Annotated in this window: 163 protein-coding genes, 3 tRNA genes and 3 pseudogenes (1 of these 169 running past the window's edge); 103 read left to right on the forward strand and 66 right to left on the reverse strand. The window is 42.1% G+C overall.

Annotated elements, in window-relative coordinates; all coding sequences use genetic code 11:
- Positions 1-315 carry the 3' portion of a GGDEF domain-containing protein gene (locus tag ACINWC323_RS11085; RefSeq protein WP_009511410.1) on the forward strand. It extends 957 nt beyond the left edge of the window, so only the last 315 of its 1,272 coding nucleotides appear in the window; its start codon lies off the left edge, out of view; its stop codon occupies positions 313-315.
- 58 nt (positions 316-373) lie between these two features.
- On the opposite strand, the gene ACINWC323_RS11080 is transcribed toward ACINWC323_RS11085, so the two are convergent.
- Positions 374-1,576 carry a L,D-transpeptidase family protein gene (locus tag ACINWC323_RS11080; protein ID WP_009510819.1) on the reverse strand — a complete coding sequence of 401 codons (1,203 nt, stop codon included), beginning with the start codon at positions 1,574-1,576 and terminating at the stop codon, positions 374-376.
- Positions 1,577-1,773: 197 nt separating this feature from the next.
- Here ACINWC323_RS11080 and hemE point away from each other — a divergent pair, with 197 nt between their 5' ends.
- The 5 genes from hemE (at position 1,774) to ACINWC323_RS11055 (ending at position 7,149) form a co-directional block, all read left to right on the forward strand.
- The gene (gene hemE, locus ACINWC323_RS11075; RefSeq protein ID WP_009510911.1) at positions 1,774-2,847 is read left to right on the forward strand and encodes a uroporphyrinogen decarboxylase; all 1,074 of its coding nucleotides are present in this window, start codon (positions 1,774-1,776) and stop codon (positions 2,845-2,847) included.
- A gap of 43 nt (positions 2,848-2,890) precedes the next feature.
- Entirely contained in the window at positions 2,891-3,685 is a 795-nt protein-coding gene (locus tag ACINWC323_RS11070; protein WP_009511082.1) for a DUF817 family protein, read from the forward strand.
- A gap of 168 nt (positions 3,686-3,853) precedes the next feature.
- Entirely contained in the window at positions 3,854-4,324 is a 471-nt protein-coding gene (locus ACINWC323_RS11065; RefSeq protein WP_009511209.1) for a DUF3015 family protein, read from the forward strand.
- An 81-nt stretch (positions 4,325-4,405) separates the two neighbouring features.
- Positions 4,406-6,286, forward strand: coding sequence for an Lnb N-terminal periplasmic domain-containing protein (locus ACINWC323_RS11060; protein ID WP_032881354.1), 1,881 nt, complete (start codon positions 4,406-4,408; stop codon positions 6,284-6,286).
- A gap of 2 nt (positions 6,287-6,288) precedes the next feature.
- Positions 6,289-7,149, forward strand: coding sequence for a PoNe immunity protein domain-containing protein (locus ACINWC323_RS11055; protein WP_009510719.1), 861 nt, complete (start codon positions 6,289-6,291; stop codon positions 7,147-7,149).
- On the opposite strand, the gene ACINWC323_RS11050 is transcribed toward ACINWC323_RS11055, so the two are convergent.
- The 4 genes from ACINWC323_RS11050 to ACINWC323_RS11035 all read right to left on the reverse strand — a co-directional run bounded on the left by ACINWC323_RS11050 (position 7,128) and on the right by ACINWC323_RS11035 (position 9,599).
- Positions 7,128-7,490, reverse strand: a complete 363-nt coding sequence (locus tag ACINWC323_RS11050; protein WP_009510903.1) for a cupin domain-containing protein — start codon at positions 7,488-7,490, stop codon at positions 7,128-7,130. The two genes, ACINWC323_RS11055 and ACINWC323_RS11050, sit on opposite strands and share 22 nt — an antisense overlap.
- A 14-nt stretch (positions 7,491-7,504) precedes the next feature.
- Positions 7,505-8,053, reverse strand: coding sequence for a GTP cyclohydrolase I FolE (gene folE, locus ACINWC323_RS11045; protein ID WP_171062185.1), 549 nt, complete (start codon positions 8,051-8,053; stop codon positions 7,505-7,507).
- Positions 8,054-8,144: 91 nt separating this feature from the next.
- Positions 8,145-8,831 (reverse strand): Smr/MutS family protein, encoded by a 687-nt coding sequence (locus ACINWC323_RS11040; RefSeq protein WP_005287961.1) that lies wholly within the window; start codon positions 8,829-8,831, stop codon positions 8,145-8,147.
- A 174-nt stretch (positions 8,832-9,005) separates the two neighbouring features.
- The gene (locus ACINWC323_RS11035; protein WP_171062178.1) at positions 9,006-9,599 is read right to left on the reverse strand and encodes a TetR/AcrR family transcriptional regulator; all 594 of its coding nucleotides are present in this window, start codon (positions 9,597-9,599) and stop codon (positions 9,006-9,008) included.
- A gap of 90 nt (positions 9,600-9,689) precedes the next feature.
- Between ACINWC323_RS11035 and ACINWC323_RS11030 the strand changes: the two genes are divergently transcribed.
- Positions 9,690-10,427, forward strand: coding sequence for a hypothetical protein (locus tag ACINWC323_RS11030; RefSeq protein ID WP_009511284.1), 738 nt, complete (start codon positions 9,690-9,692; stop codon positions 10,425-10,427).
- A 69-nt stretch (positions 10,428-10,496) separates the two neighbouring features.
- Here the strand turns inward: ACINWC323_RS11030 and trpC are convergent, their stop codons facing one another.
- Together trpC and trpD are read right to left on the reverse strand one after the other, a co-directional pair.
- Positions 10,497-11,303, reverse strand: a complete 807-nt coding sequence (gene trpC, locus ACINWC323_RS11025; RefSeq protein ID WP_009511155.1) for an indole-3-glycerol phosphate synthase TrpC — start codon at positions 11,301-11,303, stop codon at positions 10,497-10,499.
- Between the two features lie 9 nt (positions 11,304-11,312).
- Positions 11,313-12,362 carry an anthranilate phosphoribosyltransferase gene (gene trpD, locus ACINWC323_RS11020; protein ID WP_009511060.1) on the reverse strand — a complete coding sequence of 350 codons (1,050 nt, stop codon included), beginning with the start codon at positions 12,360-12,362 and terminating at the stop codon, positions 11,313-11,315.
- Between the two features lie 351 nt (positions 12,363-12,713).
- On the opposite strand from trpD, the gene ACINWC323_RS11015 reads away from it, so the two are divergent.
- The gene (locus ACINWC323_RS11015; RefSeq protein WP_009511274.1) at positions 12,714-15,446 is read left to right on the forward strand and encodes a TonB-dependent receptor plug domain-containing protein; all 2,733 of its coding nucleotides are present in this window, start codon (positions 12,714-12,716) and stop codon (positions 15,444-15,446) included.
- A gap of 13 nt (positions 15,447-15,459) precedes the next feature.
- Positions 15,460-18,226, forward strand: a pseudogene (locus tag ACINWC323_RS11010) (M1 family metallopeptidase).
- 58 nt (positions 18,227-18,284) lie between these two features.
- Here ACINWC323_RS11010 and ACINWC323_RS11005 read toward each other — a convergent pair.
- The 13 genes from ACINWC323_RS11005 to ACINWC323_RS10950 form a co-directional block, all read right to left on the reverse strand.
- Complete coding sequence (locus ACINWC323_RS11005; protein WP_005287944.1) at positions 18,285-19,649, reverse strand: L-cystine transporter; 1,365 nt, start codon at positions 19,647-19,649, stop codon at positions 18,285-18,287.
- 359 nt (positions 19,650-20,008) lie between these two features.
- Complete coding sequence (locus tag ACINWC323_RS11000) at positions 20,009-20,593, reverse strand: anthranilate synthase component II (protein WP_009511444.1); 585 nt, start codon at positions 20,591-20,593, stop codon at positions 20,009-20,011.
- 116 nt (positions 20,594-20,709) lie between these two features.
- Positions 20,710-20,979 (reverse strand): hypothetical protein, encoded by a 270-nt coding sequence (locus tag ACINWC323_RS0118920; protein ID WP_032881355.1) that lies wholly within the window; start codon positions 20,977-20,979, stop codon positions 20,710-20,712.
- Between the two features lie 2 nt (positions 20,980-20,981).
- Entirely contained in the window at positions 20,982-21,572 is a 591-nt protein-coding gene (locus tag ACINWC323_RS10995) for a DUF262 domain-containing protein (RefSeq protein WP_009511025.1), read from the reverse strand.
- The gene (locus tag ACINWC323_RS10990) at positions 21,565-21,930 is read right to left on the reverse strand and encodes a hypothetical protein (RefSeq protein WP_009510875.1); all 366 of its coding nucleotides are present in this window, start codon (positions 21,928-21,930) and stop codon (positions 21,565-21,567) included. The genes ACINWC323_RS10995 and ACINWC323_RS10990 overlap by 8 nt, the downstream gene beginning before the upstream one ends.
- Positions 21,931-21,935: 5 nt before the next feature.
- A complete protein-coding gene (locus ACINWC323_RS10985) occupies positions 21,936-22,301 on the reverse strand; it encodes a hypothetical protein (RefSeq protein WP_009511426.1) in 366 nt (121 codons plus the stop codon).
- 79 nt (positions 22,302-22,380) lie between these two features.
- The gene (locus tag ACINWC323_RS10980) at positions 22,381-22,992 is read right to left on the reverse strand and encodes a hypothetical protein (RefSeq protein WP_009511033.1); all 612 of its coding nucleotides are present in this window, start codon (positions 22,990-22,992) and stop codon (positions 22,381-22,383) included.
- Positions 22,989-23,921 (reverse strand): ATP-binding protein, encoded by a 933-nt coding sequence (locus ACINWC323_RS10975; RefSeq protein WP_009511207.1) that lies wholly within the window; start codon positions 23,919-23,921, stop codon positions 22,989-22,991. Before ACINWC323_RS10975 ends, ACINWC323_RS10980 begins: the two co-directional genes overlap by 4 nt.
- A 181-nt stretch (positions 23,922-24,102) precedes the next feature.
- Positions 24,103-25,146: a hypothetical protein gene (locus tag ACINWC323_RS10970; protein WP_009511118.1), complete on the reverse strand. Its 1,044-nt coding sequence runs from the start codon at positions 25,144-25,146 to the stop codon at positions 24,103-24,105.
- Between the two features lie 9 nt (positions 25,147-25,155).
- Positions 25,156-25,338 (reverse strand): hypothetical protein, encoded by a 183-nt coding sequence (locus ACINWC323_RS10965; protein ID WP_009511394.1) that lies wholly within the window; start codon positions 25,336-25,338, stop codon positions 25,156-25,158.
- Complete coding sequence (locus ACINWC323_RS10960; protein ID WP_009511090.1) at positions 25,335-25,988, reverse strand: hypothetical protein; 654 nt, start codon at positions 25,986-25,988, stop codon at positions 25,335-25,337. The genes ACINWC323_RS10965 and ACINWC323_RS10960 overlap by 4 nt, the downstream gene beginning before the upstream one ends.
- 134 nt (positions 25,989-26,122) lie before the next feature.
- Positions 26,123-26,509 carry a hypothetical protein gene (locus ACINWC323_RS10955; protein WP_009510987.1) on the reverse strand — a complete coding sequence of 129 codons (387 nt, stop codon included), beginning with the start codon at positions 26,507-26,509 and terminating at the stop codon, positions 26,123-26,125.
- A 204-nt stretch (positions 26,510-26,713) separates the two neighbouring features.
- On the reverse strand, positions 26,714-27,382 hold the full coding sequence (locus ACINWC323_RS10950; RefSeq protein ID WP_009510879.1) for a LexA family protein: 669 nt from the start codon (positions 27,380-27,382) through the stop codon (positions 26,714-26,716).
- A 111-nt stretch (positions 27,383-27,493) separates the two neighbouring features.
- On the opposite strand from ACINWC323_RS10950, the gene ACINWC323_RS19710 reads away from it, so the two are divergent.
- The 38 genes and pseudogenes from ACINWC323_RS19710 to ACINWC323_RS10785 all read left to right on the forward strand — a co-directional run bounded on the left by ACINWC323_RS19710 (position 27,494) and on the right by ACINWC323_RS10785 (position 58,564).
- Positions 27,494-27,697, forward strand: a complete 204-nt coding sequence (locus ACINWC323_RS19710) for a helix-turn-helix domain-containing protein (RefSeq protein ID WP_081401849.1) — start codon at positions 27,494-27,496, stop codon at positions 27,695-27,697.
- Between the two features lie 8 nt (positions 27,698-27,705).
- Positions 27,706-28,062, forward strand: coding sequence for a hypothetical protein (locus ACINWC323_RS0118925; RefSeq protein WP_032881356.1), 357 nt, complete (start codon positions 27,706-27,708; stop codon positions 28,060-28,062).
- A 56-nt stretch (positions 28,063-28,118) separates the two neighbouring features.
- A complete protein-coding gene (locus ACINWC323_RS20250) occupies positions 28,119-28,277 on the forward strand; it encodes a hypothetical protein (RefSeq protein ID WP_009511129.1) in 159 nt (52 codons plus the stop codon).
- Complete coding sequence (locus ACINWC323_RS10945; protein WP_009511242.1) at positions 28,277-29,161, forward strand: hypothetical protein; 885 nt, start codon at positions 28,277-28,279, stop codon at positions 29,159-29,161. The genes ACINWC323_RS20250 and ACINWC323_RS10945 overlap by 1 nt, the downstream gene beginning before the upstream one ends.
- Positions 29,161-30,522, forward strand: a complete 1,362-nt coding sequence (locus ACINWC323_RS10940) for a replicative DNA helicase (RefSeq protein ID WP_009510766.1) — start codon at positions 29,161-29,163, stop codon at positions 30,520-30,522. Before ACINWC323_RS10945 ends, ACINWC323_RS10940 begins: the two co-directional genes overlap by 1 nt.
- Positions 30,519-30,905: a hypothetical protein gene (locus ACINWC323_RS10935; protein WP_009511258.1), complete on the forward strand. Its 387-nt coding sequence runs from the start codon at positions 30,519-30,521 to the stop codon at positions 30,903-30,905. Before ACINWC323_RS10940 ends, ACINWC323_RS10935 begins: the two co-directional genes overlap by 4 nt.
- Positions 30,905-31,375, forward strand: a complete 471-nt coding sequence (locus ACINWC323_RS10930; protein ID WP_009511469.1) for a hypothetical protein — start codon at positions 30,905-30,907, stop codon at positions 31,373-31,375. Before ACINWC323_RS10935 ends, ACINWC323_RS10930 begins: the two co-directional genes overlap by 1 nt.
- Positions 31,372-31,608, forward strand: coding sequence for a DUF3310 domain-containing protein (locus ACINWC323_RS10925; protein WP_009510722.1), 237 nt, complete (start codon positions 31,372-31,374; stop codon positions 31,606-31,608). The genes ACINWC323_RS10930 and ACINWC323_RS10925 overlap by 4 nt, the downstream gene beginning before the upstream one ends.
- The gene (locus ACINWC323_RS20255) at positions 31,605-31,760 is read left to right on the forward strand and encodes a hypothetical protein (RefSeq protein WP_009511310.1); all 156 of its coding nucleotides are present in this window, start codon (positions 31,605-31,607) and stop codon (positions 31,758-31,760) included. The genes ACINWC323_RS10925 and ACINWC323_RS20255 overlap by 4 nt, the downstream gene beginning before the upstream one ends.
- Entirely contained in the window at positions 31,757-32,068 is a 312-nt protein-coding gene (locus ACINWC323_RS10920) for a hypothetical protein (protein ID WP_009510856.1), read from the forward strand. The genes ACINWC323_RS20255 and ACINWC323_RS10920 overlap by 4 nt, the downstream gene beginning before the upstream one ends.
- Positions 32,061-32,279 (forward strand): hypothetical protein, encoded by a 219-nt coding sequence (locus ACINWC323_RS10915; protein ID WP_009511007.1) that lies wholly within the window; start codon positions 32,061-32,063, stop codon positions 32,277-32,279. Before ACINWC323_RS10920 ends, ACINWC323_RS10915 begins: the two co-directional genes overlap by 8 nt.
- A complete protein-coding gene (locus ACINWC323_RS10910) occupies positions 32,279-32,611 on the forward strand; it encodes a hypothetical protein (protein ID WP_009511254.1) in 333 nt (110 codons plus the stop codon). The genes ACINWC323_RS10915 and ACINWC323_RS10910 overlap by 1 nt, the downstream gene beginning before the upstream one ends.
- Before the next feature lie 5 nt (positions 32,612-32,616).
- Positions 32,617-32,955, forward strand: a pseudogene (locus ACINWC323_RS0118930) (RusA family crossover junction endodeoxyribonuclease); the annotation flags it as partial.
- A gap of 2 nt (positions 32,956-32,957) precedes the next feature.
- Positions 32,958-33,167, forward strand: coding sequence for a helix-turn-helix domain-containing protein (locus ACINWC323_RS10905; RefSeq protein WP_009511468.1), 210 nt, complete (start codon positions 32,958-32,960; stop codon positions 33,165-33,167).
- Entirely contained in the window at positions 33,167-33,889 is a 723-nt protein-coding gene (locus tag ACINWC323_RS10900) for a terminase small subunit (protein ID WP_009510925.1), read from the forward strand. Before ACINWC323_RS10905 ends, ACINWC323_RS10900 begins: the two co-directional genes overlap by 1 nt.
- Positions 33,882-34,406: a hypothetical protein gene (locus ACINWC323_RS10895; protein ID WP_009511124.1), complete on the forward strand. Its 525-nt coding sequence runs from the start codon at positions 33,882-33,884 to the stop codon at positions 34,404-34,406. The genes ACINWC323_RS10900 and ACINWC323_RS10895 overlap by 8 nt, the downstream gene beginning before the upstream one ends.
- The gene (locus tag ACINWC323_RS10890) at positions 34,396-34,668 is read left to right on the forward strand and encodes a hypothetical protein (protein WP_009510864.1); all 273 of its coding nucleotides are present in this window, start codon (positions 34,396-34,398) and stop codon (positions 34,666-34,668) included. The genes ACINWC323_RS10895 and ACINWC323_RS10890 overlap by 11 nt, the downstream gene beginning before the upstream one ends.
- Before the next feature lie 142 nt (positions 34,669-34,810).
- The gene (locus tag ACINWC323_RS10885; RefSeq protein WP_009511391.1) at positions 34,811-36,433 is read left to right on the forward strand and encodes a Terminase-like domain protein; all 1,623 of its coding nucleotides are present in this window, start codon (positions 34,811-34,813) and stop codon (positions 36,431-36,433) included.
- Positions 36,434-36,508: 75 nt separating this feature from the next.
- Complete coding sequence (locus tag ACINWC323_RS10880) at positions 36,509-36,802, forward strand: hypothetical protein (protein WP_009511171.1); 294 nt, start codon at positions 36,509-36,511, stop codon at positions 36,800-36,802.
- A gap of 1 nt (position 36,803) precedes the next feature.
- Complete coding sequence (locus ACINWC323_RS10875; RefSeq protein WP_009511473.1) at positions 36,804-38,492, forward strand: portal protein; 1,689 nt, start codon at positions 36,804-36,806, stop codon at positions 38,490-38,492.
- Entirely contained in the window at positions 38,485-38,817 is a 333-nt protein-coding gene (locus tag ACINWC323_RS10870) for a Bbp19 family protein (RefSeq protein ID WP_009511248.1), read from the forward strand. Before ACINWC323_RS10875 ends, ACINWC323_RS10870 begins: the two co-directional genes overlap by 8 nt.
- Positions 38,777-39,427: a hypothetical protein gene (locus ACINWC323_RS10865; protein WP_009511104.1), complete on the forward strand. Its 651-nt coding sequence runs from the start codon at positions 38,777-38,779 to the stop codon at positions 39,425-39,427. Before ACINWC323_RS10870 ends, ACINWC323_RS10865 begins: the two co-directional genes overlap by 41 nt.
- 11 nt (positions 39,428-39,438) lie before the next feature.
- Positions 39,439-40,461, forward strand: coding sequence for a major capsid protein (locus tag ACINWC323_RS10860; protein ID WP_009510948.1), 1,023 nt, complete (start codon positions 39,439-39,441; stop codon positions 40,459-40,461).
- 13 nt (positions 40,462-40,474) lie between these two features.
- On the forward strand, positions 40,475-40,885 hold the full coding sequence (locus ACINWC323_RS10855; protein ID WP_009510860.1) for a Bbp16 family capsid cement protein: 411 nt from the start codon (positions 40,475-40,477) through the stop codon (positions 40,883-40,885).
- Positions 40,886-40,898: 13 nt separating this feature from the next.
- Positions 40,899-41,198 (forward strand): hypothetical protein, encoded by a 300-nt coding sequence (locus ACINWC323_RS10850; protein WP_009511175.1) that lies wholly within the window; start codon positions 40,899-40,901, stop codon positions 41,196-41,198.
- Positions 41,199-41,261: 63 nt separating this feature from the next.
- On the forward strand, positions 41,262-41,564 hold the full coding sequence (locus tag ACINWC323_RS10845; protein WP_009510791.1) for a Gp49 family protein: 303 nt from the start codon (positions 41,262-41,264) through the stop codon (positions 41,562-41,564).
- Between the two features lie 6 nt (positions 41,565-41,570).
- Positions 41,571-42,125, forward strand: coding sequence for a phage connector family protein (locus ACINWC323_RS10840; protein ID WP_009511005.1), 555 nt, complete (start codon positions 41,571-41,573; stop codon positions 42,123-42,125).
- Between the two features lie 2 nt (positions 42,126-42,127).
- Complete coding sequence (locus ACINWC323_RS10835) at positions 42,128-44,125, forward strand: phage tail protein (RefSeq protein ID WP_009510838.1); 1,998 nt, start codon at positions 42,128-42,130, stop codon at positions 44,123-44,125.
- On the forward strand, positions 44,122-44,589 hold the full coding sequence (locus ACINWC323_RS10830; RefSeq protein ID WP_009510989.1) for a hypothetical protein: 468 nt from the start codon (positions 44,122-44,124) through the stop codon (positions 44,587-44,589). Before ACINWC323_RS10835 ends, ACINWC323_RS10830 begins: the two co-directional genes overlap by 4 nt.
- Positions 44,590-45,084 (forward strand): hypothetical protein, encoded by a 495-nt coding sequence (locus ACINWC323_RS10825; RefSeq protein ID WP_009511374.1) that lies wholly within the window; start codon positions 44,590-44,592, stop codon positions 45,082-45,084.
- Entirely contained in the window at positions 45,084-47,366 is a 2,283-nt protein-coding gene (locus tag ACINWC323_RS10820) for a transglycosylase SLT domain-containing protein (protein WP_009510726.1), read from the forward strand. The genes ACINWC323_RS10825 and ACINWC323_RS10820 overlap by 1 nt, the downstream gene beginning before the upstream one ends.
- Complete coding sequence (locus tag ACINWC323_RS10815; protein ID WP_155758129.1) at positions 47,367-47,711, forward strand: hypothetical protein; 345 nt, start codon at positions 47,367-47,369, stop codon at positions 47,709-47,711.
- A 78-nt stretch (positions 47,712-47,789) separates the two neighbouring features.
- Entirely contained in the window at positions 47,790-54,314 is a 6,525-nt protein-coding gene (locus ACINWC323_RS10810; protein ID WP_009511272.1) for a hypothetical protein, read from the forward strand.
- 131 nt (positions 54,315-54,445) lie between these two features.
- Positions 54,446-54,694, forward strand: a complete 249-nt coding sequence (locus ACINWC323_RS10805) for a hypothetical protein (protein WP_009510801.1) — start codon at positions 54,446-54,448, stop codon at positions 54,692-54,694.
- A 100-nt stretch (positions 54,695-54,794) separates the two neighbouring features.
- Positions 54,795-57,344, forward strand: a complete 2,550-nt coding sequence (locus tag ACINWC323_RS20370; RefSeq protein ID WP_009511187.1) for a hypothetical protein — start codon at positions 54,795-54,797, stop codon at positions 57,342-57,344.
- A 96-nt stretch (positions 57,345-57,440) separates the two neighbouring features.
- Complete coding sequence (locus tag ACINWC323_RS10795; RefSeq protein WP_009511178.1) at positions 57,441-57,848, forward strand: hypothetical protein; 408 nt, start codon at positions 57,441-57,443, stop codon at positions 57,846-57,848.
- Positions 57,838-58,062, forward strand: a complete 225-nt coding sequence (locus ACINWC323_RS10790; RefSeq protein WP_009511011.1) for a hypothetical protein — start codon at positions 57,838-57,840, stop codon at positions 58,060-58,062. Before ACINWC323_RS10795 ends, ACINWC323_RS10790 begins: the two co-directional genes overlap by 11 nt.
- A complete protein-coding gene (locus tag ACINWC323_RS10785; RefSeq protein ID WP_032881385.1) occupies positions 58,049-58,564 on the forward strand; it encodes a glycoside hydrolase family 108 protein in 516 nt (171 codons plus the stop codon). The genes ACINWC323_RS10790 and ACINWC323_RS10785 overlap by 14 nt, the downstream gene beginning before the upstream one ends.
- 136 nt (positions 58,565-58,700) lie before the next feature.
- On the opposite strand, the gene ACINWC323_RS0118935 is transcribed toward ACINWC323_RS10785, so the two are convergent.
- The 4 genes from ACINWC323_RS0118935 to ACINWC323_RS10770 form a co-directional block, all read right to left on the reverse strand.
- Positions 58,701-58,925: a hypothetical protein gene (locus tag ACINWC323_RS0118935; protein WP_032881360.1), complete on the reverse strand. Its 225-nt coding sequence runs from the start codon at positions 58,923-58,925 to the stop codon at positions 58,701-58,703.
- Positions 58,922-60,148 carry a tyrosine-type recombinase/integrase gene (locus ACINWC323_RS10780; RefSeq protein ID WP_009511223.1) on the reverse strand — a complete coding sequence of 409 codons (1,227 nt, stop codon included), beginning with the start codon at positions 60,146-60,148 and terminating at the stop codon, positions 58,922-58,924. Before ACINWC323_RS10780 ends, ACINWC323_RS0118935 begins: the two co-directional genes overlap by 4 nt.
- Before the next feature lie 472 nt (positions 60,149-60,620).
- The gene (locus ACINWC323_RS10775; RefSeq protein WP_009511215.1) at positions 60,621-62,423 is read right to left on the reverse strand and encodes an aminopeptidase P family protein; all 1,803 of its coding nucleotides are present in this window, start codon (positions 62,421-62,423) and stop codon (positions 60,621-60,623) included.
- Entirely contained in the window at positions 62,420-63,961 is a 1,542-nt protein-coding gene (locus ACINWC323_RS10770; RefSeq protein WP_009510913.1) for a peptide MFS transporter, read from the reverse strand. The genes ACINWC323_RS10775 and ACINWC323_RS10770 overlap by 4 nt, the downstream gene beginning before the upstream one ends.
- Before the next feature lie 734 nt (positions 63,962-64,695).
- Here ACINWC323_RS10770 and glnA point away from each other — a divergent pair.
- The 5 genes from glnA (at position 64,696) to ACINWC323_RS10745 (ending at position 69,358) form a co-directional block, all read left to right on the forward strand.
- Positions 64,696-66,111, forward strand: coding sequence for a type I glutamate--ammonia ligase (gene glnA, locus ACINWC323_RS10765; protein WP_171062179.1), 1,416 nt, complete (start codon positions 64,696-64,698; stop codon positions 66,109-66,111).
- Positions 66,112-66,237: 126 nt separating this feature from the next.
- Entirely contained in the window at positions 66,238-66,729 is a 492-nt protein-coding gene (locus ACINWC323_RS10760) for a chorismate--pyruvate lyase family protein (protein ID WP_005231653.1), read from the forward strand.
- Positions 66,730-66,743: 14 nt separating this feature from the next.
- Entirely contained in the window at positions 66,744-67,625 is an 882-nt protein-coding gene (gene ubiA, locus ACINWC323_RS10755) for a 4-hydroxybenzoate octaprenyltransferase (protein ID WP_009511138.1), read from the forward strand.
- 110 nt (positions 67,626-67,735) lie between these two features.
- Positions 67,736-69,040 carry an alpha/beta hydrolase family protein gene (locus ACINWC323_RS10750; protein WP_009511336.1) on the forward strand — a complete coding sequence of 435 codons (1,305 nt, stop codon included), beginning with the start codon at positions 67,736-67,738 and terminating at the stop codon, positions 69,038-69,040.
- Positions 69,041-69,151: 111 nt separating this feature from the next.
- Positions 69,152-69,358 carry a hypothetical protein gene (locus tag ACINWC323_RS10745; protein ID WP_005287925.1) on the forward strand — a complete coding sequence of 69 codons (207 nt, stop codon included), beginning with the start codon at positions 69,152-69,154 and terminating at the stop codon, positions 69,356-69,358.
- 19 nt (positions 69,359-69,377) lie between these two features.
- Here ACINWC323_RS10745 and ACINWC323_RS10740 read toward each other — a convergent pair whose 3' ends face one another.
- From ACINWC323_RS10740 to ACINWC323_RS10725, 4 genes are all read right to left on the reverse strand, one after another.
- Positions 69,378-69,818, reverse strand: a complete 441-nt coding sequence (locus tag ACINWC323_RS10740) for a DUF2726 domain-containing protein (protein WP_009511238.1) — start codon at positions 69,816-69,818, stop codon at positions 69,378-69,380.
- Between the two features lie 58 nt (positions 69,819-69,876).
- Positions 69,877-69,952, reverse strand: a tRNA-Asn gene (locus ACINWC323_RS10735).
- An 85-nt stretch (positions 69,953-70,037) separates the two neighbouring features.
- Positions 70,038-70,346, reverse strand: coding sequence for a DUF8200 family protein (locus tag ACINWC323_RS10730; protein WP_005287919.1), 309 nt, complete (start codon positions 70,344-70,346; stop codon positions 70,038-70,040).
- A gap of 179 nt (positions 70,347-70,525) precedes the next feature.
- Positions 70,526-70,601: transfer RNA gene (locus tag ACINWC323_RS10725), tRNA-Asn, on the reverse strand.
- Between the two features lie 236 nt (positions 70,602-70,837).
- Here ACINWC323_RS10725 and ACINWC323_RS10720 point away from each other — a divergent pair.
- Positions 70,838-71,269, forward strand: coding sequence for a hypothetical protein (locus ACINWC323_RS10720; RefSeq protein WP_009510829.1), 432 nt, complete (start codon positions 70,838-70,840; stop codon positions 71,267-71,269).
- Positions 71,270-71,306: 37 nt separating this feature from the next.
- On the opposite strand, the gene ACINWC323_RS10715 is transcribed toward ACINWC323_RS10720, so the two are convergent.
- Positions 71,307-71,744 carry a PaaI family thioesterase gene (locus ACINWC323_RS10715; RefSeq protein WP_009510997.1) on the reverse strand — a complete coding sequence of 146 codons (438 nt, stop codon included), beginning with the start codon at positions 71,742-71,744 and terminating at the stop codon, positions 71,307-71,309.
- 185 nt (positions 71,745-71,929) lie between these two features.
- On the opposite strand from ACINWC323_RS10715, the pseudogene ACINWC323_RS0118940 reads away from it, so the two are divergent.
- Positions 71,930-72,363, forward strand: a pseudogene (locus tag ACINWC323_RS0118940) (GFA family protein).
- Positions 72,364-72,439: 76 nt separating this feature from the next.
- On the opposite strand, the gene ACINWC323_RS10710 reads toward ACINWC323_RS0118940, so the two are convergent.
- Entirely contained in the window at positions 72,440-73,675 is a 1,236-nt protein-coding gene (locus ACINWC323_RS10710) for a pyridoxal phosphate-dependent aminotransferase (protein ID WP_009511299.1), read from the reverse strand.
- Between the two features lie 213 nt (positions 73,676-73,888).
- Between ACINWC323_RS10710 and ACINWC323_RS10705 the strand changes: the two genes are divergently transcribed.
- Complete coding sequence (locus ACINWC323_RS10705; protein ID WP_005231643.1) at positions 73,889-74,068, forward strand: hypothetical protein; 180 nt, start codon at positions 73,889-73,891, stop codon at positions 74,066-74,068.
- A gap of 37 nt (positions 74,069-74,105) precedes the next feature.
- Here the strand turns inward: ACINWC323_RS10705 and ACINWC323_RS10700 are convergent, their stop codons facing one another.
- Positions 74,106-74,900 (reverse strand): A1S_2505 family phage non-structural protein, encoded by a 795-nt coding sequence (locus ACINWC323_RS10700; protein WP_009510995.1) that lies wholly within the window; start codon positions 74,898-74,900, stop codon positions 74,106-74,108.
- Between the two features lie 177 nt (positions 74,901-75,077).
- Here ACINWC323_RS10700 and uvrB point away from each other — a divergent pair, with 177 nt between their 5' ends.
- The 8 genes from uvrB (at position 75,078) to proB (ending at position 84,683) form a co-directional block, all read left to right on the forward strand.
- Positions 75,078-77,102 carry an excinuclease ABC subunit UvrB gene (gene uvrB / locus ACINWC323_RS10695; RefSeq protein WP_005231641.1) on the forward strand — a complete coding sequence of 675 codons (2,025 nt, stop codon included), beginning with the start codon at positions 75,078-75,080 and terminating at the stop codon, positions 77,100-77,102.
- Between the two features lie 119 nt (positions 77,103-77,221).
- Complete coding sequence (locus tag ACINWC323_RS10690) at positions 77,222-77,806, forward strand: lipocalin family protein (RefSeq protein ID WP_005231640.1); 585 nt, start codon at positions 77,222-77,224, stop codon at positions 77,804-77,806.
- A gap of 97 nt (positions 77,807-77,903) precedes the next feature.
- Positions 77,904-78,848 (forward strand): EamA family transporter RarD, encoded by a 945-nt coding sequence (gene rarD, locus ACINWC323_RS10685; RefSeq protein ID WP_009511127.1) that lies wholly within the window; start codon positions 77,904-77,906, stop codon positions 78,846-78,848.
- A gap of 255 nt (positions 78,849-79,103) precedes the next feature.
- The gene (locus ACINWC323_RS10680) at positions 79,104-80,561 is read left to right on the forward strand and encodes a glyceraldehyde-3-phosphate dehydrogenase (protein ID WP_005231638.1); all 1,458 of its coding nucleotides are present in this window, start codon (positions 79,104-79,106) and stop codon (positions 80,559-80,561) included.
- A 136-nt stretch (positions 80,562-80,697) separates the two neighbouring features.
- Entirely contained in the window at positions 80,698-81,441 is a 744-nt protein-coding gene (locus tag ACINWC323_RS10675; protein WP_005231637.1) for a hypothetical protein, read from the forward strand.
- Positions 81,441-82,121 carry a hypothetical protein gene (locus ACINWC323_RS10670; protein ID WP_005231636.1) on the forward strand — a complete coding sequence of 227 codons (681 nt, stop codon included), beginning with the start codon at positions 81,441-81,443 and terminating at the stop codon, positions 82,119-82,121. The genes ACINWC323_RS10675 and ACINWC323_RS10670 overlap by 1 nt, the downstream gene beginning before the upstream one ends.
- A 195-nt stretch (positions 82,122-82,316) precedes the next feature.
- On the forward strand, positions 82,317-83,534 hold the full coding sequence (gene cgtA / locus ACINWC323_RS10665; protein ID WP_005231635.1) for an Obg family GTPase CgtA: 1,218 nt from the start codon (positions 82,317-82,319) through the stop codon (positions 83,532-83,534).
- A 15-nt stretch (positions 83,535-83,549) separates the two neighbouring features.
- Positions 83,550-84,683: a glutamate 5-kinase gene (gene proB / locus ACINWC323_RS10660; protein ID WP_005231634.1), complete on the forward strand. Its 1,134-nt coding sequence runs from the start codon at positions 83,550-83,552 to the stop codon at positions 84,681-84,683.
- Between the two features lie 25 nt (positions 84,684-84,708).
- On the opposite strand, the gene ACINWC323_RS10655 is transcribed toward proB, so the two are convergent.
- Complete coding sequence (locus ACINWC323_RS10655; protein WP_009511431.1) at positions 84,709-85,383, reverse strand: HAD family hydrolase; 675 nt, start codon at positions 85,381-85,383, stop codon at positions 84,709-84,711.
- A complete protein-coding gene (locus ACINWC323_RS10650; protein WP_009511280.1) occupies positions 85,350-86,558 on the reverse strand; it encodes a DUF1615 family protein in 1,209 nt (402 codons plus the stop codon). Before ACINWC323_RS10650 ends, ACINWC323_RS10655 begins: the two co-directional genes overlap by 34 nt.
- An 82-nt stretch (positions 86,559-86,640) precedes the next feature.
- Between ACINWC323_RS10650 and dusB the strand changes: the two genes are divergently transcribed.
- Complete coding sequence (dusB, locus tag ACINWC323_RS10645) at positions 86,641-87,666, forward strand: tRNA dihydrouridine synthase DusB (RefSeq protein WP_009511398.1); 1,026 nt, start codon at positions 86,641-86,643, stop codon at positions 87,664-87,666.
- A 53-nt stretch (positions 87,667-87,719) separates the two neighbouring features.
- Here dusB and oxyR read toward each other — a convergent pair whose 3' ends face one another.
- The 4 genes from oxyR to rubA all read right to left on the reverse strand — a co-directional run bounded on the left by oxyR (position 87,720) and on the right by rubA (position 91,089).
- Positions 87,720-88,625, reverse strand: coding sequence for a LysR family transcriptional regulator OxyR (gene oxyR / locus ACINWC323_RS10640; RefSeq protein WP_004773664.1), 906 nt, complete (start codon positions 88,623-88,625; stop codon positions 87,720-87,722).
- Between the two features lie 6 nt (positions 88,626-88,631).
- The gene (locus ACINWC323_RS10635; RefSeq protein ID WP_009510686.1) at positions 88,632-89,576 is read right to left on the reverse strand and encodes an alpha/beta fold hydrolase; all 945 of its coding nucleotides are present in this window, start codon (positions 89,574-89,576) and stop codon (positions 88,632-88,634) included.
- 83 nt (positions 89,577-89,659) lie between these two features.
- Entirely contained in the window at positions 89,660-90,841 is a 1,182-nt protein-coding gene (gene rubB / locus ACINWC323_RS10630) for a rubredoxin reductase RubB (RefSeq protein ID WP_032881361.1), read from the reverse strand.
- An 83-nt stretch (positions 90,842-90,924) separates the two neighbouring features.
- Complete coding sequence (gene rubA / locus ACINWC323_RS10625; protein WP_004678010.1) at positions 90,925-91,089, reverse strand: rubredoxin RubA; 165 nt, start codon at positions 91,087-91,089, stop codon at positions 90,925-90,927.
- Between the two features lie 348 nt (positions 91,090-91,437).
- On the opposite strand from rubA, the gene ACINWC323_RS10620 reads away from it, so the two are divergent.
- Both ACINWC323_RS10620 and lysS read left to right on the forward strand, forming a co-directional pair.
- Entirely contained in the window at positions 91,438-91,881 is a 444-nt protein-coding gene (locus ACINWC323_RS10620; protein ID WP_009511173.1) for an SRPBCC family protein, read from the forward strand.
- A gap of 151 nt (positions 91,882-92,032) precedes the next feature.
- Complete coding sequence (gene lysS, locus ACINWC323_RS10615) at positions 92,033-93,559, forward strand: lysine--tRNA ligase (protein WP_009511017.1); 1,527 nt, start codon at positions 92,033-92,035, stop codon at positions 93,557-93,559.
- A gap of 53 nt (positions 93,560-93,612) precedes the next feature.
- On the opposite strand, the gene ACINWC323_RS10610 is transcribed toward lysS, so the two are convergent.
- Positions 93,613-94,110 carry a DUF2059 domain-containing protein gene (locus ACINWC323_RS10610; protein WP_009510851.1) on the reverse strand — a complete coding sequence of 166 codons (498 nt, stop codon included), beginning with the start codon at positions 94,108-94,110 and terminating at the stop codon, positions 93,613-93,615.
- Between the two features lie 168 nt (positions 94,111-94,278).
- On the opposite strand from ACINWC323_RS10610, the gene ACINWC323_RS10605 reads away from it, so the two are divergent.
- The 4 genes from ACINWC323_RS10605 (at position 94,279) to ACINWC323_RS0118945 (ending at position 99,105) form a co-directional block, all read left to right on the forward strand.
- Entirely contained in the window at positions 94,279-95,730 is a 1,452-nt protein-coding gene (locus ACINWC323_RS10605; protein WP_009511467.1) for a capsule assembly Wzi family protein, read from the forward strand.
- A 322-nt stretch (positions 95,731-96,052) separates the two neighbouring features.
- Positions 96,053-96,961, forward strand: coding sequence for a sulfate adenylyltransferase subunit CysD (gene cysD / locus ACINWC323_RS10600; protein ID WP_005231558.1), 909 nt, complete (start codon positions 96,053-96,055; stop codon positions 96,959-96,961).
- 83 nt (positions 96,962-97,044) lie between these two features.
- The gene (gene cysN, locus ACINWC323_RS10595; protein ID WP_009511049.1) at positions 97,045-98,658 is read left to right on the forward strand and encodes a sulfate adenylyltransferase subunit CysN; all 1,614 of its coding nucleotides are present in this window, start codon (positions 97,045-97,047) and stop codon (positions 98,656-98,658) included.
- Between the two features lie 90 nt (positions 98,659-98,748).
- A complete protein-coding gene (locus ACINWC323_RS0118945; RefSeq protein ID WP_032881362.1) occupies positions 98,749-99,105 on the forward strand; it encodes a hypothetical protein in 357 nt (118 codons plus the stop codon).
- 48 nt (positions 99,106-99,153) lie between these two features.
- Here ACINWC323_RS0118945 and ACINWC323_RS10590 read toward each other — a convergent pair whose 3' ends face one another.
- Positions 99,154-99,711: a DUF2239 family protein gene (locus tag ACINWC323_RS10590; protein WP_162137901.1), complete on the reverse strand. Its 558-nt coding sequence runs from the start codon at positions 99,709-99,711 to the stop codon at positions 99,154-99,156.
- Between the two features lie 213 nt (positions 99,712-99,924).
- On the opposite strand from ACINWC323_RS10590, the gene ACINWC323_RS10585 reads away from it, so the two are divergent.
- Both ACINWC323_RS10585 and ACINWC323_RS10580 read left to right on the forward strand, forming a co-directional pair.
- Complete coding sequence (locus ACINWC323_RS10585) at positions 99,925-100,440, forward strand: hypothetical protein (RefSeq protein WP_005231554.1); 516 nt, start codon at positions 99,925-99,927, stop codon at positions 100,438-100,440.
- Between the two features lie 56 nt (positions 100,441-100,496).
- Positions 100,497-100,760 carry a ribosomal protein L7/L12 gene (locus tag ACINWC323_RS10580; RefSeq protein ID WP_009511021.1) on the forward strand — a complete coding sequence of 88 codons (264 nt, stop codon included), beginning with the start codon at positions 100,497-100,499 and terminating at the stop codon, positions 100,758-100,760.
- Positions 100,761-100,797: 37 nt separating this feature from the next.
- Here the strand turns inward: ACINWC323_RS10580 and paeA are convergent, their stop codons facing one another.
- Both paeA and ACINWC323_RS10570 read right to left on the reverse strand, forming a co-directional pair.
- On the reverse strand, positions 100,798-102,126 hold the full coding sequence (gene paeA, locus ACINWC323_RS10575) for a polyamine export protein PaeA (protein ID WP_005231552.1): 1,329 nt from the start codon (positions 102,124-102,126) through the stop codon (positions 100,798-100,800).
- A gap of 144 nt (positions 102,127-102,270) precedes the next feature.
- Positions 102,271-103,260 carry a LysR family transcriptional regulator gene (locus tag ACINWC323_RS10570; RefSeq protein ID WP_004773639.1) on the reverse strand — a complete coding sequence of 330 codons (990 nt, stop codon included), beginning with the start codon at positions 103,258-103,260 and terminating at the stop codon, positions 102,271-102,273.
- Positions 103,261-103,789: 529 nt separating this feature from the next.
- Here ACINWC323_RS10570 and ACINWC323_RS10565 point away from each other — a divergent pair.
- A complete protein-coding gene (locus tag ACINWC323_RS10565; protein WP_005231551.1) occupies positions 103,790-105,394 on the forward strand; it encodes an isocitrate lyase in 1,605 nt (534 codons plus the stop codon).
- A 291-nt stretch (positions 105,395-105,685) separates the two neighbouring features.
- Here the strand turns inward: ACINWC323_RS10565 and sodB are convergent, their stop codons facing one another.
- From sodB to ACINWC323_RS10550, 3 genes are all read right to left on the reverse strand, one after another.
- Positions 105,686-106,312 (reverse strand): superoxide dismutase SodB, encoded by a 627-nt coding sequence (gene sodB / locus ACINWC323_RS10560; protein WP_005231550.1) that lies wholly within the window; start codon positions 106,310-106,312, stop codon positions 105,686-105,688.
- Positions 106,313-106,539: 227 nt separating this feature from the next.
- Positions 106,540-107,163 (reverse strand): superoxide dismutase, encoded by a 624-nt coding sequence (locus ACINWC323_RS10555; RefSeq protein WP_009510826.1) that lies wholly within the window; start codon positions 107,161-107,163, stop codon positions 106,540-106,542.
- Positions 107,164-107,497: 334 nt separating this feature from the next.
- The gene (locus ACINWC323_RS10550; RefSeq protein WP_009510858.1) at positions 107,498-108,256 is read right to left on the reverse strand and encodes a Nif3-like dinuclear metal center hexameric protein; all 759 of its coding nucleotides are present in this window, start codon (positions 108,254-108,256) and stop codon (positions 107,498-107,500) included.
- A 187-nt stretch (positions 108,257-108,443) separates the two neighbouring features.
- Between ACINWC323_RS10550 and ACINWC323_RS10545 the strand changes: the two genes are divergently transcribed.
- Complete coding sequence (locus ACINWC323_RS10545; protein ID WP_005231547.1) at positions 108,444-109,625, forward strand: trypsin-like peptidase domain-containing protein; 1,182 nt, start codon at positions 108,444-108,446, stop codon at positions 109,623-109,625.
- Positions 109,626-109,951: 326 nt separating this feature from the next.
- On the opposite strand, the gene ACINWC323_RS10540 is transcribed toward ACINWC323_RS10545, so the two are convergent.
- From ACINWC323_RS10540 to map, 3 genes are all read right to left on the reverse strand, one after another.
- The gene (locus ACINWC323_RS10540; protein WP_009511003.1) at positions 109,952-111,157 is read right to left on the reverse strand and encodes an MFS transporter; all 1,206 of its coding nucleotides are present in this window, start codon (positions 111,155-111,157) and stop codon (positions 109,952-109,954) included.
- A 166-nt stretch (positions 111,158-111,323) separates the two neighbouring features.
- A complete protein-coding gene (locus tag ACINWC323_RS10535) occupies positions 111,324-112,418 on the reverse strand; it encodes an OmpW/AlkL family protein (protein ID WP_009510881.1) in 1,095 nt (364 codons plus the stop codon).
- 205 nt (positions 112,419-112,623) lie between these two features.
- Positions 112,624-113,448: a type I methionyl aminopeptidase gene (gene map, locus ACINWC323_RS10530; protein WP_004773623.1), complete on the reverse strand. Its 825-nt coding sequence runs from the start codon at positions 113,446-113,448 to the stop codon at positions 112,624-112,626.
- 214 nt (positions 113,449-113,662) lie between these two features.
- Between map and rpsB the strand changes: the two genes are divergently transcribed.
- Positions 113,663-114,415 carry a 30S ribosomal protein S2 gene (gene rpsB, locus ACINWC323_RS10525; protein WP_004652723.1) on the forward strand — a complete coding sequence of 251 codons (753 nt, stop codon included), beginning with the start codon at positions 113,663-113,665 and terminating at the stop codon, positions 114,413-114,415.
- Positions 114,416-114,553: 138 nt separating this feature from the next.
- Positions 114,554-115,429: a translation elongation factor Ts gene (gene tsf, locus ACINWC323_RS10520; RefSeq protein ID WP_005287814.1), complete on the forward strand. Its 876-nt coding sequence runs from the start codon at positions 114,554-114,556 to the stop codon at positions 115,427-115,429.
- 99 nt (positions 115,430-115,528) lie between these two features.
- On the opposite strand, the gene ACINWC323_RS10515 is transcribed toward tsf, so the two are convergent.
- The 5 genes from ACINWC323_RS10515 to ACINWC323_RS10500 form a co-directional block, all read right to left on the reverse strand.
- On the reverse strand, positions 115,529-116,005 hold the full coding sequence (locus tag ACINWC323_RS10515; RefSeq protein ID WP_009510699.1) for a copper resistance protein NlpE: 477 nt from the start codon (positions 116,003-116,005) through the stop codon (positions 115,529-115,531).
- 111 nt (positions 116,006-116,116) lie between these two features.
- Complete coding sequence (gene ykgO, locus ACINWC323_RS19720; RefSeq protein WP_005231541.1) at positions 116,117-116,242, reverse strand: type B 50S ribosomal protein L36; 126 nt, start codon at positions 116,240-116,242, stop codon at positions 116,117-116,119.
- Positions 116,243-116,760: 518 nt separating this feature from the next.
- On the reverse strand, positions 116,761-117,414 hold the full coding sequence (locus ACINWC323_RS10510) for a hypothetical protein (protein ID WP_009510982.1): 654 nt from the start codon (positions 117,412-117,414) through the stop codon (positions 116,761-116,763).
- Positions 117,411-118,250, reverse strand: a complete 840-nt coding sequence (locus ACINWC323_RS10505; RefSeq protein ID WP_009511147.1) for a PAAR domain-containing protein — start codon at positions 118,248-118,250, stop codon at positions 117,411-117,413. Before ACINWC323_RS10505 ends, ACINWC323_RS10510 begins: the two co-directional genes overlap by 4 nt.
- A gap of 118 nt (positions 118,251-118,368) precedes the next feature.
- A complete protein-coding gene (locus tag ACINWC323_RS10500) occupies positions 118,369-119,283 on the reverse strand; it encodes a LysR family transcriptional regulator (protein WP_009511255.1) in 915 nt (304 codons plus the stop codon).
- A 98-nt stretch (positions 119,284-119,381) separates the two neighbouring features.
- Here ACINWC323_RS10500 and ACINWC323_RS10495 point away from each other — a divergent pair, with 98 nt between their 5' ends.
- Positions 119,382-120,590: an alpha-hydroxy acid oxidase gene (locus ACINWC323_RS10495; protein WP_009511440.1), complete on the forward strand. Its 1,209-nt coding sequence runs from the start codon at positions 119,382-119,384 to the stop codon at positions 120,588-120,590.
- Between the two features lie 114 nt (positions 120,591-120,704).
- A complete protein-coding gene (locus ACINWC323_RS10490) occupies positions 120,705-122,018 on the forward strand; it encodes an MFS transporter (protein WP_009510824.1) in 1,314 nt (437 codons plus the stop codon).
- A gap of 143 nt (positions 122,019-122,161) precedes the next feature.
- On the opposite strand, the gene ACINWC323_RS10485 is transcribed toward ACINWC323_RS10490, so the two are convergent.
- The 4 genes from ACINWC323_RS10485 to ACINWC323_RS10470 all read right to left on the reverse strand — a co-directional run bounded on the left by ACINWC323_RS10485 (position 122,162) and on the right by ACINWC323_RS10470 (position 126,395).
- Positions 122,162-122,237, reverse strand: a tRNA-Gly gene (locus tag ACINWC323_RS10485).
- A 62-nt stretch (positions 122,238-122,299) separates the two neighbouring features.
- Positions 122,300-123,721 (reverse strand): cysteine--tRNA ligase, encoded by a 1,422-nt coding sequence (cysS, locus tag ACINWC323_RS10480; protein WP_009511046.1) that lies wholly within the window; start codon positions 123,719-123,721, stop codon positions 122,300-122,302.
- A 349-nt stretch (positions 123,722-124,070) separates the two neighbouring features.
- Positions 124,071-125,348, reverse strand: coding sequence for an ISL3 family transposase (locus tag ACINWC323_RS10475; protein WP_000610830.1), 1,278 nt, complete (start codon positions 125,346-125,348; stop codon positions 124,071-124,073).
- Positions 125,349-125,360: 12 nt separating this feature from the next.
- The gene (locus ACINWC323_RS10470) at positions 125,361-126,395 is read right to left on the reverse strand and encodes a permease (RefSeq protein ID WP_000098298.1); all 1,035 of its coding nucleotides are present in this window, start codon (positions 126,393-126,395) and stop codon (positions 125,361-125,363) included.
- A 111-nt stretch (positions 126,396-126,506) separates the two neighbouring features.
- On the opposite strand from ACINWC323_RS10470, the gene ACINWC323_RS10465 reads away from it, so the two are divergent.
- The 13 genes from ACINWC323_RS10465 (at position 126,507) to ACINWC323_RS10405 (ending at position 138,670) form a co-directional block, all read left to right on the forward strand.
- Positions 126,507-126,821: an ArsR/SmtB family transcription factor gene (locus tag ACINWC323_RS10465; protein WP_008294929.1), complete on the forward strand. Its 315-nt coding sequence runs from the start codon at positions 126,507-126,509 to the stop codon at positions 126,819-126,821.
- A 228-nt stretch (positions 126,822-127,049) separates the two neighbouring features.
- The gene (locus ACINWC323_RS10460; RefSeq protein ID WP_009510861.1) at positions 127,050-127,622 is read left to right on the forward strand and encodes a hypothetical protein; all 573 of its coding nucleotides are present in this window, start codon (positions 127,050-127,052) and stop codon (positions 127,620-127,622) included.
- A 223-nt stretch (positions 127,623-127,845) separates the two neighbouring features.
- Positions 127,846-128,823 (forward strand): KpsF/GutQ family sugar-phosphate isomerase, encoded by a 978-nt coding sequence (locus ACINWC323_RS10455; RefSeq protein ID WP_009510971.1) that lies wholly within the window; start codon positions 127,846-127,848, stop codon positions 128,821-128,823.
- A gap of 3 nt (positions 128,824-128,826) precedes the next feature.
- Positions 128,827-129,366 (forward strand): KdsC family phosphatase, encoded by a 540-nt coding sequence (locus ACINWC323_RS10450; RefSeq protein WP_009511185.1) that lies wholly within the window; start codon positions 128,827-128,829, stop codon positions 129,364-129,366.
- A gap of 39 nt (positions 129,367-129,405) precedes the next feature.
- On the forward strand, positions 129,406-129,954 hold the full coding sequence (lptC, locus tag ACINWC323_RS10445) for an LPS export ABC transporter periplasmic protein LptC (RefSeq protein ID WP_005231526.1): 549 nt from the start codon (positions 129,406-129,408) through the stop codon (positions 129,952-129,954).
- Positions 129,938-130,486, forward strand: coding sequence for a lipopolysaccharide transport periplasmic protein LptA (gene lptA, locus ACINWC323_RS10440; RefSeq protein WP_032881366.1), 549 nt, complete (start codon positions 129,938-129,940; stop codon positions 130,484-130,486). Before lptC ends, lptA begins: the two co-directional genes overlap by 17 nt.
- Complete coding sequence (gene lptB / locus ACINWC323_RS10435; RefSeq protein WP_004773613.1) at positions 130,486-131,232, forward strand: LPS export ABC transporter ATP-binding protein; 747 nt, start codon at positions 130,486-130,488, stop codon at positions 131,230-131,232. The genes lptA and lptB overlap by 1 nt, the downstream gene beginning before the upstream one ends.
- Before the next feature lie 349 nt (positions 131,233-131,581).
- Positions 131,582-133,072, forward strand: coding sequence for a TolC family outer membrane protein (locus ACINWC323_RS10430; protein WP_005231524.1), 1,491 nt, complete (start codon positions 131,582-131,584; stop codon positions 133,070-133,072).
- Positions 133,072-135,195 carry a type I secretion system permease/ATPase gene (locus ACINWC323_RS10425; protein ID WP_032881386.1) on the forward strand — a complete coding sequence of 708 codons (2,124 nt, stop codon included), beginning with the start codon at positions 133,072-133,074 and terminating at the stop codon, positions 135,193-135,195. Before ACINWC323_RS10430 ends, ACINWC323_RS10425 begins: the two co-directional genes overlap by 1 nt.
- Before the next feature lie 24 nt (positions 135,196-135,219).
- Positions 135,220-136,410, forward strand: coding sequence for an HlyD family type I secretion periplasmic adaptor subunit (locus ACINWC323_RS10420; protein ID WP_005231522.1), 1,191 nt, complete (start codon positions 135,220-135,222; stop codon positions 136,408-136,410).
- Between the two features lie 94 nt (positions 136,411-136,504).
- Positions 136,505-137,104, forward strand: a complete 600-nt coding sequence (locus tag ACINWC323_RS10415) for an IMPACT family protein (protein ID WP_009511309.1) — start codon at positions 136,505-136,507, stop codon at positions 137,102-137,104.
- The gene (locus ACINWC323_RS10410; protein ID WP_009510846.1) at positions 137,097-137,711 is read left to right on the forward strand and encodes an acyltransferase; all 615 of its coding nucleotides are present in this window, start codon (positions 137,097-137,099) and stop codon (positions 137,709-137,711) included. The genes ACINWC323_RS10415 and ACINWC323_RS10410 overlap by 8 nt, the downstream gene beginning before the upstream one ends.
- Positions 137,712-137,827: 116 nt before the next feature.
- Complete coding sequence (locus ACINWC323_RS10405) at positions 137,828-138,670, forward strand: universal stress protein (RefSeq protein ID WP_005231519.1); 843 nt, start codon at positions 137,828-137,830, stop codon at positions 138,668-138,670.
- Positions 138,671-138,789: 119 nt separating this feature from the next.
- On the opposite strand, the gene ACINWC323_RS10400 is transcribed toward ACINWC323_RS10405, so the two are convergent.
- The 5 genes from ACINWC323_RS10400 to mutS form a co-directional block, all read right to left on the reverse strand.
- Positions 138,790-139,458 (reverse strand): O-methyltransferase, encoded by a 669-nt coding sequence (locus ACINWC323_RS10400; protein ID WP_005231518.1) that lies wholly within the window; start codon positions 139,456-139,458, stop codon positions 138,790-138,792.
- A 137-nt stretch (positions 139,459-139,595) separates the two neighbouring features.
- Positions 139,596-140,309 carry a D-Ala-D-Ala carboxypeptidase family metallohydrolase gene (locus tag ACINWC323_RS10395; protein WP_005231517.1) on the reverse strand — a complete coding sequence of 238 codons (714 nt, stop codon included), beginning with the start codon at positions 140,307-140,309 and terminating at the stop codon, positions 139,596-139,598.
- A 126-nt stretch (positions 140,310-140,435) separates the two neighbouring features.
- On the reverse strand, positions 140,436-140,765 hold the full coding sequence (fdxA, locus tag ACINWC323_RS10390; protein WP_004652744.1) for a ferredoxin FdxA: 330 nt from the start codon (positions 140,763-140,765) through the stop codon (positions 140,436-140,438).
- A gap of 167 nt (positions 140,766-140,932) precedes the next feature.
- Positions 140,933-141,100 carry a hypothetical protein gene (locus tag ACINWC323_RS20035; RefSeq protein ID WP_009510985.1) on the reverse strand — a complete coding sequence of 56 codons (168 nt, stop codon included), beginning with the start codon at positions 141,098-141,100 and terminating at the stop codon, positions 140,933-140,935.
- A 138-nt stretch (positions 141,101-141,238) separates the two neighbouring features.
- Complete coding sequence (mutS, locus tag ACINWC323_RS10380; RefSeq protein WP_009511182.1) at positions 141,239-143,896, reverse strand: DNA mismatch repair protein MutS; 2,658 nt, start codon at positions 143,894-143,896, stop codon at positions 141,239-141,241.
- Between the two features lie 459 nt (positions 143,897-144,355).
- Between mutS and ACINWC323_RS10375 the strand changes: the two genes are divergently transcribed.
- From ACINWC323_RS10375 to ACINWC323_RS0118955, 6 genes are all read left to right on the forward strand, one after another.
- Complete coding sequence (locus ACINWC323_RS10375; protein ID WP_050560465.1) at positions 144,356-145,204, forward strand: hypothetical protein; 849 nt, start codon at positions 144,356-144,358, stop codon at positions 145,202-145,204.
- A gap of 233 nt (positions 145,205-145,437) precedes the next feature.
- A complete protein-coding gene (locus tag ACINWC323_RS0118950; RefSeq protein ID WP_032881368.1) occupies positions 145,438-145,722 on the forward strand; it encodes a hypothetical protein in 285 nt (94 codons plus the stop codon).
- A gap of 276 nt (positions 145,723-145,998) precedes the next feature.
- Complete coding sequence (locus tag ACINWC323_RS20465) at positions 145,999-146,121, forward strand: hypothetical protein (RefSeq protein WP_009510815.1); 123 nt, start codon at positions 145,999-146,001, stop codon at positions 146,119-146,121.
- A 1-nt stretch (position 146,122) separates the two neighbouring features.
- On the forward strand, positions 146,123-146,287 hold the full coding sequence (locus tag ACINWC323_RS20375) for a hypothetical protein (protein WP_009511015.1): 165 nt from the start codon (positions 146,123-146,125) through the stop codon (positions 146,285-146,287).
- Positions 146,284-146,463 carry an alpha/beta hydrolase fold domain-containing protein gene (locus ACINWC323_RS20470; RefSeq protein WP_009511276.1) on the forward strand — a complete coding sequence of 60 codons (180 nt, stop codon included), beginning with the start codon at positions 146,284-146,286 and terminating at the stop codon, positions 146,461-146,463. The genes ACINWC323_RS20375 and ACINWC323_RS20470 overlap by 4 nt, the downstream gene beginning before the upstream one ends.
- 4 nt (positions 146,464-146,467) lie before the next feature.
- Entirely contained in the window at positions 146,468-147,100 is a 633-nt protein-coding gene (locus ACINWC323_RS0118955; protein ID WP_009511306.1) for an alpha/beta hydrolase, read from the forward strand.
- A 112-nt stretch (positions 147,101-147,212) separates the two neighbouring features.
- Here ACINWC323_RS0118955 and ACINWC323_RS10370 read toward each other — a convergent pair whose 3' ends face one another.
- From ACINWC323_RS10370 to ACINWC323_RS10360, 3 genes are all read right to left on the reverse strand, one after another.
- A complete protein-coding gene (locus tag ACINWC323_RS10370; RefSeq protein WP_009510857.1) occupies positions 147,213-147,737 on the reverse strand; it encodes a chorismate mutase in 525 nt (174 codons plus the stop codon).
- A gap of 73 nt (positions 147,738-147,810) precedes the next feature.
- Complete coding sequence (gene blaOXA, locus ACINWC323_RS10365; RefSeq protein ID WP_009510905.1) at positions 147,811-148,638, reverse strand: class D beta-lactamase; 828 nt, start codon at positions 148,636-148,638, stop codon at positions 147,811-147,813.
- Between the two features lie 827 nt (positions 148,639-149,465).
- Positions 149,466-149,849 carry a DUF1090 domain-containing protein gene (locus tag ACINWC323_RS10360; RefSeq protein WP_009511217.1) on the reverse strand — a complete coding sequence of 128 codons (384 nt, stop codon included), beginning with the start codon at positions 149,847-149,849 and terminating at the stop codon, positions 149,466-149,468.
- A 482-nt stretch (positions 149,850-150,331) separates the two neighbouring features.
- Here ACINWC323_RS10360 and ACINWC323_RS10355 point away from each other — a divergent pair, with 482 nt between their 5' ends.
- The 6 genes from ACINWC323_RS10355 (at position 150,332) to ACINWC323_RS10330 (ending at position 160,840) form a co-directional block, all read left to right on the forward strand.
- Positions 150,332-150,865 (forward strand): fimbrial protein, encoded by a 534-nt coding sequence (locus ACINWC323_RS10355; RefSeq protein WP_249364860.1) that lies wholly within the window; start codon positions 150,332-150,334, stop codon positions 150,863-150,865.
- Positions 150,866-150,917: 52 nt separating this feature from the next.
- Positions 150,918-151,688, forward strand: coding sequence for a fimbrial biogenesis chaperone (locus ACINWC323_RS10350; protein WP_009510833.1), 771 nt, complete (start codon positions 150,918-150,920; stop codon positions 151,686-151,688).
- Between the two features lie 2 nt (positions 151,689-151,690).
- Positions 151,691-154,258 carry a fimbria/pilus outer membrane usher protein gene (locus tag ACINWC323_RS10345; RefSeq protein ID WP_009511026.1) on the forward strand — a complete coding sequence of 856 codons (2,568 nt, stop codon included), beginning with the start codon at positions 151,691-151,693 and terminating at the stop codon, positions 154,256-154,258.
- Complete coding sequence (locus ACINWC323_RS10340) at positions 154,258-155,355, forward strand: fimbrial protein (RefSeq protein WP_009510965.1); 1,098 nt, start codon at positions 154,258-154,260, stop codon at positions 155,353-155,355. The genes ACINWC323_RS10345 and ACINWC323_RS10340 overlap by 1 nt, the downstream gene beginning before the upstream one ends.
- 1,244 nt (positions 155,356-156,599) lie before the next feature.
- Entirely contained in the window at positions 156,600-157,226 is a 627-nt protein-coding gene (locus ACINWC323_RS10335) for a response regulator (protein WP_009511120.1), read from the forward strand.
- An 8-nt stretch (positions 157,227-157,234) separates the two neighbouring features.
- A complete protein-coding gene (locus ACINWC323_RS10330; protein ID WP_009511270.1) occupies positions 157,235-160,840 on the forward strand; it encodes a transporter substrate-binding domain-containing protein in 3,606 nt (1,201 codons plus the stop codon).
- A gap of 21 nt (positions 160,841-160,861) precedes the next feature.
- Here the strand turns inward: ACINWC323_RS10330 and ACINWC323_RS10325 are convergent, their stop codons facing one another.
- Together ACINWC323_RS10325 and ACINWC323_RS10320 are read right to left on the reverse strand one after the other, a co-directional pair.
- On the reverse strand, positions 160,862-161,116 hold the full coding sequence (locus ACINWC323_RS10325) for a YmdA family protein (protein ID WP_009511471.1): 255 nt from the start codon (positions 161,114-161,116) through the stop codon (positions 160,862-160,864).
- A gap of 613 nt (positions 161,117-161,729) precedes the next feature.
- Positions 161,730-162,658: IS5 family transposase (locus ACINWC323_RS10320; RefSeq protein WP_009509646.1), on the reverse strand; the 929-nt coding region annotated here is incomplete at its 5' end.

Below are 162,658 nucleotides of genomic sequence, written 5' to 3' on the forward strand. Positions count from 1 at the left end.
CGGCATATGGACTTTGTAGCGCGTTATGGTGGCGAAGAATTTGTGGTGTTGCTTCCTGAAACCTCAGCTCAAGGGGCCTATGCGGTGGCGACCAATATCTATCGCGCGATTGATCGCTTAATGATCCCGCATCAAAAATCGATGGTTTCTCATTATGTCACTATTAGTTTGGGGATTACGGTGTTTAACGGCAATGCAAAAATCAGTCAGGAAATGCTGATCCATACCGCTGATAAAGCGTTATACCGTGCCAAGCAATTGGGACGTAACCAGATTTACTATCAGCCATTACCGGTCGTAGAAGAAAATATTTAGACCATAAAAAAACCGGATATCAAGGCGATATCCGGTTTCTGGCTAGAACAATTCTAAATTATTCCAAGAATTTTACAGTCACGCCTGAACGTACTTTGGCGCCCAAGTCATTGGCATCCCAGTTGGTCAAACGGATACAGCCATGTGATGCAGTCTTAGAAATTAAAGACGGATTAGGCGTACCATGGATACCAAACGATTTCTTGCTCAAACCGATCCAGATATTGCCGACTGGCGCATTTGGACCTGGTGGTAGAGAAAGCGGTTTAAGGTTTTTACCTTGTACAAAGTTTGATGGTGAATAGCTATACCAAGGGTTTTTCGCTACGCCTACTACTTTATAGGTACCTGTCGGAGAAGGCGTATCAGTACTGCCAATTGTTGCAGGAAATGAAGCAATCATCTGGTTGTTACTGTTGAATAAATACAGTTGACGTGCACCTTTATGCGCCACGATCAGATGAATATCTTCAGGCAAGTCATTGCGGACATTGGCCACAATAATTTTTTCACCCGGTTTTTTAAAGGTTGCAGTAGGATTTAGCTTCTTCAAGAAAGCCTCGTCCATGTGGAATTTTTCACCCAGCATTTCTGTCACACGGGTGTAGTACAAGCCTTTCATTTTCGCCTGTAAGGCATAGTCTGACGGGATTGAATCCGCATAAGGGCCTTTAAAGTCCGCTTCGGTCAGCGTGTATTCTACATAAGCAGGTTTGGTTTGCTTGGCAACCAGCGCATCCCAGGTTTCTTTGGTTAATTGACCTGTAGGGGTAATACCGTTCATTTGCTGGAATGAAGCAATCGCTTTTAAGGTATTTTTACCATTTGCACCATCAATAGCACCCGGTGAAGCATGTGCATTGTTGAGCATGACGTGCGCACGGGCATAGGCTGGAAGCTGGCCTTTAGGTAAACCTTCCGGCCATTCAGCATTATTCATGCTATCCAGGGTCCATGAAACTTTCGCCGCAGGAGCAGCAGTCGTTGTGCTTGAGTCAGGTGTATTTTCTAATTTTTGCGAAACAGCTGAAGCAGCGCCAGTATTCACCTGAGGTTCAGATGTGGCTTGGGCGACGACACTCGAAGCGGGTTGAGCTGCAACAGCTGAAGCAGGGCGCTCAATGGCGAGAGGATCAATCGGATCTTGTACTGAACCAGCAATTTTTTTGGGATTTAATGGTTGCTCAGTTGTTGGAGCAGCAAAAGCAACATTAGCAAGAATACAACTTAAACTCATAGCGAGTAATGAGCGAACAAACATGTAATTCAACCTTATGAATTATTCATATTGAGATATAAGATATTGCAAGTATTACAGAAAATGAGCGCGCTTGCAGTAGCAGTTTTGTGTCAAAGCGAAAATTTATTTTAAGCCTGAAATTTTGTATGGCATTCAAATTATAAATTCCAGGCTAACTTTGTTATCATGCGCGATATATGAAAATTTAGAGATTGGTAATGACAACGTTGAAAAATGATCGTTTTTTACGAGCTTTATTACGTGAACCTGTAGACACCACGCCCGTATGGATGATGCGTCAAGCAGGACGTTATTTACCAGAATATCGGGAAACACGTGCGCAGGCCGGTGATTTCCTGTCTTTATGCAAGAATACTGAATTTGCTTGTGAAGTGACGTTACAGCCATTGCGTCGTTATGAACTTGATGCGGCGATTTTATTTTCGGATATTTTAACGGTTCCTGATGCGCTGGGTTTAGGCTTATATTTTGAAACAGGGGAAGGCCCAAAGTTTCATAAAACAGTACGTACTGAACAAGACGTTGCCAATCTGCCTAAACTCAATGCCAAGTCCGATTTGGCCTATGTCATGAATGCCGTTTCGACCATTCGTTCTGCTTTAGGCGGTCAGGTGCCGTTAATCGGTTTTTCTGGCAGTCCCTGGACTTTAGCGACTTATATGATTGAAGGCGGTTCAAGCAAAGAATTCCGTTTTACCAAGAATATGATGTATGCGCAGCCAGAAGTCTTGCACGCATTACTGGATCATCTGGCAGATTCAGTGATTGATTATCTCAATGCACAGATCGATGCCGGTGCTCAGGCAATCCAGATTTTTGACAGTTGGGGCGGTGCACTGGCGCATAGGGAATATGTTGAGTTTTCCTTGAACTATATGAGCAAAATCATTGCCGGGCTGCAGCGAGAAAAAGACGGTCGCCGTATTCCGATTATTGTCTTCACCAAAGGTGGCGGGCAGTGGCTGGAAAATATGCTGACTACGGGTGCAGATGCATTTGGACTGGACTGGACCACACCGCTTTATACTGCACGTGATGTTATTGCAGGACGTGCTGCCTTACAAGGTAACTTAGATCCGGCGGTACTGTATGGTTCAGCGGCTTCAATTGAAAAATCGGTCAAAGCCATGCTGGATGATGCTTATGCCAATGGCGAGAAAACAGGTTATATCGCCAATCTGGGGCATGGTATTACCCAGTGGGTTGATCCGGCGCGTCCGAAGATTTTTGTGGATACCGTACATGAATACAGTGCGAAATATCTAGGCTGATATTGAACAGATATTTAAAGTTAAACAGGCTAGGATCAGTTTCGTGCAGTTGATTGTATTACCACTCAGTTTTATCACTAAGGCAGCTTCGGCTGCCTTATTTGGGTTATTGCTGCTGATTGCATTTGCAGTCACGGCACCGATGGGAAGTCATGAATATTGGGGCTTCTTTCGCTATGACTATTTGCTGTTTTACGCCTTGCTCATTCAGGTCTGTCTGATCTATTTAAAACTCGAGTCATGGGCAGAAGCCAAGGTTATTGCCTTGTTTCATATCATGGCCATGGGGATGGAAATCTTTCTGACCCATCCTGCAATTGCATCCTGGCAATATCCGCAGCCTGCCGTATTTAAATTATGGACTGTGCCGCTTTTCGCAGGATTTATGTATTCGGCTGTGGGCAGTTTTTTTGCACGCTCGTTACGGTTATATCAGGTTTCAATGGCAGATTTGCCACGTTTTAGCACAATGTTGTGTCTGGCGGTTTTATCGTATTTAAACTTTATGACCAAGTTTTTTATTCCAGATATCCGGGTGGTTTTATTTATCTGGAGTGTGCTGATTTTCTGGAAGACCCGACTATATTTCCAGCTCCATCAACATCGTTTTAAAGTGCCGATGTTACCGGTTCTGCTGCTGTTGGCATTCCTGATCTGGATTGCTGAAAATATTAGTACTTTCTATCAAATCTGGCTGTATCCAAGTCAGGTGGATGCATGGCATATGGTGGGTTGGGGTAAGTTAGGGTCTTGGTATTTATTATTATTACTCAGTTTGGTTTTAGTGTTAAAAATTTTGGGTAATCGTGATAAAAATGGGACGTGGCAGCTGAATTAAAAGCACCATCTTCAATTATTTGAAATTTTATTATGAATATTTCACATATATTTCAAAATTTATTTGCTAAAACAAGCCAAGCTGGTTATTTTAATTTGTGTGTAAAACAATTACACAACACAATAGTGATAACAAATATTTAAATAATTTATGCTGGAGATCGTTCCTATGTTAAAGAAAATTGCATTAGCTGCATTATTGGCCGCTGGTTCAAGTGTAGCAATGGCTGATAACGATGTAGGTTGTGGTGTGGGTACACAGGTTTGGGCAGGTCAAAAAGGTGTAGTGCCGAAAATTCTTGCGGCTACCACTAATGGTATCTTTACTAACCAGTTACTCGGTATCACATTTGGTACTTTAGGTTGCCGTCAGGGTGGAACAGTGACTGCTCAGGTGGTCACGTTTACCAATGAAAATGCTGAATCTTTAGCGCGTGATATGTCAGTTGGTCAAGGTGAGAGCCTGAATGTACTTGCTGAGTTAATGCAGATCAAAGCCAATGATAAAGCACGTTTCTTTGCAGTATCTAAAGCAAACTTTGCTGAAATCTACTCAAGCAAAAACAAAAATAGCCTTCAGGTATTAGACTCTTTACAAAGTGTAATGGCAAAAGATGCGGTGTTAAAAGCATACGTTTAATTTGCTGCATGATAAAACCCTGTCTTGATGGCAGGGTTTTGTTATCGTTATTTTCCTTATACTTAAAATATTTGCTGCTGAATGAAATTAATAACTTTTACGATAGCGTCTTTAATGTGTCATTTTGCACATGCCTCGATTGAAACGGATTTACAGCAATATTTGGACCTTGCTCAACAAAAACAATTAGATCAAAACATTACATGGCAACGTCTGATGTATGCCGATCAAAAACAAAATAGTGAAGTCGGTTATGCCGGTTATTTTTATGCCAAAGATGGCAAAACAAATTTAAATAGCGAATTACAAGCTGATATCAAAGCCTTGTTTCAGCAAGCTGCAGATAATCAGTCGATCCGCTGTAAATTCCCTGCACGCAGCCGTTGGTTGATGCAGCAGCTTCAGATTGACCCTCAACAACTGCCGAAAGTAAATTGTGTGGAATTTGATGAATGGATTAATCAAATTAAACCGCATAAAGCCACCCTGATTTACGCAACGGATTTTATGGGAAATCCCAGTTCGATGTTTGGGCATACCTTGTTACGCCTAGACCCAAAAGACCAGAAGCAACTTAATCTGGTGTCATACGCAGTCAATTATGCGGCAACCGTGAAAGGCGAGGACAACTGGTCCTATGCATGGAAAGGCTTAACCGGACAGTATCCCGGTGAATATTCATTAATGCCGTATTACCGCAAAGTGAAAGAATATGGTGATTTTGAAAGCCGTGACTTGTGGGAATATGAACTCAATCTGACACCAGAAGAAACCCGCTTTCTGGTCGAGCATATCTGGGAAATGCAGCACGTCAGTTTTCCCTACTATTTCGTCAGCGATAACTGTGCTTACCGTTTGCTTGGCTTGATTGATCTGGTACGTCCGAATTTAAACTTAAAACAGCAGTTTAATTATGCTGCGATTCCGATTGAAACCTTGAAGGTGGTTGATCAGCAAAATCTGGTCAAAGAGGTGGTCTATCGACCTGCACTGGAAACCCAGTTACTTGCTCAAGCCAAACAGCATGGCACAGCTTTGGCTAAAGTTGCACATAAAGTCGCTTTTACCGAGGTCGAACAGACACAGCCAATTCTCAAACATTACAGTCAGTTTGAGCAGGCCAAAATTCTTGAAATGGCCTATGACGATTTATATCTGCAATTTATTAGCCGTAAAGTTGATACTGATTTTGCCCAACCGCAACTGCGCCAGCTCCTTGCTGAGCGTAGTCAGATTCAGGTGGATAAACAACGTCAGGAACCGACCCGACCACAGAAACAGCCTGTTGAAGGGCATCATGCACGCAATATTTCAGTCAATGTGGGTGAAGTACAAGGCCAGAGCTTTGTCGAACTTGGGCATCGTCAGGCCTATCACGACTTGATTGATCCACAAGCAGGCTATCGCACAGGTACTCAATTACTGTTTCTGGATGGCAGCGTGCAGTATCGCGATGACAAGCTTAAAGTTGAGCACTTAGATTTTTTATCGGTCAATTCATATAATCCGATTCAGCCTTTTAAATCGCCCTTAAGCTGGGGGTTTAATCTGGGCTGGAAACAGGAAGCCATTGAGAACGGAAAGTTTAGTGAAGATAAACAACATGGCGTGATGAACCTGAATATGCAAGCTGGCTATAGTCTGGCTGATTATGACCGTCGTCATATTTGCTATGGTCAGCTGCAAAGTCATATTCAAGGTGGCAAAGCGCTGGATAAAGGCTGGCGCGTTGGTGTCGGGCCTACAGTGGGGTGTATGAATGTATGGTCAGACAATATCAACAGTGTGGTACAGGTAGAATTACCTTATTGGCAAGATTTAAGTCAGTGGAATTTAAGAGTCGGTACCCAGCTTCAATATAGTTTGAATGCCAATCATGCTATGCGTTTGAATTGGGATTTTGAACAGCAGGATCATAAAGACTGGAATAAAGTAGGTTTAGCTTATATACGGTTTTTCTAATCATGTATCATATTGATCAAGCTAATGAATTTGAAAAATTACAACAACTCCTTGAAGTGCTAAACGGCGTGGTTTCTGATGTACAAAACTGGCGAGTGCCACAGCCAGGTTGTTTAGATCACTGGAATAGTATTAAAGAGCAAATTATTGAATATAAAAAGAATGAGTATTTATTCTTTGATTCCTATCCCTCGGCAGCTATCGATATTTATCAATTATTAGAACTGGACATCTATTTTAAAAATTTCTGTCTCGAGATCACTTATCTGATTCGTCTCGGTTATGACCTTGGTCTGACAGCTGACCAGATCCGCGATATTTATCAGTCTGTCTATGCGTTCTGGCTGGCCTATGCAGACTTACTTTCTCTGATTCAACAGCAGGGACATTCGACTGGTATCACTGCAATTCAACTTACCACTGACTATGCACATGCCTTGTTATTGCTGTGCTGTGCAATCTGTTATGGCGATGAAACCGACATAGTAAAAATCATTGATGGGTTACTGGGTGATCCCTCAGATTGTTTAATTGACCTGATCAGTTATCCTTACCTTGAGGTGGAATCAATTAGTTCTGATTACGCGGTCAGTTATCCATTTCAACAGCTCGATCAGCTTCTGAATACAAGCGTAGATGCTTCAAGCATAGGGGAGTATGTAGAGCAGATCGAACGGGACCAGCAACAAGGCAAATATTGGTCAAAGAAGTTTTTTCATCACATTGCATTATTTGGAAAGTGGCGCTTTGAGGCCTTAATTCTATGTAAACTTTATCAAATCGACCTGAATGAAATGACGCAATATCAAAGTTTTCCAGAGGTATTTTCAAAAATATCTGATCAGACTTCTACAATCACATAGTATTTTTTCACAGCTTCCACCACTTCAAATGTCCCGGCGAATGCAGGTGGAATAATGCCTGCATTTCCCGCAGTGACTTCAATAAAAGAATTGGTTTTCACATCGTGGATACGCACAATCCCTTCAATGATCTGAAAGAATTCTTGCTTGTTTTCAGCAAATTGAATCTTCCAGGCACCGACTTCACACTGCCAGATGCCACAATCCATATGCGGATGTTGATACAGGTCATAGGTGAGCCGTTCAGGATTACCCTGAACCAGACGATCTGGCCGAGGATAATCAATGCTGGCTTCACTTTGTATTAAATGACCGAAGCCGGCGAGCTGAATGGATGACATATGCAGAACTCGTATTAATAGCTTTCTGGTACAGCACTCAAGAATTCACGACGCGTGTCTTTGTCGGTTTTAAAATCACCAATAAAAGAAACTGTACGCGTAGTCGATTCTTGCTTGCCCACACCACGCATCATCATGCACATATGTGCAGAGTCAATCACCACGGCAACACCACGTGCCTGAGTCACCTGAGCAACAGCTTCGGCAATCTGCTGGGTCAGGTTTTCCTGAACTTGTAAGCGACGTGCAAACATTTCAGTAATACGGGCAAATTTTGATAGGCCCAGTACCTGACCCTCAGGTAAATAGGCGATATGCACACGGCCATAAAATGGCAATAAATGGTGTTCGCAAAGCGAATAAAATTCGATATTTTTAACCAATACCATTTCATGGTTATCGGAAGGGAAGAGTGCGCTATTCGTAACTTCTTCAAGCGTTTTGCTATAACCAGAAGTCAAAAAAGAAAAAGCTTTCGCCGCACGCATCGGTGTATCTTGTAAGCCCGGGCGATTCAGGTCTTCGCCAACGGCAGTTAAGATATTTGCGTACGATTGCTGCATAGACATAACAATGTTCACTTAGGTGGGTTGAACAAAAACGGCAATTGTATCAGAAAACGATTAAAAATCTTAATTTTGATATAAATGCCGATTACTGTTTGAATTTAGGGTTCTTTTCAGCACGTTTGAGCAAGACTAAAACTGCTCCTGTCCCCCCCTGATTTTCAGGTGCGCTGACAAAAGCCAATACATCACGGTGTTGTCTGAGCCAGCCGTTGACATAGGTTTTTAAAATCGCTTCGGGGCCTTTACCGTGCACGATCTTGATGACATTCTGGTTTTCGTCTTTTGCCATTTGAATGATCTGCAGAACCGCTGCACGTGCCTGTTCAACGGTACAGCCATGTAGATCCACTGCTTCAAACCAACGGATTTTACCGGCTTTTAAGTCTTCAAATACTTTGTGCTGTAAGGTGGCGATGCGATAGCTTAAAGCAGCCTGACTTGCAACCGGATTCAAGATCGCTTGGGTATCCGAAATTTCGGTCAGCTCTTGCTCAGCACCACCTTCTGCCGCAGCACGTTTTGCCAGCGTTTGGGCATCAACTTTTTTGCTACGTGTCACTTTGGTATCGGCAATATTGTTATTGTCGATCGGTTTGACCCCAAGCAGGGCTTTTTTAAACAGTTCTGTATCTTCCAGCTCTTCAGCAGCTTGAGCTTTTTTTGATTCGGCTTGCTTCGCAATCGCGCTGGATTGAGGATTAGAGATTTGCTTTTTAAAGGCTTTCAGTAAATTAAACTGATCTTTAGAAAGCGATGAATCATGTTTACTCATAATTTTAGAACAATAGGCAAGATACCAGAGAGGTGTGAAATTATAGTCTGAAACCGAGATAATTTGAACCAATTGTATGCATGGTCACTGCATCAGTTAAAAAGATAAATCGTAAAACCATTCTAGACCCTCAATATAATATTTTTGTGCTATCAACCTGTAAGCTAATGTCCCTCAAGGATGATAATAAGACATCGCTCTTTGAGCAAAAAAAGCGATATCTTGATCTGATATGGCATCTCCAGTAATGAAAACCCGATAAAATATAGGTGCGGCGGCGAGCTCAAAAAAATCACGAACCTGTGTTGAAGCGGATAATTCACCTCGCTGAATAGCTCGGTCAATCAGGGGTTTTGCTAACAAGAAACGCTCTTCCCAAAAATGTTTCCTTGCTGTTTGCACCTGTTCATTTGAAGAATTCAAGGTGGCTTTTAAAATATTAAAAGTAAAAGGGCTATAGAGGGTAATGAGGATGGTTTTTAAAAATGAACACAGATCATTTAAGGTACTGCCTGTATCGGGTAACACGACATCTGCTTTGATTCGAGTTGATACAACATCCAGAATAAGTTCAATTTTAGTCGGCCAACGGCGATAAATCGTTGTTTTATTGACCTGTGCCAGTTTTGCAATCTCTGGTATTTCAATATCTTGATAATCAGTTGTTAGAAGTAGTTGATAAGTTACCTGATGTATTGTTGTCACCATTCTTTCAGCACGTCCTCCGGGACGTCTTTGTTTTTTGACTTCTGACTCTGTATTTGGCATCTGACCATTCATCCAAAACTGCATATAATTCTTTATACAACCCACTAAAGCAACTATAGTTGCTTTAGTGGGTTAAAGGGTGATTCTTCAATGTATTCTAACATTCATGTTTATATAAACGGTCAGAACATAGCAAATGCCGCGATTCTTAAATGGGAAAAGCGACGGGCTCATCTGGTATTAAAAAAACTGGGACTCAGCTCTAACAGCAATGATTTAATTGTGCTCAGACAGCTTTTACTTAAAAGAAAGAGCGAACTGGGGCAAGAAGGAATTAAAGCGCGTCTGAAAAATGAGTTAAGCATTTCAGAGTTTTTTGCGAATTTGATTGCACGCTTATCATTTGGTTATCGTCGATTAAGTGTTACTGAAATATTTGTAGAAAATGCGCGAGCTGAGCAGTTTGTAGAATGGTTTGAAACGTGTACTAAAGAGAATGATGAAGACGCGATGCTGGCTGGAACGCCTGATCATTATCTTATTTCAACGGCGCATGGTGTGCAGGAAGTGATTGAAACCAATGGCGGTTCACCTTTAGCAGCCCATTTCTATATCGACTACAAAAACTTATCCAGCTTACGTTCTGATATTGATCCAGATTTTCCTTTGCAAATCGCAGGTGTTGCAAGATCACGTCATGGCTTGACCATTGGTGGAGTTCGGCATCAATTTCGTAACGAGGGGAATGGTTTTAGGGCTAAATTAACGGTTGAATATCCTTTATTGATTTTGCCAACCGTTATTTCAGGACATCAATGGCATCTGGCAAATGAGTTTTCTAACTGGATCAGTAGTGCATTTGGATGGTCATTGAATGAGAAAAAGTAGTCCACTTATTCTTTTTATACATAGAGAGATCGAGGCTCAAGGTAGAGTTTTACCTTGAACCTGATTGAGTTAAATTTGCACAGGCTGCCCAAACAATTCATTAAATGCCTGATCTGGCCGAGGCTGTTTCATAAAGCTTTCACCGACCAGGAAAGTATGAATGTCATTGGCTTGCATCATGTCTACATCTGCAGGTGTAGCGATGCCACTTTCAGTGACCAAGATACGAGAAGCAGGCAATAATTTCTTTAAACGCAATGAGGTATTTAAATCCACATCAAAGGTTTTAAGATTACGGTTGTTGACACCCAAAATACATTGCTCAGACAGCTTTAAAGCACGTTCTAATTCATATTCATCATGTACTTCAACCAACACATCCAACTGTTGTTCAAATGCCGTTTTCGACATTTCTTCAAGCTGTTGATCGGATAAGCAAGCCACGATCAATAAAATACAATCGGCTTGTAAAGCACGTGCTTCAACCACATTATAAGGATCAATCAGGAAGTCTTTGCGCAAAGCTGGCAGGGTACAGTGCTGACGGGCAATGGCAATATTTTCATCGGCGCCCTGAAAGAAATCCACATCCGTTAATACCGACAGGCAAGCAGCACCCGCTTGTTCATACTGCTGGGCAATTTCTGCCGGATTAAAATCCGCCCGAATCACACCTTTAGAGGGCGATGCTTTTTTAATTTCGGCAATCACTGCCGGACGTTTATGTTGCAAGGCCTTGGCAAAACCACGCACAGGGGTTGCCTGTTTTGCCCATTGTTCAACATCATGCAAGCTACGTTGTTTTAAACGTGCTGCCAGTTCCTCATGTTTGCGGTCAACAATTTTACCTAAAATGGTATTTTGAATATCGATCATGAGAAGTCCTTAGTCTGCCTGATATTGTTTCAATGTTTTGGTAAATTCAGCCAGGATACTCATTTTTTCGAGCGCTTGTCCGCCATAAAGAATATCCTGAGCCAGCTCAACCGCTTGTTTATAGGTTTTGGTAATCCCTGCCACGTAAATTCCTGCACCTGCATTCAATGCAATCATATTTGCTGCTTTTTCGCCAATCTCTGATTTATCACGGCTTAATGCATCTTTAATCAGCTTTAAGCTTTCTTCTGAACTATTGACCACTAAACCTGACAAAGTTTGAGAAGGAATACCGACATCATCCGGATTGAGTGTCCATTCGGTCACTTCACCATCTTTCAGTTCAGCAACAGTGGTTGGTGCAGCCAGACTGATTTCATCCAGACCATCTTTAGAGTGCACAACCAGAACATGCACTGCACCCAGCTGTTTTAATACTTCGGCAATCGGGCGACATAATTCATCGGAAAAGACGCCAATTACAAAGCGGTTGACCCCCGCCGGATTGGTCAATGGTCCAAGCAAGTTGAAAATACTGCGAATCCCCAATTCACGACGTGGCGCAGCGGCATATTTCATGGCTTTGTGATGATTCGGTGCAAACAGGAAACCGACACCAATTTCACGGATACAGCGTTCAGTTTGTTGCATGTCCAGGTCAAGATGGATACCCGCCTGTTCGAGCAGGTCTGAAGAACCTGATTTACTCGACACCCCACGGTTACCATGCTTGGCAATGGTCGCACCCGCAGCGGCAATCACAAAACTTGAAGCGGTTGAAACGTTAAACAGGTTTTGACCGTCACCCCCCGTACCTACGATATCTACCAGATGAGGCAGATCACTGACATCGATCTTGATGGCAAATTCACGCATGATCCGTGCAGCCGCCGTCATTTCATCGATACTTTCACCTTTCATGCGCAGGCCCATCATTAGCGCACCAATCTGGGCTTCAGTTGCTTCGCCTTGCATGATGCTACGCATGACATCTTCCATTTGAGACTGGGTTAGATGAATGTTTTTGGTAATGTGGTTCAGCGCCTGTTGGATATTCATAGTCATGAGTTATAGCATTAATGATTGAAATTTTGAGTGAGATCAGTTGTCTGGGTGGATTGGCTTTTTGTGATCCATGATTCACAAGTTGTGAGCTATGTTATCAGAAAATAAACAAAGATTTTTGCTGTTCGATCAGAGTTTTAAAAATTTTGCTGGTTTACCAATCTGGTAAGTTGCGTTCACTCCAATTTTTTATGGAAAAAGGCTTTAATTTATTTTGAGTTTTTATGATAAGGAATGAACCTTTTGGTATATCTTAATCCTACATATCACTAGAAAAAATGAGTATAAATCAACTAAATAAAAGTGGATATATTAGGTCGGTCTTCATTTTATGCATCCATAAATATGTATCTAAATTACTTGAAATATCTTGGGGCCGTGAAAAACAAAGGTTGTTTTGTTTTTGTCTTTTTTGCATGCCTTCATCCATTAGAAAGCTATGCTGAGACCAATGTAGAAAAACCACAAACCCAGACGACGTCGGATAAAGTGGTACGTGTTGCAGTGACAGGTTCACGTATTTCCAAAGCTCAAAAAGATGGTCCGACCAGTGTGACGGTGATTACCGCGGCCGATATTGAAAAACACGGCTATAGCAATGCCTTCGACGCATTAAATAACCTGACCCAAAATACCGGCTTTGTACAAGGGGCTGACTATGGCAATACCTTTACGCCAGCAGCCAATGCGATCAGTTTACGCGGGTTAGGACCGAACCATACCTTAACCTTGATTAACGGGCATCGTGTTGCTGACTATCCTGTCCCCTATGATGGTGCAGTCAATTTTGTCAATTTAGCCAATACTCCCACGGCGATTATTGACCGGATTGAGATCTTAAATGGTGGTGCTTCCGCGATTTATGGGTCGGATGCGATTGCGGGAGTCGTGAATATCATCCTGAAAAAGAAAACCGATGGCACACAATTCAATATCAAGGCAGGTGGGACCAAAGAAGGTGGCGAGAACCTACGCCTACAATTGAGTGGCAGCAAAACCCTGGATAAGCTCAATTTGGTATACGGACTTGAGCTGAGTGGACGCGAACCGATCTGGGCAGCAGACCGGGACTTTATGACCAGCCGAACCCGTCGGGGAGAAAAGCCAGACACGATTGTTGGCCGTAAAAATGCCAACACTGGCCAGTATCTTTCTATTGCTGGATGTGACGCATTTGATGGACTATTTAAAGGTTCAGTAAAAAATATCGGAAAAGCGGGAGCCGATAATTGTGCCAGTGGTTTGGCCCGACCGACCTATTGGACAGTACAGACCAAGAATCGCAGCCAGAATGGTTATCTCGGTTTAGATTATGAGCTGAATGAGAAAACTCAATTATTCGCAGATGTTTTGATTGGGGCCAATCAAATTGAAAATAATACCCGTGGTGCGACATGGACTTCTTTAGGTGCAAGTAGCGGCTATTTCCTCAATCAAGACACAGGAAATTATGAAATCTGGACGCGACGCTTTGCGCCAGAAGAACTCGGTGGCGTTGAGCAAGCCAATAAAAAATGGAAGGAACTCTCCTCCAATTTAAACTTTGGTATCCGTGGCGATATTGGGGACAGCAGTTGGAGCTATGAAGCAGCCTATAATGGCTCGATTTATACTAGTCAATTACGCAAACAAGGTCTGGTTCGCTCAAATGTTGATGAATATTTCTTAGGCCGGCAATTGGGTACAGATGCCGATGGCATTCCAATATATTCACCGAATTTAGATCGTATCAGTCGACCACTGAGCGCCAGTGAATTTAGAGCTATTTCAGGCACGACTGAGGAAAAGGATAAGTCATGGGCACAAAGTTTAACCCTCAGTGCAAATGGCGACGTATTTGAACTTACTGCGGGAACTGCCAAGCTTGCGGCAGTGGCAGAAATTGGTCGTCAAGGTTTTTCCATTAAACCGGATAAAGCGGTGGAAAATGGTGAATTTTATAATGCGACGTCCAGTGGTGAGTATGGTGGGGCACGTACCCGTCAAGCCTTGGGTGCAGAGTTGTTCTTACCTTTAGCCAAGCCATTAAATTTAACCTTATCTGGACGTTACGACCGCTATGCCTTGTCAGATAACAGTATTGATAAGTTCACCTTCGGTTCGGGACTAGAATTTAGGCCCCATCCAACCTTATTGGTTCGCGGTAACTATGCGACCAGTTTCCGCGCTCCAGATATGAATTATCTGTTTTTAAATAAACAGAAGGGATATTTTCCAAGTACTACCGATTATTTACGTTGCAGTCAAACAGGCCAGCCTTTAGACAAATGTAGTTTTAAAGATTATTCGCCGGGTGCCAATTACACCTTAACAGGCAATAAAGATTTAAAACCTGAAGAGGGTAAATCTTATGGGGCAGGTTTCGTCTGGTCACCAAGTAATAAATTTGACCTCTCTGTCGACTACTGGGATATCAAAATTGATAATCTGGTGACCAATCTCAGTCCAGATAAAATTCTACGTCAAGAAGCTGCGTGTCGTTTAGGGACGCAAGATATCAATTCTGCACCATGTATCGATGCATTAGCACGAGTTGAGCGCAACCCTGCAAATGCCGTGGTTGATCCAAATGTGATCAACAATATTAATATTGTTCCGATCAATGCGGCTTCAGATCATACCCGCGGGATTGATTTCACCAGTAAATGGCGCTGGAAAACAGAGCGTCTGGGTAACTTCTTATGGACTGTGAATTATAGCCGTGTGCTTGAACGTGAATATCAACAGTCCAAAGATGGCGAGAAAGATAACTATTTAAAAGATTTGACCATTCCAGATTGGCGCGACCGCTTTAACACCAGTCTGGGCTGGAGTCGTGGTGATTGGTCATCAACGGTGCTCGTCAATCGTTATGGCAAGATTCCAAACGGTAATCAAACGGCTTATCTAAGCCCGACTTATTTAGTGAACTGGAGTGGAAGCTATCAAATTTCATCCCAAGCCTCTGCATCAATCATTGTGAATAACCTGTTTGACAAAGTGAAACACGATGACACAGGCGGCTGGCCATATTATCCAGTAGGATCTTATTCACCATTCGGCCGTCAGGCTTGGCTGGAGTTTAACTACAAATTCTAACAACGATGTACGGATGCAGCGAAGTGGTACAGCATTTGCTGCATCTTTTTATTTTAAAAACTACAGAGGACAGATCTCCTATGTTGGTCAAACCTTCATTTAAAAAACAATTGCTACTGACAACATTACTTTCTTTATCTGCCACACAGATTTTTGCATCAAACAGCAATGAACAGATTCCAATCGGCAAATTACCTGAATGGGCCATACCGGAATCTTATGATCTGGATTTTAAAATTGACCCTGCACAAAAAAGCTATACCGGTAAAACTACCATTCATTTAAAGCTGACCCAAGCCACCGACCATGTCTGGCTTCATGGTAAATCTCTGTCGGTAAAAGATGCCCATATCCTATCGGCAGCTGGGCAGAAAACCACGGCCCAATATGAGCAGGCGTCAGAAGTCGATGGGGTGAGTGTAATTAAATTTGCCAAGGCTGTACCTGCAGGTCAGTACAGCTTGGTACTGGATTTTAATGCCGATTATGACCAGCAACTGGATGGTATTTATAAAATTGAATTTGAGGGTAAACCTTATGTCATGACTCAAATGGAAGCGATCAGTGCACGTCAATCTTTTCCTTCATTTGATGAACCACGTTTTAAAACGCCGTTTAACATTCGTTTAACCATTCCAAGTAAATATTCGGGTTTCGCCAATACCAATCAGGTTGCCGAACAGACCGAAAAATCAGGTTGGAAAACCCTCAGCTTTGCTCCAACAAAACCCTTACCAACCTATTTACTGGCACTGGCAGTTGGACCATGGCAAGTACAACAAGGCCCTGATATTGGTGCAACAGCGTGGCGTAAAGAAGCGATCAAATTACGTGGACTGGCACCCGCTGGCAAGGCTGAAAAAATGCAGCATGCCTTGTCTGAAACGCCCGCAATTTTAACAACATTAGAAGATTATTTTGCCTTTGGGTATCCGTTCGACAAGCTGGACTTACTTGCTGCACCTGACTTTGCTGCTGGGGCGATGGAAAATCCGGGGCTGATCACCTTCAGAGATTATCTGATGCTGCTGGATAAAGACTCTCCTGTGTCATTTATACAAAGTTCATTTAATGTCAATGCACATGAGTTGGCACATCAATGGTTCGGGGATGTGGTGACCATGCCGTGGTGGGATGACCTGTGGTTGAATGAATCTTTTGCCACTTGGATGCAAAGTAAAATCACTCAACAATTGCACCCTGAATTTAATGCAGATCTGGAACGTGTCGTTGATACGGCTGGTGCCATGAAAAGCGATAGCCTGGTCAGTGTACGCCGTATCCGCCAGCCGATTTTAAGCAATGCTGATATTCAAACCGCTTTTGACGGAATCACCTATCAAAAAGGCGCAGCGGTTTTAAATATGTTTGAAAGCTATCTCGGAGAAGAAAAATTTAAACAAGGGGTGCGCAATTATATTAAAAAGCATCAATATGGCAGCGCTACCGCCAATGATTTAATCAGCGCGTTAACAGAGCAGTCGGGTCAAGGCGAGCGCTTTAGCAAAGCGGTGAAAAGTTTTATTGATCAACCGGGCGTACCTTTGCTGAATACCTCTTTACAACAACAAGGGAACAAAATCTTTTTAAATGTGCAGCAAACGCGTTATCTCCCTGTGGGTTCTAAAGGTGATGCCAACAGTCTTTGGGGCGTACCTTTATGTGTACGTTACGAGGTGCCGAATGGTTCAAGTAAAGTTCAGTGTGAGTTGATTGATCAGGCCCATGCCAAAATTGAGCTCAAAGGCGCAAACGTGAATAGCTGGTATATTCCGAATGCCGGCGCGGCAGGCTATTACCAGTTCAGCTTGCCGGAAAAAGAGTTGGCACGTTTAACCGCAGCGACAGGAAAATTATCCAACAGCGAACAATTGGCCTATGCCTATGCAGTTTCGGCAGCGTTTAATCATGGTGATATTAATTTATTGGCAGTGGTAGATGTCGCCAAGAAATTCGCTGCTTCAGACAGCCGTCAAATCAGTACTGCATTATTCCCGCAATTGAGTACGATTCATCGCCATGTGTTAAAAACCGCGACGGAACGTGAACATTTTAGAAAAGTACTCACGAATTTATATCTGCCCAAGTTGAAGCAATTGGGCTATACCAGTAAATCAGGTGAGTCTGCTGAAGACAGTTTATGGCGAAGTGAGTTGGCGCAGTTCCTCGCACTGGATATTCAGGTACCAGAAGTACGCCAGCAACTGTTAAAGCAATCGGATACTTTATTTGAACAGAAGCAACTGAACTTTGTACAGCTGACGCCAGAGTTATTACCGACGATTCTGGCAGTCCGTGTGCAAGAAAAGGGCAAGCCTGCCTTTGATCGTTTAGCTGGGGAATTACAACGTGTTACCCAACCGACACAACGTCTGGCCATCCTGTCTGCTTTAGGTTCAGCCAACCAGACTGAAACACGTCCATTGGCACAGCAACTGGTTTTAGATCCGCGGGTGAAAGTCGGTGAAGTACGTACCGTGATTAACGCCATCAATAACTATAGCGGAGAACAAGGCGGTTTATGGGCATGGTTTGAGGACAATCATGAGGCAGTGTTTGATCGTTTGGGCAAGTCTTCTGCCGGACGTTTTCCGGCCTTGTTTAGTGGCGCGGCATGTACGCAACAGCAAGCAACACAGCTCAACACTTTCTTTGCACCACGCACCAAAGAGCTGGTTGGAGTCGAGCGAGGTTTAAATCAGACCAAAGAGCGGATTCAGCTGTGTGAATCCTTAGTTGCAAAACAGGATAGCTCCATCGTGCAGCAATTGAAGTTGTAATTTACTCGTCATAAAAAAGCCAACTATAAAAAGTTGGCTTTTTTATTTTCAAGATAATTTAGGCATCATCCGCAGCGTCAGGATTTCTGACCCCCAATAACTGACTGGTTGCTGTACCCGCCGTCATTGAACCGTTCACATTTAATGCGGTACGGCCCATATCAATCAATGGCTCGATTGAAATCAGCAAGGCCACCAAGGTAATCGGTAAACCCATCGCAGGCAGCACAATTAAAGCCGCGAAAGTTGCACCGCCACCCACACCAGCAACACCGATTGAACTCAGTGTGACCACAACCACCAGTTGGGCAATCCATAATGGATCAAGCGGGTTGATACCGACCGTAGGCGCAACCATGACGGCAAGCATTGCCGGGTATAAACCTGCACAACCATTTTGACCAATCGTCGCGCCAAATGAAGCCGAGAAGCTGGCGATGCCTTCAGGTACACCCAATTGCTTGGTTTGCGCTTCAATATTCAGCGGAATACTGGCAGCACTTGAACGGCTAATAAAGGCAAAGCTCAATACCGGAAAGACTTTCTTGAAAAAATCGACCGGATTGATGCGTACGAAGACCAGAATCAGTGCGTGAACCAGGAACATGATCGCAAGACCAAGATAAGAAGCCACCAGAAACTCGCCAAGTTTGACGATATCGGCAAGATTGGCTGTTGCAACCATTTTGGCCATCAATGCCAGCACACCATAAGGTGTAAATTGCATCACCAGACGCACAAGGCTAATCACCAAAGCTTGTAATGCTTCAATGCCATGTTTGATTCTTTCGCCATTGACCGTGTCTTTATCCATCAGCTTTAAAGCAGCAACACCTAAAAATGCAGCGAAAATCACCACACTGATAATGGCAGTAGGACGAATACCGGTTAAATCAGCAAATGGATTTTGAGGAAGTAGAGAAAGCAGAAGTTTTGGTACGTCGAGATCTGTGACTTGCCCAATATATTGACTTTGGATCGCAGCTAAACGTGCAGCTTCTTGAGTACCTTGTACCAGACCTTCAGCAGTTAAACCAAATAGGTTGGTAATAGTGGCGCCTACGAGTGCGGCAATTGCCGTGGTGGCTAACAGGATACCAATGACCAGAACACTAATTTTTCCAAGCGACGTGGTCTGATGCAATTTTACTACGGCACTGACGATTGAAACGAAAATCAGTGGCATGATCACCATCTGTAACAGCTGGATATAACCATTACCTACCAGGTTAAACCACGCGACTGAATGTTCAATGATCTGACCGTCACCATAAATGGTTTTGAGCGCCAGGCCGTAAATGATACCCACCACCATACCGATCAGAACTTTCTTGGAAAGGCTCCAATCTTTTCGGTAGGAAAAGAACAATCCGGCCATAAGCAGGACAAAAATAATAATATTCAATAAAACCAAGGTATTCACTATAGGTTGTCCTGATTGATATTTCAGGGGGATGCTAAAAAATAATGGCATAGATTCTACCATCCAGCTGCCCTGAAACTTAATCATTCCTATGACTATAGTTAATCTAAAAAAGTAAAAAGGGAGCTGTTCAATCTGAAATCCCGTCGCAGCTTTACTTTTTATAATCTGTGAAAAGTGGATTAATTATTGAAAAAGAATGATTTGTGTTAATGGTATAGCTCATCATTTAATTTTAAAGCTTAAAAAACAGACAGTTTGTATAAGTTGTATATTGTTTTTATATGTTCAAAATAAAAACAGCCTATTGGGAAGCAATAAGCTGTTTACAGGCCGAAATGGGAAATCAGGTTTTGGTTTTAAGCATACTGCTTTAGGAAGTTCTTAAAAATCTGATGTCCATGTTCGCTTAAAATTGATTCGGGATGAAACTGGACACCCTCCACAGGAAGGGTTTTATGTTTAACACCCATAATTTCTTCAATTGTACCGTCTGCCTGATTGGTCCAGCAAGTGAGCTCCAGACATTCTGGTAGTGTTTCCTGCTCAATAACCAAGGAGTGATAACGTGTCGCTGCGAATGGAGAAGGGAGGTTGCTAAAAATTCCCTTATCGGTATGGTACATGTCGGATAAGCGACCATGCATCACGGTTTTCGCACGAATAATGTTGCCACCGAACGCCTGTCCAATGGCTTGATGACCTAAGCACACCCCCAGTAAAGGAATTTTTCCTGCAAAGTGATTTATCGCTGGAATAGAAATTCCTGCTTCACTGGGCGAACATGGGCCCGGTCCAATCACTAAATATTTTGGCTGCCATCGTTCAATATCCTCTAATGAGACTTGGTCATTGCGAACTACTTTTACGTCCTGATTTAACTCGCCAAAATACTGGACGATGTTATAGGTAAAAGAGTCGTAATTGTCGATCATTAGAAGCATGATGAACTTAACCTTATGAAATATAGTTAATATTTTTGCAAGCTATGTAAAGTTACTCACAATGTTACTCACTTTTCAAAAAGTGCCTTATTTGAATCAAATAAAAAGCCGCTTTTCTAAGCGGCTAATGTAGCAGAATTTGATCGCCTTGTGACAACCTCATTCACATATGAGTTTAAATAATAACTGTACGCTCCATCTTTTAGTGGGGGAGCAATTTCTCCCATCTTTATACGTTCATAAAACTTTGTATTTTTCCAGCCAAGACGCTCTTGAAACTCCTTCACGCTTACCCGTCGTTCATTATCCGCGGCAAGTTGTTTTTTTAAACTCTGCATTTCCTCCAAAATTTTATGGAGCAATTCGTGATCTGTAACCATTCCCATCTTCACCCCTCCGCATCCGCTTTTGCTTCTTTCAATAAATTTCTAACTCGTTCTAGTTCGGCCTCACTGTGAGCAATTCCACCGCCATTAATGTCTAGGTAAAATTGCAATAGCTCTGATCTATATTGAAAGTCATACATCTTCACAACTATCTGCAAGTCACGCAGAATCTGGCGCATTGGCAATTCATCAAATGTCAGGCCAAAAACCTTTAAATTTCCAGCTATAAATTTACGGATAGATGTCAGTCGTTGTAGGCCATCTATACAAACCATTTGGTCTAATAGGTCGCTATGCTTATTACGGTCTGTTCTCCACGAAGGGCAGTTGAACCGAATTGTTAGGCCGCTTTCATCAACGATATTTCTTAAAACATTTTCAATATATTTAGTTTGCTGATCCGTTGTCCAAACATGGCCGCGCTGAAAGTCTGGTACCAGTTCAACTCCATGCTCTACATCTTCACTTTCAGCTTTAAGCCAAGTTTCCAGATAAGAGAAGCCGCAGTGCCAAGTTCGAGTAGGGCGAGATAGTGGGTTCACTATCTCTTTAAATTGCTCTTGGGTCAGCTTCGGTAAAATAGAATTACTCATTTCCGCCCCTTGCTGCTTCTACCATTGCATTCATATCTGTCGCATGTGGATCTATATTTAACTCCTTGCAAAGTTCAACAGCTCTACCAGAGCCAACGCCTAGACCTGCAACGTGCGCCCAATTGATTTGGTTCTTACGTTTTTTTGCATTTACGATTGCACGTTTATAAAGATCTTTATATTGAGTTATGTCATGGGCCTTGGCTGCTAGCCATGATTCCCACTGGCTCTCATAAGTATAAGGAGGGTAACGATCACCGTAATTCTCCTCATATTCATCATAATTAGCTTTCAGTTGGTCGTAATTTGCACCGAAAGCATGTCTTTCAAAAGCCTCGCGTTCTTTTTCAATATTCATCTTCATCACCCAATAATTTTGAACTTTAAGTTTTTAAGGCTGATAGCAGTCATTTTGCTACAGTGCTGACATTTGGTGCGTGCTCTTGTCTTGAGCTCATTTAGATCTTCATTGATCTGTTGTTTTTGCTCAGATAAGCGTGACTGCTGTCTTGACCAGTACTGCATAGTGTCTTTGATCCACATCACTGGGTTTACTTTTACACCACATTGCTTGCAAGTCAGTTCCATAGCTTTTGTGTCAATTTCAACATGGATGTGCTGGCACTTGCGGGCATTTTTTGAAGGAAACGGAAGTACATTTTCCTCAACATTTAAAACAACATGATCTTGAAATGGGTAGTTAATATTTCCTTTGTATTCAATATCCATCACCACACTCCCACCACAGAAATTAATACAAGCCCTACAGCCAAATCCAACAAGATTGATAAACCTAAATTGAGTTCTTTCATTGGGTCACCTGCAATCTTGGTTTCCAATATTTTGCAAAGTCAGCCACTTCACGAACCAATGCTTTAACATCTGATTCCATACCTGAGTAAAAGTGTTGGTGTAACTCGTGATAGCTTTTGACTTTAACCTCAGTTAAACCATCAACAACTTTGTCTAGGCCAGAGTGTTCAAAGACTTGGTATTTAAAGTTGTCATATTCTTTAACCATCAAATAAGCGCGCCATTGGTATGCATCCATGTACTTATCAGGGTCGAATACAGCAGTAAGCTTGTGATCAATCAGCTTCGAGCTAGTTTCCGCATCGATCTTGGCTACCAGATCCACATCATCGAATATGCGAGTTACATACTTTTGCTCACGTACATCACCCAACTCGATAGTCCCTTCAAGAGCCTCACTAAACATGAAGTTGAAACCCATTGATTTAGGAATGTCATAATTAAGGTCATGTTCAAGAAGGGCGTGAAATGCTGTACCACACTTCATAGCCATGTTCTGTGTTTTTCCTAAGAACAGCTCTTTAGCAAGTTCCTCTGAGGTCATGTCTTCATTTGACATACCCCAAAGGTAGCTATCGAGCATAGTTGTCGATAGCCGGGTAATCATGCTGTTTGCTCCTGTGGCTGTGTCGAAACAAAAGCTTTGCTCTGAGTGTCATAAGCGAAGCCATATTGTCTAGCTTGCTCAATAGCTTTGTTCCACATCTGCCGAACAAATACATGACCTTGTGGCAATTTAGATTTTAGAGCCTCAAAATCCTCCAGTGACTCCGATGCAAGTACTTCTGAATCCCATTCATCAAGTTCTTTTTGTGCTTGAGCCTGGGTTTCACTCAAACTATTAATGTGGTTCTTGGCCTGATTTAAAATCGAATCAAGTTGATCAGGTTGAGTATCCAAATCATTCAAAATTAAATTACCTATGGCACCTGAATCTTTGGCATGGAAAGCCGTACTAGGGGCAAAGTAGATAGCCTTTTGAGTACTTTGTTGCCCTTGATGTGTAGTCATATATCCCATCAGATCAGCAACTTTATAAGCTTCTTTTTTACTTGCACCAACCATGTCAGGGCGGAAGATAATGTCATCACCTTTTTTATCTTCGGCAGTGTGGGCGAGAAGGACCACATCTTTACCAAAGCTACGAAGTAGATTGAACCAGTGGGTGAATGTCTTGTTTAATGTTCCATAGCCTTGGATCGACAATTCATTTGAGTTTCGGCGGCAATTCTTCTGGTCTTTTACTAAGTGAGCAATGATTACATCCAGCATACGTCCAGCTGTATCTACAATCACAGTGTCATATCCTTGCAAATCATTAGCTGTTAGAGATGAAACCTCAGTCCAATTGCTTACAGGCACAGTGTCTTTACGATATTTACCTGCACGATGTGCTCCTTTATCGAAGTCAAAAAGGATAGGGTTCTTTGCAGAGAACGCCAAAGAAGTTTTACCAATACCCGGATCACCATAGATAAATGTAATTAGGTTCTCTACGCGCATTGGCTCTTGTGCTGTTACGATTTTTAGTGCCATTTCTAATTCTCCTTAGACAGGCCTTAATTACATTACGATGTAGCTATAACAAACGGTGCATTGACCATCGTTGCTCACTTGCATCAAATCTTTGCAACAGAAGCAATATTCATATTTAACTGCTTTCTGTTTTTTCTTTTTCTGCTTAGGATTTTTCACTGGCGCATTCATCATCTAATCCTCAAAACTTGATTGAAACGTGTGGAACTAAGCCTTTATTGATCGCTTGCAAAATTTCTTTGCCTTTAGCCTCATCAATACCCAAAGCCAATAGGCCTTTTAGAGCTTCATTACAGATTTTCTTTTTGTGTGCTTGGTTAGCTTGGCGTGCTAATTCAGCTCGACGTTCGGCTTCTGCCTTAGCTGCTTGTTCTGCTTCAATACGTTGACGCTCTGCCTCTGCTGCATGTTTTGCACGTAGTTCAGCTGCTTCTTTTTCTGCAACTAGGCGAGCTTCGCGTTCAGACGCTTCACGTTTTTCTCGCTCAGCTGTAGCAATAGCCTCTTGTTTTTCACGCTCAACTCGATCTGCCTCTTCTTTAGCTTTTCGTTCAGCCTCAATACGTGCTTGCTCAGCAGCTTGACGCGCAATGGCTTCATCACGTTCTTTTTGTTGGCGTACTATTTCTTCTTGGCGAAGTCTTTCCAATTCAGCTTGTTCTGCCTCGCGCTTTAATGCGATTTCAAGCGATTGTTTATATGAAGTTAAAGCTGCATCTTTCTTAATTGATGCTTCATTAGCAAACTCAGCAAAACTTTCATCAATTGCCGTTGCTTCAACTTCACCAATGATTTTCTTAATTAGCTCACTACTTGAGAGGGCATCCACACGACCAGCATCAAAATTAGAGATACGATCTTTAATTGTCTGAACTCGATCTTCTTCTGCTTTTTCCCACTCATCTAATGGCTTGCGAATTTCATCACGCAATGCATCACACTGATCACGCCATGCTTTACGATCACGATCAATTACAGCAGCTTGTGCCTTAATACCAGCAACTAAATCTTTACCATGGTTATCTACAGCAGTTTTAGACTTACTTACTTTATAGGCTTGTGAAGCAATAGCATCACGGCCTTTTTTAGTTGAGACATCAGGAACAATTGATCGCGCTTGCTCAGCCATACGATTGAACAATTCTTGAATTCCATTTTCCTTTCCAAAGGCTGCCACAATCACATTTTGTTCTAATACTTGTAATTCATTAACTTGTGCATTCATAACCGTCTCCTAAGCTGCTAAAACTTTTAAAATTTGTTCAGTGTTTTTGGCTTCGACATTTCTGATAGTCTCTTGCCATTCTCTATATTCTTGAGAGCTGATCACATTGAACTGAAAAGCGAACTCGACTACTTGTTCAAGTGAATTGAAATCTTTCTGTGACAACTCTTTGATGTATGATTGAGCGTTCATGAGAAGTACTCCTCAACAAACTTTAAAGCTTCTTCTTTATTGAGCTCGGCACCATGAATATTTATGGTTCGGGGTACGATCTTGAAGCTAAAATCAGGGAATTTTTCATGCTTTAGAAAAACGCCAAGGTTGCAGTTAAGGGCTGTATCCCAGTCTTTTCTTCCATAACCTGAATAAAGAACTCTTTTACCTGCCATCATTGCCTTGAGCGCCTCAGCCCCACTAATCAGGCCTTGTTCGACTTCTACATGTTGAGGTTTAGGCTTGATCTTTTCCCACATTGCTTGACGCATTTCATGGCGTTGCAATTCATCCCAGCCTTGTTCACGGAATATGAATGATTTCCCATTTGAGTCTTGATAAATCTGATCATCACCTTCGGTTTCCCAATTTGCGTCTTGGATATCATTACGATGCGAAACAACAAGGTCTCGAAGCTGAGGGAGGGTGAGTTCTTGATGACCAGCTTCTGCAAAATTAAGATCGTTAAACCCAGCTGTTAAAAATCCATCTTTCGCATAAATATATGTAGCGTCCAGATTGGTGATTTCTTTCTTAGAACACACCCAAAAATATCCCAGCTCAAAAAATAGATCTTGGATTTCTGCACTATTGTCTGGTCCATTCACTTTGATTTTGTAGTTATTCATCTCACACACTCCACACAGCAGGGCAGATGTACTTGTAAAGCACGACTAGAGCTGCAAAAAACGCCATAAAAAGAACCACAAGCCAAGCCTTGATTGATTTTTGATGGTCGATCATTTTTATCTCCATGGAGCGCTTAACCGCGCTCTCTTAGTTCTTGTTCGATTACTTGGACGATCTCTTGAACGCTTTTAGTGCTTAAGTAGTAGTTTGCTACTTCACCGTTTTCGTCATAGATACGCGGTTCTTTAATCTCTTTGACTTCAACTTCGTTCCAGCTGTAACCCACGCTATTGCTGTGAGTAGAGAAGTCAGCAACATACTCAAACTCAACAACGTATTGCTCGTTTAGAGTCTCTACAGCAGCTTTGCTTGACTTAACATTGATTGATTCGAGTTTAAATGGGGCAGTGATGCTAACTGGTTCAGCTTCGGGCGCTGGGCCAAATGCATAAGCTGCCAATGCCGCGCTAACAACGCTCGCACCTACTGCCAGTTTGACTACGTTCGTTTTTATGTTCATACTTTACTTACTCACTGAGTGGAACCTCGAAGCCGTCCAAAGCTATTCGAGGTTTTTTAATGTCTGTGAGGTTTAGTTTAAGCAATTAAACTTTTTAGTCAATAGGAAAGTTTAAAAAATTAAACTTATTTTTATTATTTTGTTTGATTACTTAAAGTTTAGATGCAAAAAAACCGCCCTTAGGCGGTCAATTTGTTTTTAAGTTTAAACTATAAAATGGTGTCTGGTTGCTGGCTTTAGTGATCCTACATATTTCCCTACAAAAATACATTCATCATCTAAAGGCATGATATTTGGCTGCCAGTCTTTATTTAGTGCTTTTAAGAAAATTCTATTTTCTCCATGAACCAACGCCTTAAAAGTAGCGTCATTACCTCGTCTAACTACGACCATTTCTCCTGTCTGGATATCATCTAAACAGAAGGTTGGGTCTACACAAATTAACTCACCTTCATTATAAAATGGGGCATTACTTATGCCTCTAACTATCAAGTAAAAGCTTCGATTGCTTGCACCAGGTACTAAAGGAATTTGCTCCTCAGTGCCTGTTAATTCTACATTTTCCATTCCTGTCCACGCTCCAGCCTGAACCCATGATAATACTGGTGCTGTAGCGACAGGTGCAATAGGAGCATAGTCTACGTTTCGATCTGTTCGTCCGTTTTTATCTCCATCCCCGGTCAACAGCCATGATTCAGATGTTTTAAGTTCTCTGGCCAACTTAACTAAACGCTCGCCACTAGGTACCGCACCACCAGATAACCAAAGCGAAATACTTCCTTTGCTCGCAACACTCTTGTTAATCAAGTCTACTTGCTTGGTCCCGAGTTCATCCATACGCATTTTGATGCGATCCGCAACAGTCTCAATCATGAGAAACAACCAGCCTTAAATAATGTTTAGAAGTTTAAACTTTTAAATTGACAAGGTCTTAAACAATGTAGTTTAATAAGTTAAACAAATATGGTTTAAGAGTTTAAATATATGAACCTTTTCCAATTTACAGTTGACCACCTTTTAGCAAGGTATGGCTGTAAGAATGATGCAGAGCTTGCAAGCCTTTTGAGCTTCGATAAAAGCACTGTTTCCACTTGGAGAACTAATGGGTTGCCAAGTGGATATCAACGCTTTTTAAACGTCGAATCAAATATTCCTGCAAGCCGAAAAAAATCTCATTTAACCGCTTAGGAACAACCATGAGCAAAGTATCTATTGAATTAAGTGCAAGAGCTAGAAATACACACTCGCTCGTTTTGCAATCTCTTGGAAGTGTAGTGAATGCAGCACTTGGAGACGAGATAGGCTATGACGGCCCTTGGGTTTCAAAGTTTAAAAATGACAAGAAAAACAATGGCTTGACTGATCTTGAAACTGTTTGTGTTTTATTGGACAAACTTGGGTTGAAAGTCATTCCTGAAAGTTACGAGTGTTATGACAAGAAATTCGTAGAAGCGATCTTCTTCTTAGCCCGTATGCAGATCACACACTCAGCAGATATTAACGATTACCAGTTTGCGTCTATAGCACCACGCTTATCAGAACTTGGATATTAAAAAACCGCTTTCCTGCGGTAACAGGGTAGCGGTCATATTCATAGGAGTCGAATCTAATGAACTATCAAATATTAGCAGAAACAGAATTAAACCGAAAGGTTTCATTGTTTCAAAAAGCTGTAGAGCAATTTGCAAAGTTCCCATCGATGGACAATGCAAGAGCTGTGTATATCGCTCGTTGTGAGCTATGCGCGTTTGCATTGGAGGGGCTGTAATGATTGCGACCATTCCAATTATCAAGTTGATTGAAGCTATGAATGAGCAACCAATAGCATTCAACAAACACTATGTATTTTTGGGCTGTGGAATCAACGGTGCATTGATGCTTTCTCAACTTGTGTACTGGACTTCCCGCACCAAAGACAGTGAGGGTTGGATCTTCAAAACTCACCATGAATGGACGATGGAAACTGGCCTTACTCGTCGTGAGCAAGACACAGCTCGTCAGACCCTAAAATCACTCGGTTTTATCTCTGAAAAGAAAGAAGGTGTGCCTCGTCGTGTTTACTTCCGTGTAGAGCGTGAGAATCTGTACAAATCTTTGATTGAATACTCTGAAAGCATTGAAATCAGTAGTATGCACAATTCCGCCATACTGAATGCACAGAACAGCCATACTGAATGCACAGATGCGCCAGACTGTATGCACGAAAGCGCCATACTGAATGCACAAATCCGCCCATCTAATACAGAGAATACATACAGAGAATACACAGAGAATACTTCAGATATTATTTGTGCTGAAAACGCAGCTCAAAAAACAAAATTCAAAGCAAAAGAATTTTTGATTGAGAACGATGTATCTGAGCAAACTGCATCTGAGTACATCGATCTTCGCAACAAGAAGAAAAAACCAATCACTCAACGAACTTTACAACTTGTTTTCAAACAAGCTCAAGAAGCAAAGCTTAGCAATGAGCGTGTATTCCAAATCATCGTTGTTCGAGGCTGGGAATCATTCAAAGCGACTTGGAACTGGCAGGAGACTGCTCAAGAGCTAGAAGCGCTTGAAACACCAGTTAAAACCGAAATGGCTAAGGCTGATGCTCCAACGGTAGCACCTGTATTACTTCGCAAAGAATACAAGGGGGCTAAATAATGGACTACTTGCATTCAGTTCCAACAGAACAAGGCGTACTGGTTTCTTTGCTCTCACTGACTGATGGCGTGGATCAGTTTGTTGAGCGTTTAACCAGAGATCATTTCTCAGGAAAACACCAAATCATCTTTGATGCAATCCAAGCAATTCACAGCCGTGGTGAGCAAATCGATTTTATTTTGGTGTGGGATGAGATCAATAAGAACCCATTAAACCTGAATTACATCGATGAGCAGTACATGCTCAAGCTCAACGCTGATGCTCCAACTCTGATTTCAACTCTAGAACAGCACATTGAAAAACTTGACCGTTTGATGATGCGTCGCAAGTTCCTGAATATCTCAAATTTGATGCAGGGGATGGCTAAGGATTTCACTACCAATGTTGATGAAATGATCAATAAAACTCAAAACATGATTGCAGACATTGGCGACAACAAGCAGTCAAAAGAATTGGCTTTCGTGAATGAGTTTGTAGCACGTCTCTATGTTGACCTTGAGGAGACTCGCATTGCCCGTGAAAACGGCACGTTTGTTGATATGGGTATCAAGACAGGCTTCATTGCACTGGACAATAAGATTGGCTCTCTACGTCGCGGTAACTTCGTAATCATTGGTGCACGTCCAAGCATGGGTAAAACAACCTTTGCTCAAAACATCATGAGTGATATGGCGATCAATCAGGACATGGTTGTTCAATTCCATTCATGCGAAATGACAGAGGAAGAAATCAGAGATCGTATTGTTTCTGGTGTTGGACAGATCCGCTTAAGCAATATCAAGGGCAAGTGTCTTGAGGATGATGACTGGGGGCGCTTAGTACAGGCAAACAAGATGCTTGAGCACTCAAAGTTTGCAATTGATGACACTGCAAATGCAACACTTTCGGATGTGCGTCGCAAAGCCCGTTTGTTGAAAGCTAAGTTTGGCAGAGTCGATGCAATCTTTGTTGACTACCTTCAAATCATGAAAAGCCCAATTGTGACTGATAACCAGGTCAGAGCTATCGGGGAAATCTCAAAAGGCTTGAAAGCAATCGCAAAAGAATTTGATTGCGTTGTTTTCGCTTTATCGCAGCTTAGCCGCAACTTAGAGAACAGACCTAACAAACGTCCAGTCAATGCTGATCTGCGCGAATCAGGGCAATTAGAGCAAGATGCTGACGTAATCCTGTTTATCTACCGTGATGAGATTTACAACAAGGGTTCAAAGGATGCAGGAACGGCAGAAATCATCATTGGTAAGTGTCGTGATGGTGAAGTTGGAACTGTCAGATTAGGTACAGACCTAGCAAGAGCGACATTTGCTGATTTAGATCCATTTTACCTTGCAAGTTTGCAGGAAGTTGGAGGTGCAGCGTGAACGAATCAACATCACCAAACATGTACATCAAGCCAGATTATAGCGCACAGGTTGAGCAGTGGTTAGCTGAGGGTAATCAGATTAAATCTTTAGCCAATGGCGAAGGTGCTAACAGCAAAAAGTTCAATAACCGAGATAAAAGCAAGTCACCGCAGGATGCAATGCGACGAATTATGTCGAACTCAATTGCAGTCGATAGAGCACAGAAAGAAAACCCTCGTGCAAAAGCCAGATCGGAAGCACGTACTAGTGGGTTGAAGCGTTACACAGGAAGTGAATGCAAGAAATGTGGATCAACTCAGAAGTTTGTATCAACCAATAATTGTGTAGCTTGCAGTGGTCGAAGTGCGGCTAAAAGTATGCAGAAAAAGAGGGCTTCTTAATGAGAAAAGCAAAACAAACCCCTAAAGCAAAACACTATCAACTTAGCTGGAATGTGTTTCATGCGGTTGATGTTGTGGAACAGTATGAAGCCCAGTCAGGGGACAAAAGTTGTGTATTGCCGTACCCAATTCTGGCGAAGATTTACAAAGGCAACTTAATGCCAGCATTGCAACTCGGCACCATTGTTAATCATCAAACCTATGGTGTGACGTTCTTCGCAAAGATTAAGAAGGAAACAGGTGAGGAAGGATTGGTAGAGCGTGGCTTCCGTATCGACACACCTATGAAGCTTTCAGAGTTCATCAATGGTTATGAAGATTGCTATGTGAACAAAGGTCATGGCTTGAAAGTCAAAGGATGGAAAGGCGCTAAGGATGAATGGTTGTCGATGATGGATGAAGAATTTCATAACGACACGTGTCTGGACGCTTGGGCTGTGGCGAATTGTTTGGTGAGGGCTAAGGCATGAACGACAACGTGAATCACCCAAAGCACTACACAAGTGATCCAAGTGGTGTTGAGTGCATTGAGATTACAAGACACCGTAATTTCAATATTGGTAATGCAATTAAGTACTTATGGAGAAACGGTCTCAAAGATTCAGATAGCCAAGTACAAGACCTACAGAAAGCAGTTTGGTACATCAATGACGAGATCAAGCGTTTAGAAAACATGACCAAGCGTGACGGAGGCGGGCGATGAGCAAGAAAAACAAGATTAGCATGGGCGCAGCTATTGGTTTGTGGGCTTTGGGGCAACCACGCATTGCTGAACATTACCAAGATTACAAGCAAGTTTGGCAAAGCAAGGGTAAGCGCCCAAAACCGAGAATTAAGTGGGAGCAAAGCCAATGAACGCGATCACCTTTATAAAGCAGCACGGTGTTGAGAAGGCGAAGAAGATTCTAGGTAATGCTGGCCTGTTGCATAAGTCATATACGCCAACGGGCGGCTTATATCATCGTTACGAGATGACAGGTACGGTCAGCTTGACTGAGCTCAAGCGCCTCGTTGAGAGCGTTGATCTTGTTAATGATCATGGTGGATTGGAAGTGATCAAGAAATGTGTAGAAAAAACCATTTTCCCACTATCTGACCGAATCATAAGAATTAAACAAGCCATAGCAGACTACGAATCCATTTATGGGGGTGAGCATGTTTAAGGTTACTGATTTGATTGTGGCTAAAGGTGAGCATGATCTAAATGGCTTACTACCTAAAGTTGTTCAAGTACACAGTATTAATGAGGCTGACGTTTACTGTGAAGATGATTCAGGGATGGGATGCTGGATATTAAAAAGCCATCTTCATTTGTGGAGATATGCGGAATCAGAAGAAATCCAATTAGGCCACAGAGTTGAGCAGGTGAAGTGATGAGAAGTGAATTTGATGAAGTTTTCAAAGATGCTTACGACTTTTGTATTGATGATGCTGATTACCATGTTAGGGAAGCTGCAGAAGCACTTGCAGATACAATCTGGCAACATCAGCAATCAAAAATAACTCTGTTAGAAAATAAAAATGAATATCTCACAAAAACAAATGGTGAGCTTGCTGGTTTGATTATTGATCTAAGAAATCGTGTTGATGCTGCACTTGCAAGAGCAGATCAAGCATGCATCGGAAATGAAATGTTCTACAAACAATTCGATGATGTAGTTAGGATCTTGAGAGGAATACATAAGCCAAAGGATGGTGCTGTATGAATCAAATTCTCAAGTGTGAAATTGGCATGAGTCCCCCAAGCGTAAATCATTATTGGCTAGCCAGTGGTAAACGCCGATACATCAGCGCTAAAGGGAGAGCTTTCCAGCAAATTGTCGCGCTCTACGTGAAGGCTCATCAAAGTGCAGAACGTTTAAAGCTCAGTGTCACATTTCACTTTCCAGATCGCACCCGCAGAGATATTGACAACCATTTGAAAGCACTTTTAGACAGCTTGGTAAAAGCGGGATTGTGTCTTGATGATGAACAGTTTGATGAAATCGTTGTGAAGCGTGGAAATGTGGTTAAGGGTGGCCTAGTAGAGCTTGAAGTATGGGAGTTGTGATTATGCCAGTACTCGCATTTCTGCCTGAATACATTGTCAAAGACAAAGTAAAACGTAGCTCGATGCCTAAAGTTTCTGAAAATGATGTGAAAAACATCCGGGAGTTGTACAAGTCTGGTCTGTCATTACGTCAGGTCGCACACAAGTACGATATCTCACATGAGATGTGCAGACGTATCTGCAATAAATTTTGCTACAAGGAGGTGATTTGATGACTCTACGTGGTAAGCAACAAAGATTTGTTGATGAATATCTGATTGATCGTAATGCAACGCAAGCTGCAGTTCGCGCTGGATATTCTGCCAAGACTGCTGAACAAATGGGGTATCAACTCCTTCAGAAAACTTCAGTTCAAGAGGCAATTGAAAAAGGCGAAGCTGAACTTGCAGAACGCAACAAGATCACCCAGGACAAAGTATTAAATCGCTTGTGGGAGATGGCAACGGCTGATCCTAATGAATTGATTAAGTATGTGCGTGTGAACTGTCGCTACTGCTGGGGTGAAGATCATTATTACCAGTGGACCAAAGGCGAATATCACAATGCCTGTTACGCAGCACGGGTGAACCAGAAGCCTAATCCTGATTGTGATGGCGGTTTTGATTTTGATAAGACAAAAGAACCTAATCCTGATTGTCCTGAATGCAAAGGTCAGGGTAATGGCTACGTAACGGTTGCTGATACATCGCGCGTTAGTGATCAGGCCAAGCTGCTCTACGCCGGCATAAAAGAAACCCAGCACGGCATTGAAATCAAAATGAATGATCAGGTTGCGGCATTGATCAAAGCGGGCCAGCACATCGGTATGTTCAAGGACCGGGTAGAGCTCGGCAATGATCCAGATAATCCGCTGACAGATCCAAAGGCAGCCAGCAAAAAACTATCAGCTTTGGCCAAGTTGCTCAAAGCGAATAAGGAGAAGAAAGATGCGTGAACAATTTGAGCAATCGATTAAGGATTCACCAAGCTATCAGAAACTTGTATTTCAGCACGGCGAGCGCCTTTTTATTTATGAAGATGGCCAATACAAAATATCGGCAGTGCAATTGGCTTGGGAGATATTTCAACGCTGTCGAAGTGATTACGAGCATTTACTTGGTAAATATCGGACTACAAAACAGCTTCAATACGGCACATCCGAACACAACACGCGCCTGCATAGAACTTTGCTTTTTGTCAAAGAACATTTTTGGATGAACGATTTAGGTCGAGTTATGCCACGTGTTTATGAGGAAATTACAGAGTGTCTGGAAGATCAACCGCGTAAAGTACACAACACATCTTGCACATATCAATTCGAGCTTGCATTCCTCAATCTGCAAGACACACCAGAACTACGCAAGATTTACTGGTCTGCGCTTGGCCAATTGCAATTTGATAGCAACGATCAGGTTATCACGCCTGAATTAGAGCAGTGCGCGTGCTGCGAGGAGAATCTGGATGGATATTGATTGGGTAAGAACGCAAAGAAGCCACTTTGATCAGCTTATGAAGGAAAAAATAGCGGTACACCAGATTACGTTTGGTATTTCTTTGCTACCTGACCACAAGGTGGGTGCAATGATCGATTGTGCAGGCTTTGCTAGCATTGAGCGTATTCCACAAGATAAGAAAATATTGCTCGAAAAAATTGAACAATTAGAAGCTGAAAACAAGGCACTTAAACAAAAACTCGTAATGCAATTTTTAGAATATAAAGGAGTAAACAAATGATTTTCTGGATTATGTTGATCGGCATATGCGCTGCATTTTCAATTAGCAATCAAAACAGTGCAGTTACAAATATTGTTCTATGCGCCTTAACCATTTTTTGTTTTGCCACAAGTACCTATGTCAAATATTTCTTGGGGAAAGCATGACCAAAACCACTGACGAACAGATTCTTGCATTGCTTGCGGATATGAGCGAATCGGAAATCGAGCAGTATTTATTATCGCTCGATGAAGATGAACAGGCAGAAATCAGCAAGCTACTTGCCAATGCACCTGTGTGGTTTCCACTGGAAGGCCCACAAATGGCAGCTTATCTGTCACAGGCTGATGTAATCGGCTACGGCGGTGCAGCTGGTGGCGGCAAGACAGATTTAATTTGTGGTTTATCTTCAAATCAGCACAAACGAGTTTTGATTGTTCGACGAGAGAAGGCACAGACAGACGGCATTGTGCAACGTTTAGAGGAAATTCTAGGCCACAAGAACGGCTACAACTCACAAAAGTCATTCTGGAATCTGGGCAACGGCAGGCTGATTGAGTTTGGCGGCTTGGATAATCTCGGTGATGAGAAGCGATGGCAAGGCCGTGCGCATGATTTGAAAGCACTTGATGAAGCAACAGAGATCCGCGAATCACAAGCACGATTTGTTATGGGCTGGAATCGTTCGTCAGATCCTAATGTGAAATCTAAATGCCTAATGACCTTCAACCCACCAACAACAGCAGAGGGTAGATGGGTGATTGATTACTTTGCACCATGGATCAAGAAGGGGCATCCGAACCCAGCTGCACCAGGTGAATTACGTTGGTTTGCAATGGTGAAAGGCAAAGAGCAAGAAGTTGATGGCAATAAGCCATTCGTATTGGTCGATGATCAGATTGTTTATGACTTTGATCCTAACGATTACAAGCCTGAACACATCATTAAACCAAAATCACGCACGTTCATTCCGGCACGTGTCACAGATAACAAGTACTACATGGAAACAGGCTACATGAGTACGTTGCAATCATTGCCTGAACCTTTGAGGTCTCAAATGTTATACGGCGATTTCGGTGCTGGTATTGAAGATGATCCAAGGCAAGTAATCCCGACTGCATGGGTTGAAGCAGCTCAAGCACGGTGGAAACCGGAAGAAGAAATGCGCATTTTGTACAAGGGCGCGTTTGAAATGGATTCTTACGGTCTGGACGTTGCACGCGGCGGCAAAGACAGCACTATTGGCTATGCAAGACATGGGCATTGGTACAACAGAGCAAATGTGCTTGAAGGGATTATGTCGAAAGATGGCCCAGCATCCGCATCCTTTGCAGTGGGCCATGTACGTGATGAAGCGCCAATTCATGTTGATGTTATTGGCGTTGGTGCCAGTACTTACGATTTTCTTAACCAATCAGGACTGCACGTTATTCCGGTTGATGTACGCCAATCTGCAACTGATTTTGATAGATCAGGGCAATTGACGTTCCACAACATGCGCACACAGCTTTGGTGGAAATTACGTGAATCATTAGATCCTGCATACAACAGCATCGTTGCATTACCGCCTGAACCAGAATTGCTTGCAGATTTGACTGCACCACGATGGTCTTTGCAGGGCAAAAATATTCAGGTCGAATCACGTGAAGATATTATCAAGCGGCTTGGTCGAAGCCCCGACTATGGATCAGCAATCATCAATGCCCAGATTGATACGCCTAAACGCAAAGTGATGCATGCCCTTTACAGCAACAATTCACGCAGAAGCTATGACCCCTATGATTGAGCTGTCAACAGGAAATAGGGTGCTTAAGCAGTTGCATTGCCATAATGCTTAAAACAAGTTTTTGGAGTTACTGAGATGTGCGTAAACAAAGTGATTGATAGCGTTGGTGATCTAGCTGGCGGCGTTATTGGCGGCCAGTTGGGTCAGGCACTTGGATTGGGCAAACAACCTAAGGTGCAAGTACAAGCGCCACCACCACAACCAACACGTCAAGACTCAAAAGCACCCGATGCATCAGCAACGATTGACCGTGTCCAGCAATCCCAAAGCGGTATGTCAGGCGGTATTGCGAACACGTTGTACACCGATCCACAAGGCGTAAGCGATGAAGATTTGCGCTTAGGTCGTAAAACCTTATTAGGCCGTTAATATGAACGAAGATGCAATCAAGAAGCTAAAAAAGCGTTTTGATAAGATTTGGCAAATTCGTGTCAATGATCTAGACGATTATTGCGCTGAGATTGCATTGCACGTTTTGCCAGTTGCAATCAAAACAATTAAGAACCAAGAAACGCATGATCGTAGTTCATGGCGGAAAATTGTAGACAACACCGGCAAGGATGCATTGAAGGTGCTTGCTGCGGGTATGCTTTCTGGCACATGTTCACCAAGTCGTCCATGGTTCGTGATTGAAGCATCTGATCCTGAGCTTAAAAAAGACCTAATGGTTAAGCAGTGGCTTAAAGAGCTACAGGATATCTGCTATTCAACTTTTGCAAAAAGTAACGTGTATCGCACGATTCATAATTGCTATCTGCAAGAGGGTGCTTTTGGTACCTGTGCTGCATTAGCCCCACGATCCAAAGACGCACAGACTATGGACCTGATTCCGATGTCGTTCGGTGAGTATGCCATCACCGTTGATGCGTTCAATAAACCAAACGGCGTATATCGAAAATTCAAGTTGACGGTCGAAAACCTTGTTGCTGAATTTGGCCTTGATAACGTTTCTGACCAGGTAAAAACCGCATTTGAAAATGAAAATATAGAACAGGAATTTGTTGTTCATCACGCCATTTATCAACGTGTAGGTGCCAAAGGATTTGGCGCTAAAAATATGAAGTACGCTTCAATCTACTATGAAGCCAATTCGCAAGATAAGTTGCTACGTGAAAGCGGCCTTGAAAGTTTCGAAGTGATTTGCGGTCGCTGGACAGTATCGAGCAGTGATATTTACGGCGAATCGCCAGCGACTGATTGTTTTGGCGATATGCGCGCATTGCAGAAAGCGCACCTGCAGTTTGCCAAGGGCATTGATTACCAAGTCAGTCCGCCATTGTTATTGCCTTCACATCTTAAGGGGCAGGAAAAAGAGACTTTACCAAACGGTATCGCATTCTATAACCCAAGCCCAACAGGCAATGTCGCTCAAGTACAGCCGATGATGAATGTCCAGTTTGCATTTGATGGCGTATTTACTGCAATTGCTCAGTGCCAAGACCGTATTAATCGAGCATTTTTTAAGGACCTGTTCCTGATGCTGGACCAATACGATCAAGGCAAAATGACAGCAACAGAAGTTTATGAGCGTAAATCAGAAAAGATGCTCATGCTTGGTCCTGTAGTTGAACGTCAGATTGATGAGTTGCTACGTCCGCTTGTAGAAATTTGTGTGCAACGTGTGCTTGAAACAGTTCCGTATTTGATGCAAACAGCACCACAAGCCATACAAGGTGCGGATATTAAAATCGAGTTTGTGTCCATTCTGGCATTGGCTCAACGTGCAACCGGTGCATCGAATCTGCAACAGATGCTGGCAATGGTCGCACAGATCGCACAAGTAGATCCTCAAGCACTCGATAAATTTGATACGGATAACTTCATTGATGAGTTTGCAGATGTAATCGGGGTGACACCTCGAATTTTCCGCGACCAACGAGCTGTAGATCAAATCCGTGCAGACCGGGCACAGCGCCAGCAAGCAGAAGCGCAACAGCTTGCGATGCAACAGCAAACTGCAATGAACAAGGACCAAGCACAAACACTGCAAACGGTCAGTCAAGTTGATCCCAACACCATTGCAAATGCCGCTCTTGAGGGAGGGCTTGTAGATGTCTAAGAGCCCTTATGAGTTGCAACGTGAGCAAGAGCTTAACGATCTTAAAGCGATACTTGATACCGACCACGGCAAGCGCTATCTGATGCGCTTAATTGAACGTGCAGCACTTTACCAACCAACTTATGCAAGCGGCACACAACCAAGCGACTTCGCTTTTATGGAAGGTCGGCGAGATTTCGGATTGTTCATCCTTGCAGAAATTACAACGGTCAGCACAGACGCATGGTTAGACATGCAGAAAGTGAATTTTCAACAAATTAAAGAAACCAATGAGAGAGTGAAAAATGAGCGAGAACAACAACGCGCCAGCAGCGACAACGATTGATACCCCTGCAGCGACAACTACGCCAGCAGCTACAGATACTCCTGTAACTACGGTCGCAACTCCTCCTGTGGAACAGCAACCAGGCGCTACAGATAATCCGCCAGCGGACAATCCAGAACCTGAGGTGCTTTTAGGTGGCGAACAACCGCCTGCTGCCGATCAGCCAATTCAATATACAGATTTCACATTACCAGAAGGCTTTGAGTTAGACGGCGATGATTCTAAGGCGCTTCTTGAACTAGGGCAGCAATTCAAAATGCCACAGGAAGCGGTGCAAAAACTTGTTGATCTGGGCGTACAGATGCAGCAGCGCCAAGTCGCCCAGCAACAGCAAATGGTTCGTTCATGGATCGATGCAACCCGTGCCGATGCGGAATATGGCGGTGAAAAATTGCAACAAAGCCTGTTGACAGCGCAGAAGGCTTTCACCTTACCTCGGGGCGATAAAATCTCTAAGCTTCTAGGTAGTAGCGGATTAGGTAACCATCCTGATGTTATTGGCTTTATGACCGAAGTAGGCAAGTTGTTGCAACCTGACAACATCGTCCATGGTCAAGGGGCTAATACAGGGAATGTTTCACCAGCGTCCGTATGGTATGACAAATCATAAGGAAAACATAAATGCCTACGATTGTTCAAAATAACCCGACCTTAGCTGACGTTGCGCATAATATCGGTAACAACTCTAAGGTCGGGAAGATCATTGAAGTATTAAACCAGCGTCAAGATTTACTTGACGATGCGGTGGTGATTGAAGCCAATAGCGGCACGCAAAACAAAACCAGCGTGCGTACAGGTTTGCCAAAAGGCACGTGGCGTAAACTGAACTACGGTGTTCAGCCTGAGAAAACAGCACGTGTTCAAGTTGCTGATAGTACCGGCCAGTTAACGACCTATTCTGAAATCGATAAAACACTTTACGATTTGCAGGGTGCAAATGCTAATCAATGGCGCCAAGAGGAAGATGCGGGCTTCCTTGAAGGCTTATCGCAAGAAGTGATGCAAAACATTATTTACGGCGATACTGCAAGTGATGTTTCCAAATTTAATGGCTTGGCGATTCGCTACAACAACCTGATTGACCCAGAAACGGGCGTTGCTCCTGCAAGTGCTGCAAATATTATTGATGCAGGCGGCACAGGCGCAAATAACACGTCGATCTACATTGTTCAGTGGGCACAAGATCGTACGCATCTTTTTTATCCGCAAGGCACAAAAGCAGGCTTGGATATTCAAGACAAAGGACAGGTTACTTTGCTTGATGCGCAAGGCGGACGCTATGAAGGTCTGCGCACCTATTTCCAATGGGATATCGGCTTATCAGTGCGTGATTGGCGCTCTGTAGTACGTATTGCAAATATTGATGTTGCCCAATTGAAGAAAGATGCAAGTACCGGCGCAAATCTGGTTGATCTTTTAGATGAAGCATTGTCTTTATTGCCTTTGGCTGGATCTTCACGCGTATCGATCTATATGAACCGCAAAGTTAATACGGTCCTTAAAGGGCAGGTTAACTACTTAAAAAACGTTCGTCTTACGCTGGAAGATTTCCGTAAAGACGGCGGCCGTAAAATTCAAGCTTGGGATGGTACGCCGATTCGCATCTGCGATGTCATCTTGAATACTGAAGCTCGCGTGGTTTAAGGAGAATTGAATCATGGCATTAGTTGACCGTTTATTGCAGTTCTCTGATAAGCAAACCCTTGCTTCAGGGAACAGTACAAATGTCCTGGATACCAAATTTAAAAACGTAGGTACTGCAGGATTGCCAGTTGTGCTGAAAGGACACAGCATTTTACCAACTACAGTTACCGTATCGGTGAAATTACAGCACAGCGATGCTGAAGCTTCGGGTTATACCGATGTTTGCGCATCAAAGGACTTCACAGTTGCTGAACTGGCGAAGGGCACATATTTCCCGGTAACCACTAATACCAAACGCTTTATTCGTTTGGTTTATACCGTTACAGGAACTGTCACAGGTGGAACGATCAGTGCTTACATTGGTAATGCCGCAGATATGCGTAGCGATTACCAAGCAGTTGTTGGCCCTGGTGTTCCAGTTTAAGGAGTCGTTGTAAATGTCTAAATTTGTAAAAGTAATCGCAATTGCGACAGGTTTTTATAACGGCCTTCGTGAAGTTGGTGGTGATCCTTTTGAAGTTCCTGTGGACATGGTGTCTGACGATGCGTGGTTTAAACCAGTGTCGGGGGCAACGTACGTTAAAGATTCTGAAGATCAGGATGTTAACGGCAATTATTCACGCATGAATAAAGAAGCCTTAACCGCAGCTGCGGTTGCAAAGGGCATTGAGCTAAACGGTTCTGAAACCAAGGCTCAACTTGTTGAGTTGCTAGAAGCAAAAGACCTTTTGGATTAAAGCCTGTAGATCTGTATTCGTACAGGCCTTTTAACCAAGTAAACGTAGCGAAAGGTAATAAAAATGTCAGAACAAGAAATTGAAAAACAGATTCAGGAAAAAGGTTTGAACGCTCCACGTTTGACCCCTGAAGCGATTGATGCACAGATCACAGGTGAGCAATATTACGTTTTCCCCGGAACTACGGTAACTATTTGCCTTCTTAATCTTCGCAACGGTTTCACTGTAACTGGTGAATCAGCTTGTGCAAGCCCTGAAAATTTCAACACTGAAATCGGCCAAAAAATCGCACGTGACAATGCACGCGATAAAATCTGGCAACTTGAAGGGTATCGATTAAAAGAATCTCTTTATTTGGCAGGGTAAAACCTTATGAGATCAATTACTGATCTTTTCAATCTAGCCCTGTCGCATCTTGCGCAGGGCTATGTTGTTAATGATCCTACTGAACAAACGCCTCATGCTCGATTGTGTAGTACTTACTATCCAATTTGCAGACAGGAAATACTTGATGATGATCATCAATGGACATTTGCTGTCGCAAGTTTGCCATTGAATATCGACGCTGGGTATACAGCAAAAATCGCATACGTTCTGCCGAGTGATTATATCCGCCCATTCCAGTTGGAATCAGGCGCACGCTTTTATATTGAGGGCGATCATCTAATCACTGATGACCCTTCGCCAGTTTTGCGCTATGTCCGTGATGTGAAGGACCTTGCTGTCTTGCCAGCTAAATTCAAGATGGCGTTGTCATATTTACTGGCCGCCAGAATCTCAGGCGCTCTGATCAACAACGAAGATAAACAGCGTGCAATGATCAATCTTTATGAAAAAGAGAAGGCTGAAGCAGTCACCAAGGACCTGCAACAGCATCGTATTGTGAACCGTCCAGATTTTGAAGGCTCAATTCAGCAAGCGAGATAACCATGCAATTATCATTTAATGGCGGCATCGTTTCCCCTGAAATGTTTGGTCGTATTGACCAAGCAAAATATCAGTCTGGTGTGGCTAAATGCATCAACTTTTATGTTGAGTTGTACGGTGGCTTAACTTACCGTTCAGGCTTGCGATACGTGCATCACTATCCTCTTACTCATGGATTGATGCGACTTGTGAGGTTTGTATTTAGCGAAGAACAGGCAGTTGTTTTGGCTATCCGTGCCGGCGCTGTAAACTTCTTTGCCAACGGCGGCATGCTGTTAGATGATAATGACCAACCAATTGAACTCGCTGTTCCATATGCCGAAGAACATTTAATGCAACTTCGGTATGCGCAATCGGCAGATGTAATCACAATTACTCATCCCAACTATGTGCCGAGAAAAATTATTCGAAAGGGCGCGACCGAATGGTCTGTCGAATTTGTGACTGTATCCTATGGCATCGGCCAGCCGCAAAATCTAACCGGCGTTGCAAATAAGCCGAATACGACGGGGTTCATTGAAAAGGATTACGTTTATCAAGTAACGGCGGTCAACGAAGATAATGAGTCACAAGCGTCAGAGAAATCACCTATTCTGAAAAATGACTTAACCCTTGCCGGCAATACAAACGTTTTGACATGGGACGCGGTACCAGGTGCGACACGCTATAACGTTTTTAAATTGCGTTCTGGTCTTGCAAGTTTTATTGGTGAAACAACAGAGCTAAGTTTCACTGATGACTACATTGAAACAAACGGCGCTATTACTCCACCATTGATCCGTAATCCGTTTGAGTTCAACCCTACGGCAGTTGCATACCATGGACAAAGAAAAGTCTATGGTGGTGGTTACAACGCACCACAATGGATACGAATGTCACGCACTGCAACCGATGATAATTTTGGGTATCACATTCCACTTCAGGATACCGACTCAATTCAGATCCGCTTTGCAGCTCGAGACGGGAACGGGGTCAAACATCTGGTGCCAATGGGCGATTTACTGATTCTAACGAGCGGTGCGCTTTGGAAATTATCTTCAGATGGCGCAATGACCGCTGCCAGTGTGAATGCAAGCAAGAGTTCAAGCACAGGGGCGAACGATGTAACGCCAGTTGAACTGGATGGTGCTGCAATTTTTGCATCAGACCAAACAGGCCATATCCATGAAATATCCCTTTCACAGGGCATCAATTCAAACTACCAAACAATAGACTTGTCGCTCATGTGCCCGCACTTATTTGACGGGCATAAAATTATTGATTGTGCTTTGGTGCGCAACCCTTTAGATATTTTATATTTTGTTAGAGACGATGGCGTTTTGCTTTCGCTCACTTATAACGCACAACAACAAGTATGGGCTTGGGCAGAGCACCATACACAGGGTAAATATCTGTCAGTTGCGGCAATTCCAGAAGAAAACCAGACTGTTTTATATTGCTTGATTGAAAGGGGCAATATTAGAACAATTGAACGCATGTTAATGCGTCAACCTATTGAAATGAAAGATAATTGTTTGCTTGATAGCTCTATCCAATACAAAGGTGCACCGATAAAAACGATATCTGGTCTTGATTGGTTAGAGGGCCGTGAAGTTTCAATTTTTGCGGATGGCGGTGTAAAACCCCCTAAGGTTGTAAAAGATGGATCAATTACTTTAGACCGCGAATTATCAAACGTTTGGATCGGATTAAACTATGTGGGTGAATTTGAGTCATTACCTTTGATTTCAGAAACTACGCACCCAGCAAAACCAAAGTTACCGACACAAGTCCATTTGCGCGTTAAATCAACTCAAGGGATATGGGCGGGTACTGATCCAAAGCAACTGACAGAATATAAGCCACGCAATTCTGAACCATACGGGCAACCGCTTAGATTGCTTACCGGATGGGTGCAAATCCCTGTTGCCAGTGCATACGAAAAGGATCTTCAAATTATCGTAAAACATGATAAACCTTTACCTATGAAACTATTGGCACTAGAGGCGGAATTTAAATGACAATTACAAATATTGAGATTCGAAAACCGACTGAACGAGATATTCGTATTCTTGTTGAAAACTTGCGCCCGGCTGATAAGGAAGAAATGAAAGCCTACTTCAATGACAACTTTGCTTGGCAAATCAAAACGAGTGTGAAGTATTCTCGCGATGCCTGGGCGGTAGTTGTGAATGGTAAGCTGTTGTTTATCTGCGGCGTTGGGTTGACAAGCATGCTCGGCAATGTAGGTTGCCCTTGGCTATTAGGTACTACGCATATTCAAAGTCACCAAAAAGAATTTTATAAGCAGGCGCAAAAAATTCTAGGTGAAATGAAAGAAAACTATGCGGTTTTAGAAAACCATGTTCATGCGAAAAATACCGCTGCAGTTTCATTTCTGAAACGGCTCGGATTTGAGATCGGTGAAGCAGAACCTTACGGGACAAACGGCGAAATGTTTTATCCGTTTGCAATGGTGGCATAAATGGCATTAGGTCCAGCAGCAGCTTTTGCCGGATTCAAGGCTTTAAACACTTATAACAAATCTAAAGCTGAGAAAAAGGCATACCAACAACAAGCAAAAATTGCAGATTTAAATGCACAGCTTGAAGATAATCAGGCCCGTAACGCAATCGATTATGGCCGTAATCAAGTTGAAGATTATCAACGAAACGTTGGTGCTTTTAAATCGAGCCAGATTAATGCCCTTGCTGACAATGGAATTGATGTATCCCAAGGATCTGCAATTGATTTGTTGGCCAGTACAGAGATGCAGGCGCAAAGCGATATTGACACATTGCGCTATAACGCTGCACTTCAATCATGGGGCCATCAAGTTAATAAAACGAATTATGTGAACCAAGCACGCGGATTACGTGTGCAAGCCAATTCAATTAATCCTATTTTTAATGCATTACTCGATGGAGGACAGGCATTCATGCAAGCTGGTGGGTTACAAGGAATGGGAGGTGCGGGCTAATGCGTGTTCCAGAATTTAAGCCTCAAATAAATGAAGCACAGGCACCATCAGTTCAAGTGCGTGGTGGACTTACACCAGGTGAAGCGGTCAATACGGTTGGTAATCAGCTTGATGCGCTTACCGGCTTTGCTGCGGCTGGTGCGCAAGTTGCTAATCAGTTTCAAGATGAGTCTGACCGTGTTCGAGTAATGGATGCGACAAATAAACTTAGTGAGTTAAAGATTCATCTTCAAAATAACAATATTGACGGATTTGGAAATAAAAAGGGTGTTGATGTAGTTGGTTTTGATGATGGTCAGGGCGGTGGTTTTGTTGATTACTACTCACGTGCGTATCAAGACGGCGTAAGCGAAATTGCTTCTAAACTTGGCAATAACAATCAGCGCCAAATGTTCAAACAACTGTCTGAGCGTGACATTGTTGGTTTTAAGTCTAATCTGCAAAGCTATTTCGTACGTGAAAATGATACTTACCAGAAAAGTGTATATTCAGCGTCCGCTGACAGATTCCTCCGAAACATCAACGAGAATCCAGCCAATTTTGCGCTGATTGATGAGGACCGCTTAAATCTTAAGGCCGCGATCAATAAAACTATGCAGCTCGATGGCAAATCAGCGCTTGAAGCAGAAAACGTGTACTTAAGCACTATTTCTCAAGCGCATATCAGCAACATTAATTCTTTTATTGAGAATAGTGATTTGCGTGGTGCTGTGCAGTACCGCGACAAATATAAAGATGAAATTTCACTGAACGATTCATTTAAGGCAAACAAACAGATCCAGCAAAAATTAGAAGAAAAAGAAGTCGATATGCTGGTGAATATGGCTTCATACGGTACTGAAGAAAACAGCAATTTTGCTTTGAATCTGCCGCCACAGGCTGCGAAGCAGGCAATTAACGAGTTGCAAAATCTTACGCCTGCTGAAATGAAAAACATCAAATACAATGATGAAAGACTGGACATTTATACTGTTCAGGCAGCCAAAAATAAGGGCATGGAACATTTCGCTCCTTTAGTAATGGGGCTTAGATTGGCAGGAGAAAAATCCAATAACAATCAGGTTTCTGAAGTTGGTGCAAAGTCGATTATGCAATTTATCCCAGCGACTTGGCACGGCAAGCCGAATCAGAAAAACGGATACAAGTGGGATCGAGCAACCGGCAGGGAAAGAGATATTAATAATCCGGCGGATGTAATTGATGCCGCTTTTGAATATGTTGCTGATGTGAGTAAGAGATACAATACTAAAGACCCTATGGTTATTGCTGCACAGTACCATGGCGGCGATGCTGATGCTAAAAGAGTGCTCGCAGGACAGTTACCGAATGGTCCAAGAGGAAGGGCGTATTTAGAGCGCATGGATAAATGGCTAACTGACGGCTTTGGTCGCTATGCAAGTCAACCCGGCCGTTCTCGCGAGCAAGCATTTGAAGTGGTCTGGAATAGTGGGGCGTCTGCTAAAGTCAGAGGTGAAGCACAAACAAGGTTAAATCAAATGTTTGCAGCTCAAGACAAAATCAAAGCTGAACAACAGGATCAGGTTTATAGCGATTTACATACTAGTTTGATCACGGGGCAATCTACTTTTGAGCAGCTTCCAGTAAATATTGTGTCTATCCTAAAACCAAATCAGGTGGACAGTTTACGGTCTGTAAGCAGAGCAATTTATGAAAAACCTGTTAAAACCGACCCAACTTTATACAGCACAATAATGTTGAACAAACAGGAGTTGTTTAAAGGAAAACCCCAATCTGTAGTACACCAATATGCGGACAAACTATCCCCTCAAGACTATCGTAACGTTACGCAAATGTATCTTGAAGTGAATAAAGAGCCTAAAGAAATTAAAAAAACTGACGGTATTGATGTTACTCCGAACAATGTTGCTAACGCCCTTGAACCTTATTTGCCAATGTTAGGTATTAATAAGAAATCGGATAAAAAGCAAATTGATCATTATTCAGCAATACAAACAGATTTAATCCAAACTCTCCGAGAAGCTCAGGCCAAAAACGGCGGTAAACTTTCACGTGAGCAGTTTGACAGAGTTGTTTTAAAAAACTTGAATCGACAGGTTCAAATAACAACTTCAAGACCATTCTTTGATGATACAGTAGAATTAAACCGTGTTTATGCTCAAGTGAAAAGTAAAGACGACATTACGGATTCAATGAAGAAAAAAATCGATAATGTTTTCAAGAAACAAGGCAGAGATACAAGCAAGGTGTCTAATGCAGAGTATATAAACTCTTATTATTCAATGATGCGAAGAGGGTTTTAAGTGAAAAATATCTTACTTGGTTTAGTAGCTATTTTAGCACCAACAATATTTTATGAATTGTTTTTGGAGATATTGTTAAGTATTGGAGTAACAGATACATCGACTATTAAAGTAATCAATGCTGCTCTCTATGTTGCTTTGGCTTTTATTTTGACGGTATTGGTTTTTGAAAATATTAAAACTAAAAACAAGCTGCTTACTACTTTGGGAGATGTTGTATCTGGTGCGGCATTATTTATAATCGCTTACCCTTCATGGGTTTCAGGATTTTATATTGTTGTGTCTTTTGCCATTGTTATGTGGTGGAACGATCGTTATAAGAAAAAGTCAAAAGTGGCGGTCTAAGCTGTCAACAGCAAAAGCCGTTTTACCCCATAACAGCATTTAAGATTACATAAGTCCGTAGTCTTAAGTGCTTTTATTATGTCTAATCAAAACACAGCTAATCTAACAATTGGTCAATTATTCGAATTAAACCAAGGTAAAAACGCAACCCAAATTGCAGATAATGAAGCGCGTGCGCGTAAAGCTGCTGAGTCTTTGGGTTTAGACTACAACAAGATGACGGAAACGCCTGAGCAGATTGCTTCTGTAGCGTATGAAGTCAATACACAAAAACAATTAAACCAGGTGATCGCCAGTGACCCTGTGCTGGGCAAGTATGCGCTTAATCCTCACCAGGCTGCGGTATCGCTTGATGATTTCGGCTCATTAAAAAAAATAAGCGATAGCGTTTCATTGTTTGGCTCAAGCCTGAACGATCCAAGACAAGCGGTCAGCTATTCAGATATTCAGAATGCAATTACTAAAGGTGCAACGCCTGAACAACAGAAACGATTGCAAGAATTAGGCATGTACCAAAAGCCTGAGCGAGAGAGTAAGCCAAATGTTACGCCCGCATTGCTTTCACAACTTAACGGCCCTTTGGTACCGCAAAGCTATGAGCAAATAGTCAAATCAACACACGACAAAATTCTGAAAGAAAACGGCGCATTTGCGGCAGCACGATTTAATCGTTATATGGAGAACCAGAAATATTGGATCGACCAATCTACGTCTGCGGAACCACCTAACCAAGAAGAACAGGGCAATCGATACGCAAATGCAGCCATTCGTGCACTGGCAACTATTGGACAGACAGAAGGCGCTGCGCTGTATGCAGTGACTGGTAGCGACAAGCTTTTAAATTTAGCTACGCGTGTTAAAAACAAAGCGGTCGCTTCACAGGAAATGGGTGACTTACTCCAACAGGCTCAGTTGGCAGCACAGTACAATGATGCTGGTGCATTAGGCGCTGCACAGGAAATTATTAAAAACGGTAGTGCAAGCGTACTTGGCGAATTCCTTGTTGAACAAGCTCCGCCTGCCTTATTAGGTTTTGCAGCGGGTGCAGGCGCAGGTAGCGTACTATCTCAAACTTTGACACGTAGTACAGCGAAGTATGCACCAATCCTTGTGAACATGGAAAGGGCAGCAGCATTAACACGTGGCGCAGCGATTACAGGAAGTGCCATTGAAGGCGGTTTAGGTTCTGGTGCAGCGGATATCGTTGCATCATACGGGCAAAACATGGCGGAAGCACGTGAGAAGTTTTTAACACGTCAGGAACAGATTGATTATGCCGCTGCTAAAACTTGGGGTTCGGCAAAATATTCAGCCTTAGGCGGTTTGTTGCTACCAGTTACTTTTGGCGGCCCATTGCGTACAGTAGGCGGTCAAGCTGTTATTCAAGGGGCAGCAGGCGTTTATTCAGTACAAGGTGCAGCGGATGCGGTAGGAGAGAAGGCAGATCCAGTTGAGATGGCGTTGGAAGGCGTTTTAGGAATGGCAATGGCTGCGCCTGAGGTTGCCATGGTTTCGGCAGGCAAAGTCAAGAACCAACATACGGCACAATTTGCACTAGACCAATTGCGCCAAGAACAGCAAAACGATGCGGTTAAATCGAGTACTTTTGCAGCAATTCTAAATACGCTCGTTGATCGAAATAAGGAAAGCAAAACAGCCCAGCGTGATGAAACGGCAAGCCAAGCATTTTTAAAACAGGCTATTGAAGAACACGGCGCTATTAATGAAGTTTATATTGACGGTCAGACGTTCAACCAATTATTGCGTGATCGCGATATTGCACCTGAGGATCTTTTTGCACGTGCGCCGAGTTTGCAAGATCAAATTGGAAATGCTCAAGAATTTAATGGCTCTATTCAGATACCAGTAGATGAATTCGTTTCTGCAATGTCTACTTTGGATGATGCAAGCACATTCGTTGAGAATGTCCGTTCAAGTCCAGATATGCCCACATACCGTGAAGCTCAAGAGAACCTTGCGAAAACCACTGAACAGATGCGCCAAGAATCTGATGTGTTCCTGGCTGAACAATCGAAATTTGAAGTCGCGGAAGAATCTAAAGAGCTGGTGGCAACGGAAATTCAAAATCAGCTTGGAAAAATGGGAACGTTTAATGCGAAGTACAACCGGGCTGCAGGAGAATTGGCGTCAGCATTTTATTCAACCTTAGGCGATAAATTAGGGGTATCTGCAAAAGAAGCTTTTGATCAGTATCCTATTCGTATTGTCGATTCCACAGATGCAAAAGGCACAACGTTTAATCAAAATAAACAGTCGGTAAAAAAACAGAAAGGTACGATAAAAAACAGCCAATCTGAACAAAAGATATTTAACCAAAGCAAGGGCGGTACTCGCGGCTCTATTGTCTTCCCGAACGGTGATATCGGTTCAAATATTCTGTTAAGTAAAAATGCTGACTTCTCTACTTTTGTGCATGAGCTTGGGCACCATTTCCTAGAAATGAATATGGACATTGCAATGCGCCCAGATGCGCCTGCACAAGTCCGTCAAGATATGGAAACTGTTTTGAAATGGGCGAAAGCCGATTTTACTGATATTGGCGAATGGGATTTTTTCACTGATGCTGAAAAAACAGAAGTGCATGAAAAATTTGCTGAAACTTTTGAACAATACATTTTTACTGGCAAAGCGCCAAGCATTGACTTAAAGCAAGTTTTTAATCGCTTCCGTCAATTTATGATTGCTGTATATCGCAACGTTGAAAAATTCTTAGGCATAAATGACCGTGCAGAACTCAACAGTGACATTACGGGCGTTATGGATCGTATGCTTGCTACTGAAAGCGCAATTCAAGAGGCACAGGCTGCTGCTAATTTAGAAATGCTTATCCAGCAGGATGATGCAATGCGCTTGGGTATTAATCCGAAAGATTATGATGAGATGCGCCAAGACCATGAAGTTGCTACTGAACTGGCAATTAACACCCTTGAGCAAAAAACACTTCAAAACTTATCTTGGTACCAAAAGCAAAAAACCGAATACATGCGCACTTTGCAGCGTGAAGCCAATAAAAAACGTGAAACTGTGAAACAGGAAATCGCAAAGGATGTTGCTCAGGAACCAATTTATCAGGCCATGATGTTTTTACGCCAGCCGTTAGAGAAAGCGGATAAGCGCGATTTAAACAATGTTCAACCTGAGCGTGACACATTATTTGAAGCCATAGCCAAGCTTGGTGGGCTAGATTCTCTCGAAATTGAATCGACATGGGGAATTGATCAGCCGGCTAAGATTAAGTCTGGCATCGGCAATAAACCTGTTGCACGTTCCACAAAGTCTAAAGTTAAGGGTCTTTCTATTGAGGAGATGTCTGAACGTCTGGTCGAGTTTGGTTATTTAGCCAAAGATGAAAATGGCAAATTTGATTCGCGCGAATTAGAAGATCGTTTTTCGGATGAGCTGATTGGTAATAAACAATACTCTAATCAAGTTGATCCTGAATTGCTTAATTACGCTCAAGACATGGATATTTTGCAAGGATATGCTGAAGGTAAAGTAACAAAAGGAAAATTATCACTAGATTGGATTGAGTCTAAATACGGCAAAGATAGTGAGGTATTTAAACTGATTTCAAAAGGGGCGTACGGCTTTGCGCAGCGCGGCGGTGAAAATCCAGATCTGGTTGCTGAGATGTTCAATTTTGAAAGCGGTGATGCTTTGATTCGTGGCCTTATCAATTCTCCAACACCAAAACAGCGTATTGATCAGCTAACAGATGAGCGTATGGCTGCTCAGTATTCTGAATTTTATGATCCGCAAAGTATCACTGAAGCGGTTGAATCAGCTTTGCACAATGATATTCGTGCTCGGATGCTTGCATCCGAAATGGCCGCACTTAATGGCTTGCTGGGACGTAAATCCGCTCTCAATGAAGCTGCAAAAACTGTTGCGCGGGATATGGTGCAGCGCCAAAAAATCAACGATATTCGACCGCACATGCGTGCACAAGATGATGCTCGATTAGGTCGCATGGCAAACGATGCCTTCAGGAAAGGTGAAACAGTTGAAGCAGCGCGTCATAAGCGCAATCAACTTGTCCAGTTCTATGCCACTAAGTACAGCTACGATGCAAAAGACCAGGTGCAACAAAATCTAAATCTAGTGAAAAAGATTTTTGGCAATAATGAGAAGTTATCTAAAAATCGTGATTTCGATATGGTAACGGCAGCACGCGGTATTTTGGGTAAATATGGTCTGGGTCGTGATTCATCAAACTATGAGCAACAGCTTGAATTGATTCGTAAGTACGACCCCACTACCTATGCGGAAATCCAAAACATCGGCACTTTGCCAGAGAACCAAGATTATAAAAATCTTTCTCTGGAAGATTTCAGTGCAGTAATGGCTGCGGTAGAAACGCTTTGGCATCGATCACGTGAAAATAAGGTTTGGCATACCACAAACGAAGCATTTGAGCGTGAACAAGTCCGAGAAGAACTGATTCAACAATCCAGTGGTAAAAAAAGTATTGAGAAAATCCAGCAAACAGTTCTCGGACGCGATAAAGTTGCTGAACTTAAGGCCCGATTCATGGAATTGGGTGCATCTGCAAAACGTGTAGATCAGGTTGTGACATGGTTAGATGGCGGACCTACTGGAAAATACCGTGAATACATCCTTAACCCGATGCAGGATGCGTTGAGCAAATACCGAATAGAAAAAGCCAAAATGCTTGATGAAGTTGTAAAAAATTTTGAAGGTTTCGGCAAATTGGATAATTCTAAAATCGCTGCGCCTGAATTAAATAACTATACCTTTATAGGTAAACAGTCTTTACTGCATGCAATCATGCACACGGGTAACACAAGCAACAAAGAACGCTTAGTGCTCGGCTATGGTTGGGGCAGCCGACTAGAAGATGGGTCGGTTGATTTTAGCGGTTGGGACCAATTTTTCAACCGGATGATTGCCGAAGGTACAATCACAAAATCAGATATGGATACAATCCAAAAGTTTTGGGATTTGTTCGATAGCTACAAGGAAAAAGCCCAGATCACGCATAAGAAAATCAATGGTCGTTATTTTGATGAATTACCGAATGCGCCTGTTATGACTCCTTTTGGAGAGTACAAAGGCGGCTATGTTCCGGCGGTCTATGATCGTCTACGCTCAAATGAGCAGGACCGTATCCAAGACAATAATCTGGCAGAAAATAACTTGCAAGCATTGGATATTGCCACAACTGGCGCAAATTTCACAAAGTCACGTGTGGATCGTTACCATGATCAGCTTGAGCTTGATTTGTCGCGATTGCCTAGCCATTTAGATAAAGAGTTGCGATATATCCATTTAGAGCAACAAGTACGCCAGGTGGGGCGATTGCTGCTGAATAAAGATTTCAGAAATGAAATTGAACGGGTATTGCCGTTCGGGGTTAAGCAAATCTTTAATCCATGGTTGAAAGCGGTTGCAAATCAGACAGTGGATGAAAGTTCTGGCATTCATATTTTGGATAACGTATTTCGTGTACTGCGTCGTAATACTGGTATTGCAATTATGTCTGCGAATTTAAAGAACGCGATTGAACAGTTCACTGGCTTTACACAGATTTCAGTCGCGGTACCGGTTAAGCAATTAGTAAAAGCACAGGCGCAGTATTTCAGATCCATAGCTAGTCGTGAAAGCATGGCGAATCAGATCATGGAGATGTCTGATTTCATGAAAACCCGTTTCGACCGCTCTGCTGATGAATACCGTTATGCAATTGATGACATGGTATTCCAAAAAAATGCTTATCAAACGGTGAAAGGTTTCACCATGAAGCACGCATACATACTTCAGACAACGATTCAAAAACCAATGGAGGTCGTATCTTGGCAGGCGGCATTTAGCCATTTCACCGAACAAGGTTTGAATCAATATGATGCGGTCCATGCTGCAGACGGTGTAATTCGTCAGTACATGAACGACATGTCACCAGAAGGCATATCGAATCTCGAACGAGGTACGCCTGCTAAGCGTATGTTCTTGATGTTTTATAACTGGTTCAATATGGTTTGGAATACAGCCAATACTGAAATCAAGCTGGCACTTGAGGCTAATAATGGTAGCTGGGTAGATGCTTCACCACGTTTGGCATATGTTGCCCTTATGATGATTTCGCTGCCAGCAATGCTGTCTGAATTGCTCGGCGTTATCTTCGCTGGCGGTTTGGAAGATGAAGATGATGACGGAAACAAGTGGGATGATCTTTCTGCCAAAATGGCGATATCCCAAGTCAAAATGCTTTCAGCATTCGTACCTTATGCAGGTAATTTTGTGAATGCGGCCATTAGCAATACAGACAGCAATGTGATGAATGACCGTTATACGGCTTCTCCTGCGTTTAGTATGTTGGAGGGAAGCCTTTCTTTAATTCAACATTCCCAACGAGCTCTGAGTGACGATAAAGAAGTTAATCAAGGTAAGGCGGCAAAAGATATTTTGAACACGGCGACCCTTGCTACGGGCATTCCGTTTGCAACCCTTGGGAAGCCAACCGGGTACTGGCTTGATATCTTTAGCGGCAAAAAAGACGAACCAGAAGATGCACTGGATGCGATACGTGGAACTATTACAGGAAAGCACGCGCCTAACGATTAAGAGAAATTAAGAAGGGTTAATATTAGTGAATAATATCAATTATTCGTTAATATTCAATAACTTGTTTTAATATTTTTGTTGACTTCTTTGCTTGATTGGTTCAATCTTTAATCAAGCAGAGGAGAAGTTTTATGCAATATTTGGTCAGCAAAGATTTGGGATACGGTATTTATTTGGGTAAAAAGTCTTTACGTTCACCGGGTAAAGAATACGTTGTATTCAAAAGCAAAAAGGAAATGTTCGTAGGGGTTGAGTCCTATGTTTATGATGAGAAAAGTCGTAAATTGATTTGGGAAGGCATAACCAGTATGAAGCACTTAGACCCCATCATCATTGGATTCGCTGATACTGAAGAAGAAGCGATTGAATTAGCCTTTTAAAAATGTGCTGTTGACATCACAAGACGTGCTACCAACTATTTGAAAGCCACCTTACATAAAATGGGCTGTAGTAATACGGCCTTTTTATTTTGGTGAATATATGACAGTTCCAGTATCCGACCGGCTAAGCCCCTTGTATGTTGGGAACGGCATAAATACGCGTTTTGATTTTACCTTTCGAGTTTTCGAACAAGAAGATGCAACAGGGATAGCTGTAAAATATTTAGATGGTGCAGAATTTGTCACGATAGACGAGAGCAAATATACAGCGTATCTAAATCAGGATCATATGGGTGGATATGTGATCTTCAATGCTGCTCCTGAGCTAGGGTTTGAATTCTATATTGCAGGAGAAACACCGGTTGATCAGGCACTCGATATTACAAACTATGATAATTTTTATCCTGATGTTCTAGAAAAATCACTGGATAAACTCACAGCAATTTTACAAGAATGGTTTCATTCACTTGGATTTGAAAAGATTTCACGTGAGAAAGCTATTGAGATTCTTAATCAGGCACTTCAAGAACAAATCATCGAACAAGGTATCGCATTAGATCAAATCGATGCCTATGCAAAAGGGCTTGCAGATAGAATTAAAAATATTGTTATCGAGAGAGGGTGGTTGGCTGAACTGGTAGTTGATGGTGATAAAACTCAAAAAGAACTAAATACTTTCTTTAAACTAATCGAGGCGTCTCCGGAATTGTTTGGTTATGTAACCGGAGATGCAACCTCATATTTCAAAGCCGCTGCTGGATATGCAAAAGCCTTCAATCTTCCCTTAGTAGCCAAAAACCCTAATGGTTATTTAATTACTGATAGCTTGGATTTCTATACCCCAACAGATATTAGTAAAGTAATCTTACCAGCTGATGATATATCCCGATACTTAACTGTAAAGACAGCAAAAACGCCTGATATAGTTCCCATTGCTTCTCTGTCTGGACTTTCACTTTTTAGCACTAAGGTGACAGGCTTTCCGCTTTCTGCGATAGGTAAATATATACGTATCTCATCGAAAGAAGAAGTACTGACGGAGCGAAATAACCCTCCAAAAAATGAACCGTATTATAAAAACACAGCTTTTCGTTTGCTTGATGCAACTGGTGCGATTTCACCTACTTTGGACATGGGTTTTAATGTAGGTAGTACAGCTAAGGTTGAAATTATTCCAGCAGAAACACGCATTGACTTTAAAATAGGTGAGATAGCAACAACTGGGAACGGGAGTAATCAAAATTCTATAATAATCGAGCGTGATAGTGTTGATGTGTATATCAGTAATGTATTTGGTTCCTCAGGATTTAGAACTCTTGTTGATCTAAGGGGGAATGATTGCAATTTTTACAGTCCACTTATTAAAGATGCGCAGTATGCCGGACTAGGTTACGGCATCTCTATCGGTCTGTGTTGTGATACCAACATTTACAGCATGAAAGCATCAAACTGTACAACTACACTTGATGGTCGACATGGTTCAAACGTTACTGTACACAACTCACGGTTAGAAACAGCAGGGACTCATTGGGGGAACAACTATCTTTTTAAAGACTGTGATATTGATATTGTCACATGGTCCGGTAAAGATTTAAAACTTGAGGGCGGGTCCTTAAGAAACTATGTTTCTATGCGTGTAGATGTTGCGACGTGCCTAGGTTATTGTGAAATTAACGGCACTAAAGTGTATAGCAACACTTATGTAATCACTCCTTCTGGGAATATTATTGCTAATTTCTTCTCTACACCACGTCGTGTATTTGACAGTGTCATTGTCCGCAATGTTGAGTGTACTGAAAATTTAAGTGCAATCTACGGCTACAGCACATCAAGCGTACATGCTGCAGATTATTTGCCACCAAAGAATTTCCACTTTGAAAATATTCTTGCCAAGAAAGCAGATACATTGCGATTAGCAGCACTTAACTTAAACAATTCTGTAGCTTTGTCTGAAACAGCAGAAATCAGGGCTCAGAATATTCAAGCGAAAGTTGTAGTCCCATTGTTTGGTAGAGGTTTTTTGAAATACCCAAGCTCATTTGGGTATAGTGTGAAGGCGATAGGATGCGGAAAAACATACATCCAGTGTGATGCTAATGTTTATTCAAGATATAAGTTGATTGACTCATCTTTTATCGGTGCAACACGTATCAATGCGACCACAGCTCTCGGAGACATTATCTTTCATGATTGTGTCATTGAACATGATCCTGCTGTGGCCACCTCTGGTTTGTTTAATATTGAATCCCGTAAAGGATTTTCTATGTGTGAATATAGGGGTGCATTCAGCAATGCAGGCTCTGTAAACGGAACCACAATGTATTCAAATGGCTGTCGTGCGCAAATAGGTGCATCTGGCTATCCAATGCCGCTGGCAGGATATGTGAATAGAACGATATATCAGAGAGATGAAACACCAATTGTTTTTGATCCGCCTTTGATTCAACCAGGGCAAACAAATCAACAAATTTTTGATTTCCCAGGTGCGCAGTTGGGCGATCCGGTCGTTGCATCTTTCAGTATTTATAATGCAAGCATAGCGATTAGAGCATTTGTCTCTGCCACAAATAAAATAACAGTCTCTATCACTAACACTGGAAGTGTCGATGTGGATTTAGCACAAGGCAGTTTGATCATTAAGATGCTTTGACTTCTGTCTTTGAAAAGGGGCTTTTTTACTGTCAACAGAAAACGATACTTCACAATTCCTAATCCGTAAAATCAGCAAAAACGGTAAGGACTTTTCATGTCTGATACAGAAGGCTACGGCTTAAGATTTGAGAAAAAAATAGACGAGATCAAAGCAGATCTTAAAAGCGTTTCTGAAACACAGATCCGCCAATCAATGGCACTTGAAACAATTTTGACTCAAGGCAAAGACAACGCGCGTGAGATAGAACGGCTGGATGAAAAGGTACGTCATCTCGAGAACAAGTCCAGCAATTTAGATGGTGGATTGAATGTTGTCCGCTGGATCAGCGGGGCTTTAACTGGTGCGCTGATCGGCCTTGCGGGTTGGCTTGGCTCATCAATTATTGATTTGAAGCAGGAAACGTCTATCCATTCCTCAAAACTAACACGAATCGATACAGATGCTAATTCAGCGAATGTTCGGCTTTCTCAAGTAGAAAGGAATATAAAAAATGAACAGTGAAAATACACGTACATATTTAGCCTTTGCGGCCATCGCCATGTCTCTGTTCTGTGTTGTTGGGCTTTTCTTTGTTGAGATGCCAGATAAGAACCGGGACTTAATTAACGTGGCGCTGGGTGCGATTCTGGGCTGGTCTGGAACCGTGGTGGCCTTTTATTTTGGGTCAAGTGACAAACAACGAAAGGAAGTAAATGAACATGATGACATTCGATAAGGCATTTGACCGGTTGATCGGGCATGAAGCTGGCTATTCAAGTGATAAGCGTGATCCGGGAAACTGGACAGGCGGTAAGGTAGGTGTTGGTGTTCTAAAAGGTACCAAATATGGCATTGCTGCAAATACCTATCCGAATCTGGATATCAAAAACTTAACTCTTGAACAGGCTAAGCAGATCTATAGAAAGGATTGGTGGGATAAGCTTGGTGCAGATAGTTTGCATTCAGCGATTGTATTCCAGCTTTGGGACTTTGCTGTAAATGCTGGTAAGTCACGAGCAATTAAAGAGCTTCAACAGGTCGCTGGTGTACCGGATGACGGAATCATTGGGCCTAAAACGATTGCGGCAGTAAAAGCTATGGATGTGAATGATGTTCTTCTAAAGCTCAATGCCGAGCGTTTGAAGTTCTATACATCATTAGGAACATGGTCAACATATGGCAAAGGCTGGACCAATCGAGTTGCGGAGAACCTAATCTATGCAGCAATCGATAATTAAGAAGCGGTGCCAACGATCAAAACTTGCTTCGCTTGTCACAGTGCTGTGTCTCCTATTCTCAGGATGCACAGCCCACACAATTAAAACAAATGTCTCAATCAGTGTTTGCTTGCAGTGTGTTCAACATTAGCAAGCATCACTCCCTCACAATCTCCACTTCCTTTAACTTCTTGCCTCTAGTCACTAGAAAATAATTAGCTTCTCTTTTCTCTAAAAACTTTATGGCATCCTCTTTATCATCTAAAAACACGTACTGCTGAGTGACCATTCCATTTATATCTGAATAGTCCTGGTATTCTTCATACATTGATTGCTGTATATGCAAGTACTGCTTGCCTTTCTTGATGTAGAAGTACCTCATTTATCACCCCAACTATCAACAATATCTGCCCAGTCTTGCATCATTTTTCTACGCTCATCTAAATAGAGGGCATGATTATAGGTATCTCTAATTTTGTTTTTATCTACATGGGCCAGCTGTAATTCAATATGATCAGAAGGATAACCAAGATCATGCAAAACAGTTGATGCAGTAGCACGGAAATCATGCGCGGTCAAATCTTCAAAGCCCATTGACGCGAGGGCGCTATTAATTGAAGATTTATTCATTAGTTTATTCAGATTAAATACACTAGAGAATACGTACTTTCCAGATCCAGTCTGCGAGAATTGATCAATCAATATAGCCTTCACTTGTTTTGACATAGGGATGATGTGCTCCCTATTCATTTTGATATTACGTTGCCCTGAATTTAATTGCTCTTTCGTAGCTGGAGGTATCCTAATAAGATCATCTTCAAAATTCATCCAATCCCATTCAAGCCTAGTAACTTCAACAGATCTGAGTATCGAATAAATGAGAAGCAAAATACTATTTTTTGTAGTTGCAGCTCCTTTATATTTAATGAATCTATCCCAAAAAACACTCTTCTCTTCTTCAGACATAGGACGCGCACCTTCTTTAGCAGGGCGCTCAATTGTATTTTTAAGTGCTGATATAGGGTTTTGCTCACATCGAGATGTGGCAATTGCATAATCTAGAATCTGACTAGTAATTTGTCTATTTAAAATTGCGGTCGCTTCTCCAGTGCCAAAATTAGATTGTTTTCTTATCCTGGCTACAGTCTTTTTTTGCATCTGAAGAACATCAAATGCTGTAATATTTTTAATATCTTTATTGCCGAGATTTGGGAAAAGGTCTTTCTCAAATGCAGTCTCGACAGCACGTCTATAACTAACTGAACGTTTTTCTTTTCTTCCCTCATACCATTCTATGGCGATATTTTTAAAGAGACATATCTCAGTTAATAGAGCTTTAGCTTTATCTTCCTGTCTTTGCTGAGAAGGATCTAAATTTTGGCTAAGAAGTGTTTTTTGATCTTGGGCTAGTTTTCTTGCTTGTGCCAATGTCACAATCGGATACTCACCAAGACTTATCATCTTGGGAGTTCCAAGAAACCGATACCGGAAGCGCCAAAACTTTGAGCCATTGGTACGGACTTCAATGCAAAGGCCAGCTTGATCAGCAACACGATAAGTCTTATCTTGAGGTTTTAATTGCTTAATTTTAGTGTCATTGAGCATTTGAGTGAGTAACGCAGGTGGAAAATATGATTACTCACAATGTTACTCACAAAAATAGCGAATGTCATCGAATGGGGGCGAATTAAAACGAATGCAGTTGTCAGGTAAAAATTAAGATGAGCTTTATATTGCGAATGCGAACGAATGCAGGCGGATTTCACCTCTTCTAATCGATCATTAGAAGCATTTTGAGATAAACCTCTTGATGTTTAAGGTGTTTTTAAATTTCGTCTCTCAAGATACCCGTTTTGAATTAAGTGCCCAAAACAATGGATAAAAATAAAGCCGCTATTTAAGCGGCTAATATAACAAAAAATGAAGTGGCCAGTTTAACTATTTCATTCATTAAAACTTTGTAGGAAAAAGTTTAACGGGGGCCACATATGATTATTCACACAGATCACGACAATCAAGGCAGAATCAGCTTTTCTTTAGACATAAAAAACCACTCTGCCTCAATCATGGAAGAAGATTAAATCTTACGGGTGTGATCAATCAGCCAGTCTAAAACCTCTCCAGACAGATGCTCGGCCAGTCTTTCCTGTACAGTTTGATGGTAGCGATTTAACCAGTCTTTCTCTTCCTGCGTGAGCATATCCACAACGACGCAATCTAAATGGATGGGGCAAAGCGTGAGTGTTTCAAACTCTAGAAATTCACCGTAGGTTTTTTCAAAACCTGCATGCAGCTGGTTTGCAACCAGATTCTCGATGCGAATGCCGTATTTCCCTTCATGATAGAGGCCTGGTTCATTGGAAATAATCATGCCTTCACGCAATTTGCTATAGGCATGTATTGGCGCGTAATAAGAAAGCACTTGCGGTCCTTCATGAACATTCAGCGCAAAACCTACGCCGTGTCCTGTACCATGGCGATAATCCAGACCCTGCTGCCATAAAGTCTGACGACAAATTGAATCCAGGAGCGGTGCAGCCAAACCTTCTGGGTAAATGGTTTTTGCCAAAGCAATGTGACATTTTAAAACCAGCGTATAGTCACGTTTTTGTTGTTCTGTCGGTGTCCCAACGGGAACAACACGGGTGATATCTGTGGTGCCATCGACGTACTGCCCGCCAGAGTCGATCAATAATAGACCATCACCTTCGATGAATGAGTAGTGTTCTGGCGTTGCACGGTAGTGAGGCAATGCACCATTGGCATTAAAGCCTGCAATCGTGGCAAAACTTGGACCTATAAAACCGTCTTGTTGAGCTCGGAAGGCGGTAATTTTCTCATCAATAGTCAGTTCTGAAATGTTCTCCTGATGATCAAGTGCTTTTGCTAACCAATGGAAGAAATGGCAAAGGGCAACCCCATCTTTAAGCATGGCATGGCGGATATGCGCAATTTCGCTCTCATGCTTACGCGATTTAAAAAGTGTACTTGGGTTGATGTCGTAGACAACCTGAATATCCTTTGCGATCGCTTGTTCATGGTGAATCGATACTTTGGCTGGATCTAACAGGACAGATGCATCAGAAATATTGGCTAAAAACTGAGCCGCATCTTGGTAGTTCCGAATCTCAATACCATCAGCTTTGAATGCCTCTTGTGTGCTTAGATCTACCTTATTGCGATCCACAAATACAACAGCCTGTTGAGCACTGATATATAAGTGTGAAAGGAATACCGGGTTGTACTCTACATCTTGACCACGTGCATTTAAGACCCAGGCAATATCATCTAAAGATGAAATAAAATGTCCTTCAATTGCCTTGGTATCTAAAGTTTCCCGTATTGCCTGGATTTTTTCTTTACGGGATAGAGCATTTAAGCCTTCAGGCATTAAATGGATTTTTTCTGAGGGCAGTTCTGGACGATTAGACCAGATTAAGCCAATTAAATCTTGCTGTGTTTCAAGTTTAAAGTCGCGTTGTTTTGCAGTATTTTGCAATGCCTTAAACTGCTGAATTGAAAGCGTTTGTCCATTCACTGAAATGACCGAACCAGGCTGTAGATTTTTCTCCATCCAGGCAAGATGTGTCGAAGATTCATCACTGGTCAGTTTTTGTAATTGGAAGCCGGTTCCAGCGAGTTGTTGTTCGGCTTGTACCCAATAACGCCCATCAGCCCAGAGTCCTGCAAAGTTTTGGGTCACAACCAACGTGCCAACCGAGCCATTGAAACCGCTTAACCACTGCCTTGCTTTCCAGTGGTCAGGTAAATATTCTGACATATGCGGATCTGCACTCATGACAACCAAAGCATCAACATGTTGATTGTTCATGAGTTCACGAAGTTGAACTAGTTTTTCTGGCACAGTTAAGTCGTTCATATGGTTTCCAAATCAGGTTGAACTTTGCTGGTACTTTTGCCCATTAATTTGTTCATTGGTTTCTTTAATAAAAATAACACGATTGCCCCAATAACCAAGGCCAATACGCAGCGCATAAACAGGGTAGGTAAATTTTCGATAGCATCTGCGGCGATTTGACCGCCAATCAAGCCTGCCATGAGGTTGCCTAAAGCCGAACCCGTGAACCATAGACCCATAATTTGTCCACGAATAACATTTGGCGCAAATTTGGTCATGGTCGATAACCCAATCGGGCTGAGGCAGAGTTCTCCTAAAGTCAGCAGAAATAAAGCTCCAACCAACCAGAAAGGGGAAACCAGACCATCGCTAATAGCAAAATGACTCGCCAGCGACATCAGTAAAAATCCGCCTGCTGCCAGTAAAAGTGCAATAATAAATTTTGAAATATAGCTTGGATCTTTGTTCGCTTTGCCTAGTCTTGCCCACAGCCAGGCTGCAATTGGCGCAAAAATAATAATAAAAATCGCGTTAATAGATTGAAACCATACTGTTGGAATCTCAAAACCTAAAACATTACGGTTGGTATGATCTTGTGCAAATAAATTGAAGGAGGTGGGATTCTGCTCAAAGGCTGACCAGAACAGGGCAGAAGTAATCAACAGCACAAAACAAATAATAACTTTGAACTTTTCATTTTGGTCTAAATTAAGGAAAAGCAATAAATAAGCAAAATAGGCAATAATTCCAATCCCAATTCCGACGGTTAAATAAGCGGCGACAGCGACAGGGTTGATGTGAATGATGCCCACGAATGTTAGAACAATAACGACTGCAACTGTGAATAAAAAGCCAAATACAATTTTAGGTGCATTTTTATTTTCTACCACCGGTTTGCTACAGCTATTGTTTTCTTGACGTAGCGCGTTAAACGTTTCGAGCTGGGGAATTGCCCTCAAACGGAAAATGAATAAAGCAATCAGCATCCCGAGGCCACCAATACCAAAGCCTAAATGCCAGCCATGATCTCTGACCAATAGTCCTGTAATCAGTGGGGCTATAAATGAGCCCATATTAATGCCCATATAGAAAATGGAAAAGCCTGCATCACGTCTTGCATCTTGGGCTTTATATAAGGTTCCAACAATCACCGAAATACATGTTTTAAACAGGCCGGAACCTAAAACAATCAGTACTAACCCTAAATAAAAGAAAGACTGATCAAATACAGGGGTAAGGGCAATGGAAAGATGACCCAAGGCAATAATAATAGAACCATACCAGACAGCGCGCGCTTGACCTAACCAGTTATCTGCAATCCAGCCACCAAAAACGGTCATTAAATACATCGAACCTGCAAACAATCCGACAATTGCGGCAGCAGTGGATCGATCAAGGCCCAGACCACCTTGATTGACCATAGCAATCATATAAAGGATCAGTAAAGGCCGGATGCCATAATAGGAAAATCTTTCCCAAAGCTCTGTGAAAAAAAGCGTTTGTAACGGTTTGGGATGGCCAAAAAAAGCCTTATCCGCTCGTTCAAAGTCATATTTCATTAATCAAATCCTTGAATGATTTTAAGTTTTTATAAACATAACTTTGGGTTTGTTTATTAATAATAAAAATTTATGCATACGATTTTTAGTTTTTTTAATCGTAAAAGCAAGTTTGGCCTGTATAAAAAAAGTGAATGAAAAAGAACATGAATAGTAAAATTTATTGAGTATCCAAGACGGGCCGATCTAAGCCAACCGCTGCTGAGTAGCAGGCCAGACAGTATTTAAATCGTGTATCTATTTAGAAAAATTCATAAAAATTAAAGATATCGATTGGCTTTTTAAATGAAGCATAATGCCTATTGATAAATAGATTTGGCAATAAATTAAAGTTGCACAAATCAACCCCGAAAATTTATTGAGCAAGCCATTATCAAAGATATGATTACTTTCAGGTCATCCGATAAGAATCTCAGCATTCTATATAAGAAAGTATTATGATCATGAACAGCTGTTTGAAATTGATGCAGTGCGTTATATCAGTGCAACAATTTTGCACCAAATTGGGGCGGTAATGAACTATTTAAATATGCCATAATTTGAAAATGTGTGAATATGGTGCATTTACATAAGCAAACAGTATAATGCGTTCAAGTCAAGGAACCTAAATCATGATTACTTATAAGTAATTCAATATTTTAGGTAGGATTTAAAATTGTTGGTATGATAATTGCTAATTATACATCAACACCTAACACGCACTTAACAAGTGCATAAAAATTTCATTGGAGCAAATGAGCATGGCGAACAAGGTCCTTCAACTCATCAAAGAAAGTGGCGCAAAATGGGTCGATTTTCGCTTTACTGATACTAAGGGTAAAGAGCAGCACGTAACTTACCCAGCTGATACCATTGATGAAGATACTTTTGAAGACGGTAAAATGTTTGATGGTTCTTCAATTGCTGGCTGGAAAGGCATTGAAGCTTCGGACATGATCTTACGTCCAGATGCTGAAACTGGTTTTATTGACCCGTTCTTTGCTGAACCGACTGTTGTTGTGACTTGTGACGTTATCGAGCCATCAACTGGTCAAGGTTACGAGCGTGACCCACGTTCAATTGCTCGTCGCGCTGAAGAATACTTAAAATCTACAGGTATCGGTGATACTGCATTCTTTGGTCCAGAACCAGAATTCTTCGTTTTTGACGAAGTGAAATGGGACATCGACATGTCTGGCGCGCGCCACACATTGATCGCTGAAGAAGCGGCTTGGTCGACTGGTAAAGATTATGAAGCAGGTAACTCTGGTCACCGTCCACGTGTAAAAGGTGGTTACTTCCCGGTTCCTCCGGTTGATTCTTCACAAGACATGCGTGCTGACATGTGTGCAAAAATCGAAGACATCATGGGCCCAGGTCGTGTAGAAGTACATCACCACGAAGTTGCATCTTGCCAGTTAGAAATTGGTGTAAGCTTCAACACTTTAGTTCGTAAAGCGGACGAAGTACAACAGTTCAAATATGCAGTTTGGAACGTTGCACACCAATATGCAAAAACAGCAACCTTCATGCCTAAACCAATGGTAGGCGATAACGGTTCTGGTATGCACGTGCATATGTCAATCTCTAAAGATGGCAAGAACCTGTTTGCTGGTGATGAATATGCTGGTTTATCAGAAATGGCATTGTTCTTTATTGGTGGTGTAATCAAGCACGCTCGTGCATTGAATGCGATTACCAACCCTTCTACAAACTCGTATAAGCGTTTGGTTCCACATTTCGAAGCACCAATCATGCTTGCTTACTCAGCACGTAACCGTTCTGCTTCGATCCGTATTCCTTACGTTTCTAGCCCGAAAGGCAAGCGTATTGAAGCACGTTTCCCAGATCCAATGATGAACCCGTACTTAGGTTTCGCGGCATTGTTGATGGCTGGTCTTGACGGTATCCAAAACAAGATCCACCCAGGTGAAGCTGCTGATAAGAACTTATATGACCTTCCTCCTGAAGAAGAAGCAAAAATCCCAACTGTTGCTCACAGCTTGGATATGGCACTTGAAGCACTTCAAAATGACCATGAGTTCCTGTTGAAAGGTGGCGTGTTCACTAAAGAAATGCTTGATGCATATATCGAACTTAAAACTGAAGAAGTTCGTCGTCTTAACACGACAACTCACCCAGTTGAATTTGATATGTACTACAGCCTGTAATATATCCCTGATTCAGAAAAGCTCGCTTCGGCGAGCTTTTTTTATGTTTTTGGTTCGATTGAAAGTCGTACTCTTTTTCGTGAGAAATTAATGTAAACTAATCGCGATGTTTTTAGTGAGCCAAGCATGCGAAATTTACGACCAAACAGAATAAAAGGAAAAGAGCTTCCTGCAGTATTAAAAAAATGGTTGTATGCATCGGGATCACTGACCCAACAATTGACCGATTTAGGGCAAGGTCAATTTCATGTTGAACGTATTAAAGAGCATTATCAGCGAATGACTTTGAATGATAGTCAGTGGATGAAAATGCCGCCCCAGCATGTGGCATGGGTGCGAGAAACCCATCTTTATGGCAGCGAAGAGCAGGCCTGGGTAAAAGCCAAAAGTATTTTCCCCATCTTAAGCCTGCAAAAAAAGGCGAGATTATTTCAGCATATTGGTAACAAACCGATTGGCTGGTTCCTGTTTCACAGAACCAGTCCAGCTTGTGAAAGACGCGTTATCTATCTTGACGAGGGGTGGACACGTCAGAGTTGTTATACTTGGCATGGTTGTAAATTTATCGTGCAGGAAACCTTTTTACCCGCATTTGAACAGTTTATTCAACAGCATTGACGCTAAGGATTATCATGGAAACAGTGCAGCACACGACTTGGCGACAACGTTTAGAGGCTTATTACTACCTTTGCCGTTTTGATAAGCCAATTGGCACAGAGCTGGTATTTTGGCCAACCATGTGGGCATTATGGATTGCATCTAAAGGAGTGCCTGACCTTAAAATCCTGCTTGTGATGATTTTAGGTGTCATTTTTATGCGTGCAGCAGGTTGTGCCATTAATGATTTTGCTGACCGTAAGGTAGATGCGCATGTGGAGCGAACCAAAACACGTCCTTTAGCAACAGGAGTGATCCGTGCTAGAGAGGCTGTCTTTGTTTTTCTGGCTTTGGTGCTGGCAAGTGCTACCTTGTTATTTTTTCTGCCGATTGAATCATTTTACTGGTCTTTTGGGGCTTTATTCCTGGCGTTTATCTATCCTTTTATGAAGCGCTATACCAATTTACCGCAAGTATTTTTAGGTGCAGCATTTTCGTGGTCCATTCCCATGGCGTATACGGCTGTTGGGCAAACGCCTGATTTAACCTGCTGGTTACTTTATTTTGGTAATCTGGCCTGGACAGTGGCCTACGATACCCAATATGCGATTACCGATCGTGAATATGATCTAAAGATTGGGGTGAAATCGACGGCTATTTTATTTGGTCGCTATGATATCCAGATGATCGGTTTGCTTCAGTTAATGAGTCTGATCTTGATTGGCAGTGCCTTATATCTCGAAAATCTTTTGTTGCCTTTTGGCTTGATTGCCTTGGGTATTGTTGCAGTGGATTTTATTTATCAGGCGATGAAAACCAAAGATCGTGATCCACAAATCTGTTTTTGGGCATTCCGTCACAATCGTTGGGTCGGGTTGATTATCTTTATTGGAATTTTTTTAGAATTAATAGCTTAATCTGACTGTATAGTTGAAAAGTGTCCTATGCAGGGCACTTTTTTTATGCCTTAATAAGCTGGCATGTAGTTTCATGCACAAAAATAACACGAACATTAAAAGGATATTTTATGAAACGGTCGAAGATTGCGTTGGCAATGACGTTCTCAATTTCTGCATTATTTTTAACCGCATGTAATGACGATAATGATAGTTATACGGGCGGGGATTCAAACAAAACATATTTATCGGAAACCACTTATTCCAAGGATAAAGTGGATAATGCCTCATCAATCAAAATCATGACTTATAACATGGTCAATGTCCAAGGGCGGACTGCCAAAGCAACAGCATTGGTAATGTTTCCGAAAGTAGCTCAGCCTGCTGACGGTTATCGTGTGGTGGTGTGGGAGCATGGTACGGTTGGGGTAGGTGATAGCTGCGCCCCAAGTAATAATACCGTGAACCCTCGGTTTAAAATCCTCGCTGATACTTTATTGGCGGCAGGTTATGTCGTCATTGCACCAGATTATGAGGGTTTGGGGACTCCTGGAATTCATCCATATCTAAACTTGGGCAGTGAAGCTAAATCTGCCATTGCAGCGGTAAAAGCAGCCAAAGATCATTATGGAACTAAACTTAACGGACAATGGATGTCGATTGGTCAGTCTCAAGGTGGCCATGCTTCATTAGGTACGGCTGAGTTTGCGAATAATGATGCCAACTATAAAGGCGCTGTCGCTGGGGCGCCTGCTTCTAGCCTTGGCTATATCATTTCTGTTGTGGCGCCACAGGCGATTGCAAATATTCTTAAGCAGGAACAAGCTGGTCTTGCACCAGTAGGCACAGCTGTTGAAGTATATGCGGAACTACTTGCTTACGCTGCATATACCACTGTGGGTATTACAGCTTATGAACCTAAATTTAATTATAGAGAAATTTTTCAGGATCGCTCTCGTGCAATTGCTGAGTTTGCTGAAGGTACTACAGGTGAAAATGGCATCTGTTTAGAAGATTTACATAATAAGTTTGCAGCGGATATTCGTGACTTTATCAGTAAGGATACCACTAAGACCGTTTTAGATTATCCGGGCTTAGCAGGCAACTTCCAAGAAAATCCAACCGTGAAAAAATTTCTAGCAGATAACCAACCTGCGACCAAGAAAATTAATACACCTGTCATGATTATTCAAGGTAAGCTAGATATGGCTGTTCCTTATGACGTGACAAATGCTTTGCAAAATGGATTAAAAGCCTTAGGTACAAAAGTTGAATTCTTAGGGGTTGATGGAGCAAGTCATACACAGGCTATTGTATGCAAAAATGCTCAAGCATATGGATTTATTCAAGAGAATATGTCGGCAGGTACGGGTATTGTACTGACGGATGCCCAGAAAGATGCCAGCCAAAGCCCTCACTGTACAGGTAAATTCTAAGATTTTCATTTAGCTAGAAATTTGCTTTAAAAAAAGAGTCTCTTTATCGAGGCTCTTTTTTGTTATATTGTTGCATTCTTAAAATTGATGTCGTTTGAGTTTAAAGCCGCTATGAGCCAGCAACCTGTTGAAAAAAAATCAGTCCCTTGGTTATTGATGGGGTTAGGATTATTGATCCCTATTTTTATTGTAGGTATGGCTTTCCTGGCAGCAAAAAGTGATGCACAGACCAAGAAGAAATATGATCAGCAACATGCAGAAATCGCCAAAAAGTTTGAACAGCAGAAAAGTGCTGAGCAAGCAGAAAAAGCTGAATAATCTCTTTCCAGATCTCTTGTTATCGAATATCCATCTGTAACTGTTTTACAGATGGAATCTGGGTATAACGTCGAACCTGATAACCAGCCTCTTGCAACATCTGATCACGTTTTTTATCTTCTGATTCTTTACCTATATGACTCGGGTCATCCAGTTCAATAATCGCCAGTACTTTCATACCCTGATCTAAAACCACAAAGTCGGTGACCTTGCGATTGAACTTACTGCGAATTTTATAATGATCGCTGGTAATCAGGGCACTAAAAGCCACCTGAGCAAGTACGTGATGCTGTGGAAAAGCTTGTTGCAGACGAATAAACATCCGTGATTCGAAATTTGTAATGACAGGACGTGCAAAAAATTTCTGTTTGGGAAAGAAGGGGCGCAGGCAGCTATAAAGCAGCCAAGCTGTGCTGATCAAGCCAATAGTCAGGAACAGGAGATGATTCGATTGAAACATAGATTTAATAGCGTACAAAGAAAAAACCCACTCGATAAGAGTGGGTTTTTTAGAATCTTGGCTCTCCCACCTGGGCTCGAACCAGGGACCTGCGGATTAACAGTCCGTCGCTCTACCGACTGAGCTATGGGAGAATCTGGAACGAATTCTAGGGCTTAAATGCAGGTCCGTCAAGTAAAATGAGTATGAATAATAATCGCTTAACAAAAATATTGTGGATTAGCGGGCAACCTGATTACATTGTGCCAGTTCAGGAGAGCGTGCATCCCAGCTTGCACCTGCCGAGTTTTTATAATAACTAATCTTGCCAATACGCAGCACAAGGCTTTGACAAGAATCTACCGATAAAGCATTGCCCCAAGGGCCAGACATGCTACATACCTTTCCATTACACTTCCAGACCACATTGGGGCCATTCTCAATCGAAACGGTTACGGTACCTTTGTAGCTGGAACCAGCATACCAAGTGGTTTGAGCTGCCATCGCCGGGCTACAGAAAAATATTGCACACAACAGGATTTTTTTCATTATTTGCTATCCCTAATATAATAATGAAACTTTATTTTAGATGATAAAAAGAGCTGCGGCTTAAATTTGTACGATATTCAACATGAAATGAACAGATTCACCGTAATTCAAATGAAGCATTATTTTTTATAGACTTAAAAATAAAAAGCCCAGATCAATGATCTGGGCTTTTAGAATCTTGGCTCTCCCACCTGGGCTCGAACCAGGGACCTGCGGATTAACAGTCCGTCGCTCTACCGACTGAGCTATGGGAGAATCTGAGTGCCATTATAGGCAGCTTTTAAAATCGGTCAAGCTAAAAATGTCATGTTTCCTTCATTTTTGTGCCGTATGCTTTTTATTTGCACAATTACGCGAAAGTAGGAAAAATAACTTGAACTTTGATCAGGCTGTTGCTAGATTCGAATTAGAAAGAACGTTTAGATATTCATCTAAACAGTGTGGATTTAACCCTACTTGCCAGCACTAAAATGGCTAAACCGGAGGTCGAAATGACTATTCTTAATATTCAATCTATTTTTTCAAACTTTTCTTTTTATCAAGACCATTATCTCGAAATCATTCAGGATCCGGCGCAGTATTATACGCCAGTTGAACATGCATTCTTAAATACCTTTCCTTTTAAGCAACAAGCCTTGTATTTGGGTGATTTATTGCAATTATGGTTTGGAAATAAATGGAAAATTCAGAATGCTAATAACCTGTTAACGCAAAAAAATACCTTAACACTTGATCAAGATTCCCCCCTGTATTTATTTCAATTGGGTGGAGAACTCTTTTTAGGCGCAAATACTGCATTGGCATGGTCTGTTGCAGAGCAGAAGGTGGTCACAGTACAGGTTAAAAGTATCTGGCAATATGCTGTGTTTAGCCATTTGTGCATTCGACCAAAGCTGTTCAAACAAAACAAAGCTATTGCATAGGGCTATGATGAAATAGCCCATTGGCTTTCATTTCGGTTTATGGGCGAATAATCATGCAGGTTGCAGTCGCATGTGCATAGAGCTTGGCTTCTGCATCAACAATTTTGCCTTCGGAAATACCTAAATTTTTACTGATATTAATTATATTTCCAGTGGCAAAGAGCTTCTGGTTTCTTGGAACAGGGCGGCACATTTTAATATTCAGATCAATGGTGCCATAGCCTACACCAGCTTCTAAAAGGGTATGCACAGCACAACCTGTTACCGAGTCCAGTACGGTTGCAGCAAAACCTCCATGCACACCTCCGAGAGGATTCAGGTGTCGTTCATCCGCCTGTACTTCAAATTTGATATAACCTTCCGCAACTTCAATGGGTTGCATGGGAATGGTTTGGCTAATACTGGCGGGTGGAATTTTCCCTTCACACATGGCGGTTAAAAACTCAAGTCCATTCATTTCTTTTGGATGTTTCATCTTATATTTCCTTTTTGAGTTCTAAAATAGAACTTGTTGATAACATAGCCTTGAGAGATCAGGCTGTCAATATTGCGCATCTATTCGCTGAGTATTTTGTAAATTCTAAGTTACTCGCGAAATGCTTTGTTTTATGATGTTTATAAATGTCTTTATAACAATTTTGAATAAAAGGTAAATTTATAATGAACGGACAATGTGTATGTGGCGAAACCACTTTTGAAGTTGAATTAAGTCATCATGATGTACATGCCCTTGCGACGTATACGTCTCATGTTCTATCTGTCGTAGACAGACCAGTGGCGTGATTATGACGCTTGATGTCGAACAGGGCAGTTTAAAATTTTTAAAACAAGACCATCTTTCTATCTATAACTCATCGGCATGGGGAGAGCGTGGTTTTTGTAATGCGTGTGAAACAAATTTGTTTTGGCGTACTAAAGATCAGAACTATTGCAATATCAATGCATTTTCTCTGAATGAACCACCACAAGATCTGAATTTGGATCTGGAAATTTATATTGATTGCAAACCCGATTTTTATACGTTTCAGAATTTGACCAAGAAGATGACAGAGGCAGAGGTCATTGCACTCTTTAATGAAGAGCCCCCAAAATAACTTGGGTGGAATATCTGGATAAAAGAATCACATAGAAAAAAAGCTTCCATCTGGAAGCTTTTTTTTACAGCAGAACTTATTTAGCTGCTTTTTCTGCTTCGATTGAGGCAATGGCAGCGTCTACGCCCTCAATTGAATCAGCTGCTTTTTTGATACGTGCTAAAGCATCAACCAGCACTTCATCCGCAGTTGCATAAGAGATACGCATAAAACCGCCTAAACCGAATGCATCACCAGGAACTACGGCAACACCAGTTTCTTCAAGTAACCATTCAGAGAATTCTGTGCAAGATTTTAGGCCTTTGGCACGAATCAATGGACGAATGTTGGCATAGGCATAAAACGCCCCATCAGCAGGTAAACAAGAAATACCTTTGATCTCATTTAAGCCATTTACGACTAAGTCATGACGGCGTTTGAATGCTTCAATCATCGGTTGTAAAACGTCTTGTGGACCATTCAATGCTGCTTCAGCCGCAACTTGTGAAATCGAAGTTGGGTTAGACGTTGATTGAGACTGGATTTTTTTCATTGCGCCAATGATTTTTGCAGGACCCGCTGCATAACCAATACGCCAGCCTGTCATTGCATAAGCTTTAGATACACCATTTAAAACGATGGTGCGGTCATATAAGTCTGGCGCAACTGTTGCGATGTTGTAGAACTCATCGTCCCAGCGGATTGGTTCGTACATGTCATCAGAGGCAACGAATACTTGTGGGTGACGACGTAATACTTCAGCCAAAGCTTCAAGTTCAGCTTTGGTATAGATCATGCCTGTCGGGTTTGATGGGCTGTTTAAGACCACTAAACGTGTATTTGGAGTAATTGCCGCTTCCAGTTGTTCTGGGGTGATTTTGAAACGTTGTTCTTCACCACATTTCACGATGACAGGCGTACCTTCCGCAATGATCACCATATCTGGATAGCTAACCCAGAATGGCGCAGGAATAATCACTTCATCGCCTTTGTTTAACAAAGCCAGTGCAAGGTTAAAGAAACTTTGTTTACCACCACAAGACACCAGAATCTGGTTGGCTTGATAATCGAGATTATTATCGCGTTTAAGTTTTGCAATAATTGCTTTTTTTAAGCTTGGAGTACCGTCTACCGCTGTATATTTGGTGAAACCTTTATTAATGGCTTCAATGGCAGCATCTTTGATGTGTTGAGGTGTATCGAAGTCTGGTTCGCCTGCGCCTAAACCAATCACGTTTTTACCTGCAGCTTTTAACTCAGCAGCCTTGTTGGTTACTGCAAGTGTAGGGGACGGTTTGATAGCATTGACACGATCAGAGAGACGTACGTCCACGGCATTATTCCTTCTTATGGGATTAAAAAATAAAAAGCAGCTTATCTTAGCCTAATTAGACTTCATTGTGGCCGAAACTTGCCTTAATCGCATAAAAAGTTACCAAAATTTAGTTCTTGCAGGCTTTCTATTTTTTTACATATTTTATTTTTATCAAATGCCTAAAAATCCATTACAATAGCGGCTAGAAATCTAGATTTCGAGAGAATTTCAATGAGTACCCAGCAACCTAAAGCAAAAAAAGCTTTAGTGAAATTACCCTTCCCGATGCCATCTGCTCAGGATGATTCTGAGGATGCGGCGCATAATCAGGTTCGTCCAAAACCTGAGCAATACGCAGATCGTACCTGGATGCCACCACGCGGCACACGCCGTTCGATGGGGAAGCGTTAAGAGAAAAGCCAATCAATCTGATTGGCTTTTTTGTTTTTTAATGGCGATTTAATGGATGTTGTATTTCTAGTTCACCACGCCACAGCTTGATAAAATCATATTCATCAATATCGTAAAGCTCCATCAAGGCAATAATCACACTGACAAAAATCATTGCGCCTTCCGAATTGTCATGGAAATTAAAAATCTTGCCGTTGAGCTTGCCAAGAATATCGCTGATTTCATGTTCACGGCCACGTCCATAACGGTCACGTGGATAAAGCTCTTCATTTAAAACCACCAGGGCAATGGCTTTTTCAGCTGCTGTTAAACTGGTTTTATCCAGTGCTTCTTCGAAAGATTCATAACCATGATTAAAGTAGAAAATCACTTCATCATTAATAAAGGCCTGCACAGTGGCTGCGGTTAAGTTGGGAAATTGTGAAACCGCATCTTCTTCAATATAAGGACGGAATGATTCGGGGAAAATCACATTGGAATGGATGCCTTTAAATAATGGTGCGATTTCAGAGACTTTATAGCCGGCGATACCACAACCTAAAGCCGTCAAAAAGTATTTCATTTTTGCATGGTTCTTGGCATAGATTTTGAAGTCATCGACATAATGCTCGATCTGGGCGAGTGGCATTTGTTGTAAATGTTCATTCAGGGTGGGTATTGCAAAGCTTTGTCCAGCCCAACCACGACCAGCCCCTGTGACTGCTGCAAAGTGCTGTGCTGCAACGCGGGCGGCGCCGCTATCGTGTATACCCGCCAGATTACTGCCAAAAACAAAGACTGTATCTTCTGGGAGTTCCGTTACAATTGTTTCGTCGTGGTATTGGTAAGACATATTTTTACCATTGAAATCGAGTATAACTTCATGTTGCAGTTGATTAGGCAGATGGTCAAGTAAAATCTAAGAAATTACATGGCACAAAAGATTTCATAAAATCATCGATGCAACACTTTAAATCAATAACATTTTCCCCCATAAATAGAGATTAAGTTTTAGTGTAGGAATGAGCTTGTGAGCGAAAACCAGCCTTTTGAGTTAGTCACCAATTATCAACCTGCGGGCGATCAACCTCAGGCCATTGAGAAATTGGTCAGTGGTATTAACCAGGGTTTTCGTAATCAGTTGCTGCTTGGGGTAACCGGTTCAGGTAAAACCTATACCATGGCCAATGTGATTGCCCAAACCCAACGTCCAACCATTGTAATGGCACACAATAAAACCCTTGCAGCTCAGCTGTATGGTGAGTTCAAGGCCTTCTTCCCGAACAATGCGGTAGAGTATTTCGTCAGTTACTACGATTACTATCAACCTGAAGCCTATGTGCCATCTTCAGATACCTTTATTGAAAAAGATTCGGCGATCAATGATCACATTGACCAGATGCGCTTGTCAGCAACGCGTGCTTTATTAGAGCGTCGTGATGCGATTATCGTGGCTTCGGTTTCTGCGATTTATGGTCTGGGTGATCCGAATGCCTATATGCAAATGCTATTGCATATCGTGCAAGGTGATCGGGTCAGCCGCGATGACATTATTCGCCGTCTGGTGGAAATGCAATACACCCGCAATGAGCTGGAATTCTTGCGCGGTACTTATCGTATTCGCGGTGAAATTATTGATATTTTCCCAGCCGAATCGGATAAGGATGCAATTCGGGTCGAATTATTTGATGATGAGGTCGATTCGATTCGCTGGTTTGATCCATTGACCGGAAAACTGGTACGTAAAGTTCCGCGGGTAACGATTTATCCAAAAAGTCACTATGTTACGCCGAAGGACCATTTAACCCGTGCCATTGATACCATTAAAGATGAGTTGAAAGACCAACTGAAATTTTTCAAGGATCATGACAAATTACTGGAAGCGCAACGTATTGAGCAGCGGACCCGTTATGATCTGGAAATGATGCAACAGCTCGGTTATACCAACGGGATCGAGAACTATTCACGCCATTTGTCTGGTCGTACCGCAGGTGAGGCGCCGCCAACTTTATTTGATTATGTGCCCGAAGATGCCTTGCTGATTATTGATGAGTCGCATGTGACGGTACCTCAGATTGGTGCAATGTATAAAGGTGACCGTTCGCGTAAAGAAAATCTGGTCAATTATGGTTTCCGTTTACCAAGTGCTTTAGATAACCGTCCAATGAAATTCGAAGAGTGGGAGCGAATCGTTCCGACCACAGTGTTTGTGAGTGCCACGCCAGCACATTATGAACTGGAAAAATCCGAGCAAATTGTGGAGCAGGTGGTTCGTCCGACGGGACTGATTGATCCCGAGATTGAAGTACGTCCGGTGTTGACCCAGGTCGATGATGTTTTGTCCGAGATCAATATTCGTAAACAGCTGAATGAACGTGTGCTGGTGACTACCTTAACCAAGCGTATGGCGGAAGATTTAACCTCCTATCTTAAAGAGTATGGGATTAAAGTCGCTTATCTGCATTCGGATATTGATACGGTGGAACGGGTCAAGATTATCCATGAATTACGTACTGGCGTGCATGATGTACTGGTCGGGATTAACTTGTTGCGTGAAGGTCTGGATATGCCCGAAGTTTCTCTGGTGGCGATTCTGGATGCTGATAAGGAAGGTTTCCTGCGTTCAGAACGATCCTTGATCCAGACCATTGGGCGTGCTGCACGTAATGTGAAGGGTAAAGCGATTTTATATGCAGACCGGATTACCGATTCTATGCGTAAGGCCATGGATGAAACCGAACGCCGTCGGAACAAGCAGATTGAATTTAATGAAGCACATGGCATTACCCCGCGTAGTGCAGTCCGTCAGGCGATTAAGGAAATTGATACTGGTGAAGTGCTGACTGATGAAGAAATTGATGAAAATGTACTTGAGCAGGCGCAAGCGATCAGTGCGGATGAACGGCATTTATTGTCTGATCCAAAACTGTTTGCAAAACATATCAGCAAACTGGAAAAGGAAATGCTGAAAGCCTCGAAAGAACTACAGTTTGAGCAGGCAGCACGATTGCGTGATGAAATCGTGCGTTTAAAAGCACACATGTTGCAATCTTAATTGCGCAGAGAAACCCTCAAAAGTGATACATATCGCAACAGTTTTTGTTTATTAAATAGGCTATTTTGAAGTGCTAAGTATATGACTATTGATAACAAATTTTGTTTTGAGGATTTCTCATGCCATTGATTAAGAATTTCCCGAAAGCCAGTTGGCGTTTAACAAAGATTGCAGTGGGTGGGGTGGTTTTAACTGGGTTAGCGGTTGGGACCATTGCTTATGCACAGGCAAAACCTTTACCGACTGTTGAAAAAGTAGAACTGGATAAATATCTGGGTGTCTGGTATGAAGTCGCCCGAAAACCGATGTTCTTCGAACGAAAGTGTGTCTATAACATTACTGCCACTTATACCCTCAATGAAAATGGCAATATTGTGGTTGATAATAAATGCTATGACAGTGAAGGAAATCTACAGCAAAGTGTGGGTGAAGCTTTTGTTGCCAATGCACCATTTAATACCAAGTTACGGGTGAGTTTTTTACCTGAGGTGGTGCGCTGGGTGCCGATGGCACGTGGCGATTACTGGATTTTGAAACTGGATAATGATTATCAAACCGTGCTGGTAGGAGAGCCGCGCCGTAAATATTTATGGGTATTGTCGCGAACACCGAACCCCCATAAAGACACTATTCATGAATATTTAAATTATGCGAAATCACTGGGCTATAATATTAGTGATGTGATTTATCCCGAACATCGTTAGAATAGACTTGTTTAAAAACCATGCATGCATGGTTTTTTTATTTTTAGATAGTGGATAAATCACGAATTTTTTTAATTTCCCCATATAGAGGTTCAAAGTGGTTAAAGGTATCGCTTATTCAGTTTTGGCTTCTATTACATTTGGGGTGTTATATTTTTATACCCAACTGCTGGGCGCACTGGACAGTGAGCAGACCTTTGGCTGGCGGATTATTGCGACCTTGCCGGTTTTAACCCTGTTTATGTGGTTGACTGGCGATTTGATCCATATCAGAACCATCTTTAAAAGAATTTTAAAAAAGCCGATTTTATTACTTTTTCTAATGACCACTTCGGTCCTGACCTCAGCGCAGTTATGGCTGTTCCTGTGGGCACCGATGCATGGACGGGGTTTGCAGGTGTCATTAGGTTATTTTCTTTTACCGCTGGTGTTGGTCCTTGCTGGAAGTTTCCTGTACGGAGAGAAACTGTCTAAATTCCAGTATGTCGCTGTATCTTTTGCGGTATTTGGAGTGGGGCATGAGATCTGGCGTCTAGGCAGCATGGCCTGGGAAACTGCACTTGTTGCGCTGGGTTATGCAGCCTACTTTATTCTGCGTAAAAAAATCCAGACAGATAACCTGGGTGGCTTCTGGTGGGATCTGTTGATTATTCTTCCGGTCGCCATCTTCTTTACCCAAACTGGCGATGCTTCTTTTGCCAAGTTTCTCGAACATCCAGGTCTGATTCTTGTCGTAATCGGTCTGGGATTATTAAGTGCCATTGGTCTAGGCAGCTATATTCTGGCCAGCCGTTATTTGCCACTGATTATTTTTGGTTTGTTGGGCTATCTGGAACCGGTGCTGCTGGCACTGGCATCTTTGCTCATGGGAGAGAAAATTGGCGCAGAAGAGTGGCTGACTTATATCCCCATCTGGTTAGCGGTGCTGGTATTGGTGATAGAGGGAGCAGTCCATCTTTATCAGCAAAATCAGCGTAAAAAACAGTTGGCACTCAATCTGCAGCAGTATTCGAAACGTGTCGATCTGAACGATAAGAGCTAAAAAATCTGCGAATACGACAGGAATTATCAGTAAAACTGTTATGGCTGTGATGTAAATCACAGCTATTATGATGAAAGAAAAAGATTTTTACCTAAATTCACAAAAATAATTATAGGTATTTTATGAATTTATAGTCAATTAGGACAAAATCTTAGCTCGTTGAGCAGCTTTTGATTCAATCTTGATGATAATTCTATTACAATTATGGCGTTTTAAAAATTCACGCCCAGTATATATAAATTAGAGGACGTAACAGTGAGCAAAGACACTATCATTGCCCTACACGCAGAACACCAAGGTCGTTGGAAAAACCGTGAAGAAATCGCGGAACGTATGATTACCTTAATCGGTCAATTATACCGTGAGAAAAATATTGTTGTTTCTGTTTACGGCCGTTCTTTAATTAACCGTTCAGTGATCCAGATTTTAAAAACGCATCGTCGTACACGTATGCTTGATGTTGAACTTTCTGTGGTGAATACCTTCCCGATTCTGGAAGCGTTAATGAAAGTTGAAAACATCGGTTCTGCTGAAGTGGATATCGGTAAACTTGCGGTTGAATATAAAAATGCAGGCGGTGATGTAGACGCTTTTGTTGCTAACGCTGTTGCTTCAATTCAAGGTAACCCAACTGCTGGCGCGCCTAAAGATGTTGTACTTTACGGTTTTGGTCGTATCGGTCGTATCTTGGCTCGTTTAATCATTAGCCAGTCTGGTTTAGGACGTGGTTTAAGCCTTAAAGCAATCGTTGTGCGTAAATCATCTGATGGTGACTTGGCGAAACGTGCTTCATTGTTACGTCGTGACTCTATTCACGGTACTTTTGACGGTACAATTTCTGTAGATGAAGAAAACGAAGCAATCATTGCCAATGGCCAGTTCATCAAAGTGATTTATGCATCAAGCCCAAGCGAAGTGGACTACACGGCGTACGGTATCGAAAATGCACTTTTGATCGACAATACGGGTAAATGGCGTGATGCTGAAGGCCTGAGCCAACACTTGCAATGTGCAGGCGTTGCGCGTGTTGTATTAACAGCACCAAGTAAAGGCGAAATGAAGAACGTTGTATTTGGTGTGAACAACGGCGATATCCTGGATGAAGACAAAATCATCTCTGCTGCAAGCTGCACAACCAACGCAATTACCCCTGTATTAAAAGTTTTAGACGACAAATACAAAGTATTGAATGGTCACGTTGAAACCGTTCACTCTTTCACAAACGACCAGAACTTAATTGATAACTACCATAAAGCTGATCGTCGTGGCCGTGCTGCAACGTTGAACATGGTGATCACTGAAACTGGTGCTGCGAAAGCGGTTGCGAAAGCTTTACCTGGCTTAAAAGGCAAGTTAACAGGTAACTCTGTTCGCGTTCCAACACCAAACGTTTCGCTTGCCATCTTGAACTTAAACTTAGAGAAAGAAATTGATCGTGAAGAAGTGAACGAATACATTCGTCAAATCTCGATCAACTCGAAGTTACAAGGTCAAATTGGTTATACCAACTCAACTGAAGTGGTATCAAGTGACTTTATCGGTTCACGTACAGCAGGTGTGTTTGATGCGCAAGCAACCATCGCTTCTGGTACACGCTTAACTGCTTATGTTTGGTACGATAACGAAGTGGGTTATAGCTGTCAGGTATTACGTATTGCTGAACAAATGTGTGGCGTAAGCTATACCAAAGTTCCTGCTGAAACAAATGCATAATTTGTTTGCATCGCAATAAAAAAAGCCCGGTTTTAAACTGGGCTTTTTTAATGACTGTACAGAATATATGCTGAATAAAACATAAAAATCGATGAGAATGCAGGAAAAGGGACATAATTAAACAAAGGATAGATCATTGTTGCAGTTTAGACGTTTATTCGTAGTATTTGCTCTGATTGTGGTGGCCAACTTGTGTGGTGTGTATATCGCAATGTGGGTGTTCAAGCATTTTAATATTTATATCCCCTTAAAGAATCAGGATGTGGCGATTGATCTGCAAGAGCCGCTGCAAGTTCGCGTCAAAGTGAAAGATGCGCTTAATGTCGATGTGAACGGGCGGGTAAATGCCAAGATTCCAATTAACGAGCAACTGAATGTACCGCTGACCCAGACCCTGACGCCACGGGTGTACTTCGATAGTCAGGTTCCAATCAGTACCACCATTCCTGTCAAAGAAACCATCAAGGTGAATCAAAGTCTGCCGATCGATACCAAGGTACAGGTTAAAATTCTGGGTAAGGACGTGACGTTGCCTTTAAAAGGCTCGATTCCTTTGCAACTGGATGTACCGATTGATATTCAGGTGCCATTACAACAAAAAGTACATTTGAAGTTTGATGCGCCAGTACGCACAGTGCTCAAGGAAAATTTAAATATTCCGTTAAAAGCACAACTGAATGCCAATATTCCCATTCAAGGCAATTTAAATGTACCGATTACCTCGGAACTGAATGCTTCTGTGGATGTAAAAAATACCTTGCCTGTCAAAATTGCGCAGGGAGAACTCAAGATTCCTCTATCCAGCATGTATCTGGGACGTGTAAAAACCCAAGCGGTTGATGAACCCGCAACGCCAACTGACGTCAAGGTAGGTGAGTGATGGATATCACCAAGTCAGTAAAAAGTATGCTGATCAGTTTTGTGATCGTGACTACCTTGGTGGCGATCTTATTCTGGTTTTATTTGAATATTCAGGCTTCATTAATTGTATCTGCCCAGCAGGCGGATATTCGCTTGCCTGAATCACTAGCTACTAAAATTCAGGTCGGGGATCATTTAAGCGCCAAGTCTCAAGGACAACTGGATACTGTGCTGGATATTGACCGTAGTTTGTCCTTACCTTTATCAGGTAAATATCTGGCTGATCTCAGTTTTGAAGTTGAAACACCGATTACCGTCGATATTAACTATGAAACTGTTCTAAAAGTTGATGATGTGGTACCGATTGAGACCAATACCGATCTGATCTATCAAAATAAATTATTGCCGAAATTTCCTTTGAGCCTGAATATTCCAGTAAAGCTGGACATCCCATTTCAATTGAAACGCACCTATACCGTACCAGTAAAAATCGTATTTGATGGTCCGGTGCATTTTGCCTTTGATGAAACAATTAACTTACCGGTCAAACATCAGTTTAAACCCAGCTTCTATATGAATGATGCGATTAATATGAGTAAAATTTCGTCTTTTGATGCCATCATGTATAACTCGGTACAGCAGACCAAAGCCAATCTGGATATGCAAATGGCCTTACCTTTAAAAAATGTAAAACCATAATTGATATTTTCCAGTTGTTAAAGAATGAGGCGGTAAATCTTCTGCATAAATTGATATTTTTCGGTGCTGAATTGTTCAATTTGAATATTCAACCCAGAATAAATTTAAAAAAATCAATTTGCTGATTTTTCTATTCGAGAATTTTCTTAAAATGTGGCAAAATACCCCGTTTTAAAGAATTCAGAGGATTGGCACATGCGCTTTGTTGATGAAGCAGTCATTACCGTAGAGGCTGGCGACGGTGGCAATGGCGTAGCCAGTTTTCGCCGTGAAAAATTTGTCCCTTTTGGTGGCCCGGATGGCGGTGATGGGGGACGTGGCGGAAGTATTTACATCCAGGCGGATGATGATACCAGCACACTTGTAGATTACCGTTATACCCGTCGTTATCGCGCAGAACGCGGTAAAAATGGTTCGGGTGCAAACTGTTCAGGCCGTGGCGGTGAAGACGTTATTTTAAAAGTACCAGTCGGTACAACCATTGTTGATACTGAGTCTGGCGACATTATTGGTGACCTGGTTGCTGATGGTCAACGTGTCAAAGTTGCCCAAGGCGGTGATGGTGGTTTAGGCAATACTCACTTTAAATCATCAACCAACCGTTCCCCGCGTAAATGTACACACGGGATTAAAGGTGAGTACCGCGAAGTCCGTCTAGAGTTAAAAGTACTCGCAGACGTTGGCTTGTTGGGTATGCCGAATGCAGGTAAATCGACATTTATCCGTGCAGTCAGTGCGGCAAAACCAAAAGTTGCCGATTATCCGTTTACTACAATGGTACCTAACCTAGGTGTGGTCGATGCCGACCGTCACCGTTCGTTTGTGATGGCGGATATTCCAGGATTGATCGAAGGCGCGGCAGAAGGTGCAGGTCTAGGGATTCGCTTCCTCAAGCATTTGGCACGTACCCGTATCCTGTTGCATATCGTTGATGTTCAACCGATTGATGGTTCAGATCCAGCTCATAATGCCAAAGCGATTCTGGGTGAATTGGTTAAGTTCTCACCAACCTTGGCAAAACTTCCAGTGGTATTGGTTCTAAACAAACTTGACCAGCTCCCAGAAGAATCTAAAGAAGAGTGGTGTCAGCACATTCTGGATGAATTGCAATGGCAAGGCCCTGTATTTAAAACTTCTGGTTTGATGTCTGAAGGCACCAAAGAGGTGGTGTACTATTTAATGGATCAAATCGAACAACAACGTGAACGCGAAGTTGAAGATCCAGAATACGCAGCAGAAGTTAAAGCATTCCGTGAGCAGCTTGAAGCTGAAACACGTGAACAAACCATCGCAGCTAAAGAAGCCTATCGTGCTATGCGTAAAGCTCAGCGTGAAGCTGGTCTGGACGATGACGAAGACTTTGATGACGATGAGGATGAAGGCGATGTAGAAAGTATCTACATTCGTGACTAGTGAATCGAGGGAAAAATGATAGAAGTGGTCGATGGGCAACGTCAGCTCAATGCGTGTAAACGAATCGTTGTTAAAATCGGATCATCTTTACTCACTGCAAATGGGCAAGGTTTAGATTTAAATGCAATTTCGCACTGGGCGAAACAGATTGCAGATCTACACAATGCCGGACATGAGATTATTCTGGTGTCTTCAGGTGCAGTTGCAGAAGGGATGGTACGCATGAAACTTGCGAGTCGACCCACCGATCTACCCAGTTTGCAAGCTTGTGCGGCGATTGGCCAAATGGGCCTGATCCATACCTGGTCAAGTGTGCTTGATCAGCATGGCATCCAGACCGCACAGGTTTTACTCACGCATGATGACCTTGCCGATCGTCGTCGTTACCTCAACTCATGTGACGCTTTGCAGAACCTGATTGACTGGCATGTGATTCCGGTGATTAATGAAAATGACACCGTCTCTACGGACGAAATCCGTTTTGGTGATAATGACACCTTGGCCGCCATGGTCGCGGGTCAGGTGCATGCAGAATTACTGATTATCCTGACTGATCAGCAGGGGATGTTTGATTCCGATCCACGTAGTAACCCGAATGCGAAACTGTTTTCAGCTGTTCGGGCGCTTGATGATAGCCTGTTCGAAATGGCAGGCGGCGGTGGTGTGCTGGGTCGTGGCGGTATGGTCACCAAGGTCCGTGCCGCACGTCTCGCAGCGAGATCAGGTTGCCCAACGTTAATTGCCAGTGGTGAAAGTGACAATGTACTGGCACGCTTAATGGCGGGCGAGATGTTGGGCACGTTATTTACCACAGACAATGACCGTGTCACGGCACATCAGCAATGGCTGGCAGCGCATTTGCAAACGGCAGGGCGTTTAGTGATTGATGATGGTGCGGTTGAAGCGATCAAGCGCAAGCACCGTAGTTTATTACCGGTTGGCGTAAAAGCGATTGAAGGACATTTTGATCGTGGTGATGTGGTGGAATGCGTCGATAAAAACGGTGCTCGTATTGCGGTTGGACGTGTCAACTTCAGTTCACGTTCGGCAGAAATGATCAAAGGTTTATCATCAGAAAAAGTCTATCAGGTGTTAGGTGAAGCACGTTCGTTAGAAATGATTCATCGGGACCATATGGCGATTTATTAAATGGCCATCGATAAAAAAGCTCGCTTTAGGCGGGCTTTTTTATGTCGACTGATTTTGCGTATTTGGCATCCAGGACGGGTAATCCTTTTTGTTCGCCCATCATATAAGGGTAGTCTGCCAGTGAAAGCATCTCTACATCTTCTTCACTGTTGCCATAAGCATAAACCGCATGATAATCATTTAAATCATACTTTTCTAAAATGCGGATTTTCTTCTGTTCGCAACTACAGTCTTCGGAGCGATATTTTCCTGTTAACAGACCATCTTTGGTTTCGGTCTGGGTGCAGATTAAATCAATCTTGAGCATATCGCAGATTGGAATTAGATAAAGATCAACCGAAGCGGAGACCAGTACCACATGATCACCGCGTTGTTGATGCTGCCGAAGTTGATTAAGTAAATCCGGATCTAATTTTTTGAATAATTTTTGAGTATATTCCTGTGCTAATTTTTCCACAACGTCGATCGGCGTGTCCTTAAACATGGTTTCGAATAGACGTGGCCGCATGGCATGCGCAGGGTAGAGACGTAAATAGTAGGCCTGAATCCACGGCAGGATTTTCAGGCCTCGTTTCACAATATGACGTTTTGATAGCGCAAAGAAAATAAATCCCGTAAAACTGTCTTTGGGATAAAGTGTTCCATCAAAATCAAATAAGGCAAGATTTATAGTTTTATACGTTTCGCTCTTTGCATGCATGCTTCATATCTTCCATTTACACGACTTGCGAACCAATTGGTATTGTAATCACGGCTGAGTTTAGGTCCTGAAATAACCACCTCTGGCATAATTGCATAAATTGGTTCTTTATTGGTTTTAGTTTGATAGAGTTTTTGAACCGCTAGGTAAGTCTGTGTATCTTCAAATTTTCTCTCTTTTTCTTTCTTTAAATCCGCACGGATCTGACGTGGCGTGACCAGCACCCGATTGCTGGTAAATGCAGCAATGATTTCTTTTTCTGACTGGCTCAGGGCGGATTGCGGATTACCATCTTTATTATAAAGTAATAAGTCACCATCTAAATCAAGATCTTTATCTTGTATCACTTCAAGCATTTTTTGGAAAGCAGCATTACGGCTGGAATACATCCCCGAGTTATAGTCTGCAAAGCGGTAAATGGCTTTGTCATAATCCGCCGAATATTCCATCAGGCGATGTATCCCATAATATAAGCCGCCGTATTGGGTATACAGGTCATCACGCAATTCTGCAATATTGCCACTTTGACGCTTATGCTCTTTGGCATAGTTAATGTGTACCTGCATTGAACCCAGTGTGGTGATCGGATTCATTTTTTCGCCAATGTCCTGGCCAATTAATTTAGCAGCACCAGTTAAGGCGCTGACATGATAATGCTTTGACATGTAGTCAAAGATTTCACGATAAAGCAAATCCAGCTCACGTTCGGTTTTTACCCTGCGCATCTGACTCATGTAATTATTTTCAGGAGAGGGCTGATTTTTCAACACATCTTCAAAATAACCTGCGACGGTGCCACCAATGATTTCACCTAATTTGGCTTCAAATTTCTCTTTAAGTCGGGTATTGATTTCCTGAACTGCTTTTTGCCCTAAACCCGGGACAGTAGGGTCGGCAACAAAGTTAGATTCCTGATCGACGACTGCCACAATGCTACACACATTTTGCTTGGATTTCGGAATGCTTAATTGTTGCATGATATCAAAAATATCCTGCGACCAGGATTCACGGTTATTTACACGCGGCGGAAGAACTTTTTTAATCTGTTCTACCTTCATTTCAGGCTCTTTACTATTTGACCACCATGAACTATCCCCACAAGCGGTTAAACTTATGCTGATTGCCAACAGGCTAAATGTTTTGAGTAGAGGACGAGTCGAAACAGATTTGTTCATAATGAAGACAACACCGCACAAAAAGATGAGCCGAACGGGCGAATGAAGTATACTATGTTGGTCAGAAATTGTAAGAAAATATATGTATATTGGTTCATATCAACTGTCAAATAATTTGATCGTTGCCCCAATGGCCGGCGTAACAGATCGTCCATTTAGAACACTCTGTAAGTACTTTGGTGCAGGGCATGCGGTCAGTGAAATGATGACTGCAGACAAGACTTTGCGCATGAGCAAGAAGAGCCTTTATCGGGCGAATTTCGACGGTGAGCTGGCGCCAATCTCTGCACAAATCGCAGGTTCTGATCCTGAACAACTGGCGGAAGCGGCACGTTATCAGGTGGCAAATGGGGCGCAAATTGTTGATATCAATATGGGTTGTCCAGCCAAAAAAGTCTGCAATAAACTGGCCGGTTCGGCGTTATTGCAAGATGAAGATCTGGTCGCCCGTATTCTGGATGCCGTGGTTGCAGCCGTTGATGTGCCTGTCACTTTGAAAACCCGTTTGGGCTTTTTAAATGGTCATGAAAATATTTTACGTGTGGCCAAACGTGCCGAGGAATCGGGAATTGCTGCCTTAGCTTTACATGGTCGTACCCGTGAGGATATGTATTTAAATACGGCACGTTATGAACTGATCAAGCAGGTGAAACAGCTGATTGATATTCCATTGATTGCCAATGGTGATATTGATAGTCCTGAAAAAGCCAAATATGTGCTGGATTACACCGGTGCAGATGCCATTATGATCGGGCGTGCTGCTCAAGGCCGACCATGGATCTTTCGGGAAATTGCCCATTACCTCAAAACCGGTGAGCATCTGGCTGCGCCAGATATTGCAGAAGTCAAAGCAGTGTTATTGGGACATTTGGCTGAACTGTATGCATTCTATGGTGAATATTCGGGTTGTCGTATCGCGCGTAAGCATATTGCCTGGTACACCAAAGGTTTACGTTCAAGTAACGAGTTTCGCCAGAACATGTACAAAGTAGAAAATACCGCGGATCAGGCAAAAGTCGTTGAGAGTTACTTTGATCAATTACTGGATCAAGGGCTGCGGATGAGTGATGTGCAGGCTGAGCAAGTCAATTTGCTGGATATCAAATAATTAGTCTTGTTGATGTAAAAAAGCCTGTAATCAATTACAGGCTTTTTATTGGATTATTCTAAGTGAGCCGTGATTTTTTGCAGAATTTGCAGAATCACATCAAATTCACTTTGTAACGGCGTACTTTTACGAGTCACTAAAGCCAATGTACGGCTTGGTGCAGCTTCGATTGATTTCACATCAATGTCTTCATTAAAGTGAATCATGCTGTTTTTCAAGGCAATCTCAGGTAACAGGGTAAAGCCAAGATCTGACGATACCATTTCTACCAGTGTTGGCAATGAGCTTGCTTTTAAGCGGTGATCATTTTTACGCTCACCGACAGGGCAGGCACTTAAGGCATGGTCACGTAAACAATGTCCTTCTTCAAGCAACATCAGGCGCGATAAATCCAGATCATCGAGAGAGTTTGCATTTGCCGCATTGGTATCTTTTTTGTTGTACACCAGGAACAAATGTTCTTTCGCGATTTCGGCAACTTTAAGGCTGCGTGTATCGAAAGGAAGCGCCAGTACAATCATGTCCAGATTGCCATGTTCCAGCTTTTCTACAATCTTCTCGCTTTGCGCTTCATGCAAATGCAGCTGAATTTTTGGCAGTTGCTGGTGTACTTCTTCCAATAGCTGCGTCAGGATAAAGGGTGCAATGGTTGGAATAATACCAAGATGCAAATCACCTGTGAGCGGTTCGCTCATTTCACGACTTAAGCGCATCAAATCCTGAGCATCGGCAAGCAGTACACGCGCACGCGCTACCACCTGTTCACCTAACGGTGTTAAACGGACGTTTTGACGATCACGCTCAACTAAGACGCCACCTAATAAGCGCTCTAATTCCATGATGCCGCCAGACAACGTCGACTGGGTGACAAAGGAACGACGCGCTGCTTCAGTAAAATGTAAAGTTTCTGACAACGTAACTAAATATGATAGCTGTCTTAATGAGGGTAATGCAGCCATAGAGTCCTAGTGTGATGATCTAAAGTGGTGAGCAAACAAACCACTAAGTTGCGGAATGAAATGTGCAGGAATATCATGCCCCATTCCTTGGATTAATTCAAACTTAGCACCAGAAATTGCTTTTGCAACAGCTTTCCCGTGACTTGGCGGTAACAGTCGATCTTTTGATCCGTGTACAACCAGCGTCGGCTGAGTCATCGTTTTGTTCAATGGTAACAGAGAACCCGTACATAATATTGCTAAAAACTGTTGAAGTACACCCGCTGGATAAAAACTACGACGATATAATTTGCGAATGGTTTGAATTGATTCAACCGGATTGACATAACCTGGCGAACCAATAATACGGAAAACATTCAGGCTGTGATTGATAATAGTTTCTTCATCGTGTGCGGCAGGCTTGCCGAGCAGGCTGAAAAGTTGTTTCGGGTAGGGCGGTGGCAAAAGCGGTTGATTATTGCTGGTAAATAATAAGCCAACCTTTTCTACTTTTTCGGGATATTTTGCTGCAACAATCTGTGAAATCATGCCGCCCATGGAAGCACCCAGAATATAGGTTTTCTCTAGGCCAAGCTGATCCATCAGCATCGCGACATCATCCGCCATATCATAGAGTGTGTAGGGCGCACCTTCATTACCCAGACCAAACATAAAGCGACTCATCAATTTCATGGTGTTGAGCCGTTTGCCTTTATTGCGGACTTTAGAAGAGAGACCGATGTCACGGTTATCAAAACGGATGACACGGAAGCCTTGATCAATCAGTGCCTTACAGAAAAAATCAGGCCAGAATAACATTTGAGCACCTAAGCCCATGACCAGCAGAATTGTTGGATGTTCAGGGTTGCCGCCAATTTCAACATGCAACTCAATGCCATTGCCCAAAGTGACTTTGGTTTCTTGCATAAAGGAGGCATAAGGCGACACATTAAACTGGAGGGCACTGTTCATGATCTTGGTTCCGAATTGAATTCTTTTTATAACTTAAGGGCTTGCCGGACATTCTTTTCTCAGCAAGCCCTCGTATTTAAACCCTAAACCTGTGCTGGAATCAAGTCCGGAACCAGTTTAGTCAAGGTTAAACGCTGTTTGCCCGCAGTTGCACCTAACAGCACAAATCCTCTTAGGGTGCCTTCGCCATCTGCTGCTTTCGCGAGCATACCATCATCGAACTCTTCAGTTTCCCAGTTCACTTCAACATCCAGTGGCGCTGGTAATACCGTTAACGGTGCGGCAGGGGTTTTTACTGCAACGGGCATAGCCGGATAGTGAACTGCAGTGGTTTGACCACTCAGGGTTTTAGCTAAAGCACGGGCTTGTTGCATAATTGGCATAACGAATGGGAGCAGGGTACCATTTACTTCAGCACAGTCACCCACGGCATAAATATCCGCCTGGCTGGTTTCTAACAAGGTATTGGTAATGATGCCACGGCTGGTCTGAATATCTGCAGCTTTCGCTAAAGCAATATTTGGCTGTAAACCGATGGCAGAAAGCACAATATCTGCAACTAAGGTCTGGCCATTGGCTAAAGTGACTGCATAGTCTTCGCCATCATTAATTTTCGTGACTTTTTCAACCGTGGTTGATAGCGCAAATTTAATGCCTGCCTGTTCCAGGTTGGTTCTGAATGCATCTGCGACATGATTAGGGAGTAAGCGACCTAAAGGCTGTGGCGCAAGGTCAATCACCGTCACTTCATAATCACTGTGCAGTAAGTCATTGGCAAATTCACAGCCAATCAGACCTGCGCCCAGAATCACCACACGTTTGTCTTTACGTTTCGACAGATTTTCACGGAAAATACGATAGTCAATCAGTGAATTCACCACATGAATGTCTTCACTACCATCACCAGCGATGGCTAAACGGATGGGATTGGCACCGACTGCAAGGACCAATTTTGAATAAGGCTGGGCAATGCTTTCACCATTTTTTTCTAAAATAATTTCATGTTTTTCGGCATGGATTTGTTTGACCCAGGTTTCCGCTTCGATGCGCATATTCAATTGGGTGGCCATTTTTGCCGCATCACCGAGCGCGATCTGTTCCGGTGCTTTTTTACCTGCAAAGGCATTGGATAAGGTTGGTTTCGCATAATTTACCGCATCGTCCGCGCAGATCATGACCAGCTCTTGCTCTGGGCTTAATTTGCGAAATTCTCGTGCAACGGTATATCCAGCCATACCTGATCCGATGATGACGATAGGGTGCATTATATTCTCCAGTATTTTCTTATTTAAAAATGAATGCTCAGAAAAAAAGACCATGATTTTCATAGTCTTTTTTTCTTTAATCTTTAGATTTCAACCATTTCAAAATCAGCTTTTGAAACGCCGCAATCTGGGCAAGTCCAGTCATCAGGAATATCTTCCCATTTGGTCCCTGCTGCAATGCCGTCTTGTGGCCAACCTTCTGCTTCGTCGTAAATCCAACCACAAACGATACATTGATATTTTTTCATGTGACTCTCCAAACTGATCGGTATGCTCAAGTTGCCTTTCAGTAAAACTATTCCGTAATGTCGCTATGATCGCTGCAAGAGGAACTAACTTATGTTAATCGGGAATTAGATTTTTACGCAGAACGACATTTAAGTAAAGTAAATGCAAGAGTTTAATCATTTATTCAAAAAGCGATATGGCAATTCTATCTGAAAGTCTTGTTATTTGAGCAATTGCTCTAAAATTTTATCGAAAGTTCAGGACTTATATAATGAAAAAAGCCAATCGTATAAAAATAGTATGTATAAAAAACAAACATTCAAAATCAAGTTATGATGAAGAAAACAACGATAGAAGGAGAATAACGCATGGAAACCTTATCTTATAATATTAAAATTTATGCGACCCCTGAAAAAGTCTGGCAGGTGCTTTGGTCTCCTGAAAGCTATCCAGAATGGACCAAATTCTTTGCCTGCGACTCCACCATGCAAAGCGACTGGAAAGTGGGGGGTAAAACCTATTTTGGTGATGGTAAAGGCAATGGCATGGTCTCTACCATTGAAAGTCTGGATGAACCGAAACAAGTTGTGTTTAAGCATCTGGGAATGATCCAGAATGGTCAGGAAGATCTGGAAAGTGAAGAGATCAAGACTTGGGCGGGTGCCTTGGAAAAATATATGCTGTTTGATTTTAATGGTGAAACCCAGTTGCACGTTGAAGTGGATATTCAGCCAGAGCATGCCGAATTCATGAATAAGGGCTTTGATCAGGGACTCGCCATGGTCAAACATCTGGCAGAAAAAGAGGGCTGATTTGGCTGGTTGAACAGGGCAAATGCTTGTGTCATCTGTATTCAAAATTGATAAATATTCATTTTTTTGAATTGTCTGATTGAAATAATACGAAAATGGGTTGTGATCTGCTATTCTACGTCACTTCATTTTTTACTTAATCGAGGCAGAGATGACGCAACAAAACGCTCAATCGACTTCTGAACAAACACTTTCCGAAAACGATTTAATCGCACAGCGTCATGCCAAGTTAAAGCAAATCCAAGAGACTGCAAAACAAACGGGTAAGAGCCCGTGGCCAAACACGTTTAAACGTGAACACTATACAGCTGATTTGCAAGAACAATTTAAAGATCAAGATAAAGCACAAATCGAAGGTGCTGAAAAAGTTTATGTCAAGGTTGCGGGTCGTGTGATGTTGAACCGTGGATCATTTATCGTGATTCAGGACATGACCGGCCGTATCCAACTGTATGTTGACCGTAAAGGTTTACCGACAGATGTTTTAGAAACGATCAAGAGTCTGGATCTTGGCGATATTATTGCGGCTGAAGGTTATATCGGTCGTTCTGGTAAAGGTGACTTATATGTACACCTTGAAGGCTTTGAATTGCTGACCAAATCACTACGTCCACTGCCAGACAAATTCCATGGTTTAACCGATACTGAAGCGAAATATCGTAAGCGTTATCTCGACCTGATTGTCAACGAAGAAACCCGTAAGACCTTTGAAATTCGAGCCAAAGTAGTGGCGGGTATCCGTGCATTCTTAACCAATGAACGTTTCATGGAAGTTGAAACGCCAATGATGCATGTGATTCCAGGTGGCGCATCTGCAAAACCATTCGTAACCCATCACAATGCCCTGGATATGGAGCTTTATCTCCGTATCGCACCAGAACTTTATTTGAAACGTTTGGTTGTGGGTGGTTTCGAGCGTGTGTTTGAAATTAACCGTAACTTCCGTAACGAAGGTGTTTCAACACGTCATAACCCGGAATTCACCATGATTGAATTCTATCAGGCTTATGCTGATTATAAAGACTTGATGGTATTGACTGAAAACATGCTTGAAAAGCTGGCAGTTGATATTTTGGGTAGCACTGATGTGCCGTATGGTGATGAAGTGTATAGCTTCAAAGGCCCATTCAAGAAAATCTCAATGTTTGATGCGATTCTTGAACATAACCCAGATTTCACTCCTGAAAATGTCAATGATCGTGAGTTCTTGGCAAAATTCACTCAAGAAGTGTTAAAAGAGCAGGTTAAACCTGGATTCGGTTTAGGCAAGTTGCAAACCATCGTGTTTGAAGAAACGGTAGAAACTAAGCTACGTCAGCCAACATTCATTACTGAATATCCAGCTGAAACCTCACCGCTTGCACGCCGTAATGACGACAATCCGCATATTACCGATCGTTTCGAATTCTTTATCGGTGGTCGTGAGTTAGCCAATGGCTTCTCGGAGTTAAATGACCCGATTGATCAGGCTGAGCGCTTCCAGGCACAGGTTGCTGAAAAAGATGCTGGTGATGATGAAGCCATGCATTACGATGCTGACTTTATTGAAGCGTTGGAATATGGTTTACCACCAACAGCAGGTCAGGGGATTGGGATTGACCGTTTGGTGATGTTGTTTGCCAACGCACCAAGTATCCGTGATGTACTGTTATTCCCGCATATGCGCCGTAAAGACTAATCCTCTTTCTAAAAAAGCCACGTTTAGCGTGGCTTTTTTTATGCTCGCATGCGTTATTCAGCTTGCATTTCTTTCGCAAATTTTTCTGCGGCCTGCATAATTTTAGGCGTAATCGCATCCATTTGTTTATAGCCCACTTGCATGCTTTTTTGCATCACGATTGGCATTTTATCAATGGTCGATTGCCCTACAGGCGTTTTATAGAATTGGATCATGCCGTCAATTTCTTCTTGGGTAAATTCTTCGGCGTAAATTTTAATCATTTCTGGTTCTAGTTTTGCCCAGGTCAATTCCTCTTGCATAATTTTGCCGAGTTCCTGAGAATAATTGACTAGAGCAAGCTCTTGTTTTGTGGTGAGCTGTTTACCTTGAGTAAATTTTTCAATACTTGAATGCATCATGTTACTGATCTGTGGACTCATTTGGCCCAGAAACTGTTCTGACTTGGTGATTTTTAATAACTGCTTTATAGAATCTTTTGAAGCCGGTTGCGCAAACGCGGGTATGGAAATTACAGTGCCTAGAATAAAGGTTATAAACAATTTTTTCATGATTTAATTTCGTTGATGTTATAAGTAAAATGAATGGTACTGATCACTCATAATTTTTGTCAATTTGATCTTGCATGTTAAAAAATGTAATTGTTCCGTTTGGTGATTGAAAAGTATGTTTAAACCAACGATCATGTCTGCATAAATAAATTTGAGAACAGTCTGGACATGTTTTTAAAAAAATCGCTTTGTATCGCATTATTTGCTGCTCTTTCTTCCCCGGTATTTGCTCAGGGTCTTGTACTCAACGATGAAAATTTAAGAACAGATTTAAACTGGTTGAACCAGCAAGGTGTCATTCAAATCAGCACATCGACTTGGCCAATGAGCGGTGATGAGATTCAACGTGCATTATCCCAAGCCAAAGTAAGCAATAACACGCAGCAGAAAGTGATTAACTCTGTATTGAATGCATTACAGGCAGATAATGCTACTGTCAAAGTCGGTTTGCATGCAGGTACTGATCTTAAAACGGTTCCTCAAGCTTTTGGTGATAATCAGAAATCCCAATATCAAATCGCTGCTGAATTTAATGCCGGTGGCGAGAACTGGGATGCCAAACTACGTGTCAATGGTGAGAAAGATCCATTGATTGATAATGGTCATGATGCCAATGTCGAAGGTTCATATATCGCAGGTAAACTGTGGAACCAATGGGTGATTGCCGGTCAGATTCCAACCTATTGGGGCCCTGGCCATGATGGTAGCTTGATTCGTGGTGATGCCAGTCGTCCCGTGTATGGCGTGACCGTGCAACGTGCAGTACAAAATGCATTTGAGACCAAGTGGCTCTCTTGGATCGGGCCGTGGCAGTACCAGGCTTTTGCAGGACAGTTAGATGACTACACAGCCGTTCCAGACACCAAATTGATTGGTTTGCGTTTAACAGCACGCCCGTTCCCGGCTTTAGAACTCGGTGCTTCACGCGCGATTCAGTGGGGTGGTGAAGGACGTCCTGAAAGCTTAAGCTCTTTATGGGATGCCTGGACAGGAACCAAAGACAATGGCGGTACGGGTAAAGCAGATCCATCTAACCAGATTGCAGGCTTTGATGGGCGTTTGTTCTTACAACCTTTATTTAATGTACCTGTCAGTTTGTATACGCAATTTGTAGGTGAAGATGAAGCGGGGGGTCTACCTGCAAAATATATGTACCTTGCTGGTGCTGATTACTCCTCAAGCTATAACAATATGCCGTACCAGCTTTATGCGGAATGGGCAGATACCCGTACCAACGGCGAAGCGAAAGGCATTTCATATAGCCATACCACCTATAAAGATGGTTACTACCAGCATGGATTCCCGCTAGGACATGCCATGGGCGGTGATGGTCAGATGTATTCGGTGGGTGGTGATATCCGTTTTGATGTGATGAATCGCCTAGGTGGACGCGTGATCTACGCTAAAGTAAGCCAGACCCAGCGCGTTCAAGACAATAATGCTGCATTCCCTGAAGCCGATACCATCAAAGGTCTGGATTTAACCTGGACCCACTACCTAAAACCAACCATTCCATTGAAAGTGAATGGCTGGGTAAGTGACTCAGATCGCGATGGACGTGATGGTGGTGTTTCTGTAGGCGTTGAAATTCCATTGGAAACCAAAATGTTCCGCTTCTAAACAGAGCTGAGCTGTGAAAAAAAGAAGTCCTGATGGGCTTCTTTTTTATTTATTCATGTGAAATGGATTGTTTTGATATTCCAGATTGTTATTTTCATATCATAATTTTGCATATCAATATGAAAAAACAAGCTAAAGAACTGCATCTAAATTATTATAATGAATATCCTTTACTCGATCGTGAAAGTAACACGAGTAAGAATCTCGATATCATGAAAAATTGGAGTTGTTATGGCACTCGTTCCTCCACACAGTCTTCAAAGTGGTGGTTTGATACCACTTATAGATTTTATGGATAGCATGGATAAAGGAGGAATTGTACATGACTGAAAATAGATTAACGCACCTCAAGCAACTTGAGGCAGAAAGTATTCATATTATTCGTGAAGTTGCAGCTGAATTTGAAAATCCGGTAATGCTTTACTCGATTGGTAAAGACTCAGCCGTGATGCTGCATCTGGCACTTAAGGCTTTCTATCCAGCAAAACTTCCATTTCCGCTATTGCATGTCGATACTGGCTGGAAGTTTAAAGACATGATTGCGTTCCGTGACAACATGGCAAAAACCCACGGCTTTGATTTAATCGTGCATCAAAATGTAGAGGGGCGCGATGCGGGGATTAATCCGTTTGATCACGGTAGTTCAAAATATACCGACATCATGAAAACCCAAGGTCTAAAACAGGCCTTGGATAAATACCAGTTTGATGCCGCTTTTGGTGGTGCGCGCCGTGATGAAGAAAAATCACGTGCCAAGGAACGTGTCTATTCATTCCGTGATAGTAAGCACCGTTGGGATCCTAAAAATCAGCGTCCAGAACTTTGGAACCTTTACAACGGTAAAGTGAACAAAGGCGAAAGTATTCGTGTCTTCCCGTTATCGAACTGGACCGAGCTGGATATCTGGCAATATATCTATCTGGAAAATATCCAGATTGTTCCTCTTTATTTCTCTGCAGTTCGTCCTGTTGTTGAACGCAGTGGTACGTTGATCATGGTGGATGATGAACGGATGCGCTTAAAAGAGGGCGAAGTTCCACAAATGAAATCGGTACGTTTCCGTACGCTGGGCTGTTATCCGTTAACAGGTGCAGTGGAGTCTGAAGCAGATACCTTGCCTGAAATTATTCAGGAAATGCTTTTAGCGACCAGTTCTGAGCGTCAGGGTCGTATGATCGATCACGATGAAGCGGGCTCGATGGAAAAGAAAAAGCAAGAAGGTTATTTCTAATTTCCTTAAGCAAGTCCCTCTTTTTAAAGAGGGATTTAGGGAGATTAAAAGCGATTTCTAAAGAATATGTGGAGTTTTGAGCAATGTCTCATCAATCAGATCTTATTAGCCAAGATATCTTGGGTTATTTAAAACAACATGAACAAAAAGACTTATTGCGTTTTTTGACTTGCGGTAACGTCGATGATGGTAAAAGTACCTTAATTGGTCGTTTACTTTACGATTCAAAACTGATTTATGAAGATCAGTTGCAAGCCGTTACCCGTGACAGTAAGAAAGTCGGAACGACAGGTGATGCACCTGACCTTGCTTTGCTGGTTGATGGTCTACAGGCTGAACGTGAGCAGGGAATTACCATTGATGTGGCTTATCGTTATTTCTCGACAGAAAAGCGTAAGTTCATCATTGCCGATACACCTGGACATGAACAATACACCCGTAACATGGCGACGGGCGCTTCCACTGCCGATCTTGCGATTATCCTGATTGATGCGCGTTATGGTGTACAAACCCAAACCCGCCGTCATTCATTTATTGCAAGCTTGCTCGGGATTAAAAATATCGTTGTTGCGATCAATAAAATGGACTTGGTCGAGTTCTCGGAAGCACGTTTCAACGAAATTCAGGTTGAATATGATGCTTTTGTCAATCAACTCGGTGATCGTCGCCCTGAAAATATTCTGTTCGTGCCAATCTCGGCATTGAATGGCGATAACGTGGTGAACCCTTCTGCAAGTACGCCATGGTACAAGGGTCAAACCTTGATGAGCATTCTTGAGTCTGTGGAAATTAAACGCGAATCCAATAAACAAGAATTCCGTTTCCCGGTTCAGTATGTAAACCGTCCAAACCTTGATTTCCGTGGTTTTGCCGGAACGGTTGCATTGGGTGCAATTAATGTGGGGGATGAGATTGTTGCATTGCCATCAGGCAAGAAATCAACGGTAAAAGAAATTGTCACCTTTGATGGCAATCTTGAGCAGGCCGTTGCAGGACAGGCTGTGACTTTAACCTTAAACGATGAAATTGATATTTCTCGTGGTAACGTTTTAGTCCGTGCGGGCGAGCAGCCTTTGATTTCGCGTAGTGTACGTGCTTCAGTGGTATGGATGAATGAACATCCGTTGGTGAAAGGCAAGCTGTACAACGTCAAAATTGGTACGCAGACAGTGCCTGCTAAAGTCACTGCGATTAACTTCCGTGTCAATGTCAATACCTTGGAACATACGCAAGTTGAAGAGCTTGAGTTGAATGCCATTGCAGATGTTGTGGTTGAGTTTGATGCAGCCGTGGTCTTCGATCAATATCAAGACAGCCGTTATACCGGTTCATTTATCTTTATTGACCGTTTAAGCAATGTCACGGTTGGTGCCGGTATGGTTGAAGCGGCAGTTGAATGGACTGCGCATAGCAATCCTGTGACTGCGGAAGATCGTGCGGCGCGTTTAGGTCAAAAGCCTGCGGTGATTGGTGTGTCTGCGTCGTTGATTGAGAAAGCTCAAGCTTTAGAGAGTCTATTGATTCAGCAAGGTGTGGTTGCGATTGCGAAAGCCAATTTAACAGCTGAGCAAATTGCATTGTTACGTGAAACAGGTGTGGTGATTATTACCACAACTGTTGAAGGTACGGATACAGAAATCACGGCTGAAACGGTTGAAGAAGCAGCTGAGAAAGTTGTGGAGTTGGTTCGTCTTTAATAGGCAGAACTGATTTGAAAAAACCCGCGTAAGCGGGTTTTTTTTGTATTGTGTATACTCTATATTTTTATATAACTACATTTCTAATAGATGAAACTTGAAACCCTTAATAAAAATGCTGAATTCTATATCGCTTCACTAGCTCTGGGAGTTTTAGAGGGAATGAAACAGGGTGTTCTTTCTCCTGAAGCTGGAATATGGTCTTTAGCAAGGTCGAGCTTTTCTAATGAATTCTTAAAATCCACAATAATTTCTGACGATCTAAAATATGTAATTGCATGTTTTGATGAGATTGATGCTTTATCTAACTTTGATGGTGGAGAGGTAAAGCAACAGAAAATGATTGATGAATTGAAAGAGCGATGTCTAAGTTGTTTGCAGAAAGTTGATTATAAAAATATTGATATGAAAATGACATCTTCAATAAGTGATGAAGATGATTTATAGGTTAAGTCTGATTGTTCCACTTATCGAAAAGGCGGAACAATCAAAAAATTAAAAAATATTTTGGGTTTTTTGGATTAAATATTCTTTTAGATCTTTAGGATAATCCTGAATCATTTTCAAAAAGACTTCCCGATCACCTTGATATAACGCGCGGGTTGCTTCTTCGTAGTTGGGCATATTGCCTAACATCGCTGACATAACGCGATCAGTGGCTTGTTTAGCCAGCATGATATTACTTTCAGATGTTGGGTCATTCAGTTCCTTATCAATCAGTTTGCGAATCACTGCAGATGCGCTGGCACTCTGTTGATCTAACCAGTCCCAATGTTTTTTCTGTAAGGTAATTTCACGAGAGATCACACCGAGTTTTGGACGGCCAACTTTCTTTTCCGGTTCAGGTTCGCTATAGCGCTGCTGAATCTGTTGCTCAGCACCTGAAAGGTCAAGGTCGATTTGTCGACCTGTTTGATCATTAAAAATCAGGATCGTCTCGGCAGTTTCACCAAGTTGTTTGAGCTTTAATGCAATGTCAGCAAGTTGCGCTTGAGCAATCAATGTATAGCCTGAAAAAGCAGTATAGGTCGGTTGAGTATTCATTTTATTCACATAGTTTTATACGGGTAAAATAATATTACCAGGGTAAAAATAAATTAGCAATCACATTGATCCATCTTCTCAAAGGGATTTAAGCCAGTTAGGCTAAATTCTGGAAAACCGATCTAAAAAATAATGCAGATAGAATGCCAATTTTCATTTTTATTCTGCGTTGATCGCGCTTTTATGAGACAATGTTTTTTTATTTTGTGTATTAGGACTCCCATGATTGAGCAATCTCCTGAATCTTTAAGCGATATCGAAATTTTAGACATTTTACAGTCTATGAAAAAAGATAAGCTGGATACGGAAGCAAATGAGATCATCCGTAATGGGGGGAAAGCTGGGCGTCAAGAAGCACATAAACAGGCTTTGGTTGCACTGAATACCAGCTTTGAGGACAAATTTGTCGAAGCTGTGACTTTGGCATTGGGTCTGAATTCAGGTCAGGCTAAAAAAATTCGTTATAAAAAAGACCGCATCCGTATTTTAAAAGCCCGTGGCATTGATTATTTAGCGATTGATGGTGCAGAAACTGCACAGGTATTGGCTCAGGTTGCACAGGCCATTGGTCGTGAAGATGCAACGGTGACCCATGACCTGCACAATATTTTTCCATTTTGGAAAGAGGGCTGGCCAATGGTTCAATTTGACAATGCATACAAGATTCTAGCCGAAGATATTAGCATACATTATCAGGCGACATTGGATACCTTATTGGCACAACTTGGTGGAAACTAAGCGCGGATAAACGCCAGTTCTACTCATCAATCAAACATAACAAGGAATGTTAGTTTATGAGTTCATTACCTCATATTCCACCTGAAGCATTAGATGTGTTACGTGAAGGGCAACTGATTGAGGCCATCAAGATTACCCGTGAGAAAACCGGGTTGGGGTTAAAGGAATCAAAGGATTTAATTGACCAGTATTTGCAAGCCCATCCACAAGAGCAGGCACGTGTGCAGGAACAGGTGGCACAGCGTAGCCGTGGTGGCGTAAAGGTTGTGGTCTTTATTGTGGTGTTACTGATCATTCTGATCTGGTGGATCATGAAATAAAAAAGGCCCGTCAAACGGGCTTTTTTTTGACTTTTACTTAGTCTTCAGACTGGATAATCGTGTCATTTTCCTGACTCGGTAAAACTTGCGTCACCAATAACTGGTCAATTTTATAATGGTCAATATCGACCACTTCAAACTTGAAGCCCGCATATTCTACGGCATCTGCAGGACGCGGGATCTTGCGTAGGCGATACATGATAAAGCCGGCAATGGTTTCATAATTCTCATTTTCAGGAAATTCTTCAATTTCCAGAACATGTTTGACGTCTTCAATCGGTGTGCCACCATCAATGAGCCAGGAATGATTGTCACGCTTAATGATCTGCTGTTCTTCATCCATTGGCGTTACCCAATCGCCCATGACGGTGATCATGATATCGCTTAGCGTAATCACCCCGACCACCAGCGCATATTCATTAATCACGACCGCAAATTTTTCTTTGGTCGAGCGGAAGCGGTCGAGCAATTCTGACAGGGTCAGAGTATCTGGAATCATTAACACATTACGAATGGTCGATTCATTCAGTTGTGTGAACGACTGTTTATTCAGAATACGCACCAGAATATCTTTGGCGTCGACATAGCCAATCACCTGATCAATATGTTCATTACAGACCAGAAACTTTGAATACGGATATTCACCCAGTTTTTGACGAATACTGTCTTCAGGTTCTGTGAGGGTGAAAAACACCACATTTTCACGGGTGGTCATACTTGAAGGAACAGTACGTTCCTCCAGTTCAAATACGTTTTCAATGAAATGATGTTCCTGCTTTTGTAGCACCCCGGCTTGTGCGCCTGCGTCCATGACTGCTGAAATATCATCAAAGGTAATATTGTCGTCACGGATGGTATTGACTTTGAATAAGCGGAATAACAGATTGGCAATCGCATTGATGCCCCAAGCCAAAGGTTTGCAGATTTTAATAAAAATCTGAATCGGCTCGATGACGCTAATGGCAATTTTTTCTGGCGCAATCATGGCCAAACGTTTTGGCATCAGATCGGCAAACAGAATGAACAAAGAAGTAACCATGGTAAAGGAGAGGGCAAAACCAATGGTTTCTAGCCAAGGACCTGCATAAAACTTCACAATCAGATCAACAAAGAATGGCCGGAAGGCAGCTTCACCGAGAATACCGCCGAGGATTGCAACGGCATTTAAACCGATTTGCGAGGCTGCGAAGAAGTCAGCGGATTGTTCTTGTAGATCTAAAACTTTTTGAGCACGGGTTTCGCCAGATTCGGCCAAAATTTTTAATTTAACTTTTCTAGCGCCGGCGAGAGCAATTTCTGTGAGTGATAAAAAGCCTGCTGCTGAAATCAGCAGGGCGATAACAATAATATTCTGGAAGAGACTCACACATCACCTGTGTTGCATATTATTATGAATATGTTGTAACACAAAAAAGAACAGAGGTAATCAAATCATTACCTCGTAATAACAGTTTTGCTGAGCAAACAAGCATATCCATTCGAAATTAAATATGATTATAGAGCAATATTTTTAGTATTGTGAAAATTGTGAGTTATTTAAGAGAAATTCACGATTCTCTTCTTCAATCATCTGGCGTGCCACAAACAGGATCAGCTGTCTTAACCAGCGATGGGCAGGATGGTGATGTAATAACGGACACCAAGCCATTTTTAATTCAAACTCAGGAATATAAAATGGAGGATCCTTTATAACCAGCTTTGGATTTTGGGTTTGCAAACGCGCCATACGGGTTGGTAATGTCGCAATCAAATCTACATTTTGTGCTAATAGTGCTGGCATTTGATAATGACGGGTAAACACTGAAATTTTACGACGTTGACCAATACGCTCCAACGCTTGATCAATCCAGCCGAGTCCCGCCTGTTTATCCGGATTGACACCGAAACCAACCCCCATACCGGTTTTTGAGACCCAGATATGCTGTGCATCTAAATAGCTTTTCAGGTTTAAGTGGGTTACAGCAGGGTGTTTGTCATTTAAAATACAGCTAAAGCTATCACGCCAAACCAGAACCTGATGGAAGCTTTGTGGAATTTCATTGAAGCGGTTAATGGCAAGATCTACTTTACCTTGCTCCATGTCCCGATAAGACACATCACTCGGCGTCAAGAAATCCAGTACCACATTGGGTGCTTCTGAACGTAATGCTTTGACCAAGCGAGGCACTAAGGTTGCTTCGGCATAATCCGAGGTCATGATACGGAACACGCGCGTACTGGTATAAGGACGGAATTCGGTACGTGGCTCCAGAATCATGGAAAGATCTGAGAGCGCATCGCGAATACGCGGTTGTAATTCTAATGCACGCTCAGTCGGCGTCATGCCTTCAGAAGAGCGAATCAGGAGGGGATCATTAAACAGATTACGTAAACGACGTAAAATATTACTCATCGCAGGCTGGGTAACACCGAGTTGCTCTGCGGCGCGTGTGACATTTTTTTCACGAAGAAGTACGTCAAGATAAATTAATAAATTAAGATCGACCCGCTCCAGATTCATAAAAAAAATACCGAAAATAAAATCCTTAAATTGTGTTGAATTATGACATATCTAAAGCCTTTTGTGTAACTTAATCCTATATAAAAGCAACAGTGCCAAAGCATATAAAGCCACTTGAAATATCGGGTGCACTTATTGATCGGGTCATGCTCAACTTTGATACAATTGTTGTTTGTAACACCAGTAAGACGCGCTAAAAATTTAAATATTTTTAGGATTTGAACACTTGTTTTGCCGTGTTTTTTGAACTGACCAGTCTAGAAAAATAGCCTGAAATAGGGTTTTTATGCATTTTTGTGTATTTTGAAAATTAATTAAAAACAATTGCTTATATTGTATTTTTGAATTTTTTGATAAAAGCCTATACATACATTTTCTAAGAAAATACCGAAGATTAAGCTAGAATATTGGCTAAATCGCTTGCCAAAGACTAAGCTTTGAGACATGTTGATGAGGTGCTTGAAATCTAGACTAAATACAATCAGGATTTTTAGCCCCCGTTCGATGCCAATCCTCAAAGGAATAGATCATGACTACATATCAAACAGCGATTGATGCAATCCGCGAATTAAAAGCAAAATTTGGCAACACTTGGGCAGATATTAGTCCTGAAGATGCTGCTCGCATGCAACTACAAAACCGTTTCAAAACTGGTTTAGACATTGCGAAATACACAGCTGCGATTATGCGTCGTGATATGGCTGCTTATGATGCCGATTCTAGCAAATATACTCAATCATTAGGTTGCTGGCACGGTTTCATCGCTCAACAAAAAATGATCGCGAACAAAAAATACTTCGGTACAACTGAGCGTCGTTATATCTACCTTTCTGGTTGGATGGTTGCTGCACTTCGTTCAGAATTTGGTCCACTTCCTGACCAATCAATGCATGAAAAAACTTCTGTTCCTGCTTTGATCGAAGAAATCTACACTTTCTTACGTCAAGCTGACGCAAAAGAATTAAACGATTTATTCCGTGCACTTAAAAAAGCACAAGAAGCAGGTGATACTGCTAAAGCAGCTGAAATCACTGCTCAAATCGACAACTTTGAAACTCACGTTGTGCCAATTATTGCGGACATTGATGCTGGTTTCGGTAACGAAGAAGCGACTTACTTACTTGCGAAGAAAATGATCGAAGCGGGTGCATGTGCACTTCAAATCGAAAACCAAGTATCTGATGCAAAACAATGTGGTCACCAAGCTGGTAAAGTAACTGTTCCACACGAAGACTTCATCGCTAAAATCCATGCATTACGTTATGCATTCTTAGAAATGGGTCTTGATGACGGTATCATCGTTGCACGTACTGACTCTGAAGGCGCTGACTTGACTCAAAAAATCCCAGTGGTTAAAGAGCCAGGCGACATCGCTTCTCAATACATCAGCTACTTGGATACAACTGAAATTGACATCGCTGATGCTCAAGAAGATGAAATCCTGATCAAGCGTGATGGTAAATTACACCGTCCTAAGCGTTTAGCTTCTGGCTTATATCAGTTCCGTCCTGACACTCAAATTGACCGTGTTGTACTTGACTGTGTATCTAGCCTTCAAAATGGTGCTGACCTTCTTTGGATCGAAACTGCGACTCCAAACGTAGAAGAAATCGCTCACATGGTTAACCGTGTTAAAGAAGTTGTGCCAAATGCGAAGCTTGTTTATAACAACAGCCCATCATTTAACTGGACTTTAAACTTCCGTCAACAAGCTTATGACCGTTGGGTTGCTGAAGGTAAAGACGTTTCTGCATACGACCGTGCTAAATTAATGAGCGCTGAGTATGACAACACTGAATTAGCTGCTGATGCTGATGCTAAGATCCGTACTTTCCAAGCAGATGCGTCTCGTGAAGCAGGTGTGTTCCATCACTTGATCACACTTCCGACTTACCACACTGCTGCTCTTTCTACACATGAGCTTGCACAAGGTTACTTCGGTTCTGAAGGTATGTTGGCTTATGTTGCTGGCGTACAACGTAAAGAAATCCGTGGCGGTATCGCTTGTGTTAAACACCAAGCAATGGCGGGTTCTGACATCGGTGATGATCACAAAGAAATCTTCTCTGGTGACAATGCGCTTAAAGCACATGATGATGCTAAAAACACAATGAACCAATTCGCTGCTCACTAAGCACTGAACTGATTCAAAAAGAAACCCTGCGCAAGCAGGGTTTTTTCATTGTTTTACAAAGTGTAGGACGCAGAATAGGGATTTGACTTAAACAAGATGAAGGTTGAGATTTTTCTGATGATGGATAGGGAAATGTCTTATATTTAAAAGCTTGGCCAGAGCTCTAAAGTACTTGTTGATGGGTGGGAGAAATGAGATTTAAAACAAGGCTAGAGGGGATGTAAAGTTGAAAAATATAGGTATAAAAAAACTGCTCATCAAGAGCAGTTTTTTTATTGCAGAAATAATAAATTATTTCTCAACACCTGCTGGTTGACCTGCAAGTTTTGCATTTGCATAGTCCCAGTTAACCAGGCTTTCTAAGAAAGTCGCGATGTATTTTGGACGTAAGTTACGGAAGTCGATGTAGTAAGCGTGTTCCCAAACGTCGATTGTTAATACAGCGATTTGACCGTGCGCAAGCGGCGTGTCTGCATTTGAAGTTTTAGTAATTGATAATTTACCGTTTACTTCGTCAGCAACTAACCAAGCCCAACCTGAACCGAATTGAGTTGTTGCAGCAGCAGTGAATTCTTCTGCAAATTTTTCGTAGCTACCAAATGCTTCGTCAATTTTCGCTGCAATCGCGCCTGTAGGTTTACCACCACCGTTTGGCTTCATGCTGTTCCAGTAAAATGTGTGGTTCCATACTTGAGCAGCATTGTTGAAGATACCAGCTTTAGATGCATCACCAGCAGAAGCCTTGATGATTTCTTCTAAAGTTTTACCTTCAAGATCAGTACCTTTGATTAAGTTGTTTAAGTTAACAACATAAGTATTGTGGTGTTTGTCGTGATGGTATTCTAAAGTTTCGCGAGTGATATGTGGCGCTAGATCATCATAGCCATATGGAAGTGCAGGTAAAGTAATGGTTGTCATGTTTCATTCCTTGCAAATTTGCTGGGTTTTACATTAAGTGTTTTTATTGTAAATGATTCTGCATGCAATAGGGCAGTCTTTTAATACACAAAATATGCAAAAAATTTCCATCTGAGACATATACCATACACAAGATAGAATTAGAGCCAATGATTATTTTAGATTATCTTTGAGCTGGCTCTAATCTACCTTGATCAAGCGGAATTTTTTAACTTTATTATTTAAAATCAATTTTTTATTGCTGTTAAAGCCGCATGGTAGCGGCGATTGACCTCATCCCAGTCCACCACATTATAAAAAGCCGCAATATATTCAGGTCGACGGTTTTGATATTTTAGATAATAGGCATGTTCCCATACATCCAGTCCTAAAATAGGAGTATGACCATGCATCAGGGGCGAGTCCTGATTGGCACTGTTTTCCACCATAATTTTACCTTCAGGTGTGACACTCAGCCACGCCCAGCCACTTCCGAAACGGCTAATCGCGGCTTTGGTAAAGGCCTCTTTAAAAGCATCAAAACCACCGAGTTGCTGGTCAATAGCTTTTGCAATATCACCTGTCGGTTCGCCACCACCGTGTGGACTCATAACGGTCCAGAACAGTGAATGATTGGCATGTCCGCCAGCATTATTGATCACCATATGTTTAAGGTCTGCTGGAACTTCATTCACTTTGGCGACTAGCTCCTCTACAGGAAATTTTTCCCATACCGTGCCTTCAATTGCGCCATTAATATTATTGATATAGGTCTGATGGTGTTTGCTATGATGAATTTCCATGGTCTTGGTATCGATATTGGGTTCAAGTGCATCATAGGCATAAGGCAGTGCAGGTAAAGAATAAGCCATATGTTTGATTCCTGTTGTAGTCAATGTAGTTTTATGAGGATGAAATTAAGCGCTTTCATTATTGTTTTAAAAGCAAATGAGAATCAATATCTTTTAATTTGCTTTTATCTATGTGATATGAGCTAAAAAATAAATTTTATTTATCAGTCGATTAAGAGGGAGAGTCTAGATGTAGTTAGGCATTTAAAATTATCACTATAGAGATGAGCAGCTAGGCAATGAGTACCCTGCATCATTAAGCGACCAGAAAGAATCGATGGGGAGGCAGAAAATTGGAAAATAAAAATCAGATAAAGGAATGAAATGAATTTCACTCCTTTATCCGTGCATCGGCTTAAATTGGATTGTTGAGCTCAAAATACTCAGATTCAATGGCAAACTGAGTTGCAATGGCTTGTGCCAAGCGCTGTACGCCATAACGTTCAGTGGCATGATGACCACAAGCAAAATAGTGAACCCCTAACTCTTTGGCCTCATAGAAGGTGCGTTCACTGACTTCACCTGAAATATAAGCATCGCACTCTGCTTGAGCAGCTTTGGCAATAAAGTCTTGTGCGCCGCCTGTACAGAAGCCAACCTTTTTGATTACAGTTTTATCGCTCGGTAAATGAATCACATTAAAATCAAAGACAGCTTGTAACTTTGCTTTAAATTGCTCAGGACTCAGTGCATGGTCTAAATAGCCAATATTGCCGATAGGATGCTTTTCACTTGGATCTAATGCTTCCAGATCGTTTAACTCCAACAAATCGGCAATGGCGACGTTATTGCCTAAAGTCGGATGCGCATCTAGTGGCAGGTGATAGGCAATCAGGGAAATATTATTTTGAATCAGTTTTTTGATACGGTTGCCACGCATCCCTGTAATCGGATAGGGTTCGCCTTTCCAGAAGTAGCCATGATGCACCAGTAAGGCATCCGCCTGTTGAGCAATCGCGGCATCAATCGCATCTTCAGAAGCGGTCACGGCACATAAAATTTTATTGACTTCAGCTTTGCCTTCAATTTGTAAGCCATTTGGTGCGTAGTCTTTAAACTCGTTTGCTTTTAAAGTCTGATTACACCAGTGCACAATATCTTGCAAATTTGCCATGCGATTCCTCAAATGATTAACAGCTTGTTAGAGCTCAATAAAAACATATTTTTAAATGTAACTAAAGCTAGACAAAACTTTTTTAACTTTTGCATTGATTTTAAGCAATTTACTTTACAATAGTGGAAACTTCCAGTTCTTCAATAAATTACGTACATCACATAATTTCGCCTAGAGGATAATAGACGTGCGCCGTGCATTTACATGGTTACCTTGGGTATTACTCATTCTTGTTATCGTTAGTTTTCTGGCTTGGCAGAAATCACATCAACCGAAACCGACTGTTGCGGCTGATGGGGTGAAAATGCCGGCAGAAAAGGTTGAGCCTCTCATTGATACATCACGTGCCGGTGGGGTGGTTTCCTATAGTGCTGCAGTCAAAGTGGCTGCACCTGCTGTGGTGAATATTTTTACCACGCAGAAAGTTAAACAGATGAATCATCCATTATTGAATGATCCTGTATTTCGCGAGTTCTTTGGCAATCAAATGCCGCAACAGCCTCAAAATGAAAACAGTCTGGGTTCAGGGGTGATTGTGCGTGCAGACGGTTATATTCTCACCAATAATCATGTGATTGCTCAAGCTGAACATATTGTGGTGGCATTGCATGATGGCCGTCGTGCTGAAGCCAAAGTAATTGGTACAGATCCAGATACAGATCTGGCTGTAATCAAGATCGAATTAGATAATCTGCCAGTGCTACCATTTAAGCTGAGTGGTAACGAAGTAGGTGATGTCGTACTTGCGATTGGTAATCCATTTGGTGTCGGTCAAACCGTAACTCAAGGGATTATTTCTGCCACAGGTCGTTCTGACTTGGGGATCAATACCTACGAAGACTTTATTCAAACTGATGCTGCCATTAATCCGGGTAACTCGGGTGGTGCATTGATTGATGTTGCAGGCAACCTGATTGGTGTCAATACTGCAATTTTCTCTCAATCTGGCGGTTCCTTGGGAATTGGTTTCGCTATTCCTGCCAAGGTTTGTCAGCAAGTGCTTAATTCCATCTTGAAAGATGGCCGTGTGGTACGAGGCTGGTTGGGTATTAGCCTGATTCCAAATACCATTGAAGAGGATGTTCTGGCAACAAAACCGATTGGGGTTACCGTGGCTGATGTATTGCGTGACGGACCTTCGGATACGGCAGGCATTAAACGTGGTGACAAAATTATCCAGGTCAATAACGAACAGATTTCTTCCGCTTCGCATTTAATTAATTATGTGGCATTGCAAGCGCCGGGTAGTCTGATTGATGTAATTGTCGAGCGAGAAGGCAAGCAGCAAACGCTCCAAGTGAAGGTGGGAGAGCGTAAAGTACAGCAAAATACGCAATCTCAATATATACCTTTACCGAAACATCCTTAATCAAGATGGTTTTACCAGAAAGGGTCGCTTAAAGCGGCCCTTTTTATGGCTGCAATAAAAGAGCTTGTTGACGCTGGGGACAACAAGCTCTTTGGCATTTTATAGGTGTTTTTATTTTTCATTAAATCATGCAAATTTTATCGTTTTATGACAAATTTTTGATGATTCAATGACAAGTATGAAACTTGGAAATACGTATTTAGTGGGCACAAAATGCCTGATTGAAATATTCAAATAGATCAGGCGTTTGAAACCAGATCAAAATTGAAAGACTAATTAAACCAAGAATAAAGCCCATCAGTAAAATTTTAAAATTTCGTTCGAGATTAGTCATGAATAATGGCCTCTTCATTGACGAACAGATGAATCACCACACCAAAAGCACTTAATAGCAAGCAGGCAAGCCAGATCATATTGTAGTTGCCGGTCATGTCGTGGTTGATACCTCCTAACCAGCCTCCAAAAAAAGAACCGATTTGGTGAGTAAAAAACACAATACCACTCAACATCGATAAATATTTTACGCCAAACATATTGGCAACAATACCATTGGTTAATGGCACGGTGGAAAGCCACAGCAACCCCATGATGATGCCAAAACTATAAACGGTAAATATACTCAATGGTAATAACAGGAAGGCAATGATGGCGACGCCACGTAAGCCGTACAGCAACATCAGCAGTTTCGGTTTTGAATAACGATCACCTAACCAGCCAGCCCCATAGGTCCCCACAATATTGAACAGGCCTACCAGTGCTAAAAATATGGTGCCTGTGGTGGCATCAAAGCCATGATCAATTAAATAACCCGGTAAATGCACTCCTAAGAATACCACCTGAAAGCCGCAGACAAGAAAACCTAAGGATAACCACCAGAACGGTTTATGTTTGCTGGCAATGTTAAGAACCTGTTTAAAGCCGAGACTGGGTTGATTCAGTGCCTTCGGTGCGGTCGAAGTAGGGGATTTTAATAACCATGCCAACGGGACAATGAATGCAATCGCGAATGCACTGACTAAAAGTGCGGAGGACCAGCCTATACTTTTGAGTAACAGTAGGGTGGATGGCAACATGATAAATTGACCGAATGATCCTGCTGCACTGGCAATCCCCATTACCATACTGCGTTTTTCTGGCGGAGCTGCACGACCAACGGCTGAAAGCAGCACTGTAAATGAGGTCGCAGATAAAGCCAGTCCAATGACAAGGCCCAAACTAAGATTTAGCAGAACTCCGGTCGAGCTAAATGCCATCATCACCAAGCCAATCGCATAGAGTACGCCGCCTGCTGCAACTACTTTTTTAGTACCATATTTATCGGCAATTGCACCTGTGAAGGGTTGGGCTGCACCCCAGATCAAGTTTTGTAAGGCAATGGCAAAACTAAAAATATGGTGTCCCCAGCCAAATGCGTCGCTCATCGGGACCAGGTATAAACCGAAGCCATGACGTACGCCCAGCGAAAGTGCGAGGATCAGTGCACTTCCTATCAGCATATAGATCAACTGTTTTGAGAATTGTGGCTTTGACATTGTTGTTATGATCAAGAAATAAGTGAAAAGTATTTTAAAATACTTCTGTCTGTATTTCGATTCAAAAAAAGATTAGCGTTCTATTTGTTTGAGTAAATTGTTTACTATTAAAAATATCAGGAAATAAAAAAAGCAGCGAAGGCTGCTTTTTTATGAGCTAGGTCGCTTAGAAACGATAGCCGACACCTGCATAACCTAAAATAGGATTAATCTCGATATCAGTTTTTGCACGAATAAGTTCACCATATTTATTATCGTTAACAGTGATAGTTGCTTCACCAGTCAGGTGGGCATAAGAAACAGAACCAACGGCAAACCAACGATCATTAAAGTCATATGTAAAACCAGCTGTGGCAATCGGTGCAAATGCATCCGAAGCTTCTAATTTGACTTTTGGATCTCCTGAGCTGGTTTTTTGGTCCAAAGCAGCACCAGCTTTACCATCTTTGATATTGACAATCATATGTCCAGCGTTGACTAAATCGCGCTCAATTTCAGAATTAATCTTGAGATCATTGAAATAAGCATACATTAATCCTAGCCCCACATAAGGCCGGAATTTATTAACGCCTGTTTTGCCGAAATGATATTGGAATTCAAAAGCTGGAGTCCATGCGCGAGCTGTTGCTGCTGTACCATGCGATTCAAGGTCAGTAATAAAAATTTGCTTTTCTAAGTCAATTGAAGGGAGGCCGATACCTCCTATAATTGGAAGATCAATAGATGGGTGAGCTTTTGCTGTTAATGGTGCATAAATTTGCCCTTTACCTTGGATATCAACTTTTGGTGGAATACCTGCTTTTACTTCAAATGAAACATTATCTGTGAAAAAATAGTTGGTCATAATGCCCAAGGTCATTACATCATCAGCTTCCAGTCCCGTACCAGGATTATTCCATTCATCTAAACCATAGATTTCAGCATTACCACTTAATGAGCCGGGCAACGTTTCTTTTCCCAAACCATCTAAAAAATTAATGAAAACTGTTGACAGATTGGGGTCCATATCTTTGGAGATACTATCTTTAACGGTTTTTATTGAAACATCGCCAACTTTGGCTTGTTCGCCTTCTTTAACTGCTGTGTTAACTTTAATTGGTTGAGCTTTACCTGTTGGTTTTACATATAGAGCACCGACTGAAACCGAAAAGCGTTTAAACCCATCGCCATCTTTTAGACTGAAATATGGTGAGTCTGCAAAAGTAATTGTTGGTAGGGCACATAAGCCTGTAAGCAGGCAAGCAAATGACTTCTTCATCATCTTGGGACTCCATGTCCTAAAGTTTGTAAGGATTTTTCTTGCGCCCACGATAACTCTTTTTTAGATCTACTTTGTTTAGTTAAAATTTATAATTGTTATGCTTATGAAAAAATTTGTTTGATTTAGATAAATTGATGAAGAAATTATGAAGATATAAAAAAAGCCACCGAAGTGACTTTTTTCTAAAAAAATTAAAGAAAATAAATTACATAAAACGAGATAAATCTTCTTCAGGACGTGCGGTTAATACTTCGATACCAGTTTTGGTTACCAAAATCGTATGTTCATATTGAGCCGACAATTTGTGATCTTTTGTGACAACGGTCCACTTATCACCTAAAAGCTTGGTTTGCCAAACACCTGCGTTGACCATTGGTTCAATAGTAAAGGTCATGCCTGCTTCCAGACGCATACCGGTGCCTTTTTGCCCATAATGCAAAACTTGTGGTTCATCATGGAAGACATTGCCGATACCATGACCACAATATTCACGCACGACACTGAAACGCTCAGATTCTACATATTGTTGAATGGCATAACCGACATCACCCAGATATGAACCGTCTTTTACCGTGGCCATGCCGCGATACATAGCTTCTTGGGCCACTGAACACAAGCGGTTTGCAAGAATAGAGGTTTCACCGCCCACGATATACATCATGTTGGTATCGCCGTGATAACCATCTTTAATGACTGTTACATCGATGTTAAGAATATCGCCGTTCTTTAAGATTTTATTTTCAGACGGAATACCGTGACAAACCACATGGTTGACCGAAGTGCAAATAGAATGCTGGAAAGCAGGGCGACCTGGTGCTGCGCCGTAGCCGACACAGGCAGGAATTGCTTGCTGAACATTTTCAATGTGATTGCGACAGATGGTATCGAGTTCTAGTGTGCTCACGCCCGCTTTAATATGCGGTTTAATCATGTCTAGAACTTCAGCCGCCAATTTGCCAGCAACACGCATCTTTTCAATTTCTTCAGGTGTTTTGATTAATCGACGAGGGGCTGTATAAGTTGTATTCATGATCTCTAAAAACTTTTGGTAATTTGCAAGCGTCTATGGTATAAATAGCCGCCTATTTTATCAAATGCTTTTCGTGAATATATTTTACGAAATTATCTGATAATTATAGTCGTAAAAAAATCCGCACATATATCGACACATTACTCTGGGTGCCTAGCAATAGGTGGAGAATGCGGATATATGGAGGCCTAACCCAAACTTTAAGGTAAAGAAAATGGCAGATTACAACGTAAGCATGCGCGACCTTCTTCAAGCAGGCGCACACTTTGGTCACCAAACTCGTTTCTGGAACCCAAAAATGCGTCAATACATTTTTGGCGCGCGTAACAAAATTCACATCATCAACCTTGAGCACACTGTTCCTGCGTTAAATGATGCTTTGAACTTCGTTAACAACCTAGCGAGCAAAAAGAACAAAGTATTATTCGTTGGTACAAAACGAGCTGCTTCTAACATCATCCGTGAACAAGCTCAACGCGCTGGTCAACCATATGTAGATCACCGTTGGTTAGGTGGTATGTTGACGAACTGGAAAACACTTCGCCAATCTATCAACCGTTTAAAAGATCTTCAAACTCAATCTCAAGACGGTACTTTTGCTAAGCTTACTAAACGTGAAGCTTTAGAGCGTACTCGTGAGATGGAAAAACTTGAACGTGCTTTAGGCGGCGTTAAAAACATGGGTGGTTTACCTGACGCATTATTTGTAATCGACGTAGATCACGAAGCGATTGCAATCAAAGAAGCGAAAAACTTAGGTATTCCTGTAATCGGTATCGTTGATACAAACTCTAACCCAGACAACGTTGATTACGTTATTCCGGGTAACGACGATGCGATCCGTGCAGTAACTTTGTATGCTTCTGCTATGGCTGATGCGATTCTTGCTGGTAAAGAATATGCTCAATCACAAGCAAATGCACAAGCAAAAGGCGACGACGCTGCTAAAGACGCTTCTGAGGCTTAATGCGTTTTGACGCAAGCTTGTCATTTTTGCGACATGTAATGGTGGCAAATTAAAGCGTCGAGATTGCAAACGGCCCAGAGATTCTTTGGGCCGTTTTTGTTGAACAGATTTATTTTCTACCGATTTTAGGAGAACAACATGACTGCAATTACTGCAAGCATGGTAAAAGAATTACGTGACCGTACTGGTCTTGCAATGATGGAATGCAAAAAAGCATTAACAGAAGCTGGTGGTGACGTCGAACTTGCGATTGACAACCTTCGTAAATCAGGTCAAGCAAAAGCTGCTAAAAAAGCAGGTAACATTGCAGCTGATGGCGCGATCACAATCATCCAAGAAGGCAACAAAGCGATTCTTGTTGAAGTTAACTGTCAAACTGACTTCGTTGCAAAAGACGAAAACTTCAAAAACTTCTCTGATAAAGTTGCTGCTGCTGCACTTGCTGCAAACGAAACTGATGCTGCGAAAATTGCTGAACTTAAACTTGAAGACGGTTCAACTGTAGAAGAAGCGCGTGTTGCACTTGTTCAAAAAATCGGTGAAAACATTCAGGTTCGTCGTGCTCAAATCGTTGAAGGCGAAAACTTGGCTGTTTACAAGCACGGTTTAAAAATCGGTGTTGTTGTTTCTTACACAGGTGATGCTGACACTGGTAAAGGTATTGCAATGCACGTTGCTGCGTTCAACCCAGTTGCGGTAAATGCAGAAGCTGTTCCAGCTGACTTGATCGCTAAAGAGAAAGAAATTGCTGAAGCGAAAGCATTAGAATCTGGTAAACCAGCGAACATCGTTGAGAAAATGGTAACTGGTTCAGTTGAAAAATACTTGAACGAAGTTGCTCTTGATCGTCAAATGTATGTTATCGACAATGATAAGAAAGTTGCTGATGTATTGAAAGCGACTGGTACTGTTGTCGCTCAATTCGTTCGTTTCGAAGTGGGTGAAGGTATTGAGAAGAAAGCTGAAATGAGCTTTGCAGAAGAAGTTGCTGCTGCTCAAGCTGCTGCGAAGTAATTCGTATCTTCTAAAAAAACCCAGTCATTTTGACTGGGTTTTTTATTGTCGATTAAAAAGCCCACTTCATCAAATGGGCTTTTTAATATTATTTAAGGCTTATTCAGCTTCTTTTTTTAGCTCGTATTTGCTTGCCAATTCACCTGTAATTTCTTTACCTTCGGTATCTAAAGCTTTCAGGTAACCTTCAGCAACGAAATATTTACGACCATCACCGGCTTTATCCAAGGTGATGACTGAGGTATTTTTGCTATCAAAGGTGAAGCTACCTTTGCTTTCGAAGGTTTTACCATCACCTTTGCCTAAATATTTTTCTTTTAATTCATAAGTCTTATCTAGATTTAGTTCAACCTCTGTCTCAATACCTTCGCAGTCAGCGCAAGGAAGGACACCTTTATAAGTACCATTCCAGTCGAGTGAGTTTTCCGCTGTGTGCGCACTATCAACAGCTTCATGCGTTGTTTCTGTTGTGGTTGCAGCTGGAGGGGTTTGCTCGTCAGTTTTTGGTGTTTCTGCCTTGTTACACGCTACAAGGAAAACCGATGCTAGAGAAATGGCAATAATTGATTTTTTCATCTTGGATAGAACCTTATTGGAAAGTATTGATATCCAAGTTATTAGATTTTAAAAAGAAATGGAAGTAAGGGAATGTAAGGGTTGTTTAACCTTTGGTAAAGCAAGACAAGCTTAACCTTGTCTTGCCTTGAAGCGTGGATTTGATTTGCAGATCACAAATAACTTGCCACGACGCTTTACAATCTGGCAATCAGCACTACGGCGTTTGGCACTTTTAAGGGATGAGCAGACTTTCATTATGGTTCTCTATAGTTAATGTAATGTTATAATATTACATATTATGAAGTGTGTAAACTTTTTCAACCTTAGTCTGTGGGGAAATTACGAATGATTGATAAATAACGTAAATATACGAAGGCTGACAAACTACAGACTTTGGGGTTTACACATCAAAGGGCTTGCTGTAAATCTAGGGTCTTATCAGGCTCGAAGAATGAGAGCAGCGCTATTGTGTGATTGTAGATGTAATACTTGGGGTTGCAGAAGGGTTGGGTATTACGATGAGTTGGGAAACTGCTGGAAGATGAAATTTAAATAATTATAAAAGTGCCAAAGCAGTGCAAGATACTTAATTCGTGCGTTCAAAAATCGGAAAAAAGTACATAAGAAGCCGTTTATTTTTGAATGACCATGATTCTGATTGGTATTATTGGGCAACGGCCACGTAAATACCTTAAACAAAAAATTATAAGTTATTGAAAAATATAGAAACCAAAAAATGCCAATTTTTAGGAATTGGCATTTGGTTACATTGTTTATTTGCTTAAGACTTCCTCATTAAAAGCAGTCTGTAAATCTGATTTGATTTTAGGGTCAGTTGTGGATTTTATCAGCTTTGTCATTTTATCTTTGTATTCATGATGACCTGCTTGATACATGAAAAAGTAATATGACCATTCTGAATATGGATATTCAGGGCTGTTCTTGATCTCAGGCTTATCCAATTCAATTTTGATTAATTTCGCTGCAGTTTCATAACATTGTGGTAGACCTTCATTCTTATCGAGACGTTTTAAAAGAAAGCATTGAAATTCTTGCTTATCATATGAAGGATTATTTTTCAAAAGTTGTTCATTTAGATCCAATGCTTCTTGGTTCATTTTTAACTGAGTATAAATATTCATTAGAATTTTGTTGCGTTGCTTATCATCAGAGATTGATTTGATTTTTGGAATGAGGCCTTTGATCTGCTTTTGAAACCCCTCTAAATCACCTGTTGTAATAAGATCCGTTGCCTGATTGTACTCATTTACAATTGCTTGATCTTTGGTGTTGAGTTTAGCAACCTTTTCCGAATGATTTTGTTTAGTTGATATATCTGAAGGTTCAATGCTATTTGCCGGTTTATTACATGCTAAAAGGCCTAAGGCACAGAATATAAATACTGGTAAGGTAATATTTTTAATCATTTTACTAGCCTAGTTGCTGAATTAAGGGTGAATTTAAAAGTTGTGGTTGGGGGCATTGGAATTATAAGGCCACCATCAAATTTAGCCCTATATCCAGCAATTAGTTCAACGGTTACAAGTTGAAGATTCGGTTCAGGCAACTCGATTGTACATGAACCCACAGGCTCTTTTTCTCTCGACGTATCCCAAAAACCTTGCCCAACACTTAATGCAATCTGATTAAGTTTCTTCCCTTCGTGATAAACATTAATAGTACCGAATGGAAGTATTGTCGCATCATTTTTTAAGCGCGGAGGAATCATAGAAACACTAATGAACAGCTTCCTTCCAGTTAAGTTGTAGTCTAAAACAAAATCAGCTGTACCAGATAGCACTTGGGACATTACTCCTTTGGCACTTTTTCTGTCTTCATCATAGGGTGTAACGACAGTTTTAAATTTAATATATTCAGTTTTCTGGCGTTCAATGTAGTAATTTTCGTATTTCCCTTTATCTTCATAAAAATTATCTGATATTGGTTGCTGCGATGTTTTAGCTGAAGATGACGAGTTTGATGTACCAACGGAAGAGCCATTATTTTGAACAACTAAGCTTTGTTTTGGTAATAGTTTACACCCACATGATAGTGAGTCATTAACTCGCGCTGCAGCTTTACCAAAGATTTGCATATGAGGATCACCAGAAATAATCGTAGCAACCGTTTTATGTTTAGGACATGTCGCCTTATCACCAACACAGGCGATAGGAATACCTTCGATCTGGAACATACTGTTGCCTGATATAACTTGCCCGCCGCCAGTGGTCGGGCAGCCAACGACAATATAAGGTGTGGCCATATTAATTTTACCCTCTGTTTAATTTTTGTGAGGCGATCATAACAGTTGGTGTACAGAACAAACTGTTTATTTTTTTTAATAAGTATATTAAGAAAAAGATTTATATAGATAACAGGTGTTATAAAATATCATTCGGTCTTAGGGAAAAATTGATGTGTTCACGTACTAATATTTGCATGGTTGGAATAATATTTCGAATATCGCCACGTCTCCACTGAAAAGCATAATGCAGTGAGGGGAGTGGAGGGTGACTTTCAAGTTGAATCAGTGTGGAATCTGCACCATTTTCCATCCAGCCTTTGGGTAAAAAACCAATCCCAACACCTTCTCGAATCATGCCGGCAACAGCACTCCAGTTATTACAGGTAATACGTTTAATTTCATGAATATTTTGGCTTAATAGCCAGTCATCCAGAATACGGGTTGTTCCCGCACCAGCGGGTAGGGTAACCAGTGTATGTTGAGTTAATAGACTGATTAAATCTTGGGGTGAGTCCTGATCGAGTAAAGACTCGGCGATCATCCATACAAAATCAGCTTTGGTAATGGACTGAGAGAGAATACTGCTTTTAGAAGACCGGCCCGCCATGATGGCAAAATCGAGTTCTCCTGCATCTAATTTCTGTTCAAGCACTGCACCTACATCTACATAGGGTTCTAGGTGTAATAGAGGGTGCTGTTTCTGGGCAATGGCAATAAATTTAGGTAACCAGGTCAGTGCGGATAATTCGCCCACACCAAACTTTAGTCTTCCATTTAAGCCTTTGTGTTGATTCGTAAAGGTGGTTTGTAGGGTGATGACGGCTTCAAGCACATTACTGGCCATGCTTAAAAGACGTTCTCCATCCTCGGTTAAAACCGCTCGATGGCCACGTCGATCAAACAGTTGATGATCTAAAATACACTCTAATTCATGAATTCTTTGAGATAACGATGAAACAGAGATATGCAGGCGTTGTGCTGCGATTGCAAAATTATCACATGTTGCAGCCCAGTAAAAAGCTTCCAGTTGCTTGATGGTCGGAGATGACATTGTTCGATTTTTCCGAATAACCTTGTTTAAATAATATCGCTTTTCTTTATGTTGCTCTATCACTATAAAGTAGATAGTGGAATATGGATGAGCGATGTATGGACGTAAATAAGCAAAATATTCAGGCAGAAGCGATGCCTTCTAAGCACCAGCCTAAAATTCTGGACGATATTTTATGTTTACAGGATTTTGAGGCAAAAGCACGTCGAAAACTCCCTCGACCGATCTTTGGTTATATTGCTGGCGCGGCAGAAGATAATACGAGCCTGCAGGATAATCGTACAGTTTTTAAAGATTATCGTTTTATCACGCAGGTCTTGACAGATGTTTCTCGGCGAGATCAAAAAGTAGAACTGTTTGGAAAGACCTATCACGCTCCGTTTGGCATCGCACCCATGGGCTTAAATGCATTGTCAACTTATCGGGGAGATGTAGTGTTAGCACGGGCTGCACAGGCTGCCAATATTGTTTCAATTATGAGTGGTTCATCCTTGATTCCGTTGGAAACTGTAGCAAAAGCTGCACCAGATACATGGTTTCAAGCTTATCTTCCCGGGGATACCGCACGTATTTTGGCCTTGCTGGAGCGGGTAAAGCATGCAGGTTTTCAGACCTTGGTGATCACGGTGGATATCCCTGTTTCTGCCAATCGTGAAAATAATGTGCGTACAGGTTTTTCGACGCCCCTGCGCCCAAGTTTACGTTTGGCTTGGGATGGGCTGACCCGGCTTTCCTGGTTATTTGGGACTTTTTGCCGGACACTGATGCAGCATGGAATGCCTCATTTTGAAAACTCCTTTGCCACAAGAGGTGCACCGATCTTATCTGCAAATGTGCTTCGTGATTTTTCTGCCAGAGATCATTTGAACTGGGAACATTTCAAGCAGATCCGTGAGTATTGGCAAGGAAATTTGGTGATTAAAGGCGTGCTCAGTGTTAAAGATGCCCGTCTTGCCAAAGACATGGGGGCAGATGGCATCATTTTATCTAATCACGGTGGTCGTCAGCTGGATGGTGCCACTTCACCGATGCGAATTTTACCGGATGTGGTTCAGGCATTAGGTTCCGATTATCCGGTCATGATTGATAGTGGTTTCAGACGGGGATCAGATGTGCTCAAAGCCATCGCATTAGGAGCAAAGATGGTCTTCGTTGGACGACCTTTTAATTATGCAGCCGCTGTGGCAGGGGATGCAGGGGTTGCGCATGCGATTAACCTGTTACGTGATGAAGTCGATCGCAATATGGCAATGTTAGGTGTGAATCGTTGTGATGAGTTGAATCCCGATATGCTTATCCATTGTTGATCTTCAGATTAGCGCGTCTTTTTACTTTTAATTATCCGCTTGAATGATGACCTGTCTTATAGATGGAAACTATAGGCGATAGGGGTCATGTGCCTTAAATAAAGGATTATCAATATGCAAAATGTTTATGAAACAGAACAAGAAAAAGCCAAACGTCTAAAGAAAGTGGCCACAGCGACCATTGTGGGTTCAATGTTGGAATGGTACGACTTCTACTTATATGCCACGATGGCCTCTATTGTTTTTAGTAAAGTTTTTTTTGATAAATCTGATCCGAGTACAGCAGCAATCGCGGCCTTTGCAACCTTTGCAATCGGATTTATTGCCCGACCATTTGGCGGTATATTTTTTGGTTTTTTTGGCGATCGTTATGGTCGTAAGAAAATGCTTTACATTACCTTTTTGCTTATGGGCTTATGTACCGTTTTTATCGGTTTAATTCCCAGTTATGACACGATTGGGATTTGGGCGCCGATCCTGTTAGTTTTTTTCCGGATTATTCAGGGGCTGGGTGCAGGAGCAGAGTTTGCCGGAGCGGCAATTACCTCCTATGAGCATGCATCAGATGAAAAACGTGGTCGTCAGGGCGCTTGGCCAGCATTGGGTCTGAATTTAGGCTTATTATTATCCTCACTCACTATTTTCCTACTCACTTTAAATGGGGATGAGTTTTTATTAAATGGCGGTTGGCGTATTCCATTTTTACTCAGCTTTGTATTGGTACTTGTCGGAATTTGGGTCAGAAAAAATTTACCTGAAACGCCAGATTTTGAACAAAAAATTAATGATGATTCAGAAATTAGAACTGAAAATCCTTTTAAAAGTTTACTGAAGGCGAATCTAAAAGGCATCTTGGTGGTTTTGATTGTCGCAATTGGATATAACGCGCTCAGCTATATTTTTAAAACCTTCTCATTGGCTTATTTGACACAGTTTAAAGGGGTAACAGCCCATGTTACTTCCTTGTCGATTACCATTGCCAGTTTGGTCGCCATTGTCACTGTGCCATTGTTTGGGTGGCTATGCGATTACTGGAGTAGTAAAAAAGTTCTGATCTTAGGTGGGCTTTTATCACTATTATTTGCATATCCATTTATGAAATTACTGGAGACAGGTCAGGATACCTTTATCTATGTGGCAATTGCGATAGGAACCGGTATTTTGGCACCCATGATGTTTGCTTCGCAGAGCTCATTTTTATGCCGACAATTTTCAGTGGAGAATCGCTCTACTGGCGTGAGTTCTAGCCGAGAAATTGGTACGGCTATTGCGGGTGGATTGGCTCCATTAGGTGCGTTGAGCATGGTTGCAGCATCGCCAACACATTCAACAGTCAGTGTCATCATGATTTTAATTACGGCAGCAGTCTTTGTTGTGGTTGCCGCGTTATGTGATCAGGGTTACCGGTTCTCTAAACATAAAAATTAATATCTATGCTCTAGGCACTGTTGAAATCAGGATTTCAATAGTGCTGGATCAAAAGTATGTATATATTGTTGGTTATCGGGGCTGGGCATTTAAATATATTAATAAAAAAAGCCCTTATCTTTCGATAAGGGCTTTTTTGAATTTGGAGCGGGAAACGAGACTCGAACTCGCGACCCCAACCTTGGCAAGGTTATGCTCTACCAACTGAGCTATTCCCGCAATAGGACGCATTATAGAGAGTTTCATTCAACTGTCAACTCTCTAATGTGCTAAGTGTTGAATTAATCAGCACGTCGCCAGATTGTACCTTGGCGTGTATCTTCCAAAACTACACCCTGATCAAGTAAAGACTGGCGAATACCATCAGCTTTGGCAAAGTCTTTGGCTTTTTTCGCATCAACGCGTTGCTGAATGAAGTCTTCAATATCAGCATCAGAGAGGCTTAAGGCTTCCTGACCAATATCCGATTTCAGGAACTCATCTACATCATGTTGAACCAGACCCAGAATATGGGTTAAATGACGCAGGGTAGAGTAAAGAGCCGTTGCCTGTTCCGCTTGCTCTTCTTTCACCGCACGGTTGAGTTCTTTATTGAGTTCAAACAGGACTGCCATGGCTTCAGCAGTATTGAAATCATCGCACATTGCATTGTTAAAGCGTTCCACAAAGTTTTGTTCTAAAGTCTCAATCGTTTTTTGACCATAGACTTGCTGATAGGCTTTAAAAGAGTGATAGAAACGGCTGAGTGCTGTTTTTGCTTCTTTTAATGCTACATCAGAGAAGTTAACTGGACTGCGATAATGCGACGACACAATAAAGTAGCGAATCACTTCCGGATGGAACTTCTCCATCACATCGCGAATGGTAAAGAAGTTGCCTAAAGACTTAGACATTTTCTCGCCATCGACATTGATGAAACCGACATGCATCCAGTAATTCACATATTGTTCGCCAGTTGAGGCTTCACTTTGTGCGATTTCGTTTTCATGATGCGGGAACATCAGATCTGAACCACCACCATGAATATCGAAATGATTGCCTAGGCAGCAAGTAGACATCGCAGAACATTCAATATGCCAGCCTGGACGGCCATTGCCCCAAGGTGAAGCCCATGCAGGTTCATTTTCTTTGGCATGTTTCCACAGCACAAAGTCAAAGGGATGTTTCTTTTCAACTTCGACATCCACACGTTCAGACGCACCCGCTTGCATGTCTTCCAGTTTACGGCCAGATAGACGACCGTATTTGTCGAATTTGCTGACTTCAAAATAAACATCGCCATTGCTGGAAGGGTAAGCAGCACCTTTATCGACCAAGGTGTTAATCATGCTTTGCATCTGATCAATATATTCAGTTGCTTTGGGTGCTTCATCTGGTGCCGCACAGCCTAGGTTGGCTGCATCTTCATTCATGGCATCGATAAAACGTGCCGTGAGCTGCTGAATGCTTTCACCATTTTCGTTGGCACGCGCAATGATCTTGTCATCAATGTCGGTAATGTTGCGAATATAGCGAACTTTCCAGCCTTGGCTACGCAAGAAGCGAATGATGTAGTCAAATGCAACCATAACCCGAGCGTGCCCGATATGACAGTAATCGTAAACCGTCATACCACAGACATACATATCGATTTGACCTTCTTTGCGTGGGACAAATTCAACTTTTTTACGTTGCTCAGAGTTATATAGAACAAAAGGTTGCATAAGGGTTTTCAAACACTCTACAAAAATCGTTATTCATCATAACGTATGCACCATATTTCATAAAGTTATCAGCAGAAAAAAAGATGATTAGCTGGATGTGGGTTGGAACGACTAAATTCTGTTTTAGGGCTTAATAAATTTCAATAGTGAATCATTCGTTGAATCAAGCTGAAAGCAAGGTATTGTATAGAAGCAAATTTATTTGAAAATGAATTTAATACGAGTCAAGATGTTTAGAAATTTCAGCGGCTAAGAACGATATGTTTTCTACAGAGAACCCTTTTAAAAAAGGGGTATACGGATTTAATGGTTGATGGGGCACCTTTACCCCACCAACCTGATACCATTATCAGATGGTTGATAGATCGACTCCGTAGTTGAGTTCCTCTGCGAAGTCCGGCAGTCCGTAACCGATGGTTTTCTTGTAGAAAGGAGAGACCTTCGCAGTCGGTGCCTTCTTCTTGTGCTTCGTGGTGTAGAGCATTCGTGCCCGCATCACCTCGAAGGAGTAACCGCGCCCTTCACGGTTCTTGTCCTTGGCCAGTCGGTTGATGGACTCCGTGTAAGCGTTGGTGACGGGCATGTCCGTCTCGAAGTAGGTCATGGTCTCTTCGCGCCAGTTTCCCACTGCCCTGACCAGATCGCTCCAGACTTCCTTTTGGCCCTTCGGGATGGTGGCTATCCACTCGTCCAGGGCGGCTTCTGCCTGGAGCCGTGTGGTGGCGTCCCAGATGCCGTAGAAGCGCTCCTTGTGCTCGTAGGCGGCCAGCAGTTGCGGGAACGCGCCTGTCCAGGTCTCCATGATGAGGCGCTCCCGGTCTGAGACTTCGTGAGCGCGTTTCAGCAGGATTTTCCGGTCTCCCTTGAGAGTCCGGCTCTGGGACGGTTTCAGCTCCTTTCTGAGGCCCTTGCGCACTCTCTCTAGGGCATCGTTGGCCATGCGCACCACATGGAACTTATCGACCACGATACGGGCCTGGGGCAGCACAGCCTTGACCGCTGCCCGGTAGGGGTTCCACATGTCCATGCTGACGATCTCGACCTTCTGCCGGTCTTTCAGCTTCATCAGGTAGTTGGTCACCACGTCCTGGCGGCGGGTGGCCAGCAGGTCGAGCAGGGTTCGCTCCTCAATGTTGGTCAGAATGCAGCGGTAGCGCTTGTTCAGGTATAGCTCGTCAATGCCCAGGATGCGGGGCGTCTCGAAGCGGTGCCAGCGCCCCAGGAACTCGGCGCGGGCGTTGAAGATGTCGCGCACCGTCTTCTCGTCCAGGCCGGTCTGTGCCGCCACAAAGGTGTAGGGGTGGTTGAAGGATTCCTTCTCCACGTACTCATGCAGCCGCAGTGTCATACGGAATCCGTCCACCATCTCCGGTAGCTGGGGCCTGAATGTTGTCTTGCAGGCCCGGCAGGTGTATCGGCGGCGGACCACCCAGAGAGTGACCCGCTTGCCGTGGATGGGCAGATCACGATAGGGAACGTCACGCTTGCCGAACCGCACGAACTCACCCTGCACGCCGCACCCCTCGCAGGCTACTGGTGTAGGTGCTTCAAGCCGAAAATGTATGTCTTCATTCTGCTCATCAGAATCCACCAACTGGTACCCAGGAAGGCTTAACGAATTAATCATCTCCCGCCTTGATCAGAAAAACAGGTAGGTGGCGTAACCGGCAATCATCGCCATAGCAAAAATGACTGCTAAAAACGCCGCTAAAAGCTTCAGCGTGAACAAAGAGCGCAACAGAATGAGCTCAGTCAGGCTGGCTCCGGCACTGCCGATGATCAACGCTAGCACCGTCCCGGCACCCACGCCTTTGGCCATCAGAGCCGCTGCCAGAGGTATGACGGCTTCAGCGCGAATATACAACGGCACGCCGATGACAGCGGCAACTGGAATGGCAAAGGGATTATCTGGGCCTGCATACTGCTCCAATAAGTCAGTGGGCATGAAACCATAGATCACGCTGCCAATCGCAATACCGATGAGCAGGTAAGGCAACACATCGATAAAGTCCGACCAAGCTTCCCGCCACACACCACTGTACTTCCCTTCTTTCTTAACCGTGACAGTGGGTTGACTGTCACAGCATTCGCTAGACGTAGAGACTGTTGTCTTCCTATCAGCCCCGCAAGAAGCCGTCTTCGGAGTGGTGTCGCAGCTGTTGGTGCCGCAACTCGATGCGGTCGATGTAGCACTGCACGGGCTTGCTGATGAACTACATCCACTGCTCTCTTGTGTCGCCGTCCGGCGCACATAACGCTCGAAGCCAAGCGTGTGAAGCAGCCATCCGGCACCTACCGCGACCACCAAAGCGGCGAGCACATAGATAGCAGTAAGTGTCCATCCAAACGTGGCAACCAGCAGGCCGACGACGATAGGATTCAGCAACGGAGATGAGAAAAGAAACACCATCATCGGCCCAAAACCGGCCCGTGCCCGAATCAACCCTTTCAACATGGGGATAGTCGAGCAACTACAGAAGGGCGTTATAGCTCCTAAACCAGCAGCAAGAAAATAGCCTCGCTTCCCACTGGAAGTCAGTAACGCTTCCACCTTGGATGGTGGGATGTGACGTTGAAGAACTCCGACCAGCAAGCTAATGCCAATGAATAAAACCGATAGCTCGATAGCGAGAAAGGCGAACATGCCTAGAGCGTCTTGGAGTTGAGATGACATTCAATATTACTCCTATATTTCTAGTATTGTCGAAATGATGTACGCAGCCTACTTGCGTTTATCCGACCTGTCAACTATAATTCTAGAAACATCGAATTATTGGGGCGTGCTATGGATCACGAAAAGGTTGCAGCCAGCTTAGCTGAGCTAGGGAATAGTCACCGACTGTCCGTGTTCCGCTTTCTGGTCAAAGCTGGCCATGATGGGGCTTCGGTCGGAGATATCCAGAAGGGGCTGGGTATTCCTGCTTCGACGCTATCACATCACCTTGCGCGCATGGCCAAGGTAGGGCTGATCCGGCAGGAGAAACATAGCCGCACGATTGTCTGTATATCCGAGTATGGGCACCTAGAGAATTTGATCGGTTTCTTACAAGAGGAATGTTGTGCAGGTGTCCGGATTGCGCATGAACCAGAACCGCTTTGACGCTTGCCCAGCTCTCGCTGTCCTCCCTAGTCAGCATCGCTATGAAGACTCAGGCGAAGGTGGAAACAGAAAATTGGCAGTAGAGTAGGCTGAAGAGGATCAATCAGATAATCCGCTGAGAAAGATTTTCTTCTTTACATCTTTGGCATTTTATCAACCAGAAATTCCGGATACCCTAAAAAAGTAGGTGTTGCACTTCTGGTCATCGGTGTTCTTGATATTATTTTGATGATTTATTGCATTATCAATCAAATTGGTTACTCATCCAGTTTTAATATATTCGCTGTGATTGTTGGTATTCTTCTTCTAAAGGGCAGTGTCAAGACAGCACGTATAGCACGATGGTTGAGTGTATTCTTCTTTATCATGTTTATTGGGATTGTTATACGTGCAATCCTATTGATGCCTTTTGACCTATTAAAACTACAAATAAAATTAAATACGTGGTCTGCGATAGTTTTTTTCCTGTTCATGACGTTCTTTCTCTACTTTATGATCTGGATTTATCGTCAGCTTTCCTCTCCCCATGCATTGAGACGATTAGCTCAAGCAGGCTATGCAACGGATAGACCTTTGTCAGCTTATCTGTCTGCAACCTTCCTGTTTATTTTTATGATCGGAATGTTTATTTTCTTACAAGGTAGTGAGTCAGAAAAGAAAGCTAAGGAATTGGCTCAGCAACAACTTGGCTCTGGTTTCCAGTACTATGTTTCTAGTACTTCTTTTTCTGAAAATTCAGGGCAGGCAAATGTAGTTGCATATTCAGATAAGGAAATTCGGAATGTTCAGGTAAGTTGGTAATCACGGTAAAATAAGCGATTGAAATATATTTTCCTTCGCTTTATGGCACTATCTTTGATCACTGAGTTGACTAATGGTTTTGAGTTATTTCTCTCCATTTTTCATGAAAACTTATACATTTAGAAACGTGCAGAATTCACAGTTATGTTAGAATCGCCTTCATTCTTTTGATTAAAATCATCTGCCGATTGGTAGATAGAGTATTATTTTGAGTCAAACTCATATGTCACACGCCATAAATTTCCAGAAAAGCGCACTCGAAACCCTGCGTATTGAACAGCAAGCGATTGAAGTGCTTGCCACCCAGATTAATCAACATTTTGATCGTGCATGTGAAATATTATTGCAATGCCAAGGTCGTGTGGTCATTACGGGGATGGGGAAATCGGGTCATATCGGTCGTAAAATGGCAGCAACCTTTGCATCGACAGGTACACCTTCATTTTTTATGCATCCAGGTGAAGCGGGGCATGGCGATCTGGGCATGCTGGTGCGTGGCGATGTACTTATTGCGATTTCAAACTCGGGCAAGAGTGATGAAATCATGATGTTGATGCCATTGATCAAGCATTTAGGTGTGCCATTAATCACGATTAGCCGTGATGATAAAGGGCCAATGCCACAAAATGCGGATGTGGCATTAACACTGGGTGCTGCTGACGAAGCGTGCCCTCTAGGCTTGGCGCCCACCTCAAGCACAACTGCAACACTGGTGCTTGGTGATGCTTTGGCGGTTGCGCTACTGGAAGCACGTGGCTTTACCGCAGATGACTTTGCGCGTTCGCATCCGGCAGGCGCATTGGGGAAACGTTTGCTGTTGCATGTGAAGCATTTGATGCATACAGGTTCAGAGTTACCCAAGGTACGTCCTGATACACCGATGAACAAGGTGCTCTATGAAATCTCGGATAAGCGTCTTGGTTTAACGACGATCGTTGATGAGCATGACACCTTATTGGGTATTTTCACTGATGGTGACTTACGTCGCATGATTGACCAGCAACAGGGTTTTGATGTCAATCTGGCGGTTTCTGAGGTGATGACTAAAAATCCGTTCACCATCTCTCAGGAAGCCCGTGCGGTAGAAGCATTGGAAAAAATGCATGAGAGAAAAATTAACCAGTTTGTGGTGGTGGATGACACCAAAAAAGTGATCGGTGTGATCAGTATGCATGACCTTATTCAGGCGGGAGTAAATTAAGCCATGGCATCTTATGCTTTACAAGAACAAGCACGTCATTTACAGGCACTTGTGCTTGATGTGGATGGGATTTTAAGCGATGGCTTTGTGACCTTAACCAATTCGGATGATGAAATTAAGTCATTTGATATCCGTGATGGTCTGGGCATGAAACTGGTCCAGCAAGCGGGTATGAAGGTGATTATTATCACGGGCCGGAAAAGTCATATCGTTGAAAAACGCATGTCTGATCTTGGTGTCGATCTGGTGTATCAGGGGCGTGAAGATAAGGGAACTGCTTTGCGTGAAGCATGTACCCAGTTAGGCTTATTACCTGAAGACTGCATCTATATGGGAGATGACTGGCCGGATTTGTCTGCATTTGCAATTGCCGGAATGAAAGTCACTGTTCCCAATGGCCATGAAGAAGTGCGTCGTCGTGCCAATCTGGTGACCCAGGCGATGGGCGGTCGTGGGGCTGTCCGGGAAGTCTGTGATATGTTGTTGATGGCAAAAGGTGTTTACCAAGAACTGCTTGAAAAATATCTTGCGGTACCACATTAATATAGTGTTGATTTGCTCAAAGGTTAGGTAACCCAGTTTATGGATACCAAAGTTTTATATGTTGTTGCTGTTGCAGTCGCTGCGGTGAGCGGTGGCTATTATTATTACAGCGGCAAGGCAAAAAAGCTGGATGTTGATTCAGCCAAGAATATGACCTATTCCGCACAGGGTGTTCACTTAACACAAACTGATGAGCAGGGTAATTTATATATTCGTGCTGAAGTGAAACAGTTGCAACAGAATATGCAACTGAAAACCTCTCAGCTTGATCAACTGAATGCAGTGATGTACAAACAGGGCAAAGCAGACGCAACCTTTTACGCAAAACAGGCAAATGGCTATGACGACAACACTAAAGTTGTCTTGCTTGGTAATGTCGTTGCGACGAAATTGTCCGATCAGGGTAAAATGGAGTTTCATACCGATGAGCTCACGGGTTACCCGAAAACAAGAGAACTCGAAACACAACATCAGGTCACGGTTCAATCACCGACTGCTGAGTTTGTGAGTCAAGGTCTCAAGGCTAATATGAATAATGGTCAATATGAATTTTACAAAATTCGAGGAAAGTATGCGCCAAGCTCTTAATTCTAAATCTCGTCTCACTTTCCTAAAACAAGCCAGCTGCGTGGCTGTGATTGCATTATCTGCAAGCACCAGCTTTGCCTTGCCTTCAGACCGCAATCAACAGCTTTCACTGGTTGCTGATCGCGCAACCTATAATGATAAATCTGGTGTAACCACCTATACCGGTAATGTCGTGATTGAGCAGGGCACCATGAAACTGCAAGCAGATTCACTGGTGGCCAACCTGAATAGCAAGAAAGAAATTCAAACCATTACGGCAAAGGGACGACCTGCAAAGTTCCAGCAACAAATGGATGCCAACAAAGGTCTAGCACGTGGTGAAGCGCAAAATATCGTCTATAACGCAGATACCGGGATTATTACGCTAACAGGTAATGCTTACCTGTATCAGGATGGATCAAGTATTCGTGGTAATAGCCTGAAATATAGTATGAATAAAGGCGATGTCGAGGCGCAGGGCTCATCAAGTAACCGTGTACAAATCATTATTCCACCATCAAGCTCTAAAAGCTTCCCAGGGGCACGTGATTAATGGAACAAGCAGTGCAGCAACCACAGACTTTATGTATCAAACATTTAGCGAAAAACTATAGTAAACGTTGGGTGGTCAAAGATGTATCTTTTACCATGCAAAGTGGGCAGATCGTGGGTCTGCTTGGCCCGAATGGTGCAGGTAAAACCACCAGCTTCTATATGGTTGTTGGCCTTGTTCGGATGGATAAAGGCGAGATTCATTTAGATGACCTCGACATGTCTGACCTTGCGATGCATGAACGTGCGCGTAAAGGCATCGGCTATTTACCGCAAGAAGCTTCCATTTTCAGGAAGTTAACCATTTCTGAAAATATTATGGCGATTTTGGAAACGCGTAAAGATTTGAACAAACAGCAACGCCAGCAACGTCTGAATGAATTGTTAAGTGATTTTAAAATTACCCATATCAAAGATTCACTGGGTATGAGTGTGTCTGGTGGTGAACGCCGTCGTGCTGAAATTGCCCGTGCTTTGGCCGCAGATCCGAAGTTCATGCTACTGGATGAACCGTTTGCCGGGGTCGACCCGATTTCAGTAGGTGATATTAAAGATATTATCCAGACGCTAAAAGATCGTGGTATCGGGGTGCTTATTACCGATCATAACGTGCGTGAAACGCTGGCGATTTGTGAAAAAGCCTATATCGTTAGTGAAGGTTCAGTCATTGCGGAGGGAACACCGCAAGAAATTCTGGACAATGAACAGGTGCGTAAAGTCTATTTAGGTGATGATTTCGTCGTTTAACCTCGAATCAACTGTGCATGTGAAGAAAGAACCGGAAGGTTCTTTTTTTTTATGGCTGCATATAAATCAGATTGCTCAATCCCAACTCATTTAGTGGGGAATAGCGAGAATTTTATTCTAATTAGCTGATAAATATTTATTTTATTTTTTTTAATTAGTTTGGCATATTTTATAAAAATGAGAACTGTTTTACAAAAATAAACACTTATAAATGTGTGAAAACGTGTTTAGAACATAGTGTTTTATGTAAAAAAATGATTAAAATGAAAATGCTGAAATGATAACAATACGAAAAAATATGAACTTAAAGAACGATATAAAAGTGAATAATGGATCATGGAAAAGAAGTATGAGTTTTAAGTGGTTACTTTATGCAGCAACGCTATCTGTACCAATGACACATGCAACCACACCAAGTGAACAGTATCACACTTTAAAGAACAATTTGTCCCGGCTGTTTGTTCCGCAAAGTAGTGATGAGTTTAAAGTTGCGCAAATGCAAAAGTTGAGCAACTTCTCGGTCGATTCCTCACTAGGCAATGATTTACCTGTTGTTGGATCAGGACGTCCACAAGAGACGGCGGTCGCAAATGCATTTTGGCAGAATCAGCGTAAGGTATTGAGAGATGCCGTGCAGGTAGCGGTACAGCGTAATCCGGATATTGCACAAGGAATCGCGGCACTGGCATCGCAAAATGCCAATATCGACGTGGCAAAATCAGGCTACTATCCACAGATTGGCGGTGGTGTCAGCACAGGAGATCTGGGGAAGAAAAGTACACGTGGACAGCAACTACTGACCTTGAGTGCAACCCAGATGCTTTATGATTTCGGCAAGGTTAAATCGGGTGTCAATGTAGAAAAAGCCAAGGTGTTGGTTGGACAGGCCAATGTGCTGGTCAAAATTGACGATATCTCCTTGGATGTGGCACAAACTATTATCAATATTCAGCGTTATCAGACGCTTATCCGGATTGCCAATCAGCAGATTGCCGGGATTAAGCGAATTCAGGAAATGGCCAATCTGCGTGCCAATGCCGGGATCAGTAGTCAGGCTGACCCGATCCAGGCCCAGTCTTATTTACAATCTGCACAGTCAGCAATGATTGCCCAGCAATCTTTACTCAGTCAGTACCAGCAGCATCTTTATACCTTGCTCGGTTTTGATACCCGCAACGTGCAATGGACCATTCCTGACGATTTTGTAAAACAATCAGATTTATACGCAACACCACAGTTCAACACCATTCCACAAATGATTGCTGCACAGGCGGGCATTGAAGTGGCGCGTAATCAAAAATTACAGACACAGGTGAGTAATTATCCGACACTATCGGTAAAAGGAGAACTGAGTCAGGCTTTACACGGACGCAACCCGGGAAATGATAAAGAAGGCGGCTTTGATAGTGCCATCATGCTGGAAGCCAGCAGCCAGTTCTACCAAGGGGGAGCGACTTCTTCCAGAACACGCGCCGCCAGTTATGCTGAAGAGGCAGCAAGAGCGCAAGTAAATGCGGTTTATCTCAAGGTGCTGGACCAGATCCGTACCAGTCGTGAACAGATTGAAAATAAACAACGCCAGATGCAGGTTTTGGCAGGACAACAAGCAACAACAATACGTACAAGAGAACTTTATCAAGAACAATATAAATTGGGAACACGGACTCTAGTCGATTTGCTCAATGCAGAACAAGCGATTCATAGTGCGAACTCAGAGGCTGAAACAGCACGTTATGATATTTACAGCAGCATTGCACAATACATTGCTGCGACAGGACGTTCTCGTCAGGCCTATGACCTCAATAATTTAAATATACAAGGGTTTGAGGTACAACCATGATTACTACAAAAATAAATTATCAGCCATGGTTACAGGCAATATTAACCATCGCCAAGCATTACCGGATTGAACCATCTGAAGAACGGATTCGCTTACAACTGGACTGGAACCAGAACCAGAACCTAGATGAGGTCCTGATTCTGATCAGCCGCCAGATTGGCCTGAACTTACGCAAAGTTGCCTTTAGCAATGATGTGATTAACCCTTGGCGCCTACCGGTATTGGTCGAACTGGCCGACGGGCAGGTTGGTGTGATTGATAAGGCGGATGGTACCGGACATGTCAGCATTCAGCTCAGCGGTGATCAGGGCCTGTCACAGAAATTTGCCGTCGGTGCATTGAGACATATCATTAAGAATGTCTATGTACTGCGTCCTGAACAGTCGGTTCCTGATGCGCGTGTTGATGAATATATCAAGCCTTATCAACCGAGCTGGTTCTGGTCGATTGCCTTGCAAGACTGGAAGCGCTATATCGATATCATGCTGGCCTCGATGATTGCCAATATTCTGGCATTGGCGACCATTATTTTCTCCATGCAGGTCTATGATCGGGTCGTTCCTTCACAATCCATTCCGACGCTGTGGGTGCTGGCAGCTGGCGTACTTATCGCCGCAATTTTCGAATTTGTGCTGCGTCTTTCACGTATTTACATTTCAGACATTATTGGGAAACGGGCCGATTTACGAGTGTCTGACCGTGTATTCGGTCATGCGCTGCGTATCAAAAATAGTGAGCGCTCTAAGTCTACCGGTACTTTTATTTCCCAGATTCGGGAACTGGAAGGTGTGCGTGAGCTGGTCACTTCGACCACAATGGGCGCGATTGCAGATTTACCATTTTTCTTCTTATTCCTGGTTATTTTTGCGCTGATTGGCGGAAATTTATTCTGGGTCATGCTCTTGGTCGTACCTTTAATGATTTTGCCTGCAATCTTGGCACAAAAGAAACTGGCGCAACTGGCACAAGAAGGGATGCGCGAATCCTCGATTCGTAATGCGATTCTGGTTGAAGCCGTACAAGGCATTGAAGATATCAAGCTATTACGTGCAGAGTCACGTTTCCAGAACCAGTGGAACCACATGAATGAAGTGTCTGCCGATATTAGCATGCAGCAACGTAAAATTGTGGGGATGCTCACGGCATGGACACAAAAGATTCAGGGTCTGACCTATGCTGCGGTAATTCTGGTAGGGTGTTTTGCCGTCATGGAAGGTGAGATGACGACAGGGGCGCTGGTGGCCTGTTCGATTTTGTCTTCGCGTATGCTGGCACCGATTTCGCAAATCACCGGGATTCTCGGGCGTTTACAACAAGCTAAAGTAGCGAAAAAAGGTCTGGATGAATTAATGAAGAAGCCGGTGGATCAGGCTGATCAGGCCCATCTGGTGCATAAAGAAGCGTTACATGGCGACTATGAGCTGAAGAAAGTCGTATTCCAATATTCCGAAGACGATCCACGTCCAAGTCTGTCTATTCCACATTTGAAGATCCGGGCGGGTGAACGTATTGCCATTCTCGGGCGAAATGGTGCGGGTAAATCGACCCTATTACAGATCTTGTCGGCGATGCAATCTCCGAATGCAGGTTCGGTGTATTTAGATGACCTGGATATTAGCCTGATTGATCCGTCCGATGTCCGTCGTGACATGGGCTTACTCAATCAAAATGCACACTTATTCTATGGCACGATTCGTGAAAACCTGACGTTAGGTGCGCCACTGGCACGTGATGAAGACATTTTAAAAGCGCTGAAAGTGACTGGTGCATTGAGCTTTGTGCATGAGAAGAAAGAAGGGCTGGATCATCTGGTGTTAGAAGGTGGGGTCGGTTTTTCTGGGGGGCAACGTCAAGCGTTATTGTTGGCACGTTTATTGATCCGTCAACCGAATATCCTGTTGCTGGATGAGCCAACGGCAGCCATTGATGATGTCGCCGAGAAGCAGCTGATTGATCATTTAAGAAGCTGGCTCGGTTATCGGACTTTGGTGGTAGCAACCCATCGCCGTGCCGTTCTGGAACTGGTGGACCGGATTATTGTCATGAATGAAGGCAAGATCGTAATGGATGGGCCAGTAGAACAAGTCTTACAACAATCAGCAATAAAACAAAAAATAGTTTAATACTTAGAGCATAGAGGCAAATTTATGAGTGAAGAACAAAAAACGGGTAGTCGTCCGATGAATGTAACTTACAAGGAACCTAAGTTACCTCGTTCGACACTCGTTGTTTGGATGATTGGGATTGGTTTACTTGTACTCTTGATCTGGGCATGGTTGTTTAATTTAGAAGAAGTTTCTACGGGGACCGGTAAAGTTATTCCATCTTCAAAAGAACAGATCATTCAGTCACTTGAAGGGGGTATCCTAACCAAGCTGGATGTGAATGAAGGGGATGTGGTGGAAAAGGGACAGATTCTGGCCCAACTCGACCCAACCCGTTTGGCGTCGAATGTGGGCGAGTCGCAGTCTTTACTGATTTCGGCACAGGCCACCGCAGCGCGTTTACGTGCCGAAGTGAATGGCACGCCACTGACCTTTCCTGAAGAAGTTAAGAAAAGTCCTAAGCTGGTTCAAGAGGAAACTGCACTTTATTATTCGCGCCGTGAGAATCTGGAGCAATCCATCGCAGGTTATGAACAGGCGGCCAAGCTAGTACGACAAGAGCTTGCCATGACTGAGCCATTAGTAGCCAAAGGTGCAGCCAGTGAAGTTGAGGTATTGCGTTTAAAACGTGAAGCCAATGACTTGAATAACAAGATCAATGACACCCGTAACGAATATTATGTCAAAGCGCGAGAAGAACTTTCCAAGGCCAATACTGACATTCAGACGCAACAACAGGTGGTGAATGGGCGTGCTGACAGCTTGCAACGTGCGGTATTTAAAGCACCAGTACGGGGTGTGGTCAAAGAAATTGATGTCACGACTTTAGGTGGGGTGATTCCACAAAATGGTAAATTGATGACCATTGTGCCACTGGAAGATAAATTGTTGATCGAAGCACGTATTTCACCGCGAGATATTGCTTTCATTCGTCCAGGACAAGAGGCTCTGGTAAAAATTACGGCCTATGATTACTCCATTTACGGTGGTCTGGATGGCAAAGTCACCATCATTTCTCCAGATACCATTCGTGATGAAGTCAAGCAGGATCAGTTCTATTATCGTGTTTATATCCGGACCGATTCGGATCGCCTCTATAACAAGGCGGGTAAGGCCTTCAGTATTACCCCGGGGATGGTGGCGACAGTCGATATTCGTACCGGTCAAAAAACCATTATGGATTATCTGTTGAAACCGTTTAATAAAGCCAAAGAAGCATTACGCGAACGCTAAGGGATGCAGATTGAGAAAACCTCGCTTCAGGCGAGGTTTTTTATTTGCCAGTGAAGCGGCTATAATCTGTTTTTCAGTTTTTATCTTGTTTTTTATGCCATTTACCATTGCCCGTACGGTAACTTTTGAAGAAGACATTAAAAAAAGTCGTTTCCAGGCGATTGCGGCTGTTGTTGAAAATGAACAGCAGGTTAAAGATTTTCTGGAACAGTACAAAGATACTTCAACCACACATCAATGCTGGGCATGGAAAATTGGGCATCATGTCCGTTTTAATGATGATGGTGAACCTTCGGGTACGGCAGGTCGCCCAATACTTGCAACCATTGAAGGTAATGAACTGACCAATGTGATTGTGCTGGTCAATCGCTGGTATGGCGGTATAAAACTGGGGACGGGGGGCTTGGTACGCGCCTATGGTGGTTGCGCAGGCCAGTGCTTATTGTTAGCAGAAAAAATTGAACTGATTGAAAAGAAAGAAATACGTTTTGCATGTCTGTTCAATGAATGGGCCATTATGCAGTATGAATTGATGCAGCAACAGATTGAGTATCAGGAAGCTTATACCGATACCGGTGTTACGGTTCAGGCCCGACTGCAAGTGCATCAGCTTGAGCCATTAAGGTTAAAACTCCAAGATGTCACTAGAGGTCGAGAGCAATTGGTATTGGTTGAGGAGCAAGACAATGAATGATCCTTTACTAAAATACCGAGAGCAGCATAAACAGCGCCTTAATTACATGCCGTGGCTGTATTGGACACTCAAGCCGAAACATCGTGAATGGGCAGAAGCATGGCAAGCTGAATATCAGGCCTATCTCATGGAGATGGAGACGGTGGAAATCGGTAAGAACTGCTTCATTTCTCCATTGGCACATATTTTTGCTGAACGCGGTCGCAAGATTTCGATTGGAGATAATACTTTTATTGCAGCGGATTGTACCTTGCATGGCCCGTTAGAGATCGGCAATGAAGTCGCCATTAACCATCACAGTATTCTGGATGGGGGACGTGCAGGGATCACATTACATGATCAGGTTAGAATCGCAGCCTATAGTCACTTATATGCCTTTGATCATGGTATGGAAATGGATCGTGCTATCTATCAGCAACCTGTTCGCTCTAAAGGAATTGAAATTGGACGTGATGTCTGGCTCGGCGCACATGTGGGCATCAAGGACGGGATTAAAATCGGAGATCATGCGGTAGTCGGCATGAACAGTATGGTCACTAAAAATGTAGATGATTACGCAATTGTGGCAGGGAATCCAGCAAAAATAATCCGTTATCGTAATGAATAAAGGTTTATTAAAAAGCATCTGAGATTCGATACATAAATTTAACCTTCCTCACTTTTATCTATGTTAAGTTAAAAACAAGTAGAAGACCTAAGGTATGTACCTAAAGAGAGGCGAAAATGAACCGTGTAATTGCATGTATCGATTCTTCACCCTGCATTGATGCTGTGGCTGAGGCGGCCGTATGGGTAGCTAAACAGACACAAAGAGAATTGGTACTGTTGCAAATTCTGGACTATTACCCAGCGAGCTATCATTTAGGTGAAATCAGTGGGGTAATTGGTTTTGAAAGTAATGCTATGTTACTGAAAGAACTGGCTGAGCTCGAACAAAAACAAAGTGAGCTGGCCCTGGATTATAGTAATAATTTACTAAAACATATCTCGGAGCTGATCGAGAAACAGTATGGTCTGACCAGTACCAAGATTCAGGAAAAAGGTGATTTTCTTGAACAAAGTTTTAATCTGCTTGATGAAAACGATATCGTGATTATTGGTCGGGTGGGTGAGCGTGCTGCTGAGAAAAACAAACCGATTGGAAGTAATGTTGAAAACTTTATCCGTGGCGCAAACTGTACCGTCATTACAGTAGGCGAGCATTTTCAGCCACCAAAACGGTTTATTTTTGCTTATGAATATTCGCCAACCTGTCAGAAAATGCTGCAACGGATTGCAAAAAGTGATCTGTTGAAACTATTGCAATGTCATCTGCTTTACGTCGGTGATCATCCGGAGATGCTGGCAGAGCCTGAGAAGTACTTAACCGATGCCGGTTTAGAGGTGGTATCGGTGTACCGTTATGGTGATGTTGCGCAAAATATTCTTGAATATCAAAAGGAACACGATATTCAGTTGATTGTACTCGGGGCATTTAGCCATAGTAAAATTCATCAGTTCTTCCTGGGAAGTATTACCACCACGATCTTCCGGAATGCCAATGTGCCGTTACTTGTCGCTAAGTGATTCATTTCTTTCCATATAGTTATCCGCAATTCCTGTGGATAACTATATGGAAAAGCATAAGAGATAAATATAATTGGTTGATATTACACAACTAAATTAAATAGGTTGTTTTTTAGTCTCTATTTTACGATGGCAATTGCAAAGCCATCATGACCTTTTGAGCCGACTGTTTGTAATGCGGTGCAAGATAAAAGTTGAGGATGGTCTTTCAACGCCGTGAATGCTTCACGAATCCCTTCAATACTTGGTTTCTTGTTATTCGGATCCAGAATATCCCCGGCACGAATCACGTTATCCAGCACGATAATGGTACCCGAATGAGCCAGTTTTAAACTTAACTCAAAATACTCAGGATAACTTTGCTTGTCCGCATCAATAAAAATCAAATCAAAGGGTTGGCTGCCTTCAGCAATCAACTGATTCATGATATCTGCACCACGGCCTTTTTTTAGCTCGATTGTGGTGGGCATATTGGCAAAATCAATATTTTCCTGTGCGATAACAACATGGGTATCGCGTCCTTCAACAGTGAGCAAATAACCATCTTCCGGCAATGCCTTGGCGAGCCAAATGGTACTGTAAGCCCCAAAGGTGCCTAATTCCAATACACGTTTGCATTGGTTCATCTGGATCAGCATCTGCAAAAACATGCCTTGATTCGGTGCAACAGCCAAATGATTAGAAAAACCCTGGGTATCGGTATTGTCTAATGCATGTTGAAGTCTTGGGTCTGTGGGAATTAAATGTGAATTGATATAGTCATCAATCTCGGTCCACATCTGTTGCATAATCAAGTTTACCTATGAATCTGTTAGCTGCATTTTAAACATTTATGACCAGAGTGCAATTTGATTGCTCAATTAATCTGGTGTAATGAAATAAAAAAGAGATCAGTTTGATCTCTTTTTAAGTGGATATAGGTTTGTTAGAAATTACACATCGAGCTATTACGGGTCAGGTCAGGGCCCCAAGTACGATAGCCTTGTGTATCAATATGAATCTGTCCGGAACTATATAAACCAACGCCGATGTCCAGACTTTGTCCATGCTGTGCCCAGAACTGGCATAACTTGAATTTGGTCTGTTCGATAAAGGCATAGTCTTGAGGCTGCGGATATTCAGGCCCGATGCGGAAATCAATAGCCGAGTTAAACAGATGTTTGGATGAACCTGCACCGCCTGCACATTGGTTCAATGGTAAATCGCGGTAAACCGAGGTGACTTCAAAATCGGTTAAGACTTTTGCTGCGACCAGATATTTAAAGACACGTAAGGTTGGTAGGGCATTTCCCCATAACTCACGGTTTGGCACCATATATTCAGAACGACCACATTTCTGCCAGTCGCGTGCCGTCCGTAACAATTCAAAACTTGGCACAATATGCGCAACATTATTACGCGCTAAAAACTGTTCATATTCGCGGACACGTGCATAATTGTCGCCTTGACCGAGCCATTGGCGATAGGAGGCAGGTTCGACTTTATTGGGAACAGGGCGGGTAAAAGTGACTTGTTCTTGAGGAATATAAATTCTTTTACCTTGGTTTTGATTGACTTTCGGGGTTGAACTTGAGCAACCCACCATCATCACAGGGATGACAAATAATGATAATAGACCCTGTAATTTATTTCGAATCATAAAAAGCGCAGTTCATAATCGATAGGCGTATTATTTTAATGCAAAATGGCGCCTGAATAATGAGGTAATTGCAAAGAAATGTGTGATTAAAGTATAAAAAAGACCAGTAAAACTGGCCTTTCTTCATTATTTTTCTAAATATTGCAGCTTGTCTGGCTTGCCATTCCACTCTTCGCGGTCAGCAGGTTGCTCACCAATTTGAGTGATGTTATTGCCTGCCCATTTTTCAGACAATTCGGCATTGAGTTCGATAAAGACTTCTTGGCCTTCTGGTAACTCATCTTCCGAGAAAATCGCATTTGCCGGACATTCAGGTTCACATAGTGCACAGTCAATACACTCATCCGGGTTGATCACCAGGAAGTTAGGACCTTCGTAGAAGCAGTCTACTGGACAAACTTCCACACAATCTTGATATTTACATTTAATACAATTTTCGGTGACAACAAAGGTCATGGCGGCAGCTACCTAAAAATATGGTTTTCATTTTGAATAGCGTATTTTAGGCAAAAAATACCGATAGAAACAATTCCTTTTATTGATATTTATTATTCGTATCAATGAAATGGACTTATTTATATGACTTTTGTTGATAATAACTCTCAACTACAGCCGTAATTCGCTTATTTATGCTTTTTCTTGAGACCGCCGCCGTCTTGCTTATTCACTGTCGCCCAAGCAATCCGTTCAGCCTCTTCCTGAGAGCGGCCTTGGTCTAGCTCGCTTTCTTCAATATGTTTGGCTTGTCGTTTCTGTTTTGCGGTATAGGCAGTTTTATCACTACGAGACATGACATGTTCCTCCATAGACTGATAGATCTGATCTAGAAATAACATGATCAGATCAGGCAATGGGTGAGGGATTGTTTGTTTAAACGGTATCTGTGTAAATCAGCTCTAGTATAAATACCAGAGCTGATTGGGGCATAGTTAACTTTCAAGTGTCTGACTGGTCTTGAATAAGGCTTTGAGTTGATACAGCTGTTCCAGTGCCTGACGTGGTGTCAGGTCATCGACATCAATATTTTGTAACAACTCTAAGGCCGGTGATTTTGCTTCAACCTCAACAATTTTCTCAATCACCTGCGTTTCGATTTCATGCTCAACGGAACTGAATAAGTCATTCTGAACGCTACTAGGCAAATGCTGATGCTGTTGCTTTTCCAGAATTTTTAGACGTTTCTGGGCTTCCTTGATTACGCTTGCAGGAATCCCGGCCAGTTTCGCAACCTGTAAACCATGACTTTGGCTGGCTGGGCCATGCTGGACTTTATGCAGCAAAATCAAATTGCCATTCAGTTCTTGTGCGGTGACATGGTAATTATCAATGCCTGCTTCGCTACCCAGTTCAGTCAGCTCAAAATAGTGGGTCGCAAACAGACACAAACATTTTACCCGTTTGGTTAAGTCAACCACACAGGCCCAAGCCAGAGAAAGGCCATCATAGGTACTGGTTCCACGACCGACCTCGTCCATCAGCACTAAAGACTGGCTGGTGGCATGATGCAGGATCTGTGAGGTTTCGGTCATTTCAACCATAAAGGTCGATTTACCTGTCGATAAATCATCCGCTGAGCCGATACGGGTAAAGATACGGTCAATTGAACCCAGCTTTGCAGCTTTGGCCGGAACAAAGCTGCCACAGTAAGCAAGCAGGCTGATCAAGGCTGTCTGACGCATAAAGGTCGATTTACCGCCCATATTTGGACCGGTAATGATCGCCATACGATGCTGTGGATCAAGGAAAGTATCATTCGGCGTAAACGGGGCTTTATGTAATGCTTCGACCACAGGATGGCGACCAGCCTGAATCTTGATGCAGGTTTCAGCGGTAAATTCTGGTCTTGCCCAACTGTTTAATCTGGCCTGATGGGCAAAGTTTGCCAATACATCAATATGTGCAATCGCGGCACTCATCATTTGCAAATGCGCAATATTCTGACGCAATTCATCAAGCAATGATTCAAATAAAAGCTTTTCACGGGCGAGGGCGCGCGACTCACTTGAAAGCACTTTATCTTCAAAGCCTTTCAGTTCTGGTGTAATGTAACGTTCCGCATTTTTCAGGGTTTGGCGACGAATATAATCGGCAGGCGCTTGTTCAGCTTGCGCACGTGTCAATTCGATATAATAGCCGCTAACCCGGTTATAACCGATTTTCAGAGTATTGATGCCGGTACGTTCACGTTCTTTAATTTCTAAATCAATCAGGAACTGGCCTGCATGATCACGAATTTTTCGTAATTCATCCAGTTCATCATCATAGCCTTCAGCAATGACATTGCCGTCACGTAATAGCACCGGTGGATTTTCAACAATCGCAGCCATCAAGTGCTGATGTAGGCTCTTAAAATCACCCAGCTCTTGGTCAAGCTGTGTTAGCAGTTTAGATTGCTGGGCTTTTAATACAGGCGCCAAGGCATGACGCAAGAACGGAATCTGTGCACAGGCATGACGGAGTTGTACCAGATCACGGGGACGAGCACTGCCTAAGGCAACACGGCTGAGCACACGTTCAATATCACCAATTTCTTTCAGTACCAGCCGAACAGGGGCTTCATGAAAGCCTTTTAATAATTGTTCAGTCGCATCAAGACGTGCATCCAATATGGCTGTGTCACGGATCGGTTGCATCAAGGTTCGGCTCAGCAAACGTCCGCCCATCGCGGTTTGGCAATCATTGATGAGCTGAAACAGTGAAGTGCCATGTTCAAATAACGGCTCAATAATCTCCAGATTGCGGCGCGTAATCGGATCAAGTGCAATAAAATCAGTACTTTGCTCAATCTGGATGGAGCGGATATGCGGTAACGCGGTTTTTTGGGTTTCTTTTGCGTAGTGAATCAGGGCAGCAGCGGCAGCTCTGGCAAGCGGGAATGGATCAAGTCCAAATCCAGATAATGTCGATACTGAAAATTGGTCACATAAGGTTTTTTGCGCATTATTTAAATTGAAGTCGACATTCGGACGTTTGGCAATCGGGCAGTCTAGATTTTTCTTGATCTGTTCAATAATATTTTGGTCAATCAGATCTTCATCAATCAGGATTTCGCTCGGCATTAAACGTGCCAGTTCAATTGCCAGTTGCTCTGGCTTATAGTCCTGCTGCTGGACTTTAAAAATACCAGCACTGAGATCAAGTAAAGCCAGACCGATCTGATTTTGCTGAATACACAGCGCCACCAGATTTGAAGATTGATAACTGCCCAGCAGGGCATCATCGGTCAAGGTCCCAGGCGTCAAAATACGGACAACTTTACGCTCAACAGGCCCTTTTCCAGTGACCTCACCGACTTGTTCGCAGATCGCAACCGTACGGCCAGCTTTGACTAAACGCGCTAGATAACCTTCTGCTGAATGATACGGAACCCCCGCCATCGGAATCGGTTGACCGCTGGCCTTACCACGATGAGTTAAGGTAATTCCTAACAGTTTGGCGGCCAAGTGAGCATCTTCAAAGAAAAGCTCGTAAAAATCTCCCATACGATAGAACAGCAAAGCATGTTGATAGTCTGTTTTGACTTTGAGGTACTGCTGCATCATAGGTGTATGAGAATCTAGGTCAGCCATGATTTCAGCGCTGTTCATTCGTTTTAAATCCTTGAAACTTAAAAATTAGTTAAATCTGATCTGGATGGTGAGCGTGATCATTCATCCTCATTATTCTGTGCAAATCTGACCGAATTGCTTAAAAAAGTATAGCTTTTTTATGTCACATGACGTTAAACGCATATGAGGTGAGATTGAATGTGCACATAGCTCATCTTAACAAATCCATCGAAATTCACAAAAAGGATTGCCAAGCGGAATGCAGAAATAAACAGCAAAAGAGAATGGCTCTCTGCTCATACAATAAATAACAACGAGTTAGGATAAGGTAATAGCAGAGCTAAATGCACCCTACATAGACTTAAAGTTATTGAGAGACAGCAGAAGCAATTTTTTGTTAATTTTGATAACTGAAATGATATCTATTACATCTTAATATTTCTTGAGTGATAGCATCTATACATACCGCTGATATTAGCTAAAGCATTGTGTGAAAAAATGATGAGTCTAGATTGGATGCTTCAAAGCAATGAAATTTCTACCACAATAAATACTGCTGAATGGATTCCGTTAAAAGCGTCTAAAAATGATGAAAATGGAAATATTGAAAAATCGGGTTATCGCGCTGATTTCTTCTCATGTAGTTCAATGGCTTTTTTTTCAGAAAAACGTTGTCTTGCAGAACAATTAACCTGGAGAGAGCTAGGTTGTAGTCATGAGTTCCTACCCTCAATAGATAAAGATGGCCATTATTCTTGTATCGAAAACTTTGAAATAAATGGTAAGGAGGTTACGGGAGTCTATCTGGTTTTTGATCATCCTCAGCCTATGACTGGAGAGAGGACGTGGAACTTAAATCCTGATCTTATTATTGCTTTAAGATTGGTCAAACAGGGGAATAACTGGGTAAGACCAGAGGAAGAATTTGCTGTAGTGGCCCGCGAAGAATTTGATAAACAGGGCAACCATATTTTGATTGAGATAAAAAGAGAATTTTTGCTTGCGTATCTGGCTGCTAGAAAACTTTCACTTCGCCTGTATTATTGCTATCAAAGAGTGGAAAATGTTATCTCATTGAAAGATAGTCCGTACAAAACTCAGGTGAGTAGAGTAGAGCAGCAAAACGGTGGAGAGTTTGAGTTAGCGATTAGAAAACTAGATGATGTTTTTAATGGTCGCTGGATCTTGTATAGCGTTGAGCAGGAACTGCTAGATAATAAAAATAGTGTTGCTGAGTGCAATGATATATCTATCGGCTATAAAGGTATTCGCGTAGATAGCGTATTTAGAAGAGATGAATGGATTGAGCAACAGGAGAGAGGCAACCAGAACAAAGAGAGCCTATAAGTATTAGTTTTAAAAAGGGAAAGGTAATAATTAACGATCACTTTATTTCTTATAAATTTTAATAATTCTATTGGCTGATGTAATCCTTGTACTACTTCATTCGCAGGCTGCTTCTACAAAATTGATATCTTTGGATGATATCTGTTCTAAATTTTTTTATTCACAATATTTGCAGTAGATAGGTGGTAGATGAGTGTTTTTTAAAGATTACTGAATCGTCTAGAGGGTTGATCATGAAAAAATGGGTCTGCAAAAATTGTGGGTTATACCGGAAAGTTAATCCTAATAATATAAAAGTGGGACAACGTGTTTATTTTTATAAAAAGAAAAAATGCGCGGAACAGACATCTGTTCAAATTAATGAAGAGCCGATTAAGGGTGTTGTGTTAAGAAAAGAAAATGGGCTTATATCTGTTTTGACCAATAAAGGCATCTCTAAGGTCAACGATAAAGATCTCTACCTTGAGAGTGCTCCCGTCAATTTTGTGTATAACATGTTTGGTGTCTGTGAATGTTAATTTAAGGCTATGGATTAGCTGTTATGCGTTATTACTTCAAGGGGATAAGCTTTTTATTCCCTTTTTTTATTGGGCTGTTTGCTAGTTTGAAGAGCTCGTATCTTTCTACTTAATCAGTTGCGTTGTAGTCAACTCCCTACGAAAAAAACGTTTTTAAAAGTAAATCTATAAAGATTTTTCTTATATTTATCTTGGGTCTAGAGATCTATTTTAATTAGGTCGATATTGCCGATAGGACATCGATAAAGATCATATTTCAACATGGAATGGCTAAGAATGATGAAACGTATTTCTCAATCAAGAAATCTATTGATAGAAGCGACTGGTTTACAAGTAAAGATCAGTCAGGCAATCAGCTTAGGTTTGCAAAATCCTACAGCAAATAAAGGAGGGGAGTAATATGAGAAAGTTATTGGTTTTAGTCGCTTCGACATTTTTCGCATCTGCTCTATCTGCTCAAGAGATTATTCAGCCTTTACTCATTACAGGTATGAAAATGTTTATGGATGTATTAAGTTCTGGAAAAAGTAAGCCCATAGAGAAGATGGAACTTCAAGAGGCATGAGAGATAATCCTTGGGGCCCAAAAAATAAGATGATTATCGTCGGTAGACAAGAGCCTAAGCTTAAAATTTTCAAACCGGTGGATGCCAAAGGTATTCTTCATGTATTTATGTTTTTCCATGGCGGTGGTTGGGTTCTAGGAGATTTTAATACCCATGAACGTTTGATTCGGGAATGAGTCTATGACAAATACGACAGCTGTATATGTTGACTATACGCCTGCGTCAGAAGTGAATTTTCCTGTCGCAATTAATCAGGCATTCGAGGCGACCAAATGGGTAAGTCAGCAAGGTAAAGAGATAGGGGTAGATGGTCAACGTCTGGCCTTGGTGGGGAATAGTGTCGGCGGTAACATGGTGGCTGCTGTGGCATTACAAGCCAAGCAGTTTAATGGCCCAAAAATTCGTTATAACGTGATGCTCTGGCCAGTAACCAATGCTGATTTTGACAATGCATCTTATAACCAATATGAGAATGGATATTTTCTAACAAAGAATATGATGAAATGGTTCTGGGATCACTACACCACCAACACGAAAGATCGTAACAATATCCTTGCCTCACCGCTTAGAGCCAGTAAGGAACAGCTCAAAGCTTCCCCTCCTACTTTGATTCAAACGGCAGAATTGGATGTATTACGAGATGAAGGCGAGGCCTTTGGTCGTAAGCTGGATGAGGCCGGAGTTCCGGTCACGGTAACGCGTTACAATGGCGTTATTCATGATTTTGGCCTTTTGAATCCACTCAGTCATGAGCCTGCCGTTAAAGTTGCTTTAGCACAGGCAGGAACGGAACTGCGTAAACATTTAAAATAGTTTTTCCTGGCTGCGTCAGCAGAGAAGCACGACCTGTAATCGTGCTTCTTCTATTCATTTTGGTTTGGAGAGTAGAATCTTGGTAGGTGGAGAAATATTTTTGACAGCACAACTACTTCAAACGGATCTGGCTTAAAGTCCTGAGTAACAGCGATTTATCAGCCTGGCTTAAATTCTGTTGATTTAAAAAATTCATATATGATTCATCTGAATAATGATTCAGATTGCCTTTTTTATATAGTTCATCTGCAATGCTATCTATAATCTCAGAAGACAGTTTCGATATATTGGTACGAACCCGATTTAGCTCTTCTGGCTGCCAGTTCTCTTCTGGTTGTGCCAGCCAATCTGCACGATAACGATATTGAATTGCTTTTGCGGCATCCATTTGAGCGATAATAAAAGCTCGTATCGAAGATGCTTCAATTCCTCGCTCTGCGGCCTGATTTAAAGTTGCTTCAAGAACTTTTTCTTCTTGAGACAAGTCTTCTATAGCTTGATGGTGAATGGCTTTATTACCTGCAACATCTTTCATCAAGGACAGGCGTTGATTGATTAAACTAACCAATTGATGATCCATCGCTTGCGTAAAGCCAGAACAACATAGACAAGTAATCAAGAGTAGGGCTTTCAACATAAGTTAATCCAAACTGATGTTATTTAAGCTTAAAGTACAACATCAGCTTTTCCTGAGATTGAGTTTATAGAAATTATAAGATACCAAGCAGCTCTAGAACTTTATAGGTTACTTGATTGCGAATCGTGTAAGGGAGGTCTGGCTGAATTTCCATATTTAAAGAAAATGCAATTTTATCGCCATTGGGCTGTTCAACCCAGCCCGTTAACCAGCCAACCTGTGTATCTCCATCTTTTCCCAATCCAGTTTTACCATAGATCTTTTTACCATTGCGCCGTTCTATAAACGCCATTTTTTGCACTTCATCTTGTACTGCTGGCTTAAAGGGTAAAGTTTTATACGCAAGTCGATATGCAAAATTTGCCTCCTGGATCGGAGTAACTGTTAAGGGACCCACCAGCCAAAAATCATCGACTTTATTGCCAATATCCGTATTGCCAAAATTTGCAAGTTGCACTCCATTTTGCATCAACTCCAGGCCAATACGGCGTGCCAGTTCTTGATATAAAGGCACATTGGAAACTTTCATTCCTTCGCCCAGTGTCATGTCTTTTTCCCATGCTGGCAGACTTTTTTTCTGGCCATCCCATTTAAAAATTTCTGTAGGGGTGACTTTGTTGTTTTCCAGACCAATTAAAGCATTCAGTAGCTTAAACGTAGAGGCGGGTACATAGGCCGTTTCTGCCCGGTTTAAATTATTGCCATAGACCAAAATCTTCTCTTTATCCTGAATGATAATGACGCCATGGGTACGGGTTTCATCAAATATCTTCTGGATAGTTCTCCCTGTGTTCTGCTCTATCTGCATCTGTTGTTCTGAATGGCTATACTGAGGCACGGTAAAAGCTGCCACTAATAAAGTTGCTGCAGATAACATGGATAACAGAAATTTCTTTTGCATAACAATGAGCCTGATACGATTAAATTTGATGAAGAGCTTCCAAAACGCTGTTGATCAATGGAGCTAAGCTAACTGTCAAGTTTACTTGGAGTTATAATCAGAAAAGGATGATTCAAGCGTTATATATTCCTGACAATCCTGTAGGGCGGCAACGACTTGAGCGTAATATAAGATGGGAAATATAAAAAAGTATTTTGAATATTAAAGAACTGTAAAGAATCCGGGTAACTAAAATTGACTGCTTAGCTGCCCGGTTATTTTAATTCAGGATTTATTTTGTTTTTTAGGTTTGTCGATATTCAGAAAATAATAATAAATAAAAATATTAAATAGTACCCATAGTGTTATACACGCGACGATAAATATCATATACAAGGAAAATTCCATATTGCCCTCTTAATCCTTTGAGAAATCTGCTATTGTCATGGTGAAGATTGATTATGGCAGAATGCTTTTTAATGTAGTGTCCCCGAAAGATGATCCTGATGTCATATTTGGATGAATGATAGATAAGATGAATAAGGTGATATTAAATTAAAATAGTCTGGCATTAAGCCAATATTATCGTTATATAAAATGAAAAAAACCCCGTGAGAAAAACGGGGTAAAAAAAAGTAGGAGGGGAAGTCCTACTTAAAAGGAGAGAAAATGAACCAGAAAGTATAGGATATTTGGGAAATATACTTTCTGATTCATTACTCAACATGGTGCCAAATTGGATAGTTCTTGCCTAGCAGCGAAAGATGATAGAGATGACATCTTTATATGGTGTCGGTGTAGTAAAAGGATGACATCAACCTTTAAAGGGTTTGAAAAAGTCCATAGTTTTAGCGTTCTAGCTCGTTTCTGGCTTGCTTGAGTTCATCTTGTGCTTTGCTAAGTTTGTTTTGTTTTTTCAGTATTTTACTCTGATCCCCCTGAGCAAGTTGCTGTTGAAGTTCCACTTTTAATTTTTCGACTTTCCTTTGTTTTTCTAAGACTTTCTGCGTTCTTTGCGCTTTTAGGTCCGCATCATCACAGTTGTTTATATTCTGGTGAAGTGCATTTTCCAGACCTTGTATTTCATGCTTATTTCCTCTCAACATTGCATGTTTGAGTTGTATTTCAATATTACGTTTTTTGGCAGTACATCCTTTTAACGGATCGGTATTTGCATAGGTCGGTGAGCAGAACAGGGTTAAAGCAATAATTGATAAGTTGAGTTTTTTCATTAAGAGATGATTCCGTAAATAAGAATGAATAAATGGATTTTGTTTTTGTATAATAATTTTTATCTGATTTTAAGAAAAGGTTTACAATAATTTTTTGTTCTTAATAATGTTTTATTTTTATAAGGATTTTTTGTTTTATTAATTTGCTAAATTTGCTGTAAAAATAATGGAAAATCATTTGTTTGTATTGATTTTATAATTTCTTATTTTTTTTGTTTTTAATGTAAAAAACTTTTTTGTAGGGTGTGAATTACACATTAAATGTTTAAGCCTTACATTGGAATCATAGTCATATGGCATAGATTAAATGAAAGCTCAGGAATAATCCTCCTACACATATGCATTCAGCAGGTCATCGTTACAGGATAAACGTCGTGTTAATTATTGCGATCAATCTGTGGAGTGATTATTAAGTGTAATTTTAGTTTTTTAAACGAGAGGAATCTGAAATGAAAAAATTAAACTTAGGTCTTGCAGTATTGATGCTTGGTGCCGTATCAACCGCATTTGCTGAACCAACTGGAACCATCAACTTTACCGGTACATTGGTAGATGGTACCTGCGATGCCACTGTTAATGGTGGTGCAGCTAATGGTTCGTTAACTTTACCGACCATGAATATTGCTTCATTAGCAAATGCAGATGAGGTCGCAGGTGATACGCCATTTACCATCAGGTTAACCGGAGCGGGTTGTAGTGCTACGGTTGGGGGGGCGACAAAGATTGCCACGCCTTATTTTGAGGCAGAATCGACCAAAGTAAATACTGAAGGCCGATTAATTAATAAGGCTTCTACCGATAAAGCAGATAAAGTCGATATTCAATTAGTGAATAGTAATAAAACAGTAATTGATCTGAATGAACCGGCAAATACACAAATCACAACGACTAGAGTAGTAGACCCGAAAGATACAAACACTGCAGACTATAAATATTTTGCCCGTTACTACGCGACAGATACAACTGTAAAGGGAAATGTTGAAGCTTCTGTACGTTATAGCATTTTCTATAAATAATTATTTTATTTGCCTTGCGTGTTGAAGTCTGTTGAATTGGTGGAGTAAAGATATGTCTAAGTATTTTCAGGTGTGTAAATTGGCAACAGTGTTGATGTGTTGTTTGGCATCATCCAGTTTTGCAGGTGTAACAATTACCGGTACACGTATCATATTTCCTGCCAGTCAGCAGACTACAACAGTGCAGTTAACTAACTCGTCAGACAAGCCTGCCATGATTCAGGCCTGGCTGGACAATGGTGATCCGAAGATCATTCCTGAAGCGGGAGAAGTACCATTTATTTTAACGCCACCGCTAACCAGGATTGAAGCAAGAAAAGGTCAAATGATCCGTCTGATTCAGAAAGATACCAAAACGTTACCTCAGGATCGGGAAAGTGTGTACTGGTTTAATATCCTGGATATTCCAGCCACTGTTCAGCAGCAAGAAAATCAGGCAGCCAATAAGTTAATGGTATCTATCCGTACCCGGATCAAGCTGTTTTATCGTCCTGAAAAACTCGACATAACCCAGCAAAAAGCATTTTCATCTTTGCGTTTTCAATACGATACAGCCACCAAAGCGATCAAAATTTATAATCCTTCACCTTACTATATCAATTTTGAGCATGTCGATTTCAAAAATGCCAAACAACAGTTCGCCTATAACGAACCGTTGATGGTAGCACCGTTTGCGATGGAGACCATCAAACCCAAGCTCAATTTTCATCCAACCCAAGCCAGTTATCTGTTGATTAATGACTATGGCGGCAGTGTTGCGCATACAGCTGATTTAAGCACAGCTACGCCAGCATCATTTGTTTCTTCAACCCAAGAGAATTAATCATGAGACTGGTGTTAAAGTCGAGTGTGGTGTTTTTCTTGCTTGCAAAATATTGTTATGCGGCACAACATGAAGTACAGACCGAACAACTACAGGCTAAAGCTGTACCGTCTGAACGCCTTTATAGTTTTGATGCGCGGTCCTTGTTTGGTCGCCAGAATCAGGATATCGATTTAAATTTTTTCAGACAAAGCAACGGCGTGGCAGTTGGGACTTATTCATTCAATACCTCGATCAATCATGAGCGTTCATTAGGTACCCTGAATTTAAAGTTTGATCATCTCGATGCCAATCTGACCGCAGTGCTATGTATTGATGAGCAATTATTGCAACGACTAGATTTACGTCCTGAAATTTTAGAGAAATTGCCTAAAAAAGACTGTCTGGTGATTAAAGACCTGAGTCCAGATGCATATTATGATCTGGATATGGCGGAGTTGATGCTAAATCTGTCTTTACCGCTAACGATTATTAACCAGCGCCCACGTGGATATATTGCTCCTGATGCCTATGATCAGGGGGTAAGCTCTGCATTTATCGGTTACGATTTTAATCGATATACCAATAAGACCGAAGGTGCAAAAGAAACGACAAACAATTATTTGAGTCTGAGTGGGGGGCTTAATCTTGCCCGGTTTAATGTGCGTCATGCGGGGAGTTTTGAATCCAATGGTTCGGATCTGTCCCGTTATCGTTCCTATCTCAACACCATCTCGACCGATGTAATCCCACTCAATGCACGTGTTACCGCAGGGGAGTTTAATACCCAGGCGTATGGGTTAAGTTCTGCCAAAATTCGTGGTCTGCAACTGGCGACCGATCTAAATATGCTACCGTGGTCACAGCGTAATTATGCGCCGGTCATTCGCAGTATTGCCAATACCAATGCCTTGGTTTCGGTATTCCAGAACGGGCAAAAAATCTATGAACGTACTGTTCCCGCAGGCGAGTTTGAATTTAATGATCTTACGGTGGGAAGTAGTGGTGACTTGACTGTACAAATTACTGAAAACGGCGGAGAAAAACGCAGTTTTATCATGCCTTTACAAAGTAATATGAACCTGATTCGCGCAGGGCAACTAAACTATAGTGTTGCATCTGGTCGCTATCAACTTGGAAATCAACTGTCAGATACCTATGTAGGGCAGCTTAGTAGTGAATATGGGGTTAATAACTATCTAAGTTTGTATACCGGAGCAAATATCAGTGATCGTTATCAAAACTATCTACTTGGTTTTGGACATGGTAACCGTCTGGGTGGCTTTCGGTTAGATCTGGAACATTCCAAGGCCAATCTGGCCCAGCATAACCAGATCGGTCAAAAGTACAAACTGGACTATCAATATAACCTTACGGCATCCCAGCTTTCCCTGTATGCCTCGGCGCAATATCAGGACCCGAAATTTCTGACCTTGAACAGCATAATGTCGTTGCAGAATTACGATGAGCTGGATCAGGACCAGCTGGATAATTTCTTTTTATCCTATAATTTAAAACAGCAAATGAGTTTGAGTCTGAATAAAAGTTTTGCTCGGTCAGAACTGGGCGCAGTGTCAGTGAACCTTTTAAAAAGCAATTACTGGAACAGTGACCAGGATATTATCCAGTATGGTTTTTCTTATAATAATCGCTGGAAAAAACTGAGTTATTCACTCGGATATTCGCGCAATGATAAAAAGAACTATCTGGGACAAACAGAAAAAGAGCAGCGCTTTAATCTGAGCCTGTCACTGCCGTTGTCATGGGCCGAACATCGGACCAATATTCAATCGAATGTACAGCATGCCGATACTGCTGGACGTCCGACCAATGCATCTCTAGGTTTTTCTGGCGTTGCCGGTGAATATAATCAAATTGGCTATGCGATCAATACCAGCCACAACTGGAATGATTTTACCGAGCGTAACTCTTCCATTTCAGCCAATCTGAACTATAACCTGCCTTCTATACAGTTAGGGGCGGTTGTTGGAAAAAGCAATACACAAAGCCAGTATGGATTTAATGCCCGAGGTGCCTTGGTTGCCCATCCACACGGCATTACCGCGACCAATCAAATCTCCGATACCTATACCATCATTCATGCCAAGGGTGCCAAAGGTGCTAGCGTCATGAATGCATGGGGTACAAAGCTGGATTATTGGGGTAATGCAATTTATGCCAATCTCACTCCGTATGCCAGTAATCGCATTGCGATTGATATCAAGGATCTAGAGCTGGATGTCAATATTAAAGCAAACCAGTCCGAAGTAATACCACGACGCTTTAGCTCGACTTTGGTTAAATTTGATGTCGAAAAAACCTCAAATATTTTACTCGAGGTGACTGTCCCTGATGGTAATAAACAGATTCCGATTGGGGTACAGGCCATAACCGAAGGTGGACAGGTTGCAGGAATGTTTGGTCAGTCTAATCAGCTATTTATTGAAAATGCTGGACTGCTCAAAGAGCAACTGTGGGTACAGTGGGGTACGCAAGAACAGCAACGCTGTGTTATCGAACTACCGCATAAACAAATGTCTGAGCAAAAGCAGCCTAAAAGCGTGCAGCTGCTTGCTGTGGAGTGTAAGTAATGAAGTTTAAAACTATCTTTTTTTTAGTATGGATTACTTTTCAAACGATATCTGCTTATGCTGTTGAATCTTATTCGTGTAATTATAATCCTAATAATAATTTAGTTGCAGGAAGTAGCTATGGAACCCTTTTTAGTATGAGTAATAGTCAGGGGATAGCGAGTTTCGCTCGAGTGTTGAAGAGTCCGGAATTGAATAAATGTGATGATGCAGCACCAGGACCAGTATCTGTGGGGGATTTAAATATGAGGGAATTAAGGTTTAGATTTAATGAAAGTGCGAATATTGATTTTAGCTGGTCTGTCACTTCAGAGGGAAAAACTTATTATGGATTGAAAGGAACCGGCTCAGAGTTTTTAAATAAATATGGTTATATTTATTTTAAGATAGCACGTGAAGATGGAGCAAACTCTTCACCGGTCCAATCTTCAACCCATATATTTCAAGGACTTTCAGCCCTTAATCAGGGCATTCAGGTGGATTCAATTCACATTGGCTTTTTTCATTCATCAGGGGCACCGATCTCTGGTCCTAAAGAAGAAATTAATAATATTTCAATCGATTTAGGGCTATTAATGTCATCCCTTTTTGTTAATTGGTCTAATCCAGATGGATATATAGTCCTATCTGGTAGTCAAAAAGCGTATATCACTTTAAATATCAAACCATCGCTGGCCGAGAGTTGTTCGGTGAACAGTCAAACCGTGCAGCTACCGGAGGTCCCCGCTGGAAATTTAAAATCAGCAGGTGAGGAGATCGGTGGGGTCAGTTTTAATGTCACTGTCCGTTGTGGTTCTGCTGATGCTGGTAAGCAGCTGATGTATACCATGATGGATAACAATGCACCATTGAATGTGCGTTCAGATGTGCTGACCAATACCGTGCCTGAAACCAAAAATGTAGGTGTTGCTGTTTATGATGACAATGGTGCAAGGGTCATCACTCATAATACGACGGGAGTATTGGGAATATTGCCGGGCGGAGTCAATCCCTCAGTATCGAAAAGGTTTCTGGCCCGTTACCACAAGCTGGATAATTTACCGGTTAAACCGGGGGTGTTAAATGCACAAGCAACCATACTGGTTAATTATAAATAAACTGGATAAGACGGCCTAAGCCGCTATAACCCGCAACCCGTTTTAAATCAAAGGCATCACAGGATGCCTTTTTCATTACTAAAGAACGTATCTCTTTTAGCCGCTCTTAAAAACACCGATGTAGTCTATTGACTACAAAAACTTCATATTGTCCCTACCATTAAATCTTGTTTGAATGACAGTATCCGCGGTTTGAACCTAAGATAATTTTATTGATGAAGCTATCAATAAATCAAGGTGATTGAATGTTAAATCGAGGTTCAGGCTGGATACTCGCCGTTGTATTTTTACTGTCAAGTATTGCAGCATGGACTGAACTTTTGAGCATTTCAGCTGCGATTTTGCTAGTGGTATTGATGATAATGGCGGTGTTAGCGATACAGTATGAACCGCAATCCTGTGACAGGCTCAGGGTGTTTTAACTAAAATAGAAGCTGAAAATGATTGCTCGGAGTGACGTTTGATTGTTGCGAGTAATAGAGGAAGAGATTAATGGATCTAATAAAATTCCTGAAAAGTTTTTGTAATATCGATACATGTTTATGTCTGGCAACAGCTTTATTGATCTTCCTGAGCGTTTATTTTTATATTCTTGTTGCCTATGACTGATTCTAGCCCAAATCTTTTTGTATGTAACCTCAGCTATTCCTGCCTCATATTAAATATATTTTTTTAGAATATCCTTCTATTTCATAATGATAGTTTTATTTTAGTCTTCCTGCTTGTTGAAAATTTTAATGAGATATGGAAAAGCATAAAAAAGCCCCCAAAATATTGCTATGGGGGGCAGTTTATAGGGCTTGGTGAACCCTATAAAACCAGTAATGTTACTGATATGCTTAAGATGAAGAGTGACTTTAATCTGAAATATACATACAGGCGGGTACAAGTTGATATTTCAGGGCTAAGAGATAAAAAAGACAAATAACGACAATAGCAATAACCAGCCATGAAATAATATTCGCCAGATTTAAAACAAAGCGGGCGAGGTAATCCTGATGTTCGATATTTTTGTTCATAAACTAGGCTTGTGTGCTAACAATCTATGTTAGAAAGAATTATGAACTGCTTTATTTTTATTCGATATCAGATAAACCTGATTTAAAAGTAGTGTTAAAATGACGGAGATATAGTAGATCGACTATAACCTTGAATTGTGGGATGTAGTAGGCTTGGTATTATAATATATAAATAGTTACTCATCGATTTATGTCGGGTTGACGGGACTTATTTTAAGGAACGATATGCGAAACGCTTTAATTGTAGATGACCATCCAGTTGCCCGTATGGCAGTTCGAATGCTTCTTGAAAAAGAAGGTATGACCGTTATTGCAGAAGCTGGCGATGGACTGGAAGCAATGTCACTGATAAAGCAACTCGTTCCTGATTTAGTGGTAATTGATATTGATATTCCATCCATGAATGGAATCGATGTGGTGCAACGCTTACGCAAGAATGACTATAAAGGTGGCATGCTGGTGTTGAGTGGTAAAGATGACGATCATTACATCAAGCGCTGCGCCAGTGCCGGTGCCGATGGTTTTATTAGTAAAAAAAATCAGCTTACAGAACTGCATGATGCAATCCGCGTGCTGAGAAGTGGCTATGGTTATTTTCCACGTAGTCTTGCGCGTTATGAAGCCGCAACCAACAACTCGATTGGTGACAAAGAGAGAATTGCGGGACTTTCAGCCAAAGAGTTACAAGTCTTAAATTTTTTGGCCAAAGGTGAGAAAGTCATTGATATTGCAACGCTGATGCATATCAGTGACAAGACAGTCAGTACTTATAAACGCCGTTTGATGGAAAAGCTGGAATTAAAAAATATGATGGAACTATATGACTTTGTTCAAAGAAATAATTTAGGTTAAGTATGCTTATGCCTAAGCGCTGGTTCTTCGGTTGCATTCTGTCTTATTTGATGGTGGGCAGTACATGGGCACAAAATCCTCAATCCATGAATATTTTCAGTCGGGAACCACTGCCTCAGGTTAAATTTGAATTATCAGACAGTGACTGGCACTGGTTAGGTAGAAAAAGAGAAATTTCGGTTGCAGTTTATGCCCCTGAAAAACCCCCTTTTGATTTGGTGACGGAATCTGGTGTATGGGAGGGTATTGCTGCTGATTACAGCCTTTTGGTTGCGTATTCATTAGGTTTACGGATCAAGGTGTTACGTTATGCAGATAGAACTGCTGCGCTAAAAGGCCTTGAACAAGGGCAGGTCGATATGTTTATCGACTATGGTAATAAAAATTTTAAACAAGCGGATCATCTGATCACGAGTCAGCCATTTAATCCCTCTTATATTGCTTTTGTAAGCCGTAATATGCCTTTGGCCTCGGCCTTAACAGACAGCACAGATGTAAAAATAGCAATGCCGCAAGGTTATTTGAGCGATGACTGGGTAAAAACATATTATCCCAAAGCAAAAATAACCCGTTATGCATTTGCCCCAGTTGCCTTATCCTCTGTGGCCTTTGGTGAAAATGATTATTTCATTGGGAATCTTACCGAAACCAGTTTTCTGATTGAGCGTAATTACGCCAATTTACTGTCCATTACCGATGTGGTGTCGACAGACCAGATTACGGGGCCTCATTTCGTATTTCGAGAACAAGATCAGCCGCTTCAGCACGTTGTAAATACCGTTTTAAAGGCAGTGACACTGGTTCAGCATAAAGCCATTACCAGTCAGTGGAGTCAGGCCGAAGCATTATGGAAATCTCAGCCTTCATTTACTTTAACGGCGAAAGAGCAGCGTTGGTTAGAGCAGAACCCTGAAATACGGGTGGTGATTAATCCTTTATATGCACCCTTTACCATGTTTGATGAAAATGGGCAGTTTTATGGTGTTGGGGCAGATCTATTACGCTTGATTCACTTAAGAACCGGTTTAAATTTCAAAGTGATCGAAGCGACATCCGTTGCAGATATGTTTGAACTGGTGAAACAGAAAAAGGCTGATTTTATTGCTGCGATGAGTTATAGCGATGAGCGGGACAAGCAGTTAATCTTTACACGGCCTTATGTGCATCCACCCTTTGTATTGATTGTAAATAATAGTGCCACAGCCCCAACGTCACTCTCTGAAATTAAAACCTTAGCCATCACTTCTGATAATTCTTTATGGCAGTGGTTAAAAAAAGAATATCCGCAAATTGAATTGGTCAAAGCTGATAATGCCAGTTTGGCCATGCAATGGGTGAAAGAGAATAAAGTTGATGGGGCGGTTCATAACCTGATGGGTGCCAACTACATGATTGATCGCTTTTTTCGGGGCGAACTTAAGATTGCGTCAAGAATAGGCGATGTTCCTTCACAGATGGGCTTTGCTGTACGCCGTGACGAACCGCAACTCTATAGCATATTGAATAAAGCTCTGGCAGACATCTCACCTCGAGATATCTCGATCATTGCCAATAAATGGCAAGGAACGCCGGATGTCAAATTAGATACTTGGACCGTTTATCGTAAAGAGTTTTATTGGTTAGCAGGCATTTTTGTGGCTTTGGTCCTGACCTCTCTATTCTGGAATTATTACTTACGCCAAGAGATTGCCCGACGCAAGAAGACCCAAACACAACTACAAGAACAAATCGTGTTTAGAGAAACATTATTTAATAGTATGCTTGTGCCAGTTTATGTAATTGATCGTGAGGGAAATATCCTTAACCACAATCAGGCATGGACCGATTTTTTTAAGCTGGATGTGACTGATCTGGATAAACAGGCGCTCACTTCATCCACACATCCGTTATATACGATTTATTCCAATTTAAAGGAAATCCTGAATCATCCTCAAGGGCATTCATTCCATAGGCATCGATATACCATAAGTAATGGTGAAGAAGCACGGGTGATTATGCATCAGGCCGTTCCTTATGAGGATATTCATGGCGCAGTCAATGGACTGATCTGCAGCTGGCAAGATATTACCGAGCATGAGTATCTTCTGAGCGAGTTATCTTCAGCCAGAGAGAAAGCGGAACAGACGAACCGTACCAAAAGTACGTTCCTCGCGACAATGAGTCATGAAATCCGTACACCGATCAGTGCCATTATTGGTTTGTTAGAATTGACGGTGACCAATAAAAGCTTTTCCCAAACGGACAGAGAGGCCATCCAGGTTGCTTATGAGTCAGCCCAATCCCTTATGGGACTGGTTGGTGAAATTCTGGATATGGCTAAAATTGAATCTGGTGAGCTTGAACTGGCGCCTAAATGGACGCCTTTTAACGAATTGATTACACCGATCGTGCGCGTATTTGACGGCTTGGCACGTCAGAAAAATCTAACCCTTTATAGCCATATCGATATCTTACATCCCGATGAAATCTTTGTTGATTCCCTACGCTTGCATCAGGTTCTTTCCAATTTTATTAGCAATGCAATCAAATTTACCGAGCAAGGTTCGGTTGACGTGCAGGTGAAATTTCTGAGAAAGAACGAGCACACGGCGGTATTGGAAATGCAGGTTTCCGATACCGGTATTGGAATTGCTGAGAAAGATCAGGAAAAAATATTTGCACCCTACAAACAGTCTGAGGCGGGTAAGCTGCAAACCGGGACTGGCTTAGGGTTAGCGATCTGTTCTCAACTGGTGAAGATGATGGGCGGGGTCATTATCTTGCATAGTGAGTTAGGCAAGGGCACTCATATTACGGTACATATTCCGGTTGAGCATCGTCAGCGAATGCATGAATCGGTTGAGCCGATTGCCGAGGTGATTAAGCAAATTCAGCCATTACATATTCTGGCGGTCGACGATCATCCTGCCAACCGATTGTTGTTGAAGTCTCAGCTTGAACGTTTAGGTCATAAGGTTGTAGAAGCAGAGAATGGAGACCAAGCCTTAAAGCAATGGCAGGAAGATGACTTTGATCTGGTCATTACCGATTGCAATATGCCGATCATGGATGGGATCACCTTAACCCGGCATTTACGCCAAGATCAAACAAGAGCGGTTACAATTTTTGGCCTGACGGCAAATGCTCAACCTGAAGAGAAAGCCCGTTGTCTAGCAGCAGGAATGGATGATTGTTTATTTAAACCCTTACGTTTAACGCAGTTAGAAAGTCTGCTCAATAAGGTCGCCCGTCAGAGTCATCACCCTCTTGAAAATGCATCTTCATTAGAACAGCTTATTGACTTAGATGCATTACAACAACTGGTTCAAGCTGATCAGCAACTATTAGAAAAGTTATTAACCACAACCCGCGATGAAAATATAAAAGATCTTGATCAGGTCAAACAAGCGGTTAAAACGCAGGATACACTGGCTCTAGGCCATTCTTTTCATCGACTGGCAGGTGCAGCTCAAATTATTGGTGCTTTGGAGATTGAAAAGCTTTGTCGTGAATTGCAACAAGCCTGTGAACAGCAAGTCGACTTTCATGAGATTCAGAAATTAACCGACCATCTGATTCAGGTGGTCATGACCTTGAATCAAGCGGTTGATACTTATATTGCAAAAGAAAAATAATTTTTAAATGAGACAACTGGTTTAATGATAAGTAAGTTGCATCACTGCCAGATTTTTATCTTGATCTAAATATTCGAGCTGGGCTTGGGAAAGGATCTCCCTGATTGCTACGGCATCACCATTGTGAAAGCAATCTGGTTTTACCATCTTATGGATTGTAATGACCTGACAACTTGTTTCTTCAATGATTAAACCGGAAAAAGTAATTTCTCCGCTTGAGCTTGCAAAAGCTGGTGTTGCAATCAAATAGCCTAAGGCCAATAAAACTTTTCTCATAATGAAACTTCCTATACACAATCAATAAACACGTTAAATCCAGATCAGAGCATAGTGAAAATAGGATGATGTTTTTATCGGGCTTGTATGAATTTATTGTTGGATTGGATCATCTTTTTGAAGTCTTAGGCTTGGATAGGTGTAGGAAATAGATGACATGTCGATATGCAAAATAATTTTTAATTTTTCTGTATTTTATATTTTATAGCTTGTGGAACTTTAAAAAAAAGAAAACTTCAAAGTGTTTTTAACGGTGGAGCGATATATAAGGCTTAGAAAATTATAGATATTTAAATGTAACTCAAGATTTGATTTTTAGTTGTCTGATGTAGTTTAACCCTTACAGACTTATCAGGATTTTTGTTCAATTTTTAAGTTTTTTGATGATGCTACTTCTCCTCAGAATTATAAATAATGAGGTGGTGAGAAGGAATGGTGCAACATCCAAGTTCCTTAATATTTACGAAGGTATATTAATACTATTCAGAAACTAAGCATGGTAATTCCAAAATTGAGCTATGAAAAGATGGATTTGTAAACAGTGTGGTTTATATCAAAAATGGCTTTGTTGCACAAAGATTTGAAAGGCAAAGCGCCCCTAATTGAGCCAAATTTAAGGCGTAACTTGGGTAAGTGGTCGACCTAATTCCGTAAATCTGTTGAGGACTGCTACACGTGCATGAACCTCATTGACTTGGCTATCAAAGCTCCTTGCACTGAGTTTATCTCTTAATAATTTGATGCAGTGCATTTTAGTCTCAACCAAACTTCGGCGATGATAGCCTGACCATTTTTTCCATAGTGTCCTACCTAAACGTTTAATTGTTCGAAGTAATTCATTTCGCTCTAGCGAGCTACTCTTTGTATCTTTCCATGGTTTCGCATTTTTTCTAGGTGGAATCACCGCATGTGCTTGCCGATCTGCAATGACCTGACGGCATTGCTTGGTGTCATAAGCTCCATCGGTATAAACAGAGTCAATCTGCTCATCTTGTGGAATCTGATTAAGTAAATCACCAAGCACCTGTGAATCACAGACATTATTGGTTGTGAGCTGAATAGCGCGTATTTGTAGGGTTTTGGCATCTATACCAATATGTAGTTTACGCCATTGGCGACGATATTCAGCTCCATGTTTCTTGCGTTTCCATTCGCCCTCACCTAGAAACTTCATCCCTGTAGAGTCTACGAGTAGATGCAGCCCATCGCTACTTTTTTGGTAGCTGATTGCAATATCAATATGCTTTTGTCTTCTACAAAGCGTACTGTAATCTGGTGCGGTCCAATTTAATCCGCAAAGTTTAATCAGACTTTGCACAAAGCCAGTGACCATACGTAAAGATAGACGGAATAAGGATTTAATCATTAAGCAGCATTGGATGGCTGCGTCGGAGTAGGTTTGATTTCGCCCTTGTTTGCCTTTTGATGGAGCATACCATTGCGTAGCAGGATCAAACCAAAGGGCAATATTTCCGCGATTAATGAGTGCTCGGTTATATGCGGGCCAATTGGTTGTGCGGTAGATTTTGTGTGTAGGCTTCT

The sequence above is a fragment of the Acinetobacter sp. WC-323 genome (genome assembly GCF_000314615.1).
GTDB classification, from domain to species: domain Bacteria; phylum Pseudomonadota; class Gammaproteobacteria; order Pseudomonadales; family Moraxellaceae; genus Acinetobacter; species Acinetobacter courvalinii.

Bases quoted from the DNA above. Each gene is read 5' to 3' on its own strand.
- hemE (WP_009510911.1), top strand. From the start codon at position 1,774: ATGACAACGTTGAAAAATGATCGTTTTTTACGAGCTTTATTACGTGAA.
- ACINWC323_RS10470 (WP_000098298.1), bottom strand. From the start codon at position 126,395: ATGTCATCTCAACTCCAAGACGCTCTAGGCATGTTCGCCTTTCTCGCT.
- ACINWC323_RS10580 (WP_009511021.1), top strand. From the start codon at position 100,497: ATGAGTTCATTACCTCATATTCCACCTGAAGCATTAGATGTGTTACGT.
- trpD (WP_009511060.1), bottom strand. From the start codon at position 12,362: ATGAATATCCAACAGGCGCTGAACCACATTACCAAAAACATTCATCTA.
- ACINWC323_RS10510 (WP_009510982.1), bottom strand. From the start codon at position 117,414: ATGATTAAAAATATTACCTTACCAGTATTTATATTCTGTGCCTTAGGC.
- ACINWC323_RS10890 (WP_009510864.1), top strand. From the start codon at position 34,396: ATGGATATTGATTGGGTAAGAACGCAAAGAAGCCACTTTGATCAGCTT.
- ACINWC323_RS20375 (WP_009511015.1), top strand. From the start codon at position 146,123: ATGAGAAAGTTATTGGTTTTAGTCGCTTCGACATTTTTCGCATCTGCT.
- ACINWC323_RS10620 (WP_009511173.1), top strand. From the start codon at position 91,438: ATGGAAACCTTATCTTATAATATTAAAATTTATGCGACCCCTGAAAAA.
- ACINWC323_RS10455 (WP_009510971.1), top strand. From the start codon at position 127,846: ATGTCACACGCCATAAATTTCCAGAAAAGCGCACTCGAAACCCTGCGT.
- ACINWC323_RS11015 (WP_009511274.1), top strand. From the start codon at position 12,714: ATGTATCTAAATTACTTGAAATATCTTGGGGCCGTGAAAAACAAAGGT.
- ACINWC323_RS10805 (WP_009510801.1), top strand. From the start codon at position 54,446: ATGCAATATTTGGTCAGCAAAGATTTGGGATACGGTATTTATTTGGGT.
- ACINWC323_RS11050 (WP_009510903.1), bottom strand. From the start codon at position 7,490: ATGTCATCCATTCAGCTCGCCGGCTTCGGTCATTTAATACAAAGTGAA.
- ACINWC323_RS10955 (WP_009510987.1), bottom strand. From the start codon at position 26,509: ATGAACATAAAAACGAACGTAGTCAAACTGGCAGTAGGTGCGAGCGTT.
- cgtA (WP_005231635.1), top strand. From the start codon at position 82,317: ATGCGCTTTGTTGATGAAGCAGTCATTACCGTAGAGGCTGGCGACGGT.
- ACINWC323_RS19710 (WP_081401849.1), top strand. From the start codon at position 27,494: ATGAACCTTTTCCAATTTACAGTTGACCACCTTTTAGCAAGGTATGGC.
- map (WP_004773623.1), bottom strand. From the start codon at position 113,448: ATGAATACAACTTATACAGCCCCTCGTCGATTAATCAAAACACCTGAA.
- ACINWC323_RS10705 (WP_005231643.1), top strand. From the start codon at position 73,889: ATGAGTACCCAGCAACCTAAAGCAAAAAAAGCTTTAGTGAAATTACCC.
- ACINWC323_RS20250 (WP_009511129.1), top strand. From the start codon at position 28,119: ATGAACTATCAAATATTAGCAGAAACAGAATTAAACCGAAAGGTTTCA.
- ACINWC323_RS10450 (WP_009511185.1), top strand. From the start codon at position 128,827: ATGGCATCTTATGCTTTACAAGAACAAGCACGTCATTTACAGGCACTT.
- ACINWC323_RS10505 (WP_009511147.1), bottom strand. From the start codon at position 118,250: ATGGCCACACCTTATATTGTCGTTGGCTGCCCGACCACTGGCGGCGGG.
- ACINWC323_RS10875 (WP_009511473.1), top strand. From the start codon at position 36,804: ATGAACGAAGATGCAATCAAGAAGCTAAAAAAGCGTTTTGATAAGATT.
- ACINWC323_RS11035 (WP_171062178.1), bottom strand. From the start codon at position 9,599: ATGCCAAATACAGAGTCAGAAGTCAAAAAACAAAGACGTCCCGGAGGA.
- cysD (WP_005231558.1), top strand. From the start codon at position 96,053: ATGACTGAAAATAGATTAACGCACCTCAAGCAACTTGAGGCAGAAAGT.
- ACINWC323_RS10795 (WP_009511178.1), top strand. From the start codon at position 57,441: ATGTCTGATACAGAAGGCTACGGCTTAAGATTTGAGAAAAAAATAGAC.
- ACINWC323_RS10715 (WP_009510997.1), bottom strand. From the start codon at position 71,744: ATGAAACATCCAAAAGAAATGAATGGACTTGAGTTTTTAACCGCCATG.
- glnA (WP_171062179.1), top strand. From the start codon at position 64,696: ATGAGCATGGCGAACAAGGTCCTTCAACTCATCAAAGAAAGTGGCGCA.
- ACINWC323_RS10515 (WP_009510699.1), bottom strand. From the start codon at position 116,005: ATGAAAAAATCAATTATTGCCATTTCTCTAGCATCGGTTTTCCTTGTA.
- ACINWC323_RS20035 (WP_009510985.1), bottom strand. From the start codon at position 141,100: ATGTCTCGTAGTGATAAAACTGCCTATACCGCAAAACAGAAACGACAA.
- lptC (WP_005231526.1), top strand. From the start codon at position 129,406: ATGGATACCAAAGTTTTATATGTTGTTGCTGTTGCAGTCGCTGCGGTG.
- ACINWC323_RS10910 (WP_009511254.1), top strand. From the start codon at position 32,279: ATGAGAAGTGAATTTGATGAAGTTTTCAAAGATGCTTACGACTTTTGT.
- mutS (WP_009511182.1), bottom strand. From the start codon at position 143,896: ATGAACAGCGCTGAAATCATGGCTGACCTAGATTCTCATACACCTATG.
- cysN (WP_009511049.1), top strand. From the start codon at position 97,045: ATGTCTCATCAATCAGATCTTATTAGCCAAGATATCTTGGGTTATTTA.
- ACINWC323_RS10925 (WP_009510722.1), top strand. From the start codon at position 31,372: ATGAACGACAACGTGAATCACCCAAAGCACTACACAAGTGATCCAAGT.
- ACINWC323_RS10990 (WP_009510875.1), bottom strand. From the start codon at position 21,930: ATGAATATTGAAAAAGAACGCGAGGCTTTTGAAAGACATGCTTTCGGT.
- ACINWC323_RS10555 (WP_009510826.1), bottom strand. From the start codon at position 107,163: ATGGCTTATTCTTTACCTGCACTGCCTTATGCCTATGATGCACTTGAA.
- ACINWC323_RS10930 (WP_009511469.1), top strand. From the start codon at position 30,905: ATGAGAAAAGCAAAACAAACCCCTAAAGCAAAACACTATCAACTTAGC.
- ACINWC323_RS10460 (WP_009510861.1), top strand. From the start codon at position 127,050: ATGATTTATTGCATTATCAATCAAATTGGTTACTCATCCAGTTTTAAT.
- ACINWC323_RS10355 (WP_249364860.1), top strand. From the start codon at position 150,332: ATGCTTGGTGCCGTATCAACCGCATTTGCTGAACCAACTGGAACCATC.
- ACINWC323_RS10825 (WP_009511374.1), top strand. From the start codon at position 44,590: ATGGCATTAGGTCCAGCAGCAGCTTTTGCCGGATTCAAGGCTTTAAAC.
- fdxA (WP_004652744.1), bottom strand. From the start codon at position 140,765: ATGACCTTTGTTGTCACCGAAAATTGTATTAAATGTAAATATCAAGAT.
- ACINWC323_RS10700 (WP_009510995.1), bottom strand. From the start codon at position 74,900: ATGTCTTACCAATACCACGACGAAACAATTGTAACGGAACTCCCAGAA.
- ACINWC323_RS20255 (WP_009511310.1), top strand. From the start codon at position 31,605: ATGAGCAAGAAAAACAAGATTAGCATGGGCGCAGCTATTGGTTTGTGG.
- dusB (WP_009511398.1), top strand. From the start codon at position 86,641: ATGTATATTGGTTCATATCAACTGTCAAATAATTTGATCGTTGCCCCA.
- ACINWC323_RS10920 (WP_009510856.1), top strand. From the start codon at position 31,757: ATGAACGCGATCACCTTTATAAAGCAGCACGGTGTTGAGAAGGCGAAG.
- ACINWC323_RS10905 (WP_009511468.1), top strand. From the start codon at position 32,958: ATGCCAGTACTCGCATTTCTGCCTGAATACATTGTCAAAGACAAAGTA.
- ACINWC323_RS10970 (WP_009511118.1), bottom strand. From the start codon at position 25,146: ATGAATGCACAAGTTAATGAATTACAAGTATTAGAACAAAATGTGATT.
- ACINWC323_RS10395 (WP_005231517.1), bottom strand. From the start codon at position 140,309: ATGATTCGAAATAAATTACAGGGTCTATTATCATTATTTGTCATCCCT.
- ACINWC323_RS10570 (WP_004773639.1), bottom strand. From the start codon at position 103,260: ATGAATCTGGAGCGGGTCGATCTTAATTTATTAATTTATCTTGACGTA.
- ACINWC323_RS11080 (WP_009510819.1), bottom strand. From the start codon at position 1,576: ATGTTTGTTCGCTCATTACTCGCTATGAGTTTAAGTTGTATTCTTGCT.
- ACINWC323_RS10850 (WP_009511175.1), top strand. From the start codon at position 40,899: ATGTCTAAATTTGTAAAAGTAATCGCAATTGCGACAGGTTTTTATAAC.
- ACINWC323_RS10720 (WP_009510829.1), top strand. From the start codon at position 70,838: ATGACTATTCTTAATATTCAATCTATTTTTTCAAACTTTTCTTTTTAT.
- ACINWC323_RS20470 (WP_009511276.1), top strand. From the start codon at position 146,284: ATGAGAGATAATCCTTGGGGCCCAAAAAATAAGATGATTATCGTCGGT.
- ACINWC323_RS10870 (WP_009511248.1), top strand. From the start codon at position 38,485: ATGTCTAAGAGCCCTTATGAGTTGCAACGTGAGCAAGAGCTTAACGAT.
- ACINWC323_RS10750 (WP_009511336.1), top strand. From the start codon at position 67,736: ATGAAACGGTCGAAGATTGCGTTGGCAATGACGTTCTCAATTTCTGCA.
- ACINWC323_RS10730 (WP_005287919.1), bottom strand. From the start codon at position 70,346: ATGAAAAAAATCCTGTTGTGTGCAATATTTTTCTGTAGCCCGGCGATG.
- rubA (WP_004678010.1), bottom strand. From the start codon at position 91,089: ATGAAAAAATATCAATGTATCGTTTGTGGTTGGATTTACGACGAAGCA.
- ACINWC323_RS10960 (WP_009511090.1), bottom strand. From the start codon at position 25,988: ATGAATAACTACAAAATCAAAGTGAATGGACCAGACAATAGTGCAGAA.
- ACINWC323_RS11055 (WP_009510719.1), top strand. From the start codon at position 6,289: ATGTATCATATTGATCAAGCTAATGAATTTGAAAAATTACAACAACTC.
- ACINWC323_RS10345 (WP_009511026.1), top strand. From the start codon at position 151,691: ATGAGACTGGTGTTAAAGTCGAGTGTGGTGTTTTTCTTGCTTGCAAAA.
- ACINWC323_RS10340 (WP_009510965.1), top strand. From the start codon at position 154,258: ATGAAGTTTAAAACTATCTTTTTTTTAGTATGGATTACTTTTCAAACG.
- ACINWC323_RS10335 (WP_009511120.1), top strand. From the start codon at position 156,600: ATGCGAAACGCTTTAATTGTAGATGACCATCCAGTTGCCCGTATGGCA.
- ACINWC323_RS10835 (WP_009510838.1), top strand. From the start codon at position 42,128: ATGCAATTATCATTTAATGGCGGCATCGTTTCCCCTGAAATGTTTGGT.
- ubiA (WP_009511138.1), top strand. From the start codon at position 66,744: ATGGAAACAGTGCAGCACACGACTTGGCGACAACGTTTAGAGGCTTAT.
- ACINWC323_RS10540 (WP_009511003.1), bottom strand. From the start codon at position 111,157: ATGTCAAAGCCACAATTCTCAAAACAGTTGATCTATATGCTGATAGGA.
- ACINWC323_RS11065 (WP_009511209.1), top strand. From the start codon at position 3,854: ATGTTAAAGAAAATTGCATTAGCTGCATTATTGGCCGCTGGTTCAAGT.
- ACINWC323_RS10775 (WP_009511215.1), bottom strand. From the start codon at position 62,423: ATGAACGACTTAACTGTGCCAGAAAAACTAGTTCAACTTCGTGAACTC.
- ACINWC323_RS10985 (WP_009511426.1), bottom strand. From the start codon at position 22,301: ATGGATATTGAATACAAAGGAAATATTAACTACCCATTTCAAGATCAT.
- ACINWC323_RS10885 (WP_009511391.1), top strand. From the start codon at position 34,811: ATGACCAAAACCACTGACGAACAGATTCTTGCATTGCTTGCGGATATG.
- ACINWC323_RS20465 (WP_009510815.1), top strand. From the start codon at position 145,999: ATGATGAAACGTATTTCTCAATCAAGAAATCTATTGATAGAAGCGACT.
- ACINWC323_RS10975 (WP_009511207.1), bottom strand. From the start codon at position 23,921: ATGGCACTAAAAATCGTAACAGCACAAGAGCCAATGCGCGTAGAGAAC.
- ACINWC323_RS10760 (WP_005231653.1), top strand. From the start codon at position 66,238: ATGCGAAATTTACGACCAAACAGAATAAAAGGAAAAGAGCTTCCTGCA.
- ACINWC323_RS10770 (WP_009510913.1), bottom strand. From the start codon at position 63,961: ATGAAATATGACTTTGAACGAGCGGATAAGGCTTTTTTTGGCCATCCC.
- ACINWC323_RS0118925 (WP_032881356.1), top strand. From the start codon at position 27,706: ATGAGCAAAGTATCTATTGAATTAAGTGCAAGAGCTAGAAATACACAC.
- ACINWC323_RS10405 (WP_005231519.1), top strand. From the start codon at position 137,828: ATGAACCGTGTAATTGCATGTATCGATTCTTCACCCTGCATTGATGCT.
- ACINWC323_RS10790 (WP_009511011.1), top strand. From the start codon at position 57,838: ATGAACAGTGAAAATACACGTACATATTTAGCCTTTGCGGCCATCGCC.
- ACINWC323_RS10860 (WP_009510948.1), top strand. From the start codon at position 39,439: ATGCCTACGATTGTTCAAAATAACCCGACCTTAGCTGACGTTGCGCAT.
- ACINWC323_RS10655 (WP_009511431.1), bottom strand. From the start codon at position 85,383: ATGCATGCAAAGAGCGAAACGTATAAAACTATAAATCTTGCCTTATTT.
- ACINWC323_RS10605 (WP_009511467.1), top strand. From the start codon at position 94,279: ATGTTTTTAAAAAAATCGCTTTGTATCGCATTATTTGCTGCTCTTTCT.
- tsf (WP_005287814.1), top strand. From the start codon at position 114,554: ATGACTGCAATTACTGCAAGCATGGTAAAAGAATTACGTGACCGTACT.
- sodB (WP_005231550.1), bottom strand. From the start codon at position 106,312: ATGACAACCATTACTTTACCTGCACTTCCATATGGCTATGATGATCTA.
- rpsB (WP_004652723.1), top strand. From the start codon at position 113,663: ATGGCAGATTACAACGTAAGCATGCGCGACCTTCTTCAAGCAGGCGCA.
- ACINWC323_RS11060 (WP_032881354.1), top strand. From the start codon at position 4,406: ATGAAATTAATAACTTTTACGATAGCGTCTTTAATGTGTCATTTTGCA.
- ACINWC323_RS10465 (WP_008294929.1), top strand. From the start codon at position 126,507: ATGGATCACGAAAAGGTTGCAGCCAGCTTAGCTGAGCTAGGGAATAGT.
- ACINWC323_RS10780 (WP_009511223.1), bottom strand. From the start codon at position 60,148: ATGCTCAATGACACTAAAATTAAGCAATTAAAACCTCAAGATAAGACT.
- ACINWC323_RS11000 (WP_009511444.1), bottom strand. From the start codon at position 20,593: ATGCTTCTAATGATCGACAATTACGACTCTTTTACCTATAACATCGTC.
- ykgO (WP_005231541.1), bottom strand. From the start codon at position 116,242: ATGAAAGTCTGCTCATCCCTTAAAAGTGCCAAACGCCGTAGTGCTGAT.
- ACINWC323_RS10995 (WP_009511025.1), bottom strand. From the start codon at position 21,572: ATGAGTAATTCTATTTTACCGAAGCTGACCCAAGAGCAATTTAAAGAG.
- ACINWC323_RS10865 (WP_009511104.1), top strand. From the start codon at position 38,777: ATGAGCGAGAACAACAACGCGCCAGCAGCGACAACGATTGATACCCCT.
- ACINWC323_RS10650 (WP_009511280.1), bottom strand. From the start codon at position 86,558: ATGAACAAATCTGTTTCGACTCGTCCTCTACTCAAAACATTTAGCCTG.
- lptA (WP_032881366.1), top strand. From the start codon at position 129,938: ATGCGCCAAGCTCTTAATTCTAAATCTCGTCTCACTTTCCTAAAACAA.
- lptB (WP_004773613.1), top strand. From the start codon at position 130,486: ATGGAACAAGCAGTGCAGCAACCACAGACTTTATGTATCAAACATTTA.
- ACINWC323_RS10430 (WP_005231524.1), top strand. From the start codon at position 131,582: ATGAGTTTTAAGTGGTTACTTTATGCAGCAACGCTATCTGTACCAATG.
- ACINWC323_RS10845 (WP_009510791.1), top strand. From the start codon at position 41,262: ATGTCAGAACAAGAAATTGAAAAACAGATTCAGGAAAAAGGTTTGAAC.
- cysS (WP_009511046.1), bottom strand. From the start codon at position 123,721: ATGCAACCTTTTGTTCTATATAACTCTGAGCAACGTAAAAAAGTTGAA.
- ACINWC323_RS10940 (WP_009510766.1), top strand. From the start codon at position 29,161: ATGGACTACTTGCATTCAGTTCCAACAGAACAAGGCGTACTGGTTTCT.
- lysS (WP_009511017.1), top strand. From the start codon at position 92,033: ATGACGCAACAAAACGCTCAATCGACTTCTGAACAAACACTTTCCGAA.
- proB (WP_005231634.1), top strand. From the start codon at position 83,550: ATGATAGAAGTGGTCGATGGGCAACGTCAGCTCAATGCGTGTAAACGA.
- ACINWC323_RS10635 (WP_009510686.1), bottom strand. From the start codon at position 89,576: ATGAACAGTGCCCTCCAGTTTAATGTGTCGCCTTATGCCTCCTTTATG.
- ACINWC323_RS11040 (WP_005287961.1), bottom strand. From the start codon at position 8,831: ATGAGTAAACATGATTCATCGCTTTCTAAAGATCAGTTTAATTTACTG.
- oxyR (WP_004773664.1), bottom strand. From the start codon at position 88,625: ATGGCTGCATTACCCTCATTAAGACAGCTATCATATTTAGTTACGTTG.
- ACINWC323_RS10350 (WP_009510833.1), top strand. From the start codon at position 150,918: ATGTCTAAGTATTTTCAGGTGTGTAAATTGGCAACAGTGTTGATGTGT.
- ACINWC323_RS10740 (WP_009511238.1), bottom strand. From the start codon at position 69,818: ATGTTTCAATCGAATCATCTCCTGTTCCTGACTATTGGCTTGATCAGC.
- ACINWC323_RS10475 (WP_000610830.1), bottom strand. From the start codon at position 125,348: ATGATTAATTCGTTAAGCCTTCCTGGGTACCAGTTGGTGGATTCTGAT.
- ACINWC323_RS10535 (WP_009510881.1), bottom strand. From the start codon at position 112,418: ATGATGAAGAAGTCATTTGCTTGCCTGCTTACAGGCTTATGTGCCCTA.
- ACINWC323_RS11030 (WP_009511284.1), top strand. From the start codon at position 9,690: ATGTATTCTAACATTCATGTTTATATAAACGGTCAGAACATAGCAAAT.
- ACINWC323_RS10375 (WP_050560465.1), top strand. From the start codon at position 144,356: ATGATGAGTCTAGATTGGATGCTTCAAAGCAATGAAATTTCTACCACA.
- ACINWC323_RS10410 (WP_009510846.1), top strand. From the start codon at position 137,097: ATGAATGATCCTTTACTAAAATACCGAGAGCAGCATAAACAGCGCCTT.
- ACINWC323_RS10810 (WP_009511272.1), top strand. From the start codon at position 47,790: ATGTCTAATCAAAACACAGCTAATCTAACAATTGGTCAATTATTCGAA.
- ACINWC323_RS10785 (WP_032881385.1), top strand. From the start codon at position 58,049: ATGACATTCGATAAGGCATTTGACCGGTTGATCGGGCATGAAGCTGGC.
- ACINWC323_RS10945 (WP_009511242.1), top strand. From the start codon at position 28,277: ATGATTGCGACCATTCCAATTATCAAGTTGATTGAAGCTATGAATGAG.
- ACINWC323_RS10900 (WP_009510925.1), top strand. From the start codon at position 33,167: ATGACTCTACGTGGTAAGCAACAAAGATTTGTTGATGAATATCTGATT.
- ACINWC323_RS0118955 (WP_009511306.1), top strand. From the start codon at position 146,468: ATGACAAATACGACAGCTGTATATGTTGACTATACGCCTGCGTCAGAA.
- ACINWC323_RS10585 (WP_005231554.1), top strand. From the start codon at position 99,925: ATGATTGAGCAATCTCCTGAATCTTTAAGCGATATCGAAATTTTAGAC.
- ACINWC323_RS10495 (WP_009511440.1), top strand. From the start codon at position 119,382: ATGGACGTAAATAAGCAAAATATTCAGGCAGAAGCGATGCCTTCTAAG.
- folE (WP_171062185.1), bottom strand. From the start codon at position 8,053: ATGCAGCAATCGTACGCAAATATCTTAACTGCCGTTGGCGAAGACCTG.
- ACINWC323_RS10830 (WP_009510989.1), top strand. From the start codon at position 44,122: ATGACAATTACAAATATTGAGATTCGAAAACCGACTGAACGAGATATT.
- ACINWC323_RS10415 (WP_009511309.1), top strand. From the start codon at position 136,505: ATGCCATTTACCATTGCCCGTACGGTAACTTTTGAAGAAGACATTAAA.
- ACINWC323_RS0118950 (WP_032881368.1), top strand. From the start codon at position 145,438: ATGAAAAAATGGGTCTGCAAAAATTGTGGGTTATACCGGAAAGTTAAT.
- trpC (WP_009511155.1), bottom strand. From the start codon at position 11,303: ATGATCGATATTCAAAATACCATTTTAGGTAAAATTGTTGACCGCAAA.
- ACINWC323_RS10820 (WP_009510726.1), top strand. From the start codon at position 45,084: ATGCGTGTTCCAGAATTTAAGCCTCAAATAAATGAAGCACAGGCACCA.
- ACINWC323_RS10965 (WP_009511394.1), bottom strand. From the start codon at position 25,338: ATGAACGCTCAATCATACATCAAAGAGTTGTCACAGAAAGATTTCAAT.
- ACINWC323_RS10745 (WP_005287925.1), top strand. From the start codon at position 69,152: ATGAGCCAGCAACCTGTTGAAAAAAAATCAGTCCCTTGGTTATTGATG.
- ACINWC323_RS10880 (WP_009511171.1), top strand. From the start codon at position 36,509: ATGTGCGTAAACAAAGTGATTGATAGCGTTGGTGATCTAGCTGGCGGC.
- ACINWC323_RS10690 (WP_005231640.1), top strand. From the start codon at position 77,222: ATGCCATTGATTAAGAATTTCCCGAAAGCCAGTTGGCGTTTAACAAAG.
- ACINWC323_RS10610 (WP_009510851.1), bottom strand. From the start codon at position 94,110: ATGAAAAAATTGTTTATAACCTTTATTCTAGGCACTGTAATTTCCATA.
- ACINWC323_RS10550 (WP_009510858.1), bottom strand. From the start codon at position 108,256: ATGGCAAATTTGCAAGATATTGTGCACTGGTGTAATCAGACTTTAAAA.
- ACINWC323_RS10895 (WP_009511124.1), top strand. From the start codon at position 33,882: ATGCGTGAACAATTTGAGCAATCGATTAAGGATTCACCAAGCTATCAG.
- blaOXA (WP_009510905.1), bottom strand. From the start codon at position 148,638: ATGCAAAAGAAATTTCTGTTATCCATGTTATCTGCAGCAACTTTATTA.
- ACINWC323_RS0118935 (WP_032881360.1), bottom strand. From the start codon at position 58,925: ATGAGGTACTTCTACATCAAGAAAGGCAAGCAGTACTTGCATATACAG.
- ACINWC323_RS10330 (WP_009511270.1), top strand. From the start codon at position 157,235: ATGCCTAAGCGCTGGTTCTTCGGTTGCATTCTGTCTTATTTGATGGTG.
- ACINWC323_RS20370 (WP_009511187.1), top strand. From the start codon at position 54,795: ATGACAGTTCCAGTATCCGACCGGCTAAGCCCCTTGTATGTTGGGAAC.
- ACINWC323_RS0118920 (WP_032881355.1), bottom strand. From the start codon at position 20,979: ATGGGAATGGTTACAGATCACGAATTGCTCCATAAAATTTTGGAGGAA.
- ACINWC323_RS10840 (WP_009511005.1), top strand. From the start codon at position 41,571: ATGAGATCAATTACTGATCTTTTCAATCTAGCCCTGTCGCATCTTGCG.
- ACINWC323_RS10500 (WP_009511255.1), bottom strand. From the start codon at position 119,283: ATGTCATCTCCGACCATCAAGCAACTGGAAGCTTTTTACTGGGCTGCA.
- ACINWC323_RS10325 (WP_009511471.1), bottom strand. From the start codon at position 161,116: ATGAGAAAAGTTTTATTGGCCTTAGGCTATTTGATTGCAACACCAGCT.
- ACINWC323_RS10490 (WP_009510824.1), top strand. From the start codon at position 120,705: ATGCAAAATGTTTATGAAACAGAACAAGAAAAAGCCAAACGTCTAAAG.
- ACINWC323_RS0118945 (WP_032881362.1), top strand. From the start codon at position 98,749: ATGAAACTTGAAACCCTTAATAAAAATGCTGAATTCTATATCGCTTCA.
- ACINWC323_RS10950 (WP_009510879.1), bottom strand. From the start codon at position 27,382: ATGATTGAGACTGTTGCGGATCGCATCAAAATGCGTATGGATGAACTC.
- ACINWC323_RS10855 (WP_009510860.1), top strand. From the start codon at position 40,475: ATGGCATTAGTTGACCGTTTATTGCAGTTCTCTGATAAGCAAACCCTT.
- ACINWC323_RS10915 (WP_009511007.1), top strand. From the start codon at position 32,061: ATGTTTAAGGTTACTGATTTGATTGTGGCTAAAGGTGAGCATGATCTA.
- ACINWC323_RS10400 (WP_005231518.1), bottom strand. From the start codon at position 139,458: ATGCAACAGATGTGGACCGAGATTGATGACTATATCAATTCACATTTA.
- ACINWC323_RS10360 (WP_009511217.1), bottom strand. From the start codon at position 149,849: ATGAAAAAACTCAACTTATCAATTATTGCTTTAACCCTGTTCTGCTCA.
- ACINWC323_RS10420 (WP_005231522.1), top strand. From the start codon at position 135,220: ATGAGTGAAGAACAAAAAACGGGTAGTCGTCCGATGAATGTAACTTAC.
- ACINWC323_RS10980 (WP_009511033.1), bottom strand. From the start codon at position 22,992: ATGATTACCCGGCTATCGACAACTATGCTCGATAGCTACCTTTGGGGT.
- ACINWC323_RS10565 (WP_005231551.1), top strand. From the start codon at position 103,790: ATGACTACATATCAAACAGCGATTGATGCAATCCGCGAATTAAAAGCA.
- ACINWC323_RS10670 (WP_005231636.1), top strand. From the start codon at position 81,441: ATGGATATCACCAAGTCAGTAAAAAGTATGCTGATCAGTTTTGTGATC.
- rubB (WP_032881361.1), bottom strand. From the start codon at position 90,841: ATGCACCCTATCGTCATCATCGGATCAGGTATGGCTGGATATACCGTT.
- ACINWC323_RS10370 (WP_009510857.1), bottom strand. From the start codon at position 147,737: ATGTTGAAAGCCCTACTCTTGATTACTTGTCTATGTTGTTCTGGCTTT.